This window comes from Mesorhizobium sp. M1428 (assembly GCF_040317515.1).
Taxonomy (GTDB): Bacteria; Pseudomonadota; Alphaproteobacteria; order Rhizobiales; family Rhizobiaceae; genus Mesorhizobium.
This window is the reverse complement of record NZ_JAMYKT010000006.1, coordinates 111,654-308,805: the sequence shown is the minus strand read 5'-3', so window position 1 is coordinate 308,805 and position 197,152 is coordinate 111,654. Positions and strand designations below refer to the sequence as shown.

Below are 197,152 nucleotides of genomic sequence, written 5' to 3'. Positions count from 1 at the left end.
GGCGCCAAAGAAAGATTGAGAAGCACAGCCGGGCAGGTCGGCTCGGCCGCCACCGATATGTCGGGGCGGGTGCGGCAGTCGGCGCAGGACCTGTTCCAGCGCGAACCTCTGGCAATGGCCGTGGTGGGCCTTGCCGTGGGCACAGCCATCGGCGTGATGCTGCCTCACACCGCCGCGGAAGACGAGCAACTCGGCCCCTACCGCGACAAGCTTCGCGACAGTGCTGAGGATCTCCTTGAAGAAGGGGTGGAGCAAGCCAAGCAGGTAGCCGCCGAAGCATATGAGACTGTAAAGGAAGAGGCTGACCGACAGGGTTCCAGCGGCGACGCCGAGACGTTGGTCGACCGCGTCGAGAAAGTCGTGAAAAAGACGGCAAGCAAAACCGAGGAAGCCATTCGCGATCGTTTGCCGGAGACCGACGAGGTTCCCAAATCGAACGAGTCTCCCGAAACGACCTGATAGCGCTGCGGTCGTTCGTGGCTATTCCGACCGCGGGTTGCGTCGCGGTTGGAACATCGAAGTCGGCTAGGAGTCCGCAACGTTCCGCACACAAATGTGGTCGCGACACTCAAGTTATTAGAACGTAGGCGCTCCGGTTCGTTCCGCTTCTTCGCTCTGAATCCGTTCGGTTCTTCGGGCTCTATGAAGCGTGTCTGGCCAACGGCAAAGCGCACAGTCTCAGCAGCACTCTCCATTCTGAAAAAAACAACCACCCCGTCAATTCGACTGGGTGGTTGCCAGGAATTCCTCTCGGCCAGCGGGGCGGCCTAACTCTTGGCGGTCTCTCCCGCCTCACGCAGCCTGCCGTATTGCAAAGTGACGCCGCGCAGATTCTGCTTCAACCAGTCGGCCATTTTCTCTTCTTCGCGGAGATTCTGCTGAAGAGAGCTGGTTGCCTGACTAAACCCTCCGGCCTCGGCGAGTACGAGCAACGAGTTGTAAGCGGCGATCTCGTAATTTTCGAATGCAAAGTTGGCGAAGCTGTTCTTGAGGATTTCGTCGCCGGCTACGGAATGTCCCATCGCGGCCATGCTGCCGACCATCGACATAGCCGTATCCTTCAATGTGGAATGGTCCTCACCGAGGCCATCCAGAATGGATTCCAGGCGGGCGATCTGCCCTTCGGTCTCCGTGATATGCTGCTGCAGGCGGTCGGCGACCTGCGGATAGTTCTCGATCCGCTTGACCTGAGGTTTCATGATCGACAGTGCCTGGTTCTCCATGGCGTGAGCGTTGCGCAGCCCGACAATGAAGATCGAGCGGGTTTCGGAATTGACATCGGTATCCATAGGACTTCCTCGCGATTTGACGTGTAGAACCAAACCGTGGCTATGCCGATTTGTTCCTGGCGAGGTGTTGCAGTTAACCCTGCTCTTCAAGAAATGCTGCAATCGTGTCATTTCAGCGAATAGAGGTAGGCCGCGATATCCCGCGCCTCCTGCTCGGAAATTCTGGTCGAGGGCATTGCCGTGTGCGGATTGACCTCCCTTGCGGCGCGTATCCAACGGACCAGGTTCTCCGGCTTATTGCGCAAGACGCCGCCGATATAGACCCGGGTAGCCAAGTCGGCATCCAGGCGCGGCCCGACCAACCCTTGCGCGCCGGGAACGCCGCTGATCGTGTGGCATCCAGCACAGCCATTGGCCATCATGATGGGTATGGCGCGGGCGCCAACACCGCCGGTTGCATTGTCGGCCTTCTGCTCCACTCGACGGCTTTGCTCGAAGTACAACGCGATCCCGGCCAGAACTGCAACGAGCACGACAATTGCCGCGGCGCCGAGGATGGACCCGGACGGAGTGAAGCGCGGTGTGGCGCGCACGCCAATGCTGCTGGTGGCATTGTCAGTCTCATAAGCAACCTGGCCGAGGCGCTCCGGCCAAAACGTCAGCGCCGCCCAAGCTGCGGCCAGCACGGCAATTACCGCCCCAGCACCAATGACCAGCTTAGACAGCGCGGAGCGCATGCGACACCTCCCATCTTCTCTGTCCACTTGCGCGAATCCACAGACCGGCCAGCAGCAACGCGGCTCCGCCATAAATCAGACCGGCAGGAACCCACATCACCAAGCCGGCGAGCTGCTGGTCCTCCAGCGCGCTAAGGTTCCACAATTCCGCGCCGGCGTCGTTTGCCGGATACCACAGCCTTGGCGAGACCAGCAGCAGTACCCCGAGCAGGCCGGTGTGCAGCGAGGTGAAGAAAAGGTGCATGACTGCGCTGCCATAGGCTTGTTCGCGGCCTGAGCGCGGCAGCAGCACCCACCAGAACAGCAGCCCCGTACCGAAGAAGCTCGTATGTTGCGCATAATGCAGGACACCCCGTGCAAGCGCCGCCTCGAACAGCGCCGGAACGTGCCATGCCCATATCGCGACGCCGTGCAGGAAGGTCGCGGCTACAGGGCGGCTGACGGCGGCCCACACGGTTCGAAGCACCTTCGCGTGCCCGGCTGCGCCAAATGCCAGCCGCAGCTTGGTCGGCAATGCCCACATCATCGCCGCCGCCGGGCAGGAGGCGACCAGCAGGGGCGCCGCCACCGCCATCAACAGCTCGTGCTCGATCATGTGGGCGGTGAAGATGCGCTCGCCCAATGCATGGAGCGGACTGACCAGTGCGGCCGCCAAGATGGCCCAGCCGGCCGCGAACAGCATAGCCTGCCGTAGCCGCAACGGCCGGCTGCGGGCGCTCCGCCGCCACAGCCGAAAGGCGCCTGCCGCGTAAAGCAGTACGGCGACGGTCAGCGGCAGCGTGATCGGCAACGCCAGCGTCCAGCCGGCCTGCGGGGCGCCGGCACCGTAGCAGATCGATGTCGAGAACAGCGCGTCGAAGCTCATCGCAGGCAGCCGTCAAGAATGAGAGAGGCGGCGCCTTGCATGATGATTACCAGTGCAAACAGCACCGCGCTGAGAATGCCGATATTGGCGACGAAATCCTCCGTGGCGCGCGTACGATCCGGTTTAAAGGCGGCACCGCCTTGCTGGCGCGCCCGCCACGACAGCACGCCGCCAAGCAAGGCCAGCACTGTCAGCACCAGCGCAATGACCGGTATGAGGGGAATGCCGTGCGCGCACTGCCACTCCACGAACGCATAATTCAGCTGCGTCGACACCGCCCAGGCCAAGGGCCCGGACAACAGCCCGCCCCATGATGTGCCCAAGCGAAGCGCACGCATCTCAGTCAAGCCTCGGCATCCAGTAGATCAAAAGATAGATCGGGATCCAGGTTGCGACCACGAAGTCCCAGTAGAAGACGTTGTCGCCAACGTCCCCGAAACGCCGGCCGCTATAGCCATGGCGCGTGAACATCAGGGCCGTCAGCACCAGCGTGTCGCCGACGTCGGTAATCAGATGCGTTGTGTGAAGGCCGAGCAGCACCCACAGCATTGAGCCGTACGCATTGGTGTCCCAATAGATGTTGAGGGCCGGAAATTCGAACCACCGCACGACAAGCGGCGCCATACCGAGCAGCGACATGACGATCAGGCCGATGCGCACGGGCACCATGGCACAGGCTTCCGCGTAGCGGTTCAGTATGTGGTTGGGCACCACGCTTGCGAGCAGCAACAGCGTGACGATGGTACCCGGCCAATGGTTGGGCGGCGGCACGCCCAATGGCCATTTGGGCGACAGATAGGCGAGGTAAAGATAGGTGCCTGCGGCGAGCGCGAAGCCGGTGCCCTCCAGCGCCATGAAGGCGAGAGTGCCCCACCAGGTCGGGCTGCGCGGTCCGAGTCCGAAGGTCGGGAGGTCGGAAAGATCGGCGGCAGAACGCTGTTTCATTCCTCATCCTCCGGATCGCCTTTCGGCCAGAACCAACCGATCAAAGTGATGGCGATCGGCCCGGCTCCCCAGACCACTGCCCAAGGGCTGAAGATTGAATAGAGAAAGGTGGCGCCGATCGCGAGCGCAGCGAACAATGGCCAGATCGACGGCGTCGCCGACTTCTCGCGCACATCGGGATGCGCCTCAGCCACGGTCGAAATAACAAGTTCGCGCGCGTCGACGCGAAGCCCGGTCGCGACAGGCAGCGTGTCACGTTCGGCCCAGAGCGGCTCGGCGTTGCTAACCACCGGAATCCGAGCGAAATTATAGCTCGGCGGCGGAGAGCTCGTCGCCCATTCTAGCGTGCCTGCATTCCAGGGATTGTCCCCGGCCGGGGCGCCCCTCGAGGCGCTGTACACCAGGTTTATAGTGAACAGAACGAAGCTCAGGAACAGGACGACAGCGCCGGCTGTGATGAACAGGTTGATGTTGCCCCAGCCGAGCTCAACCGGATAGGTGTAGACCCGGCGCGGCATGCCCCACAGGCCGACAATGTGCATCGGAAAGAACGCCGCATTGAAGCCTATGAAGGCAAGCCAGAAGTGCCAGCGTCCGAGACGTTCGCTCATCATCCGGCCGGTCATTTTGGGGAACCAGAAATAGGTCGCGCCGAGCAGCGGGAATACCGACCCGCCGATCAGCACGTAATGGAGATGCGCGACCACGAAATAGGTGTCGTGCACTTGCAGGTCCAATGGCACCGACGCCAGCATCACGCCGGTCAGGCCGCCCGCGACGAACGTGAAGAAGAAGCCGAACACGAACAGCAGCGGCGTCCTGACTATCGGCTTTCCGTCCCACAATGTCGCCAGCCAGCAGAAGATCTGCAGCCCGTTCGGGATGGCAATCAGCATGCTCGATGCCGTGAAGAAGCTCGCGCCGAGCTTTGGCAGGCCGGTTGCGAACATGTGATGGACCCACAGGCCGAACGACAGAAACCCGACCGCAATCAGCGACAGAACCATGCCTAGATAGCCGAATACCGGACGCCGGGCGAAAGCGGCAATGATCGAGGACACCATGCCGGTGGCCGGGAGGAAAATGATATAGACTTCGGGGTGGCCGAAGAACCAGAACAGGTGCTGGAAGAGCAGTACGTCGCCGCCCTCGGCGGGATTGAAGATATGGGTGCCGACCAGGCGGTCGAGGATCAGGAACGTCGACGTGATCATGACCGCCGGCATAGCGAATACGATCACGAAAGAGGTGACCAGCATCGCCCAGACGTAGAGCGGAATCTTATCCAGGGACATGCCCGGCGCGCGTTGCTTCAGCACGGTGACGATGGTGGCGACCGCGACCGCCAACGATGAAACTTCGGTATAGGTGATCATCTGCGCCCACACGTCGGAGCGCTTGCCTGGCCCGAATTCAGGACCGGACAGCGGCACGTAGGAGAACCAGCCGACGTCGGGTGCCATGTCGAGTGCAAACGACACCCAGGCGAAGAGGCCACCCGAGAGATAAATCCAGAAGCTGAATGCATTGAGGCGCGGAAAGGCGATGTTGCGGGTGCCGACCATCAGCGGAACGAGGTAAATGCCGGTCGCCTGAACGATCGGCACTGCAAACAGGAACATCATGGTCACGCCATGCATGGTGAACAGCTGGTTGTAACGGTCGGGCCCGATCAGCCCGCGCTCCGGCCCCGACAGCTGGACGCGCATGGCAACGGCGCTGAGGCCAGCGAGGCACAGGAACACGAAAGCGGTGATCAAATAGCGGCGCGCAACGATCTTGTGGTCGACGCTCGACAGCGCACCGATGATGCCCGGAGCCGTCCGCCATGTCCGCGCCAGCCGACGCTCAAGGCTTGCGTCGTCGAGGCCGGTATCGCGAGGACCATCGCGCTCGGGAGCCAGGTCGCCCTTTTGTGTCGCCTCGCGCTGCTTGGCGAGGTCCCGCTCATGGGCCAGGTCGGCGCTGCTCATTTCAGGCCCTCGAGATAGGCTACGATCGCATTCAATTCGTCCCCGTTCAGTCCAACGACGGGCATGTGGGCACCTGGCTTGATCCCTTGCGGATCGGCTATCCAGGCCGCGAGATTGCCGCGGCTCATAGCCAGCGTTCCGGCAGCGAGCGTCCGCCGGCTTGCTACATGGGTGAGGTCGGGAGCGACCGTACCGCCGGCGATAGTGCCGCCGATCTTGTGGCACATCACGCATGGCCGCTTGAGGAACAGGTCGTGGCCGGCTTTGGCTTCAGCGGATACGGGGGCGGCCGCCGGCCGCAGCTGGTCGTTCAGCCACGCGTCGAAGACGGGCCGGGGTTCGGCGACGATGAAGGTGCTCATATTGGCATGCTGCGCGCCGCAGAACTCGGCGCACTGGCCGCGATAGACGCCGGGCTTGTCCGCCCTGAGGTCGAGAACGTTCTCGTGGCCAGGAATGAGGTCCAGCTTGCCCGAGAGGTTCGGCACCCAGAAGGAATGGATGACGTCCGTCGAGGTCACTACGAGCCGCACCGGCTCGCCCGCCGGGATGTGGATTTCATTGGCGGTCGTCAGGATGCGGTTCGGCTGATCGTTTTCGTAGCGAACCTCCCACCACCATTGATGCCCGGTCACGCGGATCGTCAGCGCCGTGTTCGAGCCGATGGCGGCGAGCGTCCGGTTAGAGAAGTAGCTCAGCAGCGTCAGGCCGACCAGGATCAGGGCGGTTGCGGCGAGTGCGGCGACGACAATTCGCATCTTGCTGCGCTCGGCGGCAGCATCGAGGACAAGCGGATCGCCGACGGGCGCCGCGCGCCGGGCCAATGGCACGATCAGCATGGCCATCACCAGAAGCCAGACCACCGTGCACAGCGCGGTGAAAAACCAGATCAGCCATGCAAGCTCGCCCGCGGCCGACCCTTTCGGGTCGAGCGCGGATTGCCAGCCGCTGCATCCTGCAAGGAGCAGCATGCAGGCTGCGCCGCAGCACACCCTGCAAACAAGGCGGTTCACGGCGACTTCCCCAGCGTGGCGGCATCCGGCAGGCGATTTTCGGACGGATGGGGCATCATGTCGTCGTCGCGGCTCGGCGCGGCCGATTTCGATGCGTTGCCGCTCAGCGCGCGGACGAAGGCGGCAAGCTCCCAGATCTGGTCGTCCGGGATCTTGTCACGGAAGCTCGGCATTCCGTTCGGCCGGCCGTCTCTGATCGTGGCGTGGATGCTTTCGATCGAGCTGCCATAGAGCCACTTCTGGTCCATGAGGGCCGGACCCATGCCGCCACCGCCATTGGCATGGCAGCCGGAACAGTTGAACCAGTTGAACAGACGCTTGCCCTCGCTGAGGTGGAAGGCGTTGGCCTCGAACACGCCGGCCTTGGTGTCGGACGAGGCCGGCCGTTGGCCGCCCGGCTCGAGGGCCGTCACGGCTGCCGGCTGGTCGCCCGAGCCGAGCGCCGACTGTGGACGCGTGTCGCGTTCTTCACGCTGGCACCCGGCAACCGCGAGGATTGCGAACACCAGCAAGGGAAGACCGCGCTTCATTTCAAGGCGCTCCGACAGGGTCGAAGCGGGGCACCTGGTAGGCCGCCAGGATCGCGTCGATATCGGCGCGGTGTCTGGTCAGGGCGGCGTTCACCTCGCTGCGCAGCGTATCGTCGCCACGGCGCACGCCCATCGAGATGTCGTAGATCATCGGCAGTTGCGGGCCGTCCACGCGCGGGGAGACCGGCGTGATCCGCAGCGCCACCTTCTGCCTGGACGCGAAGTAGCCGGCCAGCGGTCCCCAGACCACGGCCATATCGATGTCGCCATTCGCGACCGCCTCGACGATGCGTGCTGGCGGGTTCGGCGCCGAATAGTCGCCATAGACGGGGAAACCGATGAGATGGCCGACGATGCCGCGACGGCCAAGCGCCTCGACGGGCGGCGAGTTGGCGCCGTCGTCCCCGATCAGCTGGACACCGATGTGCAGATCGCGCAGGCGAGGATCGTTGAAGGACGTGATTTCCGGCGCATCCTTGCGTGTCACGAACACATAGGAAGACCGGTAGTAGGGCGCGGTGGTGCGCAGCATCTCTAGGTTGGCGGGCGTGCCGGGCACCAGATCGCACAAGCCGGCTTTCAGCGTGTTGCGGACGAAGCCGCGCCGCTGTGCCCACCACGTGTAGGAAACAGTCGCACCAAGCTCCCGGGCGACGAGTTCGGCAATCTTGTTTTCAAAGCCTTCTCTCGCGGCATTGGAGAACGGCATGTTGTTGGGATCGGCGCAGATCCTCAGCTCGCGCGCATCGGCAACGGCGGCAACAAGCGAGAGCGCCAGTGCGCCGACCGCGACGCCAAACCGCCGAGAAGATTTTCTCCGCGCGCGCGCGTCTCGGCCGATCGTCTCAAGGCAGCCGGAACACATACAGCGTACCTCCCGGCGTGGTTACATCCTTCAGATCCTTCATGACGTTGACGAAGCCGAGCGCGGCGGTGGCGTCGCGCGGGTCGAGATCGCCGGATACGATCGCGCCGGCCCAGCCACCGACGCCCGAAAGAATCGCGACATATTGGTGCCCGTCCGGGCCGCGATAGGTGATCGGCTGGCCGATGATGCCGGACGACGTCTTGAACTGCCAAAGCAGTTCGCCGGTCCTGGCGCTGACCGCCTTGAACCAGCCTTCCATCGTCCCATAGAACACGACGTTGCCAGCGGTGGCGACGGCGCCGCTCCACACCGGAAAGTTCTCCTTCAGGCTCCACGCCGGCTTGGCGGCGGCGACATCCCAGGCGGTAAAAGCACCGCGATTGCCGCCCGGCCCGGGAATCATGCGCACATTCATGCCGACATAGGGCGTGCCGGCGATGTAATTCACTTCGAGGCCTTCCTCATCCATGCACATATTGTTGTGCGGAATGTAGAGCAGGCCGGTCTTGGGAGAGAACGCCGAAGGCTGCCAGTCCTTGAGGCCGGACGCGGTCGGGCAGATGTCGCGCACTACCTTGCCGGTGCCGGTCTTCTTGTCCGGATTTACAATCAGCCGGCCGGTCTTGAGGTCGACGCCCTTGGTGGAATTGACCGGCCCGAACGGCACTGCCGACAGGACCTCGCCCGTGGTGCGGTCCAACAGATAGACGTAGCCGTTGCGTTCCGGCCGCACCAGCACCTTGCGGGCCTTGCCCTGCCAGGTCATGTCGAGCAGCACCTGCTCGTTGATGCCGTCGTAGTCGTGCAAATCGTGCGGCGTCCATTGGTAGAACCATTTGGCTGCGCCGGTGTCGGGATCGCGGGCAAAGATGCCGGCGGTCCATTTGTTGTCGCCGGGCCGCAGATCCGGATTCCATGGGCCGGGATTTCCAGTGCCATGGAAGATCAGGTTGAGGTCCGGGTCGTAGGAGATCCAGCCCCACACATTGCCGCCGCCGATCTTCCAGGCGTCGGGCGGCCACGACGTGACGCCGAGATCCTTGCCCTTGTCCATGTCGTAATGCGGCTTGAAATCCGGACCGATCAGCACCTCGGCGTCAGGGCCGGTATTGTAGGCCGTCCAGACGACGTGCCCGTCGCCGGCGTCGAGCGCCTTGATCCAGCCGCGTACGCCCATTTCGCCGCCGGAATTGCCGACCAGCACTTTGCCCTTCACCACCAGCGGCGCCATGGTGATGGTCTCGCCGATGTTGATGTTGCCGATGTGGGTGTTCCAGACCGGTTTGCCGGTGGCCGCATCGACGGCGATCGTGTGGCCATCGAGCGTGTTGAAATAGATGCGCCCTTCGAAGAAGGCTGCACCGCGGTTGACCACGTCGCAACAGGCAACGCCCTGCGCCGCACGTTCGGGATTGGGCTCGAACTTCCACTTCATCGGCGCGCCGGGCTTGGTAAGGTCAAGCGCGTAGAGGATGTTGGGAAACGGCGTCACGATGTACATCGTGTTGCCGACCACCAGGGGCGCAGCCTCCTGGCCCTTGTTGATGCCGGTCGAGAAGGTGAAGGCCACCTGCAGGGTCTTGACGTTGTCTTCGGTGATCTCCGCGAGATCGCTGTAGCGGGTCGAGGCGTAGTTCTTTGCCGGCATCGCCCACTGGCCGTCGTCGGGCGGAGCGGCTGCGGCCGGCGGATTTATCGCGGGGCTTGACGTTGACTGAGCAACCGCCGCGGTAATCAGCGCGAAGCCGGCCAGCAGCGTCCATCCCAGCATCGCGGCCATTGGTCTTTTTCCGTCCTTAGACACGCTGATTCTTGCCACCTGTCGCGCTTTCCTCATTTGCGTATCGAGCCGCCGACGCCGGCGCCGAGCTCGGCAGCCACGTCCGCTTCGGTTCCGGCACACAATGGATGCCCCCATCCGGAAGGGCTCTTGCCGCCGGGATCGAGGTCGTAAATGATAGCGTCCTTGCGGTTTGGGTTGACGCCGGCCGGTACCTTGTCAAGCCCGAGTGCGGCACGCACGCGCCAGGCGACATTGTGGTCGGCACAGGAAGAATCGCCGCTTATCCCGAGAGCCCCGACGATCCCCTTGCCGTCGTAGAGAGCCAGGCCCCCGCCAAACACGACGACACCGCCGATCGGCTTTCCCAGCATCGGATCGCTGGAGCTTCCAAATGTCGAAGGGTCGCCCGCATAGGCCACCGCTGGATTGACCGGATTGGTGGCCTGCAGGCCGAATAGAGGCCCGCCAGGCTGCACCGGCGCATAGAGGTTCGCGGTCGACAACGCCATCTGGGCGAGGCTGAGCCCGTTGGCGGTATTGGCTTTTTCGGCGGCGATCAGCCGGCTGCCGGGCCACTGGGCATCGGCGGTAGGCCCGCTGAACGCGACGGCGCAGACCGTTCCGTCGCGAGCCACGACTGCCGCCCATTCATTAGTGTCGAAACCGCCATTGCCGGGGCCGCCGCTGGCTTTGACGTTGGCCTTGAGAGCGGCAAACAATTTGTCGTGGTCGGCCGGGCAAGGTGCTTGGGCCCAAGCCTTTTGCTGGATGGCGCCGATCGTAAGCAGGAACACACATAATGCGACTGAGGCAATCCGCTGGCGATCCATTAGCTGCGCCGTGTTTGTTGAACACTCCCAACGCGTGAGAGGCGCAGAAGTGCCAAAGGGAACGAAATAAATATCGGATGTGGTGAGCCAACTCGGTGGCCGGCGCTCGGGGCACATTCCATCGGAAATCGGAGTTACTCTTCCCGGTGGCCCGGGCTCGGCTGGAACGGAGCGGCACCTATCGCAGTTGTGTCGGATGCAGTCTGCAGTCGAGCAATTGGCTCAATCAGTGAAAGAGCGACGAGCGATCCTGTTCGTTGGAGCCGGGGTGTCGATGAGCGTCGGCTTGCCGTCTTGGCAAAAGCTCATCGAGCACATGCAAAAGGAACTCGGCCTTCACGAGGACATGATCGGCGCACCGGAGGCCAGCTATCAGGCTCTTGCCGAATACTACCGGCTGAAGCAGGGGAGCCTCGGTCCTTTGCGCAGTTGGATGGATCGCGAATGGAGCGTGTCGCGGGAAAAAGTGCAGCGGTCGGCAATCCACAAGCTCATCGTGGCGCTCGATTTTCCGATTATCTACACCACCAATTATGATCGCAACCTCGAGGTTGCCTTCGAGATCCATGGCCGGCCTTTTGTGAAGGTGGCCAATGCCAAGGATTTGCCCAAGGCCACTGGCGAGGTGACGCAGATCATAAAATTCCACGGCGATTTCGACGACGACAAATCACTGGTTCTGGCGGAGACCGATTATTTTGAACGGCTATCGTTCGATTCGCCGCTCGATGTGAAATTTCGGGCCGACGCGCTCGGGCGCACTATCCTGTTCATCGGCTACAGCATGTCGGACATGAACATTCGTCTGCTGTTGCACAGGCTTTGGCAGACCTGGCGCCGCTCCGGCTACGAGAAGAACCGTCCGAAATCCTTCATCTTTATGCCGCAGCCGAGCATCGTCCAGGAGGCTGTCCTAGGCCACTGGGGCATTGATATGCTGACCGAAGAGGCCGACGATCCCGAAGACGCGCTGCTCGCATTCCTGAACGAACTCATGGACAGGGTCGGCCGGCCAGACGGCGCGTGAGAAACTTGCGCAAGCGAATTGGTCAGGGAGTGGGAACCGGCTGATCCGATGTGAGTTCGGGAGGACTAACGCATACGGGACCGAGCCTCGATGGGCGCGCGCAAACACAAGCGAAGAATGCATGTAAAAGACGACCTGCCGGCCGAGTTGGCCCATGAGATCGAGTTTTTTGCCCGCAGGTGCGGCCTGACGAGGGACGAAGCGCTCAAGATGATGCGAGATGCCGGCCGGTTGAAGGACGGCGCGAAGGCATCTTACGAAACCGGGGCGAAGTAGCGGCATGGATCCCGCTTCGTGGACGGCTTTTGTCGGAACGGTCATCCTGATGCAGATGCCGCCGGGGCCCGACAGTCTGCTGGTGATTGCGCGCGGCATCGGGCAGGGCCGTGATGTTGCCCTGTTCACCGTCCTGGGAATGACCTTCGGCGCCGGCATGGTCCAGTTGCCGCTCCTTGCCCTCGGCATATCGTCGCTCGTCCAGGCATCGCCGCTTGCCTTTGCCATGCTTCGTTGGGCAGGCGCAGCCTATCTGGTTTGGCTTGGATCGCGTTTGGTGTTGTTGCCGTCAGCCAGCGTCGCCGTCAAGGAGCCGCACAATGTCGGACCGCTTGTAGCCGCACGCGAAGGAATGATCGCCAATCTGATAAATCCCTGGCCGCTAACCTTCATGGTGGCTTTCCTTCCGCAGTTCGTCGATCCTGCTCGCGGATCGGTCACGCTGCAATTGCTGCTGCTCGGTGGCACCCAGAAAATGACCGGTGTGCTGGTGCTGGGCACATATGCACTCGCATCCGGCACGCTCGGGGCCTGGATCATGAAAAGGCCGAAGGTAAGGCTCTGGCAGCAGCGGCTGGCAGGTTGCTTCGTCGTCGGTCTCGGTATGCGCATGGCAGTCGGTGGTGGCGCGCACCGCTGAGGATCGAGCTATGCAGCGGCCGTCATGGATGGAACATCCGCCGACAATTTTCGTTGACATGCTCCACAAGGCGAGAGGTCGAACATGTCAAAGGTCCAAGCCGCCACCCCGGAGCGTTTGCAGCAGCTCAGGCTCGAGGCGACCGCGCACTTTGCGCCGCTCATATTGCGCGAGGCGTTGGTCCGTCTCTGCCGCGCCTGCGGAAGCGACAGCCTCGACCGGTTCGAGAAGACTATGGTCGACCAAATCGAGGCATCGCGTGACGAAAAGGCCGATTTCGACACGATGAAGGAATTTGCCATCGAACAGCTCTATGGCTGGATTCGAGAAGTCAGGTCTTCACCGGACATGACACAGCCGCTGGAGAAGTTGGACGCCCGCAGGACGTCCGGCCGATCGGAAGAGCCGCAAACGCTGGAAGACCAGTTGCAGGCAGGCCTGGAAGATTCCTTCCCGGCAAGCGACCCGCCGGCGGTCGTCTCCACTGCGATCCCAGGCGGATCGAAGAAGCTGGTCGGAACGGACGAAATCCTCAGGCAAAAGGGGGAGAAGGAGGGCGAGGGCGCGAGCCATTCGTGATAGGGTTGGCCTGGACGGAACTGCGGGAAGGCAGCCCCTGCCGGTTCATCCGCTGTCCGACATGAGGGCTGTCGGGGCACGCGCGTCATGCGGCTCGCCTTCGACAAGAATGTTCGCCTCCCAAGCGGCGTCTACAAATGCCTGGCGTGCTTTGGCGGCCGTGATTTGACCGGTCCGGGCGCGGTTCAATACATCAGCGGCTACCAGCGCCAGCGGAGCGTTGCGCGCCGGCCATTTCTCGCTGTTCAGGCAATATATTGCTTCGAAAACGGAACTGACCAATCGCGATCGCCCGGGCTTGCCGAAATAGATGCAAACAGGAGTATCGAACTCTATTCTCAGCATCATATTCCTTCCCGTTCACGCAGCTGGCCGCTTCATGTAGGCTGCGAGTAATCAGCCTCCAGGGTCTACCGGGCCGTCCGACGGGAGCTTCAGCCAACCATCGTGGGCCTTCGCAGGTATTTCGGCTGCGATATCGTGCGCCAGAATGCCCGCCTTGCGGGCGAATGTTTCGAACGCCGCGTGTACCGTCTCGGCATCGAGCTCGTCGGCCAGCCCGGCGCGACAGGCGTCGAACGCCGCCTTGTGCGCTGGACCGCGACTGGGCCATTCGTTTAACACGTCATAGGCCTGCCAAATATTTTCGACATAGCGAGGGAAACCAAGGCCGACGAGAATTGGAACGGGGCGGCCAAACGATTTTGTTGTCATCTGTGTCTCCGCGAAAGACTTGTCGCATCAACGCCCGGGGGCGGACACGAGGCCCATGCTCTTTAACGCGGGATTGCTGCACGGGTTGCAGCGGGTTTTTTCGATCGGGCGCAGCCGGTCCTGGCGTCACTTGTTGGTCCGCATCTTTTGCCGGGGATTGATACCGCCTTGCGGCGTGGTGTCGTTCTCGACATCGCCTTCGAACGTGTTGTTGCCCTGATCGAGCCGGTCGCCCTCCTTGATCGTGCCCCTGGAACTGCCGATGCCGGGATCGTTGGCAAGATCGCTATCGGCCGGCGTTTTGCCTTTGGCGTGCTTGTTTCCTGTCATGAACTCCTCCTGTTTCTTGAGATGGGCCGTCCTTGAGGTGGCGCCAAGGCCGCTGCGAGATCGCATTCCGACGCGCCAAATAGCGGCGCCCGAATTGTCGGACGACCTTGATTTGAACTCGGCGATCCCGGTGGTTGTTCCGTCAAAAATGCCGCCGTCGGCCGGGATTGCCCAGCCAAGCCCTCTCCGGTTTCTGGAAGGTTTCTGGAGCCGGGTGATTTTCGCCAACCGGAACGATCTTTCGCCCAATGCATTTAACTGGTCTGCGCTCACGAACTCATTCTGGACGGGAGCTGGACCATTGCCACCCACAGCCTACGCCTTGGCGACCCGCGAAACCGAAGAAGTTTCCATCGTCGACCTCATACCCGCTTTGAGGGCTTTCGCCCGTACCTTCTGCCGCACTCCCGATGATGCCGACGACCTGGTTCAGGAGACGCTGACCAAGGGACTGGCCAACATTGACAAGTTCGAGGCTGGAACGCGCATGAAATCATGGCTCTTTACCATCATGCGCAACACCTACTACACGCGTGTCAGGGCTGCGGTGAGGGAAGCGCCCGGCCTGCTCGACTGCGCTTCGCTTCGGCCGATCTCGGAAGCGACGCAGGAATGGTCCGTACAGGGCAAGGAAGTCCACCAGGCCATCCAGAGGCTTCCCGAGCACCAGCGCGAGGTTCTGATGCTGATAGGCGTGCTGGGCGTCAGCTATGAGGAAACGGCCGAAATATGCGGTTGCGCGGTGGGAACCGTGAAGAGCCGGCTCAACAGGGCACGCGCCGGCGTGCTGGAATACCTTGGCGAAAGTTCCTCGCAAACCCTGATGGAAAGGCGCAGCTATCTGTCCGAAGGACAACTGGACTTCGAAGCCGAGAGGCGCCGCTAATATATGTCACGTTAGTTACTGGTTCCGCGCAAGCGCCTTTCGACAAGCGCATGCTGCAATTCGACCGCAAGTTTGGTCAGCCGGTCAGGAACCCTTTCCTGTTCGATGGCCGCAAGCAAGGAAGCGATTTCCCGGTCTATCGTCAGATCGGCACGCGTGCTGACGGAATCTTCCCTTGAGCGAGCCATCGCGTTCTCTTGGCAAATGTTGGTCCCTTCACCTCACTCTGGTGGCAACAGTGCGAGTTTGCAAGAATTTGCAGACTATCCATGCGACCGGTTTCGGTCCTTGCACAGCTTCGTCAGCGGTTAGCTCTCACGGCGTTTCAATTGCTCGCCGGCTGCAAGCCACATGCTGCCGCAACGATCACTCTTCAGGCCGCCGATCCGCTGAACGATCCTGGTACTGCTCGGACTTGACCCGATTGCCGTCGAGCCCACGCTCCTTGGTGTGCTGCTTCTTGTCTCTGTTGGACAGAACGGCGTTCTCTCCGATCTTGTCCTTGGGAAGATCGGTCATCGCGCCAGCGCCAGCGCCTTTGCCGTGACTGCCGCGACCGATGTGCTTCTTGCTGCCGGACGCCATCTTGTCCTCCTTCATACTGTCGAATAGCGGCTTATCCCGTTCGGCATCCGAACCAGCGTTGGGCCGCAATGTTCCGCCGGAAATCGTAAGCAGGAAGGCATCGCCGTCCCAGTGCCGGAACGGCTTTTCGCCATCGACGAGGACTTGCATGCCATTTGCATTGGCGAAGCTTTGAACGTCGGCGCGATCCAGCGCCGGCGATCCGCGATATGAATAATTCAAAAGCACGGCCATGCCTGGCCTCTTCAGCACGCGCGCGATTTCCACGAAATGTCGCTCCGCGAGGCCGGCCAGCACCAGATAGGGAAAGCTGTCGACAGCCAGCACGCGGTCGAAGTTGGCATCGCAAAAATCGGCAAGATCGAAACCGCGGGTAGGGTGGAATTCTACATTGCCGAGCCCCGCGCATCGCCGGCGGGCGATCGAGATCATCGCCGGGGATATATCGCTGCCGACGATCCGGTGCGACAGAGCAGAGAGCGCCTGTTCGAACCGACCGATACCACAGCCGATGTCCAGTATATCGCGGCTGGTGCCGGTAAAGCCTCGCCTCTCCAGCCAAGCAACGATCTCAGCCGTAGCGGCAGAGAGTTTTTCCTCATTGCCCAGAGACGACAGCTGGACGCTCGCCGCCGGGGAAATCGCCGCCGCCGCATCAAACCCCGCCGCCAGCCGCTTGACGACCGCATCGTCGGTCTCGCCCTCGCCACGCTCGTGCCGAACGGCACCACCCGTTTTGCGCAGCGTGGCGAAGATTTCGGGCCTGCGCTGGAGCAGGTCGGCAATCCGTTGCAGTTTTGCCGTCTTTCGCGGGTCGGCCGAGTGCGTGTCTTGCGCAATTTTCGCCAGTTCTGCGGCTTCGATTCCTGTCTCGAAACGGAGAGCCAGCCTGGCGATGACGGCATCGACGCCGGCACCGTCTGCCATGCAGTCCTCCAGCACCCGCCTTGCTGATGTCGACCGCCGAGATCCCGGCTGGGTCGCGCTCATCGCCCTTTGCTCCGCGTCCAGATCTTGCGCATCGTCCACCGGTCGACGGCGCCCCAGCTGTATTTGTAAGCCTCTTGTCCGCGCAGAAAATCGAACTCTTCCGCACCTTCGCAGATCGCCTGCCTTATCGCCTGGCCGATGAGCAGCGCGCCGGGACTTTCCTCGGCATAGGCCGGATCGAAGCCACCGAGATAAGCGCAAGCGCGGCCACGGTGATGGAACCCGTAATAGGCGCCCACGACCGCGTCACCGATCGTGATAAGCCAGCATCGGGCAAGCACCCGTGCGGCCAGCTGCGGCAGCGCCTGACGGTGGAATGCTTCCACGCGGGAATCGGACAGGACGCCGTCGCCGTGTCCGGCCCAGCGCGCGCGGTGAAGGCGGATCAGGTGATCGAGGAATGTCTGCGGATCGGACAAAGCGGGTTCGATGAAGACCCGGCCGCGACTCGACGCGGCCCTGTGGGCGCGCCGCAATTGGCGCCTCCGCCGCGCCGGAACACAGCCTTGAAGCGTCTGATCGCCGGCGAGGGCGAGCACCGGGCAAGCGGCGTGACCGACGGCCTGGCACGATTCGAGCGCGGCATGCCTGATGGCAAGGCCGGCGGCGCCGGGCGGCAGGTCCTGTAAGATCCACTGTGACCAGCCGAGGGAAAGAGCCGTGTCGGCGATGGCGGCGCCCACCGGTTCGGCGATCTTGGGAATACAAAGGACGTCCAGATAGTCGCTCAACGAAATCCCGAGCGGAAGCAATCGCGCGCCGGATTCCTGATGTTCCAGATAGAGTGGCGCCAGGCCGACCAGATCGTCGCCACTCCAGACGGCCACCGTCGCTAGCTCGCCGGGAGCGAATGTCCGCCACCACGCCATCAGCCATGCGGGAGACTGGAACGGCGTCGCCGAGGGACTGCGCGACCAAAGCTCCCACCAGTGCGGCTCGAGGGCTTCCAGGTCCGCCGGATCGTCGATGATCTCACTGCGGAGCATGTTCCGCTCACCTCGCCGTCGCGAGCTGCCCGCTGTCTGTGCCGAGCCGTGCCAGCGCCCGATAGGCGTCCGTGTAGGAGGAAACCATGCGATCGAGTGAAAACCGCCGCCGCGCCTCGGCCCGGCAGGTCTCGGGGTCCAGGCCGGGTGCGGCAACGATGGCTTGCGCCATCTCGTCGACATCCCCGACCAGATACCCGGTCTTGCCGTGCTCGACCACATCCGGTAGTGCGCCATTCGGGAAGGCCACCACGGGGGTGCCGCAGGCGAGCGCCTCCATGGCGACGAGCGAACTGGTTTCCGCGGCAAGGCTCGGAATGACCAGGCAGCGGGCTGTGTTCAGCAGGCGCCGCTTGGCGACAAAGCCGAGCGGACCAAGGAAGCGGCGCCGGTCGTCCAGCCGGGGTTCGACCTCGTCGCGAAAATACGCGGTGTGCGTTTCGTAGAGGTAGACTTTGCCGCCGACGACCAGCGGCACACCGGCCTTCTTGGCTGCGTCCAGCGCCAGATGGATGCCCTTTTCCGGGCAGACGCGGCTGAGCACGAGCGCAAAGTCGCGTTTGGCCTGCGGGTCGCTCAGCGCGTCGATGTCCACTCCGTTTGGGATCGGTTCGATGAGCCTGGCTCCCGGTGGCGCGGTTCTTTGCTGAGCCGCCGATACCGCATGCAGCCACAGATCCTCCCGCGCCGGATTGAGAGCGTCGGCCGGATACCAGTCGAGCGGCAAATGCAGGGTCACCAATGTCGGCCCGTCGCCCGGCAGATAGGCGTCGAAATCGATACCGTGCAAATGCACCACGTCGATCGGCCAGCGGGCGCGCGCGGTAGCAATTGAAGCGCGATGAGCACGCTGCGCCCGGCGCTTCGCCGCTTCATCGAGCACGCCCGGTTCGGCCGGCGTCTCGATGAGGACACCCGCAGCGCTCGAGCCCCGGCAGCCGATCACGATCGAGCGGTGTCCGGTCTGTACGAGCGCCTGGTCGAGCATCGACAGCACCTGCTCGGCGCCGCCGACCGCATCCGGCCCCACCGGGGCGAGGGGATAGGCGACGTTGAGGACGGTGAGCGTCATGGCTGGAGAGCCGAAGCTCCTCACGCTGCGGAGGCGCGCAGCCTGCCGACGGAAGGGGCAGCGATGCTGCCGGAATAGCGGCGCGTCATTGCCGCGCAGAACTCGGCGAATTCCTCCGGCACCAGCGGCGGGCTGCTGTGGTGCGGCATCATTCCGCGGTGTTCCGGCGTGAAGCAGAAAGTAACGGTCACGTCGAAGTCGGCCAACGCCTCCATCTGCCTGTCGAACCAGTCAAGCGCGTTCGGCCTGAAGCTGTCGGCCCAGGAAAGCCCGGTGCGCAGATTGGTGACGCCGAGGCGTTTCATCCAGGCAACGGCGTCGTCCAGCCGGTGATCTTCGAAATGGAACCACTGCACCAGTCCCATTGCCGGGGTATGGTGCAGGAACTCCTCGAGCGCGGGCTTTGGCGTGCCGTCCTGGCGAAGCAGGCCCATGTAGAAATGGCGATAATAGGAAGAGCCTTCCGCCTCGCGATGGCGCGTCGTCGCTTCCCACTCGCGCGGCAGGTCGTAGAGGCTGTACCATTGGATGCGCGGTGCGTTGCCGATCAGCAATTCCGCGGTCCGGCGCAGGCCCCAGACCTGTACTTCTTCGGCGCCGAAGGTCGATACGCCGACCTCGCTGACCCATACCGGAAGATCGGTAACGGCCGAGATCTCGCCGATCTTCTGCGGCCATTCGTGGATCTGCCAGAGGTTCCAGTCGAGCGGAAAGCCGTGCACGGCGACCGCGTCGACATGATCGAGCACGCCGAACTCCTTCATCCTTGTCATGAAGCCGGCATCGATCGGCGAGATGCCGCCAAGGACTTTGGTCAAGGCGGAATTCTCCGACGCGATCGCGTCGGCGGCCAGGATTGCCGTAGTGGCGAAGCGGCTCCAGTCGGGGTCGAGCTCGGGATCCCAGTGGGATTTGTTGTTGGGCTCGTTCCAGATCATCGCGGCTTCAATCATTTATCTGTCCTTTCGACGGGTAGACGGCGCCGCCGCCGGCCGGTACGTCGGCGGTGCGGCAGAAATAGACCTCCTGCTCCGGTTGCAGCACGATCTCGAAGCCGGCGCTGCGCAGCATGGCTTCGGTGCAGGCGCGATTGGGAATCCACCAGTTGGTCGGGTCGTCGGCGTAACGATGCTCGATGAAATGCAGCTTTGGGAACTCCGGCCGGTCGAACAGGTCGTGGGTCCAGAAATGATAGTTCTGCTCGAGCGCCGGCACGTTGGTGCTGCCGCGCTGCATCGACTGGAAGATCATCAGGTCGTCGGCGACATGCTCCCGGATCAGATCGAGTGCAAGCAAAGGATGGCGCAAATGGTAGAGCACGCCCATGAACAGCACGATGTCGAACCGCTCGCGCAACGCGCCAACGTCGTAGACCGAGAGCTGCCGGAATTCGATGTCGCAGTCCGCTACCTCGGCGGCAAAGCGCGCCTGCGCCAGGTAAGCCTCATCGAAATCGATGCCAAGCACGCGGCCGGCGCCGCGGCGTTTCATCTCGATCGAATAGAAACCCGCATTGCAGCCTATGTCGAGCACCGCCTTGCCGGAAAGATCGGCGGGAATCGCGTCGGCGAATTTGCGCCATTTGATTAGCGGATAGTTGCCAAGGAAATGGTCGGGAGCGGTTTCGATGCCGGCCAGTTCCATATTGTGGAACCATGGGCCGAGCGCGTCGATACGGCGGCGGATTTCGGCATCGGAATGCAGCATGGCTAGCCTCCTTCGCCTGCGAGGATAGGAACGTGCTGGTGGCCTGGCAGTGTAATGGCGGCTTGGTCGTCCTTGGTACCGGCGGCGCTTTCAAGCAGCCGCAGTGCGGTGCGGTAGCCGTTGAAGGTGCCGACGTCGACATAGGCGGTGCCAGCCTTGATGCCATAGGCTTCGCCTCCGGCGGCGAGATAGGCGTTGACCAGCGTGCCGATATATTCGTCGCACCGGTCCCGTTCCCGCCACAGCGCCGCGAGTTGGTGAAGGGTGCGCCCGGGCATCTTGAACGCACCCCAGATCCAGTTCGATTGGGCATTCTGCTGCTTGACCTGGATTTGCTTCACCCGATCGTCCTGGTCGACAACGACGGCATCGAAGAACTCCGGCTGGTCCACCGGAAACAGCAGGAAGGACAGGCCGTCGTCCGGGAGGGCCAGGAAACCGTCTTCGGGAAACCAGATTGTATCGGGCAGCCCGACCAGAACGGTCTCGTCGGCTGCGACGAGCGGCGCGGCGCGGAAGATGGCGTCGCAAAGGCCGACCGGAGAGGGCTGCACCACAAACAGTGCAGTCGCGTCGGCATAGCCGGCAGAATAATATTCGAGGATATCCGACTTACCCGAGCCGATGACGAAGCAGATCTTGTCGGCCCCCGCGCGCACCATGCGGCGCACCAAATATTCACTGACCGCGCAAGGCCGCTCGGTGTTGCCGTCGATGCGGCTGCCGACCGGCAGAAGCTCCTTCGAAAAGCCGAGCGGCTGGATGCGGCTTCCCCGTCCGGCTGCGGGCACGATGCCCAACATCAAACTGCCTCCTTCAACGGCTCGCCATGCGTGGAGCCGTGCAGTGCATCGGACAGGATGCGGTCGAATTCCTTCGCGCGTCGCGCCGAGGTGTGTTCGTCCAGCACCCGCTCGCGCGCACAGCGGCGGATCGCGTCAAGCTCGGCGTCGGACAGGTCGAGCGCGGCGACCACGTCGTCGGTGCTGTTGGCCACGACGATCTCTTCACCGGGCCGGAAAAAGGCCTCCAGTCCGGGCCATGTGTCGCTCACCATCGCAGCACCGCAAGCGGCGGCTTCGAACAGCCGGCCGGAAGGACACCAGCCCCGTTTGGCCATCGCCTCGCGGGTCACGTTCAGGGTCAGCCGTGATGATGAAAAGAAGGCGGGGTGGTCGGCCGGCGGCAGATGCCGGACGAAGAAGATATTGTCGCTCCACGGGAATTCTTGCGGATATTGTGCGCCGCCAATAAGGAAACGGCGATCCGGCAGGCGCGCAGCCGGACTGACCAGCAGCCTTTCGACCCCGGCCTGGCGGTCTGCCGCATAGGTCCCGAGATAGGAAAGGTCGCCGGCAAACTCCGGCCTGGGCGGGGCGGGCCGATGTCGCTCTGGATCGACATGGCCGTAGAGCGGCATGACGCGGCGTGCACCCAGCATCGACCTCAATGCGTCGATCGCGGTTCCTCCCGTGTAGCTCAGCACGAGATCGAAATCGCGAAGCCCTTCCGGCCCGAAATAAGCCGGAGGCTCACCTTGTTCGATCCGGGCCAGCGTCACCGGCGTGTCCAGATCGTAGAACACCTTCAGCCCGTGACAGGCCTGGTGGGCAAGGCGCGACGCGCTCACGGCATCGGGGCAATAGGAGGTGACAATGACCACATCGGCCTCATTCATCGCCTGCTCGGCAACGCGCTGGATGTCCTCCCAATCCGGGTAAAGGACAAGGTTGCCGCCATCCAACTGGTCGAGGTCGCGCGTCCCGGCATAATAGGGAGTGTTGCGTTCAAAGAAGGTGATGGACCAGCCCAGCCCGGCCATCGCCCGGATCAATCCGCGCCACAGCGTGGCGTGCCCATTGCCCCACGACGATGTCACGGTAAGACCGAAAATGACCATGCGCATCCGGCAATTCCTCGTCAGGCAGCTTCGTTGAGTCTAATCAGCTTCGACCCCCAGTCTCCCCAAACAACTGTGGTGATCGACGCTGGGTCGATATCGAGGCGAAAGCAGTTTCCCAGCGACAGGCCGAGCACTTTGCACACCGCGGCCTTGATGACGTCAGCATGGCTGACCAGCGCGACGCACTGGTTCTGGTAGGTGCCGCGGACCTGCTCGATCAGCGAGACGACGCGTTGCTGCACGTCCAGCATGGTCTCGCCGCTCGGTGTTCTCGCCTGCTGGCGCTGGTCGTTCCACACCCGCCAGTCGGCATCCTGGTTTAACTCCTCGAAGGTCTTTCCCGACCAGGTGCCGAAGTCGATCTCATCGAGTTCCTCGCGGATCACGATTTCACCGGCATTGCAGACGACCGCGATCGGATTGGCCGTCTCCTGCGTGCGTTCGCGCGGGCTGCAGAAGACTGCCGCTATCGCCTCGCGTGCCATGCGCTCTGCCAGGTGCGAGGCCTGTGCCTTGCCGGCTTCGCCGAGGCACACGCCAGCCATCCGTCCGGCAAGATAACGGCCGACATTGTCGTGCGCGGCGTGGCGCACAAGAAAAAACGTCGTCGTCATTCGGCGGCATCGAGCATCGGCTCGTCCTTACCGGCGATGAAAGAGAGCGTGCGCTGGCGGGCTTCCGCGTCGGTGAACTGCTCGGGCGGCGATTTCATGAAATAGCTGCAGGGACCGGTCAGCGCGCCTGCGATACCGCGGTCGAGTGCCAGCTTGGCGCAACGCACCGCATCGATGACGACGCCGGCGGAATTGGGCGAATCCCACACTTCCAGCTTGAGCTCGGCATTCAGCGGCACACCGCCGAAGGTCGTGCCCTCGACCCGGATATAGGCCCACTTGCGGTCGGTCAGCCACGGGACATGGTCGCTCGGCCCGACGTGAATGTTGCCGGGCTCCAGGGGAACGTCGAGCTGGCTGGTGACGGATTGCGTCTTTGAGATCTTCTTCGATTCCAGCCGCTCACGCTCCAGCATGTTGAGGAAGTCGGTATTGCCGCCGAAATTGAGCTGGTAGGTGCGATCGATGCGCACGCCGCGCTCACGGAACAGGTTGGCGAGCAGCCGGTGGACGATCGTCGCACCGACCTGGCTCTTGATGTCGTCGCCGATCAGCGGCAGGCCGTGCTGCTCGAAGCGTCGGCGCCACTCCGGCCGCGAGGCGATGAAGACGGGTATGCAGTTGACGAAGGCGCAGCCCGCCTCGAGCGCGCACTCGGCGTAAAAGCGCGTTGCCTCCTCCGAACCGACTGGCAGATAGGACACCAGGATTTCGGCGCCGCTCTCGGCGAGGATCTTGCCGACGTTGGCGACCGGCTCGTCGGCCTCCTCGATCTCGTCGCGCAGATATTTGCCGATGCCGTCCAGCGTCGGTCCGCGTTCGACGCGAGCGCCGACAGGCGCGACATTGGCAAAGCGGAAAGTATTGTTCGGCGCGCTGTAGATCGCGTCTGCCACATCGCGTCCGACCTTGCCCTTGGCGACATCGAAAGCGCAGACCACCTCGATGTCCTTGACGTGGTAGCCGCCAAGATCGGCATGCATCAGCCCGGGTATGGGTTCATTGCTCCTTGCGTCGCGGTAATAGGTGATGCCCTGTACAAGAGAGGAGGCGCAGTTGCCCACCCCTACTATTCCGATCCGAACTTTCTTCGATCCCACGAAACCGCTGCCTATGCTGTTGAAGGTAAGTTCTTCGTGCCAAACCACCTGCCTCGCTGATTGTTCCTTGCCGGCTGCAAAAATCGTGCAACCGATGGTGGATCAAAGTAGCGCCCACCGAGTTGTGCAGCTGGGAGTGAGGCCAACCGGGACCGACAATGATCGTCTATGGCGACCACAAGCAAATGCGGAGCGCGCGATATGTTCGCGCCTCGGCCTGCGAAGCGGCCGGGCACATTGCGGACATGCCAAGCGGGATCGGACGGCACGCAGCACTGGTCGGCCTGTTCATCAAGGCTTCGGAATTGGTCCAGGGCCTTGCCGACGCGGAATTCGAGGCCAACGGCACGGACAGGATTTCCCCACAGCGGATCGTGGGCGCGAACCTCCTGGTCGGCTTGGCCCGGGACGTGGGCAGATCGTGGGACGCCGGATTCGCTATCGACGGCCCGGTCGATGCCGAAGTGCCGCGAATGCTGGCCGAACTCGATTGCGATGGCGAAATCCTCATCGGCACGGCCGAGGGCTATGCCCATTACGCGCTCTATCCGGAGAGCTATTTCGTCGCCGCACGGCAGTCGGGTCTCGATGCTAACACATGCGTGATCGGCATCCGCAGCATCGGCCTGGGGCTGGCAGCGATGGTGGCGGCGGCCATCGGCGCACCGGCACCCGTCAGCGTCCGACCGGCCGGTCATCCGTTTCGCCGGCGGCTTGCCGCCGATCCAGAGTTGATCGGCGGCTGGAGGACAAGGCCGTCGGCCCATTTCGCTGTCGTCGATGAGGGCCCAGGCCTGTCCGGCAGCTCGTTCCACGCCGTCGTCACATGGTTACAAGCGCTGGGCATCGGTGCCAGGCGCTTCCATCTGTTCCCCAGCCATTTGGGTGGCCCGGGTCCCGAAGCATCGGCGGACGGCCGTGAGGCGTGGACGGTTTGCCAAAAACACACGGCGGATTTCGAGCGGACTTTCACCGCTGGATCCGCTGTCCCGGCGCTGCGGGATTGGGTGGCCAGGACGATCGGCAGCACAGCGGTCAAGCTGACGGAAACATCCGCCGGGGAGTGGCGTCACTTGCACTATGGCTCGCAGGATCATTGGCCACCCGTTCACCGCGGCTTCGAGCGGCGAAAGTTTCTTGCCTCTGCGGGCCGGGAAAAATGGTCGGTCAAATTCGTCGGCCTCGGTGAAATCGGAATGCACAAGGCCGAGACTGCCCGGAGGCTGCATGTCGCAGGGTTTGGCCCGGACGTCGCCGGGCTGTGCCATGGCTTTCTCGTCGAACGCTGGATCGACGGCACAACGCTGGACCGGGCAAGGCTTTCGACAGGAAAACTAGTCGCGCATCTCGGATGTTATCTGGCCTGGCGCGCAGCCAATCTGCCCGCCTCCGAGCCGGGTGCCTCGCTAGAGGCGCTTGCCGCCATGGCCGTGCAGAATACAAACGAAGCGCTGGGCGAAGGCCGTGCCACGGAGTTGCGGAACTGGTTCTCGAAACAGGTTCCACCCAAGACCATGCAGCGGGTCGAGATCGACGGGCGGCTTCATCCGTGGGAGTTCATCCTTTCGCGCAGCGGAACGCTGGTCAAGACGGACGCCCTCGACCATTGCCGATCGCACGATCTGATCGGCTGCCAGGACATCGCCTGGGACATTGCCGGCGCCCGTGTCGAGTACAGCCTCTCCGACGCAGCGACTGCGGCACTGTGCAACGCTGTCGAGGCGACTACGTCTCGTCCCGTCGATGCCAATCTGGTCCACTACTACGAGCCCTGCTATCTCGCCTTCCAGCTTGGCTTGTGGAGCATGGCGGCACGATCTGGCGATGATCGGGAACAGATCCGGTTGACGGCCGCGGCAAGACGTTACGCTGCCGCGCTGCTTCGTTTCCTGGAATGCCAAGGCGACCTGCGGCCCTTCGACCAGCATCAGTCCAGCCTGCGCAGCATATCCGCTTCCTTTTCGAGGATGGCCGCTACTTCCTCGCGCTGAAGATGCGTCATCATCAGGCTCACACAACATTCCAGATAGGTGATGGAGGCGCGGCGCAGGAAGGCAGCCGTCTCCTTTGCGGCCATTTGCTCGATGTCTTTGGCGGATCGCTTCGGATGCACAATCGTCTCCATGCCGGTACCTTGGCAAAACCAGAAGCTGGACGGGTTGTTCCCGCGACGAGAAAAAGTGACCAAATCCGCAACGACCGCACAATCAAGCAGCGGTCAGACGCTCCCGGCCGTCAGGCCGGCAGGTTTTGCAGCCGGCCTGATGCAGAACGCACGGCGGGGGCAATTCGACGTCTTCTGTCGATCATCTGCGCCGCCTCAAGCTCGGCAAAATAGCCGATTGTGCGCATCAAACCCTGCCTGAGCGGCACTTTCGGCGACCAGCCGAGAAGCTTCCTTGCACGGGAAATGTCGGGTTGCCGACGACGAGGATCGTCTTGCGGCAGCGGCAGGAATTTCAGGCCCGATTTGGTTGCGGTCATGCCTCTCACCAGGCTCGCCAGTTGCAGGATGGTGAACTCCCCTGGATTGCCCAGATTGACGGGCTGCCGCGGATTGGGATCGACCTCCATCAACCGCATCAAGCCGTCGACCAGATCGGAAACATAGCAGAACGATCTGGTCTGCAGTCCGTCGCCGAATATCGTCAGCGGCCGTCTCTCGAGTGCCTGCATGATCAGATTGGAAACGATCCGTCCGTCCGCAGGGTCCATCCTTGGACCATAGGTGTTGAAGATACGCGCGACGCGGATATCGGCTTTTCCCATTCTCAAATAGTCGAAACACAAGGTTTCGGCGGTACGCTTGCCTTCGTCATAGCAGGCGCGGGGGCCGATGCAGTTCACGTGGCCGACATAGTCCTCCTTCTGCGGATGCTGTTCGGGATCGCCATAAATTTCGCTGGTGGACGCCTGCAGGAACCGGGCGCCATTACGAGCGGCGAGCTCCAGCAGATTGAGTGTCCCGATAACGCAAGTCCGCGTCGTATGGACCGGGTCGGCCTGGTAACGCGGCGGCGAGGCCGCGCACGCCATGTTGAAGATGCGGTCCACCGGTTCGCTAAGCTCCAGCGGCCGGCAAATGTCTTGCTTGATCAGCCGAAAATCCGGACGATCGGCGATCGATGCTATGTTCTCCATGCGGCCGGTAAGGAAATTGTCGACGCAGATCACGCGCCAGCCGGCCTGGAGCATTGTCTCGCAAAGATGCGAACCGAGGAAGCCTGCGCCGCCCGCGACAAGCACGGTCTTAGTCCGTTGCACCTTTCTTGATAGCTGCATCTCTATCTTCTCCCGTCTGCGGGTCATGCTGCGCTCTCGACATCCAGATCGAGAACAGAACGTGGCGATTTGGCCTGCGCCAGCAGCGAAATGAATTCGCGGGCTCTTGCGATGCTTGTGTGAGCTGCCAGGATGAGCACGCGCGCCTGCTTGGCCATGGCAAGCCGGGCGCCGTCGGATTCCCCAGACAGGATACCGATTACGTCCTCGGTCCTGCGCGCGGTGTGGATCGTCCGCTCCGGAAACAGGCTGTCCAGTCCGGCCCAGCTATCGCTGATGATCGCCGTGCCGCAGGCGGCTGCCTCGAAGAGGCGCACACTGGGCGACCATCCGGCCGCGATCATGGAACTGCGCGTGACGTTCAAAGTGTAGCGTTGGCGGCTGTAAAAGGCCGCGTGGTCCGCCGGCGGCAGGTGTTCGATGCGATCCACATTGTCCGGCCAGGCGATTTCGCGCGGATATTGCGAACCTGCCACGACGAAGCGGCGCTCCGGAATGCGACGCGCCGGTTCAAACAGCAAGGCCTCCAGCGTCGCCTGGCGGTCGGGGCTGTAGGTGCCGAGATAGCCGAGATCCCAGCGGATTGGATCGCCGGTTCCATGATGCCGTTCCGGGTCGACGGAGCAGTAGAGCGGCTCGGCCCGCCTCGCGCCGAATTCCGCCGTCAGACGGGCAAGCGTCGGCCCGCCGGTGAACGAGAAGTAGACGTCGAAATACGGGACCTGCCGTCTGGCAATATACTCGCAATCATCGGTTGAAAGCTTTGCCAGCGTGACCGGCGTGTCGATGTCGTAGAAGCAGAACTGACCCGTGCACAGCGATGCCACGACGTCGATGATTTCCGCGCCTTCCGGAACGAAGGAGCCGACGACCACGATATCGGCATCGCGCAGGCAGCGCGCAAAATTGCGGCGAAGATCATCGGTCGTTTCGTAGTAGCGTAGCGCGCAGAAATCGGGGTCGCGCAGATCCCGGTGACTTGCATACCACGGCACGTCGCGTTCGAGAAAAGTGACGCGGTGGCCGAGTTCGTGGAGACCTTTGAGCAGCCCCCGAAAGGTGGTGGCGTGGCCGTTTCCCCAGGATGAGGAGAGCGACAGGCCAAGAAAGACGATGTCGAGCGGCTTCGTCATTCGGCCGCCTCCACGGTCGGACGCTCGAAATGGCGCCTGAAGATGGCGTCGGCCAAAACGGCCCGTGTCGTATAGGTATGTTCGCCAAGCACCCGCAGAAGCGCCGATGTCCCGATCGCCTTGGCCCGTTCGGCACTAAGGCTTTGCATGATCTCGGCGACGTCCTCGCCATCGCGCGCGATCAGGATTTCCTCGCCGGGTTTCAGGAACAGGTCTACACCGAGCCAGGCGTCGGTGATGAGGCATGCGCCGGCGCCCGCCGCCTCGAAAACGCGCGTCGCAGGTGAAAAGCCATTGGCCGCCATGCTGTCGCGGCTGATGTTCAGCACCGCCTTGGCCGTGACGTTCAATGCATTGTGGTCGCGCGTGCCGACATGGCCGAGCCATCGGACATTGGCGGGCATCTGCTTGTCGCCCCAGCCCGATCCGCCGAGCAGGAAGCGCTGATCGGCCGAGCGGCCGGCCGGTTCGAGGAAGAAGGCCTCGACGCGCGCCTCGCGGTCCGGCAGCCGGTTGCCGAGAAAGGCGAGATCGCAGTCAAAGCGCGTATCCTTGCCGACGGGATGATGCGTTTCCGGATCGAGCGCATTGTAGATCGGCACGCATTCGGCCGCCCCCATTGCCCGATAAGCCCAGACCACCGGGTCGCCGCCGCCATAGGTCAGCACGAGGTCGATTTCCTGCAGCGCGCGATGCAGCGGATGGTCGGGCTCGTCGCGCAACTGGCCAAGCGTCGCCGGCGCATCGACATCCCAGAATACGGTGAGCGCATCGGCACGGGCGTGATCGAGCACCGCCCGCAACAGCGCGTCGTCGGCGAAACCGACGCCACTCGCCTTGACGACGATATCTGCCTCCGCCGCCCGCGCCGCCACCTGCATCATGGCATGCGGAGTGGCCTCGTAGACGACGACGGCACACCAGTCCGGCGCTTCGATGTCGCGGTTCTTCTGGCGATCGTAGACGTCCGGCTCGTAGAAGATGATGTCATAGCCGAGCCTTGCCAGGGCCTTGAGCAGTCCGCGGTAATAGGTGGCCGCGCCGTTCCAATAGGACGACAGCAGGCTCGACCCGTAAAATGCGATCTTCATTCGGCGGCCTCCTTTGCAAGGATCGTGTCGGCGGCTTGGCGGTGCCCGCATTCGGCGAGCACGCCGAACAGTTCATCCGCCCGATGCCGGCATGTGTGCCGTGAGCGAATGGTCTCGAGGCCCGATCTCGCCAGAGAAGCGGCGAGATCCCCGTCACGCAGCACGGCGCGAAGATGACGCCGCATCTCGGAACCGTTGTTTGCAAACAGGAAATCGGTGCCGGGCCTGAACAAGCCTTCGACATCGGACCAGGGTGCCGAAACAAGCGGAATGCCACAGGCGAGCGCCTCGAACATGCGGATGGTCGGGATGCCGGGCAGGCTTTCGCGGTATGGACGCCGCGGGATGTGAACCGTGATGCGGCTCGCCGCAAACGCCTTCGGCACGTCGGCATTGGCGATCCAGCCTTCGTAGTGCAGGCCGGCGGCCGCAAGGTCGGCGAGCGCCTCGCGTGGATAGCGGACGCCGTGGACAGTGCCGCTCAGGCCAAGCTCATGCACCGGGTCGACCAGGAATTCCCTGATTTCGGTGCTGCGCTCGTCGTCGCCCCAATTGCCGATCCAGATCAGGTCGGCGCTACGCTCGATTTCAGGATGGGGCTGGAACAGATGGTCATCGGCTGCCTCGTGCCAGGTGAAGACCCGCTTGCCCCATCCGGCGCGAAGATAGCTTTCCCGCAGCGCCTCGCCGAAGGCGAGCACGCCGTCATAATGTTCAAGCTGCAAGGCGGAAATCGCTTGCGTGGCCGAGATGGCGCGATGGTGCGTGTCGTGGAACAGCAGCGTGAAACGGCCGCCAATTGCTTTCGCCCTTCCCAGCCGCGCGACAAGGTCCGGCTCGGTCCACTCATGCACGATCACCACATCGGCATCGGAGATCCAGGCTTCGTGGTCGAAGGCGGCGTAATAGGTGACCGGCATCAACTCGGGAAAATCCTTCCGGAAACGCTCGATCGCGAAGGACCCTTTCTCGGCCAGCAGGTTCGACCGGCTCCAGCCGTCGGCGGGCTCCAGCGCAATCGCCTGGTGCCCACGCGCGACCAGCTCGCGCATGATGCCGCGCAGGAAATGTGCGTTGCCGTGGTTCCAGTCGGAAACGATCGAATGGGTGTAGAATAAAAACCGCATGATCAACTATCCGCCATGGTGGCCAGGGCCGCCTTGTCGTAGACGCCGCGCATGGCGGTCGCCTGTCTTGCCAATGAAAATCTGCGGCTTCGGCGAGCCGCTGCCTCACCGAGCTCTCGCCGGCGCTGCGCGTCGCTGCAAAGGCTGTTGATGCATCTGGCGAGATCGCCCGGATCGCGTGCGTCGTAGAACATGGCCGCGCCGTCCCACAATTCGCGATAGGTCGAGATATCGGCGAGCACCAAAGGCGTCTTCGACATCGCGGCTTCCAGCGTGGCCAGGCCGAACGGTTCGTAGAGCGACGGCGATACGAAAATGCCGGCCCGCGCCATCAGCAAGCGCACTTCCTCATGCGGCACCGGCCCGACGGGAACGGCGTGGCTGAAGCCAACATGCTGGCCGTCCGGCCCTTGCAGCGAGCCGGCGACGAAGACCGGCCATTGCGTGAGGGAAGCGGCCTGGTCCAGCACCGCCGCATTCTTTCCTTCGTCCCACCAACGCGCGGCGGCGAAAACGACCGATTCACGTCTTTCGCTCTTCGCTCCGGGCCGTGCGCCGTTGCCGACGACGCTCAGGCGCGCGATCGGCCCGTAGCAGGTTTCGAGCATGTCCGCATGGCTGCGGCTCGGTGCAACGACCATGCCTGCTTTGTCGAAACCGCGCCGGTTGCGGTCCTTCTGCCAGGCCCATTCGCCGTCCGCCGCCTGTCCCTTGACGGCGTGGAACCATGTCACCACGCAGGAATGCGACACCGCCACGATCGGGCAGGGCACGTCGAGCCCCGCGGCCTGGGTCGGCGCGTTGAGATGGACGATTTCGATGGCGTAGTCACGGATGAGCGGCTGCAGCTCCTGCTGCAATGTGTCGAGGTCGTGCTCGTTGCGGGTCATCCAGTCGGGCGGCGTGTTGAGCCAGGTCAGCGCCGCGAATGACTGGGCGTCCTCGGCCTGCTGCCTGGACGGTTCCGGACCAAGCCCGGCAAGCACGACGCTGTCGCCGCCGGCGACCAGTTGCCTCGCCAGATCGAGTGCATAGCGCCAGACGCCGCCAACGGCATCGATAGTCATCAGGATACGCCGCGGTCGCGGGCTCAGTGTCCGCAACATGTGGCCTCCAATTCAGCCAGCGGACGCGGCCGCTTCTCCTGGATGTCGCTGAACGTTCGGAAGGATGCGAGATAATGTTCATGCGCGCGCTCCCAGGCGAGATCGTCGGGCTCGCCCCAAAGTTCGCGATAGCTCGGCGAACTCGGATAGGGATAAAGCGGCACCGGCTCGTTGGCCCAAACGCCGTTGTCGATCAGGTGCTTTCGCCAATAGTCGACCAGCGCCGGGTCGTCCTCGACCACGCCGATCAGATTGGCCTGCACGAACGGCACGTGGCGCCTTGCGTCGACCAGCAACGCGGCCAGTTCCTCGGTGCCCAGCCGGCAGCGTTTTGCCAGCATGGCGCGGCCTTCCACCGTCAGGCTTTCGAGGCCCGCTTCGATCGAGACGCAACCGGCAGCGCCGAGCAGTTTCAGCAGTTCCGGCTTCCAGAGGTCGATACGGGTCTGCACGCCGAACTTCACATCGCGATCGACCAGCGCCTCCAGCAGCGCCTTTTGCGGCAGGAAGATCTCATCGATGAAGTAGATGTAGCCGACACCCTGTGCGATCAGTCGGTCGATCTCGGCGATCACTGCTTCGTGGTTCCGTCGGCGATAGGCATCGCGGAAATCGATCTTGGCGCAGAAGCTGCAATTATACGGGCAACCGCGCGACGCCTCGACCTCCGCCCCGAAACCGACCTGGTCGTCATCGAAGCGGTGATGATGGTGCTGATGGGCGGCAATCCAGTCCGATGGCCATTCGAGCGCTGGGTGATCGATGAACGAGCTCGCATGTACGCCGCCGTTCGAGACCAGTTCTCCTTCCTCGAAATGGGCGGTGGACGGCACAGCACTCCAGTCGTCGCGCCGAGCAAGTTCCGCGACCACTTCCTCGCACTCGCCGCGCACGACGATGTCGACGCCGAGCTTGCGCAAAGTCGGCGTCGGCGTCGCCGAACCATGCGGCCCGACGGCGACGGTGCGGCCGCCGCGCCCGGCAAGATGGTTGAGGAAATCGGCCGGCACGCGCAACTCGGGAGGTGCGCAGCGCCAGAACAGGTAGGTCGGCGCGGTGCTGACGACGGTCATGTCAGGCTCGAAGGCGGCGACGCGATCGGCTAGCGCGGCGTTGTCGAGCTTCTGGATCTGCCCGTCCAGCATCAGCACCAGGTGGCCGCCGGCTTCGAGCAGCGCTTTCGAATAGCCGAGTTCGAGCGGCAGATGCGGCTGGCGGCAGCCAAAGTAGATGCTGTCCTGGTACGTCCAGGACGGATTGACCAGAGCGACCTTCATGCCACGTACCTCGCCGGTTCGGGATGCGGGTCGAGGCGATGACGCTGCAGCCAGTCGGCTAGGTCGCGGATGCCGTTTTGCCACGAGACGTGCGCTTTCCATCCCAGCGCCGCCTCGATCGCGCGCGTGTCAGCGACGAAGAACGGTTGATCGCCGGTGCGTTCGCGGTCGTAACGGATCGGAACGTCCCGTTTCGTTAGGTCGCGAATCTCCTTCAGCAGCATGCGCAGGCTGACGGCGTTGTCCGGTCCGCCGCCGAGATTGAATGCCTGGCCCTTGACTGCCTCGATCCGGTCGAGAACGGCGCGGTAAGCCGCGACCGCGTCGGCAACGTGGAGGATGTCGCGCACCTGCTTGCCGTCGCCATAGATGGTGATCGGCCGGTCGGAGAAGGCGCTAAGCAGGAAATGGGCGACCCAGCCCTGATCCTCCGTCCCGAACTGGCGCGGGCCATAGATGCAGCTCATGCGCAGCACCGCCGTCGGCAAATCGTATGACTTGGCGTAGTCGAGGACATACTGGTCCGCCGCGCCCTTGGAGCAGCCATAGGGCGTGCAGAAATCGAGGCCGCGCGTCTCGTCGATGCCGTGCGCATGGATGGCCGCGTCGCGAGGCGCGTATTTGCCGTCCTCTTCGCGCATGGCGAGGTCGGTGAGGCGGCCATAGACCTTGTTGGTGCTGGCGAAAACGACGGGGATGCGCTTGCCGCTGCGGCGAGCGGCTTCCAGGACGTTGAACGTTCCGCGCAGGTTGATGTCGAAATCCTCGTCCGGCCGAACCAGGCTCGTGGTGACGGCGGTCTGCGCGGCAAAGTGGAAAACCGCCTTCGAACCGGCCACCAGCGGCATCAGCGCCTCGGCGTCGCGGACGTCGGCTATGTCGATGGTAAGGCGGCTGCCGTGCTTTTGCGTCAGCCATTCCAAGTTCTGCTCGACGCCGGGACGGCTCAGATTGTCGATGACCAGCACCGGTTCGCCATCCGACAACAGGCTGTCGGCGAGGTTGGAGCCGATGAAGCCGCTGCCACCGATAATGGCGACGGGCGCTTCGCGAAAATTGCGTGAATCCGGTCTCATGACACCAGTCCTCGCGCTTCGAGTTCCCGCTTCATCTCGGCGCTGCGATCGATGGCGACGGTGTTGCGCACCCATGCGACGAAATCGCCGAGCGAATGCTCCAGCCGGTATTGCGGCTGGAAGCCGAGCAGTTCGCGCGCCTTCGAGATGTCGGCAAAGCAATTGCGGATATCGCCGGAGCGTGCCTTGCCGAGGATTTCCGGCTGGCGGCCAGGTACGCCCATTGCTTCGGCGAGCAGCCGGGCGACGTCGCTGACCGCGTAGGCTTGCCCGCTGCCGATGTTGATGACATGGCTGCGCGCCTGGGGCTGTTCCAGCGCCAGCCGGAAGGCGCGGGCAACGTCGCGCACATGCACGAAATCGCGCTGCTGCTCGCCATCCTCGAAAATCAGCGGCCGCTGGCCATTGGCGATGCGCGAGGCGAAGTTCGCCAACACGCCGGTATACGGGTTCGAGAGCGCCTGTCCGGCGCCGAAGACATTGAACAGGCGCAGCGCCACCGCGTCGACGCCATAGGCTTCGCCGAAGATCAGTACGGCGCGTTCCTGGGCGTATTTTGTCAGTGCGTAGATCGAGGCGAGGTCGACCGGTTTCTGCTCGTCGGTGGGCAGCGGCGACAGGACTTCACCTTCCGGCGACAGGGGATTCCATTGGCCGCTGCGGATGTCGTCCGGCTGCCGTCTTGCATTGTCGATGCGCCGGCCGTCTGGCGTGGCGTAGAGACCCTCGCCATAGACGCTCATCGAGGAAGCAACGACGATCCGTTCGATCGGCCGTTTGATCAGTGCCTCCAGCAACGTGGCGGTGCCGAGGTCGTTGGCGCCGACATAGCGGGCGATCTCGTACATGGACTGGCCGACGCCCACTTCAGCCGCCAGGTGAATGATCGCGTCGACATCCTCGACCGCCTCTGTGATGGCGTCGCGATCGCGAACGTCGCCTTTGATCAGCTTGGCGCCCGCCGGCAGGCTGATTGCCTCGCCGCCATGCACCTGGTCCAGCAGCACATCGAGAATTGAAACTCCATAACCATGTTCAACGAGTTCCTGGGCGACGTGGCGGCCGATAAAACCGCAGCCTCCCGTGACCAGTATACGTTTCACGACAACTCCTCATATGAATGGCTTTGCCGCCCCAAACTTCCGGGCGAAAGGTTTGTTCCCTTGCTTCAACAAAGTTCCCGGAGCGCCGCGCTCGCGAAAAGCATCGTTGCCTTGGGCACGGGAACATCGAAGCGCGCTTGGTGTTAGGAGCCATAGTCACCAACCGCGCGCACATGCCGGCCGGCGATGCATCTGCTGGTTGCAGGAATGCGGACCGGGATCTCGCGGTGTGCGGTGGAATCGAAGGGAGATTGGAATGTCTGAATCGAAGACGACCACCGATCATGATGAAATCCGCCGTTGGGCCGAGGATCGCGACGGCCGGCCGGCGGTGGTGCGCACCAAGGGCGAGGGCGGCATACTGCGCATCGACTTCGGCGAGCCTGAAGAGACGTTCGAGCCCGTCGAATGGGATGAGTTCTTCAGGATATTCGATGAGAACGAACTGGCCTTCCTCTACCAGGATGAGACCAGCGGCGGAAAAACCAGCCGCTTCAACAAATTCGTCGAACGCAGCCGGAAGTAAGGTCGCGGCCAACAGCGGCTGCGGTCAGTGCAGCAGGTTTGGCCCGCGTGCCCTGACGATGCTTCGCATGATGCCGTTGAGCCAGTCCTCGGTGGAGGAGCCGGATCGTCTCTTGTCGATTTCGCCGATGGCCTGTTCGAGCGTTCGCTCGACCAGCCGGTCGGAGGCCTCCACATCTCCCAGCAGCAGACGCGCCGCGAGCCTGAGCTTGGGAAGCAGCGAAAATACGTCGTCCGAGGGCTCCGACGCTCGACCTCCTTTCGACGACGACGTCTCGGCTGGGAAGAGAGCATCGAAAACAGCCTGGCCGTCCGAGGATTTTCGGAGGCTGCTGGCATACCGAAGGCGCTCGGGAATAACGATGTCTTCATCGCCGCTGAAAAACACGAACGGCACGCCACGGCGCATCAGTTCGTCGGCGATCGGGAATACCCGTCGTCCGTTGAGATTGACGTCCAGGATCGCGGCCTCCGCCTCGTCCGTATGTTTCGATGCCTGTTCGACTGTCGCCACCGGGCCAAGCACGACGGCGCCCATCTTGCTGAAATAACGTGCAAGATCGCCCGCCAGCATCCATTCGTCTTCGACGATCAGGATATGCAAGCCTTGCAGGTCGCGCACCTCATTGTTCCTTCTTCCTGCGGGATTTACGGCTGTCGGCGCGGACTTCTGCAAAGTGGCGAGCCAGTACCTCTTGCAACCGTTCCGCGAGCGCGAGCAGGCGAGGCGGAATATTTTCAGATACCGGGAACTTGGTCAGATCCGGCGAAGGCAGCAGGATTCGCTTTGCCGGCTTTATTTCAGGTGATCGTTTTGCCATTGGAACCGCCTCCAAAGTCAAATGTTAATGCCCACCGGCGGTACTTTGTTCCGTTGGTGGACTATTTACTGGCCTCAGGCCCGGCCCGGTCTTAATCTGAGGCGCGATTTGGGTCTAAGGCCCGATTTGACGGCTTTGTGTTTGCGGCTGTTACCAGGGGCTTGGCGTGGCATCCCAGAATGGAAGATTTCCAATTGTCGGCGTCGGTGCATCGGCCGGCGGCATTCCCGCGATGGAGGGCCTGTTCAAAGGGCTGACCGACGGCACCGGCATGGCGTTTGTCGTCGTCACGCATCTCAGCCCGGAACGGGAGAGCCTGCTGCACGAGGTCATCCGGCGTTACACCGAAATGCCGGTCGTCGTGGCCGAGGAGGGCGTGACGGTCCAACCCGACCAGGTCTATGTGATGCCGCAAAACGTCGTCCTCACCATCCGTAAGGGTGCGCTTTCGCTGCGCCGGCCGAATACGCTCAACCGCGAGCGCAAGCCAATCGACATCTTCTTCAGCGCATTGGCCGAGGACCAGGGCGAGTATGCCGTCGGCATTATCTTGTCGGGTGGCGATTCGGACGGCACGCTCGGCGCCAGGGCAATCAAGGAGCATGGCGGGCTGACGATTGCCCAGGCGTCCAACGGGTACGGCCCCCGCAACCCGGACATGCCGCAGAGTGCGATTTCGAGCGGCCTGATCGACATAGCGGCGCCCGCCGAGCAGATCGGTGCAAAGCTTCAGGCGTTTGTCCGCGGCTTCGATGTGCTGAGTGGACTGGCCGAAGCGGATGACGAGCACAAGGCCGACCTGGATCGGGCCCGCGATGAAATCTACGCCATTTTGCGCAGCCATTCCGGTCACGACTTCTCCGGCTACAAGACCAAGACGTTCCTGCGTCGCGTAAAGCGGCGCATGCAGATCACGCAGCTGCAGTCGATCACCACCTACATAGAACGGCTGAAGAGGGACACCGACGAGGTGGCGAAGCTGTTTCGCGACCTGCTCATCAACGTCACCAGCTTTTTTCGCGACGCCGAAGCGTTCAAATTGCTGGAGGAAAAGATCATACCGCAGATTTTTGAAGGCAGGAACGCCTCCGATTCGGTGCGTGTCTGGGTGCCCGGCTGCGCCACCGGCGAGGAGGTGTTCTCGATCGGCATGCTGATGCGCGAGCGCATGGAAAAGCTTTCCGCGCCGCCGCGCGTCCAGATATTCGCGACCGACATCGATGAGCCGGCTCTCGCCGTGGCGCGTGCGGCGCGTTATCCCGAAGCGCTGCTGCACGGGCTATCGGCAAAGCGCAGGCAACGCTTTTTCCACAGCGACGGCGAGAGCTATGTGCTCGGCAAAGAGGTGCGCGAACTGTGCATTTTTTCCCCGCACAGCGTTATCCGCGATCCTCCTTTCTCGCGCATGGACATGATTTCGTGCCGCAACCTGTTGATCTATTTCGGCCCGCAGATCCAGAACCGGGTCATCCCGATCTTCCATTATGCGCTGCGGCCGGGCGGTTATCTGTTCCTCGGCACGTCGGAGAGCGTCGGTCAGCACGGCGACCTGTTCGCCACGGTCGACAAGAAGCAGCGGATATTCCAGGCGCGGGAACATGCCACGCCGCGGCCGCTGGTCCTGATCGGCAATGGCCGCACGGGTGCCCTTCCGGTCGGAAGCGGCGGCTCGAAGAAGGACGCCGCCAGCCATTCACTGCGCCAGGCGATCGAGGCTCAGGTGCTGGAGCGGTTCGCCCCGCCGCACGTTCTGGTCAATGGCGATGGCGACATCGTCTACTATTCGACGCGGACGGGCAAATATCTGGAAGCGCCGCAAGGCGCGCCGAGCCGGCAGTTGCTGACCCTGGCCCGCCGCGGGCTGAGACTTGAGCTGCGCGCCGCGTTGCGGGAAGCTGCCACGACGCGCCGCACGGTCGTGCGGGAGAACATAGCGGTCGAGGAAGACGACGGACAGCTTCAGTTCATTACGCTGACGGTCGAGCCGTACACGGAACGCGGCAATGGTGAGCCCCTCTATCTCGTCCTGTTCAATTCGGTGGCACAGCCCCGGATGCGGTCCGAGCCGGCACGCGAAAACCGCGGCACCGACGACGCGGCAGATCTCGAACGGGAGTTGCGCGACACGCGCGAACGGCTGCAGTCCACCATCGAGGAATACGAAACGGCGCTGGAGGAAGTAAAGTCTTCGAACGAGGAACTCGTCTCCGTCAATGAAGAGGCGCAGTCGACCAATGAGGAGCTTGAGGCCTCGAAGGAGGAGATGCAGTCGCTCAATGAAGAGCTCAACACCATCAACGCGGAGCTGACCGGCAAGATAGAGGAGCTAGATCGCGCCAACAGCGACCTCAGAAACCTGTTCGAAAGCACGGAAATCGCGACCATCTTCCTCGACCGCAACCTTGTGGTGCGCACCTTCACTCCCGCGGCATCATCCTTCTTCAACTTGCGTCTTTCCGATGTCGGCCGGCCACTGACCGATCTTTCGAGTCAGCTCGACTACCCCGAGCTGAAACGGCACATCGATGCGGTGTTCGAGACCGGAGAGACCCTGAACCATCATCTTGCGCGCGACGACAACGGCCGGTCTTACCTGGTTCGCATCAATCCCTACCGGGACAAGAGCGGCAGCATCCAGGGCGTGGTCGTGACGCTGATCGACGTGACGACGCTGGCGCAGGCGGAAGAGCGTCAGCAGGTGCTCATCTCCGAGCTGAACCACCGGGTCAAGAACATGCTGGCGGTTGTCGCCAGCATCACCAACCGGACGCGTGAATACTCGGCGTCGAAAGACGAGTTCGCCGAAGCCTTGATAGGTCGCCTGCAGGCAATGTCACGAGCCTACAGTCTGCTCTCGCGTGAGAGCTGGACGGAAGCCTCTGTCGAGGAATTGCTGCACCAGGAGCTCGATCCTTTCGGGCCTGAACGGTTTAAGCTTGATGGCGAGAGAGTAAGCCTCAAGCCAGCACAAGGGCTTTCTTTCGGCATGGCAATCCATGAACTGGCGACCAATGCCGCCAAATATGGTGCACTGTCGAAGCCAGCCGGGCGGATAGTTGTTAAATGGTCGGTGGTCGACGGAACCTTCAAGCTGGTCTGGCGCGAGAAGGGCGGCCCCCGCATCAAGGAGCCAACCGACAGCGGCTTCGGCCTTACCCTTCTACGAGGCGAAATCGGCTACAGACTGGGCGGAAAAGTTGAAACAAGTTTCCGCTCAAATGGTTTGGAGGCGGAAATCGCATTCCCTCTGACCCGCGAGGGCTCGTCGTGACCGGACAGATGCGTGTGCTGATCGTCGAGGACGAATGGCTGATCGCCGACGACGCGGCGGCCTACCTGCGCAAAGCCGGCCATCAGGTGGTTGGACCGGTTTCGTCGGTAACGGCAGCCCTCCGGCTCGTCGGCGAAGGCGGCATAGACGCGGCGCTGTTGGATATTCAGTTGAACGACGAGACCAGCTATCCGATCGCGGAAGCGTTACGGACGCGCGGTGTTCCGTTCGCCTTTCTCTCCGGGTATAGCGAACGCGAAATTCCGGCCGGATTCCGCACATGCAGGATCGTGCAGAAGCCGGCGAGCCAGAGTGCGATCCTGAATGCCCTGGATGAACTCGCGCGAGCCTGCTGAGGTCACGATTTTGAAAGTCGTGCCAGATCACATCGGCGTGGTGCGTGCCTGCCGCGAACAACGAACGCCTATGGCAATATCCGCACCGGTATCGATTTGACCGCCGGAACATGAGCCTTCTCGGCTCTGTGCCACAAAGGAACCAGCGGGTTGAGCTCGGGATAATAACCGGCGCAATTTCCCTCCGGCACCGAGAAAGGCGTGATGCGCAGCCCGTGCACGCGGCGCTCCACACCATCTTGCGCATTGGCTTCGAGATCGACCTCCTGTCCCGCGCTCAAACCGAGGCGCTGGATGTCCTTTTCATTCATCAACAGCACCATGCGTGTGCCGCTGATGCCGCGCAGCCGGTCGTTGTAGCCGTAGACGGTCGTGTTGAACTGGTCGTTGGAGCGCACCGTGATCAGTGTCAGCACATCGCGGCCGGAGACATCGATGTCAGGGTCGGTTTCAAGGCCACTCGGCAGCTTGAAATTGGCCTTCTTGTTAGGCGTCTCCCACACACGCTTGCTCGCCTTGATGTCGCGGTGGAAGCCGCCGGGCGTCAGGAAACGCTTGTTGAAGTCGCGGAAATGTTGGGGGTAGCAGTGCTCGATTTCGTCACGGATGCGGGAATAGTCCCCAACCCACTCATCCCATGGGATCGAACTCCTGCCCGGCACTGTCGCCTTGGCAAGCTCGGCAACGATCCTGGGCTCAGAAAGCAGATGTGGCGAAGCCGGAGGTCGCGACCCGAACGAGCCGTGGATACAGGCAGTGGAATCCTCTACCGACACCCTTTGGTCGCCGCTCGCCTGATGATCTCTTTCCAGCCGTGAAAGGCACGGCAGCAAATAGGTTGTCCGGCCGGCGATCAGATGGCTGCGGTTCAGCTTGGTCGCGATCTCGACATGCAGGTCGAGCCCACGCCAGGCTTTCTCGACCAGGCCGGTTTCCGGAACCGCCCGCACGAAATTGCCGCCGAGCCCGACGAAGCCCTTGACCGATCCGTCGATGACGCCCTCGCAGGTCTCGACCGTATCGAGACCTTTCTCGCGCGGCGGTTCAAAGGCGTAGAACTCGGCGAACTTGTCGAGCGGGACGAGCTCGGGCTTTTCCGATATGCCGACGGTGCGCTGCCCCTGGACGTTGGAATGGCCGCGCAGCGGCGAAATGCCGGCGCCGGGTTTTCCAATATTGCCGCGCATCATCAAAAGGTTGCACAGCATCTGGACGTTCTCGGTGCCGTGCCGATGCTGGGTCAGGCCCATGCCGTAATTGCCGATCACGGCGTTGGCATGGCTGTAGACCTCGGCGACGTGCTCCAGATCGGCCTGCGCAACGCCGGATCGCGCGACGATATCGCTCCACTGGGTGGTGCGCAGGAAGGCTTCGAACTCGGCGAAGCCATGCGTGTGTTCGGCGATGAAAGCCGTGTCGAGGACACGCGTCCTGCCGCTTTCGCGGGCGGCGTCGTCGAGGGCCAGCAACGCCTTGGCGATACCCGTCATGGCGGCGATGTCGCCGCCCGAACGAACCTGGAAGAAGTCGCTGGACATTTTTGTGCCCGGTCCGGGCGACAGCATGTCGACGGGGTTTTGCGGATTCTTGAAGCGCTTCAGTCCCCGCTCGGGCAAGGGATTGAAAGTGAAGACGGGCACGTTGCGTTGACGTGCCTCCTGCAGCGGATGCAGCAGGCGCGGCGCCGTCACCCCGGTGTTGTGCCCGAAGAAGAACATCATGTCGCATTTCGCAAAGTCTTCGAGCTGTACGGTCCCGACCGGCGAGCCGATCGATTCCGGCAAGCCGACCGACGTCGATTCATGACACATGTTGGACGAATCGGGCAGGTTCGAAGACCCATAGATGCGCGCAAAAAGCTGGTACATGAACGAGGCCTCGAGCGAGGCGCGGCCGGACGTGTAAAACACCACCGATTTGGGATCGAGCCGCCGCAATTCGGCAGCTATGTCGCGGAATGCAGTGTCCCAGGAAACCGGCTCGTAACGGTCGGTGGCGGCATTGTAGCGCATGGGTGCGGTAAGCCTGCCCTGCTTCTCCAGATCGTGGTCCGGCCAGTCGAGCAATTCGGTCACCGAGTGCTCGGCGAAGAATGCGGGTTCGCAGCGCAGCTTGGTCTGGTCCCACATCGTGGCCTTGGCGCCGTTTTCACAGAATTCGAAAGGCCTCGGCTGGGCCGGCTTTGCCCATGAGCAAGACACGCACATATAGCCGTCGGCCTTGTTCTGCTTGAGCAGCGTGCTCCATATCCCGGACAATAGCAGGCCTTCGCCTCGCGCCTTGCGGACCAGGGATTTGAGCGATCCCCAGCCGCCTGTCGGGTGGTTGTATTTCTTAGTTTCGATGCGATCGGTTACGGCGGGTCTCATGCAAGCCACTCCCTGTAGAAGAGCACTCATACGAACCCGCCGTGAGGCTGAATGTTCCCGGCCGGCTCCGTCCCGTCACGCCGTCCGTCTAACCGGAACCATTTCCGCCATCGCTTGTTCGGCTCGAAGAAAGGAGCCGTACGAAATGGAGCGACGTAACGCGTTAATTGCAATGGTGATTTCGGCCATCATCATCGTCGGCTTTCTCATAGGCTTTTTGTACGGCGATATGGGCTGGCAAACCTCGCCGCTCAAAAGAGCCCCTGAGCAGAACCAGGGTGGCAATGCTCCAGCCGACACCTCGCCTGCCGCCGGCATCAAGAAGAACCCCAGGGAAAATACCGAAATGCCGGGCCAGCAATGAAGGCCGGTCCAGCAATGACGTTAGCCAATGCCACGAACTGAAACGGGTTCCTGTTTTTGCGGCGCCATAACGGCGCAAATGCGCGGCGAGCCGTTCTGGGTTTGCTCCGATCATGATGACGACTGTCGCAAGGCGATAGGAAGCCCGCTAACGGTGTGGGTCGGTTATCGGCCTTCTGAATTCACATTGCTCACCGGCACACTGAAGACTTTTTCGAAAACCCCCGGCGTGCTCCGGTCCTTTTGCGCGGACTGCGGAACATCGATCGGCTATATCGACCAGGGCCTGCCCAACGAACTCTATCTGGCGATCGGCTTCCTCGACCACCCCGAACGCTTTCCGCCACAGGCCCATGCATACTGGGACATGAGGCTTCCCTGGGTCGACTTTCCAGATGAGCTGCCGAGGGTGGCGACGTATTCGAGGCGGCGCGATCCTGCCTTCGGAAATCCCGCGGACCGTTAGCCTACTGCCCGCCTGCAGGTGGAAAACGTACCGTTCGCGGTTTCGTACGAAAACGACAATTGGCGCGTAGCTGAAAACGCGCAATTATTGGCCAATGGGCCGCCGTTTGGATGACAAGCTCGATTGCAAGGCGTGCGGGACGATCCTGATGGAGATTCCCGACAACGCGAAGGATTCGACGCCGATCTATTGCAGCAATTGCGGCGCCTATCTCGGCGAATGGGGCGATCTGCAGGAGGATTTCTTCCGGCAGGCTTTCGGCGCCCAGGCCTTCGACCTGAACAACGGAAACATCATCAAGAAATAGTCCTGGATTGTGCCGGCCGCCCGCCGGCCAAGCCACGGCCCGTGGACCCGGCTCGTTGCGGCAATCGCCGTTCGTATCGGACCCTCGGGAACCTTTCTCCCGAGCCGCTTGTTTGGGTGGCGGAAGGAGAAACGCCATGAGCACAAAACCTCCCCCTGTGCCGCCGAAGAATCAGAGCCCAAAGGGCGCCGGTGACAAAAAATCGGTAGCGGCCGACCAGGCACCGCAATCTGCCGTTCCGGATCCCGACAAGCAGGGCCAGCAAGGCAATACGAAGGTCAACACTACCCATCAAGGTAACGTCCAAGATCGCTAGGTCATGTCCACGTCGAAGAAAACGCCTGCCAGCATCCGCCAGGGCGGTCCTGGCGCCGCGCACGAAAACGCCAAGAAGCCGCTGAGCGTCGACAAGCCGCCGGCCGCGCCCGACCGTCGCAGCCACAGCAAGGTCTCCGGCGGCGGCGGCGAACGCGACAGCCATCATACCCACGACCCCGAAAAGAAAGGCGACACTCGGCCCGCGCATCAGGACAAGTGAAGTCGGGCAGCGAGGCGGAGATCGGTAGAGCTCGAGCGAAATGTCAGCGGGGACGTCGCGCCAAGGCAATCGGCACGACATTGTCGACATTTACCACCGGGACCACCGGCAAGTCGAACAGCATCGCAAGCCCCCGCGTCGCGGCCATTTCCACGATCAGTTCCTCGATGGATTGATCGGTCAGGCGGGTCTCGATGCTCAGCCGGATCATCGCTGCAAGTTTATGGACTGGCACCGGCACCGACTTCGCCCGATCGTCGAGCAGCTTGCTGATCTCTATCACGACGTCAGCGTCGATATTCCTGGGCAAGTCTCGCATAAGCGCCTCCCCGCCAAACGAAACGAAAAGCCCGCCGCACCTTTCGATACGGCGGGCGATCCAGTAATGCGCACCGGCGAGGGGATCGGGTGGGCGTGCCGGCGCGCGCAGATCGCAAGTAATTTTAGTTAAATCCGCCAGCTTCGATGTGTCACGGGAAAACGTCTGTACGTTTTTTACCGAACCGCGCCGATCGTCAGCTGTCCCGCCGTCGCGCGGCGTGGCAGCACGGATGGCGCGATCCTCTGCCCACCGGACAGCGAGCCAAAACAGTATACACTATAAACTTAAAACATCTTGCCAGCCGATCCAGCCTGTGCTCCACTTCGCATTGGAACATGGCCTGCAGATCGAATTCCATCGATATGTGGCTGCATTTCACGGATCGCTGCGAGAACACCAGCCTCAAACGATATACGAAATCTTCGCATGGGAAGGCGTGGATGACGGAAACGATAGAGCTCAAACGGGTTGGCGATGGCAATCTGCGTGCCCAGGTCTATCAACAAATCCGGCTGACGATACAGCATGGCGATTTGGCGCCTGGCCAGAAGCTCGTCGATGTCGACATTGCCGCCCAGCTCGGTATTTCCAGAATGCCTGTCCGCGACGCCTTGATGCAGTTGGTGCATGAGGGCTACCTCGTCGGCACCACACGCGGTTTCACGCTGCCCACACTTACCGCAACGGATGTTGCCGACATCTTCGAGGTCCGCCGCTTGCTCGAGCCGCGGGCCGCCGCTCACGCCGCACGGACACTCGGCGCCGCTGACCTCAAGACACTGGCAGCCGCGCTTCGGGAAGCGGAGGCTGCGGCCGCCGCCGGCGATGCCGACCGCTTTTTCCAGGCCAATTCGGCATTCAGGAATTGTTGGCTCGGCGCGGTCGAGAACGAGCGCCTTTCGCAAACGATTGCCCGCTTCGCCGACCACGTGCTCGTCGTCCGTTTAAGGACGCTGTCTCACCAGCCGACACAAGCCGTCGTCGTGGCCGGCATGCGCGCCATCTACGAGGCATTCGTCAAGCGCGACGCCGTCGCCGCCTACGACCGCATGACGCACTTCATTCAGAACGCCGAGGAGCGTTTCATGAAGCTGAGCCCACCGGCTCAACATTCCAGCGGTGAAGGTGAGAGCATGTCGCAGCGGGGGAAATCATGATCAGGAAGCAGCACCCGCTGAAAGGGCCGAACAGGTTCAAGCTTGGCGTCTTTTCGATGAACGCCGATGGCGGCCTGGCAATGACCACCGTTCCCGAGCGCTGGCGTGCCCGCTGGGAAGACAACCTCAATTCTGCCTGCATCGCCGACCGCGCCGGCCTCGAGTTTCTGCTACCGATCGCCCGTTGGCGCGGCTTCGGCGGTTTGACGCATGTGCGGGAATGGTCGTTCGAGACTTTCACCTGGGCGGCGGGTCTTGCTGTCGCCACGGAAAACATCGGCCTGTTCATGACGGTGCATGTGCCGCTGGTTCATCCGCTGCAGGCTGCAAAAGCGCTGGCGACGGTCGACCACATCTCCAACGGGCGTGCCGGCTTGAACATCGTCTGCGGCTGGAACCCGGATGAGTTCGCCATGTTCGGGCAGACGGTCGGCGAGCGGACCTATGATCAGGCCGAGGAATGGATCAACATCATCGTGCGTGCCTATCAATCGAGGGAGCCGTTCGACTTCAGCGGCGAGTTCTATGATCTGAAGGGTGTCGTCAGCCGGCCGCCGAGCCTGCAGGCGCCGCGACCGGTGACCATGAACGCCGCCTTCGGCGCGCCGGGGCGCAACTATGCGGCGCGCCACTGCGACTATCTGTTTTCGACTTTTTCCGAAATCGCCGACGGCCGTGCGCATGTGGTCGACATCACCAACCGAGCTGCCGAAGTCGGACGCGAAGTCGGCGTCTATACGGTCTGTCACGTCGTCTGCCGGGAGACCCAGCAGGAAGCCGAGGATTATTACCGGCACTACGCGCTGGAATGCGCGGACGAGGGCGCCGTCGACGAGCATATGCGCAAGAAGAAGGAATTCGCGAACTCGCATGATGCGAAGGCGTTTACCGAATATCGGCAAAGGTTCGCCGGCGGTGCTGGAACCTTCCCGCTCATCGGCACGCCGGAAAAGATCGTCGACGATCTCACCAAGATCATGGAACAGGGTTATTCCGGCGCCGCCCTCACATTCGTCAACTACACCTACGAACTGCCCTTCTTCTGCGACCGCGTGCTGCCGCTGATGCGCCAGGCCGGGCTTCGGGTAAATTGATGCCGGCGGCCGCCATTCCGACGCTATGGGTGGATGGGCACGACGCCATCAATCCGCGCGCCTTCAAGCAGGCGATGCGGGCCGTGGCGGGCTCCGTCGCCATCCTCGCCTCGGAGCATGACGAGATCGGCTTTTGCGGTATCACGGCGACAGCACTCTGCTCGTTCAGTGCCGAGCCGCCGTCCCTGCTGGCCTGTGTCAACCGCAGCAGCACCTTTGCCTCGGCCATTCGCGAAGGCTTGCCCTTTTCGGTCAATCTGCCAGCCGGCGACCAGGAGAACGTTGTGCGTGCCTTTGGCGGCTTGACCAAAGCCAGGGGCGCCGCGCGGTTCTCGTCCGGATCATGGGTGCGCGGCGAAACCGGCGCGCCCTTGCTTGTCGGCGCGCGGGCAATGTTCGAATGCCGGGTCGCCGAAATCATCGTGCGGGCGTCGCACATGATCGTCATCGGCATCGTCTCAGGCGTTGCGCTGGACCGCGCTCACCGATCGCCGGTCTTCTACGCACATGGGCGGTTCCTGACAGTAGGAGACGATGTCAACTAACCGCCGTTCGTGTGGCGGCGCAGCGTGCAATTTCAGATCGGCCCGATGATGGGCCCCGGCGAAGTGAATCTATCAGAGGGAGTACGGCAATGCGCATTTGGAAATCCCTTGTTCTGGCTGCACTGATGTCGGGTGTAGCGGGTATCGCCACGGCCGAAGAGGTCGTCCTCAACGCCGTGCATTTCACGCCGACGCAGAATGGCTACGCCCAGAGCTTCCTGAAGTTCGTTCAGAAGGTGAACGAAAAGGGTAAGGGCGTGGTCCAGATCAATGTGCGCGGCGGGCCGGAGGTCATTCCGCCGATCCAGCAGGGCGCGGCGCTCAGGAGCGGCCTGATCGATGTGATCGATACACCGGCAGGGCAGTTCCTCGAGCTCGTGCCCGAAGGCGAGGTTTTCTCAGCATCGACGAAGACGCCGTGGGAGATTCGCGAGAATGGCGGCTGGGACTTCATCAGCGGGATTTTCGAGAAGAAGGCCAATGCCCATCTGCTGGCGCATGTCGACGCGGGCTCGGGCTTCAACGTCTTCACCATCGACGAACCCAAGCTCAACAGCGAAGGCAGCATCGACTGGAGCAGCCTGAAGATACGTTCGTCGCCGCTCTATCGCGATTTCCTCGAATCCCTGGGCGCGACGGTCATCGTGCAAGCACCGGGAGACGTCTATACCTCGCTCGAGCGCGGCGTCGTCAATGCCAACGCCTATACCGTATTTGGCTATGCGTCCTTCGGCTGGGACAAATTCACAAAATACCGTGTCGACCCGCAATTCTTCAAAACCGATGTGCTGATCTCGATCAACAAGGCCAAATGGGACACGCTGTCGCCCGAGGCGCAGAAGCTGCTTGCCGACACGGCTGTCGAGTACGAGCGCGCGAGCTATGACGCCAACCTTGCCGAGTCCGAAAAGCAGGCACAGGCGATGATCGCCGGCGGGCAGAAGGTGATCAGCTTGACCGGCGCCGGCCGCGACAAATTCCTGGCGGCTGCCACACAGGCGAGCTGGGCGAGAATGGCCAAACGCGATCCCACCAACATCGATCAGTTGAAGAAATTCTTCCAGTAGCCCGAGCTGAGGGCGCTTTGCGCGCCCTCCATCAAAGGGGGGCAAAGGTGGACATGAGGGTCGTCGGGCATGGACAGATTGTTTGCAGCGATTGGGAAGCTGAGCCTTGCGTTGGCGGCGGCGGCAAAAGTGGTGCTTGGCCTCATCATCGTCGCGGTGGTCGCCGATGTATGCGTCCGCAATCTGGGCCTGAGGCCGCTTGCCTGGGCAGTATCGGCGACGGAATACGGCCTGCTTTACGCGGCATTCCTGCCGATGCCATGGCTGGTCCACAGCAAGGGCCATGTCTTCGTCGAGTTCCTGCGCAAGGCGCTGCCGGTGCGGGCACGGGCGGTGCTTGAAAAGCTGGTCTATCTCGCCTGCATCGGCGTCAGCCTCTACCTCGGCAGCGTCGCTCTGTCTTCCCTGACAAGTGCCGTTGCGGGCGGCGAATATGAAACGCGCAGTTTCGACATGCCGAAATGGCTGGTCTTTCTGCCCATCATGCTCGCCTTCTACCTCTCGGCGCTGGAGTGGCTCAGATATCTGCTCGGCCGTGACACGCTGTACACCCTCGATCCGCTGGAAATGGAAGGGCTCTGACCGGTGGCCTGGCTGTTTCCATTCGCCGTGCTTGTTGGCACCATCCTGGTGTTGATGGGGCTTGGGCTGCCGGTCGCCTTCGCATTCTTCGTCACCAATGTGATCGGGCTATACTTGTTCTTCGGCGGTTCGATCGGCGTGACGCAGATGGTCGCCAACTTCTCCGACGCCGTCTCGACCTATGCGCTTGCTCCGCTGCCGATGTTTCTCGTCATGGGCAGCCTGTTCTTCCGCTCCGGCCTGGGCGAGAAAGTCATCTACGCGCTCGACCTGTGCGTCGGCAATCTGCGCGGACGCCTTGCCTATGTCGTCCTCGCCGCCGGCACGATCTTTTCCGCGCTGTCGGGCTCGAGCCTCGCCAATACCGGCATGATGGGCTCGCTGATGGTGCCGGAGATGCTGAAGCGGGGTTACAAGCCGCACATGGCCTACGGGCCGGTGCTTGGCGCCGGAAGCCTTGCCGTCATCATCCCGCCATCCTCGCTGGCCGTATTGCTCGGCTCGCTGGCCCAGATCGACGTCGGCGCGCTGCTCATAGCGGGGGCTTTGCCCGGGCTGCTGCTCGTTGTCATGTACGCGGCGCTGATCTTCGCGCAGACGAAGATCGATCCGGACGCCGCTCCGCACTATCCGGTACCCGCCGTTCCCGCGGCCGAGAAGGTGAGGGCGGTCGCCGTCAACATCATTCCGATGAGCGTCATCGTGTTCATGGTGGTCGGCACGATCATCCTTGGGATAGCGACGCCGACGGAATCGGCGGGACTCGGCTGTGCCGCCGTCTTCGCATTGTTGTTCGTCTACCGACGGTTCAGCTGGTCGGTTGTCTGGAAGTCGCTGGACGACGCGATGAAGGTCACCGGCATGACCTTCCTGATCATCTCGGCCTCGACGACGTTCTCGCAGATATTCGCCTTCTCCGGCGCCTCCAACGGCTTTATCCAGTTCATCGTCGGCTACGATCTTGGACCGTATCCCATGCTGCTCATGATGGTGCTCGTCATCCTGCTGCTCGGCATGTTCATGGATCAGGTCTCGATGATGCTGATCACGCTGCCGATCTTTCTGCCGATCGCCCAGCAATTCGGCTACGAGCCCGTATGGTTCGGGCTGATCCTGCTGCTCGCCTACGAGGTCGGCTTCACCACGCCGCCGTTTGGTCTGCTGCTGTTCATCATGATCGGCGTTGCGCCGAAAGGCACATCGCTCAAGACGGTTGCCATGTCAGCGGCGCCTTACATCGCGCTGACGCTTTTGCTGATCCTGCTGATTGTCCTCTTTCCGCAGATCGCTCTCTTTCTTCCGAATTTGATCTAGTCGAACCAGCAGGTGTCCACATGCGCTTTGCCTATCTTGCTTTCTTCCATGAGGACCGCGAGGCAAATTTGGCCATCGCCGGTGAAGACGTTGACGCTGTGCGGCGTGTGATCGCGTCAACGCCGGGCCTTGTGCTTGCAAACATCTATCTGCCCGAGGTGGCGACGGACATGTTCAACAACGATGGTCCACCGCCGGTCTTTGGCTTCCAGCTCTATTTCGACGAACTGGCGCACATGGAGGCGGCGCTAGCGCCGTCCGGCCATCTGCAGGCGCTTGCCGCACCCAGTATGCTGTCGAGCATCGCCGCTTCGAGGCCGACGCAACAGGCAATGTGCGTGCGTCCGTTTCCCGTCGACGACGCTGGCGTCAAGACGTCCGGGCTGCCCTGCAGCTATCTTGTCCACTATCCCGGGCCGGCCGAAGACATGAATGTCTGGCTCCACCACTATGTGACGCATCATCCGCAATTGATGCGGGGCTTCCCCGGCATTCGCCACATCGAGGTTCTGTCGCGACTGGATTGGTGCGGATCGCTGCCCTGGCCGCGGATCGACCATATGCAGCGCAATCGTGTCATGTTCGACAGTCCCGCGGCATTGACGCACGCGCTGCAATCGCCGGCGAGGCTGGAGATGCGCGCCGACTACAAGACATTCCCGCCGTTTTCAGGCGGCAGCCGGCATTTCCCGATGTCGACGGAAGCCGTGCATCCTTCGTCAAGGGCCACATAGCGCAAACAGGTTTTGCCGACGCCGAAAATTTCTGGAGATTTCATGTACGACTTTCGCAAGAAATGTGTTTCTCTCGATCGCCTCATCGGCACCTTCTGCGCCATCCCGCACCCTGTGGCGGTCGAAGTGGCGGCCGCGAGCGGGGTCGATTTCCTGTGCATCGACTGGGAGCATTCGCAGATCGGCCGCGAACGGCTCGAGGATCTGGTCCGCGCCGCCGATGTCCACAAGGTTCCCGCGATGGTGCGCGTTCCCGGCCACACGCCGGAGTGGATGGCGGCCGCGCTCGACGCCGGCGCGTCGGGCGTCCTGGTACCGCGCGTCTCCACGGCCGAGCAAGCCCGCATGGCGGTCATGGCCTGCCGTTACCCGCCGGTCGGCGCCCGCGGTGTCGGCCCCGGCCGCGCCGCCGGTTATGGCTACAGGATTCCGGACTACCTCAAATCGGCCAACGACGTCCTGACGGTCGCCATCCAGGTCGAGACGGCAGAGGGCCTGGCCAACGTCGACGACATCGTCCAGGTCGACGGCGTCGACGTGGTCTTCATTGGCCCCGGCGACCTGTCGGTCTCGATCGACGCCATGGGGCCGGCCGGCCAGGACAAGCTCAATGCCGCGATTATCAGGATCGCGGCCGCGGCGCGCGCGGCCGGCAAGGCCGTCGGCATCTTTCGCCCTTCGGCGGATGATGTCGGCAAATGGTCGCGGCACGGCATCAGCTTCTACATGCTGGCCAGCGACACGATGTTTCTCGGCGCCGGCCTTGCCGCCGGCGTTGCCTCGGCGCGCAGCGCCTCATAGCAAGAGTTTGCCATGAAGATCATCAAGACCGACGGCGTATTGTCAGTCGAGGAAGAGCAGCTGCGCTACCTTGACGGCTTGAACGTCGAGTTTGTCGAAAGGACGCTGCTCACGGAAGATGCCCTGATCGAACACTGCCGCAACGCCGACGCATTGATGGTATTGCGAGAGCCGATCACGGCTCGCGTTTTGGCGGAACTGAAGAACCTCAAGGTCATCGGGCGGTTCGGCGTAGGGCTCGACTCGATCGACGTCGAGGCCGCCAGCCGTGCCGGTGTTCAGGTAACCTATGTGCCGGACGCCAACCTGGTTGAAGTCAGCACCCACGCCATGGCCCTGATCCTGGCCTTGACGCGCAAGCTGAAGCAGTTCGACAGCGCAGTGCGCGCCGGCCGCTGGGCTGCAATGACCGATGGCGCCGGCATGACGCGGCCCGACAGGCAGATCCTCGGCCTGATCGGCTTCGGCCAGATCGGACGCCTAACTGCCGAGCGGGCGCGGGTCTTCGGCTACCATGTCATCGCCTACGACCCGCATCTGCCGGCCGAGCGCATTACCGCCGGCGGTGCCGAACCGGTCGGCTTCGACGAGCTGCTAGCCAGGGCCGACATCGTCTCGCTGCACGTTCCCGCGACACCGGAAACCAGAAACATCATGTCGGCACAAGCCCTGTCGCGGATGAAGGAAGGGGCGATACTCATCAACGTGTCGCGCGGCGGCCTGGTCGACGAGGTCGCCTTGGCGGATTTGATCCGGCGCGGCCATCTGGCAGGCGCCGGCATCGACACGTTCGATCGGGAGCCGCCTTCGCCCGACAATCCGCTGCTGGCGCTGGACGCCGTCCTGGTCAGTCCACACGCGGCGCACTACTCGACCCAGTCTTACGCCGAGGTTCGCAACAAGGTGTTTGCCGATGTCGCATCGGTCCTGCGCGGCGGCAAGCCGGTCTATCCGGTCAACCGGGTATGACCAATTCCCGATGTCGGCGCCGCCCAAACGCCTGCTGGAACTTCCACCTCAACATTCCGGAGTAGGCGCCGTCGGCGAAGCTGCCGATCTCCCCCCCTTGCGGGGGAGATGCCCGGCAGGGCAGAGGGGGGTGCTGTCCCTCCGGCCTGTCAACCAATCGCTGCCACGTCCTCAGGCTGATTCCGGTTGGAAATGGCTGAAATCGACGTTGGCGATCCGTCCCACCCCCCTCTGTCCTGCCGGACATCTCCCCCGCAAGTGGGGAGATCGGATGTCGCTTCGGCTTTCGCCAACCACAATGCTGGACCGCAGGGCAATGACCGCCGACCTGAAGCAGTTGCCCTGGGTAGTATTTGTTCTTGCTTTGTGCCGGCAGCTATGCTACTAATTTGGGTATGGTACTGATTCGCACCGAGGACCCGCCGCAAGGCGGTTTTTTTTGTCTTTAGGTTTCAGCGCCATCCGTCGAGGCCCTGCTCGGCTTGTCGCGACGCTCGACGATGTAGATGTGATCGGCGACCAACACCACGTCGCCATGCTGGTTGATCACCTCGCAGCGCTCGACGACCCGGCCTGAATCGGGTCGCTTCGGGTCGTCTTCCTTGGCCGAGATGGTGGTGCGGGTCTTGATCGTATCGCCGATGAACACCGGCTTGATGAAACGCAGCCGGTCGTAGCCATAGGAGAAGGCAACCGGGTTGACGACGCTTGCCGTCAGCCCGACGCCGACCGAAAACACCAGCGTGCCGTGGGCGATGCGCTGGCCGAACGGCGTCGTCTTCATGAACTCAGCGTCCATGTGATGAGGAAAGAAATCGCCGGTATGGCCGGCATGGACGACGAAGTCGGTCTCGGTGATGGTGCGCCCGCTGGTCATGCGCGACGAGCCGATCCGGTAGTCCTCGAAATAGACAGTCTGCTCCATGTCAGGGCCTCGCCGCGATCGGCGTTGCCGGCGCCGCGCTCGATCGGTAGGCGGCTTCGACCAGCGCCATGGTGTTCCAGCCGTCCTCGACGGAACTGACAAGCTCGGTGTCCTCGCCTGATGCGTAGCGCTGGACATTGGCCATGCGGCCGATGAAGGCGTCCGGAAACCATGCGCCGACGAGCGGCACCGTAATCCAGTCGGAGCCGCCCTTCGGATAGATTTCAAGGATGTCAGGCTCGCCGCGCGGATAGTCGAGGTTGAGCCCCAGCTTGAGGTAGGCGGCGCCTTCGGTGCCGCAGATGCGGAATTCGCAGGCCTGGTGTTTTCGACCGAATTTGTGATCGTGGTTGATCGACAGTGCACAGCGCACGGTGTCGCCATAGTCGAGGATCGCGCTGGTGCGCGTTTGCGCAACCTTGTGGCCGGGATGGCCGAGTGTCTTGGCGTGAACCCCCTTGGGGTCGCCGAGCAATTGCCGGATCAGGTCGAGATAATGGATTGAATGCATGGCGATCTCGACGCGCGGCGCCTTCAGCAGGAATTCCCAGAGCTGCCAGGGTGTCGCCAGCGCCAGCCATGCGTCGAAATCGACCACTTCGCCCAACCAGCCCTTGGCGATCGCATCCTTGAGCGCCAGCATCATCGGCGCAAAGCGCAGCTGGAAATTCACCGCCGCCTTCAGGTTTTTGGAGCGGCAGATTTCGAGGATCTCGGTGGCTTCGGTGAGATTGCTGCCCATCGGCTTCTGGATCAGCGCCACGGCGCCATCGGGCAGCGTCCTGAGCACGCCGGCGTGATAGGCCGGCGGCGTCGCCAGATCGAAGACGGCGTCCTTGATTGACGCAGCTTCCTCGACCGACCGGTAAGCGGTGACGCCCCATTTCTGCGCCAGTTTTTCCGCCTTGGCCAGGTCGGGGTCGAACAGCCCGGCAACCGGGAAACCGGCTTTTCCATAGGCCGGGAAATGCGCATCGCCGACGATCGAGCCGGCGCCGAATATCACGATCGGCCTGGGCTTTGACGGCTGTGCCCAGGCCTGGGAAAGCGAGGCAGGATCGAAAATGTCATCAGTCATAATGGAAGACTTCGTCCATCGACGCCCACCACTCGCCCTCCTTGCGGGTCGGCAGCGGCTCCTGGCAGGGCACGCACAGCGCCCACCATTCCTGCGTCGTGGGATCGGCAGCCATCTTCGCCATGTCGGCGGCATAGTCGGTGCCATGGTACTCGAAGGTGCTGAACAAAAGGTGCTCCGGCTCCCTCAGATAGATCGAATAATTCTTGATGTTGCAGGCGGAAATCATCTTGAGGACGTCCGGCCAGACGGCAGCGTGAAGCCGCACATACTCGGCGACTTTCTCCGGCTTGAGGCCGAGCACCATTCCCATTCGCTGCATGTCCGCCTCCTATTTCACTATCGTCGTGGTGAATTCCGCGATGCTCTTCGCCTTGATCGCATCCCAGTCCCAATCGATGCCGATGCCGGGCTCGTCCGGCGCCAATGCGTGCCCGTCCTCGATACGCATTTTCTTGCCGGTCAGCTCGTCGAGCTGGGGAATATACTCGACATATCTGCCGTTCTGAACGGCGCATGTCAGGCTGACATGCAGTTCCATCAGGAAATGCGGGCAGACCGGTATGTCGAACGCCTCGGCTGCATGCGCCACCTTCAGCCATGGCGTGATGCCGCCGATGCGACCGACATCGACCTGCACGATCGAGCATGCGCCCTTTTGCATATATTCGCGGAAATGCCGGATCGAATAGAGCGACTCGCCGATGGCGACCGGCGTCGATGTGGCACTCGACAGCCGCACATGGCCGTCAATGTCGTCGGCCGGCAGCGGCTCCTCGATCCAGGCGAGGTCGAGTTCACGCAGGCGCTCGGCCCGGCGGATCGCCTCGTCGACCGAGAAGCCCTGGTTGCAGTCGGTCATGATCTCATAGGCGTCTCCAACCGCCCGGCGCACCGCCGTCAGGCGCGCAAGATCCTCGGAACCGTGCGGCTTGCCGATCTTGACCTTCGAGCCGCGAAAACCCTTGGCCTTGGCGTCCAGCGCATCCTCGACCAGCGCCTCGGTTTCGATATGCAGCCAGCCGCCTTCGGTCGTGTAGAGCGGGCAGCGGTCCTTGGCGCCACCGGCCAGCTTCCACAGCGGCAGCCTCTGTTTCTTGGCCCGCAGATCCCAAAGGGCAGTGTCGATGGCCGCGAGCGCGATGGCCGTGATCGCGCCGATCGTCGTCGCATGGGTGGCGAACTCCAGCTCGTGCCAGATCGCCTCGATCATGTCGGCGTCGCGGCCAATCAGCCGCGGCGCAAGGTGGTCGGCAAGGAGCCGCATCACCGAAGAGCCGCCGGTGCCGATCGTGTAGCTGTAGCCGGTGCCGACCGCGCCGTCGGCATCGGTGATGGTGACGATCGGTGTTTCCTGCGAGACAAAACTTTGGATGGCATCGGTGCGCTTGACCTTAGGCACGAGGTCGACCATCCGCAGTTCGATTTTCTCGATCTTTGCCATGATTTTAACCTCGCAATGTCTTGCCTGTTTCGGCGGAAAACAGATGGGCCTGCGACAGGTCCAGGCTCATCTTGACCCGGTCGCCGGCTTTGAGCGGCTTTGGATTGAGCATGCGCGATACCCAGTCGCTGCCGTTGAATTCGGCGAACACCAGCGTCTCGTTGCCGAGCGGCTCGGTGACGGTCACCGGCAATTCCACCTGGTGGACGTCGACATCTTCGCCGGAGCTGATGCCGTGTCCGGTCGGATAGATGTCGTCGGGCCTGAGGCCGAACACGACTTTGTCGCCGGCCTCGACATTGGCCTTGAACTGGCTGGGCAGAGGCAATCTCTCGCCGCTGGCGAACAGCAGCTGTCCGTCGTCGACAACCGCCTCATGCAAATTCATCGGCGGCGAGCCGATGAAGCCGGCCACGAAGCGTGTCTGCGGCCGGCGGAAGACCTCGTCGGGCGTGCCGACCTGCTCGATGAAACCGTCACGCATGATGACGATGCGGTCGGCCAACGTCATCGCTTCGACCTGGTCGTGGGTGACGTAGATCACCGTCGACCGGACCTTGGCATGCAGTTTCTTGATCTCGGTGCGCATCTGCGTCCGAAGCTTGGCGTCGAGATTGGAAAGCGGCTCGTCGAACAGGAAGACGTCGGGATCGCGCACAATGGCGCGACCCATGGCGACGCGCTGGCGCTGTCCGCCGGACAGTTGCGACGGCCGGCGGTCGAGCAACTGGTCGAGGCCGAGAATGCCCGATGCCTCTGCGACGCGACGGTCCATTTCATCTTTAGCGGCGCCGGCTATTTTCAGCGAGAAGCCGAGGTTTTCGCGCACCGTCATATGCGGATAGAGCGCGTAGGACTGGAACACCATCGAGATGTTGCGCGAGCGCGGCGGCAGGTCGTTGACCATGCGGCCGCCGATCTCGATGACCCCGTCGCTGATCGCCTCGAGGCCGGCGATCATGCGCAGGGTTGTCGACTTGCCGCAGCCGGACGGCCCAACCAGCGCGATGAACTCGCGGTCGGCGACCTCGAGGTCGATGCCGTGCACGACCGCCACCGGACCATAGCTCTTGGTGAGTTTCTTGAGCGATACTGTTGCCATGTCAGCCTTTCACCGCGCCGGAAGTGAGGCCGCCGACGAGATGTTTCTGGACGATGAAGGTAAGCGTGAGCGCCGGTATGATCATGACCACGGCCAGCGCGCACATGCCGCGCCAGTCGATGGTGAATTCGGCCGTATAGTCGAGCAGACCGACCGGCAGGGTCTTGGAGTTGATCGAGCGGGTCAGCTGCGAGGCCAGAGCGAACTCGTTCCAGGAGGTGAGGAAGGCAAAGATGCCGGCCGAGGCGATGCCGGGGCCGGCCAGCGGAAACTCGACCTGCCAGAAGGCCTGCCAGCGCGTGCAGCCGTCGATCTGCGCCGCCTCGGCGAGGTCTTTCGGCACCTGGCGGAAAAAGCCGTCGATCAGCCAGACAGTGAAGGGCACGTTGAGCGCGACATAGACCAGGATCAGCCCGAAGTGCGTATCAATGATGCCAAGCCGCGCAAAGACGAAGAACAGCGGCAGCGACAGTGCGATGCCGGGCACCGTGCGCGTCAGCATAAGGCCGAGGAACATCGCCGATTTGGCGCGGAAGCGGTAGCGCGCAAAGGCATAGCCGCCAGCCATGCCGATGACGATGGCGATCACCGTCGAGGTCACCGAGATGATCAGCGAATTGCGGAAGTAGTCGAGCACCGGAATGCCGCCCTGGCCGACGCCGCTGAACATGGCGATGTAGGCGTCGAGCGAGAGTCGCTGCGGGATCCACACCGGCGGCTTGGCCATGATCTCGACGGTCGGCCGCAGCGACGACAGCACGATCCAGATGCCGGGCAGGCAGATGACCAGCATGGCCAGGAACAGTCCGATGCCGTGAACGATGCCGAGCGCTTTGTTGCCTACGCGATGCAGGCTGTTCTGGTCCATCCTCACCACTCCGCCGCGATCTGCGTGCGCGCCGCGGCGAGCTTGCGGTAGAAATAGACGGTGAACAGGATGGACAGCAGGATCGAGAAATAGGCCATGGCGTTGGCCATGCCCATCCTGGCATCGCTGTAGGCGGTGCGGGCGACCAGCGTCCAGACCAGCTCGGTGCGGCCGGCAGGACCGCCGTCCGTCATGATCTTGACGATGTCATAGGCGCGCGCGACGTCGAGCGAGCGGATGGTCATGGCGATGAAAGCGAAGGGCATGATGAACGGCCAGGTGACATAGCGGAATGTCTGCCACGGCGTGCAGCCGTCGACGCGGGCCGCCTCGACCGGTTCGCGCGGCATCGCCAGCAACCCGGCCAGGATAAGGATCGCGAACACCGAGGTCGACGACCAGATCTCGGCGATCAGGATGGCGATGAAGGCGAGATTGCCGTCGATCAGCCACGGGATGGCGCGGTCGGTCAGGCCGAGCCCCTGCAGGGCGTTGTTCACGAGGCCGATATTGTCGTTGAACATGAATTTGAACTGGAAGCCGACGAGGATCGGCGAAAACATCATCGGGAACATCATGATGGTGCGCAGGACCCGCTGGCCGCGCGATGCTTTCTCCACCAGCAGGGCCAGCCCGAGCCCGATCAGCATCTCCAGGTTGAGCGCCACGGTCAGCAGCACCACGGTGCGGGCAAAGGCGACCCAGAAAGCGCGGCTGGTCAGGATGGCGACGTAGTTGCGCGCGCCGATGAAGACCCAGAACGTCTCCGGCCTGGTCAGCCGGAACGGCGTGAAGCTGGAATAGAGCGAGAGCAGCAACGGCACCACCACCACGGCCGCCAGAACGATCACCGCCGGCAGCAGGAGCAGCAATGGCGGCGAAGGTCTCCAGCCTTTCATGGCGATCCGGTTCTGGTTGGTGCCCGGACACCGCAGGCCGCCATTGGCGAGCTGGGATCAAGACAAAGCGTGTTGCACATGGCTCGAAAAAAATGCGGGGCGCCGCTCTTCGATTAGCGCGGCGCCCCCTTGGGAGAATGGTCAAAGCTTGCCGGCGTCCTCGAGGATCTGGGTGGCCTTGGCGGCGGCGTCGTCCAGCGCCTGCTTGGAGGTCTTGTCGCCGAGAATGGCGGCCTGCAGTTCGGGATAGACGGCGTTGGAGATTTCGATCCATTCAGGTGTCTGCGTCACGGCAAACGCGTGCTTTGCCTCTTCCTGGAAAGCCGCCAGCACTTCCTTCTTGTAAGGATCGTTTGCCGCCTGCTGGATGTCCCAGTCCCACACCGCTGTGCGGGTCGGCAGTGGGCCGCTTGCCGCCTCGAGCTTTTGGCTGTCCTCATTGGTCAGGAACCAGACCAGCGACGCCGCAGCCTCCTTGCTGGCGCAGTTTTCGGTGACCGAAAATCCGTGGTGCCCCGACCAGCCGGTGCGAATGCCTGCCGATCCCTTCGGCGCCACCTTCACGCCGACATTGCCGGCGACCTTCGACGACTTCGGATCGTTGAAGAAGCCTGCCCAGCCCGGCCAGTCGAGGTTGATGGCGACGGTGCCCGAGGCAAAACCCTGGCCGAGATCGTCCCACAGATAGTTGGTGGTGCCGGCCGGCACCGCCTTGGCCTTGTAGAGATTGACGAACCAGTCGAGCGCGTGCACGCCGGCTTCCGAGTTGAAGGCCGGCTTGCCATCCTTGTCGAGGTATTCGCCGCCGTCGGCGATGAGCATCTCGTAAAAGCGGCCGTTGATCGCCTCTTCCTTGCCGGCGAACTGGGTGCCGTAGAAATCGGGCGGGCTGGCGAAGAATTCCGCCTGCTGGGCGACCTCGTCCCAGGTGTCGGGCGGTGTCAGCTCCTTGCCGTACTTGGCCTTGTAGGCGGCCTTCTTGGCTTCGTCCTTGTAGAGGCTCTTCTGGTAATAGAGCGCCGAGACGTCGAACTGCGCGCGCGGCAGCATTACCAGCTTGCCCTCGAGCGTCGAGGCCTTGATCGTCGACGGCACGAAGGCGTCGATCTCCTCCTTCGGCAGCAGCTTGTTGAGATCGGTGTAGATATCGGGATATTGCGGCGCGAAGGACGAGTGGTTCGACCCAACGCACCAGTTGATGCTGCCGGAGGCGATGTCCGACTTGATTTCCTTGTCGAGCTCGAAGTGATTTTTCTTCGAGATCACGTTGACCTTGGCGCCGGTCAGTTTTTCCCATTCGCCGATGCGCGCGTACAGCCCTTCATATTGCTGGCCGCCGATCAGCTTGGCGTCGATGGTGACGCCGTCGAATTTGCCGGGCAGGTCGGCAGCAAGGGCACTCGCACCCAGTGCGAGCAGCGTTACGCCGGCCGACAGGCCGCAAAACAGTTTCGTCATTGGTATCCTCCCAAGAGTCTGCGTCGATCCATAGCGAGGGCTGATCGGCAGCTTCATTCATATACAAACAAAATATTTATAGGATCGTCAAGCCGAGAGTTCTTCCGGAAGCAACGGTTATGCGTATATGAAATGTGAAATTCACTGGAGAAGCCCAATGGCAGAGGACGAGGAAGACGAGCGCTATCGAGCCCCGGCGCTGGACAAGGGGCTCGACATCCTCGAGCTGCTGGCCGGCGTCGACGGCGGCCTGACGCAGGCGGAAATCGCCAAGAAACTCGACCGCAGCCCGAACGAGTTCTACCGCATGCTGGATCGGCTGGTGCGGCGCGGCTATGTCACGCGGCCGGATGGCGACCGTTACTCGCTGACGCTCAAGCTGTTTGGCCTGGCGCAGCTGCACGCGCCGGTGCGCCGGCTGGCTTCCTATGCGACGCCGCTGATGCGCGAACTGGCCGAAACCACACAGCAGGCAAATCAGCTGGTCGTCTTCGACCGCGGTTCCGCGGTAGTGATCGCACAGCAGGAGGCGCCGGATTACTGGGGCATCTCTATCCGCGTCGGCTCGCATATCAGCCTGTTCGACACCGGCTCCGGCCATGTGCTGCTGGCGTTCCGCCCGCCGGAAGAGCGGCAGATGATGATCTCCGAACATCTGCGCAGCACCGACAAGCCGCCGCAGTCGCCGGAATTCTTTGCTCGCCTCGACCAGATTAGGGAACGCGGCTACGAGATGATGGCGTCGATGCAGACGGCCGGCGTGTTCAACCTGTCGACGCCCGTTCTCGGCTCGGACGGCAAGGCGATCGCCGCATTGTCGATCCCCTACATTACCCTGGTCAACGCACTCAAGGCGCCCGACATCACCAGGACCATAGAGCTGCTGCTGGCAGCGACCGAAAAGCTGTCGCAACTGGCGGGATCGACCGTCAAGCAATCGCGATGAATTCTTATTTGAATGAAGAATTTCTCCGTGAGATGATCTCGAAGTCGCCAAGGAGGAGCGCGCCACCATGATCTTCGACACCCATCTCCACCTGATCGACCAGTCCGCGCTGCGCTATCCCTGGCTGACCGGCGTGCCGGCGCTCAACCGCGATTTCTCCTACGACGAATATGCAATCCAGGCCCGCCGCGCCGGCATCGATGGCGCATTGCACATGGAGGTCGATGTCGATCCAGCCGACATCGAGGCTGAAACCAGCCGTGTCAAAGCGCTGTCGCGGCAAAAGGGCAGTTTGCTGAGGGGGGCAATCGCCTCCTGCCGTCCGGAAGAGCCCGGCTTTGCCGCCTATCTCGAGCGCCAGCGTGCCGATCCTTTCGTCAAGGGTTTCCGGCGGGTGCTTCACGTCATGCCGGACGAGCTTTCGGAGGGCGCGCTGTTTCGTGAAAACATCAAGCGGCTTGCCGGCAGCGGCCTGACCTTCGACCTTGTCGTTCTGCCGCACCAGATCCCCAAGGCGATCGCACTCGCGAACCTCGCGCCGGATGTGCAGTTCGTGCTCGACCATTGCGGCGTGCCCGACATCAAGGGTGATGCCGAGCACCCCTGGCGCGAGCACATGGCGGAGATCGCGCAGCGCCCGAACGTCGTCGGCAAAATTTCCGGTGTCGTCGCCTATGCGGATGCCGGATCCTGGACTGTCGAAACGCTGCGTCCCTATGTCGAGCACACTATCGCATGCTTCGGCTGGGACCGGGTCGTGTGGGGCAGCGACTGGCCGGTCTGCACGCTTGGCGGCGGGCTTGCGACCTGGATTGCGGCAACGCACGCGCTGCTCAGCGGCGCCAGCGCTGATGAGCGACAAAAGCTGCTGTCCGCCAATGCCAAGCGGCTGTGGAGTTTGTAGGCCGGCTCAGATCGTCGCCGACACGTGCCGCTCGCGGCCGTAGAGTGAAACCAGGAGCACGATGACCAGGCCAAGTGCCGCCTGCACGGTCGAGGGCCGGAAGCCGAGCCCGATCAGCAGCGTGTTGATCTCCGTCAGCACCAGCACGCCGGCAATGGTGCCGAAATAGCTGCCGCGGCCGCCGACAAGGGCGGCGCCGCCGACCACCACTGCCGCAATCGTCTGGAACAGATAGGGCTGGCCGACATCGCCATAGGCCGAACCGGTGAAGCCGAGCAGCAGCACGCCGGCCGCGGCGGCAAAGAAGGCGCTCGCGGCATAGGTGACCGTCCACATGCGGACCGGATCGATCAGCGCCAGCGGCGCAGCACCTGGATTACTGCCCAGCGCATAGAGACGGCGGCCGTATGGCGTGCGTGCCAGCACCAGCGCCACCAGCAAGGTCAACGCCGCGACGCATGGCACCAGCCCCGGCACCGGCAGCGGTCCGACCGAACCGCCGATCGAAACGAAGGCGGAGACCGCTGCAGGCGCCGATCCGGATGGAAAGCCGCCGGTCCACAACAGCACGGCACCTTGCACGATCATGCCGACGCCGAGCGTGACGATCAGCGGGTGGATGTCGAGCCCGCGCGAGATCAGGCCGTTCAGCGCCCCGATCAGTATGGCGAGCGCGACGACGACCGTGCAGACAAGAGCAAAATTCCAGCCGCCGCCGTAGAGCTGTGCGGCAACGACATTGGCAAAGCCGATGATGAAGGGGATCGACAGATCGATGCCGCCGAGAATGACGACGAGGGTCTGGCCGATCGATGCCACCGCCAGCAGCGAGGCGATCACCAACAGTGCCCGGATGGCGAAGGGCTGGGAGTAGCCCGGAATGAGCAAGGTGCCAAGGAGATGCAAGGCGACAGCGACGGCAAAGGCACCGGCGACGCGGGCATTGGTGGACTGGAACCAGTTCCGGCGCATGTTTCTCAGCCTTTCCGTCCCGATAGCCGCTCCTGCAGCGCCGTCATGATGACGGCCACAACCAGGATCGCGCCATAGGCGATCTGCAGCACATAGGTGGAGACGTTGAAGGCGGTCAGCACGCTCTGCAGCAGGAAGATGTCGATAGCGCCGATCGCAGCCCCGGCGAGCCCGCCGCGCCCGCCGGCAAGGCTGACGCCGCCGAGCGCCACCGCGGCAATGGCGATCAGCGTGTAGGTCGGTCCGATGTTGGGGTCGGCCGAGCCGATCAGCGCGGTTAGCATCAGGCCGGCACAGGCGGCAAGTATGCCGGTCATGACATAGGCGATGAAACGCACTTTGGTGACCGGAACGCCCGCCGTGTAGGCGGCGCGGTCGTCGCTGCCCACCGCCATCAGCTGGTCGTAGTAAGGCGTCTGCCGCACCAGCCACCAGGACAGGAAGATCAGCGACAGCGGCAGTGCCGACCAGGGTCCGGCCATCGCCTTCAGCCAGCCCGGCGCCGGCCCGATCGGCGCCGGCAGGATGGTCAGCGTCATGCCGGTGAGAATCAGATAGGTGCCGAGCGTCGCAACGATCGGCTGGATGCGGAGGATGGTCGCCAGAAAGCCGTTGGCGGCGCCGACGATCGCGCCGATCAGAAGCGCCGCCGGCACGATGACCAGCGGCGAAGATATCCCAAGCCTGAGAAACAGCAGTTGGATTACTATCGCATTGACGAAGCCCATCAGCGGCCCGACGGAAATGTCGATGCCGCCGCGCCCGGCGAGGATCACTGGAGCCGAAGCGAGCGCTGCGCCGATCAGCGGCGCGGCGAGCCCGATCAGCGCGCCCCAGGCGGCAGGATGAAAGCGCGCCGGATTGAGCAGCAGATTGACCGCGATCAGGATCACCAGCAGTACCGCCGCAAAGCCAGCGCCGCGCCATCGCGCCGCCATGCGCCGCAACCCGCTCATGCCGCGCGACCGAACATGGCGGCGATCACCGCATCGCTTTTCATTGCGTCTCCGGTGATTTCGGTCGCCACCTGCTGTTCGCGAAACACCAGCACGCGATGGCAAAGCAGCAGGATCTCCTCGATCTCGCTCGACAGGATGACCAGAGCCATGCCGTCCGCCGCCAGTCCACGAAACACATCGTAGAGGACATGGCGCGTCGCCACGTCGACACCGCGCGTCGGATCATTGAGCAGCAGGATCGCCGGTTCCAGCGCCAGTGCACGGGCCAGAAGCACCTTCTGCTGGTTGCCGCCGGAAAGCGTGGTGATCGGGGCGTCCGGCCGTGGCGCGATGATCGACAGTCTGTCCCGGTAGCGCTCATAGCGCTGCCGCCGCGCGGCGAAGCTGAGCAGGCCGAAACGCGTATCGCGCGACAGCGTCGAGACGGCAAAATTGTCGAGCACCGATTGGGTCGGAAAAATGCCGGTGGTGCGCCGGTCGCGCGGCAAATAGGCGATGCCGCCGGCGACCGCCTTGCGGAAATTGGTGATCGCGCGCGCTCCGGTTGACGCCTCGACGGTCACCTCGCCGCCGGCCGGACGTTCCAGGCCGGCCAGCACTTTCAGGAACCGCTCCTGGCCGTGGCCGTCGAGGCCGGCAAGGCCGACGATCTCGCCCGGCGCAATGGTTTGCGTCATGGGGCTTGCGCCCGGCGCGATCACCAGGCCGCGCACCGAAAGGCTGGCGCGATCAGCCATTCGCCAGTTCCGCCGCAGTGCGTGGCGCCATCGCCCTGAGAAGTTCGGATGCGGTGGACGTGCCGCGTTCCTCGGTCGTCACCACGCTGCCGCCGCGCAGGACGGAGATCCGGTCCGAAAGCGCCATCACCTCGTCCATGCGATGGGTGATGAACAGGATCAGGCAGCCTTCTGAGGCAAGCTTGCGCATCATGGCGAAGACCGCCTCGCGATCGGCAAAGTCGAGCGCCGCCGTAACCTCGTCGAGGATGAGAATGCGCGGGTTGCGGACCACGGCGCGGGCGAGCACTACCAATTGCTGAACCGCCAGCGGCAATTGCCCGGCCAACTGGTCGAGCGGGATCTCGGTCACTGCGAAGCGCTTCAGCACCGCTTGCGCGCGTTGCCGCCGCTCGGCGCGCGGCACAGTGCGCGTCAGCAGGCCGTCGAGGCCGAGCAGGATGTTGTCGGTCACCGAACGGTCAGGCGCGATCAGCACTTCCTGGAACACGGTGGCGAACCCGGCGCCCTGGAAGGCCGCCGGCGAGAGGCCGGTAAAGGGCGCTCCGTCGAGCAGGATCGCGCCGCTGTCCGGCTGCACGATCCCCGACAGCAGCTTGACCAGCGTGCTCTTGCCCGAACCATTCTCGCCCAGGATGGTGTGGATCGTGCCGGCGCGGAATGCGATGGAGGCATTGGCCAGCGCAATCGTTTCGCCGTAGCGTTTCGAGATGGCCTGGACTTCCAGCATGAGCAATCCTGATGGAGAAAACCGGCACCGCTGGTGCGGAGCCGGCTTTCATAAATGCTACTTGGCGCAGGCGTCCGGCACCTTCGGATAATCCCAGCCCTTGGTCGGTGCCGGATTGGCGAAGTAGGCATCGAGCCATTCCTCCGGCATCGGATCCTTCGGCGGGACCGGGAAGATCGAGACGGCGTCCGGCGTCATGCAGTCCTTGTACCAGGCGCCGAGGTCGGCATTGTGCACCGGCGGAATCGGGATCAGCAGCGTGTTGAGCTTGGGCTTCTGCCCATCCAGCATGCGCGCCCCGACACGAAACAGCGTCTCGGCCGTCCAGTGCGGCAGAACCGCATGGCCCTCGAAGCGGTATTTGTCGGGATTGGCCTTCCAGTAGCCGAGTGCATCGCCGGTGATCGAGCCGGTGATCAGCGGGGCAGGGCGGCCAGCCTCGGCAAAGGCCTCGGCAACGACACGGCTTTCGCTGCCCGTCGTCCACACTGCATCGATCGGCGCCGGATTGGTGGCGATCGCCTGCAGCACCGCCGTCTTGGTAACGTTAGCCGTCCAGTTGCCGTTGACGCTGCGCGAGACCTTGAGCTTTGAATTTTCGGCCAGCGCCTTGTCGGCGCCCTGGCGCTCCTGCACGACGATCGGGTGACCGGCAATGCCCTCGACCAGAAGCACGCTGCCGCCGTCCGGCATTGCTTTGCCGATCGCCGTCATCATGTCGTAGCCCCAGCGCGCATAATTGGAATCGACGTTGATCGCATTCGGGCTGGTCACCGACCCAGCTGCCGTGATGAAGGGGATGCCGGCTTTGGCTGCGGCATCGATGGCATCGTCCAGCGCCGTCGCCGAGCCGGGGATCGAGGTGATGATAGAGCATTTCTTGTCGATGAAGGCGCGGATCTGGTTGATCTGCTGACTGGCGTCGTTGTTGGAATCCGACACCTCGAAGCTCGCCACGGTGCCGTCGGCGATCAGGCCGTCGACCAGCCGCTTCAACTCCTTGGTGACGGTGACGCGCCACGGATTGCCCTGGTACGACTCGGAGTGGCACCATTTCCACGGCTTTGGCGGCGGCGTGAAATTGTCCCAGGCCGACGGCAGCACCTTTTGCGGCGCGCCGTCATATTGGGCCTTCAGTTCGGTCGGCAATCCAGCAATCACGCCCATAATGTCTTGAGCGCAGGCTATGGTCGTGACCGATGCAAGTGCGGTTGCGGCCATAAGGCCGCGGATCAGGCTGTTCATGTTCTCCTCCGTTCGGTTGTTTCAGGCTCCTCCGCCGGCAACGCCGGACACCTGCGTCGAAAGGCTTTCCCGAAACAGGCGATTGAGATCGGCAACGACGCGAGCGGCATTGTGCCTTTCGCTCAGGCCGAGATTGATGCGATCGGACGCCGCCTGCTGGAACGCCATGTAGCCGTCGTGCCGCGGCCTGACCCAGGCACCTTCGAGCGTGGCCCGCGTATCCTTGTAGAAATTGCCGGTGGCTGCGTTGACGGCGGCATCCTCCCAGGCTGCCGCATGGCCGGGCTGGCCGCCGGCCGAGGCGTAGAGGCTGCGCTGCACCTCGCCGCTGGCGATCCAGTAGGCGAAGTCGATGGCCGCCTGCCTGGCCTTCGAGAAGGCCGACACGGCGATGCCGGTCCCGCCGAGCGCCGAGCCTTTGGGGCCGGCATTGCCCGCGGCCGGGATATCCGCAAAGGCCAGGCGGTTGGGTCGAAACCCGGCAATGGCATAGGAAACGTAGCCATAGATCAGCGGCGCGCAGGCAATCCGTGATCCCGATCCGGCCATTTGCTCCAGAACCGCGATCGGATCCATGCCAAGACAGGCCGGGTCGACGAGGGCTGCGATCTCGCGCATCATCTCGAAGACCTGATTGCCCGTTGCCGGATCCACATGGTCGCCAGGGCCTTCGGCGGCCGGCCGGCCGAGATTGCCGGCAAGCGTGTAGAACGTCATCAGCGAATGCGGCGGCCTGAGCGGCAACAACACGTGGCCTTGCCGCGCCAGATCGAGTGCATCGGCCCAGCTCGCCGGCGCAGCCGAAAGCATGTCGGGCCGCCATGCCTGCATCTGGCTCGCCGCGTCGATCGGAAACGCCCACTGCCGGCCTTGCCAGTTGTAGCTCGGAAACGACCGGCCGACACTGCCCGCCACAAGTGCCGCGCGTTCGGCTTCCCGGCCGGCGACATCGAGCGGCGTCAGGCAGCTCTCGGCGGTGATCTGGCCGACATGCGGATGGTCGATGACGATCAGATCATAGGTACGGGCCAGCTCCTCGACCGGGAAGGATTCGAAATCCTGCAGCGAGCGCTTGTCCCATTCGATTGCGACGCCGGTCCGTTCTTTCCACAGCGCCGAACAGGCGACCATCGGGTCATAGCCGCGCGGATGGCTCCAGGTCATGCCTTTGAGCGTGACGTCGCTCACAGCCCGAACTCCGCGCGGATCTTTGCGCTGTGCTCGCCGATGCGCGGCGCGGCCCGCTCGACCTTGGCGCGGATGCCGTCGACCCTGAGCGGCGAGCGCGTGGTGAGGATCGAAACGTCATCCTCGCGCGTCACCGTCTGCAGCATGTCGAGGACCTGGAAGCCTTCGCTGGCCATCATCTCCGGCCATGTCAAAACCTTGGCGCACCAGATGTCGGCAGGCTCGAGAATGCCGAGCCACTCGTCGACCGTCCTGGTCGCGATCTTTTGCGCGATGATCGCCTTGATCTCGTCGCGGGCGGTGAACCAGGTCGACGGCTGGTCGCGGTAGGGCGCAAGTTCCTCGAGCCCGAGCAGATCGGCGAGTTTCGAGATCGGTGTCATCGCGATCGCCAGATAGCCGTCCTTGGCCGGATAGACGCCGTAGGGCGCCGACAGATAGGCGTGCGCGCTGCGGAAGCTCGACCGCCGCGGTAGCCGGCGCCCGTCATTGAGATGCGTGGTCAGCACCTCGAACTGGAAGTCGACCAGCGCTTCGAGCAGGCTGGTCTCGACATGGCTGCCCTTGCCGGTCACGCTGCGCCGCACCAGTGCCGCAAGAATGCCTTGCGCGGCGGCGGAGCCCGCCAGCATGTCGGCGATCGCCAGCCCGAAGGGCACCGGCCCCTGGTCCTCGTCGCCGTTCAGCCACATCACGCCGGAGCGGGCCTGTGCCAGCAGATCCTGCCCGGGCCGTTTGACCCACGGGCCTTCCTCGCCATAGCCGCTGATCGAGGCATAGACCAGGCGCGGATTGATCTTGCGCACCGCCTCGTAATCGAAGCCCAGGCGTTCGATGACGCCGGGCCTGAAATTCTGGATCAGCACGTCGGCCTTGGCCAGCAGGCCGCGCAGCGCCGCAAGGTCAGCCTCGTCCTTCAAGTCGATTGCAAAGCTTTCCTTGGCGCGGTTGATCGCGTGGAAAATAGTGGAATCGCCGCCGATCTCGGTGTCACTGAGATAGAGCCGGCGCGACAGGTCGCCGCCATCCGGCCGTTCGATCTTGATGACGCGAGCACCGAGGTCGAGCAGTCTGAGCGAGCAGTAGGGCCCGGACAAGAACTGGCTCATATCGACAACGATGAGCCCGGTCAGCGGCAGTTCGGCAATGGCCGCCATTGCCTATTTCTCCGTCTTGCCGGCGAAATCGGCCGGATTGCGGTACTTCACCGTCTGCAGGTGCTCGCAATAAAGCACGAGCTCGCCTTCACCCTTGAAGACTTCGTAGCTGGCGCGGATCAGCCCCATTTCCTTGTATTTTGGCTTCTTGTCGAGGTTGGAGCGGATCGAATAAATCGTGTCGCCGATGAACACCGGCTTGATGAAGCGCAATTTGTCGTAGCCATAAGAAAAGGCGTTGATGCAGTTGGTGGCGACCAGCCCGAGCCCGGCCGAGAACACGAAGGCCCCGGCGACCAGCCGCTTGCCGAAAATGCCTTCCGTTTCGGCGAACATCTGGTCCTGCACGTATGGATGGATATCGAGTACCAGCGTGTTGAAGAGATGGCTGTCGCCCTCGGCAATGGTCCGGCGCAGCGAGCGGATCTTCTGGCCGACCGGCCAGTCTTCGTAGAACCAGTTCTCCGCGTTCCAGACGGGGAGGTCGGCATGATCCCTAGGCATGTTGGCGGGGTGTGTCGATGCCACGCCCACGGTTGGCGCGAAACCGCTCATGACGGCTTCCCCGGGCAGCGGGAATCGTCCATCAGGGCGCGCCGCAGACCAGCGAAATGCATGATCGATCCTCCCGTCAATCTTCTTTTGTGAATAGTATTTTCACATATGGGGTTGTGTTGCAAGCGTGAACAGGCGAAATTTTGCCCGTTCCGTGCGGCCAATGCCGGCGGAACAAGGGAGGAAGTGATGCAGAATGCCTGTCTGGTTTTCGTCGGCAGCCTCAATCGCGACGCCCCGTATTTTCAAGGCGCGCGCGGTGTCGGGTTGGGTGTTTACAGTTTCGACGAGGGGACGCTGGAGACGAAGAAACTGGCCGAGACGGAAGACATCGACAATCCGACCTTCCTGTCGGTGACGCCGGACGGCTCCCACGTCTACGCCAATTCCGAAGTGTTCACCTGGCGCGAAGGCGTGGTCTCGGCTTACCGCTTCGACAGGCAGACTGCCACGCTGTCCTACATCAACAAGCAGCCGACGCTGGGCAGCATCACGGCGCACAACACCATCACGCGCGACCGGACGAAGCTGCTGGTCGCCAATTACGGCATGGGCGAGGGCGGCCCCGATCGCTCGGTCGTGGTCTTGGGGCTGCGCGAGGATGGCGGCCTGACAGCGCCGTTGTCGAGCGTCGCGCATAGCGGGACCGGACCAGACCTCGCCCGCCAGGAGCGGCCGCATGCCCATAGCGTAACCGAGACGGTTGCCGGCGGCATGGCGATCGTCGCCGACCTCGGCATCGACCGGCTGGTGTCCTATCGGATCGGCTCAGACGGCAGCCTGACCAAACTGGCCGAGTCGGCACTCGCGCCGGGCGCCGGTCCGCGCCATTTGGCGCTGCATCCGGGCGGCCGCTTCGTGTTCGTCATGAACGAGCTGGATTCGACGGTCGTCTCGCTGGCGCTGGACGAGGCATCAGGCAAGCTTACGGTGATCGACAGCAAGGCGGCCGTGCCGGCCGAGGCGCGCGACGGCAATCACTGCGCCGACATCCAGATCTCGCCCGACGGCCGCTTCCTCTATGGCTCCAACCGCGGCCATGACAGCATCGCGGTGTTTTCGGTCGACCAGCAAACCGGCAGGCTTGCCCTTGTGGGCTATACGCCTTGCGGCGGCGCCACGCCGCGCAATCTGGCCCTGACACCCTCGGGCGGCCATCTCTTCTCGGCCAACCAGAACGCCGACCGCATCTCGATTTTCGCGCGCGACGCAGCCACCGGCCGGCTGACCGACACCGGCCGATCCATCGATGTCGGCACGCCGATGTGCGTGAGGATTGTGCGTTGACGTGATCTCAGAACTCGAGCGCCTGCCTGAGTGCCGGGCCGCTCCTGACGCGCAAATCGAGGTCGGCCTCGATATGGTCGATGTGGTGCAGCATCAGCGCGCTGGCGCGTTCGGCATTGCCATTTTCCAGCGCCTCGAGGATCTGCGTGTGTTCGTTGTGGCCGCAGCTCGAGATGCCCGAGCGGCCATAGAGTGCGATCACCAGCGATGAACGAGCGACCAATTCCTCCATGAAGCGCTGCAGGATGACGTTTCCCGCGACCGACGCCAGAAGCAGGTGAAAATCCCCCGACGCCTTGATCTCCGATCGCCTTGCGTTCGGTCCGCGCTCGGCGATGAAACGGCCTTCTTCGTCGAGCTGGGCCTTGAACGCGGCGACATGCGCCGGCGTCATCCGCCCGGCGGCGGCAATCGCGATGCCTGGTTCGATGAGCCGGCGCGAAGCAAAAACCTGCCGCGCTTCCTCCGGCGACGGATTGGCGACGAAGGCGCCGCGATTGCGCTCGGTGCGCACCAATCCCTCGAAGGAAAGCATCTGCAGTGCCGCACGCGCCACGGTGCGGCTGACATCGAACAGCGTGCCGACTTCGCCTTCGGAAAGCTTGGTTCCCGGCGCCAGCCGGCGATCGACGATCGCGTCGCGCAACTGGTCGCGGATCGCCTGCGCGCGATCCTCGTTGGCAGCCTCGATAGCAGGGAAAGTCTGGTCGGCAATGTTCATGGCGGTGATCCTGCGTACTTCTACCCTGAATCGCATCGCTTGGACGAGAGACAAAGTGAATACAGGGATGAAAAAGATTGCATACGATTTTTGCGAGGATCGGCAGCAATCGCCTATAATTTGTGCATTGCACAAGCGTGCCGTATCGGCAGCCATATGGAGGCGGCTCTGATTTCTTCGAGGATTCAGTCGGTTGGTGCGGCGGCGCGCAACTGGCACGCATGATGCTTTGGCTACTCCGACCAAAGGGGAAGCTGGATGTCCAAAGCCGCCGAAATCGACATTGTGTCCGTTTCGAAAGTCTATGGCGCAACGACTGCCGTCGAAGGCATCAGCCTGAAAATCCCTGCGGGAACCTATTGCTGCCTGCTCGGTCCGTCCGGCTGTGGCAAGACCTCGACGCTGCGCATGATCGCCGGGCACGAAAGCATATCGAGCGGCGATGTGCGTCTCGGCAACATTGTGGTCACCGACCTGCCACCGGCTAGGCGCGGCACTGCCATGATGTTCCAATCCTACGCACTGTTTCCGCATCTTGACCTGATCGACAATGTCGCGTTCAGCCTGAAGATGAAAGGCGTCGGCAAGGAGGAGCGCCGCGCCAAGGCACTCGACATGCTGAAGCTGATGCAGATGGAGGCCTATGCCAGCCGTCGTCCGGCGCAGCTTTCCGGCGGCCAGCAGCAGCGCGTTGCTCTCGCCCGCGCACTGATCACCGATCCCGAGGCGCTGTTGCTCGACGAACCGCTATCGGCGCTCGATCCGTTCCTGAAAATCCGCATGCGGGCCGAACTGAAGAAGCTGCAGACGTCGCTCGGCATCACTTTCGTCCACGTCACTCACAGCCAGGAAGAGGCGATGGCGCTGGCCGACCTGATCGTGGTGATGAACGACGGCCGCATCGAGCAGGCGGCGCACCCCCGCATCGTGTTCGAGCGGCCGGCCACCGCCTTCGTCGCCCGTTTCATGGGCGACCACAATGTCATCTCCGGCCGCGTCACCGGCAGTCGCGACGGCATGGTCGTTTTCGATGTGCCCGGCGGCGTCACGCTCGCCGCCAGCGGGCAGGGCAGGGAGACCGGGGAGCCCATCGATATCGCCATTCGCACGGACCACGTGCGCATCGGCGAGCCGCCGGCAGCCGGGCTCGGCTTCACCGGCATCGTTTCAAACGCCGAGTACCGCGGTTCGACCGTGAAGCTCTCGGTCAATGGCGCCGGCATCGAGGATTTCACGGTGATCGTCGACGACACCAGCTTCTTCGCCAGGCCGGTTGCCGTCGGCGACGCAGTGCCGATCGCTTGGGACGCCGAGGACGCGATCGTCCTTGGCCGTCTCCATTCCTGAATCCAGCATAACCAACCAAAACAGGGGAACTGAACATGACCAACACCACCGACAAGAAGACTGGAATATCGCGACGTTCGCTGCTCAAGACAGGTGCCGCCGCCGTCGGTTTTGCCGCCGGTTCCGGCGCCATATCGGGCTTTCCGACCATCTGGGCGCAATCGAACATCACGCTGCGCCAGTTCGGCACCGGTGTGTCTAACCTCAATGCCATCGCCGACAAGTGCAAAGCCGATCTCGGCATCACGCTGGAGATGACGGCAACCGATTCCGACGCCGCCGCGCAGCGCGCCGTGACGCAGCCCGACAGCTACGACATCGCTGATATCGAATACTGGATCTGCAAGAAGGTGTTCCCGACAGGCGTCCTGCAGCCGATGGATGTCACCAAGCTGAAATACTACGACGAACTGGTGCCGCTGTTCAAAACCGGCAAGCTGACGCCGGACAGCGTTATCGCCCAGGGCACCGCGCCGCATACGGTCGGTTACGTCGAGGCGCAGGACAGCAAGGCCTTCGCCAAGGCGCCGACCAATTGGTTCACCATGGTGCCGACGATCTACAATGCCGATACGCTCGGTATCCGCCCCGACCTCGTCGGCCGCGATATCACCACCTGGGCCGACATCATGGATCCGGCCTTCAAGGGCAAGACCGCCATCCTCAACATCCCATCGATCGGCATCATGGATGCGGCGATGATCATGGAAGCCACCGGCAATATCAAATATGCCGACAAGGGCAACATGACCAAGGAGGAGATCGACAAGACGATCGACTTCCTGATCAAGGCCAAGCAAGCCGGCCAGTTCCGCGCCTTCTGGAAATCCTTCGACGAGAGCGTCAACCTGATGGCTTCAGGCGAAGTGGTGATCCAGTCGATGTGGTCGCCGGCCGTGGCCGCGGTCCGCTCCAAGGGCATCGCGTGCCGGTTCCAGCCGCTCAAGGAAGGCTACCGCTCCTGGGGTGGCGGGCTTGGCCTGGCAGCCCATCTCTCCGGCGCCGAACTCGACGCCGCCTATGAATACATCAACTGGTACACCTCCGGCTGGGTAGGCGGCTATCTCAACCGCCAAGGCTACTACTCGGCCAACATGGTGTCGGCCAAGAAGTTCATGTCCGAGGACGAGTGGGGCTACTGGATCGAAGGCAAGCCGGCTAAGGGCGATATCCTGTCGCCGGACGGCAAGGTCATGGAAAAGGCCGGCGCCGTGCGTGACGGCGGCTCGTTCGAAGAGCGTATGGGCAAGGTCGCCTGCTGGAACTCGGTCATGGACGAGGACCGCTACATGGTGAAGCGCTGGAACGAGTTCATCGCTGCTTGATGCCCTCTGCCTTCTCCCCTTGTGGGAGAAGGTGGATTGGCGCGCAGCGCCAAGACGGTTGAGGGGTGCTGGACGGAGCACTGTTGGTGCCAAGCTGGAACACCCCTCATCCGGCCGAGCTTCGCTCGGCCACCTTCTCCCACAGGGGGAGAAGGGAACACCCCTCAGTCGCATCGCCGACTTCGACCGAGATATAGATGGCAGTAGCGCTCGAACAATCCACGCACGTTACGTCTGCGAAGCCAGCGCGACGTAGGCGCTCCTTTGCCGGCCTCGCACCCTATCTCCAGGCGGCACCGCTGGCGCTGATCCTCGGCGCGTTTCTCCTGCTGCCGATCCTGATGATCGCCGTGGTCTCATTCTGGGACTACGATTTCGCGGCGATGTACCCGGATTTCCTGACCACCAACTACGCCGACACGCTCGGCTCCTGGGTCACCTGGAAAACCTATCTCAACACGCTGAAATATGCCGCCATCGTCTGGGCGCTGACGCTGTTCATCGGCTTCTGGGTCGCCTATTTCCTCGCCTTCCATATCAGGACCACTGCCATGCAGATGGTGCTGTTCCTGGTCTGCACCGTGCCGTTCCTGACCTCCAACATCATCCGCATGATCTCGTGGATTCCGGTGCTTGGCCGCAATGGCCTGGTCAACTCGACGCTGGTGCAGATGGGACTGATCCCGAAGCCGATCGAATGGCTGCTCTATTCCGAATTCGCGGTGGTGCTCGCCATGGTGCATCTCTACACACTGTTCATGGTGACGCCGATCTTCAACACGCTGATGCGTATCGACAAGTCGTTGATCGAGGCCGCACGCGATGCCGGCGCTTCCGGCTGGCAGGTTCTTTGGAACGTCATCATCCCGCTCGCCAAGCCCGGCATGGCGATCGGCACCATCTTCGTCGTCACGCTGGTGATGGCCGATTTTTCGACCGTGCAGGTGATGTCCGGCGGCCAGAGCGCCTCCGTCGCGCTGATGATGAAGAACCAGATGTCGCTGCTGCAGTATCCGGCGGCCGCTGCCAACGCGGTCGTGCTGCTGGTATTGGTCCTGCTGATGGTCGCGGGCATCTTGCGCATCGTCGACATTCGCAAGGAGCTGTGAGATTTTGAGTCACGACAAGCGGACCCTCAAATTCTATGTACTGGCGGCGTTCTTTGCGCTTTTCGTGCTGTTCCTCTACGGCCCGCTTTCGGCGATCCTTATCCTGTCCTTCCAGGGCGAGAATGGCGGTCTGACATTTCCGCTGAACGGCGTCTCGCTGCACTGGTTCGCCAATTTGTTCGAGCGCCAGGCGGTCGGCGACTTCGGCGGCAGCTTCAAACGCTCGCTCATCCTTGGCCTGATGGTGATGATGGTGACTGTTGTCGTGTCGCTGCTTGCCGGTCTGGCCTTCCGGCAGAAATTTCGCGGCGCAACCGCACTGTTCTATCTGGCCGTCGCCAGCCTCGTAGTGCCCTCGATCATCATCAGCCTTGGCATCGGCGTTGTCTTTCAGCAGATCGGTTTCCGCCCCGCCTGGTACACGTCCGCTTTGGGCGCCCATTTGACCTGGACCTTGCCTTTCGGCGTGCTGATCATGTTCGCCGTCTTCAACCGGTTCTCGCCGGCCTATGAGGAAGCCGCGCGCGATCTCGGAGCATCGTCGTGGCAGACCTTCGCCCATGTCGTTCTGCCGATGATCGCACCCAGCCTGATCGGTGTCGGCCTGTTCGGCTTCACTCTGTCATATGACGAGTTCGCCCGCACGCTGATGACCTCGGGCACGTTCAACACGCTGCCGCTCGAAATCTACGGCATGACGACCAATGTGACGACACCGGTGCTCTATGCGCTGGGCACCGTGACGACCGTGTTTTCCTTCCTGGTCATCCTGCTGACGCTCGGCGCGATCGTCTATGTCGGCCGCCGCCGCGAGCGTGCCTGACAGTGCAGATCCTCGTCGTCAATCCAAACACCACCGCCAGCATGACCGACACTATCGCAGCCGCGGCCCGATCTGTCGCCGGCGCATCGACGACGATCGTTGCGGTCACCTCGACGATGGGACCTGTGTCGATCGAAGGCTATTATGACGAGGCGCTTGCCGTGCCCGGCCTGCTGGTCGAGATCGCCGCCGGCGAACGCTCGGGCGCGCAAGCCGCGATCATTGCCTGTTTCGACGATACCGGCCTTGATCCCGCACGCGCCATGGCTAACATTCCGGTCATCGGCATCTGTGAGGCATCGCTCAGCACGGCCTCGTTTATCGCCCAGCGCTTCACCGTCGTCACCACCACCGGGCGTTCGCGCGTGCCGGTCGAAGGGCTGGTCCAGCGCTATGGCATGGCGGGGCGGGCGCGTGTGCGCGCCGCCGATATCCCGGTTCTTGCCCTCGAAGATCCGGCGTCCGGCGCACTGCCCAGGCTGCGCAACGAGATTGCGCGCGCCATCGACGAGGATCGCGCCGAGGCGATCGTGCTCGGCTGTGCCGGCATGGCCGACCTGGCGGTGGCGCTGCAGCGGGAATTCGGGCTTCCGGTCGTCGACGGCGTGGGCGCTGCGGTGAAACAGGCCGAGGCATTGATCGCGCTTGGCCTGACGACATCCAAGCGCGGCGCCTATGCAAGCCCATTGGCAAAGCCCTATCATGGTGCGCTGAAATCCTTCGCGCCTGGTGCCGCCGATTGATCGCAATGCCCCGAACGATCCGAACGCTCGCACGTGACGAAGTGGAAACCCTTGTCGATTGGGCGGCGGCGGAAGGCTGGAATCCCGGCCTCGGCGACGCCGCGCTGTTCCAGGCAGCCGACCCGCAGGGCTTCATCGGCGCCTTTGTCGACGGCGAATTGTCGGCCGGTATTTCGGCCGTTGCCTATGGCGACGATTTCGGCTTCATCGGCCTCTACATCTGCCGGCCGGACAGGCGTGGCCAAGGCCACGGCAAGGCCGTTTGGGATGCCGGCATGGCGCGGCTCGGCAAGCGCACGATCGGCCTCGACGGCGTCGTCGAACAGCAGGCCAACTACCGCAGTATGGGCTTTGCGCCGGCCTACCGGTACGATCCGGTTCATGGGATCACCGAATGTCCCGGCAGCCGCCGGCAGTGAGATTCGCGCCATAGGACCGGAACTCGTGCCGGACATACTGGACTATGACCGCCGCTTCTTTCCCGGCCCGAGGCGATCCTTCCTGGAACATTGGCTGCGCCCGCCGCATATGGCGCTTGCGATCATCAAGCACGGCGCCATTGCGGGATACGGCGTCGCGCGCCAATGCCGGGACGGCTTCAAGATCGGCCCGCTTTTTGCCGACGATCTGGACGCGGCAAGCCGTCTCTTCGCCACGCTTGCGCACATGTGCGGTCCCGGAAACGTCCATCTCGACGTTCCCGAAACCAGCGGGCAATTTGCAGCTTTGCTGTCGTCCGCCGGCCTTCAGCCGGGCTTCGAGACCGCTCGAATGTACAAGGGAAAGGCGCCGCAGCTCATGCAGTCTGGTGTCTATGCGATAACGACGTTGGAGTTGGGGTGAGGCGGTGCAAGCCGACTTCCAGCGCAAAATCGGGTAACAGGAATATGTGATCTACTTTTCCTGAACTGAAATGCCGGAATCGTCGATACGAAGTTCCACGCCTTTCGGCTTAGTCTCCTCGCGATAAACGTAAATGCCCAAGGCAATGACGGCGACGACCAAAGCGCCGATGATGAGATAAAGATAGTTCTGCTTCATCCGCTGTCGTTAACAACATGATGTGAGTGAGTCTAGCAGTTCGGGTATCAGGACGGCGGACAGACACGCACGTCGATCAGCCATCCAGCCGGTCGCGCAGCATGCTCCAGGGGAGCACCATGTTTGGTGCATGCCGCATCAGGCTGTGGAACGGGATCGGCGACGGCGGCGCAAACGGCAGCAGCAAATCCTGAGGCTTTGTTCCATCAGCCCAGTCGGCAAGCACCTTGCCCATGGCAGTCGTCATGGCGATGCCGCGCCCGTTACAGGCAAAGCCCGCGATCAGGCCGGGGCCGAGATCGACGAGGTGCGGCAGGAAGTCGGGCTCGACGGCAGCCATCCCCGACCAGCTATATTCAAGCGGCGGGATGTCCGGGAGATCGAGGTGCTTGGCGAGCCGTCTCCAGATCGCCCGCGGCACCCGCGTGTCGGCACCGGGGCCAAAAACATGCATGCCGCCGGTGATCAGCCGGTTTTCGCTATCGAAGCGGAAGGTGAAAAGATTGCGCCTGGTGTCGCCGACGCCTTGCCCGCCCGGAAGCAAGCGGGTGCGTATTTCGCGCGGCAGCGGCGCCGTCGCGATCTGGAAGATTTTCAGCGGGAAATAGGTTCGCTGCAGCGCGCAATCCAGCGCGCCGCCATAGGCGTTGGTGGCGACCAGCACTTTTTCGGCGCGGACCGAACCGGAGGCCGTCTTCAAAGCCCAACCATCGCCTACGTGATCGATCGACGCGACACGCGTATGCTCGAAGATGAGCGCTCCGGCCCTTTCCGCCGCGTCGGCGAGCCCGCGCGCATATTCGACCGGATTGAGGACACCGCCCGACCTGTCCATCCAGCCGCCGAGATAGCCGCGAACGCCGGTCAGTTCCTCGACCGCCTGTCTATCCAGCGCGACAGCCGGCCTTCCGCGTCGCGCCCATTGTTCGGCGCGCGATCTAGTTTTTTCCAAAGCGGCCGGCGAATGGGCGGGTTGTATCCAGCCGCTCTGAACTGCATCGCATTCTATGCCGTGCCGCTTGATCAGGTTGAAGACGAGGTCGGCGCTGCCGGTGGCGAACCCGATAAGGCGTTCGCCGCGTTCGGGCCCGAGCTGGGCAATGATATCGTCGGGGTCTCTTTTCGCGAAATTCGGCACGACGAAGCCGGCGTTCCTGCCGGTCGCGCCCCAGGCGATGATTTCTGCCTCGAGGACGGCGACCGCGACGCCTTTCTCGGCGGTGTGCAGCGCGGTTGAAAGGCCAGAAAATCCGCCGCCGACAATCGCCAGATCGACATCGAGTGCACCTTCGAGAGCGGGCCGGTCGCGGCGGTTGCGGCCGACCGCGTGCCATAGCGACAGGCCGCGTGGCATGGCAACGCTGCTCATGACCTTGCAGCGCTCTCGTCCGGTGTCACTTTCGTGCTCTTGCCAAACCTCACACGCCGCGGCCTGTCGCCGAACAGGCCGTTCGGCCTGACCAGCAGGATGACGCACAGCATCACGCCGATCGCCACGATCTGCAGCGAGGCGGCGCGGGCCTGTTGTTCGGGCGAGAACAACACACTCGTCAAGGCTCCCGATCCGGCCCATATCGCCCAGACCAGGATGCTGCCGATGACGGCGCCGATGTTGCTGCCCGAGCCGCCAACGATCAGCATCACCCAGACCTGGAAAGTCAGCGCCGGCAAATAATTGTCCGGAGCGATGAAGCCGGTGAAATGCGCCTGCAACGCGCCGGCAAGTGCCATGATGGCACCGCCCACGGCAAAGGCCTGGACACGGTAGAAACGTGCGCTTTTACCTAGGGATATCGCCGCCCGCTCGTCCTCGCGAAGCGCCTTCAACACGCGCCCCCACGGGCTGCGCGACAGATGCTCCAGCGCGAGATAGACGATCAGCGTCACCACCGAGACGATCGCAAGGTTCGAAAGGTTGAACAGCAACGGCGTTTCGGCGAGACCGCCGAACGGACGCGGAATGAAGCCGATGCCGAACGGGCCGCCGGTCAGCTTCTGGGCATTGAGCGCTACCAGTTGCACGACGACGGCGACGCCGAAAGTAGTGATCGCCAGATAGTCCGATCTCAGGCGCAGCGTGGCGATGCCGGTGATGGCGGCGGCGACACCGCCCACCAGCATGGCGCCGAGCCAGCCGACAAGGATCGGCAGATCGAAGCCGCCGAGCCGCGCGGCATCGTCGGGCGTGGTCAGCAGTGCCGAGGTGTAGGCGCCGATGGCAACGAAGCCGGCGACCCCGACATTGAAAAGCCCGGTCAGCCCCCACTGCAAATTGAGCCCGAGCGTGACGAGCGAAAAGATCAGCGCGGTGGTCAGGAAGAAAGCGCCGTAGCCGAGCAGATCCATCAGCGTTCCCTCACTCCGAAAAGGCCGATGGGCCGCACGAACAGCACCGCCATCAGGATGACGAAGGAAACGGCTGCCCGCCATTCGGCGCCGATCAATTGCACGGCACCCGCTTCGGCCATGCCGATGATCAAACCGCCGAGGACGGCGCCGGGCACACTGCCGATGCCGCCGAGGATGGCGGCCGCGAACATCGGCAGCAGCATCTCGAAACCCATGAACGGGCGGATCTGGATGAGAATGCCGATCATGACGCCGGCGACGCAGGCCAGCGCGCCGCCGATGATCCAGGTGACGCGCACCACCTTGGCGACGTCGATGCCGACGATGCGGGCAAGTGCCGCGTTCTGGCTCAACGCCTGCATCGAGCGGCCGGTCTGGGTCCGCGTCATCAGAAGATGCACACCGAGCACCAGGACGGCGGTCAGCAGCAGCAGCGCGATCTGGTCGGGGGTGATGCGGATGCCGAAGCCTATCGGCATCGCGATCTGGATGGCCCGGCTAAAATAGGTCGGACGCGAGGTGAAGATGAATTCGAGCAGGCTTCTCAGCGCCATCGAGGCGCCGAAGCTCGCCATCACCACGATGATCGCCTGGCCCTTGGCGCGCAGCCGCGCGAACAACACCATGTCGAGCGCCAGCGCCAGCATGCCGGTGGCCGCCATGCCGATGATGAGCGCGACGACCAGCGGCCAACCGAAGGAGAGGGGAGCGATCGGCGCGATCTTGCCGAACATCGCGCCGATGGCCCCGACGACGGCGAGCGTCGCATAGGCGCCCCAGGCCATGAAGTCGCCATGGGCGAAGTTCGAGAACCGCAGGATCGAATAGGTGAGAGTTACGCCGATTGCGCCGAGGCCGATCATGGAACCTGCCAGCAGTCCGTCTACGACAAATTGCAGGCTCATGCCGCACTCCCTTGTCCAAGGTCGAGGCGGCGCTGGCCAAGATAGAGTTCAGCGACGACTGGATCGTTCCAGAGCTCGGCGGCGACACCCTGGTGCCGCTCCTTGCCCTCAACCAGCACATAGGCGCGGTCGCCGATGGCAAGCGCTGCCTTGGCGTTCTGCTCGACCAGCAGGATGGTGACGCCGGATTCGCGGATGCCGGCCAGCATCTCGAACACCATCGACACGAATTTCGGCGACAGACCGGCCGACGGCTCGTCAAGCACCAGCACCTTGGGATGGATGATCAACGCCCGCGCGACGGCCAGCATTTGCCGCTGTCCACCCGACAGGTTGCCGGCGGCGGTCTTGCGCTGACGGGCGAGATCGGGGAAGGCCGCATACATTTCCCCGATGCGGGCTGGCGTCTCGCGCGGCCTCAGGATGCCGCAGGCGACCCTTAGATTGTCCTCGACCGACATCAGCGGGAAGATGTTCTCTGTTTGTGGCACGAAGGCAAGGCCAAGGCGGACCATGGTGTGGGCGGGCGACGCCGTGATATCCTTGCCGTCCAGCAGCACCGTGCCGCCGGTGATCGGGACAAGGCCGGCGATTGCCTTGATAAGGCTCGACTTGCCGGCGCCGTTGGGACCGAGAACGACGACGATCTCGCCCTGGTCGACGGTGATCGAAGCGCCGCGCACGATCGGAACGCCAGGCTCGTAGCCGGCTTCGAGATCGCGGACGTCGAGTACCCTTTGGCTCATGCCGCGCCCCCGAGATAGGCCTCGATGACGCGTGGGTCGCGCGCCACTTCGTCCGGGGTGCCTTCGCACAGAAGCTGACCGCTCGCCATGACCAGCACGCGATGGCAAAGCCGCGTCACCATGTCGATATTGTGTTCGATCAGCAGAAAAGTGATGCCGCGCGCATTGATGTCGCGGATGCGGTCGATGATGACTTCGAGCAATGTCGCGTTGACCCCGGCCGCCGGCTCGTCGAGCAGGATGATCGCCGGATCGGCCATCATCACGCGGGCCAGCTCGAGCAGCTTGCGCTGGCCGCCTGAAAGCACGCGCGCAGGTTCGTGCGCGAGGTGAGCGATCGTGACGAGCTCGAGCAGCTCGATAGCTCTCGTCTCGGCAGCCCTTTCTTCGGCAGCGACCCGCCGGGGTGTCAGGAAGTTGGCGAGCAGTTTTTCTCCGGCCTGCCCCTGCGCGGCCAGCATGACGTTTTCGATCAGCGTCAGGTTAGGCAAGGGCCGGGGGATCTGGAACGTGCGGCCAAGGCCGCGACCGATGCGGCGATGGGCTGCTTCCCCCGACACCGATACGCCGTTGAGGAGGATTTCGCCGCTAGTCGGTAGAATGCTGCCGGCGAGCAAGTCGAACATCGTGGTCTTGCCGGCGCCGTTCGGGCCAATGAGGCCAAGTATTTCGCCCGGCCGGACGTCGAACGAGACATTGTTGACCGCGACCAGGCCGCCGAAGCGTCTGAGGACGTTCCTGGCCGTGAGGACCGGCGTGCGGATCTCCTCCTGCCGTTCCGTCGTGTCGCTCATCAATCCCTCTGGCCGAAAGCGATCTTCGTCGCCTATGATTTGATTTGTGATCACACTTGCTTTGATCACGCTATTCGGCTTTAATTTCTTGCGCAAGCCGAAAACGGGCCAGAGACCGGGACTGCCCATGCAGAAGGCCGCCATCGAAAAGAACAATGAGGTGATCGCCGCCCAGCTTACGCCGGTCGGGCGCGAGACCGTGCAGGATCGCGTCTATTCGGAGCTGCGCCGCGCCTTGATCGGCGGCCTTTTCGAGCCGAGCCAGGTTCTGACCATCCGCGGCCTCGCCGACGCGCTGGTCACCAGCACCATGCCGGTGCGCGAGGCGCTCGGAAGGCTGATCACCGAGAAGGCGCTGGAGGCGCTTCCCAACCGCTCGGTGCGCGTGCCGCCGATCACGCTGGAGCGCATCGACGACCTCTTGCGGGCCCGCTCTCTGATCGAGGGTGAAGCGATCGCCTTGGCCGCGACGCGCATGAACGCGCGCCAGATTGCTTCGGTCGAGGCCATGCTCGGCGAATGGGACGAGATGCGGGCGCTGAAGCACAAGAAGGATATCGATCGCGAGGCGACGCTCAACCAGAGCTTCCACTTCGAGATCTACCGCTGCTGCGGTTCCGCCGTGCTGATCCCGATGATCGAGAGCCTGTGGCTCCAATCCGGACCTTGTATCCGCGTCGCCATCTACGCCTTTTCGGATGCCGGAGAGGTCGATACCGCCCACTACCACCGCAGCATCGTCGCAGCGCTTTCCAGGCAGGATGCGCAAGCGGCGCGCGAGGCGCTGGTGGCCGACATAAGCCGGCCTTTCGCCTTCCTGCGCGACAAACTTCAGTCCACAAGCAAGGAAGGATTGAGGGCATGACGGCGCCTGGCATCAGCATCACCGAGCCGCGCTCACAGCTTTCCGTGACCGCGCTGCTGTTGCCTGAAAAGGCGCCTGACAACGCCGCCTTCCTGCTGGCCTATCTCGACCGGCCGCGAATCGTTGCCGGCATCCATGCGATGTGGACGGGGCCGGAAATCTCCTGCCCGGTTCCATCAGCCGAACTTGAGGGCCAAACCTATGCCCGGCCCTTGCCAGCGGAGAATGCAACGCTGACGCCGCAGCCAGGCGACATCGTGTTGTGCTACGTGCCGCCGCGTATGTGGGGTGGCAACCCGAATGCCATCTTCGACATCGGCTTGTTTTATGGACAGGGTGCACGCCTGCTGTTCCCGATCGGCTGGCTTGCCGGAAGCGTCGTCGCGCAGGTGCTGCCTGAGGAGCGCGATAAATTCGCAGCCGCTTGTGGCGTGATCCGCCGCAACGGCGCCTGCGACATCACCTTCACCCGGGTGGAGATCTGAATGGCTGAGACCGACGACAGTTTCGAACTCTTCGACCTTCGCGTCGAGGCGGTCATCCCCAAGGGTAAGCCGATCTATTGCGGCGCCAAGCCCGGCGACCATTTCGAGTTGAAGGGCGAGATGCTGTCGATGCCGGCGGGGCAAGGTTTCTCGATCTATTCCATCGCGGCCGTGTTGCCGCTTCTAGCAGCAAAGCAGCGCCCGACCCACAGGAACGACTGGATGACATCGGACGCCGAGATCGCCTGTCCCGATCCCAATTGCGCCAGCCGGCTGCGGATCATCAGGACCGGCAAGCGGCGGTTCAGCCATTCAGAGACCACGGCGGTGCCGCTGCCCAAGGAGAATGACCGGAGATGACCGCCAAGGCATTCGAGCTCAGCCCCGGCTACACGATCTCGCGCGTCATTCGCGGCGGCTGGCAGCTTGCCGGCGGGCACGGCGCGATCGACTGCCAACAGGCGGTGACCGACCTGATCGTCACCTTCGACGCCGGCATCAGGACCTATGATTGCGCCGATATCTATACCGGTGTCGAAGAGCTGATCGGCGCGGCGCGCCTGCGCCTTGCCAATGAGCGTGGCCTCGACGCTGCCGCCAAGATGAAGGTGCACACCAAGCTGGTGCCTGACCTCGAGCGGCTTTCCACGATCAGCCGCGACTACATCAGCAGCATCGTCGACCAGTCGCTGCGGCGGTTGAAGACTGAGCGGCTCGATCTTGTGCAGTTCCATTGGTGGGACTATTCGGTGCCCCGCTATGTCGATGCGATGGGCTGGCTCGACGAAATCCGCAGGAAAGGCAAGGTGCGCAACATTGGCACCACGAACTTCGACACGCCGCGGCTGGCCGAGATCCTGGCCGCAGGTGTGCCGCTGGTCAGCCAGCAATTGCAATACTCCGTGCTCGACCAGCGGCCGGCCAACAGCCTTGCAGCACTCGCCAGCCGGCATGGCGTCAGTTTCCTCTGCTACGGTTCGGTGGCGGGCGGCTTCCTCAGCGAAAAATGGCTTGGCGTTACCGAGCCGCAGACGCCGCTCGAAAACCGGTCGCTGGTGAAATACAAGCTGATCATCGACGACTTCGGCGGTTGGGAGCTTTTCCAAGAGTTGCTTCGCACACTGAAGGCCGTCGCCGACCGCCACGGCGTCGATATCGCCACCATCGCCAGCGCCTGGGTGCTGGAGCAGCCGCAAGTGGCGGCCGTCATCGTCGGCGCCCGCAACCAGGCGCACGCCCTTGCCAATGCCAGAATCATGGACATCGCGCTCGATGTCGACGACCGGGCGAGGATCGCTGCCGTGATCGCGCAAAGCCGTGGGCCGCTGGGCGACGTCTACACATTGGAACGCGACCGTCACGGCCGCCACGGCTCGATCATGCATTACAATTTGAATGCAGGCAGGAAATGAACGCGGCCATGGACGAAAAGCCCTCCTTGCTTTCCCGCGCCAGCGCCGAGGTGGTCGATCTCCACCGCTTCTTCGTCGACTGGTTCAATGCGGCGAGTGCGGACAATGCAGATTTCAGGCGCTTCGAGCACGTCATGGGCGAAGGCTTCTGCATGGTTGCGCCGGATGGCAAGGTCCTCGATCGTGACGCGGTGCTCGACCATGTCAGGGCAAGCCGCGCCACCTCTGAGGGCGATTTCAGTATCTCGATCGAGGATATCCGGGCCGGCTGGCAACAAGGCGACACGATCCTCGTCTGTTACATCGAAGCACAGCAGCGCGCCGGCAAGCACAGCCGCCGTCGCTCGAGTGCCGTTTTCACCACCAGTTCATCGGCGCCCAACGGCGTCGAATGGCGACATCTGCATGAAACCTGGCTGCAGATGCCTGAAGGCTGAACAGGGCTCAAGACATCAATGAGAGTCGTGTAACGAAAGGGGAACAACAATGAAAAAGACCATACTTCAGATCACCACCGCGCTCGCTCTGCTGACAGCGGCCGGTGCAGCGCAAGCCGCCGATTGCAAGATCACCGTCGGCCTTGTCATGGAACTGACAGGCCCGGCCGGCGAGTACGGCCAGGCAGGCGCCAAATCGGTCGAAATGGCCTTCCGCGATATCAACGAGGCGGGCGGCGTGCGCGGCTGCGATCTAGCGACCGACACCCGCGACAGCCAGAGCCAGGGCAACATCGCCGTCGATGCCGCGACGCAGCTCGTGCAGGTCAAGAAGGTGCCGGTGATCATCGGCGGCATCATCTCCTCGGTGTCGATTCCGATCCTGACCTCGGTCACCGCTCCGGCCAAGATCGTCCAGGTGTCGCCTGCTTCCTCGTCGCCGACGCTGACGGCGCTTGGGCGCGACGGCAAGACCAACGGCATTTTCTTCCGCACCATCACCTCGGACGCACTGCAAGGCGTCGCCGCCGCCAAATACGCCATCGACAAGGGTTTCAAGAAGCTGTCGGTCGTCCACGTCAACAACGACTTCGGCGTCAACATGGTGGCGGAATTTTCGCGCGCCTATAAGGCGCTCGGCGGCACCATCGTCTCCGACACGCCCTACAATGAAAAGCAATCGAGCTATGCCTCGGAAGTTACCGCGGCGATGGCCGGCGAGCCCGATGGGCTTTATCTCGTCAGCACACCTGTCGACGGCGCAACCATCGCCCGCACCTGGATTTCGCAGGGCGGTGTCCAGAAATTCCTGCTCAATGACGGCATGAACAGCCCGGACTTCATCGAATCCGTCGGCGCCGACTATTTGAAGGACGCCTACGGCACGTCCTCGGGCACCAGCCCGACCGCATCGACCGAGTATTTCACCAAGAACTACAAGGAATTTTCGGGCATCGAACCCTCCAATCCCGCAGCCGACCGGTCCTATGATGCCGGCGCCATTGTCGGCTTGGCAATCGCCATTGCCGGCTCTGAGGATCCGGCCAAAATCAAGGATGCGATGTACAAGGCGGTCGACCCGGCCGGTACGCCGATCTATGCCGGCAAGGACGAGTTCGCCAAGGCGCTCAGCCTGATCAAGGAGGGCAAGCCGATCCGCTACGAAGGCGTCATCGGTCCGGTCGCCTTCGATAAGTATGGCGACATCACCGGCCCGTTCCGGCTCTGGAAGATCGTCGACGGCAAGGTGACGACCGACGGCGAAATGACGACGGATGACGTCAACGCCTTGCAGGCGAAGCTTCAGTAGGCCGCCTATGTCTTGTCCGGCATCGATCCCATTTCATTGAGGTCGATGCCGGACAGTTAGGCCGCCCGGAAACGACCACCGAACCAGCCGTCGGCATGATCCAGGGGCAGGCATAATAATCGGTGATGCGATTTATGATCCCGCCGGCGGCTTCGATCCGAACGGGATGGGCCGGCTTCCAACCGGCTTCGCCATGGTGGAGCACGAGCAGCACCGCCTCGCCATCAATCTCGCCAATCGCTATTTTCCAGGCCGTCGAGGCTCTTTCGTATTCGACGAAGTAAGGTGATTCCGACAGCCTGCCCTTGAAGCAATCCGCGACCCGCAATTGTGCGTCGGCGCTGGTCAGCGCCCGTACGCCGTCCCAGTCGCGGCGGTTGAACAATTCGACATAGCGCCTGAGCAATTCCAGAAGTTCCGGATCGCTTTGGCGCTCCGAACGGACGATTGGCTCGCCCGACAAGGCGGCCAATTTCGAGCGGCCACGGTTCAACGCGGCCTTGACGCCACCCACCGTCGAGCCGACGAGATCGGCAATCTCTTCTAGCGAATAGTCGAATACATCCTTGAGCAGGACACAGGCGCGTTCCTTGGGGGGCAGGTGGATCACCAGCCGTTCGATCGCGCGATCGGCGCCCTGGCCCGCCGGCTCGACCGGCAGGATGATCTCGTCCTCGGCGAAATTGGCCTCAGCCTGCTGGCGCACCTGCCGGCTTCGCAGGAAATCGATGCAGCGATTATGCGCGATGCGAAACAGCCAGGGGCGAAGGGCGCTCGCATCGTCCAGCTTCTCGATCTTCCGATACGCCTCGAACAGCGCCTCTTGCATCACGTCTTCGGCGTCGAGCGCCGAACCGGTCATGCGTGCGCAGTAGCGGTGCAGCCGTCCACGCAAATGCGCGACTGTTCCCAGGAAGCCGGCATAGCGGACGTCGAAAAGCCCTGTCGGGTCAAGTCTAGGCTGCATCTTCATGGTACACGATCATTGCGGGACATAGGTCAGCGTAATGACGCCGTTCTTGAAACGGTGCGTATCTATAAGCTCCAGCTTGACCAGCGACGGGTCGACATCCTGGAAAGCGCGTTTGCCTTGGCCAACGCGGGTCGGCACGATCGAGAGTTGATACTCGTCGACAAGCCTGTTGGCGAGCAGCGTCTGGTCGAGATTGCTCACTCCATACTTCAATATGTTGCCGCCGCTTTGCTGCTTGATACCAGCGATTTCGGCAGCGACGTCGCCTTCGATCAGCGACGCGTTCCAGCTTACTTCCTTGAGGCTGCGCGACGCGACGAGCTTCTTCAGCCCGTTCATGCGGTCCATGTACTTGCTGCCTTTGACCTGCGGCCAACGCGCCGAAAACATTTCATAGGTGACGCGGCCGAGCAGGAAAAAATCCGCCTCGCCGGCCTTTTCATAGGAGTGCTCCTTCATCTCCTCGTCGAAGAAGGGCGAGGCCCATTCCATTGGTGCCTCGATGACGCCGTCCAGCGAGATGAAGCTGCCCACGATCAATTTTCTCATCGCGTGTCTCCGGTTGCGCAACAGACATCGGTCGGACCCAAGGAACCGGCGAAAACGAAACCGGCCCGATCCACAGGATGCAGTGCCTAAGACGTTCCCGGTTCGACTTTGGATACGCGTGAGGATCGTTTGAGTTAATAGAGCGGCTTGGCCATGTGTCGGGGCGTCGGCCACTCCGTCGTAATCCCCGGCTGCACCGGCCGCTCGAGATAGGTCGAGAGCACGACGTAGCTTCGCGTCGAGGTAACGCCGGGTGTTTCGTACAGGCGCGACAGCAGCCCTTCGAGTGCCCGCGTGTCCTCGGTGCGGACCTTGATCAGCATGCATGTGTCGCCGGCCACCGAGTGGATCTCCTCGACTTCGGGGTGTTCGGAAATTGCCATCAGCTCCGGCGTCTTTCCCCACCCCTTCGTGTCGATATGGACGAAGGCAAGCAGCGGCTTGCGCACCGCCTTGGGATCGATGATGACCGCGGTGTTGCGGATGGCGCCGCTGCGCCGGAGGCGCTTGACGCGTTCATGGGCTGCCGGCGGTGAAAGGCCGACGCGGTCGCCGAGCTCGGCATAGCTGATCGTGGCATCGTCGACCAGAACGCCTAATATCTTTCGGTCGGTTACATCGATATCGCGGGCGGCAGGCCTGTTCTGCGGAATGCCATCTGTTTCTTCATTCATATTAAAATTCCCGATTGATGCAGAATTTAATACGGCCATTATTGCCATATGTCGAACACTGATCAAGTCGCCACATTCGCAGCTGCCCCCAAGCCGCCAATCCCGGCACTCGCTTACCTGCTGACCGGGTGCATTGCCGTGATCGGCTCGAACTCGCTGGTGCTCGGTCCGATCGCACCGGCCGTGGCCACGTCGTTCGGCACAAGTGTGCCGGCGGTTATGATCGCGTCCGCCGCGTTCGGACTCGGTACGTCGGCGAGCGCCTTGTTCCTGGCGCGCTATATCGACCGGCTTGGTGCCCGCCGCATGCTGCAAGGAGCGTTGCTGCTGCTGGCGATAGCGCTCGTCGCCAGCGCCGCTGCGCCGACAGTGACGGCGCTGGTCGCGGCCCAGCTTCTCGCCGGCATCGCTGCAGGTGTCGCCATGCCGGCAATCTACGCCAGCTCCGCCGCGATTGCACCGCCCGGTCGTGAAAGCGGCACTATAGGGGTCGTGCTGACCGGCTGGACACTGAGCATGGTCGCCGGGGTTTCGCTGTCGGCCGTACTTGCCGATCTGGTGCATTGGCGCGCCGTTTTCGCGGCGGTCGCGGTGCTTGCAACACTCGCCTTGGCCAGCCTGTCGCTGACGTCGCTGAGCGATGTCAGGAAGAGCGGTCCGGCGCCGACCCCGCTGGGCGCCTTGAGCGTTCCCGGCATCGTGCCGCTTCTGGTTGCCTGCGCCGCCTTCATGACCGCGTTCTACGGCGTCTACGGCTATCTTGGCGATCACCTTCACAATGGCTTGGGACGGCCGGTCAGTGCCAATGGGCTTGCCGCGCTCGCCTATGGCGCCGGCTTTGGTGCGGCGGCACTTCTTGACGGCGTTATCGATCGCCTGGGTGCGCGGCGTGTCATGCCGTTTGCCTACCTGCTCGTCGCGGTCGTCTATGTCGCGATTGCCGCGGCGAGCGGTAGTTTCCATTTGACCATAGCGATGATAGCCGTCTGGGGCCTTGCCAATCATTTCGGATTGAACGTCCTGGTGATGCGCCTCTCGGCGCTCGATCCTGCGCGCCGCGGCACGATCATGGGTCTGAACAGCGCGGTCACCTATCTCGCGGTGTTCGTCGGCACCACGGCGTTCGGACCGCTTTATTCCACATTCGGTTTTGCGGCATCGGCGCTGGTTGCAGCCTTGCTGATGCTGATCGCTGCTGCGGCGGCGGCGTGGCGTTCGCCGAAGCTATAGCGCAGCCAGGCTTGCGTCTCGGTCCGGTCCTTCGATAGATGCTTGATGGATGGACAATACAACGCTTGAGACAACCGCCAATCCCCTGCCGCAGGAACTCGCTTTTCTCGGGGAGCGGCTTGCGGCGTTCAACGACAGTGATGTCGGTGCCTCCGGCAGGAAGGCATTGGCCGTGTTCGTACGCGATGAGCGCGGTGCTATTGTCGCCGGCATCTCGGGATATACCGCCTGGGGCTGGCTCTATGTGCAATGGCTCTGGGTGGATGAACGGCTGCGCGGCCAGCGCATGGCCGGCCGGATGCTCGAAGCGGCCGAGAGGGAGGCAATGGCGCGCGGCTGCCACGGCGCCTGGATCGACACGTTCAATCCCAAGGCTGCCAAGGCCTATGAGCGCCAGGGCTATCAGTCCTTCGGCGTGCTTGCCGATTTTCCCATGGGCCGCAGCCGTATCTTCCTGCAGAAGAGATTGGCGGCTTGATTAGCCGGCAAGGCGTCCGCCGCGCATCGGCTGGGGCACACCGGTAGTACTGGGGAAGCTGATCGGCAAGCCTCTGAGCACGCGCACTGCCAGGAAGGCAAAGCACTCCGCCTCCACCGCATCGCCCTTCCAGCCCATCGCCTCGGCCGGCACGGCGTCGACACCGGCGCGGCTGGCAAGCATGGCCATCATCGTCGGGTTGTGTCGACCGCCGCCGCTGACCACCAGCCGCTTCGGCCGGTGTGGTAGAAGATCGAGCGCCTTGCCGACGGCGGCCGCGGTGAAGGCCGTCAGCAGGGCTGCGCCATCCTCGGCATTCATCCCGTCCGCCATCGAGGCGCCGAAATCGAACCGATCCAGCGATTTCGGATAGGGCTTGGTCAAGTAGGGATGCTGCAGGAGCTTGGCCAGCCGTGCCTCGTCGACCGTGCCGGCGCGCGCAAAGGCGCCGTCGCGGTCCATTTCGCCGAGCCCCTTCGACTTGATGAAATCGTTCAGCGGTGCATTGGCCGGCCCGGTGTCGAAGGCGACGACATTGTCCTTGCCGTCCCACCAGGTGATGTTGGCGACGCCGCCGAGATTGAGCACCGCCGTGTCGCCGCTGGCGTCGGCTTCGCGCAGCAGCGCGGCGTGATAGGCGGCCGACAGCGGCCCGCCCTGGCCGCCGGCGCGCATGTCGGCCGAGCGGAAGTCATAGGCGACTTTAGTGCCCAGGATGGCATGCATCAGTTCGCCATCGCCAAGCTGGCGGGTCTGGCCGAGCCGGCCGGCTTGCGGGGCACGATGCAGCACGGTCTGGCCGTGGAAGCCGACGACGCCGATGTCGGCCATGGTCAGGCCGTGGCTTTCGACAAGATCCTTGACCGCCGCGGACTGGGCGCGCGTCAGCGCCTCCTCCGCCTCGTGGAAGATTGCCGGTTCCGGCCCGGTGAAATTCCAGCTCCTTGCCTGGCCAAGCGTCTCTTCCAGCAAGGTCCGGATCGACTGCGGGTAGGGGGCCAGCGTGTAGGTGCCGAAATCAGCGATCCGCTCGCCGTCGGTCTTGATCAGCGCGACGTCGATATTGCCGTCCAGCACGGTGCCGGTCATCAGTCCGACGGCCCACATTGGTTCGGCATTTTTCGGATTCATGACTGTCAGGCTCCATTGACGAGATCGCCGACCACTTGGCGAAGCGCTGCGATCCCGCTGTTGAAATGACGTGTCGGATGAATCCGATTGGTGAGCAAGGTCCATGCTCTGCCTTCGTCGAAGTCGATCCACAGCCCGGTGCCGGTGAAGCCGGTATGCCCGATGGTTTCGGGGCTGCACAGCGCGCCGCCGGACCAGCCTTCGTAGGGTCGCTCCCAGCCATGGGTGCGGGTTGCCGACAAGGGCGTGCGCATCAGCGCTATCGAACGCTGCGACGCGCCGGTCCCGTCGAGCAGCCCTCGCGCAAAGTCGAGGACCGAAGCTGCCGTTCCGAACAGCCCGGCGTGAGCGGCCCCTTGCAATGCCGAGCAATTGTCGTCGTGGACCTCGCCTGACAGCACGCGATGGCGCCATGTGCAGTCTTCGGTCGCCGCCGCTCGATCCGGTTCGGCGGAGAACGCGAAGCCCGGGCCGGGATCCATGTCGCGAATGGTCTTGCCGGACAGGCGCTCCAGAACAAAGCCGAGCAGGATGAAGTTGATATCGGAATAGACCGGCTCCCCAGCCTGCCATTCGCGCTGCAGGATGAAGGCGCGCAGCAGCTCGGGGTCACGCCCATAGGTGTAGATCGGCGCAACGGCGGGAAACGGCGTCTGATGACCGAGACACTGGCGAAACGTCACCTTCCGTTCCCATGCTTTTTCGTCATATTGGCGCAGGTCGGGCAGCACCGAGATCAGCGGTGCGTCGAGATCGATGACCCCTTGTTCCGCCAGCGCCAGGATTCGCGGCGTGGTGAAGATGACTTTGGTCAGCGACGCCAGATCGAACCATGTTTCGATATGCATCGGCCTGATATCAGGCACGCGCTGGGCGAGGCCTGTCGCCCGCACCATCCGTGTGCCGCCGCGCTCGACGAGACCCAACACGCCGCCTGGAATACGGCCCTCCGTCACCGCCGCTTCGAGCGGCGCGAACGCGCGGTTGAAAAGCTGGGCGAGGTCGGTCAACGCCAGCCTCCGTCTGAGAGGCAGTGATCCTTCCCACCCCCCTCTGTCCTGCCGGACATCTCCCCCGCAAGGGGGGAGATTGGCAGTTTCGCCCCCCGCGCCCATTTCCTTCCGCGTTGAAAATTGGCGAAAGCCGACGCGACATCCAATCTCCCCCCTTGCCGGGGAGATGTCCGGCAGGACAGAGGGGGGTGCTGTCCCTCTGGCCTTTCATATCTTTGGGCGACAATCATCACACTTCCACCCGTGCTCTATGATCCGGCCCGAATTGCTGCCAATTGGCCGGGCCTGGCTCAAATCCCAGCGGACGCACGAGCGAGGGGACCTGGCGCGTATCCAGCTCGAAACGTTCATGCCGCCGATCTATGGAGGGAACGGCCGCGATAAGCTGTTTGGTATAGGAGTGCTTCGGCTCCGAGAGCACCGATCTGGCATCGCCGATCTCGACGATCTGGCCGGCATAGATGACCGCGATGCGATGGGCGATCCGCTCGACGACAGCCATGTCATGCGAGATGAACAGATAGGCCAGCCCGAATTCACGCTGCAGCTCGATCAAAAGCTCCAGCACCCTGGCCTGCACCGACACATCGAGCGCCGAAACCGCTTCGTCGAGGACGACAACCGAAGGATTGAGCATCAGCGCGCGAGCGATGCACAGGCGTTGCCGCTGGCCGCCGGAGAATTCGTGCGGATAGCGCTGCAGGCTGTTTTCCGGAAGGCCGACGCGTTTCAACAGCGCGGCCATTTTCGCCCGCGCTTCAGCAGTTATCCGTCCGCCGGTAGCGATCACCGGCTCCGCGAGAATGTTTTCCACGGTGAGTCTGGGATTGAGCGAGCCATAGGGATTCTGGAACACCATCTGCACGGGAAGGGCGCTCTGCCCGGCGGCGGCCTTACGCGCGCTGGCCGAGATTGTGCCGCGCGTCGAGCGCACCAGCCCCAGAATCGCGCGGGCGGTGGTGGACTTTCCGGAACCGCTCTCGCCGACGACCGCCAATGTCTCGCCCGGCATCAGCTCGAAATCCACACCGTCAACGGCATGGACGGCACCGCTGGTACGGCTGAGAAAACCACCCTTGACCGGAAATCGCACCACGAGGCCATCGACCTTCAGCGCCGGCTCGGCAGCTTTTTGCTTTTCGCGTTGCGCGTCCCTGCGTGTCGCACTGCCGTCGGTGAAATGCGGCACCGCATGCAGCAGATGCCGCGTATAGGGATGCCGCGGATCGTCCAATATCTGGTTCAGCGCGCCCTGCTCGACAGCTTCTCCGCTTTGCATCACCATGATCTTGTCGGCGATGCCCGCAACCAGACCGATGTCGTGGGTGATGAAGATCATCGACATCCCGGTTTCCTGCTTCAACTCGGCGAGCAGCGCCATGATCTGCGCCTGCACCGTAACATCCAGCGCCGTCGTTGGCTCGTCGGCAATGAGCAGGCGCGGGTTGCACGCGAGCGCCATGGCGATCATCACCCGCTGCAGCATGCCGCCCGAAAGCTGGTTGGGCGTGTATTTCAGCCGCCGTGCAGCGTCGGGAATACGCACGCGGTCGAGCGCGTCCTTGGCCGCCGCCGTCGCTTGCCGGCCGGTCAGGCCGCGATGCAGGCGAAACGATTCCTCGATCTGCCTGCCGATGGTCAGCACCGGATTGAGCGAGGTCATCGGCTCCTGGAAGATCATGCCTATTTCGCCGCCGCGGATCTTCGTCAGTTGCGGCTCGGTCGCGGCGGTCAGGTCGAAGATGCTGTAGTCGGCCCGCCTCAGCTTGATCGAGCCCGCGGTGATGCGGCCGCCGCCATAATCGACGAGGCGATTGATCGACAGCGCCGTAACCGATTTGCCCGAGCCGCTTTCGCCGACGATGGCCAGCGTTTCGCCGTCGGCGAGATCGAAGCTGACGCCGCGCACGACCTCATTGGCTTTCGGGTTGCGGCCGAAGCCGACGCGCAATCCGCTGACGGACAGCAGCGGGATCATGCGATCGATCTCCGCATCATCGGGTCGAGGACATCGCGCAACGCATCGCCGAGCAGGTTGAAACCGAGGATGCTGATCATGATTGCCACGCCCGGGAAGATCATCAGCCAAGGCGCTGTCTCCATCAGATTGCGGCTGTCGCTCAGCATCAGGCCGAGCGACGCGGCGGGCGGCTGCGTGCCGAGCCCGAGGAAGCTTAAGCCGGCTTCGGTCAGCAGTGCCCAGGCCAGCGCCAGCGTCACCTGAACCGTCAGTGGCGCCACCAGATTGAGCAGCAGATGCCGTGTTACGATATAGCCCGCACTGCTGCCGAACGTGCGGGCCGCGTCGACGAACTCGCGCGCCTTGAGCGACAGAGCCGGACCTCGCACGACGCGCGTGAAGATCGGCGTGTAGACGATGGCGATGGCAATGACGCTGGTGGAGGTTCCCGGTCCCGCAACCGCGACGATCAGCAGCGCCAGCAGGATCGCCGGGAACGCCAGCAGAACGTCCATGATCCGCATTACCAGGCCGTCCCAGCGGCGCCCGAACCAGGCTGCCGCCAGCCCGAGCACCGTGCCGGCCAGTGTCGCGAAGGCGACCGAAAAGAAGGCCACGATGAAGGACTGGCCGATCCCGGTCATCAGCCGGCTTGCGACATCGCGGCCGAACAGATCCGTGCCCATCCAGTACATGCTGTCAGGCGCATGCAGCCGCTCGACCCGGTGCTGCGTCAGCGGATTGTCCGGCGTCAGCCCCAGCATGCCAAGTACGGCAAGCAGCAGATAAAGCGCAACGATGGCACCGCCGATGCGGCCGCTGGTGTGCGCAAGTATAGCCCGCAATGTCGCCATCAGTGCTCGCTTAGCCGAATACGCGGGTCGAGCGCGACATAGGCGAGGTCGACTAGGAGATTGACGATCATGAAGTTGAAGGCGATGAACAGCACGCTTCCCTGCACCAGCGCATAGTCGCGCTGCAGGATGGCATCCAGAACCATGCGGCCGAGACCGGGCAGCGCAAAGATCTGCTCGACGATGACTGCCCCGCCCAGGAGATAGCCGAACTCTATGCCGCTCAGCGTCACGACCGGGATGAGCGCGTTGGGCAAAGCATGCCGCCAGATGACGTCGCGCGCCGAAACGCCCTTGCTGCGCGCCGTCCTGACATAGTCGTCGCTGAGCACATCGAGCATCGCCGAACGCGATATGCGGGTCACCGAAGCCGCGAAGGCAAATCCAAGCGTGACCGCAGGCAGCAACAGCTGGCCGAGATTGCGCAGCGGATCCTGCCACAGCGGCGAAAACTCGCCCATCGCCGGCAAAACGCCAAACCCCGCCGACAGCGTGTAGATGATCAGCAGGGCAAGGACGAAGTTCGGCGTCGACTGCCCGATCATTGCGACAACGCGCACGCCGAGGTCGGACAGCTTTTCATTATGGGTGGCGGCAAAAATCCCGGCCGGCATGCCGACAACCAGGGCGATGACCATCGACAGCAGGGCGAGCTCCAATGTTAGGGGGAAACGCTCGAGGATGACGTCGAGCACCGGCCTGCCATAGGTGGACGAAATGCCGAGATTACCTTGGAAAAGACCAAGCAGCCAGCGCCAGTACTGGATGAACCAGGGCTGGTCGATGCCGAAATAAGCTGCAAGCGCATCGCGCTGCTGCGGCGTCAGCAGGCCGGCTTCGGTCCCCAGCATTGCCGTGATCGAATCGCCCGGAACCATCCGGATCGCCAGGAACACCACGATGGACACGCCAAGCAGGACGAGAGGGAAGGTCGCCAGTCGCCGCATCAGATAGTTCACGCGAAGAACATCCTCTCGTCCGGCATCAAAGAGCTACTGGATCGTCACCTTGGCGAGGCTGAACAGCGAACCTGTCGGCACCGGTTCGAATCCTGCGATATTCTTCTGCTGTGCCGTGTAGCTGTAGGACGTGTAGAGCCAGATCCAGGGCGACATCTCAGTGATGTGCTTCTCGAAGTCGGCGAAGATCGCTTTGCGCGCTGCCGGGTCGGTCTCGGTGCGGCCCTTCTGCATAAGGCTGTCCAGCGTGTCGTCGATATAGTTCGCGACCTTCTGCAGATTGCCCGTCTTGGTCCAGTAGCGGTTGTACATAGTGTAGGGATCGGCCCTGCCGCCGTTCAGCGCGACGGCCATGTCGAAATCACCCTTTAGCCAGGCATCGACGTAGACGTTGAGCTCCATCATCTTGATGTCGAGCTTGACGCCGATTTCTGCGAGTTGCGACTGGATGACCTGGGCTTCCGCCGCTGCCGTCGGCGGCTCGCCGGTGGCGCCGATCACGGTCGCCGAAAAGCCGTCGGCATAGCCGGCCTCAGTCATCAACTGCTTGGCCTTCACAATGTCGCGCTTATAGCAGAACAACTTGCTTGGATCGGTCGCCAGCGCCGGGATGGTCAGCGGGCCGGTGACCTTGCCTTCGCCGAGCGAGGCGGTGTCCAGCACTTCCTGCCGGTCGATGGCGCAGGAGATCGCCTGACGCACCTTGAGTTCGGTCATCGGCTTGCGGGAAGGATTGAGCTGCAGCACGTGATAGGCAAGTACCGGCACGCGGTTCAACTGCAGGCTGGCTTCCTTGGGCACCAGCGTGGCGACAAGCGGATCGTTGAGCAGGGCAAAATCGATCTGCTTGGTGCGCATCGCTGCCAGGATCGCCGTCTCGTCCGGCAACACGCTGATCTCGATGCCGTCGACACCGATCGTGCCGCCCGCCCAATCCTTGTTGGCCACAAGCACTTCCTTGGAATTCGGATCCCATTTCTCGAGCTTGAACGGACCTGAGCCGATCGTCGTCGTGCCAATCGAGCCGGCCGTGATTTCGCTTGCCGGGACGATCGCCGCATTGACGTCGCTCATCGCCGTCAGGATCGGCACATCCGGCTGCGAGAGGTGGAACACGACGGTGGCTGGATCGGGCGTGTCGATGCTGGCGATCGAGAGAAAGTTGGCGCGCGCCGCAGCGCCCGTCTTCTCGTCGAGTATGCGCTCGAACGATGCCTTGACGTCGGCCGAGGTCACGGCGGCGCCGTTCTGGAATTTTGCTTTCGGATTGAGCTTGAAGCTCAGCTCCTTGCCGTCCGGCGAGAACTGCCATGAATCGGCAATCGCGGGCGTGATTTGCAGGTTTGCGTCGAGCCGCACCAGCGGTTCGTAGATCAGCTCCAGCAGCCGCAGTGAGGAGAATGCCGTCTGCTTGTGGGGATCAAGACCGGTGGCGTCCTGCGACCACGCCATATGCAGCGTCGCCGCACTCGCCTGCACCGGTAGCGCGGCGAGGCCAACCATTGCCGCGAGCGTCATGCCGGAAAGCAGTTTCTTGCCAATGTGCCGTACCATTGTCGTCTCCCATTATTGTTAAACCAGATGCCTTGCAGTTCCCCGGACCGCTTCAAAGGGACACACGCCCCGGAACATCGGCCCAGCATCCATGCGGTCTTACACGGTCTTTTCGCCTATCGCCTTGCGCAGGAAACCTCCCGCGTTGGCAAGCGCCTTACGTGCTTCTTCGACACCCATGCCGGTGATCGTCACCAGGATTGCCAGTTTTACATCATTGCCGGTCTGGTCGAGCGCCTGTCGTGCCTGCTGTGCCGCGCAGCCGGTCGTCTGCATCACGATCCTGACCGCCCTGGCGACAAGCTTCTTGTTGCTTGGATTGAGGTCAACCATCAGATTCTGATAGCTCTTGCCGATACGGATCATACTGGCGGTAGACAGCATGTTGAGCACCAGCTTTTGCGCCGTTCCCGATTTCAACCGGGTCGAGCCGGTGAGGACCTCCGGGCCAACCACCGGAGAGATGGCAATATCGGCAATGCCGGCGATGGTTGATCGAGGATTGCAGGACAGCGCCACGGTGGTGGCTCCCACCTCCTTGGCATAGGTCAAGCCGCCGATGACATAGGGTGTGCGTCCGCTGACAGCGATGCCGACCACCACGTCGTCGGCGGTCAGCTTGATGTCCTGCAGCGCCTTTATTCCCTGTTTCGGATCGTCCTCAGCGCCTTCCGCAGAGTGCACCAGTGCGTCGACACCACCGGCGATCAGGCCCACCACCATGTCTTCGGGTACGCCGAAGGTCGGCGGACATTCCGAGGCGTCGAGGACGCCGAGCCGGCCGCTGGTGCCGGCGCCCATATAGACAAGGCGTGCACCGTTCTGGAACGCGCTCACAATCCGGTCCACGACCGCCGCAATGTCGGGGATGACCTTCTCGACGGCTGCCGCAACGCCTTTGTCCTCGTCATTGATCTTGCGCAGCACCTCGAGGGTCGGCAACAGATCGATGTCCATCGTCTTCGGGTTCCGGTCCTCGGAAACCAGCCGCTCCAGCTCCGACATCAACCCTTGTTCGACCACTTCGCTTACTTTCAAGTGCGACTGCGAGCAGGACTGTGATGCCCGCGGCAAGCGGCGTCCAGTGCCTGCACCTGGCCGTCGGCTCGGATACCGGCTGCGCCGGTTCTGTTTCGTTAACTTTTTAGAATTCGATATTCTCTCTGTCAACGGAAAGCAGGAATATTATATTCCTTGCCGAGCAAGGCATCACTGGCGGCAGAGCGATTTTCTGGCCAGGATTATGGCTCCCGAAACCGCGTCGCCGTCGGCCGGCTTCAGCCGTCGGCGGACGTCGGGAGCGAGCCATGGCTCAAGCGGGCTGGACAAACCTCCGAGCAGCGTAATCCGCGGCGCGCCTTTTTCGAACAGCACCCGCACGAACGTGTCGATCTGCTCGGCAGCGCCCTGCACGATCCGCCGACCGGCCGGATCGCCCTGGTCGGCATGGCGGATCACCATCGGCGCCATGGCGGCATAGTCCGTCGCGCTGGCGCGGTCCATCCAGGCCACGGCCTCGAACGGATCGTCCCTGAAGCGCTGCATCACCTCGGCCAGCAGCGCCGTCCGCTCATGCCGGCCGTCATGGGCTCGCAAGGCAAGCTGCACTGCCTTTAGTCCGAGATCGGCGCCGCTGCCCTCGTCGGAAATCGGAAAACCGTAGCCGCCGACGCGCAGGTCGCGCCCTTCGACAAAGCCGAGCCCGATCGACCCGGTCCCGGCTATGACGATGGCGCCGTCTTGACCCGAATGCGCGCCAAGGCAAGCCGCGATGCCGTCGCTGACGAAGTCGATGGTCGCAAAGGGATGTTCGATGCCACGAAACGCCTCGAGCGCACCCTTACGGCCGATACCGGCAACACCGACACCGGCGCGGATTCTGGCGATTTCCGCCGCCGCGAACCCTGCCTCTTCGATCGCCGCGCCAAAGGCTTTGGCAATCGAGGCCCAGGCCGCCTCTATACCGAGCCGCGTTGTCGCCGGGCCCGACAGGCCTTGCCCGAGCACGGTTCCCGCCTCGTCTTCGATACGCGCCCGGCAGCCGGTTCCGCCGCCATCGACGCCCAGGAAATAATGCGGAGACGCCCCACCGGCACTCATTGCCTTATTCGTTCGATCTGGGCGCCACACAGCCGAAGCTTGCGGTCCAATTGCTCGTATCCGCGGTCGAGATGATAGACGCGGTTGATCGTCGTCTCGCCCTCCGACACCAGCGCCGCCAGTACCAGCGAGACTGAGGCGCGCAGGTCGGTCGCCATCACTTGCGCGCCCTTCAGCTTCTCGCCTCCGCGCACCAGCGCCATGGTGCCTTGCAGCTTGATGTTGGCGCCGAGCCGCATCAGTTCGGGCACATGCATGAAGCGGTTCTCGAAGATCGTCTCGCGCAACAGCGAAGCGCCCTCGGCACAGCACATCAACGCCATGAACTGCGCCTGGAGATCGGTCGGAAAGCCCGGATAAGGCTCCGTCGTCACGTCGACCGCCTTGAGCGACCCGTCTCTCGATACGATCAGCCCGCGGTCGCCCGGCCATATTTTCATACCGGCTGCTTCGAGCAGCTGGACGACAGATGCCATGTGCTCGAGCCGGGCATGAGTCAGCTCGAGCTGGCCGCCGGTAATAGCCGCTGCGACGGCATAGGTGCCGGCCTCTATCCGGTCCGGGATGATGTCGTGCGTGGCGGCGCGCCAGTCTGTGCTGCCCGCGATCAGGATGCGGTGCGTGCCAGCGCCCTCGATCCGCGCGCCCATGGCGTTCAGGCAGGCGGCAAGATCGGCCACCTCCGGCTCGCGCGCCGCGTTGAGGATCTCGGTTTCTGCTTTTGCAGTCGTCGCCGCCATCATCGCCGTTTCGGTCGCGCCGACCGACGGCGAGCTCAAAACGATGCGCGCGCCTTTCAGTCCGCCCGGCGCCGACGCGACGATCAGTCCGTTTTCGATCGCGATATCGGCGCCAAGTGCGGCAAGTGCGGCGACATGCATGTCGACCGGCCGTGCGCCGATCGCGCAGCCGCCAGGCAGCGAGACCCGGGCATGGCCGAAGCGGGCAAGCAGTGGACCGAGAACCAGCACCGTCGCGCGCATGCGCCTGACTGTATCGTAGCTTGTCTCCCTGGAGACGGCAGCACTGGTATCGATTGTGGCGGCATGCGCCGATCTGGTGACCTCGGCCCCATGAAGCCCGACGACGCCAAGCATGTTGTCGACATCCGTCACCTCAGGCAGGTTGGTTAGCTGCAGCGGATAAGGGCTAAGCAACGCCGCCGCTATTTGCGGCAAGGCCGCGTTCTTGGCGCCGGAGATCGTCACCGCGCCCTCAAGCCTGCGCCCGCCGACGATCCGCAATTTGTCCATAGCTCTGACCTAATCCCGAGCTGTCGGCGAGTCTACGATCTTTCATGTCCGAATCGTCGACGTGCCCGAAGGCTGGGCCGAAACCGCACCGGTCGAGATTTGATGGTTCATTCTTGGCTGTCAATCAGAGACGGAATAATTTATTCCTTGGGTTGGCATTGTCGATGACAGGCAACGGGGGAACGCATGTCCGTCCTGAAGAAGATCGAGGCCAAGCTCGAAATCATGGCGCCCGGCGACCGCGAGATCGGGCGCTATATCGTCGACAATCCCGACCAGATGCTCCGCCTATCGACAGCGGGGCTTGCCGCCGAGATCGGCCGCAGCCAGTCGAGCGTCGTCAAGTTCAGCCAGAAGCTCGGCTATGCCAGCTATCAGGAGCTTAAGCTCGCCGTCAGCGAGGCCAAGTCGCAGGAATGGCACGTGCCGGCTGGCATGATCCACGGTTCGATCGAGGTCGGCGACAGCTATCTGGTCATCCTGCGCAAGCTGATCGGCAGCAAGCTTTCGTCGATGCAGCAGACCGTCGCGGCCAACACCGAGCAGGAAATCGGCAAGGCCCTTGAAGCCTTGAACGGTGCGCGCCGCATTCATTTGGCTGGCGTCGGCGCATCCTCGCTGGTGGCGCGCGATTTTTCCTACAAGCTGATGAAGCTCGGCCGCAACGTGCTGCACGACAGCGACAGCCATGTGCAAATGGCCAATGTCTCGACGCTTGGACGAGGTGACGTGCTGTTCGCGCTCTCCTATTCCGGGGCGAGCATCGAAACCCTGCGGATAGCCGAACTCGCCCGCAAACGTGGCACCACCGTTATCGCCGTCACCGGACTTCGCGACAATCCGCTGAGCCAGGTTGCCGACATTCGCCTCCACACGATCGCCGATGAAGAGCGCGCGCGCTCGTCATCGATAACCGCGCGCGACGCACAACTGACGCTAACCGACCTGCTGTTCATCCTGCTCGTGCAGAAGCAGCCTGACGCCAATGAATACGTCCACAACAGCGAATTGGCCGTCTCGGTGCTGAAGGCTTAGTCGTTGGACGCGTGTCACCCGCCCTCCTTGACCAGTGCGTTTACTAGCGGCCCAGAAGGTTGCGCTCGACTGTCTTGAGATGGGCGAGCATCGCCTGGTTGGCGCTTTCCGGATCACGGCGCAGCAATGCATCCACTATCGTCTGATGCTCGTCGCAATAAACGCGCCTGCGCTCCTCCGAGAATGAGCGCTTTTTCATTTCGAACCAAGGCGATTGGTTGCGGATCGTGCGCATGAGATTGTGAATCTCTTTCAGGAAGTCATTGCGGCAGCAGGCGAAGACGCGGTGATGGAACTCGGCGTCCCAATGCTCGAAATCCGGCATGTCCTCGGCAGCGCATGCGATCTGATGTGCTTCGCGAACGGCGTTTAGTTCCGCCATGCTGGCATTGGTGGCGGCGAAGGCCGCCGCCGCCGGCTCCAGCAGCTGCCTGATCTCCATCATGTCGGCGGGGCTGGTGCCTTCCATCCGCGTGACCGTTGCCGCGATGGAATCGGGATTGGTCGCGGTCAGAAAAGTGCCGCGCCCGACATGCCGGACAACGGTTCCGTCCTCCTCCAGGAATCCGACGGCGCGGCGCACCGTATTGCGCGCCACGCCGAACTCGGCCGCAAGGTCGCGCTCGGGCGGCATTCGCCCGTCCTGAAGCCACTCGCCGGCCGAAATCCGCTTTTTCAGCACAGTGGCGATGTCGTTGGCGACGAGCTTGGGCATTTGTTGAGAACTTTAATCTGATCCAATGTTGAACCAATACTATCAGCCAGTGCCCCGCTGGTCCAGCACCAGATGAGGCCTGGGCATGTTTTGCCAAGCCAATCAACGAAATCCCTCTTGCGGCCTAAACCAATCGGCGATAGCGTGTAGCGAAAGAGCAAGATATTGGCTCACAAAAGGTTCAGGGAGGAACGAATGAAGGTCGCGACGTTTTCGATCGCCGGCGAACGGCGCGTCGGCGTTGTCGATGTCGATAATCAGTCGGTCGCGCCATTCGATATTCCTGTCGAACAGGCATTGTCGGGTGTGCTGGCGCTGTTGCGGCGCAACGGCGCCGGGATGCCGCGCACGCTGTCGCCGGTACCGCTGGCGCAGGTCGAACTCGAGGCGCCGATACCTTTGCCTGCCCGCAACATCTTTTGCGTCGGCAAGAATTATCATGAGCACGCCCATGAATTTGCCCGCAGCGGCTTCGATTCGAGCGCCGCTGCCGGCGCCATTCCACAGCATCCAATCATTTTCTCGAAGGTCCCGGAATCGGTCGTTGCAACGCATTCGAGCGTGCTGATCGACCCTTCCATATCGACTGCGATCGATTATGAGGCGGAACTGGCCGTCATTATCGGCAAGGGCGGGCGCGGCATCTCGAAAACCGACGCTTACGATCACGTCTGGGGCTATACGATCGTCAATGACGTCACCGCCCGAGATCTCCAGGGAAAATACAGCCAGTGGCTGATCGGTAAGTCGCAGGATACGTTTTGCCCGATGGGCCCATGGGCAATCACCAAGGATGAGCTCGACCTGGAAAACGCTGCGGTGCGTTGTTTCGTCAACGACGACCTTCGCCAGAATTCCAAAATATCGCTGCTCATCTTCGATATCCCGACGATCATATCGACGCTGTCGCAAGGCATCACTTTAAAGCCGGGCGACATCATCGCCACCGGCACACCGGTCGGTGTCGGCATCGGCTTCGATCCGCCGAAATATCTCAAGGCCGGCGACATTGTCCGGGTCGAGATCGACGGCATCGGTACGCTGGAGAACCGGATCGTGGAGCGGGTGCAATGACGACTGTCACCGTCGGGCCGATAGTCGCGGAAAGCACCGGCGAGGGCGAACCGGTGGTGATGATCCACGGTCTCGGCGGAACCTCGAACATGTTCCAGCCGCAGTTGGAAGCGCTGTCGGCTTATCGTGTCATCCGCCTAGACCTGCCGGGCTCCGGCCGTTCGCCGCGGCCGCTCGATCCGTTGACGATCGAGCTCATGGGCGATGCGGTCGTCCGTGCGATGGCTGGCATGGGCGTCGCCCGGGCACATTTCGTCGGCCATTCCATGGGCACGATCGTGTGTCAGTTGATCGCAGCGATGCAGCCCTCGCTGGTCAGGTCCCTAGTCTTGTTCGGTGCGCTCGCCGAACCGACCGAGGCGACGCGGCAAGGCCTTGCCAACCGTGCGCGATTGGCGCGATCAGGCGGTATCGCCGACATTGCCGACCAGATCGTCGCCAATGCACTGTCGGCCCATACCAGGGAGACCTCGCCGGCCGCCGTCGCCTTCGTGCGCGAATCCATCACCAGGCAGGACCCGGAAGCCTATGCCCGCAGCTGCGAAGCCCTGGCCAAGGCGGCTGCCGTGGATACGCGCCGGATTTCAGCGCCGACCCTTTTGGTTACCGGCGACGCCGACACGGTCAATCCGATGAGCGTCGGCCAGGCGCTTGCCGACAGGATAAAGGGAGCGATATTCTTGTCCCTCGATCGGTGCGGCCATTGGGCCACGGTGGAGTGCCCCCGCGAAAGCAGCCAAAAGCTCGCCGATTTTTTGAGACGCGTTGATAGGTGAGGATCGGAATTCGGGCGTAAAAACAGTGCGCCCGACAGTTTGGGAGGTTTTCTGATGGCAGACGACGGCTGGAACGCAAACGGTTCGGGCAGCACGCTGTTCACCAATGTGCGCGTGCTCGATGCGACCGGCGAATACCCCTACACCGGCGAGGTGCTGGTTCAGGGCAACCGCATCAAGCAGATCACCAAGGGCTCGTCGCGTTTCGGCTCGCCGGCTGTGTCGTCCGCCTACAGCGGCCTGTCAGGCGGTGTCACGACGATCGACGGCATGGGCGCGACGCTGATGCCGGGCATGATCGACGCGCATCTGCATCTCTCCTGGAACAATGCGCCCGGGATCGACCCGATCCAGATGATGGAGGTCGAAGAGCACATGCTGGTCACCATGGAGATGGCCAAGCTGGTGCTCGATGCCGGTTTCACCGCCGGCCGCGGTGCCGCAGCCGCCAAGCCGCGACTCGACGTTGTGTGCAAGAAATTCATCAATCAGGGGCGTTTTCCCGGGCCACGTTACCTTGCCGCCGGCCCCGAGATTACGACTGTCGGCGGCCTCGGCGACTCCGCGCCTTCGCACATTCCGCATGAAGGCCTCAATCTCGGCATTGTCGTCTCAGGTCCGGAGGAAATCCGCCGCACGGTGCGCCAGCTGATCAAATACGGTGTCGATTCCATCAAGCTCAATCTGTCCGGCGAGAGCATCACCGGCATGGGCGCCGAAGAAACGCCGATGTCGGAGGAAGAGGTCGCCATGGCCGCCTCCGAGGCCCGCTGCCGCAACAAGGTGCTGTCGGCACATGCGCGCTCATCCGGCTCGGTCAAGCAGTGTGTCCGCCACGGTATCCAGAACATCTACCACGCTTCGTTTGCCGACGAGGAAGCCCTCGACATGCTGGAGGCGGCCAAGGACAAGCATTTCGTGGCCCCTGGCATCGCCTGGCTGATCAACACCGCACGCCATGCCGAGCAATGGGGCATCAAGCCGGGCTCGCCGCTCTCGCTCGAATATGAGCGTGAGCTCGAAATGTGCATCGAGACGATGAAGAAAATGCACCGCCGCGGCATCCGCGTTTGCATCGGCGGCGACTACGGTTTTGCCTGGACGCCGCAAGGCACCAACGCCAGGGACATCCAGACCTTCGTCGAGATGCTTGGCTTCTCACCGATGGAGGCAATCCAGGCCGGGACCAAATATGGCGGACAGATTATGGGCATGGGCGACGAGCTCGGTATGATCAAGGAAGGTTACCTCGCCGATCTGCTGTTGATCGACGGCGACCCGATATCCGACGTGCGCATCCTGCAGGACAAGAACCGCATCCTCGCCATCATGAAGGACGGCAAGTTCCACAAAGCGCCGCGCTTGAATGAACAGCGCCGCCGGCTGACCGCATGAGCATTCTGGACCGGCCACCTTCGTCTGACATTTCGAGGCCCAGGACTTCGGGGCTCGAGATTTCTGGCGGCGGCATGACGCGCAGGCAGGCGTGGGGGCTTTTCTGGCTCCTGGTCGCCGCCGTTGTTGCATGGCTGGTGTTTTCCGTTTGGCCGGACTGGCTGAACGCGATCCTGATCTCGAAAAAGGCATTCGTCAGCGCCATCCTCAACGGCATCACTCTGGCTGGCCTCTATTTCCTGGTCGCCAGTGGCTTTACCCTGATCTTCGGCTTGATGCGTAACGTCAACCTGGCGCATGGCTCGCTCTATCTGCTTGGCGCCTATATCGGTTATGAGGTGGCGAACCGTACCGGCTACTGGCTGCTAGGTGTCGCCGCGGGGTTTATCGCTCTGGCTCTCGTCGGCGTCGTCATGCAGATTTTCGTCTTCCGGCGCCTGGAAGGCGATGACCTTCGCCAGACCCTGGTCAGCATCGGTATCTCGATCGTCGCCGCCGACCTGATGCTGGCGGTCTGGGCCGGCGGCACCTATCAGATCCCGGTGCCGGAATGGCTCGACGGTGCACTGACCTTGCCGGTGATCACGGCCGTGCGGTCGAATGGCGTCTCGGTGTTCCTCACCTACCCGCTTTATCGCGTCGTCGTGCTGGCGGCTGCGGTCGTCATCGGCATCGGCCTTTGGCTGATGCTGCACAAGACGCGCGTCGGCATGATGGTCCGCGCCGGCGTCGACGACCGCGCCATGCTGTCGGCCTCGGGCGTCAACGTGCATGCGGTCTTTGCAGTCGTCTTTGCCGTTGGCGCCGGACTTGCCGGCTTTGCCGGCGTCGTCGGCGGCTCGGCATTGTCGGTGGCGCCCGGCGAGGACGTCCGCTATCTCCTCGCTTCGCTCGTCGTCGTCATCGTCGGCGGCATGGGTTCGATTACCGGTGCCGCAATCGGCGCGCTGCTGATCGGCCTCGCCGAGCAGATCGGCCTCGTCTATTTCCCAACCTACGGGATCGTGCTCACCTTCGTCATCATGGTGGTAGCGCTGTCGGTGCGGCCGCAAGGCATCATGGGGAAGGCGCGATGAGCCTGACCGTCGCCGTGGACGCCGCGCCCCGACCGAACTGGCTGGAGAAGCTCGGCGCCGGCCACATCGTCCTTGCCGTCGCACTGGTCCTTTATCCGCTGGTGGCATCCGATTTCTTCCTGACGCAGATCGGCGGCTATTCGCTGATCTTCGGCATGCTCGCACTGTCGCTGATGATGCTGGCCGGCTATGGCGGCATGGTCAGCCTTGCCCAGATCACTGTCGCCGGCATCGCCGCCTATGCCATCGCCATCCTCGGCGAGAACAATTCGAACGTGCTCGGCTTCGGCTGGCCGTGGTGGATCGCGGCACCCTTCGCCATAATGGCGGCGGCGGTGGCGTCGGCGCTGATCGGCTGGATCTCGGTGCGCACCGAAGGCATCTATACCATCATGATCACGCTGGCGATCGCCACCGCGACCTTCTATTTCGCCCAGCAAAACTACGCGATCTTCAACGGCCATTCCGGTTATGCCGGCATTCGCGCGCCGGTGTTCTGGGGCGTCAACTGGCGCGACCCGAAGGCCTTCTACTATCTCTGCCTGGGTTCGGCGGTGCTGTCCTATGCGGCGATACTCTATGGCGCCCGCTCGACCTTCGGCATGACCGTGCAGGCAATCCGCGACAATCCGCGCCGCATGCGCGCCCTCGGCTATCACGTCACCGCACACAAGGTCTTTGCGTGGTTCCTGGCCGGCATCATTGCCGGCGTAGCAGGTGTGTTGCTGGTGTGGTTCAATGGGCGTGTCTCACCCGGCACGATCGGCGTCGATGCAGCCATCGACGTGCTGATCATCGCCGTCATCGGCGGTTTGCGTCACCCGATCGGGCCATTTCTCGGCGCGCTCGTCGTCGTCCTGATGCAGACGTTTGCCATCGATATTGTCGGCGCCGAGCGTTTCAACACGCTGATCGGACTGGTGTTCCTGGTGATAGTCTTCATCTCGCCGGATGGAATTCTTGGGTTGTGGGGGAGGATTAAGCCGCAGCTAGCTCAAGAGTCCTTGCGTTCCGGTCCGTGACGCCGGAGCGGAATGAACTGCATCAATCAATCAAAGGGAGGAAAAAATGAGAATACATCGACGCACACTGCTTGCGCTGGCGCTTGCCACCGGGCTGACAGCTCCATCTCTGGCGCTTGCCGCCGACGACACGATCAAGATCGGCCTGCTCGCAACTTTCGAGGGACCGTTCACGGTGCTCGGCGAAGACGGCGAGCGTGGCGCGAAGACGGCGCTCGACGAGGTCAGCGGCATGGTTGCCGGCAAGAAGATCGAGATCGTCAAAGGCTCGTCCGACGCTTCGCCGGATAGCGCCGTGCGTGCTGCCCGCAAGCTGGTCGAGCAGGATGGCGTCAAGGTCTTGGTCGGCCCGCTTTCGGGCGACGAAGGGCTGGCGGTCAAGGACTATGCCAAGACCCAGCCGACTGTGACTTTCATCAATGGCACCTCCGCGGCACAGGACACCACGCTGCGCAACCCGGCCGAAAATTTCTTCCGCTTCTCGACCGACGGCGCGCAGTGGATGGCCGGTCTCGGCACCTATGCCTTCAACGACAAAGGCTACAAGCGGGTCGCCACGGTCGCCGAGGATTATTCTTTCCCGTATACGCAGGTCTTCGGCTTCATGGCTGAGTTCTGCAAGGCAGGCGGCAAGGTGCCGTCCAAATCCTGGGTGCCGATCGGCAACAAGGACTTTTCGTCCGTCATCGCGGCCATTCCCGATGACGTCGATGCAATCTACGTCGCGCTTGGCGGCGCCGACGCGGTGAACTTCCTGACCCAGTATCAGCAGGGTGGCGGCGCGGCCCCCTTGATTGGTGGCTCGATCACCGTCGACCAGACGGTGCTGACCTCGAAGGGCAAGCTGCGCGACGTGCTGGTCGGCACGCCTTCCGCCGGACCGACCGCCGATACCAACGACGCGCCCGCCTGGAAAACATTCGTCGAAGCCTACAAGAAGCAGCCAGGCGCCTTTCCCTCGCCGTCGCTCTTCGCCCACGGCTATTACGTCAACATGAAGGCGACGTTGCTGGGTCTCGAACAGGTCGGCGGCGATGTCTCCGACGGCGGCGCCAAGCTGCGAGATGCGCTCTCGAAACTGTCTTTCGACACGCCGACCGGCAAGGTGTCGCTGGACAAGAACCGCAACGCCATCGCGGACATCTACCTGACCGAGGTGACGGAAGGGCCAGACGGCAATCTTTTGAACAAGCTTGTCAAAGTCGTGTCGCAGGTCAACCAGACGCTGGGCATTCCCGAAGACGAGTTCACCAAGCTTGGGGCTGTCAGCCGCGACAACCCGAGCTGCCCGTAACCGCGTGGCTTGCGAGCATATCCGCCCTTGACCGAAACTCTTGCAGCAAACCGTCTCCAGAGCTCCGGCGCCTTTGCGCTGGAGCTCGATGGTGTTGCGCGGCATTTCGGCGCTTTGGTGGCGCTCTCCGGCATTGATATGAGGATCGCGGCCGGCGAGCGGCGCGCGGTCCTTGGTTCCAACGGCGCCGGCAAGACCACGCTGTTCAATGCAGTGACCGGCGATTTCCTGCCGACTGCCGGCCGCATCCGCTTCTTCGGCGAGGACATCACCGATTTGCCGCCGCATGAACGCATCCGGCGCGGCCTACGGCGGACCTACCAGATCTCGCAGTTGTTCAAAGGCCTGTCGGTTCTCGACTCTATTTTTCTCGCCTGCCGCGGCGTCTCGCGCCGACGGTTCTCGCTGCTCCGCCCAACGGCCACCGACGTCAACATGGTGCAGGCGGAATCGATCCTCAATGCCGTGCACCTCGAGGCCTATCGCGACGTGCTGGTGGCGACACTCAGCCATGGCCAGCAGCGGCAGTTGGAAATCGCGCTGGCGTTGGCCGGCGCGCCGCGCTTCATCCTGTTCGATGAGCCGGCGGCTGGCCTGTCGCCGACCGAGCGCCGCGACCTGGTGGCGATCCTCAATGCGCTGCCCAAGCACATCGGCTATATTATCATCGAGCACGATCTGGATGTCGCGCTGCGCGTTTCGGAATATGTGTCGATGATGCACAACGGCCGTCTGTTCAAGGAAGGCACGCCGCAGGAGATCGAGGCGGACCCTGAGGTCCAGGAGATCTATCTCGGGGGCAAGCATGGCTGAGCGCCCCGTTCCCCTCGGCCGAACGCTCCCTTCCGGCCCAGCTTCCGGCAAAATAGGCAAGGCGATCCTCAAAATAGAGGATCTGCAGGTCTATTACGGCGAAAGCCATGCCCTTCAGGGCGTCTCGCTGATGCTGGAAAGCGGCGTGCTGTCGGTGGTCGGCCGCAACGGCATGGGCAAGTCGACACTCTGCAACACCATCGTCGGCCTGAAGCGCGCACGCTCCGGCTTGATCCGCGTCGACGGCCGCGAGATCACTGCGCTCGAGCCGCACGAGATCCATCGCCTCGGGGTCGGTTATGTGCCGCAGGGGCGGCGCGTCTGGCCAAGCCTAAGCGTCGACGAGCATCTCCGTCTCGCTGCCGGCAATCGGCGCGATGCGAGTTGGACCGTCGAACGCATCTACCAGACATTTCCGCGCCTCGCCGAGCGCCGCACCAATGGCGGCTCGCAGCTCTCCGGCGGCGAACAGCAGATGCTGGCTATCTCGCGTGCCCTGCTCAGCGACCCGAAGCTGCTGGTCATGGACGAGCCGACCGAAGGCCTTGCGCCTATCATCGTCGACCAGGTCGAGCGGATGCTGGTCACCCTGGCCGAGGAAGGTGAGATGGCGATCCTCGTCATCGAGCAGAATATCGGCGTGGCGACTGCGGTTTCCAACCAGGTTGCCATCATGGTCAACGGTCGCATCAACCGGCTGATGGACGCGGCAGCGCTCGCGGCAGACCGGGAATTGCAGCAACGGCTGCTTGGCGTCGGACGCCATGCCGACGAGACGTCCGTCACGCCGGCAGCCGCGGCGCAGGCCAAGGACCAGTTGGCGGAAGTCTACCGCGTCGAGCGGACGGCGACCGGGTCCGAACCGATAACCCCGAACATAATCCACCGTCCGGTCACCGAACTGCCCAACCGCTGGAACGTGCCGGTCACTGCCCTGCGGCAAGCGGCCGTCGAGAAGGCCGCGCCGCAGGACGATTTGACAAAAATCTTTGCAATTCCTTTCGCCGAACGCATCGGAAGAACAGTGCTCGTCGCCGGCACTTTCGATACCAAGGGCAAGGAATTGCGATTCATCGCGGATCGGCTGAAGTCGCTCGGCGTTCCGGTTCGCACCGTCGACCTCTCCACCTCCGGAAAACCGTCGAGCGCCGACGTTCCCGCCATGCAGGTGGCCGGCATGCATATGCGGGGATCATCAGCCGTTTTCACCAATGATCGCGGCGGCTCGGTGAGCGCCATGGCCGAAGCCTTCGCGCACTGGATCGAGCGCGAGCCGCGCATTGGCGGCGTCATCTCGGCCGGCGGCTCCGGCGGCACCACCCTGGCAACAGCAGGCATGCGCGCGCTGCCCGTCGGTATCCCCAAACTGATGGTGTCGACCGTGGCAGCCGGCGATGTCGCCAAATATGTCGGCGGTGCGGATATCATGATGTTCCATTCGGTCGCCGACGTTCAGGGGCTGAACTCGATCACCGAACAGGTGCTGTCGAATGCCGCGCACGCGATGGCGGGCATGGTCGCGCAACTGCCCAACGCCGAAGCCTGGGAAGCCAGGCGCAAGCTGGCGCGCCCCGCCGTCGGCATCACCATGTTCGGTGTCACGACCCCGGCAGTGCAAGCGGTGACCAGGCTGCTCGAGGCCGACTACGACTGTCTGGTTTTCCACGCCACCGGCATAGGCGGGCGGGCAATGGAGAAGCTCGGCGATTCGCGGCTGCTCTCGGCCTTTCTCGACCTGACCACGACGGAGGTGGCCGACATGATCGTCGGCGGCGTGTTCCCGGCGACTGAAGATCGCTTTGGCGCGGCGATCCGTACCGGCCTACCCTATGTCGGTTCGACCGGCGCGCTGGACATGGTCAATTTCGGCCCGCGCGACAGCGTGCCGGAGAAATTTCGAAGCCGTAAATTCGTCATCCATAATCCGAACGTCACGCTGATGCGGACAACCCGCGACGAGAACCGCGCCTTCGGCGAATGGATCGGTGCGCGGCTCAATGCCATGAACGGTGCCGTTCGTTTCCTGCTGCCGGAGGGCGGTGTGTCGATGCTCGATGCACCGGGCCAACCATTTCATGATCCGGAAGCCGACAACGCCCTGTTCGAGGCGATCGAGAAGACCGTTCGCCAGACGGCGCAGCGCCATGTCGAGCGTGTGAGTGCAAATATCAATGACGCGCTTTTCGTCGACGCCGCAGTCAATGCGTTCCGCGCCATCACGCCGAAACTGCAGAGACGAGCGTGATGATTTCGAGCGGGCGGATTTATGGAATTGATGCCGGTCGCCTGTGGCTGACCGCATTCTATTTGGGAGGGTAGAAAAGATGGCCGCGCAGACCTTGGGCGCTTTCCTTTTGTGGCTGATCATTGCCGCGATAGTCGTGGTAATCGCCGTATACATACTGCGATGGCTTTATCGCCGGTCGACCAAGGAGACGGCGTTCGTGCGCACCGGCTTCATGGGCGAGAAGGTGGTGGTGAACGGAGGCGCTTTCGTCATTCCGGTGCTGCACGAGATTACGCCGGTCAACATGAACGTCCTGCGCATCGAAGTGCGCCGCGAGGATGCCTTTGCGCTGATCACCAAGAACCGCATGCGCGTCGACCTGATCGCGGAGTTCTTCGTCCGTGTCGGCGCCAGTCGCGAGCTGGTCGCAGCCGCCGCCCAGACACTCGGCCGCCGCACGCTGCAGCCCGACAGCCTTCGCGAATTGCTGGAAGGCAAGTTTGCCGGTGCCATGCGCACCGTTGCCGCCCAGATGACGCTGGAAGAGATGCACGAGCTGCGCGGCGACTATGCGGCCAGGGTCCGCCAGCTCGCCTCGGAATCGCTCGCCGCCAACGGACTGGAGCTGGAGAGCGTCGCCATCGTCGATCTTGACCAGACCAGCCTTGAATATTTCGATCCGTCCAATGCCTTCGACGCCGAAGGCCTCACCCAGCTGACGGAATCGATCGAGACGCGCCGCAGGATGCGCAACGAAATCGAGCAGCGCACGCTCGTCGACATCCGCAACCAGAACCTCGATACCCAGCGCAAGGTGCTGGAGATCGACCGCGACACCGAATATGCCCGCCTCGAACAGGAGCGCGAGGTCGAGATACGCCGCGCCTCGCAGCGCTCCGAACTCGCCAGGGAACGGGCAATCCGCGACCAAGAGGCCGAACAGGCGCAACTGTCGGCGCGCGAAGCGGTCGAGAAATCGCGCCTCAACCAGGAGCGCAACATCACCGAGGAGCGCATCAAGAGCGAGGAAGACACGCAGCGCCGCGAGATTGCGCGCCGCCGTGCGCTCGATGAGACGGAAATGAAAATGCGCGAACTGACCGAGCGCGAGCAGATCGCGCTCGAGCTCGCCCTGGAAAAGGCCAGGATCGAACGCGAAGGCACGCAGAGCGAGCTTGAGATCGAGCGCAGGAAGGCGCTGGAAATCGCGGAACTCGAACGCCAGATCGCGCTGGCGGAAAAGGCATTGGAGGTCACCAGGGCCGAGGCGGAAAAGCGCCGCGCCGAAATCGTCGAGAACCAGGCGACCGAAACGGCGCGGATCGGCCAGGAGCGCGCCATTGACGAAGTCAGAATCGCACGTGAGCGTCACCTCGAAGCGCTGCAGATCGCCAAGCGCCAGGCTTTCGAAGAGGCCGAGATATCGGCCGGCGAAGAGGTCGAGCGCGCCCGCATCACCACCGAGCGCGGCATCGAGGAGGCCCGGCTGATCAAGGATCGCGACATCCGCCAGCTTGGCGTCGAGCGCGACCAGAAGATCGAGATCGCCGAAATCCAGAAGGCCATCGACATCGCCAAGAAGACGCAGGAGCGTTCCTCGGCCGTCGCGGCTTCCGAGGCGGTGCGGGCCAAGGCCATCCAGGCTGAGGAGCAGGCCTTCACGGCGCGTGAGCGCGAGATCGCCGAGCGCCGCAAGCTGACCGATCTGATCGGTGCGGCCCGCGAGGCCGAGCGCGAGGCCTTGCGCATTACGGCCGCGGCAGATGCCGAGATGAAGGCTGCCAAGAGCCTGGCCGAAGCGCAGAAGATCGCCGCTGTTGCCGCGGCCGAGGCGGAGAAGATCCACGCCCTTGCCGCTGCCCAGCGCTATGAGGTCGATGCCGCCGGCCATCGCCAGCTCAACGAGGCCGACAATTTGCTCTCCAATGAAGCGCGCGCCGGCCGCCTGCGCGGCAAGTTGCTCGACCACATGGAAGGCATCATCCGCGAAAGCGTCAAGCCGATGGAGAAGATCGACGGCATCAAGATCCTGCATGTCGACGGCATCAATGGCGGCCAGGGCGGCAACCGCAACGTCACCGACGAGGTGATCGATTCGGCGCTGCGCTACCGGGTCCAGGCGCCGATGATCGATAATCTGATGAAGGAGATCGGCATCGAGGGCGGCTCGCTCGGCCGCATGACCGACGTGCTGCGCGATGCCAAGGACATATCGAGCCTGACGCGCGATAAAAAAGGCAAAGGCAAAGTCAGCAAGGACGACGATGACGACCGCGACCGCTGACCGGGTCCGGTGGGTGGTGCGTTGTGCGAATGAGTTGTTCCACGCGGGCGGTGGGGCATGAGCAAGGTCTATGTGTCCTCGGTCATTCCCGCGCCGGCGGCGGAAGTCTGGAAAATCGTGCGCGATTTCAACGGCCTTCCGGCCTGGGCGCCGTTCGTCGCCGAGAGTCGAATCGAACAGAACGCACCAGCCGACCAGATCGGCTGCATCCGCAATTTCGTGCACAGGGATGGTGGGCGGATCCGCGAAAGATTGCTGGCGTTATCCGACTACGACCTGTCCTGCAGCTATGCGATCCTGGAAAGCCCGATGGCGGTGGAGAATTATATCGCCACGCTGTCGCTGACGCCGGTCACCGACGGAAATCTCACTCTGGCCGAATGGCAGGCGGAGTTCGACTGTGCGCCTGAGCGCGAAGCAGCGCTTATGCATCAGATCGGCACCGGCGTCTTCCAGGCGGCGTTGAGCGCACTCAAGCAGCGCTTCGGGCGCTGACATTCCCGCGATGGTTCAGGTCCGCCAGAGCACGATCATCGATGCGCCTATCGATGATGTCTGGTCGATCCTGCGCGATTTCAACAGCCATGAGCGCTGGCACCCGGCGATCTCGTTCAGCGAGATCGAGGGCGGCGATCCGGTCGATGCGGTCGGCTCGGTTCGTCATTTCCGCCTGGCCGATGGCGGCGAGTTGCGCGAACAGCTGCTGGCGCTGTCCGATAAGGACTTTCGGCTCGCCTATTGCCTGCTCGAAGCACCGCTGCCACTGATGGGTTATGTCGCATCGATCCGGCTGAAACCGGTGACCGACGGCAATGCTACGTTCTGGGAGTGGCGCTCCGAGTTCTATCCCCCCGCGCACCGCCGCGACGAACTGGTCAAGCTCATCACCGAGGGCATCTATCAGGCCGGTTTCGCGGCGATCCGCAGCCTTTTACGAGGAAGGATTGCGCCTCCTGCCCAGGCAAGAACGCCTCCGGCACCTCCGTCAGCCCCGCCGTTGATCGCTTCGCCGGTCTCTTCCCCAACAACATCGTTCGGCCAGTCAGCCACAACCAGGGCTATTGTGGTCGAGCGCTATGGCGGTCCGGAGGTGCTGCAACTGAAGGAGATCGGCTTGCCGCAGCCGGTGCCGAACGAGGTGCGGATCCGCCATACGGTGATCGGCGTCAACTTCATCGACGTCTATTGCCGCACCGGCTATTTCGACCTTCTGCAGCCACCGGGCGTGCCAGGCATGGAGGCGGCCGGCGTCGTCGAAGCGGTCGGTTCGGAGATTGCCGGTTTCTCGGTCGGCGACCGCATCGCCTATGCCTGCCCGCCGGTCGGCGCTTATACCGAGCGGCGCAACATGGCGCCCGATCTGCTGGTTCGCCTGTCCGACGATATTCCCGACGAGATTGCGGCCGCGGGGCTGCTCAAGGGCGTCAGTGCGAGTTTTTTGCTGCACGACGTGCACGCGGTTCGGCCGGGCTCCGTCGTTCTCGTCCATGCCGGCGCCGGCGGCATCGGCCAGCTTTTGGTGCAATGGGCACGCCATCTCGGCGCAACGGTCATTGCAACGGTGTCGAGCGACGACAAGGCGCGCATTGTCGAACGCCTCGGGGCGCATCATGTCATTGTCTATTCGCGCGAGAATTTCACTGAAGCCGTCATGCGGCTGACGGGAGGCGTCGGCGCCGATGTCGTCTACGATGCGGTCGGCAATGATACGTTCGGCGGCTCGCTGGCGGCGCTTCGCATTCGCGGTCACCTCGTCAGTTTCGGTCAGGCGTCAGGGCCGATCGGCAATTGGGACATCGGCCGCTTTGCATCGAAGTCGATTACCATATCGCGTCCCAACTACGCGCATTACACCGACACGCCCGAAAGACTGGCCCCGCACGTCGAGCGGTTTTTTGCCGCGCTACGACAGGGTGTCGTCAGGATTGAACCGCCCAAGCGCTACAGCCTATTCGATGCCGGCGACGCTCACCGCGACCTCGAAGCCAGGCGAACGACGGGCGGATTGGTGCTGGTGCCGTAGCCGACACTCGGTCGAAACAAATGTTGACAATGTCATCTGTTGTTGCGACAGCGTTCAGCCTCGAATTTGACGGGCCGGATAAGACAAATGGACGACCTTGGAGCACAGGAACAAGCGGTTCTCGACCTCATTGCGGCGAACCCGTTTGCCGGCCAGCAGGACATAGCAACCGCGCTCGGCATCGCCCGCTCGACGGTCGCGGCCCACATCGTGCAACTCGTCAACAAGGGCTACATTCTCGGCCGTGGTTATGTCTTGCCGACGTCCAAGCGCATTGTCTGCGTCGGCGGCGCGGTGCTCGACCGCAAATACCACGCCAGGAAGGATCTGATTTTCGAGACGTCGAACCCAGTCGACGGCTATCGCAGCTTCGGCGGGGTCGCCCGCAACGTCGCCGAAAACCTTGCCCGCCTCGGCGTCGACATAAGCTTCGTCTCGATCGTCGGCGACGATGAAACCGGCCGCTCGCTGGTGCGGCACCTGCGCGATCTTGGCGCCGATGTCAGCCAGGTCATCACCACCACGGAGCGGCCGACGGCGGAATACGCGGCCATCCTCGACCGCAACAACGACCTCGTGCTCGGCATTGCCGACATGGAGATCTTCGATCTGTTTTCGTCGTCCTATCTCGACCGCTTCTGGCCGCATCTGGCTTCGGCGACATGGGTGTTCATCGACTGCAATCTGCCGGCCGCGACTATCGCAGCACTGATGTCGCGCAAGCAGGGCGCGCGCTTCAAGCTCGCAGTCGACACGGTATCGGCGCCGAAATCAGCGCGCCTGCCGAAGGACCTGACCGGCATCGATCTTCTGTTCACCAATCATGACGAGGCCAATACGATGCTCGGCATGACGGATGCCGACAAGCGGCTGACGCCGGAGGAAGCAGCAGCAGCGCTGCGCGCGACCGGCGCTGCCGAAGCGATCGTGACCGTGGGCGCGCATGGATTTGCCGTTGCGACCGAGAGCGGTGTGACGACCATGCACTCCGTCCCGGCGCAGCCCGTCGATATCACCGGCGCCGGTGACGCGATGATCGCCGGCACTCTGTACAAGGTGCTTTCGGGTGAGCCGGTCGCTCATGCCGTGCGCACCGGCGCGCTGCTTGCCACACTGACCACCGAGAGCGAATCCAGCGTCCACCCCGATCTGTCGCCGCGGTTCCTTGCCGCCGGCATGTACCGCATTCCTGCCTGAAAGCGAGATGATATGAAACCTTCCCTTGTCCACTTGAACGACGAAGTCGCTACCGCGCTTGATGAAGGCCGCGCCGTGGTGGCATTGGAATCGACGATCATCACCCACGGCATGCCATATCCGGCCAATCTGGAAACGGCCCGTGGTGTCGAGACCGTGGTGCGTGAAAACGGCGCGGTGCCCGCCACGATCGCAGTGGTCGCCGGCAAGATCAAGGTTGGCCTCGACGACCGTGAACTGGAAGAGCTGGCAGTGGCAAAGGGCGTGGTCAAGGCTTCCGGGCGCGATCTCGCCGCCATCATGGTGCGCGGCGGCTCGGCCGGAACCACCGTCTCGGCGACGATGCGGATCGCCGCTTTGGCCGGGATCGGCATTTTTGCAACCGGCGGCGTCGGCGGCGTGCATCGCGGCGCCGAAGCCACTTTCGATATCTCCGCCGACCTAACCGAACTCGGCCAAACCGGCACCACCGTCGTCTGCGCCGGGGTTAAGTCGATCCTCGATATTGCGAAGACGCTGGAATGTCTGGAAACTCAGCGCGTGCCGGTGATCGCCTATGGGAGCGATGATTTTCCGGCTTTCTACACCCGCTCCAGCGGGCTCAGGGCCGATCATCGCCTCGACACGCCCGACGAGATCGCGCGAGCCATGCTGCTGCATGACGAGATGGAATCCGGCACCGGCATTCTCGTCGCCAACCCTATCCCCGAAGCGGACGCGCTCGATCCGGCGTTCATCGACGGCACGATCGCAGCGGCCGTGGCTGAGGCCGAGAAGCGCGGCATCGGGCGCAAGGAACTAACGCCGTTTCTGCTCGCACGCATCAACGAGCTTTCGCAAGGCCGCAGCCTGAAGGCCAACATCGCGCTGGTCCGCAACAACGCCGCGCTTGCTGCCCGCGTCGCGGTTGCGCATGCGGAATTGAAGGGCGCGACCAGATAGGGGCAGCACCCGGCCAGCGCTACCTGCCTTCGATTTCAGCCCGGTGCGAGGTCGAATATGCGCCCGGCATTGAGGATGGTGTTCGGGTCGAAGGCTGCTTTCAGGCCCCGCATGGCCGCGATCTCGGCGTCGCTGCGCACAAGGTGCAGCCATTCCTTCTTGTCGAGGCCGATGCCATGCTCGGCCGAGACGCCGCCGCCAGCCGCGGCAACACCGCCGTACACGATGCCGTATACGGCCGCCGGATCCGCGGTGCGGACCTGATAATGCAGATTGCCATCGCCGAGATGGCCGAAGACGTAGATGTCGGCGCCGCGGTCAATGGACTTGATTGCGGCTTCTGTTTCGCGCAGGAAAGTCGCCATTTTCGCCAGCGGGATGCTGATATCGACGCCAATCAGGCCTGCCATCGAAAACAGGAAACGGTTGGCCTCCTCGCGCACCGCCCAGAGCGCCCGGAATTCGCGCGGCGATTGCGAGACGACCACGTCGTCGATCACGCCATCTTCAACCGCCTGCATCAGCACCGCGGCAAAACGTTCGCCGTCGCGGTCGGGCTCGCTGCCCTGTATCTCGGCAAGCACATAGACGGGCGAGCCGGCGGGTAGCGGCGCCGGCGCCTCCATGCCGGCGATCATGGCGCCATAGAGCGGTGCGAAATTCACCTCATAGGCCGACAGCAAGGGCCCGAGCTTTCGCTTGAGCAGCGCAAGCAGCGTGATCGCTGCGTCCAGCGAAGCAAGCGCGCAGAAGGCGTTGATCTCGGTGGCCGGCTTCGGATGCAGCCGCAGGGATGCGCGCGTGACCACGCCGAGCGTGCCCTCGCTGCCGATGAACAATTGGCTGAGATCGTAGCCGGAGTTGTCCTTCGCCAAACCCTTGAGCGAGGTCAGGATACTGCCGTCGGCAAGCACTGCTTCCAGCCCAAGCACCTGCGCCCGGTACATGCCGTAGCGCAGCACGCGGATGCCGCCGGCATTGGTGGCGACATTGCCGCCGACGGTGGCCGATCCGCGCGCTCCGATGTCGACGCCGAACAGCAAGCCGGCCTCATCGGCGGCGTCCTGCACCGTTTGCAGCGGCGCGCCGGCCTCGGCGATGATGGTCGCCGCCTCGCGGTCGAGGGCTTCAACGGAAGTCATGCGCTCCAGCGACAGCACAGCTTCGCCGGGTTGGACGCGAGCGCCGCCGGCGAGCCCGGTCCGGCCACCTTGGATCACAAGCCTCTGCCCGATTTCATTGCACAGGCGCAGTATGTCCGACACCTCGCCGGCAGTGCGCGGTCGCAGCACGACCTCCGGCCGCGCACCGGTCTTGCCGTCGGGGTCTTCCCTGTAACGCGGCCCGGCCTCATCGGCCGAGACGATCGCCGACCGATCCAGCCGACCCTCAAGTCGCGACAGAAGCTCGGCGGTCAGCGGGGACAGAGCGCTCACGGATGCGATTGGCGCGCACACAGTGATGCGACGCGAGCAGTGATAGGTGAGGATTGTGAGCGCGTCCGGAGATGATTTTCGCTGCAAAGAACGCATGCGGAAAACCCGCCAAAACCGCAGCCGGTTGCTATTGTCATGCGCCGCTCCTGTAATACGCCGACGATAGGCACGGGCTGCTGTTTGTCAAACCTATATGGCAGTTGGTGACGGGCTCGACGCCTGCGTTTCGGCGCGGACCACCTTGATGTCGGCGCCTGCCGCCCATGCTCCGATATCGTCGCGGCGTAAGGCCGCAGCCATCATGTCCGGAAACAGATCCGGCGTGCAGGCGAAGACGGGAATACCAAGGGCTGCTACCGAGCCTGCCATTGTCGGATCGTAGCCGGGCCGGCCTTGATCGGTCAGCGCCAGAAGCACGACAACATTTACACCGGATCGAACCAACGCTGCCAGTCGCCGCAGCAGGTCCTGGCCATTACCCCCTTCATAGAGATCGGTGATCAGCACCAGATGCGACTTGGTTGGCCGTTCGATACGGTCGGCGCAATAGGCGACCGCCTGATTGATGTCCGTGCCGCCGCCAAGTTGCACGCCGAACAGCACCTCGACCGGATCGCTGAGCTCGTCGGTCAGGTCGATAACCGCCGTATCGAAGCAGACAAGCTTGGTGCGCACAACCGGCAGCGAGGCCATCACCGCCGCGAAAATCGAGGCATAGACAACCGAGCTTGCCATCGAGCCGGACTGGTCGACACAGAGAACGACTTCATCCAGATCGACAAGCCGGCGCTGCTTGCGCATGAAGCCGACCAGTTTCTCCGGCACGATGGTCTTATGCTCGGGTTGATAGTGGCGAAGGTTCGCCGAAATAGTGCGCTGCCAGTCGATATCGCGCGCACGCGGGCGGTTGGTTCGTCTCGATCGATCGAGCGCGCCGCGTATAGCCTCGGCGGTCTTCTGTTCCAGCTTCTGCATGAGCTTGCCGACGATATCGGCAATGATCGTACGGGCAATGTCCTTAGTCTTGGCCGGCATGACCGATCGCAGCGAAATCAGGTCGGCGACGAGATTGACGTCCGCCTCGATCGCCTTGAGGAATTCCGGTTCCATCAGCATCTGCTTCAGGTCCAGCCGTTCGAAGGCGTCCTTCTGGACGATCTGGACGACCTGCGCCGGAAAGAAGGAGCGAATGTCGCCCATCCATTGTGCAACGCGCGGCGCTGACCGGCCAAGGCCGCCACGCCGCTTGCGGGGGTCGCTGGCCCCGGAGTTGGTACCGTCGCCATAGAGCGCGTCGAGCGCCGCCGAAAGCCGTTTGTCGTCGCTGGAAAGTGCCGGCGACGCCTCGTCATCGGCGCCGATCGCCAGTCGCCAGCGGCGCTCCCTTCCGCCATCGGCAGTGAGCGGGCCCGGTTCGTTCATTTCGGCCTCGTCATCCATTGCCGGTTTCTCCGTTGAGCAATGGTCCAAGCAGCCCCAGGTGTCGACGCCATGCGTCGCCGCCATCCGGCGTCGGCGTCACGCCAGCCGGCAAGCGCGCCGCGCCGCCGAGGACCGCTTCGATCAGCCGCCGGCGTTCCATGCTGTCCAGATTGGAAAAGACACGGCGCAGCAGCGGTAGATGCGCGATGAAAGCATCTTCGTCCAGGGATCTGAGCCACCCATCGACCGCACCGCGCAGACCCTCGTCATAAATCAGCCGTTGACCGGCTGTGCTGAAGAAGCCTTCGAAGAACCCGGCCGCGTCAGTGACAGGCGTCCCCGGTGACAGGCGTCGCCCGAGCAGCCCGGCAGCGGCTTCGGCGGACAGGCGACCGGCTTCGTAGAGCAGGTGTGCGGCGCACCCGGCCAGCAGCGCCGTCGACCGTGACGCGTCCAGCACGGCAGCCAGCCCGTTGCGCCATCCGTCCAGCACGTCTTGGCCGGGTTCGACCAGCCTGATCGCCTCATCGGCCTTGCGCATCGCACCAACCAGTATCGCGGCGGCCTGCTCATCCAGATCGCGCGCAGCATAGGGAAGCGCGATCGCACCTTCGACGATCAGCCGCTCCATGAGGCCGGACAGCCGGTCCGTCTGCGTTTTGCGGGCCTCGCCATAGCGGACAATGTCGGCGAGCGGCGGCACCGACGCCAGGATATCCAGGCATTCACTGCTGCGCGCCGCGCGTACCTCCAACGCCGTGGGCCGGCAGTAGATGCTGCCGACAAGTTTGCCGTGATGGCGCTCTGGACCAGTGCCGCAAGCGTATCGAGCGTCGCCGCCGTTTCGATCATCTGGATCAGGCGGCCATTGGCAGCCTTTTCGATGGTCGGCCCGTAAATCAGGTTCTCGACCAGACGAACGGCATATTCTGGTTCCCAGACCAGCGTCCACCGCTCGCGGAAGGTGCCACGGCTGCGACCGGCATCGGTCAGTCTGCCCCAATGCACACCGAGCACGTTCAGTTGATGCAGCAATGTCGAGCGGAACAGCCCGCTTTCGCTTCGCAGGTCGACCGACAGTTCCCGTTCCAGCGCCTCAGGCTTCAGCCGCGCCGCCTTCTGGTTGCGCTGGAGATCTTCGATCAGCGGCGCCAGCGGTGTGTCGGGCGGAATTTCGCCGACGTCCGAACCAAGAAGCAGCTCGGCCTCGACCAGTCCCCACAGCAACGCTTCGCCGTTGAAGAGGGCGGCAATCGCGGCGTCGCGCAATTCCTCAAACCCGGGTTTCGGTCGTTCGCGAATTGCGGCGAGGGTCCGGGCGAGCCGCTCAGCTTCGATCAACGAAGCGGTCGAGATCAGGTGGCCCTTCGCCCGCAGCACGGCGGCGATCATTGCAAGCCACAGGGTTGCCGCATCGTGACGGCCGCGCGTGCGCCAAAGATGCTTGCACCAGCCGGGTGCGACGACGCCCGCGCCATAGCCGTATCCCAGCGCCAGACGCGGTCCCGTCCACGGCGCCCATGTCATTGTGCTCTTGCGCCGCACAATTCCCTTGATCAGCGCCTGATCGTTTTTCTGTGTGTGGGTGGCCTGTAAAGCTGGCACATGCCATGCCCCGCAGACGACGGCGATCGGCCCATCGAACGCCTTGCGCGCCGCGGCGATTTCGAGCCGCATATGCGCCTCGCGTTTGGCTTCGAACTCAGCGATCGGACCCTCGCCGTCCCGCAGTGTCGTCATCGCATCGGCGATGGCGGCAAATATGGGGCCGGGTTTCGGGTTCTGTTCAATGATGTCCGACCACCAGCTTTCGCCGTCCTCATAACCGGCGGCGTGCGCCAGCATGGCTATCGGATCACGCGGTAGCGGAGCCGCGTCACCATTCTCGGGGGCTTGGATAGCTTCGGTCGCATCGGCGTCCTCCGCGCCACCGATCGCAGCAGTGGTGAATCGTGCCGATGACGGCAGGTCGATAAACTGCAACGTCGCCTTGTTGCCCACAGCCCAAAGCGCCGCCTGGTATTCGGGCGAGAATTCGGCGAAAGGCCAGAAGCTTGTCGAAGCCGGATCCTCCTCCGGATAGCAAAGGAGCGCCACCGGCGGCTGCATTTCGGGGCGGGCCAGCATGGGCAGAAGCTCAGAGGCGTCGATCGGCCCCTCGATCAGCACGGCGACCGGGTTCAAATCCTGCAGTGCCTGCACCAGGCTGTCGGCGGAACCCGGCCCGTGATGGCGTATCCCGAAATAGGCAATGTCGCCGTGGCCCATGGCGTCAGATCGCTGCGTTCAGCGCCGCGTAATATCCGGCATAGTCGGGCCGCTTCTTGAGCACCGTTTCCAGATATTCCTCCAGTACCACCTTGTCCTGCACCGGATCCTTCACGATCGCGCCGACAAGGCTGGCGGCGAGGCCTTCGGCGCCGAGCTTGCCACTGTCGAACCACGCCGCCTGGCTGAGCCCGCCAACCATCGTGGCGATCGCTTCTGCGGTCGACAGCGAGCCAGAAGGCGTCTTCAGCGTCACCTTGCCGTCGGCAGTCGCGCCGGAGCGCAATTCGCGGAAGATGGTCAATACCCGGGCGATCTCCTCGCCGACGTTTTTCGGCACCGGCAGGTCGAGCCCGCCAGCCATCTCGTCGACCCGTTTGGAGACGATCGCCACCTCTTCGGCCATGTCCTCCGGCAATGGCAGCACCACGACATTGAAGCGACGCTTGAGCGCCGAGGAGAGCTCGTTGACACCTTTGTCGCGGTTGTTTGCCGTGGCGATAATGTTGAAGCCGCGCTGGGCGTAGATCGAGGTGTTCAATTCCGGGATCGGCATCATCTTTTCGGAAAGCACGGTGATTAGCGTGTCCTGCACGTCCGAGCCCATACGGGTCAGTTCCTCCAGCCGGCAGAGCTTGCCGTTCTGCATGGCTCGGTAGAGCGGCGTCGGCACCAACGCTTCCTGGCTCGGGCCCTTTGCCAGTAGCTGCGCATAGTTCCAGCCATAGCGGATCTGGTTCTCGTCGCTGCCGGCCGTGCACTGCACGATCAGCGTCGAGTCGCCCATGATGGCGGCGGCAAGATGTTCCGATACCCAGGACTTGGCGGTTCCGGGAACGCCGAGCAGCAACAGTGCGCGGTCGGTGGCGAGCGTCGCTACCGCGGTCTCCATCAACCGGCGGCGACCGACGTATTTTGGCGTTACCGGGGTGCCGTCACCGGCCTTCCCGCCCAGAAGATAGGTCAGCACAGCCTGTGGCGAGAGGCTCCAGCCGGCAGGCCTCTGCCGGTCGTCATCGCGCGCCAGCGCCTGCAATTCCGAAGCGTAGGCCTGCTCGACCGGGAGGCGGATGGCTGCGTTCATTTTGCTGTTCTCCGGATTGGTCATGTGTTGGTTCCAGGCCCCGCCAGTGATGCGTTGAGACGCAGAAGCCCGAGTGAAGGAGCCGCGGGCGGCACGCCCGCCGCGACCATGTCGTCGATCAATTTCGCTGCCGTGGTCGCGGTGGCAAGGAAGCCGATCGTCTCCAGTACATCGTCGAGACCCCGCCGCGCGGCGTCGTCTTTTCCGCCGGCGGCGGAACGCAGTGCGGCGAGCGCCTGTCCATTCGTCAGGTCGTCCCATTCCAGCCAGTCGGCATCGATGCCTTCCGCCAGGGTGATCATGCCAAGATAAGTCGTCTCCTTGAGGATCAGCCTGATGAGGACACGCTTTCTGCGGCTGTCCAGGCGTGGCATGAGGTGAAGCACGAACAGCGCCGGTTTGCCGCCTTCGGCGATAAGCGTATCCGCCATCTGCGTAAGGGCGGCTTCGCTCCCTGTGGTGGCGACCATTCGTGCGATCAGGATGTCGGCTTTATTGTCGGCGCCGAATTGCCAGCCTCCTATGAATTCGGCTTCCGTAGTGTTGAACCGTTCGGTAAGGTCGACGAGGTTGCATATCTCGAACAGTTCGGCGCGGCGTTGCTCCTGCGCTTGGGATTTTAGTTTTGCCGGAGTGTAGATGGTCCGGCGGCGGATTAAGCCCGATCTGCCTTCAGTGATAAAGGCGGCGAGCTCGGCTACGGGATCGTCCGGTCCACCGTCGCTCGGGCGAACGTGCTCTCCTAATCTTGCCAGCAGCCGGCCAGCCAGTTCACGCACCTTGCCGGACCTGTCGGCGGAAAGGCTTTTCAGGAAAGGCGCGTCCTCGGCACTCAGGACGAAGCGCATAAGCTCGATGAGCGCAAGCCTGACTTCCGCCGGTTCGCCAGACGCCTTGGCTTCGATCAACGTTCGAGCCGATGTCGGGTCGGTACGGCGCATATCGGCAAGGGCCAAGCGTCGCGCTGCGGGATAGAACTCATCCCAGTTTTCCGCAGTCAGTTTCTCTTGTGGGGCGAGCCTTTCCCCGTCCATGCTTGCTTGCCAGTCTACCCATGGCGCGTAGACGTCAGGACAGTTCTGATCCGAGGGCATCCAATCCATGGGATGGAGCACAAAGCCGCGGCTGGCGACGAGCGCCGCCACGCGTGTCTTTCGCCTCGCGTCGGCGGCGTGCTTCAGAGCGGCTCTCAACAACGGCCGAAATCGTGCCGGCAGAATGGGCAGGGCAAGTCTGGGCAGCGGCAGACGACGCTTGAGTGTCGTCGGCGCGGCCGGCCGCAGCGCGACGTCGAGCGCTTGTGCTGTGATTGCCAGGAGCCGGCGCTCCTGTTCGTCGGAACTTGCACCGCCGGCGATTGCCTTCCATTCTGCCGGAGCCAGATCGAACGTAGCACCGCCGGTGATCCAGCAATCGCGCATTGCCGCCAGGCCTGTTTGCTCGCGTTCGTTCACGCCAGATCAAGCCTCCCGAACTCGCTTTGCGCCGCCAGAAGCTCAAGCCGGGCGCCGTTCCAGAGCGCTGCCGTGGCCGCAAGGTCGAGGCCGAGCAAGGTTTGATCTACCGCGCCGGCGATCGGCAAGGCGATCCCCTGCGGTTCATCCTCCGCCTGCCACCATGCCGTACCCCGATCGTCGAGCAGGATAGCGCCGGGCGCCAACATGAGGGGCCAATCGGCGATCCAGGGCGCGGCGTCCTGATGGGAAGCATGCGTGGCGAGCGGATCCTTCGCGGTGCCAAAAGCAAAATCGGGCCAAGCGCCGGGCGCAACTTCCCCCATGCGCTCCGCCACCAGAGCGCGGAGCGGCATACGTGATGGATAAAACACCAGTCGAGCATTGAAACGGTCGCCTGGTGCGAAAGCGTTGGACCGGCGTCCGGCCGAAGCCGGGAAAAAGTCGAGCAGCACGGCAAATTGCGGGTTGGCGCTGTTCAAATCGAGCAGCCAGGTCGAATGGCTGACCAGACCATCGCGGCGGCTCTCGATCTTCTCGCCGAGAACTTCCCAGAGGCTTTCAACCTGTCTTGCATTCGGACTGCTGAGAACCTGTTCTCGGGGTTCAGACGTTGATACGAGGCGCTTCAGCTCGGGGTCGTCGGGCGCCGCCCGCCACGCCTTGGCCAGCAGCACGAGCTTGCCGAGTTCGCGGATTGCGGCATCAGACCGTTCCTCGCTGCGCAGCGCCATCAGCCGCGATGGAATCTCGTCGATACGGCCGGCGAGCGCGGCCGCCTTCATATCGACCAGCCGCGCAGCAATCCGCCGGCAACGGTCGCTGCTGGCGTCGACAAACCCGGATAGACCGAGCCGTAACTGGTCGGCAATCCACTGATCAAGCTCATCGAGCCCAGCCGACACTGCTTCTCGTGTGCTTTCCGCCCGCTTGCGCTGCGCCGCCTCGCGACGCTCCAGCGCCGCGATGTCTTCAACGGCGGTGCTCTCCTCGGCTTGTGCGGCTTCGCCAATGCGCTTGGCTTCCGCGCCGGGTACCGGTTGCGCCGGCTGTGGCGTTGTCTTCCTGCGTCGGCCAAGCCAGTCATTCACCCATTCCGGCGTGGTATTGGCAGCGGCAAAACTGGCTGGCGCGGTGGCGGCAATCCACATCAGGGCCAGCGTATGCTTGCATGGGAATTTGCGCGAGGGACAGGTGCATTTGTAGCCGTGATCACCCGTGTCGACCACCACGCGATAAGGATTGGAGCCGGAGCCCTGGCATTCGCCCCAGATGAGCGCCTGCTGCTCATGCTTTTCTAGCCGCGGCCAGTTCGTTCGTTTGGTGAGCTTGGAGGCGGCGCTCAGCGACGCCTGATCGGGAGCAAGCGCCTCAATGGTTTTCAGATCGAATTCCAAGCCGCGCTTCTCCCCGCCCCGACGCAGTATAGGTAGCGGTTTGTGAAGAATTATTATAGCTCTGGTGTGGTGAAGATCGGCACGCCTTGGCTCTGTTTTGATGGGCCAGGACATGCCTCGGACGCAAATAGTATCGACCGTTATTCGGCAGACAGAACGGGCTTTGATAGCCGGCGGCCTAGGTGGAAGCGTTCAGGCTCTGCCTTTCAGGAACTCGATCACCATCGCTGCGGTCCAGGTGAAGCGGCTGCCGCCGAGCGGCTCGCCGCTGAGGGGATCGTAATATTCGGCAAAACCGCTCTCGGCGATCAGGTCGAGACTGGACTGGGTGATCCGTTGTGCGATTTGGCTGTGGCCGGCGGCGGCAAGGCCGCCGGCGATCATGTAGTTGACCACCAGCCAGACCGGGCCGCGCCAGTAGCGCTTGGAGTCGAAGCGCGCATCGCCAGGATCGTGCGAGGGGACGATGTAACGCGCTTTGCCGGCGATGCGCTCGATCGTTGCAGCGATGGTCGCTGCCCGGCTTTCCGGGATGGCCGAAAACACCGACAGAATGCCGCCAACCGACGCGCTGTCAACGTGCTTTCCGGCCACTCGATCGAAACAAATGTACTGGCCATGCGTGTCGCTCCACAGCCGTTCCATTGCCGAAAGCCCCTTTTCGGTACGGGCGCGGTTGGCCTTGGCGATTTCGGTTTCGCCAAGTGTCTCGGCGAGATCGGCAAGGTCGGCGGCGGAACGGATCAGGATGGCGTTGAAGCCGGGATCGACGACCTGGAATGGCGAGGCATCGTGCAGCCGGGCGTTGTCCCAGCCAAGCCCGCGGAAATGCTGCAGCAGCCAGACATAGCGGTCATACTGTGCCTTGGTTGGACGATGCGCCGGGTCGGCGTGCAAGGTGTCGCGGCGCGTGTAGGCCTCGACGCCTTCGGTCGGCACGCGCTCGAAGGCGTCGTCCCAGTCGATGGAATTGTCGCGGCCGGACTCCCATGGATGGATAATGGCGACCAGCCCCTCGCCCCTTGGATCGCGGTTTTCGTAGAACCAGCGGTGCCAGGCGTCGATCTTCGGCAGCAGCGCGCGGGCGCGCCCGGCCGCCAGTTTCTTGTCCTTTGCCCGGTCGAACAGGCGGCGCACGGCAAAGCCGGCGACCGCCGGCTGGGTGATGCCCGAGGTGGCGGTCGGGCGGTCCGTTCGCCAGACCTCCGGCCCGGGGAAATAGCCGTCGCTCCAGACATGAAAGACGATGTGCGGCACCATGCCGTCTGGCCACTGGTGGGCGAACAGCGTGTCGATCTCGGTCCAGGCGCGCGCCTCGTCATAGTGGGCAAGGCCGAGCGCGGTCAGGCAGGAATCCCAGTTCCACTGAAACGGGTAGAGGCCCTTGGTCGGTATGGTATAGGTGCCTTGGTCGTTTTCCCTGAGCACCTCGACGGCGCGGGCGATGGTTTCGTCGACAGCAAGAGATATCATCGGGGCGTTCGTACTTTCAGAATCGAAGGGGGGATCAAAGGGCGTTGGTGGTTTCGGGATCGAACCAGCGGATGCGGTCGGGTTTGGGCAAGAGTCGCAGGTGATCGCCGACAGCGACCGTGACATTCGATTCGAGGATGGCGCGGAACAGGCCGCCCTCGACATCGCAGGTGACCAGCGTGTGCGGTCCGAGCGGCTCGACAACGCGCACGGTGGCGTGCAGTCCTTCGGTGCCGGCGTCGACATCCTCGGGGCGAATGGCGAATTCTATCGTCTGCTTGTCCGATTTCGGGCCAGGCAGCGTCAGCCCGGCGACGGTCCAGCTGCCGTCTGCCGCCTTCGTCGCCGGGATGAAATTCATCGGCGGGTTGCCAATGAAAGAGCCGACGAAGCGGGCCGCCGGATTGCGGTAGACCTCTACCGGCGAGGCGGCCTGGACGATACGGCCCTCGTGCATGACGGCGATGCGATCGGCGAGGCTCATCGCCTCGACCTGGTCATGGGTAACGTAGATGGTGGTGGTCTTGGACGCAGCGAGCACGCCCTTGAGCTCGGCGCGCATTTCGAGCCGCAGCAGCGCGTCGAGGTTCGACAGCGGCTCGTCCATCAGGATCACGTCAGGCTCCATCGCAAGTGCCCGAGCGACTGCCACGCGCTGGCGCTGACCGCCCGAAAGCTGGCCCGAATAGCGCTTCAAAAGCTGCTCGATATGCATGAGCTCCGCGGTGCGGTTGACGCGCCCCTCGACCTCCTGCTGCGGCAGCTTCTTCATGCGCAGGCCGAAGGCGATGTTCTCGAACACGGTCAGGTGCGGAAACACGGCGTAATTCTGAAACACCATGGCGATGCCGCGTTCGCGCGGCGGCAGATGGTCGACGCGACGGCCGCCGATCCAGACCTCGCCCTGGCTTGGCGTTTCCAGCCCGGCGACGATCCTCAGCAGCGTGGTCTTGCCGCAACCCGAGGCGCCAAGCAGCACCATGAATTCCTGGTCGGCGATGGTCAGGTCGATCGAATGCAGCGCGGTGAAGCCGCCGAAACGTTTTGCGACCTGCTTAATGGCGATCTCAGCCATCGGCGTTCTCTTTTGTGCGCGTCATCGGTTCGCGATCCCCCACATGGCGAACAGATATTTGCGAACGGCGAAGATGAAGATCAGCGCCGGGATGACCAGTGCCGCGCCACCGGCGAATTTGAGGTAGAGCGGCGATTCGCCGAGGCCCTGAAGCAGGAAGGCGGTCAGCGTCCGGTTCTCGATGGTGAGCACGGCGGCGGCAAACACCTCGTTCCAGGAGATAGTGAAGGCAAATACCGCCGATGCCGCGATACCCGGCAGCGCCAGCGGTAGAATGATTTTTCGGAATGCCTGCAATCTCGTGCAGCCGAGCGTCCAGGCCGCTTCCTCCAGCTCGACGGGAATGCCGGAGAACAGCGAGAAGGTGATCAGCACCGCAAACGGAAGCGCCAGCGTGGTGTGGACCAGCGCCAGCCCGATCGCGGTGTCGTCGAGGCCGGTGCGGATGAACATCACCGCCAGCGGCAGCGCCAGCAGCGGCAGCGGGAAGGCGCGGGTCATCAGCACAAGGAAACGGAACGTTTCCTTGCCCGGGAATTCGAAGCGCGACAGCGCGTAGCCCGCGGGTGCGCCGAAGCCGATCGAGAGGAGCATCGTCAGCGTGGCGACGAGAACGGAGTTCCACAGCGCCTTGGCGACGCCGGCGAAATTGATGAAGAAAGAAAGGCTGCCGAAATCGAATGACGGGAAGAAGCGCTTAGGAAAGGCGGTCACCTCTTCCGGCGACGACAGCGCGTTGACGATCAACAGATAGATCGGCAGCAGCACCCAGACGCAAAGCAGGATCACAGTGGCGACCAGCAACCAGTTGCCGGCTTTGCGGGCCTCAGGCGCGGCGATCGAAAGCTCCGCGACGGTGCTCATATCCGCGCCTCCTTCGGCACACGCAGCACCCGCAGGAAGAACAGCGTGAAACCGATCGAGATGGCGAGGATGAAAAGCGCCATGGCGGCGGCGACATTGTGGTCCTGCAGCGTGAACTGCCAATTGTAGGTCTCGCCCATCAGCACCGGCAGATTGGTGCCGCCGAGTGCTGCAACCACGGCAAAGACCTCAAAGGCAAGGATGACGCGCAGGATGATCGCCGTCTGCAGGCTTGGGCGCAGCAGAGGCAGCGTGATCTTGATGAAGCGCTTCCACGGGCTGGCGCCAAAAACCTCCGCCGCCTCGTAATATTCCCGGGGGATGAGCCCCATGCCGGCGACCAGAATGACCATCATGATGGCGGTCGCACGCCAGATCTCGGCCAGCGCCACGGCGATGAAGATCGTCAGCTTGCTCTGGTAGCCGAGGAACATGACCGGCCTGTCGATGACGCCGAGATTGGAGAGCAAGGTGTTGAGGAAGCCGGACTGGTCGAAGATGGCGAGCCATATCAGCCCGGCGGCGAGATCGGAAATGCCGAGCGGAATAGCGAAGATGTAGAGCGCGGTGCTGCGCCCGATTTCAAGCCGCGACACCACCGTTGCCATCAGCAGCGCCATGACCAGCTGGATGGGCACGACGACGGCGCTCAGCAGCAGCGTGTTGCGAACAGTGACCGGGAATTTCCAGCTGCCCGCCATGGTGCGGAAATTGTCGAGCGTAAAGCCGCCGTCGCGGGTGAACGCCTCGAAGGCGATCAACACGAACGGGTAGAGGAAAAAGACGCAGAGGAACAGCGTCGCCGGCATCAGCAGCAGATAGGGCAGGGCCTTGCCGTGCATGGAGCGCTCTCTATTCGAAGCTTCAAAAGGGGTGGGCGCCCGGCGCGCTGGAAATCCGGACGCCCGGGGAGGATTCTTAATCGACCGGGCAGGCGCCTTGCGAGGGCTTGTCGGGCGCCCAGCATGGCGCCTTCGCCTGGTCGATGATCGCCTTCAGCGCCGCTGCCTGTTCGTCGAGTACGCCGCGCACATCCTCGCCGCCGAGCACGATGCGCTCGAAGCTGTCGGTGTAGATCTGATTGAACTTGCCGCCGAGGCCGCCAAGTCCCATCGGCAGCAGCGCCGGCAGCGCATCCGGGGCACCGGTCATGGTGGCGATGACCGGGCTGAAGGCCTTTACCGAGGCCGGCATGTCGTCGGGCAGCTTGACGTCGACGATGGGGAAGAAGTTTGTCGCCTTCAGCGTCGCGATCTGGGTTTCCGGTTTCAGCATATAGGCGACCAGCGCCTTGGCCTTGTCCATGTCAGGCGAGGTCTTCGGGATAGCGACGCCGGCCACCACTGGCATGTAGCCGCGGCCTGCCGGGCCAGCCGGCGCCGGGAAGGCGACGAAGTCATCCGGTTTCTGGTTGAAGGCGTCGGCGAGGCGCGCCACGTGGTCGAATGCCACCCAGACTTCGCCGGTCAGCAGCGGCTCCTGCATGAAGGCATAGTTGGTCGAGTTCGGGTTGGTGTATTGCCATAGTTCCTTGAACTTGTTCCACGCCGTCTCGGCCTCCGCCGAGCGGAACTTGGTCACCATCGAGCCGGTATACGATGGAAGGAGAAAACCCTCGAAGAAACGGTGCTTCAGCCCTTTCGGGCCGGCCGGAAAACCGAATTTGGGCGAACCGGTCTTTTCAGCGATGTTTTTCGCCCACTCGATCAGTTGGTCATAAGTGATGGTGTTGAGATCGGTGCCGGCCGGCAGATATTGCAGCGCCTGCTTGTTGGCCGCCATCAGAAAGGTGGCCTGCATCCATGGCAGGTACTTCTGCTCTCCGGTGCCGAGCATGCCGAGTTTCTTGTAGGTCTCGTTGACCTTGACGCCACCGAGATCGATGCCAGAGAGATCGACAAGGTTCGCGCCGACGGTGGAGAAGTCTCCGTGCAGGCCGCCGAGCACGCCTATGGTGCCGGAGCCGGCTTGCAGTTCGGCCTGAAGGCGGGTGAGCCAGGGCCCGTCCTCGGCGACCTGATAGTCGACCTGGCCGTCAAACCCTTTCAGCACCTCACCGCGCATTTTTTGCGTCTCTTCCACAGGTCGCGCCTGTGTCGACCAGAACAACACCTGCTGGGCTTGCGCTGCACCGGCAGCGAGTGACAGCGCCAGCACGGCGCCTGCCAATCTCCGCAACGTATTCATCGTCGTGTTCCTCCCTGGTTGTGCGCCGCTGAGGCGTCAGTTCCGTCCTATGGGTGCCGGGCCATGGCTTGCCCGCGAGACAAGTGTCGGCCGGACCAGCCGCGTCAGTGGCGCGTCCGGCCTGTTGCCGATGACGGTCAGCAGCATCTCGCCGATCTCGCGCGCGCACTGGCGGATCGAGGCGTCGAAAGTGGTTAGCCCAGGCGGCGCATAGGCTGAGGCGGCTATGTTGTCGAAGCCGATCACCGAAAGGTCGCGAGGAACGGCAAGGCCGGCGCGGGCAGCCTCTTCCATCACCGTCAGCGCCAGCTCGTCGAACAGCGCGACAATGGCCGTCGGCCGGTCGGTGGCGTGCAGCAGCCGATTGATTGCCTGGATGCGGGCACCGCGATCGAACCGCGGCGCCGTCGCCACATCGAGCCTGACCGACGGATCGCCTCGGCGGGCGATCGCGGCAGCGAGCCCATCCTGCCTGAGATGGCGAAACGTCATCGGCTCGGAAATCGTCACCAGGCCGAAATGGCGGTGTCCGAGATCGTAGAGCATGTCGAAGGCCTCGCCGAATGCGTGCGCGCCATCGGTATCGAGCCAATGATAGGCAAAGTCACCGTCGAGCAGCCGGCCATGCGCGACGAACGGAAAATTGCGTTGACGCAGATAGGCAAGCCGCTCGTCGACCTCGGCGATGCGGGTGACGACGACCCCATCGGCGCGTCCGGATTCGACGACATGGCGAAGCACTGAAAGTTCCGACTGGCCCTGCGCCGCTGCGGCCAGGATCAGGTCGGAGCCGTGCGAAACCAGCCCTTCGCCGAGCCCTGTGACGAATTCGCCGAGGAAGGAATCGACCAGATTGGGGCCGCGGATCGGCAGCACCATGCCGACAAAACCGCTGCGGCCGGAGACCAGCGTGCGGGCTGCCGTGTTCGGCACATAGCCAGCCTGGCGCGCGGCCTCGGTGACACGTTGGCGCGTTTTCAAGGCGATCTGCTCGTGGCCGGCAAGGGCGCGCGAAACGGTGGTAATCGACAGGCCGAGCTGCGCGGCAAGTTCCTTGAGGGTGGTAACGCGGGCCGGCATCGTTCCTCCCGAACGAAGTTTGAAACGTTTGTAATACGTCCAAGCGAAATTGCAAACGTTTTAAATGCGCATGGTCAGTGTTATTTCTTGCCGGTTGGTTCGCGTGGCTCCTGTTCGGCCCCGACCGGCTGGCTCCCGGATAGCGATTTAAACGCAACGGTTGCTTGACTCGGGCGATGCCTTGTGAAAAATTTTGCAGCAACTGATAAAAATATCAAAGGGCGGAAATGGTTGGTTTTGGCAACGGCCTGCTGCCCGACGATGAGACCGGCATGGCAGCCCGCGCCGCCTGGCTTCACTATGCCGGCGGCCTGACCCAGTCGGAGGTCGCCAAACGGCTCGGCCTGACCAGCCTCAAAGCGCATCGCCTGATTACCAAGGCCAATCAGGAAGGCCTGGTCAAAGTCTATATCGACGGCGAAGTCTCAGAATGCGTGGAACTCGAGGACGAGTTGTCCGGCCGTTACGGTCTCGACTATTGCGAGGTAGTTCCGGACTTCGATGCCGAAGACCTGCCGCTCAAGGCGCTCGGCATCGCGGGCGCGCAGTTTCTCAAGCGCGAGATCGAACGCGGCGAGGAGGCGCTGATCGGCGTCGGCCACGGCCGCACACTTGCCGCCTGCGTGGAATATCTGCCGCGTATATCGGCAGGCAGGATCCGTTTCGTCTCGCTACTTGGCGGCCTGACGCGCAAGTTCTCGGCCAATCCGCATGACGTCATCCACCGCGTCGCCGAACGGACCGGTGCGGAAGCCTATGTGATGCCCGTACCGATGTTCGCCAACACGGTCGAGGATCGAACCGTGTTGCTCGGGCAGAAGGGCGTCAGCGATGTCTTCGACCTCGCCAAGTCCGCCGACTTGCTCATCGCCGGCATCGGCACCGCCGAGCGTGAGGCCTCGCTTGTCGCCACCGGCATGATCGAGAAGGGCGAGATGGAGGAGATCCGCCGCAACGGCGGTGTCGGCGAACTGCTAGGGCATTTCTTTGACGACGCCGGAAAGGCCGTTGCGACGACGCTTTCCGACCGGGCGCTGGCGCTGGCGCGCGAAGACATCAGCAACCGCAGAATTGTCGCCGTCGCCGGCGGCAAGGTGAAGGTTCGCGCCATCAAGTCAGTGCTGGAGGGCCGCTATCTCAAAGGCTTGATAACCGACGAGCGGACGGCGCGATCGCTCGTGGAACAGACGCCGGTCGGGTAGCCGGCAACCATTTCGTTGAAACTACCCTGTGGAGGAGAAGAGAAATGCATGAGAAAGAGAAAGACCTCATCGACGCATTCCTGCGTGGACAAGTCGACCGCCGTGGGCTGATCAAGGGCCTCGGTGCAATGGGCCTTGCCGCCAGCACCGCCGGTACACTGCTCAATTTCGGGCAGACCCGCGCCCTGGCGGCTGATTTCGACTGGCAGGCGCACAAGGGCAAGACCATCAAGCTGTTGCTCAACAAGCATCCTTACGCCGATGCGATGATTGCCAACCTCGACAATTTCAAGAAGTTGACCGGCATGGAAGTCGTCTATGACGTGTTCCCCGAAGACGTTTATTTCGACAAGGTTACCGCCGCGCTGTCGGCCAGCTCGCCCGAATACGATGCCTTCATGACCGGCGCCTACATGACCTGGACCTACGGCCCGGCCGGCTGGATCACCGACCTCAACGAATGGATCAAGGATCCGGCCAAGACCAACCCGAAATATGCCTGGGACGACTTCCTGCCAGGCGTCAAGAATTCCTGCGCCTGGAACGGCCAGCCGGGCGGCGCGCTCGGTTCGGAAGACGCCAAGCAATGGTGCATTCCGTGGGGCTTCGAGCAGAACAACATCACTTACAACAAGGGCATGTTCGACAAGGTCGGCGTCAGCGTTCCCGGCAATATGGATGAGATGGTCGCTACGGCGGCGAAACTTACCAAGGATGTCGGCGGTGGCGTCTACGGCATCGGCGTGCGCGGCTCGCGCTCCTGGGCAACGATCCACCCAGGCTTCCTGTCGGCCTACGCCAATTTCGACCAGAAGGACCTGAACGTCTCGGCTGACGGCAAGCTGTCGGCCGCGATGAGCACCGCCGAATCCAAGGCTTTCCACAAGCAGTGGGTCCAGATGATCCAGGAGAGCGGCCCGAAGGACTGGTCGACCTACACCTGGTACCAGGTCGGCACCGATCTCGGTGCAGGTGCCTCGGCGATGATCTACGACGCCGACATCCTTGGTTACTTCATGAATGGCGGCGACAACAAGATGGCCGGCAAGCTCGCCTTTTCGGCATTCAAGGCCAATCCTGCCGCCAAGGCGCCGACGCCTAACATCTGGATCTGGTCGCTGTCGATGTCCAACTTCTCGAAGGACAAGGACGCCACCTGGTACTTCATGCAATGGGCATCCGGACCCGAGCACGCGTTGTTCGGTGCGACCAAGATGGACTTCGTCAATCCGGTCCGTCAGTCGGTCTGGAACGACCAGATGTTCCGCGACAAGCTGAACAAGAGCTATCCGGGTTATGTCGAGATGTTCGACGTCTCGGCGCCGGGCGCCAGCATCAAGTTCACTCCGCAGCCGCTGTTCTTTGATCTCACCACCGAATGGGCGGCGACGCTGCAGAAGATGGTGGCCAAGGAAGTGCCGGTCGACGAGGGCCTCGACAAGCTGGCCGAGAGCATCAACAGCCAGCTCAAGGAAGCCGGGCTCGGCTAGGCCGCGGCCAAGGCTGGCCCGTCCGCGGGCCAGCCTTTGAGATGTGATACGTTTGCGACGCGGTCCCGAAAGGTGCCGCCTGCTCGCCCGACCGGCCGCCTTGCTCCCTTGGGCGGCCGGGACGGCGAAGCAACAGGATGACGGAGCAGCCGATGACTGCGGCAACAATACAAAGAAACAGGCCATCGGGCTTCAGGATCAGCAAGCGGGTGCTGCCCTATCTCCTCAGCCTGCCGGCCCTGCTGGTCTGCATCGGCATCCTGATCCCGTTCTTCACATCGGTGGTCTATTCGTTCCAGCGCTACCGGTTAAGTCAGCCCTGGGCGCGGCAGTTCAACTGGGGCGACAACTATATCTCCTTCTTCACGGACCCGAAGTTCTGGAACACGCTGGAGATATCGCTGCTCTACGCCGGCATCACCGTTGTGCTCGAACTGCTTCTCGGTCTCGGCATCGCCATGCTGCTGCAGAAGCGCTCGACGCTGAACAACTTCATCTCGATCATGCTGCTGATGCCGCTGATGACGGCACCGGCGCTCGCCGCGCTGATGTGGAAGCTGATGACCAACCCCGGTTTCGGCGTGCTCAGCTATCTTGCCAGCCTGATCGGCCTGCAGGATTTCCGCTGGGCCTCATCGCCGTCGACGGCGCTGCTCACCGTCGTGCTCGTCGACATCTGGGTCTACACGCCTTTCATCATGATCCTGCTGCTTGCAGGCCTGCGCAGTCTGCCGACGCAGCCATTCGAGGCGGCAGCACTCGATGGCGTGCCACGCAGCTTCGTCTTCTTCCGCATCACACTGCCGATGCTGACGCCCTACATCCTGACGGCGACTTTGTTCCGCCTGCTCGATTCCATCCAGCAGTTCGACATCATCTACGCCATGACGCAGGGCGGCCCAGGCGATACGCTGACCGTGTTCCAGGTCGAGGCCTATCTCAACTTCTTCCAGTCGACCAATGTCGGCCGCTCGGCGGCGCTGATGATCATCCTGTGGGCGATCACCTATTTCCTCTCGAACATTTTCATCAAGAACTGGCTGCGGCTGCGCGAACGCGCCCGCGGCCAGGCATAGGAGGCTGGCGTGGAACACACCTCGCTTCTCGAACGCATCCTGCGCGGCATTGCCCTGGCGCTGGTCGTGATCTTCTTCATGTTCCCGATCGTCTGGATCCTGATGATGTCGTTCCAGACCAACGAGACAATCCTGCGGATTCCGCCGCAGCTTGTCTTCGAGCCGACGTTCGCCAACTACACGGCCTTGATCACCGGCAAGCTGATGACGGCGGCCGGCACGCTCGACATCGCCTTCATGCGCAACCTGTGGAATTCCGTCTTCCTGTCGGTCACCTCGGTTGCCGTCGCGTTGCTGCTCGGCGTTCCGGCGGCCTACGCCTTTGCGCGGCACAAATTCCGCGGCTCGGAGGACATTGCCTTTACGCTGCTGTCGTTCCGGTTTGCGCCGGCGCTGCTGGTGCTCCTGCCGCTCACCCTCTATTTCCAGAAGCTCGGGCTGGCCAACACCTATATCGGGCTGATCTGGGTCTATCAGCTGATCTGCCTGCCGTTGATCCTGTGGATCGTGCGCGGTTATTTCGAGGACATTCCCGCCGACATCGAATACGCCTACCGCATCGCCGGCCATTCCTGGTTTGCCACCTTCCGCAAGATTGCGCTGCCGCTCGCCGGCCCAGGTATTGCCGCTGCCGGTCTGCTCGCCTTCATCTTTGCCTGGAACAATTTCGTTTTTGCATTGGTGCTCGCCTCGGCCGACAAGCAGCCGGTGACGGTCGGCGCGCTCGCCTTCATCACCTCCTCGGGGATCCAGTATGGCCAGATCTCGGCGGCGATCGTGCTGTCGATCACGCCGACGCTGGCGCTCGCGCTCTATGCGCAACGCTATCTCGTCGAAGGCCTGTCGCTTGGCGCGGTGAAAGGATAGTCCGATGGCAAGCCTCGAACTGCGAAACATCGTCAAGCGCTATAAAAGCCAGACCGTTCTCGACAATCTGTCGCTGACCGTCGCCGACGGCGAAACGCTGGTCCTGTTCGGGCCGTCCGGCGCCGGCAAGACGGTGCTATTGCGGCTGGTGGCCGGCGTCATCGACCCCGACGAGGGAAAGATCCTCATCGGCGGCGAGGACATGACCGATCTCGACGCCGAGTTCCGCGGCGTCGGCATGGCCTTCCAGAACTTCGCGCTGTTCCCGCATATGACGGCGTTCGATAACATTGCGACGCCGCTGCAGGCGAAGCACTCGTCGCAAGGAACGATAAAGACCGGCGTCGAGAGCGTCGCCAAGCTGTTGAAAATCGGCCATGTGCTCAGCCACAAGCCGCGGGCGCTGTCCAACGGCCAGAAGCAACGCACCGCGCTTGCCCGCGCGCTGGTCGGCTCGCCGCCGCTTCTGCTGCTCGATGACCCCTTGCGCAACGTCGATGCCAAATTGCGCTTTGAAATGCGGCTGGAATTGCCAAGACTGCTGGCGGATCGTGGCGCGACCGTCATCTACGTCACCCAGGACTATAAGGAGGCAATGGCGCTCGGTGACCGCATCGCGGTGATGTCGCAGGGCGTCGTCAAACAGCTCGGCACGCCCGAACAGATCTATCGCGAGCCGGCCAATGTCGAGATTGCCCGGCTGTTCGGCGACCCGACCATCAACCTTCTGGACGTCAAGCCGTCGCGGGACGCCAAAGGCATCTATGTCGGCCTGTCCAACGTCCAGGTCCATCTTGCCGGCGCTCACGAGGCGGCGGTCGGCCGCGACTGCGTGATCGGTTTGCGGCCGGAGGCGCTGGCGTTTGTCGATGAAGGCACGCCCGGCGCCATCCCGGTGACGGTTGAGGCCGAGACGCCACTCAACGAGAAGATCGTCACGCTGGTGCGAACCGTGCGCGGCCGTGAAATCCTGGTCTCGCGTCCTTCCGGGACGCCGGGCCGATCCGAGGGCAAGGTCCACATTGCCGTCGACAGCAAAAGCGCCCTTTTGTTCGATCGCACAAGCGGCGAGCGCATCGGCTCGAAAAACGTCGTCAATTTGCGCAGTGGAGAAGCGGCATGAGCCCGACCGCAATCACCATTTCGGGCGTCGACAAGTTCTATGGCCCGATCGACCGCGGCGTGCATGCGGTCAAGAACCTGACGATGGAAATCGCCAAGGGTGAGATCGTGGCGCTGCTCGGCTCGTCCGGCTGCGGCAAGACCTCGACATTGCGCATGATCGCAGGCTTCGAAGAGGTCTCGCGCGGAACCATCGCGGTTGCGGGCCGCAAGGTGCACACGTTGCCGCCGGTCAGGCGCAACGTCGCAATGGCCTTCGAGGGCTATTCGCTCTACCCGCCTCTGACCGTGCGTGAGAACATGGCATTCGCCCTCAAGGCCGCCAGGCTGGCGAAGAGTGCGGTCGATACAAAGGTTGCCAACATCGCCAAGCTGCTCGAGATCGAGGACATTCTCGAGCGCTATCCGAGCTCGATCTCCGGCGGCCAGCAGCAGCGCGCCAGCCTCGGCCGGGCGCTGATCCGCGAGGCCGACCTGCATCTGCTGGACGAGCCGATGGGCCAACTCGAGCCGCAGCTTCGCGCCGTGCTGCGCGGCCGCATCAAGCATTTCATCAAGGAGCGTGGCCTGACCGCGATCCTGGTCACCCACGACCAGACCGAGGCCAATGCGCTGGCCGATCGCATCGCTGTCATGGAGGGCGGCGTGCTGCAGCAGTTCGACACGCCTGACAGGCTCAAGGAGCGGCCGGCAAACCTGTTCACCGGCACCTTCGTCGGCGAGCCGCCGATGAATGTCTTCGAGGCCTATGTCGGCACGGCTGCCGGCAAGATCAGTCTCAAGCTGCCCGACGGGCTTTCGCTCGACTACGACAAGGATGCGTTCAGCGGCCCGGTTCGCGACGAATTGCTCAACCGGCAGCGCGTCGTCATCGGCGTCAGGCCCTATGCGGTCCGCCGCTCGAAGGATGGTGTGCCGGCGACGGTTTCGGCCAATCAATGGCTCGGCGACCAGACCCATATCGCCGCCGATTTCGCCGGCGGTTCGCTGGTCCTGGTCGAACATGACCGGACGCGCCTGGAGCTCGGTGCACCGATCAAGATCAGCATCGATCCGAAAAACCTCCACGTCTTCGATCAGGCGAGTGGTGACGCCATTTCGCACGGCACGGAGCTTGCCTGATGCGGGATGTGCTGATCGGCATCGATGCCGGCACGTCTGTCATAAAATCCGTCGCCTTCGACACGGCGGGCGGACAGATCGCGGTCGCCGCGCTGCCCAATAAATACGAGACACTGCCGGGCGGCGGCGCCGAGCAGGACCTGGCCCGCACCTGGGCCGATACCGCGACGACCTTGCGCGAGCTTGCCGACAAGGTGCCGGATCTCGCCAGCCGGACCATTGCCATCGCCGTGACCGGGCAGGGCGACGGTACCTGGCTGATCGACAAGGATGGCGAGCCGGTGGCCAAGGGCTGGCTGTGGCTCGACGCGCGCGCTGCCGCGGTCGTCGAGGAGATCCGCGCGCGGCCAGAGGACCGGGTGCGCTTCGAAAAGACCGGCAGCGGGCTCGCTGCCTGCCAGCAGGGATCGCAGTTCGTGTTCATGAAGCGCCACATGCCCGCGATGCTTGCCAATGCAGCGACGGCGTTCCACTGCAAGGACTGGCTCTATTTCAAGTTGACCGGCCACCGCGCCACCGACCCGTCCGAGGGAACTTTCACCTTCGGTGACTTCCGCACGCGCGGCTATTCAGATGATGTGCTCGAGGTACTCGGCGTCACCGATCTCCGGCATCTATTGCCGCCCATCGTCGATGGCACCAGGCAAAGCACCTCGCTGTCGGCGGCAGCAGCCGATGCGACCGGCCTGCTCGCCGGCACACCGGTCGTTCTAGCCTATGTCGATGTCGCCTGCACGGCGCTTGGGGCCGGCCTGTTCGATCGCGAGCGCAAGCCGGGATGCTCGATCATCGGCTCCACCGGAATGCATATGCGGCTCGCCGAAACGCCGGACGAGGTGCTGCTCAACGAGGCTGCAACCGGCTACACGATGACGATGCCGGCACCAGGCGTCTTTGCGCAGATGCAGTCGAACATGGCGGCAACGCTCAATATCGACTGGGTCCTTGGCCTCGCCTCCGGCATTCTCGCCTCGCAAGGCATCACGCGGACCAATGGCGAGATGATCGCGCTGGTCGACCAGTGGATATCGTCGTCCGAGCCAGGCTCTCTGCTCTACCAGCCCTATGTCTCGGAGGCAGGCGAGCGCGGGCCATTCGTCGATGCCAATGCCAGGGCAGGCTTCGTCGGCATTTCGTCCAGGCACGGCTATGCCGACATGGTCCGCGCGGTGTTCGAGGGGCTGGCTTTCGCGGCACGCGATTGCTACGCCGCCATGGGGCCGCTGCCCAAGGAAATCCGCCTGACCGGCGGAGCGGCCAGGAGCCCGGCGCTGCGCAAGATCCTGGGTGCTGCGGTCGGCGCCGACATTCGCACCAGCGAGCGCGAGGAGGCTGGTGCTGCGGGCGCTGCAATGATTGCTGCGGTCTGCGTCGGCCAGTACGCATCGATGGACGATTGCGTCAGTGAATGGGTCACACCTTTGCTCCGTGCGGCCGAACCCAGCGACCGGAAACTTGCCGCTGCCTATGAGGCGATGGCTCCGTCCTACGCATTGGCGCATGAGGCGCTGCGGCCGGTCTGGCGTTCGATGGCCGCGTCCAGGCAAACCGACGTGAATTGAGAAGAGCATGCCCAAGAAAATTGCGATCATCGGCGACCGCTTCATGCTTCCGGAAGTGTTTCGCGAGAAAATCGAAGCGGCCTGCGGCGACAATATCGACATCCGCACCGTTGAGACCGCTTGGCCCGACGAGCCAATGCAATTCGGCAATGCCGCGCTTAGTCTGGATAAGGTCAAGGAATATTTCGGCGATCCCGACGAGGTGGTGGATTTCATCGGCGACGCCGAAATCTTCGTCACCCAGCTTGCGCCGCTCTCCGAAGCCATGATGCAGCGCCTGCCCACGCTCAAGCTGGTTGTGGTGTCGCGCGGCGGGCCGATCAACATCGACATGGCGGCCGCCAAGGCCCATGGCATTACCGTTGTCAACGTGCCCGGCCGCAATGCCAGCGCCGTAGCCGAGTTCACCATCGGCGCCATTCTCGCCGAGACGCGGCTGATCCGCGTCGGCCACGAAGCCTTGCGCAAGGGCGAGTGGCGCGGCGATCTCTACCGCGCCGACCGCACCGGCCGCGAGCTCAACGAAATGACCGTCGGCGTCATCGGTTACGGCAATATCGGCACCAGGCTGGTTCGCCTGCTGCGCGCCTTCGGCTGCCGCATCCTGGTCTGCGATCCCTATGTGCAATTGAGCGCCGAGGACCGCAATGCCGGCGTCGAACTGGTTGCGCTGGACGATCTCCTGTCGCGCTCCGACGTGGTCACGCTGCATTCCCGGGTCACCGAAGAGACGCGGGGTCTGATCGGCAAGGACGCCATCGCCCGGATGAAACCCGGCGTGATCTTCGTCAATACCGCGCGCGGACCGCTGGTCGACTACGATGCGCTCTACGAGGCGCTCGTCTCGGGACACATCGGCAGTGCTATGCTGGAGACGTTCGCCGTCGAGCCAGTGCCTGCCGACTGGCCGCTGTTGCAGCTGCCGAACGTGACGCTGACGCCGCATATCGCCGGCGCGTCGGTACGCACCGTGACCTACGCGGCCGAGCAGGCGGCGGAGGAAGTGCGCCGCTTCATCGCCGGCCTGCCTCCGGTCAATCCATGCTGACGACAGGGCATAGAGCGAGATGAGCGGTGAAACCGAAATCGTCGACCTCTTCGTCATCGGCGGCGGCGTCAATGGCGCCGGCATCGCGCGCGATGCGGCAGGCCGGGGCCTGTCGGTCATTCTTTGCGAAAAAGACGATCTCGCCGAGGGCACCAGTTCGCGATCGGGAAAGCTCGTTCATGGCGGTTTGCGCTATCTCGAATATTACGAGTTCCGCTTGGTGCGGGAGGCGCTGATCGAACGCGAGGTGCTGCTCGAATCCGCGCCGCACATAATCTGGCCGATGCGCTTCGTGCTGCCGCACAGCCCCGATGACCGGCCGGCCTGGCTGGTCCGGCTCGGCCTGTTCCTCTACGACCATCTTGGCGGCCGCAAGCGGCTGCCGGCCACGCGCACGCTCGACCTGCGAACCGCGCCAGAAGGCGCGCCGATCAAGGACGCCTTCAAGCGCGGCTTCGAATATTCCGACTGCTGGGTCGATGACGCTCGCCTGGTCGTCATCAACGCGCTCGACGCCGCTGAGCGCGGAGCCAGGATATTCACCCGCACCGCCTGCATCGCCGCCCGTCGCGAAAACGGCCTGTGGTCGGTGGAGATGCGCGACGGTCGAACCGGCGTCAGGACCACAGTTCGGGCACGGGCGCTGATCAACGCCGCCGGACCCTGGGTCAACGACGTCATCAACCGCGTCGCCGGCCAGAATTCCAGGCGCAACGTGCGCCTGGTCAAGGGCAGCCACATCGTCGTGCCGAAATTCTGGGAAGGGCGGCAGGCCTATCTCGTCCAAAACAGCGACAAGCGGGTGATCTTCATCAATCCCTATCAGAACGACCTCGCGCTGATCGGCACCACCGACATTCCCTATGAAGGGCGGCCGGAGGACGTGACCGCCGATGCGAGCGAGATCGATTACCTGATCAAGGCAGTCAATCGCTACTTCAAGCGCCAGCTCGCACGAAGCGACGTCGTCTACTCGTTTTCCGGCGTCAGGCCGCTTTATGACGACAATGCCGACAATCCGAGCGCGGTCACCCGCGACTACATATTCGAACTCGACGCACCGGCTGGGCAGGCGCCGCTGCTTTCGGTCTTCGGCGGCAAGATCACCACCTTCCGCAAATTGGCCGAGCACGCGCTCGACCGTATCGCCCCGTTCTTTTCGAAAATGGGCAAGCCGTGGACCTCGAAAGGGCACCTGCCGGGCGGCGATATCGCCAATGCCGATTTGGAGCAGTTTCTGGGCGACCTCGGCCATGAATTCCTCTGGATGCCGGCATCGCTGGTCAAGCATTATGGCAGGCTCTACGGCACAAGGACGCGCGATCTGGTCGGCGCGGCCACCTCGCTCGCCGAACTGGGCCGGCGCTTCGGCAAGGATTTTTTCGAGCGCGAAGCCAATTACCTGTTCGAGCATGAATGGGCCGAGACCGCCGCCGATATTCTCGACAGGCGCACCAAGCACGGCCTGCATCTGTCCGCCGCGGAAAGAACCGCCTTCGAGGACTGGTGCTCGAGCCGGCTGGCAAAGGCCGGCTGATGGCCTTCACGCTTTCGCTCAATACCAATCCGCTGGTCAACCGCTTTGCGGAGCCGGACGACCTGATCGACGCGATCGCCTATCAGATCGGTATCAGGGACGTGCAGCTCACGCATGAATTCGTCAATCCCGGCTGGCCGGCGGCGACGATCGCCAAATTCGTCCGCCTGTTCCGTACCGCGCTTAACCGCACCGGCGTGCGCGTGACCTCCGCGATGACCGGCCCTTACGGCCGGCTCAATCATTTCGGCCATCCCGATGCCGACGTGCGGGGTTACTACGTCGACTGGTTCAAGACCTTTGCCGAAATTTCGGTCGAGCTCGGCGCCGCGGGCATGGGCACGCAATTCGCGATCTTCACCCATCGTGACTACGACGATCCTGAGCGTCGCGCGCGGCTTTTCGACATCGCGCTGGGATGCTGGCGCGAGGTCGCCGAGCATGCCAAAGCAGCCGGCTTGACCTACCTGTTCTGGGAGCCGATGTCGGTCGGCCGCGAGTTCGGCCATACGATCGAGAGCTGCCGGATGCTGCAAAGCGAAATCGATGCGGCAGGGATAGCGATCCCGCTCAAGATGATGGTCGACATCGACCATGGCGACGTGACGTCGAGCAATCCGGACGACATCGACCCCTATGCCTGGGCCGAAGCCTTTCCCCGGCAGTCGCCGATCATCCACGTCAAGCAATCGTCGATGAACAAGGGCGGCCATTGGCCGTTCACTGCGACCTACAACATCGACGGCCGCATCACGCCGGAAAAGCTCCTTCAGACGGTTCGCCGTGGCGGCGGCGTCGACAACGAGATCTGCCTCGAACTGTCATTCCGCGAGCGCGAGCCGGTCGACCATCAGGTCGTCGCCATGATCCGCGAGTCGGTCGACTACTGGGCACCATTTATCGAGACCGGCCGGGCCGATCTCTTGCCGCGAGTATGATCGGATGAGCAGGAGCCGAAGCGGCTCCTGCTCAGAACCGGAATATGTCAGCCAAATTTCGGATCGAGGCTTCCGGACTTGTAACGTTTGGCCATTTCCGACAGCGGCAGCGGCTTGATCTTGGGAGCGTTGCCGGCGGTGCCGAACTGCTCGAAGCGCTCCTTGCACAGCTTCCGCATGGCGGCCATTGCCGGCGTCAGATATTTGCGCGGATCGAATTCGCTCGGGTTCTCGGTCAGCACCTTGCGGATCGCGCCGGTCAGCGCCATGCGGTTGTCAGTATCGATATTGATCTTGCGCACGCCGTGCTTGATGCCGCGCTGGATTTCCTCGACCGGCACCCCCCATGTCGGCTTCATCTGGCCGCCATATTTGTTGATGATCTCCTGCAGCTCCTCCGGCACCGAGGACGAGCCGTGCATGACGAGATGCATGCTCGGCAGACGCCGGTGGATTTCCTCGATGACGTTCATGGCCAGCACGGCGCCATCCGGCTTGCGGCTGAACTTGTAGGCGCCGTGGCTGGTACCCATGGCGACTGCCAGCGCATCGACACGGGTGTCGCGCACGAATTGTTCGGCCTGCACCGGGTCGGTCAGCAGCTGGTCGTGGCTGATGACTCCCTCGACGCCATGGCCGTCTTCCTGTTCGCCGCCGCCCATCTCCAGCGATCCGAGAACGCCGATCTCGCCTTCCACCGAGACACCGCCCCAATGCGCCATGTCGACGACGCGGCGGGTGATGCCGGAATTATAGGCGTAGTCGGCCGGCGTCTTGCCGTCTTCCTTCAGCGATCCGTCCATCATCACAGAGGTGAAGCCGTGCTGGATCGCGGTGACGCAGGTCGCTTCGTTGTTGCCATGGTCGAGATGCATGCAGATTGGGATATCGGGATGGATTTCGACCAGCGCGTCGATCAGCTTGGCCAACACCACGTCGTTGGCGTAGGCTCGCGCGCCGCGGCTCGCCTGCAGGATAACCGGCGATTTGGTCTCCTCGGCTGCCTCCATGATAGCGAGGCCCTGTTCCATATTGTTCATGTTGAAGGCAGGCACGCCATAGCCGTATTCGGCGGCATGATCGAGCAATTGTCTCAGTGTGATGCGAGCCACTCAGTAGTCTCCCGTATCCGGTTTCGAGCCAGTGTTTGCGGGCTGTTCGGTTGTCGTCGAGCCCCTAATGCTTCTGGCCGGATTTCCGCGGCACCGCAACCGCTGGGCGCTCGGCCGGCAGCAATTCTTGTTACAGCACGCGACCAGAAGCGCATGATATCCCATAAAGATATAACATTATCACAAAAAATTTGGTGGCTTGTGCGACGTTTGCTGTTATATCTCGGAGCCGGGGTGCACGAGGAAGCCGCGGAAATGAAGAGCGACGGCCGTCGGCAAGGCATCATGGATTTTCTGATGGACATCGGCACCGCCAGTGTCGACGATCTTGCCTCGCGCTTCGGCGTGTCGAAGATGACCGTCCACCGCGACCTCGACGAGCTCGAGGAAAGCGGTTTTCTGCGCAAGGTGCGCGGCGGCGCCTCGATCCAGCCGAGCAGCCTTTTCGAGAGCGATTTCCGCTACCGCCAGCGGCTGGCCGGCGACGAGAAGAAGCGCATCGCCGCCGCTGCCGTGACGATGATCGAACCGGGTCAGACGGTGATCATCGACGACGGCTCGACCGCGGGGGGCGTTGCTCGGCATCTTGCCGATCTGCGTCCGCTAACGGTGATCTCGAACAATCTGGCCGTCATCCAGGATTTGGCGGGCGTTGCCGGGATTAACCTGATTGCGCTCGGCGGCCAATACAGCAAGAAGTTTCACGGTTTCTTCGGCCTGCTCGCCGAAGACACGCTGAAATCATTGCGCGCCGATGTCGCGTTCCTGTCGTCATCGGCCATTCATGGTGCCTCGGCCTTTCACCAGGATCAGGAAGTGGTCCAGACCAAACGGCTGATGATGGCCGCAGCAGCGCGCAAATATCTGCTGGTCGATCATGGGAAATTCGGCCGCACTGCCTTGCACTTCCTGACCGATCTCAAGGCCTTTGACACGGTCTTCACCGGCCGCGAGCCGCAGCCGCAGATGCGCGCCGCGCTGGATGGTGCCGGCGTTTCGCTGACAGTGATCGCAGAATAGGAGGGCACGTATGGTTTATTGGGTCGGCACCAGCTGGAAAATGAACAAGACGCTTGCCGAAGCGATGATTTTCGCCGAGGCGCTGGCGGAGTTCGTCCCCGGTTTCGACGAGCGCATCCAGCTTTTCGTCATCCCGCCTTTCACGGCGATCCGCGAGGTCAAGAAAGCGCTGTCGCCGACGCGCATCAAGGTCGGCGCGCAGAACATGCATTGGGCCGACGCCGGCGCCTGGACCGGCGAGATCTCGCCGGTGATGCTGAAAGACTGCGAACTTGATATGGTAGAATTGGGTCACAGCGAACGGCGCGAGCATTTCGGCGAGACCGACAAGGCGGTCGGGCTGAAGACTGCGGCCGCGGTGAAGCACGGCTTGGTGCCGCTGATCTGTGTCGGCGAGACTCTGGCACAGCGAGACAGCGGCCAGGCCGCTGCGGTGCTGGCCCTGCAGGTGCACGGCGCGCTGCAGTTTCTCGAAGGCGCGGCGAAGGCGGCGACGATCCTGTTTGCCTATGAGCCGGTCTGGGCGATCGGCGATAAGGGCGTGCCGGCCAGTTCGGACTACGCAGACAGGCAGCAGGCGCTGATCAAGAAAATCGCCCGCGACCTGCTGCGAGTTGTGCCGCCGGTGCTTTATGGCGGCAGCGTCAATCCGCAAAATGCCGCCGAACTGGTCGGCCAGCCCAATATCGACGGCTTGTTCATCGGCCGCTCGGCCTGGCAGGCGGAAGGCTATATCGACATCCTCCAACGCGCCTCGGCGGCGATCTGAAGCATCGAACAGGAAGGAAACCGAACATGAAAATAGCCATTGGAGCTGATAGCGCCGGCAAGCCGCTGCTCGACGTCATTGCCGCTCACCTCGCCACCAAGCCCGGCCTCACGGTCAGCGACCTCAGCCAGGCGGGCTACTATGCCGACCTGTCGCAGAAGCTCGCGCAGACGATCCTGGACGGCGAAAACGACCGCGGCATCCTGTTTTGCGGCACCGGCATCGGCGTATCCATATCCGCCAACAAGGTCCCCGGCATTCGCGCTGCACTCACCCACGACACCTATTCGGCCGAGCGCGCTGCAAAATCCAACAACGCCCAGATCATCACCATGGGCGCGCGCGTCATCGGCCCGGAACTGGCCAAGTCGATCGTCGACGCCTGGCTCGCATCGGAATTCGATGAGAAGGGACCATCGGCCGGCAATGTCCAGGCCATCGACAGGCTCGACGCGGCGAAGCGGGGTTAGACCAGACTGTTCCGCATCGCCCTGATGATCGTCACGGCCGATGCGGCGCCGGGGTCCATGTGCCCCAACGAGCGCTCGCCGAGCCGCGATGAGCGGCCCTTGGCGGCGATCATGTCCTTGGTCGCCTCGGCACCTCGTTCGGCCGCCGCAAGTGCAGCCTCCAGGCTCTCGGACAGGCTCTTGCCGGCTTCCTGCGCGGCACAAGCTGCCTGCGTCGCCGGCAGCCAGGCGTCGACCATCGTCTTTTCGCCGAGCTCGGCCTTGCCGCGATCCTGGATGCCTTGCGCCATCGCCCGGAACATGGCGACGACGTCTACGTCCTCTAGAATTGCCCTGCCTTTGACGGCGACGGCACCGCGCATGAAGGCCGTCGCATAGAGCGGGCCTGACGAGGCGCCGACCGCGTTGAGGAACGACTTTGCCGCGGTGTTGAGCAGTGCCGTCGGCTCGGTCGCCGAGAGATCGAGCGAGGCGAGCGCATCGCGCACCGCGCCGAAGCCGAGCGCCAGGGCGATGCCGTGGTCGGCGTCGCCGATGACGCCGTCGAGTTGGCAGAGCCTGTCCTTGTCGGCGTCGATCGCCACCGCGATCGCATCGAACATTCCTTTCAAGCCGGCTGAATCGATCGACGTCATGATGCTCTCTCAGCCGGCGCGGAACATGGCGCAGTCGCAAGGGTGGTCGAGCATCTCCTGCAATTCGCCGTCGAGATGCATCAGCGTCACCGAGGCGCCGGCCATTTCGAGCGAGGTGCAATAATTGCCGACCCAGGTCGCGTGGACAGAAACGCCGATGTCGTCGAGCCTCTGCTTGACCCGCCGGTTCATGATGTAGAGCTCCATCAGCGGCGTCGAACCGAGCGAATTGACCAGCACGGCGACCTTGTCGCCGCGCGTCGGCGCCATCTCGTCAAGGATCTTGTCCAGCATCTCGTCGGTGATCTCGTCGGCCGTCTTTAGTTTTCCACGCGCGGTGCCCGGCTCGCCATGGATGCCCATGCCGATCTCCATCTCGTCCGGTCCGATCTCGAAATTCGGCCGGCGGGTCTGCGGCAGCGAACAGGGCGAAAGCGCCACGCCCATAGTGAACGTCTGATCGTTGGCCTTCCTGGCGATACGCTCGCATTCATCGAATGACAGCATCCGGTCGCATGCGGCACCGACAGCCTTGAAGATGAAGAAATTGCCGGCGACGCCGCGCCGCTTCTGTCTCTGGTCGCGCGGCGCCGAGGCGACGTCGTCGGTGGTCAGCACGGTGCGCACTTCGATGTTGTCCATTGCCGCCATTTCGGCGGCCATGTCGAAATTCATCACGTCGCCGGCATAGTTGCCGTACATGAACAGCACACCGGTACCGCCGCTGGCCGCTTTGGCGCATTCGAGGATCGGGTCCGGCGGCGGCGAGGCGAAGACATTGCCGATCGCGGCCGCGTCGGCAAGCCCCTTGCCGACAAAGCCGAGGAAGGTCGGCTCGTGGCCCGAGCCACCACCGATGACGAGGCCGACCTTGCCGGGGCGTGGCCCGTCGCGGGCGACGATGGAGCGGGGGCTGCCGTCCGCACGTCTGAGATGGCGCGGATGCGCGGCCAGAATGCCCTCCAGCATCTCGTCGACGGAGCGGTTGCCGTCATTGATGATCTTCTTGGTCTGCACCGGCATCCTCCCTGGTTTTCGTGAGATACTACAGCGCCTTACCGGGATTTCCACCCGGCGACGGAGGTTTCACGCCGCGATGCGTTCGCGTGTCGCCAGCAGTTGCACGCAGGCGCTGGCCGCCTCTTTGCCCTTGACCCTGAAATGCTCGAAAAAGAAGCGGTGATGGTCAGCGCTGTCATGGTAGTTGTGCGGCGTCAGCACCGCCGACAGCACCGGCACGCCAGTTGACAATTGCACGTTCATCATGCCGTCGATGACCGCGCTCGCCACGAACTCATGCCGGTAGATGCCGCCGTTGACGACGAACGCGGCGCCGAGGATAGCGGCATAGCGGCCGGTTTCGGCAAGCGTCTTTGCATGCAGGGGAATCTCATAGGCGCCGGGAACATCGAAGACATCGACGGCAAAGCGTTTCTCTCCGAGAACCGCCAGTTCCGCCTCGAATGCTTCAACGCATTGGTCGACGATATCGGCGTGCCAGCGCGCCCGAATGACGGCGACGCGGATCGTTTCATAGTCGTTATGGGAATGCTGATTCATGGGTCCATCCTTCCGTTTCGAACCAGAATCAGGACGCACGATACGGAGTTCGAACCGCGAAAGCGGATCGTCTTCCATTTCGTTCTCTTCCATCCGGACTGTGACCGTCGGCTCCGGAATCGCACCGGATCTGCTGACCTTTCCGATCATCTGGAAAGCGCTCGCGGGCTTGGGCCGAGACCCTTACCGCCGGTGGGGACTTTCACCCCGCCCTGAGAACATTGACGGCCTTTGTATGAAAGGGCTGGATGGCGCTGTCAACCACCGGCGTCGTCGCGGATGGCGCAGAAATAGCCATCCGTTTCGACTTGTCACAATTGAGAGCGAGAGAGGAAAGCGTCAAATGGCGATCACAGGCAAGGCAGGCAGCACCTTGTCCAAGGTGATGGGAAATTCACGCACTCGCGCGCCGGTCGCGTTGTAGATGGCGTTGGCGACAGCAGCCCCCGCACCGCACACGCCGAGTTCGCCGAGACCCTTTGCGCCAAGCGGGTTGGCCTTGTCGTCGTCTTCCTCGAGGAAGACGACCTCCATCGCGGGGACGTCGCCATTGACCGGCACATGATACTCGGCAAGATCGTGATTGACGAAGTGGCCATGGCGCGGGTCGAGCACCGTCTGCTCCATCAGCGCTGCACCGATCCCCCAGGTCATGCCGCCGATGATTTGCGAGCGCGCGGTCTTGGCGTTGAGGATACGCCCCGCGCCGATCACAGTCAGCATCCGGCGCATGCGGATTTCACCGGTATCGCAATCGACAGCGACCTCTGCGAAATGCGCGCCATAGGAATGCTGCGAATAAGTCTTGTATGACTGGGTGGTGGCGCCCGCGGCTACGGAGCCTTCAGCCTCGAGGCCGTCGGGAGAGATCCCTCGGATGAGATCGGCCAGGCTCGCCGATCGCTGGCCAATCCTGACCTCGCTGTCGGCAAAGCTTGCCTCGGTGGCGTTCGCGCCGCGCAACGGCGAGGTTTTGCTCGACTGCGCCGCCTCCAGGATCCGTTCCTTGAGGGCGTTGCACGCATTATGCAAGGCCGAACCCGCGCTTGCTGCGCCCCAGGACCCGCCGGAGCCGGCGGTACGCGGGAAGCGACTGTCGCCGAGCTCCACCTTGACGGACGAGATCGGCAGGCCGAGGCTCTCGGCGGCGATCTGGGTCAGGATCGTATAGGTGCCGGTGCCAATATCGGTCATGTCGAGCCGCACCGTAACCCGAGCGTCCCGGTCGATCGCCACTCGCGCCGTCGCCGCGCCGATATAGTTCGGACGGATCGCCGCCGCCATGCCGTAGCCGATAAGCTTCCGGCCCTCCCGGGTGCGGCCCGGTGTCGGGTTTCTCCGCTCCCAACCGAAACGGCGGGCGCCTTCCTCCATGCAGGCGACGAGATTGCGGGTGGAGAACGGCACGCCGCGCTCGGGATCCTGTGCCGGTTCGTTGCGGATCCTGAGTTCGATCGGGTCCAGGCCGACGCGCTCGGCGAGCTCATCCATGGCGCATTCGAAAGCCAGCATGCCGGGCGCTTCGCCCGGCGAGCGCATCCATTCGCCGCGGTTGATGTCCAGCGGGACCAGGCGATGGCGGGTGAGACGGTTCGGCGCCGCATAGAGCGAGCGCGCAAAAACTGCCGTTTGTTCGCAGTACTCCTCGAAGCTGGAGGTTGCGGACCAGACATCGTGCGCGATGCCGGTGAGCCGCCCGTCGGTGTCCGCGCCGAGACGTACCTGTTGGACCATCTCTGCGCGATGACCGGCATTGGCGAACATCTGTTGCCGCGTCAGCGCGATCTTCACGGGGCGCTGCAGCACCTGCGCTGCAAGTGCGGCCAGGATCGTGTCGGCATGGGCAATCAGCTTGGAGCCGAAGCCTCCGCCGATGAAGGGGCTCACGATGCGCACTCGCTCGGGCGGGATGCGAAGCGTGCTGGCGACCCCGGCCCGGAAGTTCGCGAGAGTCTGCGCCGATGTATGGATCGTCAGCTCGTTGCCTGACCAGGCAGCGAGCGTTGCATGCGGCTCCATCGGATTGTGATGTTCGAAGGGGGTCCGGTAAGTGGCATCGATGTTGATCGGCGCCGTCGCAAAGGCGCTCTCAAAGTCGCCTACCGCGCTGTCGGTCTCGAAGCCGGCATTTGTCCGCTTTGGTGCATAGGCGTCGGCCTCATGGCCCGTTAGATCGTAGAGGCCCGGCTCCTTGTCGTAGCGTATTCTGATGAGGCCGGCAGCAGCGCGTGCCGCCTCGAACGTCTCCGCAACGACCAGCGCGACGGGCTCGTCGTAATACCGCACCCGATCGCTGTTGAGCGCGGGCCGGGCGCGGGTGAAGACCTCCGGCACCGTCGGCGTGACCGACGGGCCGAAATCCGGCTGGGCCGGCGCATTGCGGTGCGTCATGACGAGCAGCACCGCCGGCGCCCGTTCGGCTTCGGTCGTGTCGATCTCGGCGATGCGGCCCTTGGCGACGGAGGCGCCGAGAATGTAGCCATAGGCTGTACCATCCAGGTCATTCTCGTAAGCATATGTGGCGCCGCCCGTCACTTTGAGCGGACCGTCGATGCGGTCGATCGGCCTCCCGATGATGCCGGCATCGGGACGAGGTTTCACCCTTGAATGGGTGGCGGAGCCGGGCAGTCCGGGTATGGTCTCGTTCATAAGTCACCTAAAGATTTTCATTTGGAGTTCGGAAGCATCGAGGCCGCGACGACGCCTCTTCCTTGCACCTTCATGTTCGTCGCGCGGCGGCCCGGAGCTCACGCGGCGATCTCGCCGAAATACTCGCGAAACTCGACCAGCCTCCCCGTCGGGCCGGCCCGCATGAAGATCGCATGCAGGCCAGTGTAGGGCGCGCCACTGATTGTCCCGCTCCCGCGATCGCAGACGATGACCCAGTCGGCCGCGAAGAGCTTGAGATCGACGGTCGATTTCGTAATCCTGTTTCCCTGAGCTTGATGCGCGGCGGTCCAGGCTGCGAGTGCCCGCTTGCCTTCTGGCGGTCCGTGTCGGCCTCGTTGCTCGCCGACAGGGAATTGGAAGGTCATCGTCTCATCGCAACAATCAAGGAATGCCGTCCAGTCGCCAGAGGCCCAGCCGGCAAAGAAGGCGTCGACGGCCGCCTCGAGCACGTGCCGAGCTCCCGGGTCGGATGTGGCGCCCAAGCTGCGGCGGCAGAAACAAAAAGGCCGCCACCCGCGGCGGCAACGGCGCGTCGCGTGAGTTTCATATCGATCTCCTGCTCGGCGCCTGCATCTGGGAACCGCTGTTCGGGGTCGTCGTCTCTGTCATCGCATCACCTCATGCACGTTCGACGGCAGCAGCGAGCGTGTGCCGCATCGTCCGTTTCGCCAGCGGGATCTTGAAGTCATTGCCGCCATGCCCGACGGCTCCGGCGAGTGCGACTTCGGCCGCGTTGGTAAAGGCAGCGTCGGACGCCGACGCTCCTGCGAGCGAGCGCTCCGCCTCCGTCGCGCGCCAGGGCTTCGCGGCCACGCCGCCCATGGCGATCCGAGCGCTTCGGATACGATCGCCGCTTTTCTCGACGATTGCTGCCACCGACACCAGCGCGAAGGCGTAGGAAGCACGGTCGCGCACCTTGCGGTAAAGCTGCCGGCCGGGTGGTGGCGGCGGTAGGTTAACCGCGACGACCATTTCGCCGTGGCCGAGCACGGTCTCGACATGGGGCATCGTCTCGGGCAATCGATGGAAATCACCGATCGGGATCGTGCGGGTCTCGCCGCCGGGCGAGACGGTCTCGATCCTGGCGTCGAGCCCGGACATGGCGACCGCCATGTCGGAAGGATGGACCGCGATGCAGGCTTCGCTCGCGCCGAGTACGGCGTGCATGCGGTTGAAGCCTTGAAGCGCCGCGCAGCCCGAACCCGGCTGGCGCTTGTTGCAGGGCATGTTGCGGTCGTAGAAATAGGGGCAGCGCGTGCGCTGCAGGAGATTGCCGCTGGTCGAGGCCTTGTTGCGTATCTGGCCGGACGCTCCCGCCAGCAGCGCTTGTGTGAGCATCGGGTACCGCGACCTTACCCGCGGGTCGGCGGCAAGATCGCTGTTGCGGACCTGGGCGCCGACCCGAAGCCCGCCTTCTGCCGTCTCCTCGATCCGATCAAGGGGCAGCCGGCTGATGTCAACGAGATGCGCTGGGCGCTCGATCTCGAGCTTCATCAGGTCGAGCAGATTGGTGCCGCCGCTGATGAACTTGGCGTCCGGCCGGGCCGCAACTGCGGCGGCCGCCTGCTGGGCACTCGTCGCACGTTCATAAGTGAAGGACTGCATTGCTCATGCCTCCTCTGCCGCGTCGCGGATTGCAGCGACAATGTTCGGGTAGGCGGCACAGCGGCAGATGTTGCCGCTCATCCGCTCGCGGATCTCGGCATCTGTGAGAGCGACGGAAGTCGCTGCCACGTCGGCGCTCGCATGGCTTGGCCAGCCGGCCCGCGCCTCGCCCAGCATGCCAACCGCCGAGCAGATCTGGCCTGGCGTGCAGTAGCCGCACTGGAAACCGTCGCGGGCTACGAAGGCGGCCTGGACCGGATGCAGCCGGTCGCCCTCGGCAAGCCCCTCGACCGTGGTGATCTCGTCGCCTTCATGCATTGCGGCCAGCGTCAGGCAGGAATTGATCCGGCGTCCATCGACAAGCACCGTGCATGCGCCGCACTGGCCGTGGTCGCAGCCCTTCTTCGAGCCGGTGAGGCCGAGATGGTTGCGCAGGGCGTCGAGCAGTGTCATTCGCGGGTCGAGCTCGATGGCAAGATCCTTCGCGTTGATCCGCAACGATATCGGTATCGTCGGTACCGGCGAGGACGATGCAGCCGCCGTGACGGTCTCGGCCGGCTCCGCGTCAACCGGTATTCCGGTAGCCAGGAGCACCCCGGTCGCAACACCGCCTTCCAATACCATCCGACGCGTCGGCCCGCTCCTGTTGTCCGTTTTGGCCATGCATGATCTCCCAGTCGCAATGAAGCGCAGACGGCAACTTGACCCGAGCGAACCCTCGGGTTCTGTCACCCAACGACACTGGAGGTGGGAGTGCGGGCGGCGGCTTTCTTTCAAGAAACCGGCGCACTATCAGGATTCTGGAGAAGAATTCACCCGATAGGCACGAGGCGTCATGCCCCTTAGACGCCGGAAGGTCGTGGTGAAATGGCTCTGGCTTGAGAAGCCGAGCCGAAAGGCAATGATACCGATCGACAAACCCGTCTCGCGCAGCAGCGCCTCCGCTCGCCGCACCCTTTCCTCGATCACATAGGCATAGGGTGGAAGGCCGGTCGTCGCCTTGAAGCGACGCGCAAAACTGTCGACGGCCATGCCCGCGACGGCTGCCAGCTCGCTTAGCGAAATGTCGGAATTCATATGCGTATCGATGTAGTCCCGAACGCGAGCAAGTGCTCGGCGGCTGAGGCAGCCGTGACGTACAAACCGCGGTTGCTCCCGGCTCAGGTTGGCCACGCGGAGACTGACGAGGGCGACCAGATGCTCGACATAGGCAGTGTCCGGCTTGTGGCCGAGTGCCATCTCGTCACGAAGCGAACTCAGCAGCGTGGCGACGACCGCGTCCTTCTTGTTTACCAGTATAGGCAGGTTCCTCAGGCGTTCGCATCCGGGAAGCCCGATATCGGGATCGATCCACAGGGCTGAATAGGAGAGGTTTACATCTCGATAGAAGCCGTGTCGCTCCGCGCCTGCCGGGACGAAGGTGAGGGCTCCGGGACGGTCCCTTCCGTCGTAAAGGGATCGTGCCCCGTGCCGGATGGATGTGTGGGACGTGCCGCCTTCTTCGGTCAGCACGATCAGATGATGAGGGGCTGTCCAGCGGAGCTCCGCCTCCCGGCACGCCCACCGCCGATTGTCGAAAACGATCGAGGAGCTGACCCATGACGCGGTTTGCAGGGGCTCCGACTTCTCCTCCTGGCTCCGAATCCGTCCGTCACCAAGCAACGGTCTGAATGACATCGCGGCATCCCGCTGGTTCACTCGCCGGCCCGTGGTCAGCCCCGGCTTCGAGCGTTGGGCGCCGCCCCGCCGCTACGCATACGGCCGTCCATGTGGGACAGGCAACCGGCGTTTTTAACCGTGCCGTGTTCAAGAAATCGTGAGATCAGGCAAATCCAGAGCGCCCTCCCGGCAAAGCGGATCATCCGCGCTCGGGAAACATCGCCTTCAGGCCTTCGCGCGAGGCCGTGGCGACACCGCGTTCGGTGATCAAGCCGGTGACCAGCCGCGCCGGCGTCACATCGAAGGCCGGATTGGCCGCCGGCGTGGCTTCCGGTGACACGCGTACCTGGGCGATCTCGCCGGAAGCGGTCTTGCCCCAAACCAGCGAGACCTCGTCGGGCGAGCGCTGTTCGATCGGGATTTCGGCCAGCCCGTCGCCCACCGTCCAGTCGATCGTCGGCGACGGCAGCGCGACATAGAACGGCACGTCGTTGTCGTGGGCCGCCAGTGCCTTGAGATAGGTACCGATCTTGTTGCACACATCGCCGTCGGCTGTGGTCCTGTCGGTGCCGACGACGACCATGTCGATCTGGCCGCGCTGCATCAGATGGCCGCCGGCATTGTCGACGATCAGCGTATGCGGCACGCCGTGGCCGGCCATCTCCCAGGCGGTCAATTGGGCACCCTGGTTGCGGGGTCGCGTTTCGTCGACATAGACATGGACTGGAATGCCGGCTTCCGTCGCCAGATAGATCGGCGCGGTGGCGGTGCCATAGTCGACCGTGGCCAGCCAGCCGGCGTTGCAGTGGGTCAGGATATTGACCGGTTCGCCCGGCTGCTTGCGCGCCGCGATCGCCTTGATGATTTCGAGCCCATGGGCGCCGATGGCGCGATTGAGGCCGACATCCTCGTCGGCGATCTCGCCGGCACGCCGATATGCAGCCGCGGCACGTTCTGCCAGGGGAAGCGTCAGCAGGAAGCGCTGCATTTCGTTCAGCGCCCAGCGCAAATTGATCGCCGTCGGGCGCGTTTCGTGCAAGGTTGCCCAGACGGCGTCGAGTGCTGCATCCGACGGATCGTCGGCCATCTGCATGGCGACGCCATAGGCGGCAGTGACGCCGATCAGCGGCGCCCCGCGCACCCACATGTCGCGGATTGCCGTGGCGATGCCGGCGACGGTATCGATCTTTTCGATGCGGAAATCATGCGGCAACCAGCGCTGGTCGATGATCTCCACCGAACGCCCGTCGTCACTCGGCCAGATGGTGCGGTAGTGGCGGTCGCCGACGTTCAAATCCTGCTCTCCCGTTCGATCAGCGCGGCCAACCGGTTGACCTCGTCGATGCTGTGGATCTGGCGCCGGTTGACGGCGAGGTGACGGCCGAATTTCAGCGCCTTCGCTTCACATCTGGCGCGCAGATCGGGATCGGCAATGGTCTCGAAATCAGCATTGTGGGCAAGGCCGAGAATGCGCCGGTGAACCTCGACGCCGGCAAAGCCGAGCAGATCGGTCCAGATCGACTGCAGCATGTGGTCGAGCGCCTGCTCGGCGCCAAGCCTGTCGCCCTGATCTTCGAACAGGCTCTTCTGGTAGAGCATGCCGGTACGCTCCGTCCGCCACAGATGCGAGAACTCGGCGCGGAATACCGACCATGTCTCGACCGTAACGCCGAGCAGATAGTCGCGCATGGCATCGCGGCTTCCGCCCTGTTCATGGCCGCGCTGCGAGAAGAACGCCATCCAGAAATTGGCGAGCAGCATGCCGACGTCGAAGGCGATCGGCCCGTAGAAGGCGAATTCGGGGTCGATCATCCGCGTTTCGGTGTCGGTGACCATGATCGAGCCGGAATGCAGGTCGCCATGCAGCAGCGTCTCGGCATTGGCGGCGAAGATGTGTTTCATGCGCTGCGCCTCGACCTTGAGGTCGCGGTCGGCGCGCAGCTCGGCGACAATGCCATCGAGCTGTGGGCTGGTGTGCCGGTTCATCTTGGCATCGAAATACGGATCCGAGAAAACCAGGTTCTCGGTGATGTCGCAGAGTTCGACATTGTCGGCGAACAGCGCCAGATCGGCCTTGCGGTCCTTGGTCGCCATGCTGAGGTCGGAGCCGCGAAACAACGTGCGGGCCATGAACAAGCCGATGTCTGTCGCGATGTTCGGCAATTGCCGGCCCTCGATCAGCGCCCGCCGCAAGATAATGTGCGGCAACAGGTACTCCATGATGATCAGCGCCTGGCCTTCGTCGAAGTGATAGATCTCAGGCACCGAACCCGGCGCCCGCGCCTGTTGCCGCGTCAGCGCATGGTATTCGAAGAAGGAGCGTTTTAGCGGCAGCGGCCAGCTGTCTCCGACCAGCCGGACGTAGGGCAGGGCCTGCTTGACGACGGCCGCACCCTCAGCACCCTCGACAATGAACACCAGGTTCAGATTACCGTCGCCGACTTCACGAACCTTCCACTGGCTCGTATCCTTGCCGATCTGCGAACACAGGGGCTCGTTGGCACCGAGACGGCCCGCCAGTGTCTCGACCGACAGTGCTTCGAACGGCGATTTCCCAGTCATCCTCACCTCCCGCTCATGTGCTCCGATGATAGCGGAGCCAACGCGGTCGGGCCAAGCTAGGAAGCCTGCTGGCAATTGTCAATCGTGTTGACAATTGCCGATATAGCCCATAGCGTCACGGTCAGGGAGGAACGAATGGGCAATGATGCCGTGTTCCGCGTCGACGGCCTGAGGAAATCCTTTGGCCATATCGAGGTGCTTGGCGGCGTCTCGCTCGAATTGCATGCCGGCGAAGTGACCGTGCTGATGGGCGCCAACGGCGCCGGCAAATCCACCCTCGTCAAGATCATCAGCGGTGTTTACGACCATGGCGGCGGCTCGATGTCGCTTGCCGGTCATGAGTTCGACCCGAAAACGCCGGCGGAGGCGATCCGCGCCGGCGTCGTCACCGTCCACCAGAACATCAATGACGGTGTCGTCGCCGACCTCGATGTCGCCACCAATCTTACCCTCGACAGGTTGAGCGGCAGCGGCGTGCCGACGCTGTTCAATCCAGGCCGGGTGCGTCGCGAGGCAAAGGCGGTGGCCGACCGCATGGGACTGGCCATCGACCTCAAGGCCCGCATCAGCGATCTCTCTCTGGCCGACCGCCAGATGGTGGCGATCGCCCGCGCCATGGCGCACCGGCCGAAAGTGCTGATCCTCGACGAGCCGACCTCCTCGCTGTCCAGCGCCGAGGCCGACCGGCTGTTCGCATTGCTCGACCGGCTTCGCCAGCAAGGCGTAGCCATTCTCTACATTTCGCACCGTATGTCTGACATCAGACGGCTTGCCGATCGCATCATTTCGATGCGCGATGGGGTCATCTCAGGCTTCTTCGACAAGAAGCCGTTGGATTATGAAGGCGCTGTCAACGCCATGCTCGGCCGCAAGATCCAGCTCGAGCGGATCGTCGCCAGGAATTCGGCCAAAGCAATTTTCACTGCCGACGCGCTGCGGATTGCTGAAGGCGCCAGGCCGATTTCGCTGACGCTCGGCGATGGCGAGGTCGTTGCCATCACCGGCCTTGTCGGTGTCGGCAAGACGGCGCTCGCCGAGACGCTGTTCGGCCTGCGCCAGCCGCTGGCCGGGACCATGGTGCTGAACGGGAAACCCTATGCGCCGGCGTCGACCGGCGAAGCGATTGCCGCCGGCGTGTTTCTCGTCGCCAAGGACCGGGGCGAAAACGGCATCGTCGGCGACTTCAATATCCAGGAGAATATCAGCCTGCCGTTCCACAGCCGCATGTCGCGTCTCGGTGTTCTCAAACGCCGTATCGAACGCGCCATTGCCCGCCGGCAGATCCACGAGCTCGGCATCGTCTGCCGCTCGGAGAAGGACGAGATGTCCGCCCTTTCCGGCGGCAATCAGCAGAAGGTGATGGTCGCCCGCTGGATGTCGCAGGCGGCAAGGCTATTCATCCTCGACGAGCCGTTTCAGGGCGTCGACATTTCGGCCAGGCGCGACATTTCCGCCAAGCTGCGGGCCAGCGCCCAAGGCCGCGCGACGCTGCTGTTCGTCACCGAACTCGACGAAGCCCTGGAGACGGCCGATCGCATCCTGGTGATGTCGGAGCAGACGATCGTCGGCGAGCACCGCAATACCGATGTCGATCTCGAGCGCCTGCTGGCCGAAGTGGCGGGCGGGCCGTTGCACAGCGTAGCCTGAGGGCGAGAAGACGATGAGAATTGGAATGGTGAGGGCATGAATTCGGGTTGGATAAAGACGGTGCCAGCGTGCGGGAGCGCTGAATGATCCTGCGCGACAATGCTATTCGCTATGGCTTCATCGTCCTGTTGTTCGGGCTGATCGCCTATTTCGCCGTCGCCGCCGATGGTTTCGTCTCGCCGCAAAGTGCTGTCTTCATATTCCAGTCGGTCGCCATCACCGGCGTTCTGGCCCTCGGCGTCACCGCCACGCTGGTCGTCGGCGGCTTCGACCTGTCGATCGGCTCTGTCGCCACCAGCGCCATGATGGCGGCTGCCTATGTCATGGTGGTGCTGGAACAGAACGCCGTCGTGGCGGTCGTCGTCTGTCTTGTGATCGGCGCGGTGGTCGGCCTAATCAATGGCTGGCTGATCGTCTATATGCGGGTGCCGGACCTTTTGGCGACGCTCGGCATGATGTTCCTGCTTGTCGGCCTGCAGCGCATCCCGACCGAAGGCCGTTCGATCGCCACCGGCATGACCATGCCCGATGGCTCGGTCGCCAACGGCAGCTTCGGCGCAGCGTTCCTGGCGCTTGGCCGCCATCGCTTCGATTTCTTCATCCCGAACCTCATTCCGGTGTCGGTCGTCGTCCTGCTCGTGCTGGCGGTGCTGATCTGGTTCTTTCTCGAATACACCCGTTTCGGGCGCATGATGTATGCGGTCGGCAGCAACGAACGCGCCGCCGAACTCGCTGGCGCGCCTGTCAAGGCATACAAAATCTGGGCCTACGTTATTTCTGGGGTTTTTGCCTCGATCGGCGGCATTTTGCTCGCTGCCCGGCTTGGACGCGGCGACATCGCCTCGGGTAATAATCTGTTGCTCGACGCGGTGGCTGCGGCACTGATCGGTTACGCGGTTCTCGGCGCCGCCAAGCCGAATGCCTTCGGCACGGCCGTCGGCGCGGTGTTTGTCGGCGTGCTGCTGCAGGGCCTGACGATGATGAACGCGCCTTACTACACGCAGGATTTCGTCAAGGGCGTGGTTCTCGTGGTCGCCCTTGTCTTTACCTTCGCCCTGTCCGGCAGGGGCAGGAGATAGGGTTCGACCGGTCACATTTTGGGTTCAACAAGTGGAGGAAGCGACGTGAACATCACAAGAAGACTTTTGGGGAAGGCAGCGTTCGGGCTTGCCGGCGCAACATTGCTGATGCAGTTGCCGGCAATGGCGCAGGATCGGCCGGCGCCGTTCGACAAGCCGGGTGCCGTCAAGATAGCGCTGGTCCGCTATCTCTCGACCGGCGACTTCTTCCAAGCCTATTTGTCCGGCGTCGAGGCGCAGGCCAAGGCGCTCGGCGTCGATCTGCGCGTGCTCGACAGCCGCCAGGACGCGGCGCTTCAGGCGGACATGGTCGACCAGGCCATCGCGCTCGGCGTCCAGGGCATCATCATCCAGCACGGACTGACGGAATCGATGAAGGACGCCGCCCAGCGCGCGGTCGACGCCGGCATCAAGGTCGTTGCCTTCGACGTCAATGTCGAAAACCCCAAGATCCCGCAGATCGAACAGTCTGACCGCGATCTCGCGCGCCTGGCGCTCGAACAGGCCGTCAAGGACAATGGCGAGAGCTGGAAGGCCGGCTATGTCTATGTCGCCGGCATCGCCCCGCTCGACCGCCGCAACGAGACCTGGGTCGAATTCAAGAAGAAGTATGCAGGCATCGACGAAGCTGCCATGTTCGGTACGCTCGACAACCCGATCGCCAATTCGGTCGCCAACCAGGCCCGTTCGGTGCTGTCGGCCCACCCCGACATCAAGGTGATGTTCGCGCCCTATGACGAATTCGCCAAGGGCGTGAAGATCGCCGTCGACGAGGCCGGGCTGAACAAGGACATCAAGATCTATTCTGCCGACATCTCGACCTCGGACATCGCCGCGATGCGCGAGCCGGACAGCGCCTGGGCGGCAACCGCCGCTACCAACCCGGCCGTCGTCGGCCAGGTCTCGGTGCGTGCGCTGGCGCAGCTTCTGGCCGGCGAAGATCCCGGCCACAACGTCATCGTGCCGCCGACGCTGATCACCCAGAAGGATCTGATCGACAAGGACATCAAGAACATGGAGGACCTCTCGGCCAAGCTGCCGCAGTTCGCCCATGCCGATGTCGCGATGCCGGCCTGGATGCCGAACCCGAACGCGAAGTAACTTTCGGCACGAGCAAAACAATAGCCGCCTGCAGCAGCTTGCTGCAGGTGGCTTTTTTGTCGAAGATGTCTGGCGAAGCCGGACTGCCGAAATCCAGTTGTCGCAGACACCGGTTTGCAGGCCGATTGGACGGTTGAAACCCAGGGTTCAGCAGGTACATGGAGGCGCATACGGTAAGAGAGGAAAGTCTTACCGGCGCCGTCGCCGGAACATTTTTTCGATGCTTGCAGGCCACCACGGGCGTCGTGGTGTTGGGTGGATCGAGCGGCCATGTCGATGTCGGTCGCGCGCGGCTCTTTGCAAATGCTGGTGCGTCGGCCTTGGCGCTGCAGTGGTTTGGCGGTGAGGGCCAGGTTCCAGGAATATGTGAGGTTCCCCTGGAAACGTTCTTTGCGGCAGCCGACTATCTCATCGAAACGGGATGCCGTCGCATCGTTTATGTCGGCACGTCTAAGGGGGCCGAGGCGTCTTTGCTTGCCGCGGTCCATGACCAGCGAATTGATGCGGTGGTTGCGATTAGCCCGTCATCCGTAGTTTGGGGAAATATCGGTGCGGGCCGCGATGGTGCCAGCTGGCCTGAACGATCCTCATGGTCGCTCGACGGTATCCCGCTGCCGTTCGTGCCGACAGATCCAGATTGGACACCAGAGTACGTCGATGGCCAGGTGTCCTACAGGGGTCTTTTCGAAAGTTGTTTGAAGACTTTCAAACGGGAAGCGAATGCGGCGACCATCCCCGTTGAGACCATATCGGCCGAGCTTCTGCTCGTCGCCGGTGGCGGCGATGCACTGTGGCCTTCCCTATCGTTCGCCCGAGATATTGTTCGGCGGCGCGGCGAAGCAGGCAAGGTCGCGCATCTCATTTCGTCGCCGGATGCGGGACACCGCATTCTCTTGCCAGGCGAGAACACACCACGCTCCGCATTGCACGCATACGGAGGCAATGACGAGGCCGATTCAAATCTGGGCACAAAGGCTTGGGAAGGCATCCGAGAACTGCTGTAGCAGCGGTTGAAGAATGCCTTCCATGGCCGTATCGCAAAATTCCGAGTTGCGTGCCTGTCTCGGCCGGTCCCGACTACCTCAACGCCGCCGCGATGTTGCCACCGTCCACCGTCGTCACGTCGGCGGTGGTCCGCTCGGCCAGCGCCTGATGCAGGAAGGCCTGAGCGACGTCTTCGGCCGTTACTTCCTGCCCGAGCAGGTTGCCGGACATATATTCCTTCTCCGACACGCCGCGCGCGCCCGAGCGGCTGGCGATCATGGCATCGGTCAACAGCCCCGAACGGATGCGGTCGGCGTTGACGGCATTGGAGCGGATGCCATGCGCGCCGTAGTCGAGTGCATATTGCCTGGACAAAAACAGCGTTGCCGCCTTGGGAATGCCATAAGCGCCGAACTTCGGCCCCGGATTGACCGCCTGCTTGGAGGTGTTGAACAACAGCACGCCGCCGGTGCCTTGCTCGAGCATGATGCGCACGGCATTTTGCGCCGCCGACTGATGGGCGAAGAAATTGAGTTCGAAGCTCTTGCGCAAGGTTGCGTCGTCGAGCTCGCCGATCCGGCCCTCCCAGGCAGCACCGGCATTGGAGACGAGAATGTCGAGGCCGCCGTAGACGGCGACCGCTTTGTCGAACGCAGCGCGCATCTGCGCCGGATCGGTGATGTCGGCGCCAATGCCGATCGAACCGTTACCGGCCTTTTTTGCCGCCTCGGCAGCCCTTGCCGCGTCGAGATCGACGACGACGGCATGGGCACCGTTGTCGGCGAACAGCTTTGCCGTGGCAGCACCGATCGCGCCGGCGCCGCCGGTGACCAGCACCACCTGGCCGGTCAGCGGCTTCGGCTTGTTGGCGGCGAGCTTGGCCTGTTCCAGCGACCAGTATTCGAGCGGGAACAGATCGCTTTTGGAGAGCGGGCGGAAATCGCCGACGGCTTCGGCGCCGCGTACCGCCTCGATCCACATTTCGCCGACGTCGGAGGCGATCTTCGCGTCCTTGAGCGTGCGGCCGTGGCCGAACATGCCGAGGCCGGGCACCAGCGTCAGCCGCGGCATCGGGTCGAGCATGGTGCGCTTCACGTCGTCGAGCGCATCATTGGTTTCGAAATAGGCGCGATAGTCCTTGGCGAATTTCTCGACATGCTGGCGGATGACGGATTTGTAGTCGCCGACCTTGTCAGCGTCGGGCGCAGGCAGTGCCATCGGTCCGGTCTTGATGCGGATCGACAGGTCGGGTGTCGACACGCCGCGCCCGGCATAGTCGGCAATTTTCGCCGAATTGATGAAATCGACGATCGCATCCGAGGTGCGGAAATCGCTGACCATGCGGTCGAAGCGGCCTTCGCCGCGTGCCACCGCCACCGCGCCGCGTAGCATCGGCGCAATCTCCGCGGGCTTCGCCAGCCCGGCCGGCAGTGCCACCTTTTCGGTGCGCGGCTTGCCGTGGCTGGCGATGAAATCCTCGGCGACGTTCACGTAATGGATCATCCGGTCGTAGGCCTGCTTGGCATCGTCGCCGAAGGTGAAAATGCCATGCTTGTCGAGGATCAGGCCTTCGACCGTCGGATCGGCGTCGAAAACATCAGCGGCCGCCTTCGCCAGATCGAAGCCCGGCATGATGTAAGGAACGAAGCCCATCTTTTCGCCGAACACCTTCCGGCTCAGCGCCTCGCTGTCCTCCTGGTCGACGATGGCGAGGATTGCGGTCGAATGCGTGTGGTCGACGAATTTGTGCGGCAGGAAGGCGTGCAGCAGCGTCTCGACGGAGGGATTGGGCGAGGACGGATCGATGAGGTTCGCCCGCTGCAGCGCGACCATGTCCTCATCGGAGAGCTTCTTCAGCGACCGCGCCTTCAACAGCGCGCCGAGCTTGACCGCCGGCAGGCCCTGCGGCTCGATGACGCCCATGTCCCAGCCGCTGCCCTTGACACAGAGCACGTCCCATTCGTCGCCGACAAGATCGGTGGCCCTGGTCTTGCACGAGGTGTTGCCGCCGCCATGCAGGACGAGCCGCGGCTCGCCGCCCAGCAGCCTGGTCGTGTAGACGCGCAGCGCCAGGTCGCGGGCCACACCCTTCTTTGCATAGTCGGCGACCAGCTTCTCCGCCTCGCCGTCATTCCACAGGTTCTTCATGTCAGCTTCGTCCGATTTCTCTTTGTTGTGAACAGGAATGCCGCGACGCTTTGATGACAATGCACCGGCGGCTGGAATTAACTATCAGGCGACCTTTTCTGCTGCCGCTCCGGCATTGTCGAGCAGCCGTCGCGCCATGCGCGCGCCGACGACGAGATGGGTGCAGAGCCCGCCGGCGATCGCCGCGACGAGCGGTTCGAACTTGCTCTCTTCCTGCACTACCACAAGCCGTTTTTCGATCTGGCGCAGCGATGACAGCTCTGCCGAAATCAGTCGGCGGTTGTAGCTGCAGTCGAGCGCCTGGCCGTGGGCGTCGATGATCTGTCCGGCAATGACGCCGGCCGCACCGGCCTTGCGCAATACAGCCATTTCACTTGGCGTCAGCGCGCCGCATTTGACCAGGTGGCTGTCGGTGTCCACCGAGCCTACCGAATACAGCGCCAGGTCGCATTCGCCGATGCCCGACAACTGCTCGCGGATCACCGGCTCGGCGCGCAGGCCGCGTGCCAGTTCTTCCGTCGTCAGCACCAGCGGCGCGTAAAAGTTCAGCCCCTTGGCATTGAGCCGGCGTGCGATTTCCATCGTACATTGGTCCGGCCGGTACGAATAGGGGGCGCCCAGATTGCCGCAGAGCTGCACCACGGTGACGTCCTGCAGATCGGCATAGGACATGATGTCGGCGATTGTGTAGATCGTCCGTCCCCAGGCGACGCCGATGCGGTCGCCCTTCCTCACCAGTTCGAGAAAGACGCTTGCCGCCAGCACCGCAATGTCAGTCGAGGGGTCGGCGACATAGCCGTTTTCCGGCGCGATCCAGACCGCGTCGAGCTTCAGCGCGTCTTCCAGCTTGCGCGCCAGCACGTCGTCGGTGAAAAGCTGGGTCGAGGTCGAGATGTTGACGATGCCGGTCTCGCGCGCCTTGCGCAGATACATCGCCACCGAGGCACGGGAAATCTTGAGCTGGCTGGCCACCTGGTCCTGGCGCAGGCCGTGTGCGTAGTAAAGCCAGGCGGCCTTGTGGATAAGCTGTTCTGCCGGTCGGATCGCCATGCCATCTCCTCGCTGACATTATTCACGGCTCTCGACAAAAGTCAAATTGAGAGAGGAGGCATGGTATGGCATGGGAGCATTGCCGATGTCAGCAATTGCACATTTATTGTTATTGCGGTACCATTTGATCAGACAGGAGATCCGAGAATGAACGTATCGTTGGGAGAGCGATGGGAAACCTTCGTGTCCAATATTGTCAAACGCGGCCGCTACGGCTCTGCCAGCGAAGTCGTGCGCGAGGGCCTACGCCTGGTCGAAGAACGAGAGGAAAAGCTGAAGGCGCTGCGTGCCATGGTGGACAAGTCGTTTGCCGAAGGCGGCGAGGCCACTGAGCAGGATATTGACGCGGCTTTGGAAGCCAAGGCCAAGCAACTCGCGAAGGAAGGCTTTTAGGGGTGCCACGGCTGCGCATGCTGCCGTCAGCACAGACAGATTTGGTCAATATCCTTGAATACATCACCAGCCAAAGCGGCAGCCTGTTGATCGGCCGGCGCTTTGTGGATGCGTTACGCCAGAAATGCCGCGATCTGGCGAGCTTGCCTGTGACGATCGGTCGTGCTCGTCCCGAACTCCGGCCGGACGTCCGAAGTTTCACTTTCAGGGGGTATGTTATTTTCTTCCGTTACAATAGCGATTTCTTCGAGGTGGCGAACATTGTGGAAGGACATCGGGACATAGATGCTTTGTGGCCGGAGGATGAAGGCGAGTAGGGCTCCCAGGTAAATAGGCGAAGCCGCATACCACTGAGGTGGCTTCGATGAGATATTCACCAACAGCGGGCGCTTGCATCGCGAAAGACGGTTGCAACAGACCGGCGATGCACAAATCCTACACCGTGTTCAAAGCCAGGTGGTAAGAAGGCCTAATAACCCATTTGCGGAGGACGGGATGGGCAATCCCTACGAACAGGACCTCGATCGAAACCCGGCCAACCACCAGCCGCTGACGCCGCTCACCTATTTCGAGCGGGCGGCAAAAACCTTTCCCGATCAGACCGCCATCATTCATGGCCGCCAGCGCACGACCTATCGCGATTTCTGGAAGCGCTCGCTGAGGCTTGCCTCGGCGCTGGCGAAGCGCGGCATCGGCAAGGGCGACACCGTCACCGTCATGCTGTCCAACACACCGCCGATGCTAGAAGCGCATTTCGGCGTGCCGATGACCAAGGCGGTGCTGCACTCGCTCAACACCCGCCTCGACGCCGCCGTCATTGCCTTCCAGCTCGATCACGCCGAAAGCAAGGTGCTGATCGTCGACCGCGAATTCGCCGGCGTGGTTCGGCAAGCGCTGACGCTGGCCAAGGTCAGGCCGCTGTTGATCGATTACGACGATCCCGACTATGCCGCCGATGCGCCCTATCCAAAGGGCGAGCGGATCGGCACGCTGGACTATGAGGCGTTTGTCGCCGACGGCGACGAGGATTTCGCTTGGTCGATGCCGGACGATGAATGGGATGCTATCTCGCTCAACTACACCTCCGGCACCACAGGCAATCCGAAGGGCGTCGTCTGTCACCATCGGGGCGCGGCACTGATGGCCTATGCCAACACCATCCACGCCGGGATGGGCAAGCACCCGGTCTACCTGTGGACGTTGCCGATGTTTCACTGCAACGGCTGGTGCTTTCCCTGGACGCTTGCCGTGCAGGCCGGCACGCATGTCTGCCTGCGCTGGGTGCGGCCGAAGCCGATCTACGACGCCATCGCCGATCACGGCGTCACCCATCTCTGCGGTGCACCCATCGTCATGTCGGTGCTGATCAACCCTAGGGACGAGGACAAGCGGCAATTCCCGCAGACCGTCACCTTCAATACCGCCGCGGCGCCGCCGCCCGAGGCGGTGCTGTCGGGCATGGCCGATGCGGGCTTTGCCGTCACCCATCTCTACGGCCTGACCGAAACCTATGGCCCGGCCGTCGTCAACGAATGGCATGGCGAGTGGGACCGGCTTGAGAAAGGGGCGAGGGCGGCGAAGAAGGCCAGGCAAGGCGTACGCTATGCCGCGCTCGAAGGCCTGACGGTGATGGACCCGCAGACGATGCAAGAGACACCGGCCGACAGCGAAACGATCGGCGAGGTGATGTTCCGCGGCAATATCGTCATGAAGGGCTATCTGAAAAACCGCAAGGCGAGCGATGAGGCCTTTGCCGGGGGCTGGTTCCATTCGGGCGACCTCGGCGTCATGCATCCGGACGGCTACATCCAGCTCAAGGACCGTTCCAAGGACATCATCATCTCCGGCGGCGAAAACATCTCCTCGATCGAGGTCGAGGAGGCGCTCTACAAGCATCCCGCCGTCGGTTCCTGCGGCGTTGTCGCCCGATCCGACGACAAATGGGGCGAGGTGCCGGTCGCCTATGTCGAGCTGAAGCCGGGCAAGGCGGCGACCGAGGCCGAAATCATCGGGCACTGCCGCGCGCTGCTCGCCCGCTTCAAGGTGCCGAAAGCGGTGATCTTCGCAGAAATCCCGAAGACTTCGACGGGCAAGATCCAGAAGTTCCGGCTGCGGGAGATGGCAAAGCAGCCTTAACGCCTGATCCGAAACGGAACCGATTTCGGAAAGCATCTTTTCAAGATCCTTCGCAAAAAAAGACGGGCGGCTTGCAGGCGCGCCCGGCGGAAACCACATGCGTTTCATGGGCCAACTCCGTCCAGAGGTGTCACCATCTGTCATCAGGGGCACCGGCTGGCGAAAATCGCGCCTTGACAGGTGATGGTTTTCAATTTACGAGTGACGAAATTCTAAATTCGTCAGTCGTAAATTGGCCAACGAGATGCTTGAAACCCTAGACACCACCGCCGATTCCGCCCGCCAGGAAAATGTCACGCGCATCCTGGATTGCGCGGAGCGACTGTTTCGCCACTACGGCTACGGCAAGACCAACGTCGCCGACATAGCGCGCGAACTCGGCATGTCGACCGCCAACATCTATCGCTTCTTCGCCTCCAAGGTGGAAATCCACCAGGCGGTTTGCGGCCGTATGCTCGAGACCTGCTACCGGTTGACCTACGAAGCCTGCCATGGCCCCGGCAACGCCAGCGAAAAACTCCGCCGCTATGTGCATACGCACTATCAGTGGACGCTCGAGACCATGATCGACCAGGAGAAGGTGCACGAGATGGTCATTGTTGCCATCGAGCGCGACTGGCATGTCATCGAAAAGCACATCGACAGCATCCATGAACTGGTCGCGGATGTGATCCGCGAGGGCATCGCCACCGGCGAGTTCATCGATCAGGATCCGGTGATCGCTTCCCGGTGCTTCGGCGCTGCCATTATCAGCCTCTGCCATCCGCAGATGATGGCCCAGTGCCTCGCCAAGAAGAACCGGGCGACGCCGGACGAGCTGACCGAGTTTGCTATCAGAGCCTTGAAGAAATGACCGTTGCCGCCCGTCGGGCGGCGATACCGGCAATTCATCCCCACAGTTCGGGAGTACGAAAAGTGTCTTTGTCCAAGTCCATCACCTACAGGCTACCAGCCGCCGGCCTGGCACTGATTATCGTCGCCTCTCTCGGCCTCGCCGGCTGCTCGCAGGAGAAAGCCGAGGTCACCGAGATCATCCGCCCGGTCAAGGTGGTCGAGATCGCCAAGGCGAGCGATACCCGTCAGCTTTCCTATTCCGGATCGGTGCGTGCCCGCACCGAGATGAATCTCGGCTTTCGCATCAACGGCAAGATCACCGAGCGCCTTGTCGACATCGGTGACCGCGTCAAGCCGGGCGACGTTCTCGCCCGCATCGATCCCACCGACTACGAACTTTCGGTGAGAAGCGCTCAGGCCAGCCTCGATGCCGCCGACCGTCAGGTCGAGACAGTCGAGCTGACGCGCAAGCGCGCCGAACAGCTCTACGCCAAGAATTTCGCGCCGAAGTCGCAGCTCGAGCAGGCGACGCTCGCCTATAACCAGGCGGTCGCCACGCGCGATTCCGCCCGCTCGCAGCTTGCCCAGGCACAGAACCAGGTCCGCTATACCGATCTCAAGGCGGACAAGAACGGCATCGTCACCGCCGTTGCCGCCGATGTCGGCCAGGTGGTCGGCTCCGGCACGCCGGTGGTGACCGTTGCCATCGACGGCGAGAAGGAAGTCCTGATCGCCGTTCCGGAAACCGATATCGCCGAATTCAAGCCGGGCAAGACCGTCAAGGCGGGCTTCTGGTCCGATGAGGCGCTGACGCTCGACGGCAAGGTCCGCGAAGTCGCCGGCAGCGCCGATCCGCAGTCGCGCACCTTTGCCGTTCGCGTCAGCCTGCCCAACGATCCGCGCGTGCTGCTAGGCATGACCGCCTCCATCGAAGCCGCGGCGGACAACCGGCAGCAGCTGGTGTCGATCCCGCTGGCCGCGTTGGCGCAAAAGGACAGCCAATCGATCGTCTGGACAGTCGACCGCAATGGCGGGACCGTCCATGCGCATCCGGTCAAGGTCGCCGCCTTCACCCCCGACGGCGTCAGTGTCGCCGACGGGCTGAAGCCGGGCGACGTCGTCGTCGCCGCCGGCACGCAGTTCATGACCGAGAATCTGAAAGTCAAGCTGACCGGTGATGCAGCGCAACAGTCGGCATCGGCCGACGACGCTGCCAGGCGCTTGCGCTGACGGCCAGGCAATTCACGGTTTCCGGGCGGCAGGCGCCCGATTGTCGAGATCTCAAGTCGATGTAACCCCCACGTCGATGCTCGCGTCCCACCGCGATGTAGATCTCTCAACTCCGTAAGGCCTCGCCGTCCGGAAGCCCACATCGGAAGTTCCGTAGGCATGCCAGGCGCGTGCTCTGTTGATCAAATTGAAATGGACTGACGCCGATGACCATCGACACCAACGAAAAGCGGTCTTTCAATCTTTCACGCTGGGCAATCGGCCATCCGAGCATTGCCCGCTTCCTGTTCGGTCTGATCATCGTCGCCGGTGCGCTCGGCCTGATGCGCATGGGCCAGAAGGAAGACCCCGATTTCACCTTCCGCGTCATGGTCGTCCAGGCGATCTGGCCTGGCTCCTCGATCAAGGAGATGGAAGACCAGGTCGTCAACAAGATCGAGCGCAAGCTGCAGGAAACGCCGCATCTCGATTTCGTCCGCTCCTACACCCGCGCCGGCAGCGCCATCATCACCTTGCAGGTCAAGGGCGACACCAATCCCGCCCAGGTCGCCGATGCTTTCTATCAGGTGCGCAAGAAGGTCGGCGATATCGCCAACGAGCTGCCTCAGGGGCTGCTCGGGCCCTACTTCAACGACGAATTCGGCGACACGTTCATCACCCTGCATTCGATCAGTGGCGACGGCTACAGCTATCCCGAGCTGAAGAAATTCGCTATCCAGGCGCGTGACATGCTGCTGACGACGCCTGGCGTCGAGAAGGCCGTGATCATCGGCGACCAGCCGGAAAAACTCTACATAGACGTTTCATCCAAGGCGCTTGCCGAACGCGGACTGACGCTGACCGACCTGCAGAATGCCATCCGAGGCCAGAACAACGTCGACCCGGCAGGTTCGGTCGACACCGGCCAGCGTTCGGTGCGCATTTCGGTCGAAGGCGACGTCACCAGGGCGGCCGACATCCGCGAGCTTCGCCTGCGCGCCGGCAACCAGGTGACGCGCCTCGGCGACATCGCCACGGTGACCTCCGGCCTCGAGGATCCGTACCAGCGCAAATACCGTTTCAACGGTCACGACAGCGTCCAGCTCGGCGTCGTCATGGCCAAGGGCTTCAACGTCACCGACGTCGGCAAGGACGTCGAAGCGACCTACAAGCGCTTCGAAGAGGCGCTGCCCTATGGCGTTTCGGTCGATCAGATTTCCGACCAGCCGCATGTCGTGAAGGAGGCGGTGAGCGAGTTTATGGAAGCGCTCGGCGAAGCGCTGCTGATCGTGCTTTTCGTGTCGTTCCTGTCGATCGGCTGGCGTTCGGGCCTGGTGATCGCCATCGTCATTCCGCTGGTCCTGGCAGCCACGTTTGCCATCATGTACGAGCTCGGCATCGACCTGCAGCGCATTTCGCTCGGCGCGCTGATCATCGCCCTTGGCCTCTTGGTCGACGACGCGATGATCGTCGTCGAGATGATGGAGCGAAAGCTCGAGGAAGGCCTGGTCAAGGTCGAGGCGGCGAGCTTCGCCTACTCCTCGACCGCTTTCCCGATGCTGACCGGCACGCTGATCACCACAGCCGGCTTCATCCCCGTCGGTTTCGCAGCCTCGACGGCCGGCGAATATGTGCGCACCCTGTTTTACGTCGTCGGCATCGCGCTGGTCGTGTCCTGGTTTGCGGCGGTCTATTTCACGCCGTGGCTCGGCCACATGATCCTTAAGCAGCGCAAGCACGCCGGCAGCCATCACGATGTCTTCGACACGCGCTTCTACCGCCGTCTTCGCTCGACTGTGGCATGGGCGGTGCGCCATCGCATCATCGTCCTGGTGATGACGCTGATGACCTTTGCCACCAGCCTGTGGGCGTTCCAGTTCATCCCGCAGAATTTCTTCCCGCAATCGTCGCGTCCGGAAATCCTCGTCGATCTCTGGCTGCCGGAAGGCACCAGCATCAAGGAAGTCGAGACCCAGGCCAAGGCGCTCGAAGCCAGGATGATGGACGACAAGGACAAGCGCTTCATTGCCACCTATATCGGCGAAGGCGCGCCGCGCTTCTTCCTGCCGCTCGACCAGCAGCTTCGCAATCCGAACTTCGCCCAGCTTCTGGTGATGGCCAATGACGAACCGGCCCGCGAGCGGCTGATCGTCAAGCTGCGCACCATCCTGGCCGAGGATTTCCCATCGATCCGCGCCAAGGTCGATCGCCTGTTCCTCGGTCCGCCGACCGGCTGGCCGGTGCAGATGCGCGTCATGGGTCCGGATCGCCAGGAGGTGCGCCGCATCGCCGACGAGGTGAAGGCGAAGTTCCAGGCAAATCCGCTGCTCGGCGCCACCCACGACGACTGGCTGGAGCCGGTGCCGGCGATGAAGCTGGTGATCGACCAGGATCGTGCCCGTGCGCTCGGCGTCACCTCGCAGCGCATCCGCCAGATGCTGCAGGCAAGCATGTCGGGAGCGCCGCTCGATGACTTCCGCGACGGCGAGGAGACGGTTTCGATCGTCGCCCGCGAACCGGAGGCAAGCCGTCACCTGCTGTCGGCGGTCGACTCCGTCTATATCCCGACCGATTTCGGTGGCTCCGTGCCGCTGTCGCAGGTCGCTAAGATCGTCCCGGTGCTGGAGCAAGGCGTTGAATGGCGGCGCGACCGCTTGCCGACCATCAGCGTACGCGCCACGCTTCCGGATGGCGTGCAGCCGAACGATGTCGCCATGAAGATGTACAGCGAGATGCAGGGTCTGCGCGCCAGCCTCGCCCCCGGCTACAAGATCGAGATCCAGGGCGGCGCCGAGGATGCGGCCGAAAGCCAGGCCTCGATTGCGGCGAAAGCGCCGATCATGCTGGCCGTCATCGTCGTGCTGCTGATGATCCAGCTGCAGCATTTCGGCAAGGCGATGCTGGTGCTGGCGACCGGTCCGCTCGGCATCATCGGCGCGGCGGCGGCACTTTTGATCAGCGGCGCCCCGTTCGGCTTCGTCGCCATCCTCGGTGTCATCGCCCTGCTCGGCATCATCATGCGCAACTCGATCATCCTGGTCGATCAGATCGACCAGGACATCGCCGCCGGCGTGGGGCGTTCCGAGGCCATCATCGGCTCGGCGGTCCGCCGCTTCCGGCCGATCGTGCTGACGGCGTTGACCGCGGTGCTGGCGCTGATCCCGATCTCGCGCGGCGTCTTCTGGGGGCCGCTCGCCTATGCCATGATGGGCGGCATTCTCGTCGCCACGGTGCTGACCATCCTTGTCCTGCCGGCAGCCTATGCGCTGTTCTTCGGCAGGGAGCCCAAGAAGGTGGTGGAGCAGGCGGCCGAGACGGAAGAAAAGAACGAAAGGCCGCAACTGGCCCTGGCGGCCGAATAGGGCTGTTGGCAAATGTGACCTCCGGCGGTTTAATCCGCCCACCAGGCGTAGGCGCCGGAGGAGGACCGTCATGACCATGGCTCAGACAAAGGCACCGCTGCGGCTGCCGATCGACGGGCGCCATCGCCGGATGTTCATCGGCGGTGGCTGGATCGATGCCCGCTCCGGCCGGACCATGGAGAGCCGCAACCCCGCCACCGGCGCGGTCATCGCCACGGTGCCGCGCGGCGACCGCCAGGACATCGACTTTGCGGTGACTGCTGCGCGCAAGGCGTTCGAGGGCCCGTGGAGCCGGTTCAAGCCTTATGAGCGGCAGGTACTGCTGCTGAGGATCGCCGACCTCTTCGAAAAGAACTGGGAAGAGATCAGCCGCTCCGACACCACCGACATGGGCATGCCGATCGTGCGCACCCGCGCCAATCGCAACCGCGTCATCGGCATGCTGCGCTATTATGCAGGCATGGCGACGGCGCTGCACGGCGAGACGATCGAAAACTCGCTGCCCGGCGAAATCGTCTCCTTCACCCGCAAGGAGCCGGTCGGCGTCGTCGGCGCCATCATCCCGTGGAACGCACCGACGGCCGCGTCGATCTGGAAGATCGGCCCGGCGCTGGCGACCGGCTGCACCATCGTGCTGAAACCGTCGGAAGAGGCACCGCTGACGCCGCTTTTGATCGCCGACATCATGAACGAAGCCGGCGTCCCGGAAGGCGTCGTCAACATCGTCACCGGCACCGGCATCGAGGCGGGCGCCGCACTCGCCGAGCACATGGGTGTCGACAAGATCGTCTTCACCGGCTCGACGGTGACCGGCCAGTCGATCGTGCGGGCCTCGGCCGGCAACCTCAAGCGCGTATCCTTGGAGCTCGGCGGCAAGTCGCCGGTCATCGTCTGCGCCGATGCCGATCTCGACAAAGCGGTGCCGCTGGCCGCGATGTCGGTGTTCGCCAATTCCGGCCAGATCTGCATCGCCGGTTCGCGCCTCTTCGTCGAACGCGCCGTCCATGACGAGTTCGTCGAGCGGCTCGCGGCATATGCCAAGGGTCTCAGGGTCGGCGACGGCATCGACCCGGCGACCGAGATCGGCCCGCTCGTCTCCGAAAAGCAGTTGCAACGGGTCACCGGTTACCTCGAGGCTGGCACCGCAGAAGGAGCAAAACTCGTCACCGGGGGCGAACGGCTCACGGAAGGCGCGCTTGCCGCCGGCAATTTCGTTGCGCCGACCGTCTTTGCCGGTGTCTCGGACGACATGAAGATCGCCCGCGAGGAGATCTTCGGGCCGGTGATTTCAGCCTTGCCGTTCGATACGCTGGACGAGGCGGTAGAGCGGGCCAACAACACGCCTTACGGCCTGGCTGCAGGGGTCTTCACCCAAAATCTCGCCACCGCCCACCAGCTGTCGCGCAAGATCCGCGCCGGCTCGGTCTGGGTCAACACCTATCACGCGATCGATCCGGCCGTGCCCTTCGGCGGCTACAAAATGAGCGGCTACGGCCGCGAGGGCGGCGCCGAGCACCTCGACGAATATCTCAACACCAAGGGCGTGTTCATCAAGATCGATTGAGCCAGAATAGGTCCAGAAACGAAAAACCCGCCTCAGCGGCGGGTCTCGGGGCGAATCAGCACCATAGCGAATTTAGTAGCATAGCTGCCGGCACAAAGCAAGAACAAAATGCAGGGACCGGGCGCATCGCGCGCCCGATCCCTCAAGGCAAGCCTCAGATGACGAACAGCCAGTTGGCGAGCAGCACCACTGCGACCCCAGCGATCAGCGTCAGGTAGGGCAGCATGCCCGCCTTGCGTACCGCAAGGTCGGACGAGCTCATGCCGAGATCGGCCAGCATGTGGTCGGGGAACTTGCCCTTGTCCTGGATGTAATGCCGGAAGCAGAACACCGGGATGATCAAGGCTGCCGTGATCAGCCCGGCCCACAATGCCATCGGATTCCAGACCTTGGCGCCGGCGCCCATGAAGACCGCGTTGACATAGGCAAAGATCGCGCCGAGGCCGAGCAGCCAGCTCGGCGCCTTCCATGGCCGCGCGATGTGGCCATTGTCGATGCGGTGGATCCAGCCGGCATTGAGATTGAGAAAGTTGAAGATGATGTAGCCGCAATTCGACACCGCCAGGATGAAGAAGAAGCTCGTCGCGTCGGCCGAGGCGATGGCCAGCACGATCAGGTTGAAGATCAAGTCGGTCCACATCGCCCGCGTCGGCGCGCCATGCTCGTTGACGTGGCTGAGGTAGCGCGGCAGCCAGCCGTCGACCGAACCCTGGTAGAGCGTGCGCGAAGAGCCGGCCATCGCCGTCATGATGCAGAGCACCAGCGCCAGGATCATCAGCATGACCAGCAGGCTGTGGATCAGCTGTCCGCCGCCGACCATACCGGCCAGTGCGTCAGCAACGCCGGAGCCATCGACGATCGGCGTCGCCAGCATGCCGTTCAAGCCGAGCACGCCCTGGAAGGTGAATGGCACCAGGATGAACAGCAGCATGCACAACAGGCCGGAATAGAAGATCGCCTTGAAGGTATCGGTGCCCGGGTTCTTGAACTCGGAGGTGTAGCAGACGGCGGTCTCGAAACCGTAGGTCGACCATGCCGCGATGAACATGCCGCCGAGCACCAGCGTCCAGCCGGCGATGTTCCACGCACCGGGCTCCGGCGCATAGGCCGCGGCGAGCGGCACCAGCGGCGAAAAATTCGCCCAATCGATCTGGCCGGTGACGATCGGCACCGCGCCGACGATCAGCATCGGGATGATGACCAGCAGGCCGATATATTTCTGCACGTTGGCAGTGCCCAGGATGCCGCGATGCTGGATCGAAAAGATGATCAGCATCAGCACCGCGCCGATGAAGAAGGTGGCGTTGAAGGTGAAGGAAACCGGGCCTAGCATGTGGCCGTAGAGCGTCCAGTTGCGGATCGCCGGCGTCGCCGCCGCGGTGACCGCGTTGATGGCGTCGGCGGCGCTGGTTCCGGCATGGGCCGCGATATAGGCGGCGACTTCCGGCGAAGTGTCGGTGAACAGCGGCACCGGCGCCAGTGCGTTGAGGATATAGGCGGCGGCGATCGAGCAGCCGAGCGACAGCACCGGCGACCAGGCGAACCAGTTGCACCACACCGAAAGCGGCGCGATGAATTTCGAGTAACGCAGCCAGGCAGTGGCGCCGTACACCGAGGCGCCGCCGGATTTGTTCGGGAACAGCCCGGCGATTTCCGCATAGGTGAAGGACTGCAGGAAGCCCATGATCATGGATACCGTCCAGATCAGGAAGGCCAGCGTTCCGGTGGTGCCGGCAATGCCGCCGATCGAAAACAGGACAAGGGCCGGAACGCCGCTTGCTACCCAGAAGGCGCCGCGCCAATCGATGTTGCGGTGCAGCTGCCCTTCGGCAGGCGGCACCAAGGTGGTGACTATCGTGCTCATTTACGTGGATTCCCCATTTTTGATGTTCCCCATCGGCAACAGCCGCAATCTCGCGAAGGCGTCATCGACGCTCACGTTGAACGGCCCAAGCGTTTTCCGCTCAGTAGTATTTTATTCTTAGCAGTGAAGATTGACCCAACGCCCTTTCACGTCAAGCGCTTTGTGACGCTGTGCACATTGCTGTGAAAGACAGGACAAGCAGCCGCATCGCCGAAAGGCTGGACTAAGCCTCCCGTGGGGCGATCGGTCAGGAGCGCGGCCTGGTCTTTTGCGGGTCGTAATGGGCAAAGGCGACGACGCGCGCCGGCAGCCGCTTGCTGTGGCCGTCGAGCTTGCCGACCTCGACCTCGGTGCCGATGGCCGCGTGGGCGACGTCGAGCCTGGCCAGCGCGATGGTCTTGTTCAGCAGCGGCGAACGCATGCCTGAGGTGACGACGCCGATCTGGGCGCGGCCGACATGCACGCAATCGCCGTGGCCGACGGCGACATTGGCGTCGATGTCGAGGCCGACCAGCTTCCTCTGCGGATTTTCCTTGCGTCGGATCAGCGCCTCGCGGCCGATGAAATCGTCGCTCTTGGTCTTCAGCGGCACGGTGAAGCCGATGCCGGCCTCGAACGGGTCGGTCTGGTCGGAGAACTCGTAGCCGGCAAAGATCAGCCCGGCCTCGATGCGCACCATGTCGAGCGCCTGCAGCCCCATCGGCTTCAGGCCGTGCGGCTGGCCGGCCTGCCAGATCGCGTCGAACACCTTTTCGACGTCGCGCGGATGGCACCAGATCTCGTAACCGAGCTCGCCGGTGTAACCGGTGCGCGAAACCACGACCGGAATGCCGTTGCCGCCGCCGATGCGGGCGACCGCGAAACGGAACCATTCAAGCTCGTCGATCGACGGCTGCAGCGGCGAGGTCCAGATGATCTCTCTGAGGATGTCGCGGCTTTTCGGTCCCTGCACTGCGACGTTGTGCATCTGGTCGGTCGACGAGCGGACCAGCACGGTGAAGCCGAGTTTTTGCGCCGTTTCTCGCAGCCATTCGCCGGATAGATCGTCGCCGCCGACCCAGCGGAAATTATCCTTGCCGAGCCGAAGCAGCGTGCCGTCGTCGATCATGCCGCCATGCTCGTAGCACATGGCGGAATAGACGACCTGGCCGACGCCGAGCTTCTTGATGTCGCGGGTCAGCGTGTATTGCAGCAGCGCTTCCGAATCCGGCCCGGTGACCTCGAACTTGCGCAGCGGCGACAGGTCCATGATCACGGCGTCCTGCCGGCAGGCCCAGTATTCGTCGATGGGGCCTTGCCTGGCGAAGGAATTGGCCAGCCAGTAACCCTTGTACTCGACGAAGTTGCGGGTGTGCTTGGCAAAGCTCGAATGAAAGGCGGTCTCGCGGGTCATTTTCGGTTCCGAATCGGGCGTCATGCGTCTGGCGATCGCTCGCGAGAATTTGTGCTGGCCGGAATAGGTTCGCACATGGATGTCGGTCAGGTTCCAGCCATTGGCGGGCGTCGTATCGTCAGGGCAGGCTGACGAGACGCAGACGATGTCGGTCAAGGCGCGCAGCAGCACATAGTCGCCCGGCCGCGACCACGGCTCGTCGGAAACCACGACGCCATGCGCGTCGATTGACGTGTTGAAGAAGAAGTTGATCGCCATCCAGCCGGCGCGGGGCGTCACACCCTTGTCGGCCAGCGCGCGGTTGAAATTCTCCGAGCAGTTGGGATGGCCGGGATAACCGATGTCGTCGTAATATTTGGCGGCGCAGGCGAGCGCGAATGCATCGTGCCGGCCGCAAGTGTCCTGGATAACCTCGACCAGCGGCTCCATGTCCTGGTCATAATATTTCGAATGCAGGCCGGGCATCGGATAACTCGAGCCCATCAGGGTGCGCGTCGTCGTCACGTCGAGCGGATGATCGCGGCCCTTGTCCAGCTTGCGCGCCGAAAAGCACTGGAAGTCCGTGCATTGACGCCCGTCGACATCGATGATCTGCAGATAGTCGCCGGCTTTGACGAAGTAGGCTTCCGCCGTCGCCGAATTGACGCGCAGGTCGAGCACGGGATCGGCCAGCGGGTCGGCAAGCCTGGATTTCGCCGCCGGGCGGATGGTGGCGCGCCGGACGATGACGCTAAGCGGCGTCGCCGTATCGTGGCCGTCGACCAGCATCGGACCACCGGGCGCCGCAATCACCATCGACCCATCGCGGGCGACGGTAAAAGCCTGTTCGGTACCGGCAGGGGTGGCGCCGCCGAACACGCGCACTGCCTTTGCCTGGTCGAGCTGCACCTGTCGTCGCTCGAGCCCCCGGCGCAAGGAAGCGAGGCTGTCGTCGCCCTCGGCCAGCAGCGCCTTGATGCCGGCGGCATTGCTGTTCGATTTCTCGCCGAAAATGCCGGGATCGGTCGCGCCGCTGCTATCCCATGCCAGCAGCTCGCAGGCCTGCCCGCCCTCGACATTGCGCACGCTGATCGTATCGCCGGCCTCGACCTCGATCAGCACGGCGCCATTGCCCTGGACGGTATAGCGCTCCATCCCGGCCGGCAGCGCGATCTGGCCTGGCCGCAGGATCAGGCTCGGCCGGGGCGGTCCGGCGGCGACGGCGGGGTAGGGCGACTGGCTCATCTCAACCCTGGTTTCGAGAAACAAGTTTGCCTGTGTGTGAAATTATTTTAGCGGGAAGAATAGCAGGGGGATCGGGTTTGGCAAGGTGAAGGTGGCACAAGCTCCCCCTTCTCCCCCAGGGGGAGAAGGGAAGACGCGCCAAGGCTACCCCAATTCCTCGGAATGCCGGATCTCGACGCCATACTCCGCGGCGGCATCGAGCATCGTATGCCACAGGCTTTCGGCAAACGTCGCAAATACCAGAAGATTGAACACCGCCTGCCCGTCCGGCCGGTCATTGCCGCGCCAGAGATTGATGCTGGTGTGATCTACCGACGTCGCGGCAGCGGTGCCGGCCGGGAACGCCGCCGGGTGCAGGTCCAGCGACGACAGTTTGGCCAGCATCGCGCGTGCCTTTTCTCCGGAAATGCTGATCAGCGCGCGGGCATGCGACTGGTCGGACAGCGAGGCGGATTGCGCAAACGCCTGGCTCAGCGGTCCGATCGTGTGCTTGCCGCCATTGGACAGGACCAGGAACTGATCCGGTCCCGACCAGATCAGCGTAGCGTCGGGAGCTCGGACCGCCTTTGGCGTTTCCGGGGCGGCAACGCCGAAGCGGGTTTCGGCAGCCTTCGCCAGTTCTGCCGCTTTGCCGCGCCGCGCCATCACCTGGATCAGGTCGAAATTGCGGATCTCGGTGAGCGATACGCCCGCCGCCGTGCCGCGCGCGCCATAGGCGCCGCCGACAAGCGCCTTCTCCAGCGGACTGCGGCTAATCCAGGAAAACTCAGCCACGCTGGCGCCCTCCATCCGGGTCGTAGAAGACGGGACTGCACAGCTCGACATCGTAGTCTTCGCCGCGCAGCGGGTCGTGCGCGTGGACGATCTCGCCGATGCGCTCGCGGCCGCGCTCAACCAGTGCCAACCCAATCCACTGGTCGAGCGTCGGCGAGAAGCAGACCGAGGTGACGTAGCCCTGGTCGTTATCGGGACCGGGTGTCTTGCCCTTCGGCATGATATGCGCGCCGGAGCGCAGGCGGCGTGTCTTGTCGACCGGCTTGATGCCGACCACGACCTGCCGGTCCGGCGCAACCAGCACCTCGCGCCTCGCCATGACGCGGCCGATGAAGTCTTTCTTGGTCGACATCATCTTGCCGAAGCCAAGGTCGGCGGCGGTCGTCGTGCCGTTCAGCTCCGGCCCGGCGACATGCCCCTTTTCGATGCGCATGACGCCGAGTGCCTCGGTGCCGTAGGGCGTCACGCCGAACGGCTTGCCGGCCAGCATCAAATTGCGCACCAGCGCGTCGCCGTAACGCGCCGGAACCGAGATCTCGAACGCCATCTCGCCGGAGAACGAGATGCGGAACAGCCGCGCTTTGATGCCGCCGCGTAGCGCGACTTCGCGCGCGCCCATAAAGGGAAAGCCCTCGTTCGACAAATCCTCCGCCGGATCGACGATTTCGCGAAGCAGGTCCCGCGTCTTCGGCCCGGCGATCGAGAATTGCGCCCACTGGTCCGAGACCGAGGTCAACTGCACATCGAACTCGGGAAACAGCACCTGCCGGCAGAATTCGAGATGCTGCATCACCAGCCCGGCCTTGGCGGTGGTGGTGGTCAGGAAATAGTGATCCTCGGCCAGCCGCGACGTCGTGCCGTCGTCATAGACGATGCCGTCCTCGCGCAGCATCAGCCCGTAGCGGGCTTTGCCGACAGCAAGATTGGAGAAGGTGTTGATGTAGACGCGGTCGAGGAAGGCGCCGGCATCCGGGCCGTGTACGTCGATCTTGCCGAGTGTCGAGACGTCGCAGAAGCCGACGCCGGAGCGCACCGCCTTGACCTCGCGGGTGACCGATTCCAGCCAGTCCTTTTCGCCGGCGCGCGGATACCATTGCGCGCGCTTCCACAGGCCGGTGTCGACGAACACCGCGCCCTGTTCGGCGGCCCAGCGATGCGACGGCGTCAGTCGCGTCGCATGAAAATTCTCGTCGCGATGATGGCCGGCGAAGGCGCCGATGGCGACCGGCACATAGGGCGGCCGGTAGATCGTCGTACCGGTCTCGGGAATGGACTTGCCTGACACCGCCGCCATAATGGCGAGGCCGGCGACATTCGAGGTCTTGCCCTGGTCGGTGGCCATGCCGAGCGTCGTATAGCGCTTGAGATGCTCGACCGACTCGAAGCCTTCGCGCTGCGCCAGTTCGATGTCGGACGCGGTCACGTCATGCTGGTAATCGACGAAGGCTTTCCCTTTGCCGGCCACATGCCAGAGCGGCGTCAGCGAAAAGGCTTCGTCGTCGGCGACCGGCGATGTGCCGGCATTGCCGCTTCGTCCGGCGCTCTGCGCTGCCGTAGCACCCGCGGCAAATCCCTGGCGCAGGCAGTCGCCCAGCCCGAAGGCGCCGTTGGCGGCGCCGACGGCCACCATGCCGGGTGGCGCGCCGTCCGGCACGAAGGCTGCAATATCGTCCTGCCATTTCGGCCGGCCGCGATGGTAGGAAGTCAGCCCGACCGCCGGATTCCAGCCGCCGGAGACGGCAAGTCCGTCTGCCTCGACCTCGGCGCGTGCGCCGCCGGTGAGCGCCACCGCAATTTTCCTAACGCCGTCCTTGCCGCCCTCGACCCCGCTGACCGAGCCGTTGAGCACGGCAAAGCCGCCTTTGGCGGCAAGCGCGCGATGCGCGGCGGAGACGTCCGGGCGTCCATCGATCACCGCCGCGATCTGCAGACCGGCGGCAAGCGCGGTCTCGACCGTGCGCCAGCCGTCCTCATTGTTGGTGAACAGGGCGATCCGCCTTGCCGGCGTCGCCGCGTAGCGCGCGACATAGGTCCGCATCGCCGAAGCCATCATCACGCCCGGCGTGTCGTTGCCGGCAAAGACGATCGGCCGCTCGATGGCGCCGGCGGCAACGACGCAACGCCTGGCTACGATCCGCCACAGTCGCTGGCGCACCTGGTGCTCGGGCGGCGAGGGCAGGTGGTCGTTGACCCGCTCGATGGCGCCATAGGTGCCGCCATCATAGACGCCGAACAGTGTCGTGCGGTTCATGATGCGGACATCGGGGAGCGCGGCGAGTTCCCCCAGCGTGCGCGTAATCCATTCGGCTGCCGGCTCGCCGTCGATCGTGCCGCCGTCGGCAAGCAGACGGCCGCCGAACGCAAAATCTTCCTCGCACAGGATGACGCGGGCGCCGCTGCGCCCGGCCGCCAATGCCGCCGCAAGCCCGGCCGGGCCGGAACCGGCGATCAGCACATCGCAATGCGCCCACGCCTTGTCGTAATGGTCGGGATCGGCGCCGCCGGCAGCGCGTCCGAGGCCGGCGGCGCGGCGGATCGCCGGCTCGTAGACCGCTTCCCAGAATTTCGCCGGCCACATGAAGGTCTTGTAGTAGAAGCCGGCGACGAAGATCGGCGCAAACAGCTGGTTGACCGCCATCAGATCATGGCGCAGCGACGGCCAGCGGTTCTGGCTGGCCGCTTCGAGCCCGTCATAAAGTTCGGCTGTGGTCGCCTTGGTGTTCGGCTCGCGCCGCGCTCCCGTGCGCAGTTCGACCAGCGCGTTCGGCTCTTCGGATCCAGCGGTCAGGATGCCGCGCGGCCGATGGTATTTGAAAGAGCGGCCGACCAGCTTGATGCCATTGGCGATCAGCGCCGAGGCGAGCGTGTCGCCCTGGAAGCCGGCATAGCTCTTGCCGTCGAAGCGGAAGCCCAGCGGAGCGGAACGATCGATGAGACCGCCGCTCTCCAGCCGGTGTGTCTGCGCAGGGCCAACCATCAAGCGCCCACCTTGGCGGCACCAACGCCCGCCGCCGGCTCGACGGAGGAAATCTCATGCGTCAGCGTGTTGCGGGCGACCTTCAGCCAGGCCCGACAGCCGCCGCCATGGTACCAGTATTCACTCATCGGCCCGGCGACGTTGTCGCGCAGATAGACGTAGTCGAAGACCTCGTCTTCGGTGGCGCCGGCCGTCGGACGCGCCGGCTTGGCGTCGCCCAGATAGGTGAACTCGCCGAGTTCGCGTTCGCCGCAGAAGGGACAGACAATGCGCATGCTTCTTCAGCCAGCCTTCAATGCAGGTTCGGTTGGGCGCCCTGGCCCTTTTCGTCGATCATCGCACCTCGCCGGAAGCGGTCGAGGCGGAAGCGCGCCGCCTCCTTGTGCGGCTCGTCGCGTGCCAGCAGATGGGCAAAGACCAGGCCGGAACCTGGCGTCGCCTTGAAGCCGCCATAGCACCAGCCGGCGTTGAGATAGAGCCCGTCGACCGGCGTCTTGTCGATGATCGGCGAGCCGTCCATCGACATGTCCATGATGCCGCCCCACTGACGCAGAAGCCGTATCCGGCCGATCATCGGCATCAGCGCCATGCCGCCCTCGCAAACGTCTTCCATGACAGGCAGATTGCCGCGCTGGGCGTAGGAATTGTAGCCGTCTATATCGCCGCCGAAGACCAGGCCGCCCTTGTCGGACTGGCTGACGTAGAAATGGCCGGCGCCGAAGGTCATGACATTGGGGATCAGCGGCTTGATCGCCTCCGACACGAATGCCTGCAGCACATGGCTTTCGATCGGCAGCCGCATGCCGGCCATCGCCGCGACGCGCGACGAGGAGCCGGCAACCGCCATGCCGACCTTGCCGGCGCCGATCCTGCCGCGCGATGTCTCGACGCCGGTCACCTTGCCGTTGCCGTCGCGGACAAAGCCGGTCACTTCGCAATTCTGGATGATGTCGACGCCGAGCGCGCTCGCTGCATGCGCGTAGCCCCAGACCACGGCATCGTGGCGTGCCGTGCCGCCGCGTCGTTGCAAAAGCCCGCCCTGCACCGGAAAGCGTGCATTGTCGAAGTTCAGGAACGGCATCATCTTCCTGACCGCCGCCAGGTCGAGCAATTCGGCGTCGATGCCGTTGATGCGCATGGTGTTGCCGCGCCGCGCATAGGCGTCGCGCTGTGCGTCGGAATGGTAGAGGTTGATGACGCCGCGCTGGCTGACCATGGTGTTGTAGTTGAGGTCCTGCTCCATCCGCTCCCACAGCTTCATCGAAAGCTCGTAGAAGCCGGTATTGCCGGGCAGCCCGTAATTGGAGCGGATGATGGTGGTGTTGCGGCCGGCATTGCCGGAGCCGATCCAGCCCTTTTCCAGCACCGCGACATTCCTGATGCCGTATTCGCTGGCGAGGAACCATGCCGTCGCCAGGCCATGGCCGCCGCCACCGATGATCACCACGTCGTAATGGCTCTTCGGGCTGGCGTCGCGCCAGGTGCGCTGCCAGTTCTTGTGGCCGGAAAATGCCGCCCGGGCGAGGGAGAAGATCGAGTATTTCATGAACCTGTTTCGCGCCGGGCGTGCAACAATTCCGGATCAGATGTCGAGCGTGTGGTCGCGCTCCCACTGGGTGAAGTGGGAAGCATAGGAATTCCATTCCTGCTGCTTGAGCTTTAGATAGGCCGACGAGAATTCCTCACCCAGCGCCGCCTTGAGCGATTTGTCGTTGTCAAACTCGCGCAGCGCGTCGAGCAGGTTGAGCGGCAGCTTCGGCGCGCCCTCGACCGTATGGCCGAACTGGTACATGTCGATGTCGTAGCGCCGGCCGGGATCGGCCTTGGAGCGGACGCCGTCGAGGCCGGCGGCGATGATGACGGCCTGCAGCAGATAGGGGTTTGCCGCGCCGTCCGGCAGGCGCAGCTCGAAGCGGCCGGGACCAGGCACGCGCACCATGTGGGTACGGTTGTTGCCCGTCCAGGTCACCGTGTTCGGCGCCCAGGTGGCGCCGGAGATGGTGCGCGGCGCGTTGATGCGCTTGTAGGAATTGACAGTCGGGTTGGTGATCGCGGCAAGCGCGGAAGCATGTTTCATGATGCCGCCGAGGAAATTCCTGCCCTTTGCCGACAGGCCGAGCTCCATGGCATTGTCGGCGAAGACATTTGTCTTGCCGTCCTTGTCCCACACCGAGATGTGGGCATGGCAGCCATTGCCGGTCAGGCCCTGGAACGGTTTCGGCATGAAGGTCGCGCGCAGGCCGTGCTTTTCGGCGACCGATTTCACCATGAATTTGAAGAAGGAATGCTTGTCGGCGGTCGCCAGCGCATCGTCGAAGGCCCAGTTCATCTCGAACTGGCCGTTGGCGTCCTCGTGGTCGTTCTGGTAGGCGCCCCAGCCGAGCGCCAGCATGTGGTCGCAGATCTCGGCGATGACGTCATAGCGGCGCATCACCGCCTGCTGGTCGTAGCAGGGCTTCGACGCCGTGTCGTATTCGTCGGAAATCGTCTTGCCGTCCGGCGAGATCAGGAAGAACTCGGCCTCGACGCCGGTCTTGATGTGCATGCCGTCGCCAGCGGCCTCCGCAATCAGTCGCTTCAGCGTGTTGCGCGGCGCCTGCTCGACCGATTTGTCGTCCATGATGCAGTTGGCGGCGACCCAGGCGACTTCGGGCTTCCAAGGCAACTGGATCACCGAGGCCGGATCCGGCACGGCCAGCATGTCGGGATGCGCCGGCGTCAGGTCGAGCCAGGTGGCAAAGCCGGCAAAGCCGGCACCGTCCCGCTGCATGTCGGCGATCGCCTGCGCCGGCACCAGCTTGGCACGCTGCCCACCGAACAGGTCGGTGTAGGATATCATGAAATATTTGACGCCCTTCTCCTTGGCGAAGGCGGCGAGATCGTTCCCCATTATAGTTCCTCGCTTACTGGCATTTGGTTTGTTTTAGAAGCCGTTCTTGCCCGGTATCCAGTTGGTGCCGGCCAGCGGCACGCCGGCCATGGCGGCGGCTTCGATCGTCAAGGCCACAAGATCCTCGGGCTCGAGATTGTGCAGGCTGTTCTTGCCGCAGGCGCGGGCGATTGTCTGAGCCTCAAGTGTCATCACCTTAAGATAATTCGCCAGCCGTCGTCCGGCCGCAATCGGATCGACCCGTTTCATTAGCTCGGGATCCTGCGTGGTGATGCCGGCCGGGTCGCGTCCCTCATGCCAGTCGTCATAGGCGCCGGCGGTCGTGCCGAGTTCGTTGTATTCCGCTTCCCAGCGCGGGTCGTTGTCGCCGAGCGCGACAAGCGCTGCCGTGCCGATCGACACCGCGTCGACGCCGAGCGCCAGCGCCTTGGCGACGTCGGCGCCGTTGCGGATGCCGCCGGAGACGATCAACTGCACCTTGCGGTGCATGCCGAGATCCTGCAGCGCCTGCACGGCCGGCCTGATGCAGGCAAGCGTCGGCTGGCCGACATTTTCGATGAACACTTCCTGGGTTGCGGCGGTGCCGCCCTGCATGCCGTCGACGACGACGACATCGGCGCCCGACTTCACCGCAAGCGCCGTATCGTAATAGGGCCGCGCGCCGCCGACCTTGACGTAGATGGGCTTCTCCCAGTCGGTGATCTCGCGCAGTTCGAGGATCTTGATCTCGAGATCGTCCGGCCCGGTCCAGTCGGGATGGCGCGAGGCTGAGCGCTGGTCGATGCCTTTCGGCAGCGTGCGCATTTCGGCGACGCGGTCGGAGATCTTCTGGCCGAGCAGCATGCCGCCGCCGCCGGGCTTGGCGCCCTGGCCGACGACCACTTCGATCGCGTCGGCGCGGCGCAGATCGCGCGGGTTCATGCCGTAGCGCGACGGTAGGTACTGGTAGACCAGTGTCTTTGAATGGCCGCGCTCTTCCTCGGTCATGCCGCCGTCGCCGGTGGTCGTCGAGGTGCCTGACAGGGTCGCGCCACGGCCGAGCGCTTCCTTCGCCGGGCCGGACAGCGAGCCGAAGCTCATACCGGCAATGGTGATCGGGATTTTCAGCTCGATCGGTTTTTTCGCATAGCGCGAGCCGAGCACGACGCTGGTGTCGCAGCGCTCGCGATAGCCTTCGAGCGGGTAGCGCGAGATCGAGGCGCCGAGGAACAGAAGGTCGTCGAAATGCGGCAGCTTGCGCTTGGCGCCGGCGCCCCTGATATCATAGATGCCGGTCGCCGCGGCGCGGCGGATCTCGGAAAGCGTGTAGTCGTCGAAGGTCGCGGATTTGCGCGGCGTCGTCGGCGGGTTGCGATAGGTCATTGAGCCTCAATACGCGTCGGCGTTGTCGATATTGAAATTGTAGAGGGTACGAGCCGAGCCATAACGCTTGAACTCCGCCGCCTTGACGCCGGTCACGCCGGCGCGGTCGAGCAGGTTTTGCAGCAATTCGAGATGCTCGGGCCGCATCTCCTTGGCGATGCAGTCGGCGCCGAGGCTTTCGACCTTGCCGCGCACGAAAAGCCGCGCCTCGTAGATGGAATCGCCGAGCGCATCGCCGGCATCGCCCAGCACCACGAGATTGCCGGACTGCGCCATGAAGGCCGACATGTGGCCGATATTGCCATGGACGACGATGTCGATGCCTTTCATCGAGATGCCGCAGCGCGACGACGCGTTGCCTTCGATGACCAGCAGCCCGCCGCGGCCGGTGGCGCCGGCATACTGGCTGGCGTCGCCTTTGACGACGATCTGGCCGGACATCATGTTCTCGCCGACGCCGGGTCCGGCCGAGCCATGCACGGTGATGGTGCCGCCGTCGTTCATGCCGCCGCAATAATAGCCGACGCTGCCGCGCACATCGATGGCGACCGGCTGGTCGACGCCGACGGCGACCGAATGGCTGCCTCGCGGGTGCAGTACTTCCCATGCGGTTTCGTTCGAACCGGGCGCCAGATCGTGCAGCGCCTGGTTGAGCTCGCGCAGCGACATTTCGGCCAGGTCGAAGACCCGTGACGCATGGCTCTGTTCGCGACCCGCCTTGGAGAGGTTGATTGCCGGCATTGGTTCAATGCTCCCAGAAATAGACGGTTGCGGGCTCGGGTTCCCAGACCTTCGCATTGTCTATGCCGGGCAGTTTGGTGAGCGCACGATATTCCGAGCCGAAGGCGACATACTGGTCGGTTTCGGCCATTACGGCAGGCTTGCAGGCGATCGGATCGCGCACCACGCCAAAACCGTTCTTGGTGCCGACGACGAAGGTGAAGAAGCCGTCGAGGTCGCTCAGCGTGCCTTCCAGCGCCTCGCCGAGGTTCTTGCCATGCGCCATTTGCGAGGAGAGATAGGCGGCAGCGACCTCGGTATCGTTCTCGGTCTCGAATGTCATGCCTTCGCGGATCAGCTCGCGGCGGACATTGTTGTGGTTGGACAGCGAGCCATTGTGCACCAGGCACTGGTCGGCGCCGGTCGAGAACGGATGCGCGCCCATCGTCGTCACCGCCGATTCGGTCGCCATGCGGGTATGGCCGATGCCGTGGGTGCCGGTCATCTCGCGGACGCCGAAACGGTCGACGACCGCTTCCGGCAAGCCGACTTCCTTGTAGATCTCGACGACGTCGCCGGCACCCATGATGCGGATGTCGGGGCGCAGTGCCTGGATCGCCTCACGCGCCTGGTCGATCTTGGCAGGCGTCGTCCTGACTACCGCATGCGTCGACTTCGCAGCAATGCTCACCGGCGCGCCGATTGCCTTGGCTAGTTCGGCGTCGAGGCCGCGGAAATCGCGCTCCGGCTTGGCCGACTGGATGGTGATCTTGGCTTCACTGGAGGGGGCGCCATAGATGGCGATGCCGGCGCTATCGGGACCGCGATCGCTGAGCGAGATCAGCATCTCCGACAGCATCGCGCCAAGCTGGGGCTCGAGCGACTTGTCCTTCAAAAACAGTCCGACGATTCCGCACATGTCAGGCTCCGCGAGTTTGTTCCCTCCGAGATGTATCGAATGAGTCCGGGGAATTCAATTGGTATGAAAAAAATTTTCCTGTCGTTATATATCGGCTGAGGCGCCGCCGGCCGCACTATCGCCGCGCGCGCCGCCATTGTGAACCCATTTGGCATAGCGGATACGGGCGATCTTGTAGGCATCCAGGATCGACAGGGCATAGATCAGGAAGCCGCCGGCATGGCGCCCGACGAAGCTGGCGTCGGGCGGCGCGATCTTGGCGGTGACCCAGGCGAGGATCACCATGAAGAACAGAAATTGCAGGCCGCGCACCGGCACGCCGAGCACGACATGCCCGCTTGCCGGCAAGACGATCGCGGCGCCGAGAACGAGATAGGGGCTCGGTGGTGCGAGGGAGGTGGTGCCTTGGCTGCTCATGCCGCTTGCCGTTCGCTTTGATTGATGGCATCGCGCAGCGCCGAAGCCGACGACAGCAGCCTCTCGATCAGCACCGGATCGAGCCTGACCGTGCCGAATTCGGCTTGCCGGAATACGCCGTAGCGCGCCCGCTCGGCCTCGGCCAGAAGCCAGACGATGCGCACGCCGTTCGGTGTGATCAGCAATTCCTTGGCGCGCCCCTCGGCAAAGATGTCGAGGTGGCCGGCGATGAGGGCCTCGGGGAAGCGCACGCCCTTGCGGTCGCTTCGCAGCACCGCCTCGGCCGGAAATTCAGCCGCCTTCGGCAGCGTATGGTCGAGATGATCGAAATTGGAAAAAGTCGTCGGCGATCCCGGCCGCATCATCATGTCGAAAGTGCCTGGTATCGCGACCTTTTCGGTGATCGAAACGCTCAGCCAGCGCGCCGGCAGCTTCCTGATCGCCAGCGTGTCGACGATGGTCCGCACCTGCACCTGCCGGCCGTTCCACGAGCCGGCGAAGGTGACGACGCCGGCAGTGCCGTCCGAGATATTGGCCACGTCGGGAATGATTTCGCGGAGCACCGCCTCCTCGGCGGCAAGCGCGGTCGAAGCCTTGGCGTGGCTGGCCCGCGCAAGCCAGGTTATGTGGAGGACGAGAGCCAGGGCAACCGCCCCGGCGAGCAATGCTGAGATCACCTAACGCACCTCGTCACGCAAATGCCCGCCCAGAACGGGCGCGCCGTCAGTAGCCCTGCGGCTTCGGCCACGGCATGGTGAACTGGGCACCGCGGCGCACGAATTTGTAGCGGTAGAAGTGGAACCACAGCGAGATCAGGAAGTAGAAAGCGACCATGGCGATCAGCTGCGAGCCGAAGCCGAGGAAGATCGCAAAGAAGGTGACCACGCAAAGGCAGAACAAGACGATCGCCGGCAGCGGATGGAAGGGATGGGTGTAGCCGCGGCGGATCGAGCCGAGCGGCCACTTCTTCCTGAACATGATGATGTTGATGCTCATGAAGGTGTATTGCAGCACGCCCGACAGGATCGAGAAGGTGATCGCCTGGTTGAGGTCGGCGATGAAGGCGAAGGCGAGCGCGATCGGCAGCAGGAACAGGATCGAGCGATAGGGCGTGCGGTATTTCGGATGCACCGCCGAGAACCAGGTCGGCAGATAGCGGTCGCGGCCGAGCGAGAACCAGGCGCGCGCGGCGTCGTTGATGCAGCCATTGGCGGAGGCGAGCGCCGCAAGCAGCGTCGCGGTGAACAGCAGGTTTTCCAGCAGCGCACTGCCGGTCAGTTTGCCTGCGTCCCACAGCGGATAGTAGGTGATGCCGAGATATTCCCAGGGCATCAGCGAGGCGCAGACATACCAGGTCATGGCGGCGGCGATCAAAAGCGTGATCATGCCGGCCATCGTGCCATAGGGCAGCGAGCGCGCCGGCGAGCGCACTTCCTCGGCCGCCTGCGTGGTTCCCTCTATGCCGAGATAATACCAGATGCCGAACTGGAAGGCGGCGATGACGCCGATCCAGCCATAGGGCAGGGCGTTGCCGGGGGTGACCAGTTCGTTCAGCTTCAGCACGGCGCCTTGCGTCCACGGGCTGACCGAGAAGAACAGGATGACGATCGAGACATAGGCGATGGCGGTGATGACGAAGTTGACGTTGAGCGTCATCAGCACGCCGCGATAGTTCAGCCATGCCAGCACGACGATGGTCGCGGCGATGAAGGAATTGTGGTTGAGGCCCTCGACGCCGGCCTTGGCGACGATCGTGTCGCCGAGCAGGATCGCGTCCGACACTTCGAGCATGGTGTAGGCAAAGACCAGGAACAGCGCGACGTTGAAGGCCATCAGCGGCCCGACAATGTGCTTGGCCTGCGCATATTGGCCGCCGGCGGCAGCAACCGTCGAGGTGACTTCGGAATCGATCATCGCGACCGAGGTGTAGAGCAGGCCAACGATCCAGCAGACGATCAGCGCCGCCAGCGCGCCACCCTTGTCCGCCGCGAAATTCCAGCCGGTGAATTCGCCGACCAGAACGATGCCGACACCGAGCGCCCAGACATGGGCGGGGCCGAGCACCCTGAGCAGCGAAACCCTGTCGCCTTGCACTTGCACCGCTGGTTCAGCCGTGATCGTCATCGTTCAATCCCCCACTCAGATCCGGTGTTTTTCGGACACGGCTTCAAGTTCGCCTTCCCTGGACGAGGTCAGCATCTCTTCGGAATAGGTCGTGTCGATCTTGAACCAGTCGTAGAGCATCCACAGCGCGAGCACGATCGAGATGCCCCAGCATGCGTAAGAGAGTGCCACCCACATGACGATGCTTCCCTATCTATTTGTCGCCGAACTTTTCGTCGATGACGTCGCGGTATTCGCGGTCCGATGCGCGGAACAGAAAGATGAAATAGCCGATCAGCACCGCGGCCATGATGATCAGCGTCGGCCAGTCGATGATGTAGTGGAACCGGTTCTGGATGATGTCGTGCGCGGTTTCCGGCGTGTAGCCGAGCTTTTCCCAGATCGAGGCCATGGTCGGGTTTTGTCCGAGCGCTTCCCACGTCTTGGCGTCGAGCGCGTCGATGGATTTTGCCGCCCCTGCCAGCCCTAGTTTCAGCGGCAGCCACAGTGCGACGAAAATCGCGACCACGACGACGGCGATATCGAAAACCTGTCCGGCCTTGCTCTGTTCGGGCGGTGTATAGCGGGCCATGCGTCTCCCCTCAGGACTTGCGGTTGCGGTAGGCGTCGGCATTCTTGATGTCGAGACCGTAGATGAAGTCCTTGTCTTCCTTGTAGTGGTTGACCATCGCCAGGATCGCGGCCGAGTTGAAGATCAGCACGGCGGCGGCGGCGACCGCGACGACGAGCTTGATGCCGGCGTCGGGGATGTATGGCCATGTCATGAACAGG

At 63.2% G+C, this 197,152-nt stretch carries 192 protein-coding genes, 3 pseudogenes and 1 riboswitch (1 of these 196 running past the window's edge); of the genes and pseudogenes, 80 read left to right on the top strand and 115 right to left on the bottom strand.

Going from position 1 to position 197,152, the window contains the following annotated elements; genetic code table 11:
- A pseudogene (locus NKG60_RS11865) lies at positions 1 to 459 on the top strand (YtxH domain-containing protein); the annotation flags it as partial.
- Positions 460 to 767: 308 nt separating this feature from the next.
- Here NKG60_RS11865 and NKG60_RS11860 read toward each other — a convergent pair.
- The 11 genes from NKG60_RS11860 to NKG60_RS11810 form a co-directional block, all read right to left on the bottom strand.
- Positions 768 to 1,289: a ferritin-like domain-containing protein gene (locus tag NKG60_RS11860; protein ID WP_352660276.1), complete on the bottom strand. Its 522-nt coding sequence runs from the start codon at positions 1,287 to 1,289 to the stop codon at positions 768 to 770.
- A 107-nt stretch (positions 1,290 to 1,396) separates the two neighbouring features.
- Positions 1,397 to 1,966, bottom strand: a complete 570-nt coding sequence (locus NKG60_RS11855; RefSeq protein ID WP_352660279.1) for a c-type cytochrome — start codon at positions 1,964 to 1,966, stop codon at positions 1,397 to 1,399.
- The gene (locus tag NKG60_RS11850) at positions 1,947 to 2,831 is read right to left on the bottom strand and encodes a cytochrome c oxidase assembly protein (RefSeq protein ID WP_352660281.1); all 885 of its coding nucleotides are present in this window, start codon (positions 2,829 to 2,831) and stop codon (positions 1,947 to 1,949) included. Before NKG60_RS11850 ends, NKG60_RS11855 begins: the two co-directional genes overlap by 20 nt.
- Positions 2,828 to 3,169 (bottom strand): hypothetical protein, encoded by a 342-nt coding sequence (locus NKG60_RS11845; RefSeq protein WP_352661283.1) that lies wholly within the window; start codon positions 3,167 to 3,169, stop codon positions 2,828 to 2,830. The genes NKG60_RS11850 and NKG60_RS11845 overlap by 4 nt, the downstream gene beginning before the upstream one ends.
- Before the next feature lies 1 nt (position 3,170).
- Positions 3,171 to 3,776, bottom strand: a complete 606-nt coding sequence (locus NKG60_RS11840; RefSeq protein ID WP_352660284.1) for a cytochrome c oxidase subunit 3 — start codon at positions 3,774 to 3,776, stop codon at positions 3,171 to 3,173.
- On the bottom strand, positions 3,773 to 5,749 hold the full coding sequence (gene ctaD / locus NKG60_RS11835; protein ID WP_352660287.1) for a cytochrome c oxidase subunit I: 1,977 nt from the start codon (positions 5,747 to 5,749) through the stop codon (positions 3,773 to 3,775). Before ctaD ends, NKG60_RS11840 begins: the two co-directional genes overlap by 4 nt.
- A complete protein-coding gene (gene coxB / locus NKG60_RS11830) occupies positions 5,746 to 6,720 on the bottom strand; it encodes a cytochrome c oxidase subunit II (RefSeq protein WP_352660290.1) in 975 nt (324 codons plus the stop codon). The genes ctaD and coxB overlap by 4 nt, the downstream gene beginning before the upstream one ends.
- A 38-nt stretch (positions 6,721 to 6,758) precedes the next feature.
- On the bottom strand, positions 6,759 to 7,292 hold the full coding sequence (locus tag NKG60_RS11825) for a c-type cytochrome (RefSeq protein ID WP_352660293.1): 534 nt from the start codon (positions 7,290 to 7,292) through the stop codon (positions 6,759 to 6,761).
- 1 nt (position 7,293) lies between these two features.
- Positions 7,294 to 8,157 carry a substrate-binding domain-containing protein gene (locus NKG60_RS11820; RefSeq protein ID WP_352660296.1) on the bottom strand — a complete coding sequence of 288 codons (864 nt, stop codon included), beginning with the start codon at positions 8,155 to 8,157 and terminating at the stop codon, positions 7,294 to 7,296.
- Positions 8,138 to 9,940 (bottom strand): methanol/ethanol family PQQ-dependent dehydrogenase, encoded by a 1,803-nt coding sequence (locus NKG60_RS11815; protein WP_352660299.1) that lies wholly within the window; start codon positions 9,938 to 9,940, stop codon positions 8,138 to 8,140. The genes NKG60_RS11820 and NKG60_RS11815 overlap by 20 nt, the downstream gene beginning before the upstream one ends.
- A 53-nt stretch (positions 9,941 to 9,993) precedes the next feature.
- Positions 9,994 to 10,773, bottom strand: a complete 780-nt coding sequence (locus tag NKG60_RS11810) for a heme-binding protein (RefSeq protein WP_352660302.1) — start codon at positions 10,771 to 10,773, stop codon at positions 9,994 to 9,996.
- Positions 10,774 to 10,969: 196 nt separating this feature from the next.
- Between NKG60_RS11810 and NKG60_RS11805 the strand changes: the two genes are divergently transcribed.
- The 4 genes from NKG60_RS11805 (at position 10,970) to NKG60_RS11790 (ending at position 13,295) form a co-directional block, all read left to right on the top strand.
- Positions 10,970 to 11,800: an SIR2 family NAD-dependent protein deacylase gene (locus tag NKG60_RS11805; protein WP_502903341.1), complete on the top strand. Its 831-nt coding sequence runs from the start codon at positions 10,970 to 10,972 to the stop codon at positions 11,798 to 11,800.
- 90 nt (positions 11,801 to 11,890) lie between these two features.
- Positions 11,891 to 12,076, top strand: coding sequence for a hypothetical protein (locus NKG60_RS11800; protein WP_352660307.1), 186 nt, complete (start codon positions 11,891 to 11,893; stop codon positions 12,074 to 12,076).
- A gap of 4 nt (positions 12,077 to 12,080) precedes the next feature.
- Entirely contained in the window at positions 12,081 to 12,716 is a 636-nt protein-coding gene (locus NKG60_RS11795; protein WP_352660310.1) for a LysE family translocator, read from the top strand.
- 84 nt (positions 12,717 to 12,800) lie between these two features.
- Complete coding sequence (locus NKG60_RS11790; protein WP_352660312.1) at positions 12,801 to 13,295, top strand: hypothetical protein; 495 nt, start codon at positions 12,801 to 12,803, stop codon at positions 13,293 to 13,295.
- Between the two features lie 45 nt (positions 13,296 to 13,340).
- Here the strand turns inward: NKG60_RS11790 and NKG60_RS11785 are convergent, their stop codons facing one another.
- From NKG60_RS11785 to NKG60_RS11775, 3 genes are all read right to left on the bottom strand, one after another.
- Positions 13,341 to 13,640, bottom strand: coding sequence for a DUF982 domain-containing protein (locus NKG60_RS11785; protein ID WP_352869256.1), 300 nt, complete (start codon positions 13,638 to 13,640; stop codon positions 13,341 to 13,343).
- Between the two features lie 51 nt (positions 13,641 to 13,691).
- Entirely contained in the window at positions 13,692 to 14,009 is a 318-nt protein-coding gene (locus tag NKG60_RS11780) for a DUF982 domain-containing protein (RefSeq protein WP_352660318.1), read from the bottom strand.
- Between the two features lie 126 nt (positions 14,010 to 14,135).
- Positions 14,136 to 14,339 carry a hypothetical protein gene (locus NKG60_RS11775; protein WP_292657608.1) on the bottom strand — a complete coding sequence of 68 codons (204 nt, stop codon included), beginning with the start codon at positions 14,337 to 14,339 and terminating at the stop codon, positions 14,136 to 14,138.
- 322 nt (positions 14,340 to 14,661) lie between these two features.
- On the opposite strand from NKG60_RS11775, the gene NKG60_RS11770 reads away from it, so the two are divergent.
- On the top strand, positions 14,662 to 15,225 hold the full coding sequence (locus NKG60_RS11770; RefSeq protein ID WP_352661285.1) for a sigma-70 family RNA polymerase sigma factor: 564 nt from the start codon (positions 14,662 to 14,664) through the stop codon (positions 15,223 to 15,225).
- 50 nt (positions 15,226 to 15,275) lie between these two features.
- Positions 15,276 to 15,404, top strand: a complete 129-nt coding sequence (locus NKG60_RS11765) for a hypothetical protein (protein ID WP_352614925.1) — start codon at positions 15,276 to 15,278, stop codon at positions 15,402 to 15,404.
- 187 nt (positions 15,405 to 15,591) lie between these two features.
- Here NKG60_RS11765 and NKG60_RS11760 read toward each other — a convergent pair whose 3' ends face one another.
- From NKG60_RS11760 to NKG60_RS11715, 10 genes and pseudogenes are all read right to left on the bottom strand, one after another.
- Positions 15,592 to 15,810, bottom strand: coding sequence for a hypothetical protein (locus NKG60_RS11760; RefSeq protein ID WP_352661288.1), 219 nt, complete (start codon positions 15,808 to 15,810; stop codon positions 15,592 to 15,594).
- Between the two features lie 222 nt (positions 15,811 to 16,032).
- Positions 16,033 to 16,737: pseudogene (locus tag NKG60_RS11755) on the bottom strand (class I SAM-dependent methyltransferase); the annotation flags it as partial.
- 59 nt (positions 16,738 to 16,796) lie between these two features.
- On the bottom strand, positions 16,797 to 17,786 hold the full coding sequence (locus NKG60_RS11750; RefSeq protein WP_352660322.1) for a GNAT family N-acetyltransferase: 990 nt from the start codon (positions 17,784 to 17,786) through the stop codon (positions 16,797 to 16,799).
- Positions 17,787 to 17,793: 7 nt separating this feature from the next.
- Positions 17,794 to 18,858 (bottom strand): glycosyltransferase family 4 protein, encoded by a 1,065-nt coding sequence (locus tag NKG60_RS11745; protein ID WP_352660325.1) that lies wholly within the window; start codon positions 18,856 to 18,858, stop codon positions 17,794 to 17,796.
- Between the two features lie 20 nt (positions 18,859 to 18,878).
- Complete coding sequence (locus NKG60_RS11740) at positions 18,879 to 19,811, bottom strand: glycoside hydrolase 5 family protein (RefSeq protein ID WP_352660328.1); 933 nt, start codon at positions 19,809 to 19,811, stop codon at positions 18,879 to 18,881.
- On the bottom strand, positions 19,804 to 20,565 hold the full coding sequence (locus NKG60_RS11735) for a TIGR04290 family methyltransferase (protein WP_352660331.1): 762 nt from the start codon (positions 20,563 to 20,565) through the stop codon (positions 19,804 to 19,806). The genes NKG60_RS11740 and NKG60_RS11735 overlap by 8 nt, the downstream gene beginning before the upstream one ends.
- Before the next feature lie 2 nt (positions 20,566 to 20,567).
- Entirely contained in the window at positions 20,568 to 21,368 is an 801-nt protein-coding gene (locus NKG60_RS11730; RefSeq protein WP_352660334.1) for a nucleotidyltransferase family protein, read from the bottom strand.
- Complete coding sequence (locus NKG60_RS11725) at positions 21,368 to 22,471, bottom strand: CgeB family protein (RefSeq protein WP_352660337.1); 1,104 nt, start codon at positions 22,469 to 22,471, stop codon at positions 21,368 to 21,370. The genes NKG60_RS11730 and NKG60_RS11725 overlap by 1 nt, the downstream gene beginning before the upstream one ends.
- 14 nt (positions 22,472 to 22,485) lie before the next feature.
- Entirely contained in the window at positions 22,486 to 23,082 is a 597-nt protein-coding gene (locus NKG60_RS11720; RefSeq protein WP_352660340.1) for a histidine phosphatase family protein, read from the bottom strand.
- Positions 23,079 to 24,182 (bottom strand): inositol-3-phosphate synthase, encoded by a 1,104-nt coding sequence (locus tag NKG60_RS11715; RefSeq protein WP_352660343.1) that lies wholly within the window; start codon positions 24,180 to 24,182, stop codon positions 23,079 to 23,081. Before NKG60_RS11715 ends, NKG60_RS11720 begins: the two co-directional genes overlap by 4 nt.
- Before the next feature lie 158 nt (positions 24,183 to 24,340).
- On the opposite strand from NKG60_RS11715, the gene NKG60_RS11710 reads away from it, so the two are divergent.
- Entirely contained in the window at positions 24,341 to 26,173 is a 1,833-nt protein-coding gene (locus NKG60_RS11710) for a hypothetical protein (RefSeq protein ID WP_352974937.1), read from the top strand.
- Here the strand turns inward: NKG60_RS11710 and NKG60_RS11705 are convergent.
- The 9 genes from NKG60_RS11705 to NKG60_RS11665 are packed head-to-tail and all read right to left on the bottom strand — an operon-like array spanning position 26,110 to position 35,377.
- A complete protein-coding gene (locus NKG60_RS11705) occupies positions 26,110 to 26,370 on the bottom strand; it encodes a hypothetical protein (protein WP_352869237.1) in 261 nt (86 codons plus the stop codon). The genes NKG60_RS11710 and NKG60_RS11705 overlap by 64 nt on opposite strands.
- Before the next feature lie 47 nt (positions 26,371 to 26,417).
- The gene (locus NKG60_RS11700; RefSeq protein WP_352660349.1) at positions 26,418 to 27,464 is read right to left on the bottom strand and encodes a UDP-glucuronic acid decarboxylase family protein; all 1,047 of its coding nucleotides are present in this window, start codon (positions 27,462 to 27,464) and stop codon (positions 26,418 to 26,420) included.
- Positions 27,465 to 27,487: 23 nt separating this feature from the next.
- Positions 27,488 to 28,597, bottom strand: a complete 1,110-nt coding sequence (locus tag NKG60_RS11695; RefSeq protein ID WP_352660352.1) for a CgeB family protein — start codon at positions 28,595 to 28,597, stop codon at positions 27,488 to 27,490.
- Positions 28,594 to 29,688 (bottom strand): CgeB family protein, encoded by a 1,095-nt coding sequence (locus tag NKG60_RS11690; protein ID WP_352660355.1) that lies wholly within the window; start codon positions 29,686 to 29,688, stop codon positions 28,594 to 28,596. Before NKG60_RS11690 ends, NKG60_RS11695 begins: the two co-directional genes overlap by 4 nt.
- Entirely contained in the window at positions 29,685 to 30,815 is a 1,131-nt protein-coding gene (locus tag NKG60_RS11685; RefSeq protein WP_352660358.1) for a CgeB family protein, read from the bottom strand. Before NKG60_RS11685 ends, NKG60_RS11690 begins: the two co-directional genes overlap by 4 nt.
- 2 nt (positions 30,816 to 30,817) lie before the next feature.
- Positions 30,818 to 31,882, bottom strand: a complete 1,065-nt coding sequence (locus NKG60_RS11680) for a glycosyltransferase family 4 protein (protein ID WP_352660360.1) — start codon at positions 31,880 to 31,882, stop codon at positions 30,818 to 30,820.
- Between the two features lie 23 nt (positions 31,883 to 31,905).
- Positions 31,906 to 33,198, bottom strand: a complete 1,293-nt coding sequence (locus NKG60_RS11675) for a TIGR04295 family B12-binding domain-containing radical SAM protein (RefSeq protein WP_352660362.1) — start codon at positions 33,196 to 33,198, stop codon at positions 31,906 to 31,908.
- Positions 33,195 to 34,274: an NAD-dependent epimerase/dehydratase family protein gene (locus NKG60_RS11670; RefSeq protein WP_352660365.1), complete on the bottom strand. Its 1,080-nt coding sequence runs from the start codon at positions 34,272 to 34,274 to the stop codon at positions 33,195 to 33,197. Before NKG60_RS11670 ends, NKG60_RS11675 begins: the two co-directional genes overlap by 4 nt.
- Positions 34,271 to 35,377: an NAD-dependent epimerase/dehydratase family protein gene (locus NKG60_RS11665; RefSeq protein WP_352660368.1), complete on the bottom strand. Its 1,107-nt coding sequence runs from the start codon at positions 35,375 to 35,377 to the stop codon at positions 34,271 to 34,273. Before NKG60_RS11665 ends, NKG60_RS11670 begins: the two co-directional genes overlap by 4 nt.
- 256 nt (positions 35,378 to 35,633) lie before the next feature.
- Here NKG60_RS11665 and NKG60_RS11660 point away from each other — a divergent pair, with 256 nt between their 5' ends.
- A complete protein-coding gene (locus NKG60_RS11660; protein WP_352467978.1) occupies positions 35,634 to 35,903 on the top strand; it encodes a hypothetical protein in 270 nt (89 codons plus the stop codon).
- A gap of 24 nt (positions 35,904 to 35,927) precedes the next feature.
- Here the strand turns inward: NKG60_RS11660 and NKG60_RS11655 are convergent, their stop codons facing one another.
- Both NKG60_RS11655 and NKG60_RS11650 read right to left on the bottom strand, forming a co-directional pair.
- Positions 35,928 to 36,524 carry a response regulator gene (locus NKG60_RS11655; RefSeq protein WP_352660371.1) on the bottom strand — a complete coding sequence of 199 codons (597 nt, stop codon included), beginning with the start codon at positions 36,522 to 36,524 and terminating at the stop codon, positions 35,928 to 35,930.
- A 1-nt stretch (position 36,525) separates the two neighbouring features.
- A complete protein-coding gene (locus NKG60_RS11650) occupies positions 36,526 to 36,723 on the bottom strand; it encodes a hypothetical protein (RefSeq protein WP_352660374.1) in 198 nt (65 codons plus the stop codon).
- Between the two features lie 166 nt (positions 36,724 to 36,889).
- Between NKG60_RS11650 and NKG60_RS11645 the strand changes: the two genes are divergently transcribed.
- Complete coding sequence (locus tag NKG60_RS11645; RefSeq protein WP_352660377.1) at positions 36,890 to 39,994, top strand: CheR family methyltransferase; 3,105 nt, start codon at positions 36,890 to 36,892, stop codon at positions 39,992 to 39,994.
- Positions 39,991 to 40,350 carry a response regulator gene (locus NKG60_RS11640; protein WP_352660381.1) on the top strand — a complete coding sequence of 120 codons (360 nt, stop codon included), beginning with the start codon at positions 39,991 to 39,993 and terminating at the stop codon, positions 40,348 to 40,350. The genes NKG60_RS11645 and NKG60_RS11640 overlap by 4 nt, the downstream gene beginning before the upstream one ends.
- A 68-nt stretch (positions 40,351 to 40,418) precedes the next feature.
- On the opposite strand, the gene NKG60_RS11635 is transcribed toward NKG60_RS11640, so the two are convergent.
- Positions 40,419 to 42,719 (bottom strand): FdhF/YdeP family oxidoreductase, encoded by a 2,301-nt coding sequence (locus NKG60_RS11635; RefSeq protein WP_352660384.1) that lies wholly within the window; start codon positions 42,717 to 42,719, stop codon positions 40,419 to 40,421.
- 145 nt (positions 42,720 to 42,864) lie between these two features.
- Here NKG60_RS11635 and NKG60_RS11630 point away from each other — a divergent pair, with 145 nt between their 5' ends.
- From NKG60_RS11630 to NKG60_RS11610, 5 genes are all read left to right on the top strand, one after another.
- Positions 42,865 to 43,083, top strand: coding sequence for a hypothetical protein (locus NKG60_RS11630; protein ID WP_352660387.1), 219 nt, complete (start codon positions 42,865 to 42,867; stop codon positions 43,081 to 43,083).
- Between the two features lie 27 nt (positions 43,084 to 43,110).
- Positions 43,111 to 43,548: a GFA family protein gene (locus NKG60_RS11625; protein WP_502903342.1), complete on the top strand. Its 438-nt coding sequence runs from the start codon at positions 43,111 to 43,113 to the stop codon at positions 43,546 to 43,548.
- 148 nt (positions 43,549 to 43,696) lie between these two features.
- Positions 43,697 to 43,855, top strand: a complete 159-nt coding sequence (locus NKG60_RS11620) for a hypothetical protein (RefSeq protein ID WP_352660393.1) — start codon at positions 43,697 to 43,699, stop codon at positions 43,853 to 43,855.
- Positions 43,856 to 43,991: 136 nt separating this feature from the next.
- Positions 43,992 to 44,171, top strand: coding sequence for a hypothetical protein (locus NKG60_RS11615; protein ID WP_352660396.1), 180 nt, complete (start codon positions 43,992 to 43,994; stop codon positions 44,169 to 44,171).
- A gap of 3 nt (positions 44,172 to 44,174) precedes the next feature.
- Positions 44,175 to 44,393, top strand: coding sequence for a hypothetical protein (locus tag NKG60_RS11610; protein WP_352660399.1), 219 nt, complete (start codon positions 44,175 to 44,177; stop codon positions 44,391 to 44,393).
- A gap of 43 nt (positions 44,394 to 44,436) precedes the next feature.
- Here NKG60_RS11610 and NKG60_RS11605 read toward each other — a convergent pair whose 3' ends face one another.
- Entirely contained in the window at positions 44,437 to 44,712 is a 276-nt protein-coding gene (locus tag NKG60_RS11605; protein ID WP_352660402.1) for a hypothetical protein, read from the bottom strand.
- A gap of 146 nt (positions 44,713 to 44,858) precedes the next feature.
- Here NKG60_RS11605 and NKG60_RS11600 point away from each other — a divergent pair, with 146 nt between their 5' ends.
- The 9 genes from NKG60_RS11600 (at position 44,859) to NKG60_RS11560 (ending at position 52,978) form a co-directional block, all read left to right on the top strand.
- The gene (locus tag NKG60_RS11600; RefSeq protein ID WP_352869222.1) at positions 44,859 to 45,872 is read left to right on the top strand and encodes a GntR family transcriptional regulator; all 1,014 of its coding nucleotides are present in this window, start codon (positions 44,859 to 44,861) and stop codon (positions 45,870 to 45,872) included.
- Positions 45,872 to 46,966 (top strand): LLM class flavin-dependent oxidoreductase, encoded by a 1,095-nt coding sequence (locus NKG60_RS11595; protein ID WP_352661291.1) that lies wholly within the window; start codon positions 45,872 to 45,874, stop codon positions 46,964 to 46,966. Before NKG60_RS11600 ends, NKG60_RS11595 begins: the two co-directional genes overlap by 1 nt.
- The gene (locus tag NKG60_RS11590) at positions 46,966 to 47,511 is read left to right on the top strand and encodes a flavin reductase family protein (protein ID WP_352660408.1); all 546 of its coding nucleotides are present in this window, start codon (positions 46,966 to 46,968) and stop codon (positions 47,509 to 47,511) included. Before NKG60_RS11595 ends, NKG60_RS11590 begins: the two co-directional genes overlap by 1 nt.
- An 89-nt stretch (positions 47,512 to 47,600) precedes the next feature.
- The gene (gene dctP, locus NKG60_RS11585) at positions 47,601 to 48,578 is read left to right on the top strand and encodes a TRAP transporter substrate-binding protein DctP (RefSeq protein WP_352660411.1); all 978 of its coding nucleotides are present in this window, start codon (positions 47,601 to 47,603) and stop codon (positions 48,576 to 48,578) included.
- A gap of 69 nt (positions 48,579 to 48,647) precedes the next feature.
- Entirely contained in the window at positions 48,648 to 49,160 is a 513-nt protein-coding gene (locus NKG60_RS11580; RefSeq protein WP_352660414.1) for a TRAP transporter small permease, read from the top strand.
- Between the two features lie 3 nt (positions 49,161 to 49,163).
- Positions 49,164 to 50,474: a TRAP transporter large permease gene (locus NKG60_RS11575; protein ID WP_352660417.1), complete on the top strand. Its 1,311-nt coding sequence runs from the start codon at positions 49,164 to 49,166 to the stop codon at positions 50,472 to 50,474.
- A 20-nt stretch (positions 50,475 to 50,494) separates the two neighbouring features.
- On the top strand, positions 50,495 to 51,208 hold the full coding sequence (locus tag NKG60_RS11570) for a hypothetical protein (RefSeq protein ID WP_352660420.1): 714 nt from the start codon (positions 50,495 to 50,497) through the stop codon (positions 51,206 to 51,208).
- 42 nt (positions 51,209 to 51,250) lie between these two features.
- Entirely contained in the window at positions 51,251 to 52,009 is a 759-nt protein-coding gene (locus tag NKG60_RS11565; RefSeq protein ID WP_352660423.1) for an HpcH/HpaI aldolase family protein, read from the top strand.
- 12 nt (positions 52,010 to 52,021) lie between these two features.
- Positions 52,022 to 52,978, top strand: coding sequence for a C-terminal binding protein (locus NKG60_RS11560; protein WP_352660426.1), 957 nt, complete (start codon positions 52,022 to 52,024; stop codon positions 52,976 to 52,978).
- A 445-nt stretch (positions 52,979 to 53,423) separates the two neighbouring features.
- Here the strand turns inward: NKG60_RS11560 and NKG60_RS11555 are convergent, their stop codons facing one another.
- The 8 genes from NKG60_RS11555 to NKG60_RS11520 all read right to left on the bottom strand — a co-directional run bounded on the left by NKG60_RS11555 (position 53,424) and on the right by NKG60_RS11520 (position 60,752).
- Positions 53,424 to 53,903: a MaoC/PaaZ C-terminal domain-containing protein gene (locus NKG60_RS11555; RefSeq protein WP_352660429.1), complete on the bottom strand. Its 480-nt coding sequence runs from the start codon at positions 53,901 to 53,903 to the stop codon at positions 53,424 to 53,426.
- A gap of 1 nt (position 53,904) precedes the next feature.
- A complete protein-coding gene (locus NKG60_RS11550; protein ID WP_352660432.1) occupies positions 53,905 to 54,981 on the bottom strand; it encodes a Gfo/Idh/MocA family protein in 1,077 nt (358 codons plus the stop codon).
- Positions 54,974 to 55,303, bottom strand: a complete 330-nt coding sequence (locus NKG60_RS11545; RefSeq protein ID WP_352660435.1) for an L-rhamnose mutarotase — start codon at positions 55,301 to 55,303, stop codon at positions 54,974 to 54,976. Before NKG60_RS11545 ends, NKG60_RS11550 begins: the two co-directional genes overlap by 8 nt.
- A gap of 9 nt (positions 55,304 to 55,312) precedes the next feature.
- Complete coding sequence (locus tag NKG60_RS11540) at positions 55,313 to 56,425, bottom strand: mandelate racemase/muconate lactonizing enzyme family protein (RefSeq protein ID WP_352660438.1); 1,113 nt, start codon at positions 56,423 to 56,425, stop codon at positions 55,313 to 55,315.
- 4 nt (positions 56,426 to 56,429) lie between these two features.
- Positions 56,430 to 57,527, bottom strand: coding sequence for an ABC transporter ATP-binding protein (locus NKG60_RS11535; RefSeq protein ID WP_352660441.1), 1,098 nt, complete (start codon positions 57,525 to 57,527; stop codon positions 56,430 to 56,432).
- A 1-nt stretch (position 57,528) separates the two neighbouring features.
- On the bottom strand, positions 57,529 to 58,395 hold the full coding sequence (locus NKG60_RS11530) for a carbohydrate ABC transporter permease (RefSeq protein ID WP_352660444.1): 867 nt from the start codon (positions 58,393 to 58,395) through the stop codon (positions 57,529 to 57,531).
- 2 nt (positions 58,396 to 58,397) lie between these two features.
- A complete protein-coding gene (locus NKG60_RS11525; protein ID WP_352660447.1) occupies positions 58,398 to 59,294 on the bottom strand; it encodes a carbohydrate ABC transporter permease in 897 nt (298 codons plus the stop codon).
- Positions 59,295 to 59,435: 141 nt separating this feature from the next.
- On the bottom strand, positions 59,436 to 60,752 hold the full coding sequence (locus tag NKG60_RS11520; protein WP_352660450.1) for an ABC transporter substrate-binding protein: 1,317 nt from the start codon (positions 60,750 to 60,752) through the stop codon (positions 59,436 to 59,438).
- A 157-nt stretch (positions 60,753 to 60,909) separates the two neighbouring features.
- Between NKG60_RS11520 and NKG60_RS11515 the strand changes: the two genes are divergently transcribed.
- Both NKG60_RS11515 and NKG60_RS11510 read left to right on the top strand, forming a co-directional pair.
- Complete coding sequence (locus NKG60_RS11515) at positions 60,910 to 61,698, top strand: IclR family transcriptional regulator (RefSeq protein ID WP_352660453.1); 789 nt, start codon at positions 60,910 to 60,912, stop codon at positions 61,696 to 61,698.
- Between the two features lie 67 nt (positions 61,699 to 61,765).
- Positions 61,766 to 62,602 carry an amidohydrolase family protein gene (locus NKG60_RS11510; protein WP_352660456.1) on the top strand — a complete coding sequence of 279 codons (837 nt, stop codon included), beginning with the start codon at positions 61,766 to 61,768 and terminating at the stop codon, positions 62,600 to 62,602.
- 6 nt (positions 62,603 to 62,608) lie between these two features.
- Here NKG60_RS11510 and NKG60_RS11505 read toward each other — a convergent pair whose 3' ends face one another.
- The 8 genes from NKG60_RS11505 to NKG60_RS11470 are packed head-to-tail and all read right to left on the bottom strand — an operon-like array spanning position 62,609 to position 70,145.
- Complete coding sequence (locus NKG60_RS11505; RefSeq protein ID WP_352660459.1) at positions 62,609 to 63,574, bottom strand: ABC transporter permease; 966 nt, start codon at positions 63,572 to 63,574, stop codon at positions 62,609 to 62,611.
- 5 nt (positions 63,575 to 63,579) lie between these two features.
- Positions 63,580 to 64,530, bottom strand: a complete 951-nt coding sequence (locus tag NKG60_RS11500) for an ABC transporter permease (protein WP_352660462.1) — start codon at positions 64,528 to 64,530, stop codon at positions 63,580 to 63,582.
- Positions 64,527 to 65,270 (bottom strand): ATP-binding cassette domain-containing protein, encoded by a 744-nt coding sequence (locus NKG60_RS11495; protein WP_352660465.1) that lies wholly within the window; start codon positions 65,268 to 65,270, stop codon positions 64,527 to 64,529. The genes NKG60_RS11500 and NKG60_RS11495 overlap by 4 nt, the downstream gene beginning before the upstream one ends.
- Positions 65,263 to 66,000 carry an ATP-binding cassette domain-containing protein gene (locus NKG60_RS11490; protein WP_352660468.1) on the bottom strand — a complete coding sequence of 246 codons (738 nt, stop codon included), beginning with the start codon at positions 65,998 to 66,000 and terminating at the stop codon, positions 65,263 to 65,265. Before NKG60_RS11490 ends, NKG60_RS11495 begins: the two co-directional genes overlap by 8 nt.
- A gap of 57 nt (positions 66,001 to 66,057) precedes the next feature.
- Entirely contained in the window at positions 66,058 to 67,245 is a 1,188-nt protein-coding gene (locus NKG60_RS11485) for an ABC transporter substrate-binding protein (protein WP_352660471.1), read from the bottom strand.
- 21 nt (positions 67,246 to 67,266) lie between these two features.
- Positions 67,267 to 68,409, bottom strand: a complete 1,143-nt coding sequence (locus NKG60_RS11480; RefSeq protein WP_352661294.1) for an extracellular solute-binding protein — start codon at positions 68,407 to 68,409, stop codon at positions 67,267 to 67,269.
- Positions 68,410 to 68,429: 20 nt separating this feature from the next.
- Complete coding sequence (locus NKG60_RS11475) at positions 68,430 to 69,590, bottom strand: CaiB/BaiF CoA transferase family protein (protein ID WP_352660474.1); 1,161 nt, start codon at positions 69,588 to 69,590, stop codon at positions 68,430 to 68,432.
- A gap of 3 nt (positions 69,591 to 69,593) precedes the next feature.
- Positions 69,594 to 70,145 (bottom strand): MaoC family dehydratase, encoded by a 552-nt coding sequence (locus tag NKG60_RS11470; RefSeq protein WP_352660477.1) that lies wholly within the window; start codon positions 70,143 to 70,145, stop codon positions 69,594 to 69,596.
- A 189-nt stretch (positions 70,146 to 70,334) separates the two neighbouring features.
- Between NKG60_RS11470 and NKG60_RS11465 the strand changes: the two genes are divergently transcribed.
- On the top strand, positions 70,335 to 71,432 hold the full coding sequence (locus tag NKG60_RS11465) for a lactonase family protein (protein WP_352660480.1): 1,098 nt from the start codon (positions 70,335 to 70,337) through the stop codon (positions 71,430 to 71,432).
- A gap of 7 nt (positions 71,433 to 71,439) precedes the next feature.
- Here the strand turns inward: NKG60_RS11465 and NKG60_RS11460 are convergent, their stop codons facing one another.
- Positions 71,440 to 72,153, bottom strand: coding sequence for a GntR family transcriptional regulator (locus NKG60_RS11460; protein WP_023676076.1), 714 nt, complete (start codon positions 72,151 to 72,153; stop codon positions 71,440 to 71,442).
- Between the two features lie 258 nt (positions 72,154 to 72,411).
- On the opposite strand from NKG60_RS11460, the gene NKG60_RS11455 reads away from it, so the two are divergent.
- From NKG60_RS11455 to NKG60_RS11430, 6 genes and pseudogenes are all read left to right on the top strand, one after another.
- Positions 72,412 to 73,500: an ABC transporter ATP-binding protein gene (locus NKG60_RS11455; protein WP_352660483.1), complete on the top strand. Its 1,089-nt coding sequence runs from the start codon at positions 72,412 to 72,414 to the stop codon at positions 73,498 to 73,500.
- Positions 73,501 to 73,535: 35 nt separating this feature from the next.
- Positions 73,536 to 74,825: an ABC transporter substrate-binding protein gene (locus tag NKG60_RS11450; RefSeq protein ID WP_352660485.1), complete on the top strand. Its 1,290-nt coding sequence runs from the start codon at positions 73,536 to 73,538 to the stop codon at positions 74,823 to 74,825.
- 197 nt (positions 74,826 to 75,022) lie between these two features.
- Positions 75,023 to 75,934 carry an ABC transporter permease gene (locus NKG60_RS11445; RefSeq protein ID WP_352660488.1) on the top strand — a complete coding sequence of 304 codons (912 nt, stop codon included), beginning with the start codon at positions 75,023 to 75,025 and terminating at the stop codon, positions 75,932 to 75,934.
- A gap of 4 nt (positions 75,935 to 75,938) precedes the next feature.
- Complete coding sequence (locus NKG60_RS11440) at positions 75,939 to 76,757, top strand: ABC transporter permease (protein WP_352660491.1); 819 nt, start codon at positions 75,939 to 75,941, stop codon at positions 76,755 to 76,757.
- A 2-nt stretch (positions 76,758 to 76,759) separates the two neighbouring features.
- Complete coding sequence (locus NKG60_RS11435) at positions 76,760 to 77,500, top strand: aspartate/glutamate racemase family protein (RefSeq protein WP_352660494.1); 741 nt, start codon at positions 76,760 to 76,762, stop codon at positions 77,498 to 77,500.
- Positions 77,501 to 77,505: 5 nt separating this feature from the next.
- Positions 77,506 to 78,343, top strand: a pseudogene (locus NKG60_RS11430) (GNAT family N-acetyltransferase).
- A 51-nt stretch (positions 78,344 to 78,394) separates the two neighbouring features.
- Here the strand turns inward: NKG60_RS11430 and NKG60_RS11425 are convergent.
- The 6 genes from NKG60_RS11425 to NKG60_RS11400 form a co-directional block, all read right to left on the bottom strand.
- Positions 78,395 to 78,541, bottom strand: a complete 147-nt coding sequence (locus NKG60_RS11425) for a hypothetical protein (protein ID WP_023716676.1) — start codon at positions 78,539 to 78,541, stop codon at positions 78,395 to 78,397.
- A gap of 76 nt (positions 78,542 to 78,617) precedes the next feature.
- The gene (locus tag NKG60_RS11420; protein WP_352660497.1) at positions 78,618 to 79,910 is read right to left on the bottom strand and encodes an NAD(P)/FAD-dependent oxidoreductase; all 1,293 of its coding nucleotides are present in this window, start codon (positions 79,908 to 79,910) and stop codon (positions 78,618 to 78,620) included.
- Complete coding sequence (locus NKG60_RS11415; RefSeq protein ID WP_352661296.1) at positions 79,907 to 80,890, bottom strand: branched-chain amino acid ABC transporter permease; 984 nt, start codon at positions 80,888 to 80,890, stop codon at positions 79,907 to 79,909. Before NKG60_RS11415 ends, NKG60_RS11420 begins: the two co-directional genes overlap by 4 nt.
- A complete protein-coding gene (locus NKG60_RS11410) occupies positions 80,887 to 81,795 on the bottom strand; it encodes a branched-chain amino acid ABC transporter permease (RefSeq protein ID WP_352660500.1) in 909 nt (302 codons plus the stop codon). Before NKG60_RS11410 ends, NKG60_RS11415 begins: the two co-directional genes overlap by 4 nt.
- A complete protein-coding gene (locus tag NKG60_RS11405; RefSeq protein WP_352660503.1) occupies positions 81,792 to 82,541 on the bottom strand; it encodes an ABC transporter ATP-binding protein in 750 nt (249 codons plus the stop codon). Before NKG60_RS11405 ends, NKG60_RS11410 begins: the two co-directional genes overlap by 4 nt.
- Entirely contained in the window at positions 82,538 to 83,335 is a 798-nt protein-coding gene (locus tag NKG60_RS11400) for an ABC transporter ATP-binding protein (protein WP_352660506.1), read from the bottom strand. The genes NKG60_RS11405 and NKG60_RS11400 overlap by 4 nt, the downstream gene beginning before the upstream one ends.
- A gap of 127 nt (positions 83,336 to 83,462) precedes the next feature.
- On the opposite strand from NKG60_RS11400, the gene NKG60_RS11395 reads away from it, so the two are divergent.
- Genes NKG60_RS11395 through NKG60_RS11370 form a run of 6 tightly spaced genes read left to right on the top strand, consistent with a single transcriptional unit; the run spans position 83,463 to position 87,843 of the window.
- A complete protein-coding gene (locus tag NKG60_RS11395; protein ID WP_352465994.1) occupies positions 83,463 to 84,200 on the top strand; it encodes a GntR family transcriptional regulator in 738 nt (245 codons plus the stop codon).
- Positions 84,197 to 84,685: a DUF3830 family protein gene (locus NKG60_RS11390; protein WP_352660511.1), complete on the top strand. Its 489-nt coding sequence runs from the start codon at positions 84,197 to 84,199 to the stop codon at positions 84,683 to 84,685. Before NKG60_RS11395 ends, NKG60_RS11390 begins: the two co-directional genes overlap by 4 nt.
- Positions 84,686 to 85,045 carry a TIGR04076 family protein gene (locus tag NKG60_RS11385; protein ID WP_352660514.1) on the top strand — a complete coding sequence of 120 codons (360 nt, stop codon included), beginning with the start codon at positions 84,686 to 84,688 and terminating at the stop codon, positions 85,043 to 85,045.
- On the top strand, positions 85,042 to 86,097 hold the full coding sequence (locus tag NKG60_RS11380; protein WP_352660517.1) for an aldo/keto reductase: 1,056 nt from the start codon (positions 85,042 to 85,044) through the stop codon (positions 86,095 to 86,097). The genes NKG60_RS11385 and NKG60_RS11380 overlap by 4 nt, the downstream gene beginning before the upstream one ends.
- Before the next feature lie 8 nt (positions 86,098 to 86,105).
- Positions 86,106 to 86,534, top strand: a complete 429-nt coding sequence (locus tag NKG60_RS11375) for a DUF4440 domain-containing protein (protein WP_352660520.1) — start codon at positions 86,106 to 86,108, stop codon at positions 86,532 to 86,534.
- A gap of 49 nt (positions 86,535 to 86,583) precedes the next feature.
- Positions 86,584 to 87,843, top strand: a complete 1,260-nt coding sequence (locus tag NKG60_RS11370) for an ABC transporter substrate-binding protein (RefSeq protein WP_352866745.1) — start codon at positions 86,584 to 86,586, stop codon at positions 87,841 to 87,843.
- Here NKG60_RS11370 and NKG60_RS11365 read toward each other — a convergent pair.
- The 3 genes from NKG60_RS11365 to NKG60_RS11355 all read right to left on the bottom strand — a co-directional run bounded on the left by NKG60_RS11365 (position 87,815) and on the right by NKG60_RS11355 (position 90,039).
- The gene (locus NKG60_RS11365; RefSeq protein WP_352660526.1) at positions 87,815 to 88,816 is read right to left on the bottom strand and encodes a sigma-70 family RNA polymerase sigma factor; all 1,002 of its coding nucleotides are present in this window, start codon (positions 88,814 to 88,816) and stop codon (positions 87,815 to 87,817) included. The genes NKG60_RS11370 and NKG60_RS11365 overlap by 29 nt on opposite strands.
- Positions 88,817 to 88,825: 9 nt before the next feature.
- Positions 88,826 to 89,365 (bottom strand): dihydrofolate reductase family protein, encoded by a 540-nt coding sequence (locus NKG60_RS11360; RefSeq protein WP_352660529.1) that lies wholly within the window; start codon positions 89,363 to 89,365, stop codon positions 88,826 to 88,828.
- A 134-nt stretch (positions 89,366 to 89,499) separates the two neighbouring features.
- Positions 89,500 to 90,039: an Lrp/AsnC family transcriptional regulator gene (locus NKG60_RS11355; protein ID WP_352660532.1), complete on the bottom strand. Its 540-nt coding sequence runs from the start codon at positions 90,037 to 90,039 to the stop codon at positions 89,500 to 89,502.
- A gap of 48 nt (positions 90,040 to 90,087) precedes the next feature.
- Here NKG60_RS11355 and NKG60_RS11350 point away from each other — a divergent pair, with 48 nt between their 5' ends.
- The gene (locus NKG60_RS11350) at positions 90,088 to 91,269 is read left to right on the top strand and encodes an MFS transporter (RefSeq protein ID WP_352660535.1); all 1,182 of its coding nucleotides are present in this window, start codon (positions 90,088 to 90,090) and stop codon (positions 91,267 to 91,269) included.
- 49 nt (positions 91,270 to 91,318) lie between these two features.
- Positions 91,319 to 91,747 (top strand): GNAT family N-acetyltransferase, encoded by a 429-nt coding sequence (locus NKG60_RS11345; protein ID WP_352660538.1) that lies wholly within the window; start codon positions 91,319 to 91,321, stop codon positions 91,745 to 91,747.
- On the opposite strand, the gene NKG60_RS11340 is transcribed toward NKG60_RS11345, so the two are convergent.
- From NKG60_RS11340 to murA, 9 genes are all read right to left on the bottom strand, one after another.
- Positions 91,748 to 92,878: an anhydro-N-acetylmuramic acid kinase gene (locus tag NKG60_RS11340; RefSeq protein ID WP_352660541.1), complete on the bottom strand. Its 1,131-nt coding sequence runs from the start codon at positions 92,876 to 92,878 to the stop codon at positions 91,748 to 91,750.
- Between the two features lie 5 nt (positions 92,879 to 92,883).
- The gene (locus NKG60_RS11335) at positions 92,884 to 93,888 is read right to left on the bottom strand and encodes a serine hydrolase domain-containing protein (RefSeq protein ID WP_352660544.1); all 1,005 of its coding nucleotides are present in this window, start codon (positions 93,886 to 93,888) and stop codon (positions 92,884 to 92,886) included.
- 232 nt (positions 93,889 to 94,120) lie between these two features.
- On the bottom strand, positions 94,121 to 95,869 hold the full coding sequence (locus NKG60_RS11330; protein ID WP_352660546.1) for an ABC transporter ATP-binding protein: 1,749 nt from the start codon (positions 95,867 to 95,869) through the stop codon (positions 94,121 to 94,123).
- Positions 95,866 to 96,705 carry an ABC transporter permease gene (locus tag NKG60_RS11325; RefSeq protein ID WP_352660548.1) on the bottom strand — a complete coding sequence of 280 codons (840 nt, stop codon included), beginning with the start codon at positions 96,703 to 96,705 and terminating at the stop codon, positions 95,866 to 95,868. The genes NKG60_RS11330 and NKG60_RS11325 overlap by 4 nt, the downstream gene beginning before the upstream one ends.
- On the bottom strand, positions 96,705 to 97,664 hold the full coding sequence (locus NKG60_RS11320) for an ABC transporter permease (protein WP_352660550.1): 960 nt from the start codon (positions 97,662 to 97,664) through the stop codon (positions 96,705 to 96,707). The genes NKG60_RS11325 and NKG60_RS11320 overlap by 1 nt, the downstream gene beginning before the upstream one ends.
- 33 nt (positions 97,665 to 97,697) lie before the next feature.
- Positions 97,698 to 99,218 (bottom strand): ABC transporter substrate-binding protein, encoded by a 1,521-nt coding sequence (locus NKG60_RS11315; RefSeq protein ID WP_352660552.1) that lies wholly within the window; start codon positions 99,216 to 99,218, stop codon positions 97,698 to 97,700.
- A 99-nt stretch (positions 99,219 to 99,317) separates the two neighbouring features.
- Positions 99,318 to 100,241, bottom strand: coding sequence for an N-acetylmuramic acid 6-phosphate etherase (gene murQ, locus NKG60_RS11310; protein ID WP_352661298.1), 924 nt, complete (start codon positions 100,239 to 100,241; stop codon positions 99,318 to 99,320).
- Between the two features lie 186 nt (positions 100,242 to 100,427).
- Complete coding sequence (locus NKG60_RS11305) at positions 100,428 to 101,318, bottom strand: glucosamine kinase nucleotide-binding domain-containing protein (protein WP_352660554.1); 891 nt, start codon at positions 101,316 to 101,318, stop codon at positions 100,428 to 100,430.
- Complete coding sequence (murA, locus tag NKG60_RS11300) at positions 101,315 to 102,571, bottom strand: UDP-N-acetylglucosamine 1-carboxyvinyltransferase (protein ID WP_352660556.1); 1,257 nt, start codon at positions 102,569 to 102,571, stop codon at positions 101,315 to 101,317. The genes NKG60_RS11305 and murA overlap by 4 nt, the downstream gene beginning before the upstream one ends.
- A 186-nt stretch (positions 102,572 to 102,757) precedes the next feature.
- Here murA and NKG60_RS11295 point away from each other — a divergent pair, with 186 nt between their 5' ends.
- The gene (locus NKG60_RS11295; protein WP_352660559.1) at positions 102,758 to 103,606 is read left to right on the top strand and encodes a MurR/RpiR family transcriptional regulator; all 849 of its coding nucleotides are present in this window, start codon (positions 102,758 to 102,760) and stop codon (positions 103,604 to 103,606) included.
- A 43-nt stretch (positions 103,607 to 103,649) separates the two neighbouring features.
- Here NKG60_RS11295 and NKG60_RS11290 read toward each other — a convergent pair whose 3' ends face one another.
- On the bottom strand, positions 103,650 to 104,321 hold the full coding sequence (locus NKG60_RS11290) for a FadR/GntR family transcriptional regulator (protein WP_352660561.1): 672 nt from the start codon (positions 104,319 to 104,321) through the stop codon (positions 103,650 to 103,652).
- A gap of 195 nt (positions 104,322 to 104,516) precedes the next feature.
- Here NKG60_RS11290 and NKG60_RS11285 point away from each other — a divergent pair, with 195 nt between their 5' ends.
- The 13 genes from NKG60_RS11285 to NKG60_RS11225 all read left to right on the top strand — a co-directional run bounded on the left by NKG60_RS11285 (position 104,517) and on the right by NKG60_RS11225 (position 120,444).
- The gene (locus NKG60_RS11285) at positions 104,517 to 105,395 is read left to right on the top strand and encodes a fumarylacetoacetate hydrolase family protein (RefSeq protein ID WP_352660564.1); all 879 of its coding nucleotides are present in this window, start codon (positions 104,517 to 104,519) and stop codon (positions 105,393 to 105,395) included.
- Positions 105,392 to 106,171, top strand: coding sequence for an alpha/beta fold hydrolase (locus tag NKG60_RS11280; RefSeq protein ID WP_352660567.1), 780 nt, complete (start codon positions 105,392 to 105,394; stop codon positions 106,169 to 106,171). The genes NKG60_RS11285 and NKG60_RS11280 overlap by 4 nt, the downstream gene beginning before the upstream one ends.
- 54 nt (positions 106,172 to 106,225) lie before the next feature.
- The gene (locus NKG60_RS11275) at positions 106,226 to 107,566 is read left to right on the top strand and encodes a metal-dependent hydrolase family protein (RefSeq protein ID WP_352660570.1); all 1,341 of its coding nucleotides are present in this window, start codon (positions 106,226 to 106,228) and stop codon (positions 107,564 to 107,566) included.
- Positions 107,567 to 107,640: 74 nt separating this feature from the next.
- Entirely contained in the window at positions 107,641 to 108,642 is a 1,002-nt protein-coding gene (locus tag NKG60_RS11270) for a branched-chain amino acid ABC transporter permease (protein WP_352660572.1), read from the top strand.
- Complete coding sequence (locus NKG60_RS11265) at positions 108,639 to 109,664, top strand: branched-chain amino acid ABC transporter permease (RefSeq protein ID WP_352660575.1); 1,026 nt, start codon at positions 108,639 to 108,641, stop codon at positions 109,662 to 109,664. The genes NKG60_RS11270 and NKG60_RS11265 overlap by 4 nt, the downstream gene beginning before the upstream one ends.
- Positions 109,665 to 109,710: 46 nt before the next feature.
- On the top strand, positions 109,711 to 110,958 hold the full coding sequence (locus NKG60_RS11260) for an ABC transporter substrate-binding protein (RefSeq protein ID WP_352660578.1): 1,248 nt from the start codon (positions 109,711 to 109,713) through the stop codon (positions 110,956 to 110,958).
- Positions 110,959 to 110,985: 27 nt separating this feature from the next.
- The gene (locus NKG60_RS11255; RefSeq protein ID WP_352660581.1) at positions 110,986 to 111,771 is read left to right on the top strand and encodes an ABC transporter ATP-binding protein; all 786 of its coding nucleotides are present in this window, start codon (positions 110,986 to 110,988) and stop codon (positions 111,769 to 111,771) included.
- On the top strand, positions 111,764 to 114,016 hold the full coding sequence (locus NKG60_RS11250; RefSeq protein ID WP_352660583.1) for an ABC transporter permease: 2,253 nt from the start codon (positions 111,764 to 111,766) through the stop codon (positions 114,014 to 114,016). Before NKG60_RS11255 ends, NKG60_RS11250 begins: the two co-directional genes overlap by 8 nt.
- Before the next feature lie 79 nt (positions 114,017 to 114,095).
- Positions 114,096 to 116,282, top strand: a complete 2,187-nt coding sequence (locus NKG60_RS11245; RefSeq protein ID WP_352660586.1) for a flotillin family protein — start codon at positions 114,096 to 114,098, stop codon at positions 116,280 to 116,282.
- Between the two features lie 57 nt (positions 116,283 to 116,339).
- Complete coding sequence (locus NKG60_RS11240) at positions 116,340 to 116,777, top strand: SRPBCC family protein (RefSeq protein ID WP_352660589.1); 438 nt, start codon at positions 116,340 to 116,342, stop codon at positions 116,775 to 116,777.
- Between the two features lie 10 nt (positions 116,778 to 116,787).
- Positions 116,788 to 118,305 (top strand): zinc-binding dehydrogenase, encoded by a 1,518-nt coding sequence (locus NKG60_RS11235; RefSeq protein ID WP_352974925.1) that lies wholly within the window; start codon positions 116,788 to 116,790, stop codon positions 118,303 to 118,305.
- Between the two features lie 87 nt (positions 118,306 to 118,392).
- Complete coding sequence (locus NKG60_RS11230; protein WP_352660595.1) at positions 118,393 to 119,502, top strand: carbohydrate kinase; 1,110 nt, start codon at positions 118,393 to 118,395, stop codon at positions 119,500 to 119,502.
- A 12-nt stretch (positions 119,503 to 119,514) separates the two neighbouring features.
- Complete coding sequence (locus NKG60_RS11225; protein WP_352660597.1) at positions 119,515 to 120,444, top strand: pseudouridine-5'-phosphate glycosidase; 930 nt, start codon at positions 119,515 to 119,517, stop codon at positions 120,442 to 120,444.
- Between the two features lie 35 nt (positions 120,445 to 120,479).
- Here NKG60_RS11225 and NKG60_RS11220 read toward each other — a convergent pair whose 3' ends face one another.
- The 13 genes from NKG60_RS11220 to NKG60_RS11160 form a co-directional block, all read right to left on the bottom strand.
- Complete coding sequence (locus NKG60_RS11220) at positions 120,480 to 121,871, bottom strand: FAD-binding oxidoreductase (protein WP_352661300.1); 1,392 nt, start codon at positions 121,869 to 121,871, stop codon at positions 120,480 to 120,482.
- 198 nt (positions 121,872 to 122,069) lie between these two features.
- Positions 122,070 to 123,320 (bottom strand): VWA domain-containing protein, encoded by a 1,251-nt coding sequence (locus NKG60_RS11215; protein WP_352660600.1) that lies wholly within the window; start codon positions 123,318 to 123,320, stop codon positions 122,070 to 122,072.
- Positions 123,313 to 124,005, bottom strand: coding sequence for a DUF5682 family protein (locus tag NKG60_RS11210; protein ID WP_352660603.1), 693 nt, complete (start codon positions 124,003 to 124,005; stop codon positions 123,313 to 123,315). The genes NKG60_RS11215 and NKG60_RS11210 overlap by 8 nt, the downstream gene beginning before the upstream one ends.
- On the bottom strand, positions 123,921 to 125,570 hold the full coding sequence (locus NKG60_RS11205) for a DUF5682 family protein (RefSeq protein WP_352660606.1): 1,650 nt from the start codon (positions 125,568 to 125,570) through the stop codon (positions 123,921 to 123,923). Before NKG60_RS11205 ends, NKG60_RS11210 begins: the two co-directional genes overlap by 85 nt.
- 4 nt (positions 125,571 to 125,574) lie before the next feature.
- On the bottom strand, positions 125,575 to 126,654 hold the full coding sequence (locus tag NKG60_RS11200) for an ATP-binding protein (protein ID WP_352866722.1): 1,080 nt from the start codon (positions 126,652 to 126,654) through the stop codon (positions 125,575 to 125,577).
- Between the two features lie 20 nt (positions 126,655 to 126,674).
- Positions 126,675 to 128,108 (bottom strand): DUF5691 domain-containing protein, encoded by a 1,434-nt coding sequence (locus NKG60_RS11195; protein ID WP_352660611.1) that lies wholly within the window; start codon positions 128,106 to 128,108, stop codon positions 126,675 to 126,677.
- On the bottom strand, positions 128,105 to 129,505 hold the full coding sequence (locus NKG60_RS11190; RefSeq protein WP_352974924.1) for an SWIM zinc finger family protein: 1,401 nt from the start codon (positions 129,503 to 129,505) through the stop codon (positions 128,105 to 128,107). Before NKG60_RS11190 ends, NKG60_RS11195 begins: the two co-directional genes overlap by 4 nt.
- A gap of 192 nt (positions 129,506 to 129,697) precedes the next feature.
- Positions 129,698 to 130,978 carry an amylo-alpha-1,6-glucosidase gene (locus NKG60_RS11185; protein ID WP_352660616.1) on the bottom strand — a complete coding sequence of 427 codons (1,281 nt, stop codon included), beginning with the start codon at positions 130,976 to 130,978 and terminating at the stop codon, positions 129,698 to 129,700.
- Between the two features lie 34 nt (positions 130,979 to 131,012).
- Entirely contained in the window at positions 131,013 to 132,053 is a 1,041-nt protein-coding gene (locus NKG60_RS11180) for an ABC transporter ATP-binding protein (RefSeq protein WP_352660619.1), read from the bottom strand.
- A gap of 21 nt (positions 132,054 to 132,074) precedes the next feature.
- The gene (locus tag NKG60_RS11175) at positions 132,075 to 132,917 is read right to left on the bottom strand and encodes a carbohydrate ABC transporter permease (RefSeq protein ID WP_352660621.1); all 843 of its coding nucleotides are present in this window, start codon (positions 132,915 to 132,917) and stop codon (positions 132,075 to 132,077) included.
- On the bottom strand, positions 132,914 to 133,759 hold the full coding sequence (locus tag NKG60_RS11170; RefSeq protein WP_352660624.1) for a carbohydrate ABC transporter permease: 846 nt from the start codon (positions 133,757 to 133,759) through the stop codon (positions 132,914 to 132,916). Before NKG60_RS11170 ends, NKG60_RS11175 begins: the two co-directional genes overlap by 4 nt.
- Positions 133,760 to 133,835: 76 nt before the next feature.
- Complete coding sequence (locus NKG60_RS11165) at positions 133,836 to 135,104, bottom strand: ABC transporter substrate-binding protein (RefSeq protein WP_352660627.1); 1,269 nt, start codon at positions 135,102 to 135,104, stop codon at positions 133,836 to 133,838.
- 36 nt (positions 135,105 to 135,140) lie between these two features.
- On the bottom strand, positions 135,141 to 136,184 hold the full coding sequence (locus tag NKG60_RS11160) for a LacI family DNA-binding transcriptional regulator (protein WP_352660629.1): 1,044 nt from the start codon (positions 136,182 to 136,184) through the stop codon (positions 135,141 to 135,143).
- 227 nt (positions 136,185 to 136,411) lie between these two features.
- Between NKG60_RS11160 and NKG60_RS11155 the strand changes: the two genes are divergently transcribed.
- From NKG60_RS11155 to NKG60_RS11110, 10 genes are all read left to right on the top strand, one after another.
- Positions 136,412 to 137,386, top strand: a complete 975-nt coding sequence (locus tag NKG60_RS11155; RefSeq protein WP_352660632.1) for a sugar-binding transcriptional regulator — start codon at positions 136,412 to 136,414, stop codon at positions 137,384 to 137,386.
- A 44-nt stretch (positions 137,387 to 137,430) separates the two neighbouring features.
- Complete coding sequence (locus NKG60_RS11150; RefSeq protein ID WP_352489459.1) at positions 137,431 to 138,876, top strand: ABC transporter substrate-binding protein; 1,446 nt, start codon at positions 137,431 to 137,433, stop codon at positions 138,874 to 138,876.
- Positions 138,877 to 139,028: 152 nt separating this feature from the next.
- Complete coding sequence (locus NKG60_RS11145) at positions 139,029 to 139,952, top strand: carbohydrate ABC transporter permease (protein WP_292653833.1); 924 nt, start codon at positions 139,029 to 139,031, stop codon at positions 139,950 to 139,952.
- A gap of 9 nt (positions 139,953 to 139,961) precedes the next feature.
- The gene (locus tag NKG60_RS11140; protein ID WP_352660636.1) at positions 139,962 to 140,819 is read left to right on the top strand and encodes a carbohydrate ABC transporter permease; all 858 of its coding nucleotides are present in this window, start codon (positions 139,962 to 139,964) and stop codon (positions 140,817 to 140,819) included.
- Between the two features lie 4 nt (positions 140,820 to 140,823).
- Positions 140,824 to 141,942 (top strand): ABC transporter ATP-binding protein, encoded by a 1,119-nt coding sequence (locus NKG60_RS11135; protein ID WP_352660639.1) that lies wholly within the window; start codon positions 140,824 to 140,826, stop codon positions 141,940 to 141,942.
- A complete protein-coding gene (locus NKG60_RS11130; RefSeq protein ID WP_352660642.1) occupies positions 141,939 to 143,063 on the top strand; it encodes an ABC transporter ATP-binding protein in 1,125 nt (374 codons plus the stop codon). Before NKG60_RS11135 ends, NKG60_RS11130 begins: the two co-directional genes overlap by 4 nt.
- Positions 143,063 to 144,625 carry an FGGY-family carbohydrate kinase gene (locus NKG60_RS11125; protein WP_352660644.1) on the top strand — a complete coding sequence of 521 codons (1,563 nt, stop codon included), beginning with the start codon at positions 143,063 to 143,065 and terminating at the stop codon, positions 144,623 to 144,625. The genes NKG60_RS11130 and NKG60_RS11125 overlap by 1 nt, the downstream gene beginning before the upstream one ends.
- 7 nt (positions 144,626 to 144,632) lie before the next feature.
- On the top strand, positions 144,633 to 145,673 hold the full coding sequence (locus NKG60_RS11120) for a 2-hydroxyacid dehydrogenase (RefSeq protein ID WP_352660647.1): 1,041 nt from the start codon (positions 144,633 to 144,635) through the stop codon (positions 145,671 to 145,673).
- A gap of 19 nt (positions 145,674 to 145,692) precedes the next feature.
- Entirely contained in the window at positions 145,693 to 147,210 is a 1,518-nt protein-coding gene (locus tag NKG60_RS11115) for a glycerol-3-phosphate dehydrogenase (RefSeq protein ID WP_352660650.1), read from the top strand.
- On the top strand, positions 147,210 to 148,148 hold the full coding sequence (locus NKG60_RS11110) for a sugar phosphate isomerase/epimerase family protein (RefSeq protein ID WP_352661303.1): 939 nt from the start codon (positions 147,210 to 147,212) through the stop codon (positions 148,146 to 148,148). The genes NKG60_RS11115 and NKG60_RS11110 overlap by 1 nt, the downstream gene beginning before the upstream one ends.
- A 47-nt stretch (positions 148,149 to 148,195) precedes the next feature.
- Here NKG60_RS11110 and fba read toward each other — a convergent pair whose 3' ends face one another.
- A complete protein-coding gene (gene fba, locus NKG60_RS11105) occupies positions 148,196 to 149,260 on the bottom strand; it encodes a class II fructose-bisphosphate aldolase (RefSeq protein WP_352660653.1) in 1,065 nt (354 codons plus the stop codon).
- A 255-nt stretch (positions 149,261 to 149,515) separates the two neighbouring features.
- Between fba and NKG60_RS11100 the strand changes: the two genes are divergently transcribed.
- Genes NKG60_RS11100 through derI form a run of 3 tightly spaced genes read left to right on the top strand, consistent with a single transcriptional unit; the run spans position 149,516 to position 151,519 of the window.
- Positions 149,516 to 150,280 (top strand): DeoR/GlpR family DNA-binding transcription regulator, encoded by a 765-nt coding sequence (locus NKG60_RS11100; RefSeq protein ID WP_352661306.1) that lies wholly within the window; start codon positions 149,516 to 149,518, stop codon positions 150,278 to 150,280.
- A 10-nt stretch (positions 150,281 to 150,290) separates the two neighbouring features.
- On the top strand, positions 150,291 to 151,049 hold the full coding sequence (locus tag NKG60_RS11095; RefSeq protein ID WP_352660657.1) for a triose-phosphate isomerase: 759 nt from the start codon (positions 150,291 to 150,293) through the stop codon (positions 151,047 to 151,049).
- Positions 151,050 to 151,075: 26 nt separating this feature from the next.
- Positions 151,076 to 151,519: a D-erythrulose-4-phosphate isomerase gene (derI, locus tag NKG60_RS11090; RefSeq protein ID WP_254818715.1), complete on the top strand. Its 444-nt coding sequence runs from the start codon at positions 151,076 to 151,078 to the stop codon at positions 151,517 to 151,519.
- Here the strand turns inward: derI and dhaL are convergent.
- The 10 genes from dhaL to mtnK all read right to left on the bottom strand — a co-directional run bounded on the left by dhaL (position 151,516) and on the right by mtnK (position 162,210).
- The gene (gene dhaL / locus NKG60_RS11085) at positions 151,516 to 152,154 is read right to left on the bottom strand and encodes a dihydroxyacetone kinase subunit DhaL (protein WP_352974922.1); all 639 of its coding nucleotides are present in this window, start codon (positions 152,152 to 152,154) and stop codon (positions 151,516 to 151,518) included. The genes derI and dhaL overlap by 4 nt on opposite strands.
- Positions 152,155 to 152,163: 9 nt before the next feature.
- Complete coding sequence (locus tag NKG60_RS11080; protein WP_352660664.1) at positions 152,164 to 153,171, bottom strand: dihydroxyacetone kinase subunit DhaK; 1,008 nt, start codon at positions 153,169 to 153,171, stop codon at positions 152,164 to 152,166.
- 69 nt (positions 153,172 to 153,240) lie between these two features.
- A complete protein-coding gene (locus NKG60_RS11075; protein ID WP_352660667.1) occupies positions 153,241 to 153,714 on the bottom strand; it encodes a 6,7-dimethyl-8-ribityllumazine synthase in 474 nt (157 codons plus the stop codon).
- A gap of 77 nt (positions 153,715 to 153,791) precedes the next feature.
- A riboswitch (FMN riboswitch) is annotated at positions 153,792 to 153,938 on the bottom strand.
- Positions 153,939 to 154,053: 115 nt separating this feature from the next.
- Positions 154,054 to 156,363, bottom strand: coding sequence for a xanthine dehydrogenase family protein molybdopterin-binding subunit (locus tag NKG60_RS11070; protein ID WP_352660670.1), 2,310 nt, complete (start codon positions 156,361 to 156,363; stop codon positions 154,054 to 154,056).
- A 98-nt stretch (positions 156,364 to 156,461) separates the two neighbouring features.
- Entirely contained in the window at positions 156,462 to 156,833 is a 372-nt protein-coding gene (locus tag NKG60_RS11065; protein ID WP_352660672.1) for a nuclear transport factor 2 family protein, read from the bottom strand.
- A gap of 169 nt (positions 156,834 to 157,002) precedes the next feature.
- Positions 157,003 to 157,989: an FAD binding domain-containing protein gene (locus tag NKG60_RS11060; RefSeq protein ID WP_352660674.1), complete on the bottom strand. Its 987-nt coding sequence runs from the start codon at positions 157,987 to 157,989 to the stop codon at positions 157,003 to 157,005.
- A 3-nt stretch (positions 157,990 to 157,992) separates the two neighbouring features.
- A complete protein-coding gene (locus NKG60_RS11055; protein WP_352660676.1) occupies positions 157,993 to 158,652 on the bottom strand; it encodes a 2Fe-2S iron-sulfur cluster-binding protein in 660 nt (219 codons plus the stop codon).
- A gap of 129 nt (positions 158,653 to 158,781) precedes the next feature.
- Positions 158,782 to 159,666, bottom strand: coding sequence for a helix-turn-helix domain-containing protein (locus NKG60_RS11050; protein ID WP_352660678.1), 885 nt, complete (start codon positions 159,664 to 159,666; stop codon positions 158,782 to 158,784).
- Positions 159,667 to 159,847: 181 nt separating this feature from the next.
- A complete protein-coding gene (mtnA, locus tag NKG60_RS11045) occupies positions 159,848 to 160,942 on the bottom strand; it encodes an S-methyl-5-thioribose-1-phosphate isomerase (RefSeq protein ID WP_352660680.1) in 1,095 nt (364 codons plus the stop codon).
- Positions 160,939 to 162,210, bottom strand: coding sequence for an S-methyl-5-thioribose kinase (mtnK, locus tag NKG60_RS11040; protein ID WP_352660682.1), 1,272 nt, complete (start codon positions 162,208 to 162,210; stop codon positions 160,939 to 160,941). Before mtnK ends, mtnA begins: the two co-directional genes overlap by 4 nt.
- A gap of 135 nt (positions 162,211 to 162,345) precedes the next feature.
- Here mtnK and NKG60_RS11035 point away from each other — a divergent pair, with 135 nt between their 5' ends.
- The 4 genes from NKG60_RS11035 (at position 162,346) to NKG60_RS11020 (ending at position 167,041) form a co-directional block, all read left to right on the top strand.
- On the top strand, positions 162,346 to 163,857 hold the full coding sequence (locus tag NKG60_RS11035; protein WP_352660685.1) for a sugar ABC transporter ATP-binding protein: 1,512 nt from the start codon (positions 162,346 to 162,348) through the stop codon (positions 163,855 to 163,857).
- Between the two features lie 83 nt (positions 163,858 to 163,940).
- On the top strand, positions 163,941 to 164,936 hold the full coding sequence (locus NKG60_RS11030) for an ABC transporter permease (RefSeq protein ID WP_352466051.1): 996 nt from the start codon (positions 163,941 to 163,943) through the stop codon (positions 164,934 to 164,936).
- 45 nt (positions 164,937 to 164,981) lie between these two features.
- The gene (locus tag NKG60_RS11025) at positions 164,982 to 166,037 is read left to right on the top strand and encodes a substrate-binding domain-containing protein (RefSeq protein ID WP_352866700.1); all 1,056 of its coding nucleotides are present in this window, start codon (positions 164,982 to 164,984) and stop codon (positions 166,035 to 166,037) included.
- 158 nt (positions 166,038 to 166,195) lie between these two features.
- Positions 166,196 to 167,041 carry an acyl-CoA thioester hydrolase/BAAT C-terminal domain-containing protein gene (locus NKG60_RS11020; RefSeq protein ID WP_352660690.1) on the top strand — a complete coding sequence of 282 codons (846 nt, stop codon included), beginning with the start codon at positions 166,196 to 166,198 and terminating at the stop codon, positions 167,039 to 167,041.
- 73 nt (positions 167,042 to 167,114) lie between these two features.
- Here the strand turns inward: NKG60_RS11020 and NKG60_RS11015 are convergent, their stop codons facing one another.
- On the bottom strand, positions 167,115 to 169,169 hold the full coding sequence (locus tag NKG60_RS11015) for a bifunctional aldolase/short-chain dehydrogenase (RefSeq protein ID WP_352660693.1): 2,055 nt from the start codon (positions 169,167 to 169,169) through the stop codon (positions 167,115 to 167,117).
- A gap of 84 nt (positions 169,170 to 169,253) precedes the next feature.
- The gene (locus NKG60_RS11010) at positions 169,254 to 170,219 is read right to left on the bottom strand and encodes a sugar-binding transcriptional regulator (RefSeq protein WP_352660695.1); all 966 of its coding nucleotides are present in this window, start codon (positions 170,217 to 170,219) and stop codon (positions 169,254 to 169,256) included.
- Positions 170,220 to 170,366: 147 nt separating this feature from the next.
- Between NKG60_RS11010 and NKG60_RS11005 the strand changes: the two genes are divergently transcribed.
- The 7 genes from NKG60_RS11005 (at position 170,367) to NKG60_RS10975 (ending at position 179,717) form a co-directional block, all read left to right on the top strand.
- Positions 170,367 to 170,612, top strand: a complete 246-nt coding sequence (locus tag NKG60_RS11005; protein WP_352660697.1) for a type II toxin-antitoxin system ParD family antitoxin — start codon at positions 170,367 to 170,369, stop codon at positions 170,610 to 170,612.
- Positions 170,613 to 170,614: 2 nt separating this feature from the next.
- Positions 170,615 to 170,929, top strand: coding sequence for a type II toxin-antitoxin system RelE/ParE family toxin (locus NKG60_RS11000; protein WP_352660699.1), 315 nt, complete (start codon positions 170,615 to 170,617; stop codon positions 170,927 to 170,929).
- Between the two features lie 178 nt (positions 170,930 to 171,107).
- Positions 171,108 to 172,748: an acyl-CoA synthetase gene (locus NKG60_RS10995; protein ID WP_352660702.1), complete on the top strand. Its 1,641-nt coding sequence runs from the start codon at positions 171,108 to 171,110 to the stop codon at positions 172,746 to 172,748.
- Between the two features lie 244 nt (positions 172,749 to 172,992).
- Positions 172,993 to 173,601 (top strand): TetR/AcrR family transcriptional regulator, encoded by a 609-nt coding sequence (locus NKG60_RS10990; RefSeq protein ID WP_352660705.1) that lies wholly within the window; start codon positions 172,993 to 172,995, stop codon positions 173,599 to 173,601.
- A 62-nt stretch (positions 173,602 to 173,663) separates the two neighbouring features.
- Positions 173,664 to 174,812: an efflux RND transporter periplasmic adaptor subunit gene (locus NKG60_RS10985; protein WP_352660708.1), complete on the top strand. Its 1,149-nt coding sequence runs from the start codon at positions 173,664 to 173,666 to the stop codon at positions 174,810 to 174,812.
- Between the two features lie 206 nt (positions 174,813 to 175,018).
- Positions 175,019 to 178,153 (top strand): efflux RND transporter permease subunit, encoded by a 3,135-nt coding sequence (locus NKG60_RS10980; RefSeq protein WP_352660711.1) that lies wholly within the window; start codon positions 175,019 to 175,021, stop codon positions 178,151 to 178,153.
- 70 nt (positions 178,154 to 178,223) lie between these two features.
- A complete protein-coding gene (locus tag NKG60_RS10975) occupies positions 178,224 to 179,717 on the top strand; it encodes an aldehyde dehydrogenase family protein (protein ID WP_352660714.1) in 1,494 nt (497 codons plus the stop codon).
- Positions 179,718 to 179,871: 154 nt separating this feature from the next.
- On the opposite strand, the gene NKG60_RS10970 is transcribed toward NKG60_RS10975, so the two are convergent.
- From NKG60_RS10970 to NKG60_RS10895, 16 genes are all read right to left on the bottom strand, one after another.
- On the bottom strand, positions 179,872 to 181,581 hold the full coding sequence (locus NKG60_RS10970) for a trimethylamine N-oxide permease (RefSeq protein WP_352660717.1): 1,710 nt from the start codon (positions 181,579 to 181,581) through the stop codon (positions 179,872 to 179,874).
- 247 nt (positions 181,582 to 181,828) lie between these two features.
- Entirely contained in the window at positions 181,829 to 184,198 is a 2,370-nt protein-coding gene (locus tag NKG60_RS10965) for a trimethylamine N-oxide demethylase (RefSeq protein ID WP_352660720.1), read from the bottom strand.
- Between the two features lie 144 nt (positions 184,199 to 184,342).
- The gene (locus NKG60_RS10960; protein WP_352660723.1) at positions 184,343 to 184,972 is read right to left on the bottom strand and encodes a sarcosine oxidase subunit gamma; all 630 of its coding nucleotides are present in this window, start codon (positions 184,970 to 184,972) and stop codon (positions 184,343 to 184,345) included.
- The gene (locus NKG60_RS10955) at positions 184,965 to 187,949 is read right to left on the bottom strand and encodes a sarcosine oxidase subunit alpha (protein ID WP_352660726.1); all 2,985 of its coding nucleotides are present in this window, start codon (positions 187,947 to 187,949) and stop codon (positions 184,965 to 184,967) included. The genes NKG60_RS10960 and NKG60_RS10955 overlap by 8 nt, the downstream gene beginning before the upstream one ends.
- Positions 187,949 to 188,224 (bottom strand): sarcosine oxidase subunit delta, encoded by a 276-nt coding sequence (locus tag NKG60_RS10950; protein ID WP_352660729.1) that lies wholly within the window; start codon positions 188,222 to 188,224, stop codon positions 187,949 to 187,951. The genes NKG60_RS10955 and NKG60_RS10950 overlap by 1 nt, the downstream gene beginning before the upstream one ends.
- A gap of 17 nt (positions 188,225 to 188,241) precedes the next feature.
- Complete coding sequence (locus tag NKG60_RS10945) at positions 188,242 to 189,495, bottom strand: sarcosine oxidase subunit beta family protein (RefSeq protein ID WP_352660732.1); 1,254 nt, start codon at positions 189,493 to 189,495, stop codon at positions 188,242 to 188,244.
- Between the two features lie 36 nt (positions 189,496 to 189,531).
- The gene (gene glnT, locus NKG60_RS10940; RefSeq protein WP_023673983.1) at positions 189,532 to 190,839 is read right to left on the bottom strand and encodes a type III glutamate--ammonia ligase; all 1,308 of its coding nucleotides are present in this window, start codon (positions 190,837 to 190,839) and stop codon (positions 189,532 to 189,534) included.
- Positions 190,840 to 190,872: 33 nt separating this feature from the next.
- Positions 190,873 to 192,201 (bottom strand): FMN-binding glutamate synthase family protein, encoded by a 1,329-nt coding sequence (locus NKG60_RS10935; protein ID WP_023673984.1) that lies wholly within the window; start codon positions 192,199 to 192,201, stop codon positions 190,873 to 190,875.
- Positions 192,202 to 192,207: 6 nt separating this feature from the next.
- Positions 192,208 to 192,942: a GltB/FmdC/FwdC-like GXGXG domain-containing protein gene (locus NKG60_RS10930; RefSeq protein ID WP_352660735.1), complete on the bottom strand. Its 735-nt coding sequence runs from the start codon at positions 192,940 to 192,942 to the stop codon at positions 192,208 to 192,210.
- A gap of 4 nt (positions 192,943 to 192,946) precedes the next feature.
- A complete protein-coding gene (locus tag NKG60_RS10925) occupies positions 192,947 to 193,840 on the bottom strand; it encodes a class II glutamine amidotransferase (RefSeq protein ID WP_352660738.1) in 894 nt (297 codons plus the stop codon).
- 84 nt (positions 193,841 to 193,924) lie between these two features.
- Positions 193,925 to 194,257 carry a hypothetical protein gene (locus tag NKG60_RS10920; protein ID WP_352660741.1) on the bottom strand — a complete coding sequence of 111 codons (333 nt, stop codon included), beginning with the start codon at positions 194,255 to 194,257 and terminating at the stop codon, positions 193,925 to 193,927.
- Positions 194,254 to 194,934: a hypothetical protein gene (locus tag NKG60_RS10915; RefSeq protein WP_352660744.1), complete on the bottom strand. Its 681-nt coding sequence runs from the start codon at positions 194,932 to 194,934 to the stop codon at positions 194,254 to 194,256. The genes NKG60_RS10920 and NKG60_RS10915 overlap by 4 nt, the downstream gene beginning before the upstream one ends.
- A 46-nt stretch (positions 194,935 to 194,980) precedes the next feature.
- Complete coding sequence (locus NKG60_RS10910) at positions 194,981 to 196,381, bottom strand: APC family permease (RefSeq protein WP_352660747.1); 1,401 nt, start codon at positions 196,379 to 196,381, stop codon at positions 194,981 to 194,983.
- A 15-nt stretch (positions 196,382 to 196,396) separates the two neighbouring features.
- Positions 196,397 to 196,558 (bottom strand): hypothetical protein, encoded by a 162-nt coding sequence (locus tag NKG60_RS10905; protein ID WP_023673991.1) that lies wholly within the window; start codon positions 196,556 to 196,558, stop codon positions 196,397 to 196,399.
- A 16-nt stretch (positions 196,559 to 196,574) separates the two neighbouring features.
- Positions 196,575 to 196,952 carry a hypothetical protein gene (locus tag NKG60_RS10900; RefSeq protein ID WP_023673992.1) on the bottom strand — a complete coding sequence of 126 codons (378 nt, stop codon included), beginning with the start codon at positions 196,950 to 196,952 and terminating at the stop codon, positions 196,575 to 196,577.
- 10 nt (positions 196,953 to 196,962) lie between these two features.
- A protein-coding gene (locus NKG60_RS10895) for a hypothetical protein (RefSeq protein ID WP_352660750.1) crosses the window boundary here: on the bottom strand, positions 196,963 to 197,152 show its 3' portion. Its footprint extends 98 nt past the window's final position; only the last 190 of its 288 coding nucleotides appear in the window; its start codon lies off the right edge, out of view; its stop codon occupies positions 196,963 to 196,965.

What these genes read in the sequence shown, in the direction of transcription:
- NKG60_RS11860 (WP_352660276.1), bottom strand. Translation starts at nt 1,289, where the DNA reads ATGGATACCGATGTCAATTCCGAAACCCGCTCGATCTTCATTGTCGGG.
- NKG60_RS11855 (WP_352660279.1), bottom strand. Translation starts at nt 1,966, where the DNA reads ATGCGCTCCGCGCTGTCTAAGCTGGTCATTGGTGCTGGGGCGGTAATT.
- NKG60_RS11850 (WP_352660281.1), bottom strand. Translation starts at nt 2,831, where the DNA reads ATGAGCTTCGACGCGCTGTTCTCGACATCGATCTGCTACGGTGCCGGC.
- NKG60_RS11845 (WP_352661283.1), bottom strand. Translation starts at nt 3,169, where the DNA reads ATGCGTGCGCTTCGCTTGGGCACATCATGGGGCGGGCTGTTGTCCGGG.
- NKG60_RS11840 (WP_352660284.1), bottom strand. Translation starts at nt 3,776, where the DNA reads ATGAAACAGCGTTCTGCCGCCGATCTTTCCGACCTCCCGACCTTCGGA.
- ctaD (WP_352660287.1), bottom strand. Translation starts at nt 5,749, where the DNA reads ATGAGCAGCGCCGACCTGGCCCATGAGCGGGACCTCGCCAAGCAGCGC.
- coxB (WP_352660290.1), bottom strand. Translation starts at nt 6,720, where the DNA reads ATGCTGCTCCTTGCAGGATGCAGCGGCTGGCAATCCGCGCTCGACCCG.
- NKG60_RS11825 (WP_352660293.1), bottom strand. Translation starts at nt 7,292, where the DNA reads ATGAAGCGCGGTCTTCCCTTGCTGGTGTTCGCAATCCTCGCGGTTGCC.
- NKG60_RS11820 (WP_352660296.1), bottom strand. Translation starts at nt 8,157, where the DNA reads ATGTGTTCCGGCTGCCTTGAGACGATCGGCCGAGACGCGCGCGCGCGG.
- NKG60_RS11815 (WP_352660299.1), bottom strand. Translation starts at nt 9,940, where the DNA reads ATGGCCGCGATGCTGGGATGGACGCTGCTGGCCGGCTTCGCGCTGATT.
- NKG60_RS11810 (WP_352660302.1), bottom strand. Translation starts at nt 10,773, where the DNA reads ATGGATCGCCAGCGGATTGCCTCAGTCGCATTATGTGTGTTCCTGCTT.
- NKG60_RS11805 (WP_502903341.1), top strand. Translation starts at nt 10,970, where the DNA reads ATGCAGTCTGCAGTCGAGCAATTGGCTCAATCAGTGAAAGAGCGACGA.
- NKG60_RS11800 (WP_352660307.1), top strand. Translation starts at nt 11,891, where the DNA reads ATGGGCGCGCGCAAACACAAGCGAAGAATGCATGTAAAAGACGACCTG.
- NKG60_RS11795 (WP_352660310.1), top strand. Translation starts at nt 12,081, where the DNA reads ATGGATCCCGCTTCGTGGACGGCTTTTGTCGGAACGGTCATCCTGATG.
- NKG60_RS11790 (WP_352660312.1), top strand. Translation starts at nt 12,801, where the DNA reads ATGTCAAAGGTCCAAGCCGCCACCCCGGAGCGTTTGCAGCAGCTCAGG.
- NKG60_RS11785 (WP_352869256.1), bottom strand. Translation starts at nt 13,640, where the DNA reads ATGCTGAGAATAGAGTTCGATACTCCTGTTTGCATCTATTTCGGCAAG.
- NKG60_RS11780 (WP_352660318.1), bottom strand. Translation starts at nt 14,009, where the DNA reads ATGACAACAAAATCGTTTGGCCGCCCCGTTCCAATTCTCGTCGGCCTT.
- NKG60_RS11775 (WP_292657608.1), bottom strand. Translation starts at nt 14,339, where the DNA reads ATGACAGGAAACAAGCACGCCAAAGGCAAAACGCCGGCCGATAGCGAT.
- NKG60_RS11765 (WP_352614925.1), top strand. Translation starts at nt 15,276, where the DNA reads ATGCTGCAATTCGACCGCAAGTTTGGTCAGCCGGTCAGGAACCCTTTC.
- NKG60_RS11760 (WP_352661288.1), bottom strand. Translation starts at nt 15,810, where the DNA reads ATGGCGTCCGGCAGCAAGAAGCACATCGGTCGCGGCAGTCACGGCAAA.
- NKG60_RS11750 (WP_352660322.1), bottom strand. Translation starts at nt 17,786, where the DNA reads ATGCTCCGCAGTGAGATCATCGACGATCCGGCGGACCTGGAAGCCCTC.
- NKG60_RS11745 (WP_352660325.1), bottom strand. Translation starts at nt 18,858, where the DNA reads ATGACGCTCACCGTCCTCAACGTCGCCTATCCCCTCGCCCCGGTGGGG.
- NKG60_RS11740 (WP_352660328.1), bottom strand. Translation starts at nt 19,811, where the DNA reads ATGATTGAAGCCGCGATGATCTGGAACGAGCCCAACAACAAATCCCAC.
- NKG60_RS11735 (WP_352660331.1), bottom strand. Translation starts at nt 20,565, where the DNA reads ATGCTGCATTCCGATGCCGAAATCCGCCGCCGTATCGACGCGCTCGGC.
- NKG60_RS11730 (WP_352660334.1), bottom strand. Translation starts at nt 21,368, where the DNA reads ATGTTGGGCATCGTGCCCGCAGCCGGACGGGGAAGCCGCATCCAGCCG.
- NKG60_RS11725 (WP_352660337.1), bottom strand. Translation starts at nt 22,471, where the DNA reads ATGCGCATGGTCATTTTCGGTCTTACCGTGACATCGTCGTGGGGCAAT.
- NKG60_RS11720 (WP_352660340.1), bottom strand. Translation starts at nt 23,082, where the DNA reads ATGACGACGACGTTTTTTCTTGTGCGCCACGCCGCGCACGACAATGTC.
- NKG60_RS11710 (WP_352974937.1), top strand. Translation starts at nt 24,341, where the DNA reads ATGATCGTCTATGGCGACCACAAGCAAATGCGGAGCGCGCGATATGTT.
- NKG60_RS11700 (WP_352660349.1), bottom strand. Translation starts at nt 27,464, where the DNA reads ATGCAGCTATCAAGAAAGGTGCAACGGACTAAGACCGTGCTTGTCGCG.
- NKG60_RS11695 (WP_352660352.1), bottom strand. Translation starts at nt 28,597, where the DNA reads ATGACGAAGCCGCTCGACATCGTCTTTCTTGGCCTGTCGCTCTCCTCA.
- NKG60_RS11690 (WP_352660355.1), bottom strand. Translation starts at nt 29,688, where the DNA reads ATGAAGATCGCATTTTACGGGTCGAGCCTGCTGTCGTCCTATTGGAAC.
- NKG60_RS11685 (WP_352660358.1), bottom strand. Translation starts at nt 30,815, where the DNA reads ATGCGGTTTTTATTCTACACCCATTCGATCGTTTCCGACTGGAACCAC.
- NKG60_RS11680 (WP_352660360.1), bottom strand. Translation starts at nt 31,882, where the DNA reads ATGACTATCGATGCCGTTGGCGGCGTCTGGCGCTATGCACTCGATCTG.
- NKG60_RS11675 (WP_352660362.1), bottom strand. Translation starts at nt 33,198, where the DNA reads ATGAAGGTCGCTCTGGTCAATCCGTCCTGGACGTACCAGGACAGCATC.
- NKG60_RS11670 (WP_352660365.1), bottom strand. Translation starts at nt 34,274, where the DNA reads ATGAGACCGGATTCACGCAATTTTCGCGAAGCGCCCGTCGCCATTATC.
- NKG60_RS11660 (WP_352467978.1), top strand. Translation starts at nt 35,634, where the DNA reads ATGTCTGAATCGAAGACGACCACCGATCATGATGAAATCCGCCGTTGG.
- NKG60_RS11650 (WP_352660374.1), bottom strand. Translation starts at nt 36,723, where the DNA reads ATGGCAAAACGATCACCTGAAATAAAGCCGGCAAAGCGAATCCTGCTG.
- NKG60_RS11635 (WP_352660384.1), bottom strand. Translation starts at nt 42,719, where the DNA reads ATGAGACCCGCCGTAACCGATCGCATCGAAACTAAGAAATACAACCAC.
- NKG60_RS11630 (WP_352660387.1), top strand. Translation starts at nt 42,865, where the DNA reads ATGGAGCGACGTAACGCGTTAATTGCAATGGTGATTTCGGCCATCATC.
- NKG60_RS11625 (WP_502903342.1), top strand. Translation starts at nt 43,111, where the DNA reads ATGCCACGAACTGAAACGGGTTCCTGTTTTTGCGGCGCCATAACGGCG.
- NKG60_RS11620 (WP_352660393.1), top strand. Translation starts at nt 43,697, where the DNA reads ATGGAGATTCCCGACAACGCGAAGGATTCGACGCCGATCTATTGCAGC.
- NKG60_RS11615 (WP_352660396.1), top strand. Translation starts at nt 43,992, where the DNA reads ATGAGCACAAAACCTCCCCCTGTGCCGCCGAAGAATCAGAGCCCAAAG.
- NKG60_RS11610 (WP_352660399.1), top strand. Translation starts at nt 44,175, where the DNA reads ATGTCCACGTCGAAGAAAACGCCTGCCAGCATCCGCCAGGGCGGTCCT.
- NKG60_RS11605 (WP_352660402.1), bottom strand. Translation starts at nt 44,712, where the DNA reads ATGCGAGACTTGCCCAGGAATATCGACGCTGACGTCGTGATAGAGATC.
- NKG60_RS11600 (WP_352869222.1), top strand. Translation starts at nt 44,859, where the DNA reads ATGTGTCACGGGAAAACGTCTGTACGTTTTTTACCGAACCGCGCCGAT.
- NKG60_RS11590 (WP_352660408.1), top strand. Translation starts at nt 46,966, where the DNA reads ATGCCGGCGGCCGCCATTCCGACGCTATGGGTGGATGGGCACGACGCC.
- dctP (WP_352660411.1), top strand. Translation starts at nt 47,601, where the DNA reads ATGCGCATTTGGAAATCCCTTGTTCTGGCTGCACTGATGTCGGGTGTA.
- NKG60_RS11580 (WP_352660414.1), top strand. Translation starts at nt 48,648, where the DNA reads ATGGACAGATTGTTTGCAGCGATTGGGAAGCTGAGCCTTGCGTTGGCG.
- NKG60_RS11570 (WP_352660420.1), top strand. Translation starts at nt 50,495, where the DNA reads ATGCGCTTTGCCTATCTTGCTTTCTTCCATGAGGACCGCGAGGCAAAT.
- NKG60_RS11565 (WP_352660423.1), top strand. Translation starts at nt 51,251, where the DNA reads ATGTACGACTTTCGCAAGAAATGTGTTTCTCTCGATCGCCTCATCGGC.
- NKG60_RS11560 (WP_352660426.1), top strand. Translation starts at nt 52,022, where the DNA reads ATGAAGATCATCAAGACCGACGGCGTATTGTCAGTCGAGGAAGAGCAG.
- NKG60_RS11555 (WP_352660429.1), bottom strand. Translation starts at nt 53,903, where the DNA reads ATGGAGCAGACTGTCTATTTCGAGGACTACCGGATCGGCTCGTCGCGC.
- NKG60_RS11550 (WP_352660432.1), bottom strand. Translation starts at nt 54,981, where the DNA reads ATGACTGATGACATTTTCGATCCTGCCTCGCTTTCCCAGGCCTGGGCA.
- NKG60_RS11545 (WP_352660435.1), bottom strand. Translation starts at nt 55,303, where the DNA reads ATGCAGCGAATGGGAATGGTGCTCGGCCTCAAGCCGGAGAAAGTCGCC.
- NKG60_RS11540 (WP_352660438.1), bottom strand. Translation starts at nt 56,425, where the DNA reads ATGGCAAAGATCGAGAAAATCGAACTGCGGATGGTCGACCTCGTGCCT.
- NKG60_RS11535 (WP_352660441.1), bottom strand. Translation starts at nt 57,527, where the DNA reads ATGGCAACAGTATCGCTCAAGAAACTCACCAAGAGCTATGGTCCGGTG.
- NKG60_RS11530 (WP_352660444.1), bottom strand. Translation starts at nt 58,395, where the DNA reads ATGGACCAGAACAGCCTGCATCGCGTAGGCAACAAAGCGCTCGGCATC.
- NKG60_RS11525 (WP_352660447.1), bottom strand. Translation starts at nt 59,294, where the DNA reads ATGAAAGGCTGGAGACCTTCGCCGCCATTGCTGCTCCTGCTGCCGGCG.
- NKG60_RS11520 (WP_352660450.1), bottom strand. Translation starts at nt 60,752, where the DNA reads ATGACGAAACTGTTTTGCGGCCTGTCGGCCGGCGTAACGCTGCTCGCA.
- NKG60_RS11515 (WP_352660453.1), top strand. Translation starts at nt 60,910, where the DNA reads ATGGCAGAGGACGAGGAAGACGAGCGCTATCGAGCCCCGGCGCTGGAC.
- NKG60_RS11510 (WP_352660456.1), top strand. Translation starts at nt 61,766, where the DNA reads ATGATCTTCGACACCCATCTCCACCTGATCGACCAGTCCGCGCTGCGC.
- NKG60_RS11505 (WP_352660459.1), bottom strand. Translation starts at nt 63,574, where the DNA reads ATGCGCCGGAACTGGTTCCAGTCCACCAATGCCCGCGTCGCCGGTGCC.
- NKG60_RS11500 (WP_352660462.1), bottom strand. Translation starts at nt 64,530, where the DNA reads ATGAGCGGGTTGCGGCGCATGGCGGCGCGATGGCGCGGCGCTGGCTTT.
- NKG60_RS11495 (WP_352660465.1), bottom strand. Translation starts at nt 65,270, where the DNA reads ATGGCTGATCGCGCCAGCCTTTCGGTGCGCGGCCTGGTGATCGCGCCG.
- NKG60_RS11490 (WP_352660468.1), bottom strand. Translation starts at nt 66,000, where the DNA reads ATGCTGGAAGTCCAGGCCATCTCGAAACGCTACGGCGAAACGATTGCG.
- NKG60_RS11485 (WP_352660471.1), bottom strand. Translation starts at nt 67,245, where the DNA reads ATGAACAGCCTGATCCGCGGCCTTATGGCCGCAACCGCACTTGCATCG.
- NKG60_RS11480 (WP_352661294.1), bottom strand. Translation starts at nt 68,409, where the DNA reads ATGACCTGGAGCCATCCGCGCGGCTATGACCCGATGGTCGCCTGTTCG.
- NKG60_RS11475 (WP_352660474.1), bottom strand. Translation starts at nt 69,590, where the DNA reads ATGGCGGCCATTGCCGAACTGCCGCTGACCGGGCTCATCGTTGTCGAT.
- NKG60_RS11470 (WP_352660477.1), bottom strand. Translation starts at nt 70,145, where the DNA reads ATGAGCGGTTTCGCGCCAACCGTGGGCGTGGCATCGACACACCCCGCC.
- NKG60_RS11465 (WP_352660480.1), top strand. Translation starts at nt 70,335, where the DNA reads ATGCAGAATGCCTGTCTGGTTTTCGTCGGCAGCCTCAATCGCGACGCC.
- NKG60_RS11460 (WP_023676076.1), bottom strand. Translation starts at nt 72,153, where the DNA reads ATGAACATTGCCGACCAGACTTTCCCTGCTATCGAGGCTGCCAACGAG.
- NKG60_RS11455 (WP_352660483.1), top strand. Translation starts at nt 72,412, where the DNA reads ATGTCCAAAGCCGCCGAAATCGACATTGTGTCCGTTTCGAAAGTCTAT.
- NKG60_RS11450 (WP_352660485.1), top strand. Translation starts at nt 73,536, where the DNA reads ATGACCAACACCACCGACAAGAAGACTGGAATATCGCGACGTTCGCTG.
- NKG60_RS11445 (WP_352660488.1), top strand. Translation starts at nt 75,023, where the DNA reads ATGGCAGTAGCGCTCGAACAATCCACGCACGTTACGTCTGCGAAGCCA.
- NKG60_RS11425 (WP_023716676.1), bottom strand. Translation starts at nt 78,541, where the DNA reads ATGAAGCAGAACTATCTTTATCTCATCATCGGCGCTTTGGTCGTCGCC.
- NKG60_RS11420 (WP_352660497.1), bottom strand. Translation starts at nt 79,910, where the DNA reads ATGAGCAGCGTTGCCATGCCACGCGGCCTGTCGCTATGGCACGCGGTC.
- NKG60_RS11410 (WP_352660500.1), bottom strand. Translation starts at nt 81,795, where the DNA reads ATGAGCCTGCAATTTGTCGTAGACGGACTGCTGGCAGGTTCCATGATC.
- NKG60_RS11405 (WP_352660503.1), bottom strand. Translation starts at nt 82,541, where the DNA reads ATGAGCCAAAGGGTACTCGACGTCCGCGATCTCGAAGCCGGCTACGAG.
- NKG60_RS11400 (WP_352660506.1), bottom strand. Translation starts at nt 83,335, where the DNA reads ATGAGCGACACGACGGAACGGCAGGAGGAGATCCGCACGCCGGTCCTC.
- NKG60_RS11395 (WP_352465994.1), top strand. Translation starts at nt 83,463, where the DNA reads ATGCAGAAGGCCGCCATCGAAAAGAACAATGAGGTGATCGCCGCCCAG.
- NKG60_RS11390 (WP_352660511.1), top strand. Translation starts at nt 84,197, where the DNA reads ATGACGGCGCCTGGCATCAGCATCACCGAGCCGCGCTCACAGCTTTCC.
- NKG60_RS11385 (WP_352660514.1), top strand. Translation starts at nt 84,686, where the DNA reads ATGGCTGAGACCGACGACAGTTTCGAACTCTTCGACCTTCGCGTCGAG.
- NKG60_RS11380 (WP_352660517.1), top strand. Translation starts at nt 85,042, where the DNA reads ATGACCGCCAAGGCATTCGAGCTCAGCCCCGGCTACACGATCTCGCGC.
- NKG60_RS11375 (WP_352660520.1), top strand. Translation starts at nt 86,106, where the DNA reads ATGGACGAAAAGCCCTCCTTGCTTTCCCGCGCCAGCGCCGAGGTGGTC.
- NKG60_RS11370 (WP_352866745.1), top strand. Translation starts at nt 86,584, where the DNA reads ATGAAAAAGACCATACTTCAGATCACCACCGCGCTCGCTCTGCTGACA.
- NKG60_RS11365 (WP_352660526.1), bottom strand. Translation starts at nt 88,816, where the DNA reads ATGAAGATGCAGCCTAGACTTGACCCGACAGGGCTTTTCGACGTCCGC.
- NKG60_RS11360 (WP_352660529.1), bottom strand. Translation starts at nt 89,365, where the DNA reads ATGAGAAAATTGATCGTGGGCAGCTTCATCTCGCTGGACGGCGTCATC.
- NKG60_RS11355 (WP_352660532.1), bottom strand. Translation starts at nt 90,039, where the DNA reads ATGAATGAAGAAACAGATGGCATTCCGCAGAACAGGCCTGCCGCCCGC.
- NKG60_RS11350 (WP_352660535.1), top strand. Translation starts at nt 90,088, where the DNA reads ATGTCGAACACTGATCAAGTCGCCACATTCGCAGCTGCCCCCAAGCCG.
- NKG60_RS11345 (WP_352660538.1), top strand. Translation starts at nt 91,319, where the DNA reads ATGGACAATACAACGCTTGAGACAACCGCCAATCCCCTGCCGCAGGAA.
- NKG60_RS11340 (WP_352660541.1), bottom strand. Translation starts at nt 92,878, where the DNA reads ATGAATCCGAAAAATGCCGAACCAATGTGGGCCGTCGGACTGATGACC.
- NKG60_RS11330 (WP_352660546.1), bottom strand. Translation starts at nt 95,869, where the DNA reads ATGATCCCGCTGCTGTCCGTCAGCGGATTGCGCGTCGGCTTCGGCCGC.
- NKG60_RS11325 (WP_352660548.1), bottom strand. Translation starts at nt 96,705, where the DNA reads ATGGCGACATTGCGGGCTATACTTGCGCACACCAGCGGCCGCATCGGC.
- NKG60_RS11315 (WP_352660552.1), bottom strand. Translation starts at nt 99,218, where the DNA reads ATGGTACGGCACATTGGCAAGAAACTGCTTTCCGGCATGACGCTCGCG.
- NKG60_RS11305 (WP_352660554.1), bottom strand. Translation starts at nt 101,318, where the DNA reads ATGAGTGCCGGTGGGGCGTCTCCGCATTATTTCCTGGGCGTCGATGGC.
- murA (WP_352660556.1), bottom strand. Translation starts at nt 102,571, where the DNA reads ATGGACAAATTGCGGATCGTCGGCGGGCGCAGGCTTGAGGGCGCGGTG.
- NKG60_RS11295 (WP_352660559.1), top strand. Translation starts at nt 102,758, where the DNA reads ATGTCCGTCCTGAAGAAGATCGAGGCCAAGCTCGAAATCATGGCGCCC.
- NKG60_RS11290 (WP_352660561.1), bottom strand. Translation starts at nt 104,321, where the DNA reads ATGCCCAAGCTCGTCGCCAACGACATCGCCACTGTGCTGAAAAAGCGG.
- NKG60_RS11285 (WP_352660564.1), top strand. Translation starts at nt 104,517, where the DNA reads ATGAAGGTCGCGACGTTTTCGATCGCCGGCGAACGGCGCGTCGGCGTT.
- NKG60_RS11280 (WP_352660567.1), top strand. Translation starts at nt 105,392, where the DNA reads ATGACGACTGTCACCGTCGGGCCGATAGTCGCGGAAAGCACCGGCGAG.
- NKG60_RS11275 (WP_352660570.1), top strand. Translation starts at nt 106,226, where the DNA reads ATGGCAGACGACGGCTGGAACGCAAACGGTTCGGGCAGCACGCTGTTC.
- NKG60_RS11270 (WP_352660572.1), top strand. Translation starts at nt 107,641, where the DNA reads ATGACGCGCAGGCAGGCGTGGGGGCTTTTCTGGCTCCTGGTCGCCGCC.
- NKG60_RS11265 (WP_352660575.1), top strand. Translation starts at nt 108,639, where the DNA reads ATGAGCCTGACCGTCGCCGTGGACGCCGCGCCCCGACCGAACTGGCTG.
- NKG60_RS11260 (WP_352660578.1), top strand. Translation starts at nt 109,711, where the DNA reads ATGAGAATACATCGACGCACACTGCTTGCGCTGGCGCTTGCCACCGGG.
- NKG60_RS11250 (WP_352660583.1), top strand. Translation starts at nt 111,764, where the DNA reads ATGGCTGAGCGCCCCGTTCCCCTCGGCCGAACGCTCCCTTCCGGCCCA.
- NKG60_RS11245 (WP_352660586.1), top strand. Translation starts at nt 114,096, where the DNA reads ATGGCCGCGCAGACCTTGGGCGCTTTCCTTTTGTGGCTGATCATTGCC.
- NKG60_RS11240 (WP_352660589.1), top strand. Translation starts at nt 116,340, where the DNA reads ATGAGCAAGGTCTATGTGTCCTCGGTCATTCCCGCGCCGGCGGCGGAA.
- NKG60_RS11235 (WP_352974925.1), top strand. Translation starts at nt 116,788, where the DNA reads ATGGTTCAGGTCCGCCAGAGCACGATCATCGATGCGCCTATCGATGAT.
- NKG60_RS11230 (WP_352660595.1), top strand. Translation starts at nt 118,393, where the DNA reads ATGGACGACCTTGGAGCACAGGAACAAGCGGTTCTCGACCTCATTGCG.
- NKG60_RS11225 (WP_352660597.1), top strand. Translation starts at nt 119,515, where the DNA reads ATGAAACCTTCCCTTGTCCACTTGAACGACGAAGTCGCTACCGCGCTT.
- NKG60_RS11215 (WP_352660600.1), bottom strand. Translation starts at nt 123,320, where the DNA reads ATGGATGACGAGGCCGAAATGAACGAACCGGGCCCGCTCACTGCCGAT.
- NKG60_RS11205 (WP_352660606.1), bottom strand. Translation starts at nt 125,570, where the DNA reads ATGGGCCACGGCGACATTGCCTATTTCGGGATACGCCATCACGGGCCG.
- NKG60_RS11200 (WP_352866722.1), bottom strand. Translation starts at nt 126,654, where the DNA reads ATGAACGCAGCCATCCGCCTCCCGGTCGAGCAGGCCTACGCTTCGGAA.
- NKG60_RS11185 (WP_352660616.1), bottom strand. Translation starts at nt 130,978, where the DNA reads ATGATATCTCTTGCTGTCGACGAAACCATCGCCCGCGCCGTCGAGGTG.
- NKG60_RS11180 (WP_352660619.1), bottom strand. Translation starts at nt 132,053, where the DNA reads ATGGCTGAGATCGCCATTAAGCAGGTCGCAAAACGTTTCGGCGGCTTC.
- NKG60_RS11175 (WP_352660621.1), bottom strand. Translation starts at nt 132,917, where the DNA reads ATGAGCACCGTCGCGGAGCTTTCGATCGCCGCGCCTGAGGCCCGCAAA.
- NKG60_RS11170 (WP_352660624.1), bottom strand. Translation starts at nt 133,759, where the DNA reads ATGCACGGCAAGGCCCTGCCCTATCTGCTGCTGATGCCGGCGACGCTG.
- NKG60_RS11165 (WP_352660627.1), bottom strand. Translation starts at nt 135,104, where the DNA reads ATGAATACGTTGCGGAGATTGGCAGGCGCCGTGCTGGCGCTGTCACTC.
- NKG60_RS11160 (WP_352660629.1), bottom strand. Translation starts at nt 136,184, where the DNA reads ATGCCGGCCCGCGTTACCACCCTCAAGGAACTTGCCGCGCAGCTCGGC.
- NKG60_RS11155 (WP_352660632.1), top strand. Translation starts at nt 136,412, where the DNA reads ATGGTTGGTTTTGGCAACGGCCTGCTGCCCGACGATGAGACCGGCATG.
- NKG60_RS11150 (WP_352489459.1), top strand. Translation starts at nt 137,431, where the DNA reads ATGCATGAGAAAGAGAAAGACCTCATCGACGCATTCCTGCGTGGACAA.
- NKG60_RS11145 (WP_292653833.1), top strand. Translation starts at nt 139,029, where the DNA reads ATGACTGCGGCAACAATACAAAGAAACAGGCCATCGGGCTTCAGGATC.
- NKG60_RS11135 (WP_352660639.1), top strand. Translation starts at nt 140,824, where the DNA reads ATGGCAAGCCTCGAACTGCGAAACATCGTCAAGCGCTATAAAAGCCAG.
- NKG60_RS11130 (WP_352660642.1), top strand. Translation starts at nt 141,939, where the DNA reads ATGAGCCCGACCGCAATCACCATTTCGGGCGTCGACAAGTTCTATGGC.
- NKG60_RS11125 (WP_352660644.1), top strand. Translation starts at nt 143,063, where the DNA reads ATGCGGGATGTGCTGATCGGCATCGATGCCGGCACGTCTGTCATAAAA.
- NKG60_RS11120 (WP_352660647.1), top strand. Translation starts at nt 144,633, where the DNA reads ATGCCCAAGAAAATTGCGATCATCGGCGACCGCTTCATGCTTCCGGAA.
- NKG60_RS11115 (WP_352660650.1), top strand. Translation starts at nt 145,693, where the DNA reads ATGAGCGGTGAAACCGAAATCGTCGACCTCTTCGTCATCGGCGGCGGC.
- NKG60_RS11110 (WP_352661303.1), top strand. Translation starts at nt 147,210, where the DNA reads ATGGCCTTCACGCTTTCGCTCAATACCAATCCGCTGGTCAACCGCTTT.
- NKG60_RS11100 (WP_352661306.1), top strand. Translation starts at nt 149,516, where the DNA reads ATGAAGAGCGACGGCCGTCGGCAAGGCATCATGGATTTTCTGATGGAC.
- NKG60_RS11095 (WP_352660657.1), top strand. Translation starts at nt 150,291, where the DNA reads ATGGTTTATTGGGTCGGCACCAGCTGGAAAATGAACAAGACGCTTGCC.
- derI (WP_254818715.1), top strand. Translation starts at nt 151,076, where the DNA reads ATGAAAATAGCCATTGGAGCTGATAGCGCCGGCAAGCCGCTGCTCGAC.
- dhaL (WP_352974922.1), bottom strand. Translation starts at nt 152,154, where the DNA reads ATGACGTCGATCGATTCAGCCGGCTTGAAAGGAATGTTCGATGCGATC.
- NKG60_RS11075 (WP_352660667.1), bottom strand. Translation starts at nt 153,714, where the DNA reads ATGAATCAGCATTCCCATAACGACTATGAAACGATCCGCGTCGCCGTC.
- NKG60_RS11070 (WP_352660670.1), bottom strand. Translation starts at nt 156,363, where the DNA reads ATGAACGAGACCATACCCGGACTGCCCGGCTCCGCCACCCATTCAAGG.
- NKG60_RS11060 (WP_352660674.1), bottom strand. Translation starts at nt 157,989, where the DNA reads ATGCAGTCCTTCACTTATGAACGTGCGACGAGTGCCCAGCAGGCGGCC.
- NKG60_RS11055 (WP_352660676.1), bottom strand. Translation starts at nt 158,652, where the DNA reads ATGGCCAAAACGGACAACAGGAGCGGGCCGACGCGTCGGATGGTATTG.
- NKG60_RS11050 (WP_352660678.1), bottom strand. Translation starts at nt 159,666, where the DNA reads ATGTCATTCAGACCGTTGCTTGGTGACGGACGGATTCGGAGCCAGGAG.
- mtnK (WP_352660682.1), bottom strand. Translation starts at nt 162,210, where the DNA reads ATGACTGGGAAATCGCCGTTCGAAGCACTGTCGGTCGAGACACTGGCG.
- NKG60_RS11035 (WP_352660685.1), top strand. Translation starts at nt 162,346, where the DNA reads ATGGGCAATGATGCCGTGTTCCGCGTCGACGGCCTGAGGAAATCCTTT.
- NKG60_RS11030 (WP_352466051.1), top strand. Translation starts at nt 163,941, where the DNA reads ATGATCCTGCGCGACAATGCTATTCGCTATGGCTTCATCGTCCTGTTG.
- NKG60_RS11020 (WP_352660690.1), top strand. Translation starts at nt 166,196, where the DNA reads ATGGAGGCGCATACGGTAAGAGAGGAAAGTCTTACCGGCGCCGTCGCC.
- NKG60_RS11015 (WP_352660693.1), bottom strand. Translation starts at nt 169,169, where the DNA reads ATGAAGAACCTGTGGAATGACGGCGAGGCGGAGAAGCTGGTCGCCGAC.
- NKG60_RS11010 (WP_352660695.1), bottom strand. Translation starts at nt 170,219, where the DNA reads ATGGCGATCCGACCGGCAGAACAGCTTATCCACAAGGCCGCCTGGCTT.
- NKG60_RS11005 (WP_352660697.1), top strand. Translation starts at nt 170,367, where the DNA reads ATGAACGTATCGTTGGGAGAGCGATGGGAAACCTTCGTGTCCAATATT.
- NKG60_RS10995 (WP_352660702.1), top strand. Translation starts at nt 171,108, where the DNA reads ATGGGCAATCCCTACGAACAGGACCTCGATCGAAACCCGGCCAACCAC.
- NKG60_RS10990 (WP_352660705.1), top strand. Translation starts at nt 172,993, where the DNA reads ATGCTTGAAACCCTAGACACCACCGCCGATTCCGCCCGCCAGGAAAAT.
- NKG60_RS10980 (WP_352660711.1), top strand. Translation starts at nt 175,019, where the DNA reads ATGACCATCGACACCAACGAAAAGCGGTCTTTCAATCTTTCACGCTGG.
- NKG60_RS10975 (WP_352660714.1), top strand. Translation starts at nt 178,224, where the DNA reads ATGACCATGGCTCAGACAAAGGCACCGCTGCGGCTGCCGATCGACGGG.
- NKG60_RS10970 (WP_352660717.1), bottom strand. Translation starts at nt 181,581, where the DNA reads ATGAGCACGATAGTCACCACCTTGGTGCCGCCTGCCGAAGGGCAGCTG.
- NKG60_RS10965 (WP_352660720.1), bottom strand. Translation starts at nt 184,198, where the DNA reads ATGAGCCAGTCGCCCTACCCCGCCGTCGCCGCCGGACCGCCCCGGCCG.
- NKG60_RS10955 (WP_352660726.1), bottom strand. Translation starts at nt 187,949, where the DNA reads ATGGTTGGCCCTGCGCAGACACACCGGCTGGAGAGCGGCGGTCTCATC.
- NKG60_RS10950 (WP_352660729.1), bottom strand. Translation starts at nt 188,224, where the DNA reads ATGCGCATTGTCTGTCCCTTCTGCGGCGAACGCGAACTCGGCGAGTTC.
- NKG60_RS10945 (WP_352660732.1), bottom strand. Translation starts at nt 189,495, where the DNA reads ATGAAATACTCGATCTTCTCCCTCGCCCGGGCGGCATTTTCCGGCCAC.
- glnT (WP_023673983.1), bottom strand. Translation starts at nt 190,839, where the DNA reads ATGGGGAACGATCTCGCCGCCTTCGCCAAGGAGAAGGGCGTCAAATAT.
- NKG60_RS10935 (WP_023673984.1), bottom strand. Translation starts at nt 192,201, where the DNA reads ATGACCTATCGCAACCCGCCGACGACGCCGCGCAAATCCGCGACCTTC.
- NKG60_RS10930 (WP_352660735.1), bottom strand. Translation starts at nt 192,942, where the DNA reads ATGCCGGCAATCAACCTCTCCAAGGCGGGTCGCGAACAGAGCCATGCG.
- NKG60_RS10925 (WP_352660738.1), bottom strand. Translation starts at nt 193,840, where the DNA reads ATGTGCGGAATCGTCGGACTGTTTTTGAAGGACAAGTCGCTCGAGCCC.
- NKG60_RS10920 (WP_352660741.1), bottom strand. Translation starts at nt 194,257, where the DNA reads ATGAGCAGCCAAGGCACCACCTCCCTCGCACCACCGAGCCCCTATCTC.
- NKG60_RS10910 (WP_352660747.1), bottom strand. Translation starts at nt 196,381, where the DNA reads ATGACGATCACGGCTGAACCAGCGGTGCAAGTGCAAGGCGACAGGGTT.
- NKG60_RS10905 (WP_023673991.1), bottom strand. Translation starts at nt 196,558, where the DNA reads ATGTGGGTGGCACTCTCTTACGCATGCTGGGGCATCTCGATCGTGCTC.
- NKG60_RS10900 (WP_023673992.1), bottom strand. Translation starts at nt 196,952, where the DNA reads ATGGCCCGCTATACACCGCCCGAACAGAGCAAGGCCGGACAGGTTTTC.